The organism is Martinezella rhizogenes, assembly GCF_007002745.1.
Taxonomy (GTDB): domain Bacteria; phylum Pseudomonadota; class Alphaproteobacteria; order Rhizobiales; family Rhizobiaceae; genus Agrobacterium; species Agrobacterium cucumeris.
Genome location: NZ_SGNY01000007.1, coordinates 115,344 through 300,183 on the forward strand (window position 1 = coordinate 115,344; position 184,840 = coordinate 300,183).

Annotated in this window: 162 protein-coding genes, 1 tRNA gene and 1 pseudogene (1 of these 164 running past the window's edge); 93 read left to right on the forward strand and 71 right to left on the reverse strand. The window is 58.9% G+C overall.

The genetic code is table 11. The annotated features are described in order from the left end of the window. Positions 1-256 carry the final stretch of a DUF2332 domain-containing protein gene (locus tag EXN68_RS19735; RefSeq protein WP_142842473.1) on the forward strand. It extends 797 nt beyond the left edge of the window, so the window shows 256 of its 1,053 coding nt (coding positions 798-1,053); its start codon lies beyond the left edge, outside the window; it ends in the stop codon at positions 254-256. Here EXN68_RS19735 and EXN68_RS19740 read toward each other — a convergent pair. The 5 genes from EXN68_RS19740 to EXN68_RS19760 are packed head-to-tail and all read right to left on the reverse strand — an operon-like array spanning position 253 to position 5,746. After that, positions 253-807: a sarcosine oxidase subunit gamma gene (locus EXN68_RS19740; RefSeq protein ID WP_142842474.1), complete on the reverse strand. Its 555-nt coding sequence runs from the start codon at positions 805-807 to the stop codon at positions 253-255. The two genes, EXN68_RS19735 and EXN68_RS19740, sit on opposite strands and share 4 nt — an antisense overlap. Beyond that, positions 800-3,760 carry a sarcosine oxidase subunit alpha gene (locus EXN68_RS19745; RefSeq protein WP_142842475.1) on the reverse strand — a complete coding sequence of 987 codons (2,961 nt, stop codon included), beginning with the start codon at positions 3,758-3,760 and terminating at the stop codon, positions 800-802. The genes EXN68_RS19740 and EXN68_RS19745 overlap by 8 nt, the downstream gene beginning before the upstream one ends. Further along, positions 3,757-4,071 carry a sarcosine oxidase subunit delta gene (locus EXN68_RS19750; protein WP_137087356.1) on the reverse strand — a complete coding sequence of 105 codons (315 nt, stop codon included), beginning with the start codon at positions 4,069-4,071 and terminating at the stop codon, positions 3,757-3,759. Before EXN68_RS19750 ends, EXN68_RS19745 begins: the two co-directional genes overlap by 4 nt. An 11-nt stretch (positions 4,072-4,082) precedes the next feature. Beyond that, positions 4,083-4,493, reverse strand: a complete 411-nt coding sequence (locus EXN68_RS19755) for a hypothetical protein (protein WP_161991401.1) — start codon at positions 4,491-4,493, stop codon at positions 4,083-4,085. Continuing rightward, a complete protein-coding gene (locus EXN68_RS19760) occupies positions 4,493-5,746 on the reverse strand; it encodes a sarcosine oxidase subunit beta family protein (protein WP_046801680.1) in 1,254 nt (417 codons plus the stop codon). Before EXN68_RS19760 ends, EXN68_RS19755 begins: the two co-directional genes overlap by 1 nt. Positions 5,747-6,063: 317 nt before the next feature. Here EXN68_RS19760 and rpsU point away from each other — a divergent pair, with 317 nt between their 5' ends. Together rpsU and EXN68_RS19775 are read left to right on the forward strand one after the other, a co-directional pair. Next, the gene (rpsU, locus tag EXN68_RS19770) at positions 6,064-6,291 is read left to right on the forward strand and encodes a 30S ribosomal protein S21 (protein WP_006313768.1); all 228 of its coding nucleotides are present in this window, start codon (positions 6,064-6,066) and stop codon (positions 6,289-6,291) included. A 135-nt stretch (positions 6,292-6,426) separates the two neighbouring features. Then, a complete protein-coding gene (locus EXN68_RS19775; protein ID WP_142842476.1) occupies positions 6,427-7,323 on the forward strand; it encodes a tetratricopeptide repeat protein in 897 nt (298 codons plus the stop codon). 73 nt (positions 7,324-7,396) lie between these two features. Here EXN68_RS19775 and EXN68_RS19780 read toward each other — a convergent pair whose 3' ends face one another. Further along, positions 7,397-7,663 carry a DUF6074 family protein gene (locus EXN68_RS19780; RefSeq protein ID WP_052819945.1) on the reverse strand — a complete coding sequence of 89 codons (267 nt, stop codon included), beginning with the start codon at positions 7,661-7,663 and terminating at the stop codon, positions 7,397-7,399. Positions 7,664-8,002: 339 nt separating this feature from the next. Here EXN68_RS19780 and EXN68_RS19785 point away from each other — a divergent pair, with 339 nt between their 5' ends. Further along, entirely contained in the window at positions 8,003-8,281 is a 279-nt protein-coding gene (locus EXN68_RS19785) for an exopolysaccharide production repressor protein (RefSeq protein WP_142842614.1), read from the forward strand. 109 nt (positions 8,282-8,390) lie between these two features. Continuing rightward, positions 8,391-9,383, forward strand: coding sequence for a glycosyltransferase family 2 protein (locus tag EXN68_RS19790; protein ID WP_142842477.1), 993 nt, complete (start codon positions 8,391-8,393; stop codon positions 9,381-9,383). A gap of 190 nt (positions 9,384-9,573) precedes the next feature. Here EXN68_RS19790 and EXN68_RS19795 read toward each other — a convergent pair whose 3' ends face one another. Beyond that, positions 9,574-10,530 (reverse strand): polysaccharide pyruvyl transferase family protein, encoded by a 957-nt coding sequence (locus EXN68_RS19795; RefSeq protein WP_142842478.1) that lies wholly within the window; start codon positions 10,528-10,530, stop codon positions 9,574-9,576. Positions 10,531-10,581: 51 nt separating this feature from the next. Then, the gene (locus tag EXN68_RS19800) at positions 10,582-11,547 is read right to left on the reverse strand and encodes a glycosyltransferase family A protein (RefSeq protein ID WP_142842479.1); all 966 of its coding nucleotides are present in this window, start codon (positions 11,545-11,547) and stop codon (positions 10,582-10,584) included. Positions 11,548-11,666: 119 nt separating this feature from the next. On the opposite strand from EXN68_RS19800, the gene EXN68_RS19805 reads away from it, so the two are divergent. The 10 genes from EXN68_RS19805 to EXN68_RS19850 all read left to right on the forward strand — a co-directional run bounded on the left by EXN68_RS19805 (position 11,667) and on the right by EXN68_RS19850 (position 24,294). Further along, positions 11,667-13,145 (forward strand): lipopolysaccharide biosynthesis protein, encoded by a 1,479-nt coding sequence (locus tag EXN68_RS19805; RefSeq protein WP_142842480.1) that lies wholly within the window; start codon positions 11,667-11,669, stop codon positions 13,143-13,145. A 410-nt stretch (positions 13,146-13,555) separates the two neighbouring features. Further along, positions 13,556-14,665: an acyltransferase family protein gene (locus EXN68_RS19810; RefSeq protein WP_161991417.1), complete on the forward strand. Its 1,110-nt coding sequence runs from the start codon at positions 13,556-13,558 to the stop codon at positions 14,663-14,665. A gap of 4 nt (positions 14,666-14,669) precedes the next feature. Next, complete coding sequence (gene exoK, locus EXN68_RS19815) at positions 14,670-15,461, forward strand: endo-1,3-1,4-beta-glycanase ExoK (RefSeq protein ID WP_142842482.1); 792 nt, start codon at positions 14,670-14,672, stop codon at positions 15,459-15,461. Positions 15,462-15,541: 80 nt separating this feature from the next. Then, entirely contained in the window at positions 15,542-16,723 is a 1,182-nt protein-coding gene (locus tag EXN68_RS19820; protein ID WP_142842483.1) for a glycosyltransferase family protein, read from the forward strand. A 17-nt stretch (positions 16,724-16,740) separates the two neighbouring features. Next, the gene (locus EXN68_RS19825) at positions 16,741-17,739 is read left to right on the forward strand and encodes a glycosyltransferase family 2 protein (protein WP_142842484.1); all 999 of its coding nucleotides are present in this window, start codon (positions 16,741-16,743) and stop codon (positions 17,737-17,739) included. Continuing rightward, positions 17,736-18,680 carry a glycosyltransferase family 2 protein gene (locus EXN68_RS19830; protein WP_142842485.1) on the forward strand — a complete coding sequence of 315 codons (945 nt, stop codon included), beginning with the start codon at positions 17,736-17,738 and terminating at the stop codon, positions 18,678-18,680. Before EXN68_RS19825 ends, EXN68_RS19830 begins: the two co-directional genes overlap by 4 nt. Further along, complete coding sequence (locus EXN68_RS19835) at positions 18,680-19,675, forward strand: glycosyltransferase family 2 protein (RefSeq protein ID WP_142842486.1); 996 nt, start codon at positions 18,680-18,682, stop codon at positions 19,673-19,675. The genes EXN68_RS19830 and EXN68_RS19835 overlap by 1 nt, the downstream gene beginning before the upstream one ends. 67 nt (positions 19,676-19,742) lie before the next feature. After that, positions 19,743-20,648, forward strand: a complete 906-nt coding sequence (locus tag EXN68_RS19840; protein ID WP_142842487.1) for a UTP--glucose-1-phosphate uridylyltransferase — start codon at positions 19,743-19,745, stop codon at positions 20,646-20,648. 108 nt (positions 20,649-20,756) lie between these two features. Then, the gene (locus tag EXN68_RS19845) at positions 20,757-23,105 is read left to right on the forward strand and encodes a polysaccharide biosynthesis tyrosine autokinase (protein ID WP_142842488.1); all 2,349 of its coding nucleotides are present in this window, start codon (positions 20,757-20,759) and stop codon (positions 23,103-23,105) included. Between the two features lie 244 nt (positions 23,106-23,349). Then, complete coding sequence (locus EXN68_RS19850) at positions 23,350-24,294, forward strand: 2-hydroxyacid dehydrogenase (protein WP_142842489.1); 945 nt, start codon at positions 23,350-23,352, stop codon at positions 24,292-24,294. 23 nt (positions 24,295-24,317) lie between these two features. Here the strand turns inward: EXN68_RS19850 and EXN68_RS19855 are convergent, their stop codons facing one another. Further along, the gene (locus tag EXN68_RS19855) at positions 24,318-27,293 is read right to left on the reverse strand and encodes a PAS domain S-box protein (RefSeq protein ID WP_142842490.1); all 2,976 of its coding nucleotides are present in this window, start codon (positions 27,291-27,293) and stop codon (positions 24,318-24,320) included. Between the two features lie 133 nt (positions 27,294-27,426). Beyond that, on the reverse strand, positions 27,427-27,768 hold the full coding sequence (locus EXN68_RS19860) for a hypothetical protein (RefSeq protein WP_193559539.1): 342 nt from the start codon (positions 27,766-27,768) through the stop codon (positions 27,427-27,429). On the opposite strand from EXN68_RS19860, the gene EXN68_RS19865 reads away from it, so the two are divergent. From EXN68_RS19865 to EXN68_RS19875, 3 genes are all read left to right on the forward strand, one after another. Then, a complete protein-coding gene (locus tag EXN68_RS19865) occupies positions 27,668-28,666 on the forward strand; it encodes an ABC transporter substrate-binding protein (protein ID WP_142842492.1) in 999 nt (332 codons plus the stop codon). The genes EXN68_RS19860 and EXN68_RS19865 overlap by 101 nt on opposite strands. 228 nt (positions 28,667-28,894) lie before the next feature. Beyond that, a complete protein-coding gene (locus EXN68_RS19870) occupies positions 28,895-29,782 on the forward strand; it encodes an ABC transporter permease (protein ID WP_142842493.1) in 888 nt (295 codons plus the stop codon). Further along, complete coding sequence (locus EXN68_RS19875) at positions 29,775-30,836, forward strand: quaternary amine ABC transporter ATP-binding protein (protein ID WP_142842494.1); 1,062 nt, start codon at positions 29,775-29,777, stop codon at positions 30,834-30,836. The genes EXN68_RS19870 and EXN68_RS19875 overlap by 8 nt, the downstream gene beginning before the upstream one ends. Here the strand turns inward: EXN68_RS19875 and EXN68_RS19880 are convergent. Then, complete coding sequence (locus EXN68_RS19880; RefSeq protein ID WP_161991402.1) at positions 30,828-32,072, reverse strand: TIGR03862 family flavoprotein; 1,245 nt, start codon at positions 32,070-32,072, stop codon at positions 30,828-30,830. The genes EXN68_RS19875 and EXN68_RS19880 overlap by 9 nt on opposite strands. A gap of 52 nt (positions 32,073-32,124) precedes the next feature. On the opposite strand from EXN68_RS19880, the gene EXN68_RS19885 reads away from it, so the two are divergent. Genes EXN68_RS19885 through EXN68_RS19895 form a run of 3 tightly spaced genes read left to right on the forward strand, consistent with a single transcriptional unit; the run spans position 32,125 to position 34,057 of the window. Beyond that, positions 32,125-32,712: an IMPACT family protein gene (locus EXN68_RS19885; protein ID WP_142842496.1), complete on the forward strand. Its 588-nt coding sequence runs from the start codon at positions 32,125-32,127 to the stop codon at positions 32,710-32,712. Positions 32,713-32,753: 41 nt separating this feature from the next. Further along, positions 32,754-33,422 carry a pseudouridine synthase gene (locus tag EXN68_RS19890; RefSeq protein ID WP_142842497.1) on the forward strand — a complete coding sequence of 223 codons (669 nt, stop codon included), beginning with the start codon at positions 32,754-32,756 and terminating at the stop codon, positions 33,420-33,422. Between the two features lie 8 nt (positions 33,423-33,430). Then, complete coding sequence (locus EXN68_RS19895; protein ID WP_142842498.1) at positions 33,431-34,057, forward strand: class I SAM-dependent methyltransferase; 627 nt, start codon at positions 33,431-33,433, stop codon at positions 34,055-34,057. Here the strand turns inward: EXN68_RS19895 and EXN68_RS19900 are convergent, their stop codons facing one another. Beyond that, positions 34,058-34,243, reverse strand: a complete 186-nt coding sequence (locus EXN68_RS19900) for a hypothetical protein (RefSeq protein WP_065116289.1) — start codon at positions 34,241-34,243, stop codon at positions 34,058-34,060. Positions 34,244-34,426: 183 nt separating this feature from the next. Between EXN68_RS19900 and EXN68_RS19905 the strand changes: the two genes are divergently transcribed. Next, positions 34,427-35,653 (forward strand): PQQ-dependent sugar dehydrogenase, encoded by a 1,227-nt coding sequence (locus EXN68_RS19905; protein ID WP_142842499.1) that lies wholly within the window; start codon positions 34,427-34,429, stop codon positions 35,651-35,653. A 102-nt stretch (positions 35,654-35,755) separates the two neighbouring features. Then, positions 35,756-36,772 carry a DNA topoisomerase IB gene (locus tag EXN68_RS19910; RefSeq protein ID WP_142842500.1) on the forward strand — a complete coding sequence of 339 codons (1,017 nt, stop codon included), beginning with the start codon at positions 35,756-35,758 and terminating at the stop codon, positions 36,770-36,772. A gap of 3 nt (positions 36,773-36,775) precedes the next feature. Here EXN68_RS19910 and EXN68_RS19915 read toward each other — a convergent pair whose 3' ends face one another. Together EXN68_RS19915 and EXN68_RS19920 are read right to left on the reverse strand one after the other, a co-directional pair. Next, complete coding sequence (locus EXN68_RS19915; protein WP_065116286.1) at positions 36,776-37,498, reverse strand: response regulator transcription factor; 723 nt, start codon at positions 37,496-37,498, stop codon at positions 36,776-36,778. A 1-nt stretch (position 37,499) separates the two neighbouring features. Then, a complete protein-coding gene (locus tag EXN68_RS19920) occupies positions 37,500-38,735 on the reverse strand; it encodes a GAF domain-containing sensor histidine kinase (protein WP_142842501.1) in 1,236 nt (411 codons plus the stop codon). Between the two features lie 302 nt (positions 38,736-39,037). Here EXN68_RS19920 and EXN68_RS19930 point away from each other — a divergent pair, with 302 nt between their 5' ends. From EXN68_RS19930 to recX, 6 genes are all read left to right on the forward strand, one after another. Further along, the gene (locus EXN68_RS19930; RefSeq protein WP_065116284.1) at positions 39,038-40,051 is read left to right on the forward strand and encodes an ABC transporter substrate-binding protein; all 1,014 of its coding nucleotides are present in this window, start codon (positions 39,038-39,040) and stop codon (positions 40,049-40,051) included. Positions 40,052-40,148: 97 nt separating this feature from the next. Continuing rightward, positions 40,149-41,612 carry an ATP-binding cassette domain-containing protein gene (locus tag EXN68_RS19935; protein WP_142842502.1) on the forward strand — a complete coding sequence of 488 codons (1,464 nt, stop codon included), beginning with the start codon at positions 40,149-40,151 and terminating at the stop codon, positions 41,610-41,612. Continuing rightward, positions 41,609-42,550 carry an ABC transporter permease gene (locus EXN68_RS19940; protein ID WP_142842503.1) on the forward strand — a complete coding sequence of 314 codons (942 nt, stop codon included), beginning with the start codon at positions 41,609-41,611 and terminating at the stop codon, positions 42,548-42,550. The genes EXN68_RS19935 and EXN68_RS19940 overlap by 4 nt, the downstream gene beginning before the upstream one ends. Next, complete coding sequence (locus EXN68_RS19945) at positions 42,547-43,494, forward strand: ABC transporter permease (protein WP_065116281.1); 948 nt, start codon at positions 42,547-42,549, stop codon at positions 43,492-43,494. The genes EXN68_RS19940 and EXN68_RS19945 overlap by 4 nt, the downstream gene beginning before the upstream one ends. Positions 43,495-43,528: 34 nt before the next feature. Beyond that, on the forward strand, positions 43,529-44,449 hold the full coding sequence (locus EXN68_RS19950; protein WP_142842504.1) for an SMP-30/gluconolactonase/LRE family protein: 921 nt from the start codon (positions 43,529-43,531) through the stop codon (positions 44,447-44,449). Between the two features lie 70 nt (positions 44,450-44,519). Beyond that, positions 44,520-45,110 (forward strand): recombination regulator RecX, encoded by a 591-nt coding sequence (recX, locus tag EXN68_RS19955; protein ID WP_142842505.1) that lies wholly within the window; start codon positions 44,520-44,522, stop codon positions 45,108-45,110. 3 nt (positions 45,111-45,113) lie between these two features. Here recX and EXN68_RS19960 read toward each other — a convergent pair whose 3' ends face one another. The 6 genes from EXN68_RS19960 to EXN68_RS19985 form a co-directional block, all read right to left on the reverse strand. Beyond that, positions 45,114-45,509, reverse strand: a complete 396-nt coding sequence (locus EXN68_RS19960) for a c-type cytochrome (protein ID WP_161991403.1) — start codon at positions 45,507-45,509, stop codon at positions 45,114-45,116. A gap of 97 nt (positions 45,510-45,606) precedes the next feature. Next, positions 45,607-46,134: a DUF992 domain-containing protein gene (locus EXN68_RS19965; protein WP_142842507.1), complete on the reverse strand. Its 528-nt coding sequence runs from the start codon at positions 46,132-46,134 to the stop codon at positions 45,607-45,609. Positions 46,135-46,382: 248 nt separating this feature from the next. After that, entirely contained in the window at positions 46,383-47,192 is an 810-nt protein-coding gene (locus tag EXN68_RS19970; RefSeq protein WP_142842508.1) for an ATP-binding cassette domain-containing protein, read from the reverse strand. 30 nt (positions 47,193-47,222) lie between these two features. Beyond that, positions 47,223-49,190: a Fe(3+)-hydroxamate ABC transporter permease FhuB gene (gene fhuB / locus EXN68_RS19975; protein ID WP_142842509.1), complete on the reverse strand. Its 1,968-nt coding sequence runs from the start codon at positions 49,188-49,190 to the stop codon at positions 47,223-47,225. Next, positions 49,187-50,089, reverse strand: coding sequence for an iron-siderophore ABC transporter substrate-binding protein (locus tag EXN68_RS19980; protein WP_161991404.1), 903 nt, complete (start codon positions 50,087-50,089; stop codon positions 49,187-49,189). Before EXN68_RS19980 ends, fhuB begins: the two co-directional genes overlap by 4 nt. A 27-nt stretch (positions 50,090-50,116) precedes the next feature. Beyond that, positions 50,117-52,279 (reverse strand): TonB-dependent siderophore receptor, encoded by a 2,163-nt coding sequence (locus tag EXN68_RS19985; RefSeq protein ID WP_161991405.1) that lies wholly within the window; start codon positions 52,277-52,279, stop codon positions 50,117-50,119. A gap of 155 nt (positions 52,280-52,434) precedes the next feature. Between EXN68_RS19985 and EXN68_RS19990 the strand changes: the two genes are divergently transcribed. The 5 genes from EXN68_RS19990 to EXN68_RS20010 all read left to right on the forward strand — a co-directional run bounded on the left by EXN68_RS19990 (position 52,435) and on the right by EXN68_RS20010 (position 57,802). Continuing rightward, a complete protein-coding gene (locus tag EXN68_RS19990; protein ID WP_161991406.1) occupies positions 52,435-53,349 on the forward strand; it encodes a LysR family transcriptional regulator in 915 nt (304 codons plus the stop codon). Between the two features lie 243 nt (positions 53,350-53,592). Next, the gene (locus EXN68_RS19995; RefSeq protein WP_142842511.1) at positions 53,593-53,856 is read left to right on the forward strand and encodes a spike base protein, RCAP_Rcc01079 family; all 264 of its coding nucleotides are present in this window, start codon (positions 53,593-53,595) and stop codon (positions 53,854-53,856) included. A gap of 183 nt (positions 53,857-54,039) precedes the next feature. After that, positions 54,040-55,707 carry a phosphoethanolamine transferase gene (locus tag EXN68_RS20000; RefSeq protein ID WP_142842512.1) on the forward strand — a complete coding sequence of 556 codons (1,668 nt, stop codon included), beginning with the start codon at positions 54,040-54,042 and terminating at the stop codon, positions 55,705-55,707. Between the two features lie 66 nt (positions 55,708-55,773). Continuing rightward, positions 55,774-56,427 carry a response regulator transcription factor gene (locus EXN68_RS20005; RefSeq protein ID WP_142842513.1) on the forward strand — a complete coding sequence of 218 codons (654 nt, stop codon included), beginning with the start codon at positions 55,774-55,776 and terminating at the stop codon, positions 56,425-56,427. Positions 56,428-56,464: 37 nt separating this feature from the next. Then, positions 56,465-57,802 (forward strand): sensor histidine kinase, encoded by a 1,338-nt coding sequence (locus EXN68_RS20010; protein WP_142842514.1) that lies wholly within the window; start codon positions 56,465-56,467, stop codon positions 57,800-57,802. 60 nt (positions 57,803-57,862) lie between these two features. Here EXN68_RS20010 and EXN68_RS20015 read toward each other — a convergent pair whose 3' ends face one another. After that, positions 57,863-59,167 (reverse strand): MFS transporter, encoded by a 1,305-nt coding sequence (locus EXN68_RS20015; RefSeq protein WP_161991418.1) that lies wholly within the window; start codon positions 59,165-59,167, stop codon positions 57,863-57,865. 293 nt (positions 59,168-59,460) lie between these two features. Here EXN68_RS20015 and EXN68_RS20020 point away from each other — a divergent pair, with 293 nt between their 5' ends. The 5 genes from EXN68_RS20020 (at position 59,461) to EXN68_RS20040 (ending at position 64,907) form a co-directional block, all read left to right on the forward strand. Beyond that, on the forward strand, positions 59,461-60,576 hold the full coding sequence (locus EXN68_RS20020) for an RHE_PE00001 family protein (RefSeq protein ID WP_142842516.1): 1,116 nt from the start codon (positions 59,461-59,463) through the stop codon (positions 60,574-60,576). A gap of 258 nt (positions 60,577-60,834) precedes the next feature. Next, a complete protein-coding gene (locus tag EXN68_RS20025; protein WP_046801638.1) occupies positions 60,835-61,065 on the forward strand; it encodes a helix-turn-helix domain-containing protein in 231 nt (76 codons plus the stop codon). Between the two features lie 232 nt (positions 61,066-61,297). Next, on the forward strand, positions 61,298-62,548 hold the full coding sequence (locus tag EXN68_RS20030) for an adenylate/guanylate cyclase domain-containing protein (protein WP_142842517.1): 1,251 nt from the start codon (positions 61,298-61,300) through the stop codon (positions 62,546-62,548). A gap of 232 nt (positions 62,549-62,780) precedes the next feature. Beyond that, the gene (gene iolG, locus EXN68_RS20035) at positions 62,781-63,773 is read left to right on the forward strand and encodes an inositol 2-dehydrogenase (protein ID WP_142842518.1); all 993 of its coding nucleotides are present in this window, start codon (positions 62,781-62,783) and stop codon (positions 63,771-63,773) included. A 249-nt stretch (positions 63,774-64,022) separates the two neighbouring features. After that, the gene (locus EXN68_RS20040) at positions 64,023-64,907 is read left to right on the forward strand and encodes a DMT family transporter (RefSeq protein ID WP_142842618.1); all 885 of its coding nucleotides are present in this window, start codon (positions 64,023-64,025) and stop codon (positions 64,905-64,907) included. 28 nt (positions 64,908-64,935) lie between these two features. Here EXN68_RS20040 and EXN68_RS20045 read toward each other — a convergent pair whose 3' ends face one another. Beyond that, a complete protein-coding gene (locus EXN68_RS20045; RefSeq protein ID WP_142842519.1) occupies positions 64,936-65,991 on the reverse strand; it encodes an ornithine cyclodeaminase in 1,056 nt (351 codons plus the stop codon). Between the two features lie 13 nt (positions 65,992-66,004). After that, positions 66,005-66,925: an arginase gene (gene rocF, locus EXN68_RS20050; protein WP_142842520.1), complete on the reverse strand. Its 921-nt coding sequence runs from the start codon at positions 66,923-66,925 to the stop codon at positions 66,005-66,007. 130 nt (positions 66,926-67,055) lie between these two features. On the opposite strand from rocF, the gene EXN68_RS20055 reads away from it, so the two are divergent. Continuing rightward, positions 67,056-67,493, forward strand: a complete 438-nt coding sequence (locus EXN68_RS20055) for an Lrp/AsnC family transcriptional regulator (RefSeq protein ID WP_065116260.1) — start codon at positions 67,056-67,058, stop codon at positions 67,491-67,493. Between the two features lie 122 nt (positions 67,494-67,615). Beyond that, positions 67,616-67,689, forward strand: a tRNA-Gln gene (locus tag EXN68_RS20060). A 71-nt stretch (positions 67,690-67,760) separates the two neighbouring features. Here the strand turns inward: EXN68_RS20060 and EXN68_RS20065 are convergent. The 5 genes from EXN68_RS20065 to bioB are packed head-to-tail and all read right to left on the reverse strand — an operon-like array spanning position 67,761 to position 72,866. Beyond that, on the reverse strand, positions 67,761-68,747 hold the full coding sequence (locus tag EXN68_RS20065; RefSeq protein WP_142842521.1) for a beta-ketoacyl-ACP synthase III: 987 nt from the start codon (positions 68,745-68,747) through the stop codon (positions 67,761-67,763). Positions 68,748-68,792: 45 nt separating this feature from the next. Next, a complete protein-coding gene (locus EXN68_RS20070) occupies positions 68,793-70,082 on the reverse strand; it encodes an adenosylmethionine--8-amino-7-oxononanoate transaminase (RefSeq protein WP_142842522.1) in 1,290 nt (429 codons plus the stop codon). Continuing rightward, the gene (gene bioD / locus EXN68_RS20075; protein WP_142842523.1) at positions 70,079-70,717 is read right to left on the reverse strand and encodes a dethiobiotin synthase; all 639 of its coding nucleotides are present in this window, start codon (positions 70,715-70,717) and stop codon (positions 70,079-70,081) included. The genes EXN68_RS20070 and bioD overlap by 4 nt, the downstream gene beginning before the upstream one ends. After that, the gene (locus EXN68_RS20080; protein ID WP_142842524.1) at positions 70,714-71,859 is read right to left on the reverse strand and encodes an 8-amino-7-oxononanoate synthase; all 1,146 of its coding nucleotides are present in this window, start codon (positions 71,857-71,859) and stop codon (positions 70,714-70,716) included. Before EXN68_RS20080 ends, bioD begins: the two co-directional genes overlap by 4 nt. After that, positions 71,856-72,866 carry a biotin synthase BioB gene (bioB, locus tag EXN68_RS20085; protein WP_237681438.1) on the reverse strand — a complete coding sequence of 337 codons (1,011 nt, stop codon included), beginning with the start codon at positions 72,864-72,866 and terminating at the stop codon, positions 71,856-71,858. Before bioB ends, EXN68_RS20080 begins: the two co-directional genes overlap by 4 nt. 243 nt (positions 72,867-73,109) lie before the next feature. Here bioB and EXN68_RS20090 point away from each other — a divergent pair, with 243 nt between their 5' ends. The 10 genes from EXN68_RS20090 to EXN68_RS20130 all read left to right on the forward strand — a co-directional run bounded on the left by EXN68_RS20090 (position 73,110) and on the right by EXN68_RS20130 (position 80,407). Beyond that, a complete protein-coding gene (locus EXN68_RS20090; protein WP_142842526.1) occupies positions 73,110-73,556 on the forward strand; it encodes an acetyltransferase in 447 nt (148 codons plus the stop codon). 99 nt (positions 73,557-73,655) lie between these two features. Beyond that, on the forward strand, positions 73,656-74,555 hold the full coding sequence (locus EXN68_RS20095; RefSeq protein WP_161991407.1) for an AraC family transcriptional regulator: 900 nt from the start codon (positions 73,656-73,658) through the stop codon (positions 74,553-74,555). Between the two features lie 119 nt (positions 74,556-74,674). After that, positions 74,675-75,607 (forward strand): hypothetical protein, encoded by a 933-nt coding sequence (locus EXN68_RS20100; RefSeq protein ID WP_142842527.1) that lies wholly within the window; start codon positions 74,675-74,677, stop codon positions 75,605-75,607. A 20-nt stretch (positions 75,608-75,627) separates the two neighbouring features. Then, on the forward strand, positions 75,628-75,750 hold the full coding sequence (locus tag EXN68_RS28080; protein WP_271044301.1) for a hypothetical protein: 123 nt from the start codon (positions 75,628-75,630) through the stop codon (positions 75,748-75,750). A 331-nt stretch (positions 75,751-76,081) separates the two neighbouring features. Continuing rightward, the gene (locus tag EXN68_RS20105) at positions 76,082-76,444 is read left to right on the forward strand and encodes a hypothetical protein (RefSeq protein ID WP_237681434.1); all 363 of its coding nucleotides are present in this window, start codon (positions 76,082-76,084) and stop codon (positions 76,442-76,444) included. Positions 76,445-76,530: 86 nt separating this feature from the next. Next, positions 76,531-76,755, forward strand: coding sequence for a hypothetical protein (locus EXN68_RS20110; protein WP_142842528.1), 225 nt, complete (start codon positions 76,531-76,533; stop codon positions 76,753-76,755). Beyond that, a complete protein-coding gene (locus tag EXN68_RS20115; protein ID WP_142842529.1) occupies positions 76,755-78,215 on the forward strand; it encodes a TolC family protein in 1,461 nt (486 codons plus the stop codon). Before EXN68_RS20110 ends, EXN68_RS20115 begins: the two co-directional genes overlap by 1 nt. Positions 78,216-78,229: 14 nt before the next feature. Further along, the gene (locus EXN68_RS20120) at positions 78,230-79,588 is read left to right on the forward strand and encodes a multicopper oxidase family protein (RefSeq protein WP_142842530.1); all 1,359 of its coding nucleotides are present in this window, start codon (positions 78,230-78,232) and stop codon (positions 79,586-79,588) included. Between the two features lie 34 nt (positions 79,589-79,622). After that, positions 79,623-80,102, forward strand: coding sequence for a cupredoxin domain-containing protein (locus EXN68_RS20125; RefSeq protein WP_142842531.1), 480 nt, complete (start codon positions 79,623-79,625; stop codon positions 80,100-80,102). Positions 80,103-80,122: 20 nt separating this feature from the next. After that, on the forward strand, positions 80,123-80,407 hold the full coding sequence (locus tag EXN68_RS20130; RefSeq protein WP_142842532.1) for a copper-binding protein: 285 nt from the start codon (positions 80,123-80,125) through the stop codon (positions 80,405-80,407). 80 nt (positions 80,408-80,487) lie between these two features. Here EXN68_RS20130 and EXN68_RS20135 read toward each other — a convergent pair whose 3' ends face one another. Further along, positions 80,488-82,005 carry an MFS transporter gene (locus EXN68_RS20135; protein ID WP_142842533.1) on the reverse strand — a complete coding sequence of 506 codons (1,518 nt, stop codon included), beginning with the start codon at positions 82,003-82,005 and terminating at the stop codon, positions 80,488-80,490. 133 nt (positions 82,006-82,138) lie between these two features. Between EXN68_RS20135 and EXN68_RS20140 the strand changes: the two genes are divergently transcribed. Further along, positions 82,139-82,987 (forward strand): LysR family transcriptional regulator, encoded by an 849-nt coding sequence (locus EXN68_RS20140; protein ID WP_161991408.1) that lies wholly within the window; start codon positions 82,139-82,141, stop codon positions 82,985-82,987. Positions 82,988-83,019: 32 nt separating this feature from the next. On the opposite strand, the gene EXN68_RS20145 is transcribed toward EXN68_RS20140, so the two are convergent. After that, complete coding sequence (locus tag EXN68_RS20145) at positions 83,020-83,451, reverse strand: MarR family winged helix-turn-helix transcriptional regulator (RefSeq protein ID WP_142842534.1); 432 nt, start codon at positions 83,449-83,451, stop codon at positions 83,020-83,022. Between the two features lie 212 nt (positions 83,452-83,663). Between EXN68_RS20145 and EXN68_RS20150 the strand changes: the two genes are divergently transcribed. The 5 genes from EXN68_RS20150 to EXN68_RS20170 all read left to right on the forward strand — a co-directional run bounded on the left by EXN68_RS20150 (position 83,664) and on the right by EXN68_RS20170 (position 90,842). Beyond that, entirely contained in the window at positions 83,664-85,481 is a 1,818-nt protein-coding gene (locus EXN68_RS20150) for a chloride channel protein (protein ID WP_142842535.1), read from the forward strand. A 259-nt stretch (positions 85,482-85,740) separates the two neighbouring features. Continuing rightward, positions 85,741-87,279 carry an FAD-dependent monooxygenase gene (locus EXN68_RS20155; RefSeq protein WP_142842536.1) on the forward strand — a complete coding sequence of 513 codons (1,539 nt, stop codon included), beginning with the start codon at positions 85,741-85,743 and terminating at the stop codon, positions 87,277-87,279. Positions 87,280-87,371: 92 nt separating this feature from the next. Continuing rightward, positions 87,372-88,484 carry a PspA/IM30 family protein gene (locus EXN68_RS20160; protein WP_142842537.1) on the forward strand — a complete coding sequence of 371 codons (1,113 nt, stop codon included), beginning with the start codon at positions 87,372-87,374 and terminating at the stop codon, positions 88,482-88,484. Further along, positions 88,484-89,122 (forward strand): OB-fold-containig protein, encoded by a 639-nt coding sequence (locus EXN68_RS20165; RefSeq protein WP_142842538.1) that lies wholly within the window; start codon positions 88,484-88,486, stop codon positions 89,120-89,122. Before EXN68_RS20160 ends, EXN68_RS20165 begins: the two co-directional genes overlap by 1 nt. Before the next feature lie 28 nt (positions 89,123-89,150). Next, a complete protein-coding gene (locus tag EXN68_RS20170) occupies positions 89,151-90,842 on the forward strand; it encodes a flotillin family protein (protein ID WP_142842539.1) in 1,692 nt (563 codons plus the stop codon). 135 nt (positions 90,843-90,977) lie between these two features. Here the strand turns inward: EXN68_RS20170 and EXN68_RS20175 are convergent, their stop codons facing one another. Beyond that, complete coding sequence (locus EXN68_RS20175) at positions 90,978-91,262, reverse strand: K+/H+ antiporter subunit F (RefSeq protein WP_142842540.1); 285 nt, start codon at positions 91,260-91,262, stop codon at positions 90,978-90,980. 317 nt (positions 91,263-91,579) lie between these two features. Between EXN68_RS20175 and EXN68_RS20180 the strand changes: the two genes are divergently transcribed. From EXN68_RS20180 to EXN68_RS20190, 3 genes are all read left to right on the forward strand, one after another. Next, positions 91,580-92,731 (forward strand): calcium:cation antiporter, encoded by a 1,152-nt coding sequence (locus EXN68_RS20180; RefSeq protein ID WP_161991409.1) that lies wholly within the window; start codon positions 91,580-91,582, stop codon positions 92,729-92,731. Between the two features lie 56 nt (positions 92,732-92,787). After that, positions 92,788-93,111 carry a hypothetical protein gene (locus EXN68_RS20185; RefSeq protein WP_142842541.1) on the forward strand — a complete coding sequence of 108 codons (324 nt, stop codon included), beginning with the start codon at positions 92,788-92,790 and terminating at the stop codon, positions 93,109-93,111. A gap of 98 nt (positions 93,112-93,209) precedes the next feature. Continuing rightward, positions 93,210-93,956, forward strand: coding sequence for a F0F1 ATP synthase subunit A (locus tag EXN68_RS20190; RefSeq protein ID WP_142842542.1), 747 nt, complete (start codon positions 93,210-93,212; stop codon positions 93,954-93,956). 55 nt (positions 93,957-94,011) lie between these two features. On the opposite strand, the gene acnA is transcribed toward EXN68_RS20190, so the two are convergent. The 6 genes from acnA to EXN68_RS20220 form a co-directional block, all read right to left on the reverse strand. Further along, on the reverse strand, positions 94,012-96,627 hold the full coding sequence (acnA, locus tag EXN68_RS20195) for an aconitate hydratase AcnA (protein ID WP_142842623.1): 2,616 nt from the start codon (positions 96,625-96,627) through the stop codon (positions 94,012-94,014). Between the two features lie 188 nt (positions 96,628-96,815). Then, positions 96,816-97,700, reverse strand: coding sequence for a GntR family transcriptional regulator (locus EXN68_RS20200; RefSeq protein WP_142842543.1), 885 nt, complete (start codon positions 97,698-97,700; stop codon positions 96,816-96,818). A 256-nt stretch (positions 97,701-97,956) separates the two neighbouring features. Then, entirely contained in the window at positions 97,957-98,760 is an 804-nt protein-coding gene (locus EXN68_RS20205; RefSeq protein ID WP_142842544.1) for a hypothetical protein, read from the reverse strand. Positions 98,761-98,956: 196 nt separating this feature from the next. Further along, positions 98,957-99,580 carry a TetR/AcrR family transcriptional regulator gene (locus EXN68_RS20210; protein ID WP_161991410.1) on the reverse strand — a complete coding sequence of 208 codons (624 nt, stop codon included), beginning with the start codon at positions 99,578-99,580 and terminating at the stop codon, positions 98,957-98,959. Between the two features lie 114 nt (positions 99,581-99,694). After that, on the reverse strand, positions 99,695-102,835 hold the full coding sequence (locus EXN68_RS20215) for an efflux RND transporter permease subunit (RefSeq protein WP_142842546.1): 3,141 nt from the start codon (positions 102,833-102,835) through the stop codon (positions 99,695-99,697). A gap of 3 nt (positions 102,836-102,838) precedes the next feature. Then, entirely contained in the window at positions 102,839-103,993 is a 1,155-nt protein-coding gene (locus EXN68_RS20220) for an efflux RND transporter periplasmic adaptor subunit (RefSeq protein ID WP_142842547.1), read from the reverse strand. Positions 103,994-104,363: 370 nt separating this feature from the next. Here EXN68_RS20220 and EXN68_RS20225 point away from each other — a divergent pair, with 370 nt between their 5' ends. After that, the gene (locus EXN68_RS20225) at positions 104,364-105,146 is read left to right on the forward strand and encodes a pyrroline-5-carboxylate reductase (protein ID WP_142842548.1); all 783 of its coding nucleotides are present in this window, start codon (positions 104,364-104,366) and stop codon (positions 105,144-105,146) included. 59 nt (positions 105,147-105,205) lie between these two features. Here the strand turns inward: EXN68_RS20225 and EXN68_RS20230 are convergent, their stop codons facing one another. The 6 genes from EXN68_RS20230 to EXN68_RS20255 all read right to left on the reverse strand — a co-directional run bounded on the left by EXN68_RS20230 (position 105,206) and on the right by EXN68_RS20255 (position 111,569). Continuing rightward, complete coding sequence (locus EXN68_RS20230; RefSeq protein WP_142842549.1) at positions 105,206-106,804, reverse strand: MFS transporter; 1,599 nt, start codon at positions 106,802-106,804, stop codon at positions 105,206-105,208. Further along, the gene (locus EXN68_RS20235; RefSeq protein WP_142842550.1) at positions 106,801-107,241 is read right to left on the reverse strand and encodes a DoxX family protein; all 441 of its coding nucleotides are present in this window, start codon (positions 107,239-107,241) and stop codon (positions 106,801-106,803) included. Before EXN68_RS20235 ends, EXN68_RS20230 begins: the two co-directional genes overlap by 4 nt. Before the next feature lie 220 nt (positions 107,242-107,461). Continuing rightward, positions 107,462-109,444: an amidohydrolase gene (locus EXN68_RS20240; RefSeq protein WP_142842551.1), complete on the reverse strand. Its 1,983-nt coding sequence runs from the start codon at positions 109,442-109,444 to the stop codon at positions 107,462-107,464. Then, positions 109,444-109,734 (reverse strand): XapX domain-containing protein, encoded by a 291-nt coding sequence (locus EXN68_RS20245; protein WP_142842552.1) that lies wholly within the window; start codon positions 109,732-109,734, stop codon positions 109,444-109,446. The genes EXN68_RS20240 and EXN68_RS20245 overlap by 1 nt, the downstream gene beginning before the upstream one ends. Positions 109,735-109,800: 66 nt before the next feature. After that, on the reverse strand, positions 109,801-110,493 hold the full coding sequence (locus EXN68_RS20250) for a hydrolase (protein ID WP_142842553.1): 693 nt from the start codon (positions 110,491-110,493) through the stop codon (positions 109,801-109,803). A 143-nt stretch (positions 110,494-110,636) separates the two neighbouring features. Continuing rightward, positions 110,637-111,569: a VOC family protein gene (locus EXN68_RS20255; RefSeq protein ID WP_142842554.1), complete on the reverse strand. Its 933-nt coding sequence runs from the start codon at positions 111,567-111,569 to the stop codon at positions 110,637-110,639. A 118-nt stretch (positions 111,570-111,687) separates the two neighbouring features. On the opposite strand from EXN68_RS20255, the gene EXN68_RS20260 reads away from it, so the two are divergent. Next, positions 111,688-112,587 carry a LysR family transcriptional regulator gene (locus tag EXN68_RS20260; protein ID WP_142842555.1) on the forward strand — a complete coding sequence of 300 codons (900 nt, stop codon included), beginning with the start codon at positions 111,688-111,690 and terminating at the stop codon, positions 112,585-112,587. Between the two features lie 50 nt (positions 112,588-112,637). Here the strand turns inward: EXN68_RS20260 and EXN68_RS20265 are convergent, their stop codons facing one another. The 4 genes from EXN68_RS20265 to EXN68_RS20280 form a co-directional block, all read right to left on the reverse strand. Next, positions 112,638-114,143 (reverse strand): HAL/PAL/TAL family ammonia-lyase, encoded by a 1,506-nt coding sequence (locus EXN68_RS20265; protein WP_142842556.1) that lies wholly within the window; start codon positions 114,141-114,143, stop codon positions 112,638-112,640. Beyond that, complete coding sequence (locus tag EXN68_RS20270) at positions 114,136-114,966, reverse strand: quaternary amine ABC transporter ATP-binding protein (protein ID WP_142842557.1); 831 nt, start codon at positions 114,964-114,966, stop codon at positions 114,136-114,138. The genes EXN68_RS20265 and EXN68_RS20270 overlap by 8 nt, the downstream gene beginning before the upstream one ends. Further along, positions 114,959-115,816, reverse strand: coding sequence for an ABC transporter permease (locus EXN68_RS20275; RefSeq protein WP_142842558.1), 858 nt, complete (start codon positions 115,814-115,816; stop codon positions 114,959-114,961). The genes EXN68_RS20270 and EXN68_RS20275 overlap by 8 nt, the downstream gene beginning before the upstream one ends. Positions 115,817-115,920: 104 nt before the next feature. Further along, a complete protein-coding gene (locus tag EXN68_RS20280) occupies positions 115,921-116,958 on the reverse strand; it encodes an ABC transporter substrate-binding protein (protein ID WP_142842559.1) in 1,038 nt (345 codons plus the stop codon). Between the two features lie 636 nt (positions 116,959-117,594). On the opposite strand from EXN68_RS20280, the gene hutC reads away from it, so the two are divergent. The 5 genes from hutC (at position 117,595) to EXN68_RS20305 (ending at position 123,260) form a co-directional block, all read left to right on the forward strand. Beyond that, positions 117,595-118,335, forward strand: a complete 741-nt coding sequence (hutC, locus tag EXN68_RS20285) for a histidine utilization repressor (RefSeq protein WP_142842560.1) — start codon at positions 117,595-117,597, stop codon at positions 118,333-118,335. A gap of 329 nt (positions 118,336-118,664) precedes the next feature. After that, positions 118,665-119,162, forward strand: coding sequence for a Csu type fimbrial protein (locus EXN68_RS20290; RefSeq protein WP_142842561.1), 498 nt, complete (start codon positions 118,665-118,667; stop codon positions 119,160-119,162). Between the two features lie 21 nt (positions 119,163-119,183). After that, positions 119,184-119,903: a fimbrial biogenesis chaperone gene (locus EXN68_RS20295; protein ID WP_142842562.1), complete on the forward strand. Its 720-nt coding sequence runs from the start codon at positions 119,184-119,186 to the stop codon at positions 119,901-119,903. After that, entirely contained in the window at positions 119,875-122,313 is a 2,439-nt protein-coding gene (locus tag EXN68_RS20300) for a fimbria/pilus outer membrane usher protein (protein ID WP_142842563.1), read from the forward strand. Before EXN68_RS20295 ends, EXN68_RS20300 begins: the two co-directional genes overlap by 29 nt. Continuing rightward, positions 122,310-123,260 carry a Csu type fimbrial protein gene (locus EXN68_RS20305; protein WP_142842564.1) on the forward strand — a complete coding sequence of 317 codons (951 nt, stop codon included), beginning with the start codon at positions 122,310-122,312 and terminating at the stop codon, positions 123,258-123,260. Before EXN68_RS20300 ends, EXN68_RS20305 begins: the two co-directional genes overlap by 4 nt. Positions 123,261-123,277: 17 nt before the next feature. Here EXN68_RS20305 and EXN68_RS20310 read toward each other — a convergent pair whose 3' ends face one another. Next, positions 123,278-123,601 carry a type 2 periplasmic-binding domain-containing protein gene (locus tag EXN68_RS20310; protein ID WP_237681436.1) on the reverse strand — a complete coding sequence of 108 codons (324 nt, stop codon included), beginning with the start codon at positions 123,599-123,601 and terminating at the stop codon, positions 123,278-123,280. Between the two features lie 91 nt (positions 123,602-123,692). On the opposite strand from EXN68_RS20310, the gene EXN68_RS20315 reads away from it, so the two are divergent. From EXN68_RS20315 to EXN68_RS20345, 7 genes are all read left to right on the forward strand, one after another. Then, positions 123,693-124,961, forward strand: a complete 1,269-nt coding sequence (locus EXN68_RS20315; RefSeq protein WP_142842566.1) for a sugar ABC transporter substrate-binding protein — start codon at positions 123,693-123,695, stop codon at positions 124,959-124,961. A 12-nt stretch (positions 124,962-124,973) separates the two neighbouring features. Beyond that, positions 124,974-126,062, forward strand: a complete 1,089-nt coding sequence (locus EXN68_RS20320; protein WP_142842567.1) for a carbohydrate ABC transporter permease — start codon at positions 124,974-124,976, stop codon at positions 126,060-126,062. Next, positions 126,059-126,940 (forward strand): carbohydrate ABC transporter permease, encoded by an 882-nt coding sequence (locus tag EXN68_RS20325; protein ID WP_142842568.1) that lies wholly within the window; start codon positions 126,059-126,061, stop codon positions 126,938-126,940. Before EXN68_RS20320 ends, EXN68_RS20325 begins: the two co-directional genes overlap by 4 nt. A 239-nt stretch (positions 126,941-127,179) precedes the next feature. Continuing rightward, a complete protein-coding gene (locus tag EXN68_RS20330) occupies positions 127,180-128,775 on the forward strand; it encodes a peptide ABC transporter substrate-binding protein (RefSeq protein WP_142842569.1) in 1,596 nt (531 codons plus the stop codon). 54 nt (positions 128,776-128,829) lie between these two features. Further along, positions 128,830-129,753, forward strand: a complete 924-nt coding sequence (gene oppB, locus EXN68_RS20335; protein WP_142842570.1) for an oligopeptide ABC transporter permease OppB — start codon at positions 128,830-128,832, stop codon at positions 129,751-129,753. Further along, entirely contained in the window at positions 129,746-130,876 is a 1,131-nt protein-coding gene (locus EXN68_RS20340; protein ID WP_142842571.1) for an ABC transporter permease, read from the forward strand. The genes oppB and EXN68_RS20340 overlap by 8 nt, the downstream gene beginning before the upstream one ends. A gap of 1 nt (position 130,877) precedes the next feature. Further along, positions 130,878-132,488 (forward strand): ABC transporter ATP-binding protein, encoded by a 1,611-nt coding sequence (locus tag EXN68_RS20345; RefSeq protein ID WP_161991411.1) that lies wholly within the window; start codon positions 130,878-130,880, stop codon positions 132,486-132,488. 236 nt (positions 132,489-132,724) lie between these two features. On the opposite strand, the gene EXN68_RS20350 is transcribed toward EXN68_RS20345, so the two are convergent. From EXN68_RS20350 to EXN68_RS20360, 3 genes are read right to left on the reverse strand one after another with little or no spacing between them, the layout of a single operon-like run. Continuing rightward, positions 132,725-135,880 carry an efflux RND transporter permease subunit gene (locus tag EXN68_RS20350; protein WP_142842572.1) on the reverse strand — a complete coding sequence of 1,052 codons (3,156 nt, stop codon included), beginning with the start codon at positions 135,878-135,880 and terminating at the stop codon, positions 132,725-132,727. A 4-nt stretch (positions 135,881-135,884) separates the two neighbouring features. Then, positions 135,885-137,084, reverse strand: a complete 1,200-nt coding sequence (locus EXN68_RS20355) for an efflux RND transporter periplasmic adaptor subunit (protein ID WP_142842573.1) — start codon at positions 137,082-137,084, stop codon at positions 135,885-135,887. A 44-nt stretch (positions 137,085-137,128) separates the two neighbouring features. Beyond that, positions 137,129-137,683, reverse strand: coding sequence for a TetR/AcrR family transcriptional regulator (locus EXN68_RS20360; protein ID WP_142842574.1), 555 nt, complete (start codon positions 137,681-137,683; stop codon positions 137,129-137,131). A 103-nt stretch (positions 137,684-137,786) separates the two neighbouring features. Here EXN68_RS20360 and EXN68_RS20365 point away from each other — a divergent pair, with 103 nt between their 5' ends. Together EXN68_RS20365 and EXN68_RS20370 are read left to right on the forward strand one after the other, a co-directional pair. Then, positions 137,787-139,280 carry an MFS transporter gene (locus tag EXN68_RS20365; RefSeq protein ID WP_142842575.1) on the forward strand — a complete coding sequence of 498 codons (1,494 nt, stop codon included), beginning with the start codon at positions 137,787-137,789 and terminating at the stop codon, positions 139,278-139,280. Positions 139,281-139,477: 197 nt separating this feature from the next. Beyond that, entirely contained in the window at positions 139,478-139,939 is a 462-nt protein-coding gene (locus EXN68_RS20370) for a ribonuclease H family protein (protein WP_142842576.1), read from the forward strand. A 258-nt stretch (positions 139,940-140,197) separates the two neighbouring features. Here EXN68_RS20370 and EXN68_RS20375 read toward each other — a convergent pair whose 3' ends face one another. From EXN68_RS20375 to EXN68_RS20400, 6 genes are all read right to left on the reverse strand, one after another. After that, positions 140,198-141,862, reverse strand: a complete 1,665-nt coding sequence (locus EXN68_RS20375; RefSeq protein ID WP_142842577.1) for an HAL/PAL/TAL family ammonia-lyase — start codon at positions 141,860-141,862, stop codon at positions 140,198-140,200. 140 nt (positions 141,863-142,002) lie between these two features. Beyond that, positions 142,003-143,310: an MFS transporter gene (locus tag EXN68_RS20380; protein WP_142842578.1), complete on the reverse strand. Its 1,308-nt coding sequence runs from the start codon at positions 143,308-143,310 to the stop codon at positions 142,003-142,005. A 107-nt stretch (positions 143,311-143,417) separates the two neighbouring features. Beyond that, positions 143,418-145,076: a urocanate hydratase gene (locus EXN68_RS20385; RefSeq protein WP_142842579.1), complete on the reverse strand. Its 1,659-nt coding sequence runs from the start codon at positions 145,074-145,076 to the stop codon at positions 143,418-143,420. A 2-nt stretch (positions 145,077-145,078) separates the two neighbouring features. After that, complete coding sequence (locus EXN68_RS20390; RefSeq protein WP_142842580.1) at positions 145,079-146,170, reverse strand: DUF917 domain-containing protein; 1,092 nt, start codon at positions 146,168-146,170, stop codon at positions 145,079-145,081. Positions 146,171-146,172: 2 nt separating this feature from the next. After that, on the reverse strand, positions 146,173-147,411 hold the full coding sequence (locus EXN68_RS20395) for a Zn-dependent hydrolase (protein WP_142842581.1): 1,239 nt from the start codon (positions 147,409-147,411) through the stop codon (positions 146,173-146,175). Continuing rightward, positions 147,411-148,793 (reverse strand): dihydroorotase, encoded by a 1,383-nt coding sequence (locus EXN68_RS20400; RefSeq protein ID WP_142842582.1) that lies wholly within the window; start codon positions 148,791-148,793, stop codon positions 147,411-147,413. Before EXN68_RS20400 ends, EXN68_RS20395 begins: the two co-directional genes overlap by 1 nt. A 141-nt stretch (positions 148,794-148,934) precedes the next feature. Between EXN68_RS20400 and EXN68_RS20405 the strand changes: the two genes are divergently transcribed. The 6 genes and pseudogenes from EXN68_RS20405 to mctP all read left to right on the forward strand — a co-directional run bounded on the left by EXN68_RS20405 (position 148,935) and on the right by mctP (position 154,337). After that, positions 148,935-150,086: a LysR family transcriptional regulator gene (locus EXN68_RS20405; protein ID WP_161991412.1), complete on the forward strand. Its 1,152-nt coding sequence runs from the start codon at positions 148,935-148,937 to the stop codon at positions 150,084-150,086. Between the two features lie 112 nt (positions 150,087-150,198). After that, positions 150,199-150,379 (forward strand): annotated as a pseudogene (locus EXN68_RS28250) (hypothetical protein); the annotation flags it as partial. A gap of 165 nt (positions 150,380-150,544) precedes the next feature. Then, positions 150,545-151,915: a two-component system sensor histidine kinase MctS gene (gene mctS, locus EXN68_RS20415; protein ID WP_142842584.1), complete on the forward strand. Its 1,371-nt coding sequence runs from the start codon at positions 150,545-150,547 to the stop codon at positions 151,913-151,915. Further along, positions 151,912-152,556, forward strand: coding sequence for a two-component system response regulator MctR (mctR, locus tag EXN68_RS20420; protein ID WP_142842585.1), 645 nt, complete (start codon positions 151,912-151,914; stop codon positions 152,554-152,556). The genes mctS and mctR overlap by 4 nt, the downstream gene beginning before the upstream one ends. 112 nt (positions 152,557-152,668) lie before the next feature. After that, on the forward strand, positions 152,669-152,872 hold the full coding sequence (locus tag EXN68_RS20425; protein ID WP_161991413.1) for a DUF3311 domain-containing protein: 204 nt from the start codon (positions 152,669-152,671) through the stop codon (positions 152,870-152,872). Continuing rightward, positions 152,862-154,337 (forward strand): monocarboxylate uptake permease MctP, encoded by a 1,476-nt coding sequence (mctP, locus tag EXN68_RS20430; protein ID WP_142842587.1) that lies wholly within the window; start codon positions 152,862-152,864, stop codon positions 154,335-154,337. Before EXN68_RS20425 ends, mctP begins: the two co-directional genes overlap by 11 nt. 409 nt (positions 154,338-154,746) lie before the next feature. On the opposite strand, the gene EXN68_RS20445 is transcribed toward mctP, so the two are convergent. The 3 genes from EXN68_RS20445 to EXN68_RS20455 all read right to left on the reverse strand — a co-directional run bounded on the left by EXN68_RS20445 (position 154,747) and on the right by EXN68_RS20455 (position 158,246). Beyond that, a complete protein-coding gene (locus tag EXN68_RS20445; RefSeq protein ID WP_142842588.1) occupies positions 154,747-156,501 on the reverse strand; it encodes a tetratricopeptide repeat protein in 1,755 nt (584 codons plus the stop codon). Between the two features lie 190 nt (positions 156,502-156,691). Next, a complete protein-coding gene (locus EXN68_RS20450) occupies positions 156,692-157,069 on the reverse strand; it encodes a hypothetical protein (protein ID WP_142842589.1) in 378 nt (125 codons plus the stop codon). Between the two features lie 301 nt (positions 157,070-157,370). Further along, positions 157,371-158,246 carry an ArdC family protein gene (locus EXN68_RS20455; protein ID WP_142842590.1) on the reverse strand — a complete coding sequence of 292 codons (876 nt, stop codon included), beginning with the start codon at positions 158,244-158,246 and terminating at the stop codon, positions 157,371-157,373. A gap of 1,005 nt (positions 158,247-159,251) precedes the next feature. On the opposite strand from EXN68_RS20455, the gene EXN68_RS20460 reads away from it, so the two are divergent. Both EXN68_RS20460 and EXN68_RS20465 read left to right on the forward strand, forming a co-directional pair. Beyond that, entirely contained in the window at positions 159,252-159,503 is a 252-nt protein-coding gene (locus EXN68_RS20460; protein ID WP_142842591.1) for a hypothetical protein, read from the forward strand. A 338-nt stretch (positions 159,504-159,841) separates the two neighbouring features. After that, entirely contained in the window at positions 159,842-160,006 is a 165-nt protein-coding gene (locus EXN68_RS20465) for a POTRA domain-containing protein (protein ID WP_142842592.1), read from the forward strand. A 257-nt stretch (positions 160,007-160,263) separates the two neighbouring features. Here the strand turns inward: EXN68_RS20465 and EXN68_RS28085 are convergent, their stop codons facing one another. Beyond that, positions 160,264-160,773 carry a collagen-like protein gene (locus EXN68_RS28085; RefSeq protein WP_161991414.1) on the reverse strand — a complete coding sequence of 170 codons (510 nt, stop codon included), beginning with the start codon at positions 160,771-160,773 and terminating at the stop codon, positions 160,264-160,266. A gap of 441 nt (positions 160,774-161,214) precedes the next feature. Then, positions 161,215-161,367, reverse strand: a complete 153-nt coding sequence (locus EXN68_RS27470) for a hypothetical protein (RefSeq protein ID WP_161991415.1) — start codon at positions 161,365-161,367, stop codon at positions 161,215-161,217. A 217-nt stretch (positions 161,368-161,584) separates the two neighbouring features. On the opposite strand from EXN68_RS27470, the gene EXN68_RS20475 reads away from it, so the two are divergent. Further along, the gene (locus tag EXN68_RS20475; protein WP_142842593.1) at positions 161,585-162,709 is read left to right on the forward strand and encodes a helix-turn-helix transcriptional regulator; all 1,125 of its coding nucleotides are present in this window, start codon (positions 161,585-161,587) and stop codon (positions 162,707-162,709) included. A gap of 146 nt (positions 162,710-162,855) precedes the next feature. On the opposite strand, the gene EXN68_RS20480 is transcribed toward EXN68_RS20475, so the two are convergent. The 6 genes from EXN68_RS20480 to EXN68_RS20505 all read right to left on the reverse strand — a co-directional run bounded on the left by EXN68_RS20480 (position 162,856) and on the right by EXN68_RS20505 (position 171,419). Next, positions 162,856-164,580, reverse strand: coding sequence for a tetratricopeptide repeat protein (locus tag EXN68_RS20480; protein ID WP_142842594.1), 1,725 nt, complete (start codon positions 164,578-164,580; stop codon positions 162,856-162,858). A 1,122-nt stretch (positions 164,581-165,702) separates the two neighbouring features. After that, positions 165,703-167,103 carry a CehA/McbA family metallohydrolase gene (locus EXN68_RS20485; RefSeq protein ID WP_142842595.1) on the reverse strand — a complete coding sequence of 467 codons (1,401 nt, stop codon included), beginning with the start codon at positions 167,101-167,103 and terminating at the stop codon, positions 165,703-165,705. Positions 167,104-167,116: 13 nt separating this feature from the next. After that, complete coding sequence (locus tag EXN68_RS20490) at positions 167,117-168,217, reverse strand: ABC transporter ATP-binding protein (protein WP_142842596.1); 1,101 nt, start codon at positions 168,215-168,217, stop codon at positions 167,117-167,119. 15 nt (positions 168,218-168,232) lie between these two features. Then, positions 168,233-169,063, reverse strand: a complete 831-nt coding sequence (locus tag EXN68_RS20495) for a carbohydrate ABC transporter permease (protein ID WP_142842597.1) — start codon at positions 169,061-169,063, stop codon at positions 168,233-168,235. Further along, positions 169,063-169,971: a carbohydrate ABC transporter permease gene (locus tag EXN68_RS20500; RefSeq protein ID WP_142842598.1), complete on the reverse strand. Its 909-nt coding sequence runs from the start codon at positions 169,969-169,971 to the stop codon at positions 169,063-169,065. Before EXN68_RS20500 ends, EXN68_RS20495 begins: the two co-directional genes overlap by 1 nt. 83 nt (positions 169,972-170,054) lie before the next feature. Continuing rightward, entirely contained in the window at positions 170,055-171,419 is a 1,365-nt protein-coding gene (locus EXN68_RS20505) for an extracellular solute-binding protein (RefSeq protein ID WP_142842599.1), read from the reverse strand. 287 nt (positions 171,420-171,706) lie between these two features. On the opposite strand from EXN68_RS20505, the gene EXN68_RS20510 reads away from it, so the two are divergent. The 8 genes from EXN68_RS20510 to EXN68_RS20545 all read left to right on the forward strand — a co-directional run bounded on the left by EXN68_RS20510 (position 171,707) and on the right by EXN68_RS20545 (position 181,953). Beyond that, positions 171,707-172,747, forward strand: a complete 1,041-nt coding sequence (locus EXN68_RS20510; protein ID WP_142842600.1) for a LacI family DNA-binding transcriptional regulator — start codon at positions 171,707-171,709, stop codon at positions 172,745-172,747. A gap of 11 nt (positions 172,748-172,758) precedes the next feature. Next, positions 172,759-174,690, forward strand: coding sequence for a DUF5054 domain-containing protein (locus tag EXN68_RS20515; protein WP_142842601.1), 1,932 nt, complete (start codon positions 172,759-172,761; stop codon positions 174,688-174,690). Positions 174,691-174,861: 171 nt separating this feature from the next. Next, positions 174,862-175,728 carry a MurR/RpiR family transcriptional regulator gene (locus EXN68_RS20520; protein WP_142842602.1) on the forward strand — a complete coding sequence of 289 codons (867 nt, stop codon included), beginning with the start codon at positions 174,862-174,864 and terminating at the stop codon, positions 175,726-175,728. A gap of 279 nt (positions 175,729-176,007) precedes the next feature. Then, on the forward strand, positions 176,008-178,152 hold the full coding sequence (locus EXN68_RS20525; protein ID WP_142842603.1) for a TonB-dependent receptor family protein: 2,145 nt from the start codon (positions 176,008-176,010) through the stop codon (positions 178,150-178,152). Positions 178,153-178,210: 58 nt separating this feature from the next. Beyond that, on the forward strand, positions 178,211-179,134 hold the full coding sequence (locus tag EXN68_RS20530) for an ABC transporter substrate-binding protein (protein ID WP_142842604.1): 924 nt from the start codon (positions 178,211-178,213) through the stop codon (positions 179,132-179,134). A gap of 14 nt (positions 179,135-179,148) precedes the next feature. After that, positions 179,149-180,153: a FecCD family ABC transporter permease gene (locus tag EXN68_RS20535; RefSeq protein WP_142842625.1), complete on the forward strand. Its 1,005-nt coding sequence runs from the start codon at positions 179,149-179,151 to the stop codon at positions 180,151-180,153. Then, positions 180,150-181,154, forward strand: coding sequence for a FecCD family ABC transporter permease (locus tag EXN68_RS20540; protein WP_142842605.1), 1,005 nt, complete (start codon positions 180,150-180,152; stop codon positions 181,152-181,154). Before EXN68_RS20535 ends, EXN68_RS20540 begins: the two co-directional genes overlap by 4 nt. Then, positions 181,147-181,953, forward strand: a complete 807-nt coding sequence (locus tag EXN68_RS20545; RefSeq protein ID WP_142842606.1) for an ABC transporter ATP-binding protein — start codon at positions 181,147-181,149, stop codon at positions 181,951-181,953. The genes EXN68_RS20540 and EXN68_RS20545 overlap by 8 nt, the downstream gene beginning before the upstream one ends. Positions 181,954-182,019: 66 nt before the next feature. Here the strand turns inward: EXN68_RS20545 and EXN68_RS20550 are convergent, their stop codons facing one another. The 3 genes from EXN68_RS20550 to EXN68_RS20560 all read right to left on the reverse strand — a co-directional run bounded on the left by EXN68_RS20550 (position 182,020) and on the right by EXN68_RS20560 (position 184,212). After that, positions 182,020-182,721 carry an IS6 family transposase gene (locus tag EXN68_RS20550; RefSeq protein ID WP_142842607.1) on the reverse strand — a complete coding sequence of 234 codons (702 nt, stop codon included), beginning with the start codon at positions 182,719-182,721 and terminating at the stop codon, positions 182,020-182,022. A gap of 51 nt (positions 182,722-182,772) precedes the next feature. Further along, the gene (locus EXN68_RS20555; RefSeq protein ID WP_142842608.1) at positions 182,773-183,192 is read right to left on the reverse strand and encodes a DUF1963 domain-containing protein; all 420 of its coding nucleotides are present in this window, start codon (positions 183,190-183,192) and stop codon (positions 182,773-182,775) included. Positions 183,193-183,258: 66 nt separating this feature from the next. Further along, a complete protein-coding gene (locus tag EXN68_RS20560; protein WP_142842609.1) occupies positions 183,259-184,212 on the reverse strand; it encodes a DUF1963 domain-containing protein in 954 nt (317 codons plus the stop codon). Between the last annotated feature and the right edge of the window lie 628 nt (positions 184,213-184,840).

A 184,840-nucleotide genomic window follows, 5' to 3' on the forward strand; every position in this document is an offset into this window, starting at 1 on the left:
CGTCTACCATTCCGTCGCCTGGCAATATCTGCCGGATGCCTTGAAGCAGGCCGGCGAAGCCTTGATTGCCGAGGCAGGCGCCCGCGCCACACCCGAGGCTCCGCTTGCCCGCCTGCAGATGGAGGCGGACCAGACGCCGGGCAGCGCCGCGATTACCCTGCAAATCTGGCCAACCGGCGAGAAACAGGAAATCGGCCGCGCCGATTTTCATGGGCGATGGGTGGAATGGCGTGGCTGGAAAGACCAGCGGATTTAAACCGCCACGTCCTCAGCCGCCTCCTGCAGCAGCCCGCCGACATAATCGGCGAAGGAGCGCCAGCATTCCACCCGGAACGTATCATCCGCCGTGCGCAACAGCACCACTTCCGCCTTGCCAAAAACCGTGCGTGAGCAGGCACCCACCGGGAATTTTGCAGGCGAAAGATTCTGCGGGCAACCGGCATTAAGTGCGGCTTCCGCGCCGGGACCGGAGACGATGACGGCCGTATTGCGGTGAGAAACATCGGTTGCCGAAAACAGGCCGGAGACGCCGGAGAGCATGGCCATCAGGTCGCTCTCACCCTGATCGATCACCAGCCATTCATCCGGACCGAGCCAGAGAGCAGAGCGCAGACCGGATGTGACGGCGCTTTTCGGGCTCGTGGGCAAGGAAAGACCAAGCGCTTCCGACAATGCCGGCACGGCGCTTTCCCGTGCGCGCAACGACAGCCGTGATGCGGAAGCGGCAGGCTTCAGCGAGACGAAGGGCGAACCGCCATGGAAATCCTCAAGCACGGATTTGCGTTTTGCGTGAAGCATATCAGCCATTGAGACGGGCTCCTTCCTTGTCGAGGAAGACCATGTCGGTCACTTCGACGGCAATGGTTTTATCGGCGAGCGGGATATAGAGCGTTTCGCCCATGCGCGCCCTGCCATCCGCCACCAGCGCAAAGGCGATGGAATGGCCGAGATTTTCCGACCAGTAGGCGGAGGTGACATGGCCGAGCATGGCCATGGGTTTCGGCTGGTTCGGATCAACAACGATCTGGCCGCCCTCTTCCGGAACGGTCAGCCTGTCCTTCGTCTTCAAACCCACCAGCTGCTTGCGGCCGGAGCGCGTAAGATCGGGACGCTTGAGACCGCGAATACCGACGAAATCCGTCTTCTTCTTGGAAACCGCCCAGCTGAGCCCGGCATCATCAGGCGTCACCGTGCCGTCAGTATCCTGCCCGACGATGATATAGCCCTTTTCGGCACGCAGGATATGCATGGTCTCGGTGCCATAAAGGCAACCGCCAACGGCTTCGGCCCTTTCCCGGATGGCAGACCAGACGGCTGCGCCGTAATCGGCCGGAACGTTGATTTCGAAACCAAGCTCGCCGGTGAAAGAAACCCGGAAAAGCCGTGTCGGCACGCCGCAGAACTTGCCCTCGGCCACCGCCATATGCGGGAAGGCTTCCGGCGACAGATCGATGCCCTCGACGAAAGGCGCGATCACCTCGCGTGCCTTTGGCCCCTGCACGGCAATGACAGCCCATTGTTCGGTGGCCGAGGTTAGCCAGACGTTGAGATCGGGGAACTCGGTCTGGAGATAATCCTCCATGTGCTGCAGCACACGCGGCGCGCCGCCGGTCGTCGTCGTCACATGGAAACGGTCCTCGGCAAGACGGCCAACGACACCGTCGTCGTAAACAAAGCCGTCTTCACGGGTCATGATGCCATAACGGCAGCGGCCCGGTTTCAGCGTATCCCAGGCGTTTGTGTAGATGAGGTTGAGGAACTTCGCCGCGTCAGGGCCGACCACCTCAATCTTGCCGAGAGTCGAGGCATCGAAGACGCCAACGCTGTCTCGCACCGTCTTGCACTCCCGGTTCAGCGCTTCATGCATGTCCTCACCCGCGCGTGGGAAGAACCATGCGCGTTTCCAGTTTCCGACATCCTCGAACACCGCACCTGCTGCTGCCTCTTCGTCGTGCATCGGCGTCTTGCGGGCCGGATCGAACAGCGCGCCGCGCGAATGATTGATGAGTGTGCCAAAGGTGACCGGCGTATAGGGCTGGCGGAAAGTGGTGAGGCCGACCTTCGGCAAATCCCGACCCAGCGCTTCGGATGCGATGGCGAGCCCGTGCATGTTGGACATCTTGCCCTGATCCGACGCCATGCCATTGGTGGTGAAGCGTTTGATATGCTCGACGGAATGCATGCCCTCGCGAACGGCAAGGCGAATATCCTTGGCGCAGACATCATGCTGGAAATCGATGAAGGCCTTAACCCCGGTTCCTTCACCCGCGCCCTCGGCAGCACCGATCATGCCGCCGGTCCAGCCACGGGCGTTCTCGCCGGAAAACTCCACAGCGGAACCGCCTGCGGCCGCCGCTTCGGCAATCAGTACCGAGAGATCATCCGTGCCGTTGCAGGCGCCGATGGAAACACAGTCCTGCACATGGATGTCAGGCAGGAAGCGCTGGTTAGCCGCGTCAAACTTCAGCTTGCCGCGCGATTGCGAAAAGAGATGTACAGACGGGGTCCAGCCGGCGGAAACCACGAGCGCATCAATGGCGATCTTGCGTTTGTTTGAGCCGCCATTACGGCCAACGGTCATGGACGACACGCGCAGGCGCCCGGCGGTATCATAAACGCTGTGGCCCGCCAGCACCTCGATGCCAAGTGCCCGTGCCTCATCCAGCAGCAGCCGATCCGGGTTCTCGCGGCAATCGACGATGGCGGCGATCTTCACACCGGCTTTCTTAAGGTCGAAAGCCGTTTCATAAGCCGAATCATGGGCGGTGTAGACACCCACATTATGGCCGACAGCCACCCCATAGTGATTGAGATAGGTGCGTGCGGCCGAGGCCAGCATGATGCCGGGACGGTCGTTATTGGCGAAGACCATGTGGCGCTCGATCGCGCCTGCGGCCAGAACGACCTTTTTGGCACGCACCTGCCACAGCCGCTCGCGCGGCTGGTGTCTGGCGGGCGTGGCGAGATGATCGGTCACGCGTTCGGCCAGCGCCACGAAATTGTGGTTGTAATAACCGAAGGCCGTGGTGCGGGTCAGAACACGGACGTTATGCAGGGATTTCAGTTCGGCGAGAACCTTCTGCGCCCATTCATAGCCGGGCAGGCCATCGATAACCGCCCCCGTGTCGAAGCGCAGCGCGCCGCCGATTTCTGCATTCTCATCCACTAGAATGACGCTGATGCCGGTTTTCGCCGCAGCCAGCGCCGCTGTCAGACCGGCAACGCCACCACCGGCCACCAACAGGTCACAATGGGCATAACGGCCGGAGTAATGATCCGCATCCGGTTCGCTCGGCGCTTTGCCAAGACCGGCAGCACGGCGGATGATCGGCTCGTAAATCTTGTGCCAGGCGGCCTTCGGCCACATGAAAGTCTTGTAGTAGAAGCCAGCCGCAAACATCGGCGAAAGGAAGTCGTTGATCGCGCTGATATCGAAGGACAGCGACGGAAAGCGGTTCTGCGAGGCGATGATCGCGCCATCGAACACATCCTGCACCGTTGCGCGCACATTGGGCTGCTTGCGCATGCTGTCGCGTGAGACGTCGATCAGCGCATTCGGCTCTTCCGGCCCTGCGGACAGAAAGCCGCGCGGCCGGTGATATTTGAACGAGCGGCCGATCAGATGCACGCCGTTTGCGAGAAGCGCTGAGGCAACCGTGTCACCTTCCAGCGCAGAGTAAATCTTGCCATCAAAGGTAAAGCGCGCGGTTCTGGCGGGCGTCAGGCGACCTGCACCCTTGATACGATAATCGCCGCTCATCGAGCCGCTCCCTTTTCTGCGGAAAGAACCGTCTCGGCATCCGGTTTTGGCTCACCAGCCTTGTAGGTCATCAGAAATTTGTCGCTGACGGAATCGCGGGCGGCGTTGAAGAACCGGCCGCAGCCATGGATATGCCGCCAGCGCTCAAAAACGAGACCCTTGTCATTGTCGCGGATGAAGAAATATTCGGCGAAAGCCTCGTCCGAGATATCAGCGATATTTTCAGGCCGGGCGATATGGGCTTCGCCCGCCCAGCGGAATTCCAGTTCGGAACGGTCTTCCCCACAATAGGGGCAATGGATCAGAAGCATCGTCGTTCCACCTACAGAGAATTTTCCGGAAGGACGCTTCCGGCGGGTTGGTCACAGAGCCGCTTTCCCATCGCAACGAAGGGGGAAAGCCGCGTCAGAAGCTGCGCGAAATTATCGAAGGGACGTAGCGCCGAGGCCCGGCCCATATTGACGATGGCAACCGCCATCATGTCAGTGTCGATCGCGAAGGGATAGTCCTGCTCGCCATCCTCCTTCTCGCCGACGAAATAGACCATCTTGTCCGCGAGACTTGGAGCACACAGCAGCAGGCCTTTTTCCGCCACGAAGGGCCAGTCTTTCTCACCCTGCATCTTCGCAATTTTCTGGCTGCGAAAATCCTTGGCCTCGGGAATGATGCTGCCGACGGGCGCGGCCGCGGCCGCGCCAGACATATTGATCGCGAGCACAGCCGCCGCCAGCATCAATGCGCCACCGCGGCAGCGGCGGCCTCATCGATGAGCCGGCCAGTGCGGAACCGGTCGAGTGTCAGCCCGGCGGCAAGGCGATGCGGCTCGCCGCGGGCAATGAGATGGGCAAAGAGATTGGCGGAACCCGGTGTCGCCTTGAAACCACCCGTACCCCAGCCGCAATTAACGAAGAGGTTCGGCACCGGCGTCACGCTCTGGATGGCCGAACGATCCGGTGTGTTGTCGGTAATGCCGCCCCATTGCCGCATCATCTTGACGCGACGGAAGATCGGGAACAGCTCGCAGATGGCATCGAGCGTATGGGTGATGATCTGCAGGCCGCCGGTCTGGGAATAGGAATTATACTGGTCGGTCCCCGCACCGATGACCAGCTCCCCCTTGTCAGACTGCGAAATATAGGCGTGCACCGTGTTGGACATCACGACGCAAGGGAAGATCGGCTTCAGCGGCTCCGACACCAGCGCCTGCAGCGGGTTGGAATGCAGGGGCACCCGCACATCCGCCATCTTCATGAGAACCGAAGAGTGGCCGGCGGCGGAAACGCCGATCTTCTTGGCACCGATGAAACCGCGATTGGTTTCGACGCCCGTCACTGCCCCGTCCGGTCCGCGCCTGATAGCCGTGACCTCGCAATTCTGGATTATGTGCACACCGCGATCGGAGGCGGCGCGGGCGTAACCCCAGGCCACCGCATCATGGCGCGCCGTGCCGCCACGACGCTGAAGTGCTGCACCATTGATCGGATAACGCGCATTTCCGGAAATATCGAGCGGCGGACAATAGGCCTTGGCCTGTTCGGGCGTCAGCCATTCATTGTCGATGCCATAAAGACGGTTGGCATTGATGTGCCGGCTGAACGACTGCCGGTCGTGAATATTGTGCGACAGCATCATAACGCCACGCGCCGAATACATGACGTTGTAATTGAGGTCCTGGCTCAGGCCTTCCCACAGTTTGAGGGAATGCTCGTAAATATCCATGCTCTCTTCATAGAGATAGTTGGAGCGGATGATGGTGGTGTTGCGGCCGGTATTGCCGCCGCCAAGCCAGCCCTTTTCCAGCACCGCGACATTGGTGATGCCGTGTTCCTTGGCAAGATAATAGGCAGCCCCCAGACCGTGGCCGCCGCCGCCGATGATGATGACGTCATAATCCTTGCGCGGCTCGGGTGATGCCCATTGCGCATCCCACCCTTTATGACCCCTGAGCGCCTCACGCGCCACGGCAAAAACGGAATATTTGCGCATTCGCAATCTGCTCCTCAAGAACCGGCCAGAAACCGGAAGCATAGTTCCGGCCCGTATCATACACATGGCAAATCGGGATGGGAGGCAATATCCATTTTGCGACGTCGCAATGCTTTTGTTTCGACATGACGGCGAGAATGGCGGAGGGGTCGCATTTTAGCTGTTGTTTGCGGGTTATCGGCTGGACTTGGCGTAAATGATCTGATAATGCACGACACCAATCGCACGGCTAAAAGGCCAAGCGAACGATTTTGTGTTTGCGTGCGAATGCCTTTATTCGCACAGCAAGATAACCAAACTAAAGGAACGGGTTTAACGTGCAGGTACTAGTCCGCGACAATAACGTTGATCAGGCGCTTCGCGCCCTCAAGAAAAAGATGCAGCGCGAAGGCATTTTCCGTGAAATGAAAATGCGCGATTACTACGAAAAGCCCTCCCAGAAGCGCGCCCGCGAAAAGGCTGAAGCCGTTCGCCGCGTTCGCAAGCTGGCACGCAAGCGCGCACAGCGCGAAGGTCTGATTGCGGCCCCGCGCGCGAGCCGTTAATAGGCCGTCTTTTGGACGTTTTTGAATGCTTGTTGGGCGGGGGCGATCAATTCGCCGCCGCTCTTTGTGTTTGTGGTCGGAGACAAATCGTGGGACAACGATTATGAGACCGGCCTGCGAGGGAACCCACACCGAATGATCGCTGTCGATGCCTGTGTTGTGAAAAACTCCGATGCCTCCACGCGCCGGGTGCCATTGAAAAACAACAGGGGGTTTCGCGCTTCTCTGGTCGTCTGCACCGTGCTTGCCGGTCTTTCCGGTTGCGCCACATCCAACCAGACGGAAGACGTGTTCAGGATCGACCGCGCCCAGGGTTCGCAGGAAAACATCGCCTCGCTCACCTCGGTCATCAACGCCAATCCGCAGGATCCGGAAGGCTACAATGTTCGTGGCTCGGCTTACGGCCGCGCCGGTGATTCCCGCCGCGCCATCGAAGACTTCAACAAGGCACTGCAGCTGAACCCGCGCTTCTACCAGGCTTATGCCAACCGCGCGCTCGTTTATCGCAACTCCGGTCAGCAGCAGCAGGCCCTGCAGGACTATAACGCCGCCCTGCAGATCAATGCGAGCTACGATGTGGCGCTGATCGGCCGTGGCAATCTTTACCGCCAGTCGGGACGGGTCAACGAAGCCTTCAACGACTTCTCCCGCGCCATCGAGCTTGAAACCACCGATGGACGCGCATGGCACAATCGCGGCCTGATCTACCAGCTGCGCAACCAGCACGCCCAGGCCATCGAGGACTTCTCCAAGGCGATTTCCCTGTCATCCACCTCGCCGGAACCCTATAACGGCCGTGGCCTCTCCTATGTCGCCTTGAACGACGATGAAAATGCCTTCGCGGATTTCAATCACGCCATTTCGCTTGATGGCAATGTCGCCGAATCCTGGGCCAACCAGGCGTTGGTCTATGAGCGGCGCGGCGAGATGGCCAAGGCCGCCAAGTCCTATTCCCACGCGGCGCGGCTCGATCCGAAATACAAGCCGGCGCTCGATGGTGTTGCCCGCACACGCGGCGCCAGCGCCTCCTGAAGCCAGACGGACGCCAACAAAAAAGCCGGCGGTGCACAGCACCCGCCGGCTTTTTCATGAGAAAACCAAAGCCTCAATGGCTGTCGCGACGCGCCTCGGGGGCAGCATCGCCCGACCACAATTCGGCCTGCACCGCGTTTTGAAATTCCATGACCTCGCGCCGCATGGCGGCGTCCTCATAGCCTAATCCCGTCAGATAGGCGGCCAGCTCACGGCACTCCCTGCGCCAGAAATCATTCGCCTCCACACCATGCAGGCGGTCAAGCATGGTTGCACACCGTTTTACGTCGGCAATGCGGTTCTTTGCCGGAAAGGCGATTACTTCTGAACTCGTCGTCACGCGGGCACCCTGCTCTTCGAGGAATCAATACCGACTTTTTAAAGGCGAGATGGTTAACGAAGTCTGCAGGGCGGCGACGACAGCCCGCAATAGCCGGTCAAAGAGCGATTCTATGCCTGTCCGAAGCCAGAAACCGGGTTTCAAAACAGACCCGCCAGAGGGAAATCATCGATTACCAAGGAATTTACCAATCAAGATTACCGAAATTTCATGCTGCGCCAGATAGAAGAAGTATATGTGTGTTGAAACAACACCAGTCTCATCGTATATTTCTTGCAAAGAAAAAAAATGCCGCAGCGCAGCCAAAAACGGAGAAATCGTTCTCGGGAGGAGAGCACCATGTATGCACCTCGTGTTTTTTTCAGCATGATCGGTGCATTGCTTACCTTTGCGGTTGCTACATATTTCATTCACGGGTCGTTCTATACGGCGTTCATCCAGACCCTCATCTGCGCCGTCCTTCTGCAAGTCGGTTATTTTATTGTAATTCTGGTTCTGGTCGCCCGTGAAAAGCGCCGGTTGCGTGAGACATTCGCGCATGATCGCAGCGCTGAAACCATGACGGCCGAGACAGCCAAAAGTGCCCCGCCCCATGGCGCGAAACTGAGCGATATGTGAGCTTTCAAACATCGGCTTTTGTTGCGTCGCAAAAATATCGCTTGCATCCATATCCCTGACACTTTCTGCTGGCCAAATCCTGACGGTCGTCAAAGCATAAGGACATCCCATGGTGAGTGGTTCACAGCCCGTTTGCGTCATCATCGCTGCGAAAAATGCCTCTGAAACGATCGATATCGCCATCCGCTCCGCGCTTGTGGAACCGGAGGTCGGCGAGGTGGTGGTGATCGACGATGGTTCCACCGATACGACAAGCGATGTCGCGCATGCGGCAGATGACGGTACCGGTCGCTTGCGGGTCGTGCGCTTCGACGTTAATCGCGGACCTTCCGCTGCCCGCAACCATGCAATCTCCATTTCCTCTGCGCCGCTCATCAGCATTCTCGATGCGGACGACTTCTTTTTCAGAGGCCGTTTCACCGCCATGCTGGCTGATGACGACTGGGATCTGGTCGCCGACAATATCGCCTTCATCCAGCAATCGGTTCCCGGTGCATCCTCCATGCAGCCGGCGCGCTTTGAACCTGAGGCCCGGTTTCTGTCGCTTGCGGAATTCGTGGAAGGCAATATTTCCAGGCCCGGCGTGGAGCGCGGAGAGACTGGCTTCCTGAAACCGGTGATACGCCGCGACTTTCTCGACAAACATGCGCTGCGCTACGACGAGGCCCTGCGGCTGGGCGAAGATTACGAGCTTTACGTTCGCGCGCTTGCCGCCGGCGCTCGCTACAAGGTCATCCGCCATTGCGGTTACGGCGCAATCGTGCGCGGCAATTCGCTGAGCGGACGTCACAGCACCGAGGACCTTCGCCGCTTATACGAGGCGGACAGGGCCATCCTTGCCGGCTGCAGGCTGTCCGCCGATGAGGCCGCGATCCTTCGAGAACATGAAAAACATATCCGCGCCAAATTCGAGCTTCGCCATTTTCTCGATGCGAAAAAGCAGAAAGGCGTAGGTGGCGCGCTGACCCACGCTCTTGCGCGTCTGCCTGCCCTGCCGGCCATCACGCGCGGTATCCTGACCGACAAGACCGCGCGTTTCCGCAAGCCGTCGCAGCCGGTGCGGGATGTGCGATATCTTCTGGATGGCACGCCGGTTTCGTGAGGGAAGAATGGACTGGATTGGGCAACACCGCGCTCAATACTCTGATGTCATCCTCGGGCCTGTCCCGAGGATTTAATCACGTCGCATAAAATCGGTCGGCTGCGGATCCTCGGGACAAGCCCGAGGATGACGACGGAGAGGTCGGCGACCTCTCTTCCAAGCAAATTTTACCCATCCGGTGCTTTCGCCCCTAGAGATAATCCCGCTTGATCGTTTCCAGCACGGCGGAAAAACGCTCCTTGCGTTCTTCCAGCCTGCCATCCGGGCTGAGGCGCGGCTCGGCCCGGCTTGCCTGCCAGAGCGCCAGGGTGGAAGGTGCGGCCAGCACCTGCTTTGCCAGTTTGCGCAGCGACAGCGATTGCGTTTCCTGCGGCCGTACCAGCACATCACCCTCATGCGCCGAAACTGGGCCGGTCTCAGCAATAACAGGGGCTGGCGGCGGCGGAAAATTCATGCCCCAGAAGCGCGAGCCCTTTTTTGCCGCCTCGGCACGGGTGGAAACCGGTACGTAACGCGGCTGATATTCCACGCCGACGGTGCCTGCCCAATCGCTCCATTTGAAGCTGTTGATCGAGGGGGATGTGCTGACCGCCACCCATGGCACGCGGAAGGCATCGGCAAGGATTGCGCCATGCATGGATTCGGCGACGATGAATTCCGACTGGGCAATGGCACGGATGACCGCCTTCGCCTCGCCGCGCGGGTCGAGATAGGTCAGCCCCGCCGGTTCGCACACCGTTTCCCACATGCCAAATTCCGCCGATTCCCAATGGGGAACGAAGGTCTTCTTGTGGATTTTCGGCAGGCCTTTGAAGTCCGGCATCTCGGTGACCATGACGGCGGGATCAACGATGCCCATTTCCGGCGAAAGCCCGAGCTTGGCGGCGGTTTTTTCGCCGCGCACGCAGCGAATATCCCAGAACCCTGTGCCCGTCGTATCCGGCACCGCGCCATAACCATAACCGCTGCCGATCACCAGCTTGCGCTGCTTTACCGGCAACAGGATGTCGTTGAGAACGGTGCCGACGCCGACGAGCATCACATCGTCATGCACATCGCGCAGGCCTGGAAGCAGAAAATCCCACAGCCACAGATTGAGATCGTCACCGAAATTGCCATGATGCGATTCCCAGTGGTAAGGTTTCATGAGGTCACTCCTGGGTGAAAAACATATAAATTCTTGCAGGCGAGAATTCGCTCATCTTGTGCGAACGATTTTTCCTGCACCGAGCTCAAAAGCGGCCCGAAGAAGTGCGGGATCGCGCATTGCCCACTTCAGGAGCAACCCGAATTCGGGAATTTTACGCCGTTTCAGATTACCCGCCTGGCTCCACAGCGCCTGTTTACGGGCCGTGTTTTTATAGGAAGCGATCGATGCCACATCGGCCGGCCGACGGGAAAAACGTCCCTCCAGAGTGTCGAGCGCCACCCAGGTATTGAATTGCTGACGCAGGAATTCCGGCGAGGTATTGTCGATGCTGTGGAAAATATTGACGCCCATGCCGCGCATCGCACCGGCATCGTCACATAGAAGCGTCCGCTTCGATGCAAGGATGCAATCGCAGAAAAACAGCACATCTTCCGCAGCCAGTCTCAGCGCCGGATCGAAGCGTATCTTTTCAAACAGCGGACGGCCGATCACCATGCAGGAGAGGTGCAGGAAACTCCAGTTGCGCAGCATGACGCTTGCGAGATCCGGTAGTTCGATCACCAGCGGCTTCTCGGAAAGCCTTGCCGCACCTTCGTTCTTTTCCAGTTCCGAAATGGCAAAATGGTAATAAAATTCGTCACTTGCCTGCATCGATGCCCAGTAGCACTCGCCGCGATAGGTCTCAAGCGCGAAGGCAGCATTCTGCAGATGATCGGGCGTCCAGATATCGTCGGAATCGAGAAAAGCGACGTAGTCGCTACCAGCAGGCACATTGACGAGACCGGTATTGCGCGCGCCGCCAGGCCCGCCATTGGCCTGCTTAATGACAAGAATCCGGTCTTTCTCACCCTGCGAAAGTTCCGCAAGTTCGCTTTCGATCGGATATGGCGATTCGTCATCGACGATGACAAGATCGAAATCCTGGTAAGTCTGCGCAAAAACCGATGCGAGTGCACGTCCAAGAATTCCGTGCTGCTTTTGGTAATAGGGAATGACGACAGTAAATCTTGCCATTGTTTCGCCCCTTGCGTTGATCAAGAAGTGTCGGGCCCGATCCTAAAAGCGGCCCCGATGGTATCGGCAACTCCCAACCGGCGATCCTCCCCGCCGGCCTCCAGAAACAGGATGCTTGTATGCCCCCAGCTCCAAATGTAAAGACCATCACCACCAATGTGGGGTGGAGCGTCCTGTCAAAAACAGGGACATTCGGGCTTAAGTTTGTCACGGTCCCCATTCTCGCAAGACTGCTTTCCCCGGAAGAATTCGGCGTCGTCGCGGTAGGACTTACGGTTGTACAGTTCCTGACCATGATTGCCGGCGCGGGACTGACATCGGCGCTGATCGTCGAAAAAGAAGAGGATATGGATACGATCCATACCGTCTTCTGGGCCAATCTGGCGATTTCCTGCACCATGGCTGCTGTGCTTTACATCTTCGCGGAATTTTTCGGCGGCCTGCTGGGCGCAGTGGAGAGCGCCTATCTCCTGCGCATCATGGCCTTTCTCATTCCACTGCAGCTGGCCGGTGATGTCGCCTATTCGTTGCTTGCCCGGCGCATGAACTTCAGCAAGGACGCGCTGTGGAGCATGGCGTCGGAAAGCATCGCGGCGGTGGTCGCGGTGGCTCTGGCGCTTCTTGGCTTCGGGGTCTGGGCGCTCATCATCCAGCTTTTCGCAGCTGCCCTCATCCGGCTTGTCGGGCTTTATGCCGTTTCCCGTTATTGCCCGCGCTTCGTCATGAAACCGCGCCGTCTCGTGCCGCTGCTCGGCTTCAGCTCTGGCCTGATGGGGTCGGAAATCGCCAATTTCGTCACTTTCCAGTCGCCGATGGTGGTGATCGCCCGGCATCTTGGCCTTGCCGATGCCGGCGCCTATTCCGCCTCCAACCGCTTTGCCAGCATTCCCAATCAGGTGGTGCTATCCGCCGTCATGGGGGTTTTGTTTCCCGCCTTCAGCCGAATGATGGACGATCCGCAGCGCCGCCGCGACGCCCTGATGTTCAGCACGCAGGTGCTGACCGTGCTGCTTGCGCCGATGATGTTCGGCCTCTGGGCAGTGGCCGAACCGGCCATGCTGGTCATCTTCGGGCAAAACTGGGCCTATGCCTGGCCGGTCCTCGGTCTGCTCGCCCTGTCAAAGGCCATTCTGACGCCGTGCAGCACGTTCATCCCCTATTTGAAGGGCGCGGGTTACGGCCGTGTACTGTTCTGGTCTGCGACGCTCCGCGCCATCGTGACCACACTAGCCGTCTGGCTCGCCGCGATTTATGGCACGCTGATCGATGCCATGGTGTGGCTCTGCATCGTCAATGCGGTGACGCTGGTCGCCTATTCCTGGGCGGTGTTCAAGGCGAGCGACACGCCGTTTCTCCGCGGCCTCTATGTCAGCAGCAGGCCAATGATCGCAGCGTTGATCATGGCGGTTTCGGTGCGTTATCTGCTTCATGTGCTTGCAGACCGCATTCCAAGCGCCACCCTTCAGGTTCTCGTCGGCGCGGCCGTCGGCGGCGTCATCTATGCGGTGCTGATCCTGTTGACGGAACGCTCGCTGCTGGGGAAAATTCTCGGAATGGTGAAATCGCGGCGCATGCGGGGCGCCGCAACCCAAGGTTAGAAATCTCGCTAAAAAACGCGCCTCATTTCCGCCGTTAAGCCACCTTGTCGCGGTGATTTCATTGAACTCGACAAGGTGGCGCCGCCTCTCTTTTTGCAGCGCAACATCACGACAAATGACAAATTCACACGCTTCAGCGATTTTTAACGATGCGTGATTTTTAAAAAACTCTATTTATTTCAGTACTTTGATTTTTCTCGGCCGCAGAAATAGCGCTAAGGCCAGACAATCACCCGCAAAATCTAATCTTGTGTTTTTCCCGCGCCGCCACATTTTATCCCAAAGTCGAAACCAGACTTTCCAGTGCGGGCTTAAGTTCGCTCTGGTTGCAACGCGGCGTGGGGAGACGCCGCCCAATAGGGGTGACTGATGTGACTGTCGATCAGAACCTATCCTCCCGTATCAATTTGATGCGCATATTGTTGATTTCAGGAATCGTGTTCGTCCATGTGCCGCACGATGCCGAAACCAGCCCATTTCTTGGCCTTTATGGCTTCTTTGACTGGCTGCGGGTTTTTCTGGGAGATGCGCTGTTTCGCATTGGCGTGCCCTGTCTCAGCGCCATTTCCGGTTACCTGCTGTTTCGCCGCGGCATGAGCGGTTTCGATTATCCGGCGACGATCCGCTCCAAGTCGAAAACCGTGCTGCTGCCCTTCCTTCTGTGGAATGGCGCACTGTTTGCCGCCGTGCTGCTTATCCAGCTGTTCGACCTTGGCGTCGGCTATTTCCCTGATCTGTGGAACGCCAGCCCGCGGGAAATCATTAGTCACGGAACGGCGCTTGAAGAGCTGCCGGTCAACGTGCCGCTGTATTTCCTGCGTGATCTCTTTGTCTGCATTCTGCTGTCGCCGGTGCTTGCCTTTCTGATGCGCCGTTTCGCGCTGCCAACGCTGGCAATCCTGCTCATCATCACCGCCATGCCTGATTTGACGATCTTCATCGTTCAGAAGAAATCCATCCTTTTCAGTTTTTCGCTCGGCATTGCACTTGCCCTGCATCGGGTCGATGTCAAGGCACTCGATCCTTACGCCGTGCCGATCATGGCGCTGACCTTTGCCGCTTCGGCCATGCTGGCCACCGGCCTTTATTTCACCGGCCCGGAATTCACCTTCTGGCTCAACATGTCGCGCAATCTTTTGGCCGTCTTCGGCGCGCTCGGCTTCTGGGTCTCTTCCTCGATACTGATCCGCAGCCGGCTTGGCCAGCGGCTTGCCGAGACCGGCAGCCTGAGCTTCTGGATATTCTGCGCCCATTATCCGTTGCTCGTCATCATGTGGATGGTGTGGAACAGGGGCGGGCCGGATTTCTATCCCGCCTTCTATATCAGCGCGACGCTGTCGGCCTTTGCCATTCTGGTGGTCAGCAACGCCCAGACCCGCAAATACCTGCCGGCCGTCTATGGCGTATTGACGGGAAGCCGCAACGGCAAATCCAAGCCGAAAGCCGATTTTACGGCAAAACGGGGCGCCATCATCGGCCCGCCCACATCCGAAACACTTTATTCGCAACGACAGAGGTGAACCAATGACAACATTTGTCACCCGCGTTCAGACACGCATTCTTCTCGCCGCAGCCCTCTCGGCCACGGCTTTGGCAGCGCCGCTTCATGCACAGGAAGGCAACGGCACGTCCTTCATCGAGAACTTCGACCAGATGGACAGAAGCTTCTGGTACGTCTCCGATGGCTGGAACAATGGCGCGCATCAGAACTGCACCTGGTCGAAGAAGCTGGCGACGGTGGAAAACGGCCAGCTCACGCTTGGTTTCGAGGAAGCCAAGGCCGGTGAGCGCAATTTCGCCTGCGGTGAGATCCAGACCAAGGGCCGTTATCGCTATGGCACCTATGAGGCACGCATGAAGGCTGCCACCGGCTCCGGGCTGAACTCCGCCTTCTTCACCTATATCGGCCCGACCGATAAAAAGCCGCATGATGAAATCGACTTCGAGGTGCTGGGCAGGAATACGGGCCAGGTACAGCTGAACCAGTATATTTCCGCCAAGGGCGGCAATGAGAAGCTGGTGCCGGTGGAAGGCGGAGCCGATGCCGGTTTCAACGATTACGCCTTCGTCTGGGAGCCGCAGCGCCTGCGTTATTACGTCAACGGCAAGCTCGTCCATGAAGTGACCGACGAGACGAAAATCCCGCAAAACGCCCAGAAGATTTTCTTCAGCCTGTGGGGCACTGACACGCTGAAGGACTGGATGGGCAAGTTTTCCTATTCCGGCGCGACGCAGATGGTCGTTGATCGTTTTGCCTTCACCGCGCTCGGCGACAAATGTCAGTTCCCGGAATCCATCGCCTGCGCCCTTAACTGACGGCATTTTTTATCGATCCGCTTTTTTGAACCAAACGGAATCTGCTGCGTCTTTGACGCATGAACCAACCGGAACCCCGCATGACCCATGTTCTATATCTCGCGCATGATCTGTCGGACCCCGCCATTCGCCGGCGGGTGCTGACCCTGCTTGCGGGTGGGGCGCGCGTCACGCTGGCCGGCTTCCGGCGCGGACAGAACCGGCTGGCAGAGATTGAAGGCGTCATACCCGTTGTGCTTGGGGAAACCGCCGACGGGCAGTTTCTGCAGCGCATGGCGGCGGTAGCGAAAGCCAGCCTTTCGCTGGGCAAAACCCTGCACGATATCCCCACGCCCGATGTCATTCTTGCCAGAAACCTGGAAATGCTGGCGCTGGCAAAACGCGCCATGTCGATCTATGCCCGGCAGCCGGCGCTGGTTTATGAATGTCTCGACATTCACCGCCTGCTTCTCAACAAGGGCAAGCCCGGACAGATGCTGAATGCCGCGCAGCGTTATTTCGCCCGCGACGCCAAACTGCTGGTGACGAGTTCCCCGGCTTTCGTGGAGCATTATTTCAAGCCGGTTTCCGGTCTTAATCTTCCCGTGCTGCTGCAGGAAAACAAGGTGCTGGCGCTTGACACCACCGTTGCCGCCACGCCGCAACCGCGCCCGCCCGCCCCGGGTGAGCCATGGAAAATCGGCTGGTTCGGCGCGCTTCGCTGCCGCAAATCGCTCGAAATCCTTGCCGAATTCGCGAAGCGCATGGATGGCAGGGTCGAAATCATCCTGCGCGGTCGGCCGGCCTATTCGGAATTTTCAGATTTCGACGGCTTCGTGGCTGCCGCTCCGCATGTGCATTTCCATGGGCCTTACAAGAACCCCGAAGACCTTGCCGCCATCTATAACGAGGTGCAGTTCACCTGGGCGATCGACTTTTTCGAGGAAGGCCAGAATTCCAGCTGGCTGCTGCCCAACCGGCTGTATGAGGGCTGCCTTTATGGCACCCTGCCGATTGCGCTTGCCGGCACGGAAACCGCCCGCTTCATCAACAGGCGCGATATCGGCTTTGTCCTGCAGAATGCCCGCCCGGAGGACCTCGCCGCCCTGTTCGGCCAGATGACGCCGCAAACTTACGCGGACGCCTTCGACACCCTCTCGGCAATAGACAGCAAACAATGGCTCACCGACCGCGACGATTGCCGTCAGCTGGTCCAGCACTTGTCCTCACTTGCAAAATCCGCCTCCGGCCATGCCCGTGAAGCGCAGTTTTCACCCGTGTAATGCGTAGGGGGCAAATCATGGAAGGTCGTGGCAATTCCGGCATCAGAACATTGATCGTCATTCCCTGCCTCAACGAGGCAACTACGATCGAAGGGCTGCTCAACAAGTTCACCGTCGCAATGCAGGGGCGTCTTTTCCGCATCGTGGTTGCCGATGGCGGCAGTACGGATGGAACACGCGATATCGTCACCGCCTTTGCGGCAAAGGACGAGCGCGTCACGCTGCTTGCCAATCCGAAGCGCATCCAGAGCGCCGGTATCAACCTTGCCGTCGCCACCTTCGGCGAGGATTTCGATTATCTCATCCGCATCGATGCCCATGGCGATTATCCCGATGATTATTGCCAGCGGCTGATCGAGGATGCGGAGCGCACCGGCGCGGATTCCGTTGTCGTCGCCATGGATACGGTCGGCCACGGCCTGTTCCAGAAGGCGACGGCCATCGCCCAGAATTCCAAGCTCGGCAATGGCGGCTCCAAGCACCGCGAAGGCGCGAAAGGCCACTGGATAGACCATGGCCACCACGCATTGATGCGGATTGCCGCTTTCGATGCAGTCGGCGGTTATGACGAGAGCTTCAGCCACAATGAGGATGCCGAGCTGGACTTCCGGCTGCGCAAATCCGGTTTCCGCATCTGGATGACCGACAAGACCCGCATGACCTATTATCCGCGCGCCAGCGTCATGCCGCTGTTCCGGCAATATCTCGCCTATGGCCGCGGCCGGGCGAAGAACCTTTTGAAACATCGCTCCATCCCGAAAATCCGCCAGATGATTCCGCTGGCCGTGCTGCCGGTCTTCATCTTTGCCTTGCTGTCGCTTGTGCACTGGGCCGCACTTATTCCGCTTGGCCTCTGGATCGCCGCATGTGTCGGTTATGGCTTGTGGATGGCAATAGATCAGAAGAACCCATACGGCCCGCTCGCCGCCTTTTCGGCGATGGTGATGCATCTGGCCTGGTCCACCGGCTTCTGGCTGGAACTCTTGAAATTCCGGGGAAGAAAGGCTGTCTCATGACCGACAACACCGTCACCCGCCCAGATGATTCGAAAACCGTCGATATCGGCATCTGCACCTACAGACGCCCGGCACTCGTCGCCACACTTCTGTCACTCTTCGAGCTCGACGTGCCGGAAGGCGTGACAGTTCGGCTGATTGTCGCGGATAATGATGAGGAGCCGAGTGCCAGGGCAAGCGTCGATCGGCTGCGCGAAACCGCCCCCTTCGAGATCACCTATGTGCATTGCCCGAAGTCGAATATCTCGATTGCCCGCAATGCCTGCCTGTCGGAATGCAAGGCGGATTATCTGGCCTTTATCGACGATGACGAAACCGCCCCGCCGCATTGGCTGGCCGCCCTTCTCGAAAAGGCCGATGAAACCGGTGCGGAAACCGTTCTCGGCCCGGTGACGGCCGTCTACCGCGAAAACGCGCCGGGCTGGATGAAACGCGGTGATTTCCACTCCACAATTCCCGTCTGGGTGAACGGCGAGATCATCACCGGTTATACCTGCAACACGCTGCTTAAGATGGATGCGCCCTCGGTGAAAGGCCGGCGCTTCGCGCTGGCGCTCGGCCAGAGCGGTGGCGAAGACACCCATTTCTTCTCGCATCTTCACGCCGCAGGCGGCCGTATCGTTTTTGCGGAAGATGCCATGCTGTCCGAACCGGTGCCGGAAAATCGCGCAAGTTTCATGTGGCTTGCCAAACGCCGCTTCCGCTCCGGCCAGACCCATGGCCGGGTGCTGGCTGAAAAGAAACCCGGTGCACGCCGTGTGGTTCAGGTGCTGAAGGCAGGTTCGAAAGTGGTCTATTGCGCCGTCTTCGCCGCATTGAACAGCTTTAACGCCGTTCGCCGCAACCGTTATGCACTGCGTGGCGCGCTGCATATGGGCTCAGTGAGCGGCGCCTTCGGCGTGCGCGAAATCCGCCAATATGGCGCGGTGGAGGCGACCTGATGGAGAACCTTGCCCCGTCGCCCGATATCAGCTTCGTCATCGCCGCCTATAATACCGCCGATACGATTGAAGCCGCCATTCAAAGCGCGCTCGGCCAGCAGGGTGTGACGCTGGAAGTGATCGTCGTCGACGACCGTTCCACCGATGGCACCATTGCGCTCGTGGAAGGTATCGCCGTCATCGACCCGCGTGTCCGTCTGCTTGCTCTTGCCGAAAATCTCGGACCGGGCGGTGCCCGCAATGCCGGCATCGAAGCCGCGACCGGACGCTGGATCGCCGTGCTCGATTCCGACGATGTCATACGCCCCGAGCGTTCCGCCTGCATGATGTGCCGGGCGGAAGCCGCAGGTGCGGCGATTGCGGTCGATAATCTCGATGTCGTCTATACCGACGGCAGGCCGATGGAGACGATGTTTCCGGAAGAGTTTCTGGAGGAACGGGCGGTTCTCACCCTTGAGGACTTCATTTCCTCCAACATCCTGTTCCGCGCCACCTTCAATTTCGGCTATATGAAGCCGATGTTCCGGCGCGATTTCCTCAATGCCGAGGGACTGCGTTTCCGCGAGGATATCCGCATTGGCGAGGATTATATCCTGCTCGCCTCGGCGCTCGCCGCCGGTGGTCTCTGCGTCATCGAACCCAAACCGGGTTACATCTACAATATCCGCGAAGGTTCGATTTCGCGTGTGCTCGAGCTTCATCACGTCGAAGCGATGATGCGGGCGGATCAGGAATTCCTGAGCCATTACACTTTGCTGCCCGCCGCCATGGATGCGCAGCAGGCGAGAGCCCGCAGCCTGCAGTTGGCGCATAATTTTTTGACATTGGTGGAAAACATCAAGAGCCGTTCGGTACTCGGCGCCTTGAAGACCACGATAAGGGATCCTGCCGTGCTGGGGCATTTGCGAATGCCGATTGCAGTGCGGCTGAGGAGGCTGCGGGACGCCATGTTTGCGCCCGCAGCAAATACAGGGGTGAAAAGACAGATTTCGTGAAATTTGCGCGTGGACGAAATCTGCGCGGGGACTGGGGACAGATCAAACCTTGATGAAGGAGAACGCGATGGACCTGAACAAAACTGTCAGAAAAGCCGTCATTCCCGTAGCTGGCAACGGCACACGGTTTTTGCCCGCCACCAAGGCGATGCCGAAGGAAATGCTGACGATCGTCGACCGCCCGGTCGTGCAATATGCCGTCGATGAAGCCATGCAGGCCGGCATCGAGCATATTATTTTCGTGACGAGCCGCAACAAGACCGCCATCGAAGACTATTTCGACAGCGCGCCGGAGCTCATCAATACGCTCACCCGCTCCGGCAAGACGGTGCAGGTATTGCAGCTGGAAAAGATGCTGCCGGTTGCCGGCACGGTGAGCTACACACGCCAGCAGGTGCCGCTCGGTCTCGGCCACGCCGTCTGGTGCGCGCGTGAACTGGTGGGCAAGGAGCCTTTCGCCCTGCTTCTGCCTGACATGGTGTCCTACGGCGCACGCGGCTGCATCGCTGGCCTGATGGAACTTTATGACGAAGTCGGCGGCAATATTCTCGGCGTCGAGGAATGCCTGCCGGAAGAAGTCTCGTCCTATGGTGTCGTTGGCGTCGGCCAGAAGGTCAATCATGGCTTCGCCGTCACCGAAATGGTCGAAAAGCCGGAACCATCCAAGGCGCCTTCGAATTATTACCTGAATGGCCGTTACATTCTGCAGCCGGAAATCTTCGATATTCTTGCGAAGCAGGAACGCGGTGCGGGCAATGAAATCCAGCTGACCGACGGCATGAAGCGGCTTGCCGAAAAGCAGGCTTTCCATGCGCAGAAATATGGTGGTCGCACCTTTGACTGCGGCAGCAAGCAGGGTTTCATCGCCGCCAACGTCGCTTTCTCGCTGATGCGCGCCGACATGGAGGCGCAGGTTCTCGCTTCCGTGAAGGAACTGGTGGCACACCACGAAAGCCGCGTTCGGGCGGCCTGACTTTAATCGCGCCGCCGGGGAGGCGGCTGGCGCACCAATAACGGGGGGCGGGAAGGCGAGCCAGGGCTCGGCTTCCCGCGTACCATTTTTAATTCACAAGGTAGGTCCATGCACCACAAGACCTTTAAATCCAACATCGGTTTTCCGGAATCCGGCAAGGATTCCGACACGTTTATCGACCTCGACCGCCTGTGGGCCGCCGTGGTGCGCCGTGCCAATGTCATTGCCGCTTCGGTCATCGCCGCCGTGGTTCTGGCCGGCCTTTATCTGGTGCTTGCGACCCCCGTTTACACCGCGATGACGCAGGTGCTGCTGGATGAAAGCCTTTCCCGTTATGCGGAAGAGGAATCACCGGTGCCCGCCGCGCAGATCGTCGACAACCGCATCGCCAGCGCCGTGGAAATTTTGAAATCCAAGGAAATGGCGCTGACCGTGGTCGACAAGGCCAAGCTCGATGAGAACGACATCATCGTCAATCCGCCGATGTCGCCGGTCGAGCTCGTCAAATCCTCCGTGCGCGGCGTGCTTGATCTCGTCCTGCCCGGCGACCCACCCGCCTCCGAAGCCGCGATCCGCGCCGGACGCCGCGAAAAGGCGGCTGCCGTGCTGCAGCAGTCGCTGACAGTGGAACGCGTCGGCCGCAGCTCGGTCATCGCCATTTCCACCCGCTCGACCGACCGCCAGCTGGCCGCGCAGATCGCCAAGACCTACGCGCAGGCCTACCTTACCGAACAGCTGAACGCCAATTTCGACGCCAGCGAGCGCGCTTCGGTATGGTTGCAGGAGCGCATGACCGACCTTAACCAGCGCGCCCAGGCGGCTGAGCTGGCGGTGCAGAAATTCAAGTCGGACAACAACATCGTCTCCTCGCGCGGCGAGCTGATGTCGGAAGGCCAGCTTGCTGATCTAAACGGCCAGTTGATTGCCGCTCAGGCGGATGCCGCAACGGCCTCGGCCCGCTATAACCAGTATAAGTCGATTATCGACCGAGGACCTGACGTGGCTGTCGATAACGCCGTTGTTTCGGCACGCGACACTGACAATTCGGTTATTCAGGATCTTCGCAAGCGCTACATCACCATTTCTGACCGGCAGCAGGGCATCGTCCAGCAATTCGGCGCGGACCATCCGCAGGCCGTTGCGCTGGACGCCGAGAAGAAAGAGGTTTCGCGGCAGATCTATCAGGAACTACAGCAGCTGACCGGCAGCCTGAAGAACGAGTACGACGTTGCCAATTCCCGCGTGCAGTCGCTGCGCGACAATATCGAAGGCGTTGCGGGCCGCAACTCGCAGGCCAATATCACCATGGTGCAATTGCGCGAGCTCGAGCAGCGCGCAACCGCATTGCGCACACTTTACCAGTCCTATCTCGGCCGTTTCGAGGAGGCCTCGCAGAAGCAGTCGCTGCCGATCGCAAAGGCCCGGATCATCTCCGAAGCAGGTCTGCCGACCGCGCCGTCCAGTCCGAAAAAGACCATGACCATGGCGCTTTCGGTCATTCTCGGCCTGATGCTGGGCGGCGGTATCGCAGCACTTCTCGAATTCCGTGACCGGTTTTTCCACACCGGCAACGATGTGCGCGACAATCTGCGCATGCGTTTTCTGGGCTACCTGCCGTTTATCGGCGAAAGGGGCGTGGAAACGGCAAAACCAGGCACCAGCGCCGCCACCCCCGGCGGCGAGAATGCCACGCTTGATGAAAGCGGCCAGGTCTCGTTCCAGAAGATGCTGCGCCTTGCGGTCGACAGCCCGCGCTCCAGCTTTGCGGAGACCCTGCGCAACGTGAAACTGACGGCGGATGTCGTCATTCAGGAACGCCAGTGCCGGGTCATCGGTGTCATCTCCTGCCTGCCGAACGAAGGCAAGTCGGTCGTGGCGCTCAATCTGGCCGGGCTGATCGCCTCGACCGGCAAACGCACGCTGGTGGTGGATGCCGATATCCGCAATCCCGGCCTCAGCCGCATGCTGACCACACGGCAATCCGCCGGTCTGGTGGAAGTCGTCCTCGACGAGGTGCCGTGGACACAGGCCGTGAAGGTGGATACGCGCACGAAAATGGGCATCCTGCCGGTTTCTACCAGCAACCAGTTCGCCCATTCCAGCGAATTGCTGGCTTCTTCCGGCATGCGCAAATTCATCGATCAGGCGCGTGAAGCCTGCGACTACATCATCGTCGACCTTGCACCCGTGGTCCCCGTCATCGACGCCAAGGCCTTTGCACCGCAGGTGGACGGTTTCGTCTTCGTCACCGAATGGGGCAAGACGCCGATCCAGATGGTGCAGAACCTGATGGCCAACGAACCGCAGATCGCCAACAAGACGCTGGGCATCGTGCTCAACAAGACCGACATGACGGAGTTGCAGCGTTATGCCGGCCCGGGTGGCTCGGAACATTATCACGAGAGCTTCTCGGCCTATTACGGCGACGCAAAGCCGCCGGTAAAGGAAAATGCGTAATGGTGGAGATTTAACAGGCCGGTTGCATCCCCACTCCGTCACCCCGGCCCCCGAGCCGGGGTCCAGCCAGCCCAAGTCCTTGGGCTGAAAAACTCTTCTCGCCGCGCAGACGCGCGGCGGCTGGATGCCGGATCTAGTCCGGCATGACGGAAGAATCACAAATTCCCCCATTCCACCCATGGTATTGCCCGCCGAAATTGCGCATTGATGGCGTGAAGCTAAAATCGCAAGCAGGACCAGTTTCATGTCATCACCCATCGCCTTTGTTTCGCGGATGAATGCGGAAGCGGAGGCCGTCTGGAAGCATGCGCTTCGTGCCGCCATGCCGCAGGAGGAAATCCTCTCCTTTTCCGAATTGACCAGCGAACAGAGAGGGGCCGTGGATTTCGCCATCGTCGCCAATCCCGATCCGGCCGACATTGCCGCATTGCCGGGTCTGACATGGATTCACAGTCTCTGGGCGGGCGTTGAGCGGCTGGTGCTGGAACTGGGCAACAAGGCGCCGCCCATCGTCCGGCTGAAGGATCCGGAGCTTTCGCGCGTCATGGCCGAAGCCGTGCTGGCTTGGACCTATTATCTGCAACGCGACATGCCGGCCTATCGCGACAACCAGCAAAAGGCGCTCTGGCAGGAATTCGACTATCGCCATCCGCGCGAGATGACCATCGGCCTTCTCGGCCTCGGCGCGCTTGGCACCGCTGCGGCGGAACGCCTAAGCCACGCGGGCTTCAACGTTTCGGGCTGGAGTCGCTCGGCCAAGGCGATCGACGGCGTGGAAACGCTGACCGGCGATGACGGGCTGCAGGCACTGCTGGAAAAAAGCGACATCCTGGTCTGCCTCGTGCCGCTCACCGATGCCACACGCGGCCTTCTCGATGCCGGCCGTCTTGCCGCGATGAAAAACGGCGCGGCGCTCATCAACTTCGCACGGGGTGCGGTCATCATTGCCGGAGACCTGATTGCGGCGCTCGATTCCGGCAGGCTTTCACATGCCGTGCTCGATGTTTTCGAGCAGGAACCATTGCCCGCCTCTTCCGCCTTCTGGCAGCACCCGAAAGTCACCGTCCTGCCGCACATTTCCGCGCCGACAAGCCGCGAAAGTTCAGCCCGGATCGTTGCCGGCAATGTTCGCACATGGCGCGAAACAGGTTCGCTGCCGGAAACGGTGGATATGGCGCGTGGTTACTGACCCCGCAAAAAACGACAGGCGGCCTATTCGGCCGCCACCGTTCCGCCCGCATGGGCCAATTCGACAGCCGAGATGATCTGCTGTTCATCATAGGGCTTGGTCAGCAGTACCGCATTTTCCGGCGCACCTTCGGGCAGATGGCTATCACCCGTCGCAAAAACCACGGCCAGGCCTGGTTTGCGGTGCAGGGCCTCCACCGCCAGTTCGCCACCCTTCATGTCTGGCAGGCCGATATCTGTGACGAGAACGTCAATATGTTCCGCCTCGACCACCTTCAGCGCCTGTGCCGCATTTCCGGCCTCAATGACGATAAAGCCACTATCGGACAGCATCTCCAACGAATTCATGCGGATCAATTCGTCGTCCTCGACCAGAAGGACGCGTATCGCGCTGTTTTTATTTTTCGAGGGTCGCGCAGCTTCGGCTGGCTTTGAATGACCCGATGCAGATGCCGCCCGTGCCTTTGACGACGAAACCTGTTTGCGATTGGCGATGACGTGGCGAATGCGCCGCGCCAGCGCTTCGCGCGTATAGGGCTTGGAGAGAAGTTCCACCCCGGCATCCAGCTTGCCACCATGCACGATGGAATTTTCCGTATAACCCGAGGTAAAGAGAACGGCGAGATTGGGCAGTCGTTCCTGTGCGCGGCGCGCCATTTCCCGGCTTTTCAAAGGCCCCGGCATCACCACATCGGTGAAGATGACATCGATCGGGATGCCACTTTCCACCACCGTCAGACCCGCCTGCGCATCGCGGGCGGTGAGTACGCGGTAACCGAGATCGCTCAGCGTCTCGACAACCGTGCTGCGCACCTCTTCGTCATCCTCAACGACAAGGATGGTTTCCGTTCCGCCCTCGACGGGACCGGTATGCACCACCACTTCACGGTCTTCGTCGGCAGCCGAGCGCGGCAGATACATCTTGACCGTCGTGCCCTGCCCCAGCTCACTGTAGATATTGACGTGGCCACTGGACTGTTTCGCAAAACCATAGACCATCGAGAGGCCAAGGCCAGTGCCCTTGCCCTCCGGTTTGGTGGAAAAGAACGGCTCGAAGACCTTTTCCAGAATTTCCGGCGACATGCCGGAGCCGGTGTCGGTGACGGCGAGCATGACATATTGACCCGCCGAAACCTCCGAATGTTTGCGGGCATAATCACGATCGAGAACCGCATTGCCGACCTCGATCGTCAGCTTGCCGTGCCCTTCCATGGCATCGCGCGCATTGATCGCCAGGTTGAGCAGCGCATTTTCCACCTGGTTGGGGTCGGCATAGGTGTTCCACAGACCACCGGAGGTGATGACCTCCACCTCGATCGCCTCGCCGAGTGAACGACGCAGCAGATCATCCATGCCAGTGACAAAACGGGCGATGTTGATGACACGCGGTTCCAGCGCCTGACGCCGCCCGAAGGCCAGAAGCTGGCTGGCGAGCTTTGCGCCACGATGGACGCCGGCAAGCGCGTTTTCCAGCCGCCGCTCGGCCCGCTCATTGCCAATCACATCTTTCGACAGCAATTGCAGATTGCCCGCAATCACCTGAAGCAGATTGTTGAAATCATGCGCCACGCCGCCGGTCAGCTGGCCGATGGACTCCATTTTCTGCGCCTGCTGCAAGGCTCTTTCGGTCTGGCGACGTTCGGCCATTTCCGTTTCGACGCGGGCTTCGAGGCCTTCGTTCAACTGGCGAAGCTGCTCTTCCGCCCGGATGCGATGGCGTATCTCGCGCTCGAGATTGCTGGCATGTTCCTTGAGCGTATTTTCCGCCCGCCGCTGTTCGGTAATATCGGTGTGGACACCCACCCATTCGGCAATGGCGCCGGCCTTGTCGAAAATCGGCACGCCGCGGATCGCAAAGGTGCGGTAGACGCCGTCATGACGGCGCACGCGATGTTCCCACACATAGGTGTCCCTGGCGGAAACCGCCTTTTTCCAGCTTTCGAGCGAATGTTCGCGGTCGTCAGGATGAACCGCCTCAACCCAGCCGGCACCCTGATATTCCTCGAAGCTCTGGCCGGTCAGCGCGCCCCAGGCGGGCTGCTCCCCCAGCATCCTGCCATCGGCGCTATTGGTCCACAACACGCCATGCACGGCATCCACCGCCGCACGGAAGCGGTTGTTGCTGAGCAGGATTTCCTGCTCGGACCGCTTGCGGTCCTCGATATCAATGATCAGTACATAGATGCCGTCGATCGAGCCATCGGCGATGTAGCGCGGAATATAACGGATTTCAGCGGCGCGGGTGGTGCCGTCCGGCCTGCGGATCGAGGTATCGGAAACGATCTTTTCACCGGCAAGCGCCCGGTCGAGATAGGCCCGTCGCGCCTCGAAAAACGCCTCGCCGACGATTTCGGGAACGCTGCGGCCAATCACCTCGTCGGCGCTGCGGCCGAACCATTCCAGATAACCGTCATTGGCGAATTTATAGACATAATCGCGATCGACATATCCCACCAGGATCGGCAGGGCGTTGGTAAGCCGGCTCAGTTCCTTGCGGCTCTGCTCCAGCGCCTCCACCGCCTTCACCTTGTCGGTGTTTTCAAGCACGGTGCATAAAACACCGTCCACCGACCCGCCCTCATTATAGATCGGCGTGTAAAACAGGTCGAAGATGACCTCTTCCGGCAGACCATTGCGCATCAGCGTCATTGGCTGGTCACGATAGGCCATGACCTCGCCGCGAAAGCCGGCTTCCAGAATGCGGCTGTTCCAGTCCCATATTTCCGGCCAGATGCCAGGCACGGTTTGTCCCAGCGCCCGAGGGTGATAGTTGCCTGCGATCTCCGCATAACCATCATTATAGATCATCACATGATCCGCACCCCACATCAGCACCTGCGGAATGGGAGAATTGACGACGGAATTGGCTTTTTGCCTCAGATTTTGCGGCCAGTCGCAGATAGGCCCGAGCGATGTCTTCGACCAGTCGAAGCGGCGCACAAGTTCGCCCGTTTCACCGCCACCGATCGGCCATACCGGGGCAGCACGAAGATTGGTCATTCACATCACCACAAAAACCGAGAGGAAATCTCCCGTAATACAGAACCGGATAAAAGTCCAAGAAAACAAAAACTTCCATTTATTGTTCCCGGCTTTTCGAAATTTCGGAAAAGTTCCATTTTTTTACAGGACGTCAGCCGGTGCATCCGGCAAGGCTGCGGAACATCGCCGCCCGATGTCGCAAATTTTGCACCTGCACCCGCCGCAGCAGGCAATTGCCGCGCAATTGATTGACAATTGCCATCCTCAATACGCCAGAAATTGCCGCAAACGGGATGGCAACAGAGCAATTATTAACGCTCAATACGCGTGCTGACGGTCGCGGTGCCGTTTGCACGCGGGTCTTCGCCACACCGCGACCAGAGGGAACAACAATGAAAATACTTTTGGGTGCCACAATACTTTCCGCCGGCTTCGCCTTTTCAGGCGGCGTAGCCTTTGCCGCCGACTGTGGAAACGTGACCATTGCCAGCATGAACTGGCAATCCGCCGAAGTCGCCGCCAATCTCGATAAATTCATTCTTGAAAATGGCTATGGATGTTCCGCCGAAATCGTCACCGGCGACACCGTACCAACCCTGACCTCCATGGCCGAAAAGGGCCAGCCGGACATCGCCCCCGAAGCCTGGGTCAGCCTGCAGCCGGAAATCGTCAAGCAGGGGCTGGAAGGCGGCAAGGTTGTCGCAGCCGCCAAGATCCTGTCGGATGGCGCCGTTCAGGGCTGGTGGATTCCGAAATATCTGGCCGACGCCAATCCCGATCTCAAGACCATTCCAGACCTCTTCAAGCATCCCGAACTCTTCCCCTCCCCCGAGGACAAGGCAAAGGGCGCCGTCTATAACGGCCCGCAGGGTTGGGGCGGCACGGTTGTCACCGCGCAATTGTTCAAGGCGTTCGGTGGTGAAAAGGCCGGCTTCACCCTCATCGATACGGGTTCTGCCGCCGGTCTCGACGGCTCCATCGCCAAGGCTTACGAAGCCAAGCAGCCATGGGTCGGTTATTATTGGGCGCCAACCTCGCTGCTCGGCAAATATGAGATGGTGAAGCTGGGTTTCGGCACGGAATATGACGCGGCCGAATGGAAACGCTGCACTTCGATTGCCGATTGTGCAGACCCCAAGCCGAACGCCTGGCAGGTGGACGATGTCCAGACGCTGGTCAGCAAGACTTTTGCCGACCGTGCCGGCCCGGCCATGGACTATCTGAACAAGCGCGCCTGGACCAACGCTACCGTCAACAAGCTGATTGCCTGGATGACCGACAATCAGGCGACCGGCGAAGATGGTGCCAAGCAATTCCTGAAGGAAAACGAAGCGCTCTGGACGGGCTGGGTGTCTCCTGAAGTCGCACAAAAGGTCAAGGCCGCCCTTTAAGGTCGGCCCGGCATATCTGCCCGGCAACCGGCGTCCGCCAGAGGCGGCGCCGAACCACATCGATGACTGAAAACCAGCCGGTTCTCAAAAAAGCACGATGCGCCGGTTCCACAGGAATAGAGCGTCCCGCCTGGCGTCACCGACGATGCGGGCAGCGCTCTGGCGATTTTACTCCCGGAGCGCAGAGGATATTGATCCCCGCCTCCGGTTCGTCATGGAGAACAGGATATGGAATGGCTTTTCAAATTTCCGGCCATGAATGACGATGCCCTGCGTGCGCTGAAAAAAGTCATCGACGAGGGGTTCCGGGCATTTACCCGAACCTATGGCAGCGCAATAGAGGGGCTATTTACGCCCCTTCAGAGCTTCCTCATCTGGGCGGAAAGGCTTTTGATCGGCGCACCCTGGCCGGTCGTTATTCTTATTGTCGGCGTGCTCGCTTGGTTCGCCAGCCGCAGCGCCACCATTGTTGCCCTCTGTTGCGGCATTCTCTTCGCCATCGGCTGGTTCGGCATGTGGGAAGATACGATGAAGACGATTTCGATGATCTTCGTCTGCGCCGTGCTGTCCATCGTCATCGGCCTGCCGATCGGCATCGCCATGGCGCGCTCCAACCGCCTGCAGAACGTGGTCAATCCCGTTCTTGACGTGATGCAGACGATGCCGAGTTTCGTCTATCTCATTCCCGTCGTCATGCTGCTCGGCATCGGCCGCGTGCCCGGTGTCATCGCCGTCGTGATCTACGCCATTCCGCCGATGATCCGGCTCACCAATCTCGGCATCCGCATGGTCGATCGTGACGTGCTGGAGGCGGCGGACGCTTTCGGTTCTTCGAAGCGCCAGAAGCTTTTCAAGGTGCAGCTGCCGCTGGCGCTGCCCACCATCATGGCCGGTATCAACCAGACCATCATGATGGCGCTTGCCATGGTCGTCATCGCCTCCATGATCGGCGTGCAGGGCCTCGGCCAGCCGGTGCTGAAGGCCATCGCCAACCAGTATTTCACGCTCGGCGTATTCAACGGGCTTGCCATTGTCGGCATCGCCATCATCTTCGACCGCATCAGCCAGGCCTATGGCCTTCGCCTGCAAAAACACCGGGAAGTGGCGCATGGCTAGTCAATCGATCGAAATTCGCAGCCTCTACAAGATTTTCGGCTCCAAGGCGGCAGATTTTGTCGAACCCGTCAAAGCCGGCATGTCCAAGGCGGAACTCAACGCCAAACATGGCCATGTGCTCGGCCTGCGTGATATCAACATCACCATGCCGGGCGGACAGATCACCGTCATCATGGGCCTTTCCGGCTCCGGCAAATCGACGCTGATCCGCCACGTCAACCGGCTGATCGACCCGACAGCCGGCGAAATCCTCTACGGCGGAACCGATGTCTGTCGCCTGAACGAAGCGGAACTCCTGGAATTCCGCCGCCACAAGACGGCGATGGTGTTCCAGAAATTCGGCCTCCTGCCACATCGCAACGTGCTGCAGAATGTCGTCTACGGTCTTGAAGTGCAGGGCATCGACAAGCGCGAGCGGGAAGAGCGGGCCGAAGTCTGGATCCGGCGCGTGGGGCTGGAGGGATTTTCCAGCCATTATCCGAACCAGCTTTCCGGCGGCATGCAGCAGCGTGTGGGTCTCGCCCGGGCGCTGACCAACAATGCCGAAATTCTGCTGATGGACGAAGCCTATTCGGCGCTCGATCCGCTCATTCGCGTCGACATGCAGACGGTACTGCTGGAGTTGCAGAAGGAATTGAAGAAAACCGTGGTCTTCATCACCCACGATCTCGATGAGGCGCTGCGGCTGGGAGACAAGATCGCCATTCTGCGTGACGGCGAAATCATCCAGCAGGGCACGGCGGCCGAAATCGTCATGTCGCCGGCCGACAGCTATATCGAGGCCTTCGTGGAAGAGGTCAATCGCGGCCGGGTCATCCGCCTCGGCGCCATTGTCCAGCCGGAATTTTCCGGCCAGTCGCGGCTTCAGCTCGATGCGGACATGACGGTTGAAGAAGGCCTACGCGCCCTCGTGCGGGAAAATGTCGGCAGCGCTGTGGTCGTGGGGGAAAACGGCAAGGTGCTTGGCTCCGTTACCACGGATGCCATCATGCGCTGCCTTGTCAGGACTGCCTCTGGCGAGGAAGCGGGGATGGCGGAACGGCTGTCAGGCTGAGCTTTCAAGCCACCTGGCCATTCCGTTCGCCGCCGCCTTGCCGGTGGCGAAACAGGCGGTCAGCAGATAACCGCCGGTCGGCGCTTCCCAATCCAGCATTTCCCCGGCAGCAAATATGCCGGGGAGCTTTTGCAGCATGTAGTTTGCATCGAGGCCACCCCAGGCGATACCGCCTGCCGATGAAATCGCCTCGGCGATCGGCCTAGGTCTCAGAAGCGGTATTTCCGCATGTTTCATTCTCGCTGCGACGAAATCATCCGGCATGGCCGCTATATCGGGAAAGATGTCCCGCAGCAGCCCGACCTTGACGGCGGAGAGACCAGCCGCCTTGCGCATGCGGTTTGCAAAACTCTCCTTCCGTCCGAGCTTCGCCAGATCCCGGCTAAGGCGTTCCACCGTGCGTCCGGGGGCAAGATCAACGGTGAGCGAGGCCTTGCCCGCCTGTTCCAGCCGGTCCCGCAGGGCGGCGGAATGGGCATAAACCACGCTACCCTCAATGCCGTGTTTCGTGATCACGAACTCGCCCTGAAATGCTCCGGCCGGTGAAATGGTTATGGTGGATTTCACCGCCTCACCGGCAAAACGCTGGCGGAAGACATCGCTCCATTCAACGTCGAATCCGCAATTGGCGGGACGGAACGGAGAAAACGCCACGCCTTTGGCCACCAGCGCCGGAACCCATGCGGCATCGGACCCAAGACGCGGCCAGCTTGCGCCGCCCAGCGCCAGAAGCACGGCATCGGCCTTAACTTCAACCGCGCCTGCCGACGTCTCAAAAACCAGTTGATCGCCGGAAAAGCCTGTCCAGCGATGCCGTGTCCTGATGGTAACTCCTTGCGCTTCCAGCCGGGCGAGCCAGGCGCGCAGCAACGGCGAGGCTTTCATGGCCTTTGGGAACACCCGGCCCGATGTGCCGACAAAAGTCTCCTGCCCCAACCCATGCGCCCAGTCACGCAGCATGCCAGGCGTGAAATCATCGAGAGCGGCGCGCAGCGCCGGTTCGGCATCGCCAAAACGATGGCGGAAACTGTCGTAATCTTCGGCATGGGTGATGTTGAGGCCGGATTTTCCAGCCATCAGCAATTTACGCGCCACGGTTGGCATCGCCTCGAACACTGTCACGGTGTGGCCTGCGGCCGAGAGCATTTCGGCCGCCATCAGCCCCGCCGGCCCACCGCCAACAATCGCGACCTGCCTCGCCTTTGCCAAAACCCTCTCCATCACCATCTTCGCCATTGAGAGCCTTATACCGATTTCCGTATGTGAATATATGCGATATTGAACCGCCATGTTCACGCTCGACCACCCCGTTACCTTTTCACAGGATATCAAGAAAAGCCGCTTCATCGCCTTTGCCGCGCCGATAATCGGCGAGGAAGATGCAAAAAGCTTCCTCGTGGCGCATTCGGACCTTGATGCCAACCATAATTGCTGGGCATGGCGCACCGGTCAGACCTATCGTTTCAGCGATGACGGCGAACCCTCGGGAACAGCCGGAAAGCCGATCCTTCAGGCCATTGACGGCCAACAGCTGGATAATGTCGCCGTTCTCGTCATCCGCTGGTTCGGCGGCATACTGCTCGGCAGCGGTGGCCTGATGCGCGCCTATGGCGGCACGGCGGCGGCCTGTCTTCGGCTTGGCGAGACCTCGCCGGTCATCGCCTATGTCAGCGCCACGCTGAGCTGCCCGTTTTCCGATCTGGCGCTCGTGAAATCCCGCCTTGCCGCCACGCAGAACCTGCGGCTGGAGAGGGAGGATTTCACCGGCACCGGTGCGGATATGCTGCTATCGGTTCCGGCCGGGGAAGCCGAACGGCTCACCCGGCTTTTAAGCGACCTGACCAGCGGGCGCGTCAATCTCCACATTCCCGACTAAGCACGCCTGTCCGAATGCGAGATTCGTGCTAAGGAAGCGCCATGTCATCTGAGCTTTCCAACCCCATTTACAATCCGCCGCTCGAGCCCTGGCTCACCATTGTCCACCGGGATGATGATCTGCTGGTGCTGGACAAGCCGAGCGGGCTTCTATCCGTGCCCGGGCGTGATCCGGCGCTCTTCGATAGCCTGATGACGCGGGCGCAGAAACAGTTTCCGAAAGCGCTGATGATCAACCGGCTGGACAAGGACACATCAGGCATCGTGCTGATGTCGCTGAACCGGCGGGCACACGCGGCAGTCGCCGCCCAGTTCGAGAACCGTGAGACGCGTAAATCCTATGTGGCCGTCGTCTGGGGTACGGTCGCGGATGAAGCAGGCGAGGTAGATCTGCCGCTGGCAATCGATCCCGATAACAAACCGCGCCACCGCGTGGACCATGAAAATGGCAAGCCGGCGCAAAGCCTGTGGCGGGTGCTGGAACGATTGCCGCTTCCGGCAACCCGGCTGGCACTCACGCCTCTTACCGGCCGCACCCACCAGTTGCGTGTGCATATGAAGGCGCTCGGCCATCCGATCCTCGGCGATGAATTTTATGCCGATGGCGAGGCGCTCGCGGCCGCGCCACGCCTGATGTTGCATGCGCAGGAGATCGGCTTCCGTCACCCCAATGGCCGCGACGTCACCTATACCGTGCCCTGCCCGTTCTGAGGCCTGCGATGAAAGAACAAGACGAAAGCTTCGTGGTGGATTTTGTCGGCGGCGCGGTCGGGCACCGTTTCCGCTCCGGCGAGGGGCGCGGGCAGGCCCTGCCCAAAGCCGCCGGTTTTACCAAGGGCCGCACGCCAAAAATCGTCGATGCCACGGCGGGGCTAGGGCGAGATGCCTTCCTGCTTGCCTCGCTCGGGGCGGAGGTTACCCTCATTGAACGCTCACCGGGCATGCACGCCCATCTGGCGGACGGCATTCGCCGCGTATTGGAGGCAGGCGGCGCCTATGCCGAGGCAGCAGCACGCATGACGCTACTGCAGGGCGATTCACGCCAGCTGTTGCAAGAACTGTCACCCGAGGTGGTGATCGTCGATCCCATGCATCCGCCGCGCCACAACACGGCGCTGGTGAAAAAAGAGATGCGGGTGCTGAGAGAACTGGTGGGTTCCGATCCCGATCAGGTGGAACTGATGGAGGCGGCGCTTGAACATGCAACGAAGCGGGTGGTTCTGAAATGGCCGCTGCGCGCCGATCCGATGCCGGGCATTCGCAAGCCGTCGCATCAGATAATGGGCAAGAATACCCGTTATGATGTCTTCATGATCTTCGGAAAATCTCTCGATCCCGAGGAATGATCAGCGGAAGCTCGGCTTGCGCTGCGCATTCATCAAAAGCTCGTGCCGCGAGGCGAACTCACCGAACAGCTTTCTGAGCCTCGTCTCCTCTGCCTTGTCCAGCCGGTAACGGCGGCAGAATTCCGCGACGTTCAGGATTGGCTTGGTTCTGTTCCCGTTTATTGTCTTGTTGTCGATGATTTGCATGGCGTCCTCCGTCTGACAGAGGCCAAACGTGACGGCGGGCTTCCGGTTCCCTATGAATTCGCATGGATGAGAAAAGGGCGTGCGACGGTACACGACCTCATCAAGTTTTCTTGAAACTCTCGCAGGAAACGAAATCCTCCCCAAATGGTTCTCTGCCTGACGTAAACGAAGGAAGGGAGACCCATGTTCCACAACAACCGATTTCTGAGTTCGACGATCTTATGTGCGCTGCTTGCCGTGCCACTTGCCGGCGCTGCCCATGCACAGACCGCCCCGGCTGCCGAGACGAAACGGGCCAATGCGCCGGATCAGAAGCCGGCTTTCGAGGGCCAGACGCGCGCGCCGCAGGCTGACGCCCAGCCAAACGTTGAAAAAACCGTTGTCGCCGAGGGCCTGCCGCATCTCTGGTCGATGGAATTCCTGCCCGATGGCCGCATGATCGTCGCCGCCAAGGAAGGCGCCATGCATATCGTCGCTGATGGCAAGGCAGGCCCCGCGATAGAGGGTGTGCCTGAGGTGGCATCCGCTGGACAGGGTGGTCTCCTCGACATCGCGCTGGCTCCCGATTTCGAGACATCGCGTAAAATCTTCTTTTCCTTCTCCGAACCACGGGATGGCGGCAACGGCACCTCCGTCGCCTCAGCCAAGCTGACCGAAGATGGCGGTGCGGCAAAACTCGAAGATGTCTCGGTGATTTTCCGCCAGATGCCCACCTATGACGGCGACAAGCATTTCGGCTCCCGCCTCGTCTTCGGCCCTGACAACGAACTTTACGTCACCGTCGGCGAACGTTCGGATGCGACACCGCGCGTTCAGGCGCAGGATCTGTCGAGTGGTCTTGGCAAGGTCTTCCGCATTGATGCCGAAGGCAAGGCTTTTGAGGGCAACCCCTTCGCCGGCCAGCAGAATGCGCTGCCGGAAATCTGGAGCTATGGCCACCGCAACCTGCAGGCCGCAGCACTTGATGGAGAGGGCAGGCTCTGGACCGTGGAACATGGCCCGAAGGGCGGCGATGAGCTGAACATGCCGAAAGCGGGCCTCAATTACGGCTGGCCGGTCATCACCTATGGCGTCGAATATAGCGGCCGGTCGGTTGGCGAAGGCGCCACCGCCAAGGAAGGCATGGAACAGCCGGTCTATTATTGGGACCCGGTCATCGGCCCTTCCGGCATGGCCTATTATGGCGGCGACCAGATTCCCGAATGGAAGGGCGCCTTCATTGTCGGTGGTCTGGTGAGCCAGGGTCTCGTCATCCTGCATATCGATGGCGACAAGGTCGCGACCGAAAGCCGGCTACCGCTTGAAGCGCGCATCCGCGACGTCAAGATCGGGCCGGATGGCGCAGTTTATGCCGTAACCGAACAGCGGGGCGGCAACTCGCAGATTCTCCGGATTGCCAAAGCCAGCTGAAAAACGATCGGCTGCAAAAACTGATGATCAAAGCAACAGGCCGCCGGAACGAAGGCGGCCTGTTTTTCGTTTGCCGCAGCGTGAAACCTGCCGGAAAAAACCATGCCACAAACGCCCACCCGCCTTCTTGCCAAAATCGGACTTGCCTATGTCAATGATCAGGAACCGGGGATAGCCCGCGAAAGGCGCGGGCGCGGCTTCTGCTACCGGCTGCCGGGCGGCGAACTCCTCTCCGACGGCATCGAACTGAAGCGCATCAAATCGCTTGGCGTGCCGCCAGCCTACCGGGACGTGTGGATATGCATTGATCCATCAGGGCATTTACAGGCCACCGGCTTTGATGCGCGTGGGCGAAAACAATATCGGTATCATCCCGACTGGCATGCGCTGCGTGGTGAGACGAAATTCTTCCAGCTCAAGAGTTTCGGCAAGGCGTTGCCCGCCATTCGTCGCCGCGCAATGGCCGATATTGGCAAGCAGGACCATGGGGAGGACATGACGCTGGCAGCGCTCACCCTCCTTCTTGACGCCGCCTATCTGCGCGTCGGCAACCGCTCCTATCTCGAAACCAACGGCACCTATGGCGCGACGACCCTGCTCAAACGTCATGTGTCCTTCGGCGAAACCATCGAATTGCGCTTCGCCGCCAAGGGCGGGCAAAAAGTGAAGCGGCAATTGCGCCACCCTCGCCTTCAGAAAATCCTCGAGGAAATCGCCGATCTGCCCGGCAAGGAGCTCTTCGTCTGGCAGGATAGCGAAAACCGGGTGCATTCGGTCGATTCCAGCGATCTCAACGCTTACCTTTCCCGCACCGGCGGAGCCGGTATTTCCGCCAAGACCTTCCGCACCTGGGGCGGTACGCTTGCAGCCTTCTGCGATGCGATGGAGCATGTGGCGGCAGGGGAAAAACCAAGCATAAAGGGCATGTGTCAGGCAGCGGCGACTGAGCTTTCCAATACCCCCGCCATCTGCCGCAAGAGTTACGTGCACCCTGCCGTGCTCGAAATTGCGACGGAGGAAAAGGCACAGAAAAAGCTTGGCCGCATTTTGAAAGTCGGGGCAAAGCCCGTCTCCGGCCTCAGGGCGGATGAAAGACGGCTGCTTGCCTTCCTGCCGTGAGGCTCAGCGGCTACCCGCCCACTCCGCCAGTTCCCGCTCGGCCCTTTCCAGCGCGCTGTAATTCAAAAGCTTGCGCAGGAAGGCCACCGTGACGGCGCGGGTTCGAAGATTATACCGGCCTTCCGCATCATCATCACCCGGCGCCTGATGCACGTTCAGCTTTTCATAGAGGCTTTGCAGCCGGTTCTGCACGCTGCGCAGCGACAGGTTGCGACGGCGCGCAATCGCCTTGTCGGTGAGGCCGAGCGCGACATCGACAAGGATTTCATATTCGGAATCGGTAAAGCCATGCGCCTTGCCGAGGCTCTTTTCCTGCAGGCCGCGCACTTCCCGGTCGATCACGCATTGCGCCTCGATGAAGATGCTGCGCAGCGCCAGCCGCAGACGATCATCGGAGGCCGACTTCAGCACGTAGCCATAGGCCGCCCCTTCGGGCACGATGCGGGAAACACCGCGCACATAGGCCTCGTCGGAATAGTTGGACCAGAACAGGATGCGGGTATCCGGCCTTTCCTTCCAGATGGTGCGCGCCGCCTCGATGCCGTTGCGCTCGTTCATCTGCAAATCCATGACGATATGGGCGGCCCGGTTCTCCCGCGCCAGCTTTTCGCCGGTTCTGCCGTTGGACGCTTCCAGCACCTTGTCGCACTCCGGCAGGGCGGCACGCACGGCCTCATTGAGATAGGCGCGGTGCAGCGCATCGTCTTCAACGATCAGCACGTCCATGTCACACATCCTCCCGCCGGTCGAAAGCGCTTTCCGGCAGCGTCACGGTAATGCGGGTTCCGGCTCCCGCGCCGTTGCCGCCAATATCGAACCGCGCCGAAATCAGCCGCGCCCGCGTTTTCATGTTGCCGATGCCGAGACCGCCGCACGCCCCGCCGCCACCGCCGCCACTGCCGTCATCACTGACAGTCACCCGCAACCCGCCATCGACGGAGGAGAGCGTCACGGCAATGGTTTCCGGCTGCGCATGGCGAATGGCATTGTTCACCGCCTCCTGCACGATGCGGAACAGCGAGATGGCCACCGTCTTGTCGAGCGTTTCCACCAGCCCGTCGGTCTTATCGGTTACCGACCATTCAATCACATATCCGCTGTCACGAACGGAGCGGTCGACATAGGTCTCGATGGCCTGCACGACACCGAACAATTGCAGGATGGAGGGTTTCGCCTCCTCGATGATCTCGCGCAGATCCTGCATGCAGTGCTGCAGGCTGCGTACCACCGGCTCCAGCATCTCGCCCGAAACGTCGGCGGCATGGCTCATGCGTTCGATACGCCGCGCCAGTCGTGTGAGATCCGCCAGCGTCTGGTCGTGCAGATCCATGCCGATGCGCTGCCGCTCGGCCTCCAGCGCCTCGGTCAATTGCAGGGCGCCCAGCCGCAGGCCCTCTTCGCGGGCATTGGCGCGCGCCTCCTCGATGGCAGACCTTTTCGCCTGCTCGGCGGCGCGGATGGCGTAGAAATAGGGCGCCAGCAAATCCGCAACCGCGCGGGCATTGGCGACATCCTCCACCGTATAGGCATCCGACTGATGTGAGGAACAGCTGAGCGCGCCGATGATATCGCCATGCACCTTCATCGGCACATGCAGGCGGCTATGCAGGCCAAGTTCGATGATCGGGCTTGAAAACGATCCTTCGAAATGAAAGCGCGGATCGGCGCAGGCATCGCCGCTCAAAAGATATTCGACCGCACCTGACAGCAGGGACCGGATCGGGCTGCCGGTCAGAAGGGCGGGCGGCTGCCGGCTCCAGGCGCTGACCAGACCGCTCTCATAGGCAATATGGTATTTGTCATCCAGCTGCTTGATGCAGACATCCATATGGTCATGCGGGATGATATGGCTGATCTCTGTCGCAACCGCCTGAATGATGGCATTGAATTCCAGCTGCCCGGCAAGCAGCCGAGAAATGCCCATATAGTGGTGAAAGAGCGCGCTTTTCGGCGTATCCAGCATGTGCGGACGCCCTCCCAAGCGCCTGCCTTCGACCATTGCGGCTGACATGACCCGTCAGAACGCCGCATCATCCATTCTGCGCCGGGCAAGGCCGTTTCGTCCTGCGGGTTCCCGCATGCTTTCTGCGGAAACCCGCAGGAAGATTGCCGTGATCCGCCTATACAAGCCAAATCTTCTTGGTCATTCTCGCTTGTACTGGGGAACGGAGCTCCAGTGCAACGGGATTTCGTCTGCTGCCGAGGAGATTTGCGGCGGGTGAGGGTTCCGGCCCCGAAAGGGCAAGCCACCAGGGAGGAAAATCAATGGCTTTCAGAAAGATGCTTCTGGCGTCGGCCGCTGTCGCGTGCGCAGCCTTGCCGATCACCGCTCATGCCGATACGTCGGCCAAAAAAATCGCACTTTCGAACAATTACGCAGGCAATTCCTGGCGTCAGGCGATGCTGACCAGCTGGGACAAGATCACCAAACAGGCTGTTGCCGACAAGCAGGTCGCGGCGGCCGACGCCTTCACGACCGCCGAAAACCAGGCGACCGAACAGGCGGCGCAAATCCAGAACCTCATTTTGCAGGGTTATGACGCCATCGTCATCAACGCCGCTTCGCCGACTGCCCTCAATGGCGCGGTGAAGGAAGCCTGTGATGCCGGCATTACCGTCGTTTCCTTCGACGGCATCGTCACCGAACCCTGCGCATGGCGTATCGCGGTGGATTTCAAGGCGATGGGTGAAAGCCAGATCGACTATCTGGCCAAGGCCATGCCGAAGGGTGGCAATCTGCTCGAAATTCGCGGCCTTGCCGGCGTTTCGGTGGATGACGAAATCCATGCCGGCATCGCCGCCGGTGTCGCCAAGAACCCGCAGTTCAAGATCGTCGGTTCGGTGAATGGCGACTGGGCACAGGATGTCGCGCAGCGCGCCGTTGCCGGTATCCTGCCAAGCCTTCCCGAAGTTGCCGCGGTGGTGACGCAGGGTGGTGACGGCTACGGTGCCGCACAGGCTTTCGCCGCCGCCAAGCGCCCGACGCCGACCATCGTGATGGGCAACCGCGAAGACGAGCTGCAATGGTGGAAACAGCAGAAGGATGCCAGCGGTTACGAGACCATGTCCGTCTCCATCGCCCCCGGCGTTTCGACGCTGGCTTTCTGGGTGGCGCAGCAAATCCTCGACGGCAAGGATGTGAAGAAGGATCTGACCGTTCCATTCCTGCGCATCGACCAGGCCAATCTTGAGGAAAACCTCAAGACTACCCAGAAGGGCGGCGTGGCGAATGTCGAATATTCGCAGGCGGACGCACAGAAGGCCATCGCCGCCAAATAGGCGAGCCGGTTCACAACAGATAGCTGCGGCGCTCCGAAACGGGTGTCGCGGCAACTACCGATATTATCCGATTTTCACATCACTGGCGTAATTGCTCATGAATGACATCATCGAGGCGGAAGAGGTCGTCGCCGCACGCGGCGTCAAGGTCGTGTTCGGCGCCGTGCGCGCGCTGGATGGAGCCGATCTCATCATCCGTGCCGGGGAATGCCTCGGGCTCGTCGGCCATAATGGCGCGGGAAAATCCACCATCGTCAACGTCATCAATGGCGGGCTGACGCCACATGAAGGTTCCGTTTCCTATCGCGGCGAGCAAGGCCGGCATGGCATCGCCGCCGCCCGCGCCAGCGGCGTGCGCTGCGTGTTTCAGGAACTGTCGCTCTGCCCAAACCTCACGATCAGCGAAAATGTCCGCATCATGCATGCCGCAATCGGCGGCCGGAACTGGCGCGGCCGTGCGCTGACGACGATTCGGCAGACATTGGACGAAATTTTCCCCGGCCATGGCATCGATTGCGAGCTGACGATTTCCGAATTGTCCATCGCCGAACGGCAGATGGTGGAAATCGCCATCAATTTCTGCCGGACCCCGGAGGCGCCAAGACTGGTGATCCTCGATGAGCCGACGTCTTCGCTCGATGCCGGCCTTGCCGAGCAGTTAATGGATTATGTCCGCCGTTTCGTGCGTGAGGGCGGCTCCGTCCTGCTGATCTCGCATATTCTCGGGGAAATTCTCTCGACCGCCACCCGCATCGTCGTCATGAAGGATGGCCGGGTTGTGGCCGATCGGAAGGCTGAGGAATTCACTACGCGCTCGCTGGTCGAAGCCATGGGCAGCGTCGTAAAGGAACAGGACAGGCGGCGGGGAGAAAGCCGCAAGGCAGGCGAAAAAGTGCTCTCCATGCCGGCGCGGCGCGGCGAAGGCCTCGCCTTTGAGGCCTTTCGCGGCGAGATCATCGGCCTTGCCGGCCTCGGCGGCCACGGCCAGACTGAAGCATTGCTCGATCTTTATCTCGCGCAGAACAACAGCTGGCTGCCGTCGCGAAAGACCGATATCGCCTTCGTGGCGGGCGACCGCAGTCTGAACGGCACCTTCCCGCTCTGGAGCATCCTGAAGAACCTTTCCATCGCCTCGCTCAGGGATATTTCATCGGCAGGCATGGTGGACAGGGACAAGGAAAAGGCGGTTGGCGCGCAGTGGAAACAGCGTATCGAAATCCGCACGCCCGATATGGGCAACAAGATCCTCTCGCTCTCCGGCGGCAACCAGCAAAAGGTGCTTTTCGCCCGTGCGCTCGCCACCACCGCCAGCACGGTTTTGATGGACGACCCGATGCGCGGCGTCGATATCGGCACCAAACAGGAGGTCTATGACATCTTGAGAACCGAAGCTTCCCACGGCCGCACCTTCATCTGGTATTCCACCGAAATGGATGAAATCCGCCTTTGCGACCGGGTCTATGTGTTCCGCGACGGCGCCATTCAGGCGGAACTCGTTGGCGATGACATTACCGAGCAGAATGTGCTGGCCGCCTCCTTTGCCGGCGAGGACCACGCATGAAACTCTCGGCAAACGCACTCCGCCTCATCATTCCCGCCGCCTCGCTCGCCTTCCTGCTTGCTGCCGTCTTTTACATGCAGCCGCGCGCCATGAGCTATACCGGCATGAACCTGCTGTTCAATCTGGCGGTGCCGATCGCACTTGCCACCATTGCGCAGATGCTGATCATGTCGGTCAACGATCTTGACCTGTCGATGGGCACCTTCGTCAGTTTCTGCGCCTGCGTCACCGCCACCTTCCTGCAGACGACGCCACTGCTGGGGATCGCGATCTTTGCCGGCGCGATTGCGGTTTATGCCGCACTCGGGGCCATCATCCATATCCGTGCCCTGCCCTCCATCGTCGTCACACTCGGCATGAGCTTCGTCTGGGGCGGTCTGGCCGTGCTCATTCTGCCCTCTCCTGGTGGTCAGGCCCCCGCCTTCATTCGGGCACTGATGACAGCCAAACCACCGCTGGTGCCGATCGCCATCGTCGCCAGCATCCTGATCGCGGTCGTCGCGCATTACATCGTCATGCGCTCCTCCTTCGGCGTTTTGATGCGTGGCGTCGGCGGCAATTTCCGCTCCGTCGAGCGTTCTGGCTGGTCGGTGGTCGGCATCCGCGCCGCCACCTTTGCGCTGGCCGGTTTCTTCGCGGTGCTGTCGGGCATCGCCCTTGTCGGACTGACGACCGCGGCTGACGCCAATATCGCCCTGCGTTACACGCTGCTGTCGATTGCCGGCGTGATCCTCGGCGGCGGTGAATTTGTCGGCGGAAGGGTGTCGCCCATCGGCGCTGTCATCGGCGCGCTGACGCTGACGCTTGCCGGCTCTTTCCTGTCCTTCATGCGCATTTCGCCGGACTGGCAGATCGGCGCGCAGGGCGCGATCCTCATCATCGTGCTTGCCTTGCGCATCCTGCTCAACCGTCTTGAAAAGCGGGAGAAAAATCAATGAACGGGCTGTCATCCCTCACGAAAAAACCATGGATCTGGTCTTTCGCCGCAACGGCTGCGGTGTGGATCATCACCGTGCTCTTCACCGGCGGCGCAAGTTCCTTCGGCCTGTCGCATGCAGCACTCACCTTCGCGGCCTTTTCCGTCATCGTCGGCATCGGCCAGATGTTCGTCATCACGCTCGGGCCGGGCAATATCGACCTCTGCGTACCCGCGACAATGACGCTGTCAGGCACGCTGGCGCTGAAATTCATGGATGTGTCCGATGGTCTCATTCTGCCCGGACTGCTGATCGCCATCCTGATCGGCATCGCCATCGGCATCGGCAATTATGCGCTGATCAAGCTCTTGCGCATCCCGCCGATCATCGCGACGCTATCGATGAGCTTCATCGTGCAATCCATCGCCATCTGGTCGAACCGCGGTCTGCGTATCAAGCCGCCTGAGACACTGGCGACATTCGCGATATCAAGCTCTTTCGGCATTCCGAACGTCGCACTTGTCGCGTTGCTGCTCTCGGTCGTCGCCTGGCTGCTGCTAGATCGCACTTTCTATGGGCGCTGGATTTCCGCGATCGGCCAGAGCACCTTTGCCGCCCGCATGACCGGCATTCCGGTGGATGGCACCCGTTTCGTCACCTATGTGCTTTGCGCGGTGCTGGCGGCGATTGCCGGTTATCTTCTCGCCAGCTTCTCCGGCGGTGCTGCGCTCAACATGGGTTCGGAATATCTGCTGATGTCGATCGCCGTGGTCGTCATCGGCGGAACGGCGGTGGCGGGTGGGGATTCCAACGTGCCCGGCATCTGGGGCGCCTCGCTCTTCATGTTCCTGGTGGTTTCGATGCTGAATACCTATGGTTTCGGCGCCGGCATCCGCCTCATCCTCACCGGCCTCATCATCATTTCAGTCATTCTTCTGGCAAGCGGCCCCAAGGCCACGCGCTGACCCCAAACAACAAGCCCACAAGCGGACCACGCTCATGACCACAGACAACACCTCCCCTTACGAAATCCACGACGACCGCTTCCGCCATCTGATCGTCGGCAATGCCGAGCTGGAAGAGCTTTATTCCGGCTGCCGCTGGGCCGAAGGCCCTGTGTGGTTCGCCGATCTGAACTGCCTGCTATTCAGCGACATTCCCAATCAGCGCATGCTGCGCTGGGTGCCGGATGGCGGCATCTCGGTGTTCCGCCACCCCTCCAACTTCACCAACGGCAACACACGTGACCGGCAGGGACGACTGGTTTCCTGCGAACATGGCGGCCGCCGCGTTACCCGCACCGAAGTCGACGGGTCGATCACGGTTCTCGCCGACAGCTATGGCGGCAAACGGCTCAATTCGCCCAACGATGTGGTGGTGAAATCAGACGGCAGCATCTGGTTCACCGACCCCACCTACGGCATTCTCTCCGACTACGAGGGCTACAAGGCCGAGCCGGAACAGAAGACTCGCAATGTCTACCGGCTCGATCCCGCAACCGGAAAGATCGACATCGCCATCGATGACTTCATGCAGCCGAACGGCCTTGCCTTCTCGCCGGATGAAACGAAACTCTATATCGCCGACAGCTCCTACAGCCACGATGTCTCCCGCCCGCGCCATATCCGCGTCTTCGACGTGGTGGACGGCGTAAAGCTCACCAATGGCCGGGAATTCTGCAATCTCGACAATGGCCTGCCGGACGGATTCCGTCTGGATACGGCCGGCAATCTGTGGACCAGCGCCGGTGATGGCGTTCACTGCTTTGCGCCCGATGGCGCGCTCATCGGCAAGATCAAGGTGCCGCAGACGGTTGCAAACCTCACCTTTGGCGGCCCGAAAAAGAACCGGCTGTTCATCACCGCAACGAAATCGCTCTATTCGGTGTATGTGGCCGCAACCGGTGCGCAGAAGCCCTGATACGCTGAAAGCGTAGAATTCAGACCGCGAAGGAACTGGCAAGACGGCTGTGTCGCGTTATAAATGCGGCATGAGTGACGATTCCAGCCCCTTCCTGACTGATGACATGGAGTTCGACGGCGAAGCGCAGGCCGTTGAGCCTACCAGCCGAATGCTGTCCTGGGCGCGCAATTCCGCCCTCTACCGGCTGGAACAGCGGATGATGACGGAAAAGCAGCTGCGCGATGCCATCACGCGCAAGGCACGGGAAAAATTCGAGAAGATCAGCCCGGCGCAGGTAAAGGCGCTCGGCGACTTTGCCGTGACCTTTGCCTATGGCATCAAGGCGCTTGATGATACGGCCTATGCGGAAATTGCCGTGCGAAGCGGCCAGCGCAGCGGCAAATCGAAACGTGGGCTGGCGCAGAAACTTCAGATCAAGGGCATCGCCCGGGAAACGGCAACAGCCGCGTTGCAGGAGACCAATGATCTGGTCGCCGCCGTCATCTTCGCGCGCAAGCGCGCCTTCGGGCCGTTTCGCCGTGTCGAACTTGACGAGAAACGAAAGGGCAAGGAGTTTTCCGCCTTCGCCCGCAATGGCTTCGGCTTCGAGATCGGCGCGAAGGTCATGGCGATGACCTTCGAAGAGGCGGAAGAGATAATCGCGGAAGCACCGCTCTGACGATTATTGCGGCAGGGGATGCGTTTTCAGATAGGCGATCAAATCCGCAATATCGGTTTCGCTCCACAGTCCGAAAAAGCGCATCGAATTGCCCGGGATCGCCTTCTTCGGGCTGGCGATGAATTTCTGCAGTTCGTCTTCCGTCCAGACCCGGCCAGCCGCGCCGGCATCCTTCAGCGCCTGCGAATAATGGCCGTAATCGGCCACCGAAGCCATCGGCCTGCCGACCACACCCATCAGATGCGGACCCATGCGGGTGCGCGGCGTATCGGCACTGTGGCAGGTGGAACAGCGGCTGAAAACCTTTTCCCCATGCGCCGCATCCCCTTCGGCGAAGGCGCTCGCCGCGAGGAGGGAAAACACGGTCGCTGCCGCAATATATCTGGATACGGAAATCATGGCCCGGATAATACAACGCCCTCCCCGTCTGACAACGAAGAGGGCGCGTTTTGACATGCGACAGAATGCCCGGTCAAAGCACCGGGCGATTTGCCAGTCAGTTCATGGCCGTCAGCGTAACCGAGGTGCCGGTGGCAGCAAGGTTGAGACCAACCTGACCCGTCACGCTGACCGTCTGCAGCTGGATCGAGCCGGAGGTGCCGCCAACGAGGATGTTCGTGCCAACGCCAAGACCAACGGTCACTTCAGCCGTTGCGCCCTGATAAAGGCCGCCGAGCGAACCACGGTGGTAACCGGCGGTCGGGGCGAAAACGGCCCAGACCAGACGGCCCTGTGTGGTGAAGCCGAGGTCAACGCCCATCTTGCGGATGGCGCCGGTGTAATGGTCGGTGCGGCGTGCGCCCATCGTGGACTGGAAGGTGCAGTCCAGTTCCTTGGCGGAACCGAGAACATAACCAACACCACCACCGATATCGCAGCTCAGATAACCGATCTTGACGCCGTTGCGGTCGTCCTGCTCCTGCGGAGCGGGCTCATATCTCGCAAGGTCGGCAGCCAGTGCGGATGCAGCCCCACCGAGGCCCATCGTCAATGCGGCAAAAGTTACGGCAACAGCCTTTTTCATCTTATTTTCTCCTGTTTTAGTCCTACCCGCAGCAGCCCTTCTTGCCCTCTCCGGATATTGAATTCCGCACTGTTAACGTTTGTTCCCTGAAATCGATCCAAAACAACTTAATTGGATGCAAGGAAAGGAAAGCGGTTAACAATGTCTAATGGCGGTAGGATGCCATTAAGACATTGTTAGGGCGGAAAATGCGTTGAAAATGACTGTCAACAACAAGCGCTTTCAGGCGTTGTTTTGCTGCAACAAGCTCAAAGCGGCAGCGCGACCGGCAAGCCGGTGGCGGCATGCATCATGACATCCATGCGCACTCCATAAATCCGCTCCAGCGCCTCTGGCGTCATGATCTCCTGCGGGGTTCCTCTTTCAATCAGATTGCCGGAATGCAGGGCGACGATCTCGTCGCAAAAGCGTGCCGCCATGTTGACATCGTGCAGCACCACGATGACGCCGAGACCCTTTTCGCGCGACAGTCTCTGCACCAGCGACAACACTTCGATCTGATGTGCGAGATCAAGCGCCGATATCGGTTCGTCCAGCAGCAGGCTTTCGGCATTCTGGGCCACCAGCATGGCAAGCCATACGCGCTGGCGCTCGCCACCGGAAAGCGTGTCCACAAGCCGGTCGCGGAAGGCCACGGTGTCGGTCAGCTCGATGGCCTCATCCACCTTCTCCTGATCCGCCCTGGTGAACTGGCCGAGCGCGCCATGCCAGGGATAGCGACCGAGCGCCACCAGCTCCTTGGCGAGCATGCCTGAGGCGGCCGGCGTATATTGCGGCAGATAGGCGAGTTTTCGCGCAAACTCCCGATTGCCCCAGTCACCCAGCGTCTTTCCCTCAAACGACACTTTACCAGCCGTTGGCTCCTGGATCCGCGCCAGAATCTTGAGCAACGTCGATTTTCCCGAACCATTATGGCCGATCAGGCCGATTGTCTTGCCGGTTGCAAAACTTGCCGTCAGCGGCTGCAGCAATGTTCGGCCGGGCACCTCCATCGTCACGCCTTCCAGCGAAAAAAGCGGGGTATCGTCGTAGCCGGCGGCAAGCGCTGCCTCACCCATGGTTCTTATCTCCGTAAATGCCCAGACACATCATTGGCGCCTGCCTGAAAGCCAGATCAGGTAAGGCGCACCGGCCAGTGCCGCAAAAAGCCCAAGCGGCAGCTCATAGGGAAAGGTGACCGTTCGCGCCCCGAGATCGGAAAGCGCCATCAACACCGCTCCGAAAAGGAATGAAGCCAACAGATGGTCGCGCGGCGTGGTGAAGCCGGCGCGAAGCGCAATATGCGGCGCCATCAGCCCGACGAAACTCAAGGGACCGACAAGCAGCGAGGCCGCACCGGTGGCGATGCCGGCCACCGCGATGACGGCAATGCGTGCGAGACTGAGCGGCAGCCCGAGGGAAAGCGGCACATCCCGGCCGAGCGGCAGAATTGTCAGCCAGCGCGTTACCGACAGGGCACCCGAAAGCAGAACGACGGAAAGCACGGCAAGAAATATCGCCGAAGCGGGCGTCGCCGTCGAACCCGAACCGCTGAGCCAGGCAAGAATCTGCCAGGCGCGCTGGTCACCAATGGCAAGCAGGGCCGAAAGCACCGCCGAGCAGAGCGAACTGACAGCAATACCGGCAAGCAGTATTTTTTCCGGCGCCAGATATCGGCGCACCGCAAAGAACAGCACGAGGGTCATGACCGCCGCCGAGCCGATGCCGGCACCCAGGAACAATTCAAAGAGGCCTGCCGCCGGAAAAATCGTGATGGCGGCGGCAAAACCGAGGCCTGCGCCGCCGCTGACGCCGATTACCTCCGGGCTTGCCATGGGATTGCCGGTCAGCCTTTGGAGAAGCGCACCCGCCATGGCCAGCAGACCGCCGGCGGCGATGGCCGCCACCAGCCGCGGCCAGCGGAACGGCAGAAGGCTTTGCAGGTCACCGGCACCCAGCACTGTCCAGCCATCCGGGCCTTTGCCAATGGCCAGCGCTGCAAAGATCAGCACCGCCATGATCACAAGCACTGGCAGCAGCGCGGCGAGCCGGCGCCTTGCCGCAACATCGCCGCCTTCGCTGCGATGGACGTCGGTCGGCCGGATTTTCGGCAACAGCCACAGAAGCAGCGGTCCGCCGATCAGCGCCGTCACCGCGCCCGTGGGGAAAACTTCGGCCGTCGTGCTTGCCAGAAGCTGAACGAGACCATCACAGAACCAGAGCAGCAGCCCGCCCAGCAGTGGTGAAACCATGAGCACTGCGGATGACCGCCGCACGCCGAGTGCCCGGGTGAGCGCCGGTGCGGCAAGGCCGATGAAACTGACGAGGCCGACCGCAGCGGCAACGAAGGCGGCAAGCGCGACCGCAACGGCCGCGACCGCCAGCCTGATCGAAAACAGCGATACGCCGAGCGATCGCGCGCCGGCATCGCCAAGACCGACAACCGTCAATGGCCTTATCAGCAAACCGGTCAGCACAAGGCCGGCGAGAAGCTGGAAGGCAAGGGAAAAGGCATTCGACCAGTCCTGCTGGCTGAGCGAGCCGCCGTTCCAGACGACAAGCGACATCAGATATTCGCCCTGCGCCAGCGTCAGCGCCGCCGAAACGGAGGCGGCAGTAATGCCAACCAGCAGCCCAGATACCACCATGGTCACCGGCTCGAAGGACCGCCGCCAGCCGAGAAGGAAGACAATGCCGGCGGCGGCGGCAGCGCCCGTGAGTGCCACCAATGCACGATTGCCATCCAGCGCCGAGGGAAAGAACAGGGTGGCGATGACGATGGCCAGCTGCGCACCGGCGGAAATGCCGAGCGTCGAGGGGTCGGCAATCGGATTGCGCAGCAATTGCTGGAGAAGCGCACCGGACAGGCCGAGCATCGCACCCGCCAGAATGGCGACAGCTGCACGCGGCATCAGGCTGAAGGCGAAAATCACCTGATCCATCGACAGCTTGGCGGCATCGAATGGCAGGCCGGGCCATGCACTGAAAGGTAGCCGCTGCAGGCCGGCATGCAGCGAAAGCCCGCAGGCCAGCACGAACAGAAGCCCGCAGAAAAGCTGGAGAGGCCGCGCCGTCACAGGGCTTCTCCCTGCGCCGTCAAAGCCTCGGTCAGAAGCTGCGCGAAACGCATGCCGGCGGTGATGCCGCCATAGGGACCGATATTGCCGAGCGTCACCACGCGGTTTTCCCGCACGGCCGGAAGGGCCCGCCAGATGGCGCTGTTGCGCAGGCTCTCACGGGCTTCCACCGGAATATCGGAGACGATGACGATACGCGCCTCCGGCGACGCGGCGAGATTTTCCAGCGGCACCGGCGCTGCGAAAGTGAATTGCGAACGATCCACCCAGGCATTGGCGAGCCCCAGCCGACCAAGCACATCCCCGAACATGCTGTCCGCACCAAACGCACGAAAATGCCGGGCGTCACCAATATTGATCACATAGGTCGGCCGCGCGGAAAAACCGGCAAGGCGGGTGCGCATGGCTTGCAGCGCCGCGTCCGTTTCGCTCAAAACCCTGCGCGCCTCATCAGCCCGGCCGAGCTTCTCGCCAAGAGCCGACACTGCCGCAAGCGCCTTTCCGAAAGGCGGCTCGCCCTTCACGTAAAAGGGCAGCGAGAAGACCGGCGCAATCGCTTCCAGCCTGCCGGTGTAGCGCGTGTAAAAAGGCGAGATCAGAATGAGATCCGGCCGCGTCAATTGCAGTAGCTCGAAATTCGGTGCGCCGCGCAGACCAAGATCAACGACGTTCTCAGGGATTTCCGGCTCGACCGCACCAACCCTGAACTGGATGAGCTCGGTTGCAGCCACCGGCATGACGCCGAGCGCCACGGAGGTTTCGAGCATGGCCCAGTCGATTGCGGCGATGCGGGGCGTCACCGCCGCCCGCGCCTTGCCTGCAAGAGCCGAAGCGGCGAGCAGGCCTAAAAATTCCCGCCGCCCCCAAAGGGGGGACATCCATAGATCCTTGCGCGTCATGCCCCTGCTGCTTCACTTGATATGGCTTCACCAACGATAGGTCAGCTTGCCCATAACCGTTCTTCCGTCACCGTAATAGCATCCGAAAGTGGAGCAACTAGAAATATATTCTTTATCAGTCAAGTTTTGCACGAGGAGCGAAGCGCGATAGCCGTTCTTCTCGTAATGCACACCGAGATCGAGCAAAGCGAGACCCTTCATCTCGAAGGTATTGGCCGCATCGCCATAACGCTTTCCGACATAACGGACGCCGCCGCCGATCCCGAAGCCTTCAAGCGCCGTATCCTCCGCGAATGTATAGTCGAGCCACAGGCTCGCGGCATGCTGTGGTGCATTGTCCAGTTCCCTGCCGTTGTTGACGCGGCCCGCCACTTCGCTGTCCATGTAGGTATAGGCCGCACGCAGATCGAGCCCGTCGGCAATGCTTGCAACGCCTTCAAGTTCGAGGCCTTTCACGTGCGCCTCGTCCATCTGCTGCGTCACGCCGCCCACCGTCGTCGTCACATTCTTCTGCTTCAGATCATAGATCGCCGCGGAGAAGAAACCGTCGAAACCTTCGGGCTGGTATTTGATGCCGGCTTCCCATTGCTCGCCGGTGGTCGGCTTCGGCGCATCGCCGACAGCCGGCTGCGGCACCGGTTCGAAGGACGTGGCATAGCTGACATAGGGTGCGATGCCACCATCGAAGAGATAGCTGACGCCGACGCGACCGGTGAGCTTGTGGTCGTCCTTGTCGAGTGCACGATAGGTCGTGCCGTTGAAGGTCGTGCCGCCGGTACTCGCCCAATCCTGCCGAAGGCCAGCAGTGATGCGCCAGTTCTCAATCGCCATCTCGTCCTGCGCATAAAGGCCGATCTGGGAGATATCCGTCTTCACATCGGCATAAAGCGTGCGCGAGGTCAGGCTGATCGGCCCGCCATAGACCGGGTTGACGGGATTGAGCGGCGTCGCGGCCCAGAATTCGGTTTTGACGTTGTTATCGAAATAACGATAATCCAGCCCGACAAGCAGGGTGTGATCCACCGGCCCGGTTGAAAAATCCGCCTGCAGGCTGTTGTCGATATTGAAGGTATTCAGCAGCTCGTCCTGCAATGTCGCATTCCGGCGGATGAGATTGCCGATCATGCCACCGCTGGTCGAAGACATGCCGAGCGCCCGGTAGGACCAGTCGAAATTGGAATAACGTGCATTTTGCCGGAAGGTGAAAGTATCGTCGAAACGATGCTCGAATTCATAGCCGATATTGGTGAATTTACGGTTCGACGTATCAAAGGACGGATCGCCGACATAAAAACTGCGGTCCAGCATGTTGCCAGGCCGCGAATACGTCAGCGCCGGCGGCAGGCCGGAAGGTGAACTTGGATTATCGTGCTGATAGGACGCAAGAACCGTCAGCTTCGTATCCTCGTCCGGCTGCCATGTGAGAGCCGGCGCAATGAAATAACGATCGTTCTGCAGATTGTCGGTCTGGGCATGGGCATTGCGGGCAAGACCGGTCAGCCGATAGGCGAAGCTGTCGCTATCCGCCACAGGACCACCAATATCGAACATCGACTGGTAATAATCGAAGCTGCCGATCTGCGCGCCTACTTCACCGAAACGCTCGAAGGTCGGCCGCTTGCTGACGAGATTGATGAGTCCACCGGGATTACCCTGACCATAAAGCACCGAGGCCGGCCCGCGAATGACCTCCACCCGCTCCAGGCCATAGACTTCGTAGGAGGGTGCACCGGCCGTGCGCATCAGCCGGAGACCATTGAGGAACTGCAGCTGGTTTCCGGCGAAGCCGCGAATACGCGGCGCATCAAAGCGCGGATCGGAGCCTGACGGCTGCGCGACGACACCAGGCACATAATTCAGCGCCTCGCTGAGATTGCGGACATTCTGCGCATCCATCTGATCCCGGGTGATGACGGAGACCGATTGCGGCGTCTCGATCAGGGATCGGCCGGTCTTGGTGGCACTGGCGCTGGTTTTCGCCACATAACCCTTCACGGGAGCCTTGGGGTCCTGTTTTTTGGCGCCTTCCACGGTGATGGTCTGGAGCACCGTCGTCCCGGCTTCTTGAGCAAGGGCAGCGCCTGAGGATAAAAACGCCACATAGGCAATGGCGGCGCAGCCGCCGGCCAGAATGGAAATGTGTTTGGTTTTTCCCTGCACGCCAAGACCCTTTATCACCCGCACCGTCATTAACGGATATTTTTCTGGAGAATTTAAGTCATCTTATTACGCAAGGTGTAGATTGTGATCCAATAAGCCAGGCCGGTTTTTTTCAGAACTATTGATTATGAAAAACACGATCGATAATAGCTTGGAATTATTCAAATCTACTGCGAAAGGCCGCAATGATGGGCAGGAAGCCGGCAAGCCGGGCGGACACATTCGAGCTGCGCCACCTGCGCTATTTCACCACGCTGGTGGATGAGCGCAATTTCGAGCGCGCCGCCGCCCGCCTCGGCATTGCCCAGCCGGGTTTGAGCCAGCAGATCATGGCGCTTGAGGATATTGTCGGCATGCCGCTGCTCGACCGGACACGCCGCTCGGTAAAGCTCACCACGCCCGGCCAGCTGCTCTACGAGGATGCCCGGAAAATCCTCGCCAATGCCGAGGCAACGCTTGCGGCCCTCAAACGTGTGGATCGCGGTGAGACCGGCCGCATCTCCATCGGTTATGTGGCCTCCGCCGCCTATTCCGGCCTGCTGATAAAGTCCATCGCCAGTTTCCGCGCTTCCCATCCCGATGTGGAACTGCAACTGATCGAAATGGAGATGCGGCTGCAACTGGCCAAGATCGCCGACGGCAATCTGGATTTCGCTTTCATCCGCCCACCGGCGCCCATTCCGGAAGGGGTCGCCACACAGGTGGTTCTGCGCGAACCGCTGATGGCGGCGCTGCCGGAAAATCATCCCCTGGCCTTTGCGCTGCAGGTCGACCTGAAGAATCTTGCAGGGGAAACCTTCATCACCCCGCGGCAGCCGCCGGATGTCGGCTTTCATTACAATACAATAGAAGCCTGCAACGAGGCCGGGTTCCAGCCGACGATCAGCCCGGAAGGCCGGGACTACACCACCATTGCCAGCATGGTGGCCATCGGTCTCGGCGTGGCCTTGGTGCCACGCTCACTCGATTGCCTGAGGTTGCCCGGCGTGCGTTATGTGCCGCTTGCCGCGAGCTCCACCACCTCTGATCTCGCCATCGCCCATCGAAAAACGGAAGCTTCTCCGGCCGTGCGAGCCTTCATTCTCCACACACGCAGCTAAGGCAGAAAGCGTGGCAGCGGCGTACTCCCTGATGTGAACGCAAAATCCGCCACGTCGGATTGCCCGACGGGAATGGCGACAAGGCCTGTGAAGCCAAACGCCGGAGATTGCACGGAAATACCCGTCTTTCGGGAAAACCGCGTGCGGGACCAAAAACACGCCGCAGATATATCGTGCCCGCTTATCCCCGTTGCCCAGATCCGCCGCATAATCACGGCAGATTTCGATTTACGGGAGACAGCAATGGCTGAGACTTACGAACACTACACCGCCGGCCTGGAATCACCGGCATCCCACGGTTTCGACATCGTGCCCGACGATACTAATCCGCTTCCTTCGCCCACGCGTGCCATTTATGTCGGCAATGGCGGGCAGCTTTGCCTCACCCTGCTTTCCGGAACGACCGTCACTTTCCAGAACCTTTCCGCGGGCAGCCTTTTGCCGGTCCGGGCAACACGCGTATTTGCAACCCGCACCACCGCAACGGGGATAATCGGACTGAGCTAGGTGACGCAACGCCAAGGCCCAGCCATCGATCTGAAAGCACCCACGCCTTGATATGACACTTTCATGACAGAGCTTTCAGGTTGATGTCAGCTAAATAACGCATCCGCCATCCATCGGCCCATGCGGCGGCGTGAACGGGGTGTTTCGCTCGTTTTCCGCCACCGCCGGCACATTTGAAATCTGGTGGACCTGGCATTGGCTCTTTTTACCGCGAAAGCGACAGGCGTTGAATCGTATCGTCCGGAAATCGGCAGCGTGCCGCTCAGCCTGCTGACGGCGGCTTATCTGCTGTTTTTCATGAACCAGACATTCTGGTCGAAGGTTCACACCTATCTTTCCGCTTATCCGGTTGCCATCGTTGCGCTGTATGTCGCCATGGCGGCGCTTTTCGGCGCCCTGATCACCATTTTTTCCGCCAAATATCTCATCAAGCCGTTTCTGGTCTTCGTCATATTCGCAGCGGCTGCCGCCTCCTGGTTCATGGACCGTTACGGCGTCGTCATCGACAGCGACATGATCCGCAACGCCATGGAAACCACGCAGGCGGAAGCGGGCAATCTGATTACCCCCGGCTTTGTATGGCACATGGCGATTTACGGACTGGTGCCGTCCATCGTCATCGCCGCCATCCGCATCCGGCATCGGCCAATCCTCGACAAGCTTTTGTGGAACACCATCAGCATCCTGGTGTGCCTCGGCATCGTCGGCATCATCAGCTTTGCGAATTCAAAGACATTCACGACCGCCATCCGGCAGCACAAGGATATCGTCAAAAGCGTCAACCCGTTGTCGCCGATGATGTCCGCCGTCCATTATTTCACGCAGGCCGGTCAGGAAGCCGAAATACAGGTCAGCCCAATCGGCAGGGATGCGAAGGTTCTTCCCGCCGCTGGAGGTGTCCATAAGCCGCGCATCACCGTCATCGTTGCGGGCGAGACCGCCCGCGCCGCGAATTTTTCCCTGAACGGCTATGGGCGCGACACCAATCCGGAACTGGCCAAGCGCGACGTGATCTATTTCCCCAACACGACCAGCTGCGGCACCGCGACGGCGATGTCCATTCCCTGCATGTTCTCGAAATTCCCGCGTTCGCAATATAGCCATAGCAAGGCGCTCGCGAATGAAAACGTCATGGACGTCCTCGTCCACGCCGGTGTCAGCGCAACATGGCTGGACAACAATACCGGCAGCAAGAACGTCGCCGACCGTATCCCCTATTTCGACCTGCCATCCACCAATGACAGCCGCTTCTGCACCGGCGGAGAATGCCGCGACGACATCTTTTTCGACAAGCTCGACGCCTGGCTCAACAACGTCACGAAGGATAGCGTCATCGTGCTGCACCAGATGGGTAGCCACGGGCCGACCTATTATCTGCGCTACACCGACGAATTCCGCAAATTCACACCGGATTGCCGCACAGCCGAGCTTGGCAATTGCAGCGATGCCGAGATCGTCAATTCCTATGACAACACGCTTCTCTACACCGACCACTTCCTCTCGACCGTGATCGACAAGCTGAAAGCACGCTCCGACAGGCTGGCGACCGGCATGATCTATGCCTCCGACCACGGCGAATCGCTTGGCGAGAACGGTGTCTACCTGCATGGCGCACCCTACCTGCTTGCCCCTGACCAGCAGACCCATGTGCCGTTTCTGGTCTGGTTCGACGATGATTTCGCCAAGTCCATGGGGCTTAACCGGGCCTGCCTTGCGAAAAGTGCCGCAGAGGGTGGACGCTCCCACGACAATTATTTCCACAGCATCCTTGGCATGATGAACGTCTCCACTTCCGTCTACGATCCCTCGCTGGACGTCTTCGGCGGCTGCACCCAGCGCCAGAGCAGCTGAACGAACAGTGCTTGACGCTTATCCCGTGAAAGCGATACGCAGGACGACGCGATAAAGGGAGCTGTCTTGCGGGTTCTGCTTGTTGAAGACGATCATGTTTTAGGTGAAGCGTTGCGAGACCATGTCGCAGCGGCCGGCCATGCTGTTGACTGGTTCAAGACGCTGGACGACGCCATGGCGGCAACGCTGACCATGGCCTATGGCCTGATCCTGCTCGACATGCGCCTGCCGGATGGCGAAGGCATCACCCTTCTGCAAGCGCTGCGCAAGCGCGACGACGCCACACCGGTGATCATCCTAACGGCACATGATCAGGTTTCCGACCGGATTGCCGGGCTGAACGCCGGCGCGGATGACTATCTGGTCAAGCCTTTCGACCTCGATGAGCTTTCTGCGCGCATGCTGGCGGTCTCGCGCCGTTACGAGGGCCGCTCGGCGCCCGTCATTCGCCTGCCCGGCATCGAGATCAACCAGGTGGCGCGCAATATCACGGTCGATGGAACGGCACAGACGCTCAGCGCCCGCGAATGGGCCGTGCTTGAAAAACTGGTTGAACATCCCGGCGCCGTCGTCTCCAAAGCCCAGTTGCACGACACGCTTTACGAATTCGGCGCGGAAATAGAAAGCAACACGGTCGAGGTCTATATCAGCCGGCTGCGCAAGAAAATCGGCCATGACCGCGTGGAGACCGTGCGCGGCGTCGGCTACACGATCAAGTGAGCCAGACGGCTAGCAAGTAAATAACAAGTAGGCAGAGATGGCCAGACCGACCAGCATGACCCGCAAGCTCGTGACGGCGCTGACCAGCGTCGTCGCCATATCCTGGCTCCTCGCCTGCGGGCTCGGCGTCATGGTGATGCAGGACGAATTTGCCGAGATTTTCGATGCCGGCGTGCAGGAGACGGCCGAAAGGCTGCTGCCGCTTCTGGCCGACGATCTCAGGGAAAACAACACGGCCCCCGCCTCGCGCAAGCTCAACCCTTCGGCGGAAGGTGCGGAATATCTGACCTATCAGGTGCGCGACCGCGAAGGACAGGTCGTGCTGCATTCGCATGATAGTTCGACGGAGCCTTTCGAAGTCTCACTCGATCCCGGTTTTTCCGAAACCGCGACACAGCGCATCTACACGGTTGCAACGCCGGACGGCAATTATTTCCTGCAGGTCGCCGATGCCTTCGCCAACCGGCGCGAGGCGATCGAGGAAGCGGGGAGTGCGCTGCTTTTGCCCGTACTCATCCTCATTCCCGCCAGCATCTTTGCAGTGATCGTGGTGGTGCGCAGGACCCTGCAACCGATACAGACCCTGCGCGACGAGATCGGCAAAAAGGATGGCGGCAATCTTGCGCCGCTCGAAACGCAGCCTTTTCCCGGCGAACTGCATCCCATCGCCCGCTCGGTCAATCTGCTGCTTGGACGGCTGCGATCAGCAATCGAGGCGGAGCGGGAATTCACCGCCAACAGCGCCCACGAATTGCGCACGCCAATTGCCGGCGCACTGGCGCAGGCGCAGCGACTGCATGCCGATATTCCGCCGGAACTTGCGCCGCGCGTCGAGAATATCGAGAAATCCCTGCAACATCTTGGCCATCTCGCCGAAAAGCTGCTGCAGATGTCACGGGCCGAAGCAAGGATCGGCGTGACCGATACGGCAAATGATGTCATCCCCGTTCTCGAACTCGTCATCGACGACATGGTGAGAACGGCGATAGGCAAATCCCGCATCCGCTTCACCAATCACTGCGAGGACGGACTGCCCTGCAGGATAGGCGCGGACGCCTTCGGCATCATCGTGCGCAACCTTCTCGAGAATGCCCTGATCCACAGCCCGGCGGGAAGCCCGGTGCAGATTTTGGCGGAACAGGACGGCACGATCCGCATCATCAATTCCGGACCGGCAATCGACGGGGCGCTCCTGCCCAAACTGACGACCCGTTTTGCCCGAGGCCCGACCAAGGCGGATGGCACCGGGCTTGGCCTTGCGATCGTCAAAAGCCTGGTGGAACAGACCGGCGGCGAATTGCTGCTTTCTTCACCCGCACCCGGCCGGCAAGACGGTTTCGAGGCGCGCGTAGTTCTGCCTGTCGAAAGCGCCTGAAGGCACCTAAAACAAAAAGCCCCGCCAAAAGGACGGGGCTCTTATGTCTGGATGTACCGCTCAATCCTCGTGGATGTGGCTGTGATCTCGCGTATCGCGCATCTTCACATAGACCACCAGCGACAGCGCAATCATGACCGTTACATACCAGAAGAACCAGTTTTCATGGCCGATCTGCTTGAACTTCAAAGCCACGAACTCCGCCGTTCCACCAAAAATGGTGTTCGCCAGCGCATAGGGCAGCGCCACGCCAAGCGCGCGGATATGGGCGGGGAACATTTCCGCCTTCACCACCGCATTGATGGAGGTGTAGCCGGTAACGATCAGCAGGCCGACCAGAACGAGGGCGAAAGCCATGATCGGATCGGTCGTCGTCGCCAGCGTGGTGAAGATAAGGTAGGTAAACAGCGTGCCGAGAATGCCGAAACCCACCATCAGCGGTTTGCGGCCGACCTTGTCGGACAGCGCACCGGCAAGCGGCTGGCACAACATGAAGACGAAAAGCGCCGCCGTGGTAATTTCAGTCGCACTTTCCTTGCTGAAACCGGAGGTGTTGACGAGGAATTTCTGCAGATAGGTGGTGTAGGCGTAGAAGGCGAGCGTGCCGCCTGATGTCAGCGCCATGACCATCAATGCTTCCCGCGGATAGTGCTTGAAAAGCGCCCATCCGCTGGATTTCGGCTTGTCGGCGTGGCCGGCCTTGGCATTTTCGAAAGACTGCGTTTCGGCAAGGCCACGACGGATATAAAATACCGCAATCGCCAGAATGCCGCCGATGAAGAAGGGAATGCGCCAGCCCCACTCGCCAAGCTGTGTCGGCGTCAGCATCCGCTGCAGCACCAGAAGCACCGCCAGCGCCAGAAGCTGGCCGGAGATCAGCGTTACATACTGGAAGCTGGAGAAGAAGCCGCGACGGCTCTTGCCGGCCATTTCACTGAGATAGGTAGCGCTGGCGCCATATTCGCCGCCGACGCTGATGCCCTGCAGAAGGCGGGCGAAAACCAGAATGGCAGGCGCGGCAATGCCGATCGTCTCATGGCCGGGTGTAATGGCGATCAGCAGGGAGCCGAGACACATCAGCGTAACGGACAAGGTCAGGCCGGCCTTGCGGCCCTTGCGGTCGGCATAGGTGCCCATGAACCAGGCTCCGATGGGCCGCATCAGAAATCCGACGGCGAAAACGGCGGCAGCGCTCAACAGTTCGGCGGTCTGGTTTCCGGAAGGGAAGAACACCGGCGCGAAATAAAGGGTGAAGGCCGAATAGACGTACCAGTCGTACCATTCGACGAGATTGCCCGCCGATCCGCCGATAATGGATTTCAAACGGGTTTTCTGATCCGGCGCGGTGGCGGGACCATTTGCCATAATGTTCACGGGTAAACTCCAATTCATCTTCGTCTGGAGATGGAAGGGCGAACGGAAGGTGTGATAATTTGTCGCTCTTGGCGGGGGTATATACCCGTCATGCTGCAATGCGCAAGTTTATGCTGCATTGCAGCAAGGCGGTGAAAACGTCAGAAGTGACCCGCGTCCTCGTGAAGCCCGGCTCTCCATACCGGTCCGCGCCGCAGGATCGGCGACGATGATACCGGGAAAAGCAGAACCGGGCCATTGCAATCCGTCTTGTAAGCCGTGCGCGCTCAAACTAAAAAATATCAATGATTTATGATATATCGGACATCCAGATCGAAAAGCTTCTCATCGCCGCCGCCCGCGCAGGCGAAGCGCTGGCGCGGCTGGACGAGCGGATCAGCCGCTCGCCGATGAAACACGGCTTCATCGAAAGGCAGGATTTTACCGATGCGATTTCCTCCATGTGGGTCGATGGCGAACTTGTCCATATGGAAGATCTGGTCCTGCATGACGCCCATATGGACGTGCGCGCACCTACCCACGAGATGACGGCGGCGCACCGGATCTTGCGGTCGAGGCGGCTGATCTTTTCCAATGCTGCCGGCTGGGCTTTCACCGCGCCCGGCCTTTCCAGATTACGGGGCAGAGCCACACTTGCAGCCGACGAGGTGTCACGTCCCCGGGAAACCGGAGATCACACCCGCAGCGACGAGAGCGGGACGGATGGAGAAGTGTTGCTGGACGGGGCTTTCTCCGAACTGGATGCGCTGCTGGCGCGAAGCTCCGCGACACTTGAGGCGATTACCGCCGGTAACATGCCCGCGCCCGTGAACCAGCGGCAGGAAGGCCATCCGATCATCAATGAGCCTGACTGGGACGAGGATGAACGGCTGAAAGAATGGCTGGAACTGCATGCAAGGACGGCAGAACTGCCAACTATCCTTCGCACCGCCATTCTGCTCGATGCGTGGAACATGATCGAGGTGTTGCAACGCAGCCCCTGGCTCGGCCGGCTTCTGGCCGCCGCCTTTCTGCGTGAGGGGGCCGTGACGCTCGATCACCTGCCGGCGCTCAGCGCCGGTCTCCGCGCCATTCCGCGCGAGCGCCGACACGCCAGAAACCAGACACAGAGGCTGCTCGCCCTTCTGGACAGTTTTTACGAGGCGGCTCAGACCAGTTTGAAAGAACATGACCGGCTGACCCACGCGCGGGATCGCATGATGCGCAAGCTCACCGGCAGGCGCTCATCCTCACGTTTGCCGGAACTGGTGGAGCTGGTGGTTTCCCGGCCGGTGGTCTCTGCGGCAATGATCGTCAAGGAACTCGGCACCACGCCGCAGGGCGCAATCGGGCTCGCCAATCAGCTGGAATTGCGGGAAGTTACGGGTCGCGGCCGTTTCCGCGCCTGGGGCATGCTGTAAGCCTGGCATTTTGAAATACAGCCTGCCCGAAACTGGAAAATTGCCTGTCGTCCAGCCGTTTTCACCACGAAAAATGCCGCAGGAATGCGGCGATCACGAATCTTAACAAAATTTAACTATTGCGTAGGTGGGCGAAGCGTCTATGTTCCTCGCTGCGTTGCAGCACGATTTCTTCTCCGGCAACGCGGTCGCATTCGGCCCCCGGCAACTTTTCTTTGCCGCCCGCATTTAAGTGTCCATCATCAGGGAGATGCAATAATGACAATTTCAGTCTCAGAACTTAATTCCGATCATGAAACAGATGCTCCTTTTGCCAAAAAGGTCCTGACCGCGCGCACGCTCGCCGGCTATACGGTCGAACAGCTTGCTGTCACCTGCGGTCTCACCACCACCGAAATCCACGCACTGGAAGACGGCACCGACAGCGATCCATCGCGTATCAGACGCGTTGCCGCCGCCCTGCATATTCCTGTCGAAACAGTTATCTGATCGCCAGTCGCGATCACCAAAAATCTCAGCGCCGCCGGGGACGATGTTCAAGAGAACATCCGGGCGGCGCGCGTGGCCTGAGGCCGCCAATATCTTCCGGAAGATTTTCCGAAGTCCTCTCTTAACATTTTTGTTATCCGGCACCACATGGGGTCCACGGGCGACCATGTTCGATGAAGTTCGACATTTGGTTTGCCCGTGCGAGAGCAGCAACAACCTCCGGAATCCTGCCATGACACTCAGCCTTAACACCGAAGAACGGGTTTCTTCAGCATTGGATGAATTGTGGCCGGCGGAGAAGACCGAAATTCTCGACTGGCTCGTCACCGGCACCAAGGACGAGCGTTTTATCGACGAGATATTCGTGGAGCTTTGCGACAGGCTGCGGGCAAGCGGAATCTCCATAGCCAGGGGCGTTCTCGCTTTCCGCATCCGTCACCCGCAATGGCTTGGCGCGCGGATATTGTGGAAAGCCGGCATGCCCACCGCCGAAATCGCCACCTATGGTTACGGCTCGGAAAGTACGCCCGAATATCTCAACAGCCCCATCAACGACATCCATCAGGGTGCAACGGAAGTCCGCCACCGGTTGAATGGCGATGACATCGATGAACCCGGTTATACGATCTATGACGAGCTGCGGGCCGAAGGGCTGACGGATTATTGCGCCTGGCCGATCGAGCACACTTTCGGAAAGCGCCATGTCGCGACATTCTCCAGTGACCAGCCGGGCGGTTTTTCCGACAGCGAAATCGCCGCCCTGAAAAACCTGCTGCCGGCTTTGGCGCTGGTCAGCGAAATACGCCTCAAAAACCGCATGACACGTACCCTTTTGGAAACTTATGTGGGTCCACATGCGGGCGAGAAAATCCTCAACGGTGCCACGACACGCGGTAGCGGCATAACGGTAGGCGCGGCGATCCTGATCTGCGACCTGCGCAATTTCACCCATATTTCCGACCTTTGGCCGCGCGATGACGTGATCGAGCTTCTAAACGGCTATTTCGACGCCATGTGCGACCCCATTGAAGAATTCGGCGGTGAAATCCTGAAATTCATGGGCGACGGGCTGCTGGCGATTTTTCCGCTCAGCGATCCGCAGGCCTGTGAAAACCTGCTGAAAGCCATCGCCAGCGCGCAAAAGGGTCTTGTTGCCCTTAATGAAATCAATTGCCAGAAGGGTCATGATCCCCTTGGTTACGGCATCGGCGTGCATGTCGGCGATGTCATGTATGGCAATATCGGCTCAAAAACCCGCCTCGATTTCACTGTCATCGGCCCCGCCGTCAACATCGCCTCGCGGCTGGAAACGCTGACCAAGGAAACCGGCCGCAACGTGCTGTTTTCCGAGGAATTCGTTCGTATGGCCGGAAATGGGGACAGGCTGGAAAATCTGGGTCCATGGCTGCTGCGCGGCCTTGAAACGCCAGTCGAGGTCTATGCGCTTCCCCAGAATGCCGTGCAGATACCTTCCACCAATTGACGCCAGGCAGCGTTTGGGCTTCGGCTCAACCTGCCTTTCGGTATGATCAGCAGCCACATCGCGTGACCTCCAGGGGCGAATGATTTCGGCCTTGCCTGCCGCTGTCAAAACGCTTGACACGCCTCCGATGTCGATCTAGCAAAATGGAACATATATTCCATATCGAAACATTGTTTGCATTCATATTCTGTCTCTCCGGGAGTGAGGACGGGTGTGAGGAACCGGAGGAAAGATGGTTACGAAATTGGCACTGCTCGGCGCTGGACGGATCGGCAAGGTCCACGCCAAGGCGATCACCACCGATAGCCGTGCGCAGCTGGTGGCTGTTGTCGACGCCATGGCCGGTGCCGCGGAAGCAATTGCCCGCGAAGCGCAGTGCAAGGTCAGCACGATCGACGAGGTTCTGGCCGACAAAACGATCGACGCCGTCATCATCTGCACGCCGACCAACACCCATGCCGACCTGATCGAGCGTTTCGCCCGCGCCGGCAAGGCCATCTTCTGCGAAAAGCCCGTTGATCTCGATGTTGCCCGCGCGGAAGCCTGCGCCAAGGTGGTTGAAGAAACCGGCGCGAAGGTGATGCTCGGTTTCAACCGCCGTTTTGACCCGCATTTTCAGGCCGTGCATAAGGCAATCGAAGATGGCCGCATTGGCAAGGTGGAAATGGTTACCATCACCAGCCGCGACCCCGGCCCGCCGCCGGCTGAATATATCAAGGTTTCCGGCGGCATCTTCCGCGACATGACCATTCATGATTTCGACATGGCCCGCTTCCTGCTGGGCGAAGAAGTGGACAGCGTGTTCGCCACCGGTTCGGTTCTCGTCAATCCGGAAATCGGCGCGCTTGGTGACTTCGACAGCGCCAGCATCATTCTGACGACGAAAAGCGGCAGGCAGGCGGTGATTTCGAATTCCCGCCGCGCGACCTATGGTTACGACCAGCGTATCGAAGTGCATGGTTCTCTCGGTTCGGCAGCGGCCGAAAACCAGCGTCCGGTCTCCATCGAGATCGCCAATGCCGACGGTTATACCCGCCCGCCGCTGCATGATTTCTTCATGACGCGTTACACGGCGGCCTATGCGGCAGAAATCACCGCTTTCATCGACAGCATCGAGAATAACGTCGCGCCGTCGCCCTCCATCAAGGACGGTCTGATCGCGCTGAAACTGGCCGACGCCGCGCTGAAATCCGCGACTTCCAAGACGGCCGTGACAATCGGCTGAAGCCGGTCTCATCGTCACCCTCGGGTTTGGCCCGAGGGTGAGTTTTCCGGCTTTTTTTTGAGAAAAGCCGATTATTCCCCGCGCCTACGGAAACAGGCTGCCTTTCAAAAAGGCAGCCGCCGGACTTGCATGGCAGCTATTCGGAAAATAAGGTTGTCTGACAAGGTGCGGCCGTAACATATGGCTGTTACCCACCTCATTCACGCCGAATCCTCTTTTGCCGGCACGCAGCCGGACAGCGGTTTTTTCATGCCATCACCCAAGACCGGTTTTCTTTATGCGCTTGTCGCCTTCACGATATTTGCGGCGCAGGATGGCATCTCTAAACATCTGGGCAGCGCCTATCCGCCCGTCTTCATCGCCATGCTGCGATACTGGGCCTTTGCCGTTTTCGTTCTGTTGATGGCCGCAAGGTCGGCGGGCGGTATCCGGGGTGCCGTCATGGCCAACCGTCCGTGGCTGCAGATCGGCCGCGGCGTTCTGCTGGCGGTACAGATCGTTTTTTCGATCTTCTCTTTCGCCATTGTCGGGCTGGCGCACAGCCACTCGATCATCGCTTCCGCGCCTCTTATCGTCGCTGCACTTTCCGTGCCGCTGCTTGGCGAAAAGGTCGGCTGGCGACGCTGGTGCGCCATTTTTGTCGGCTTCATCGGGGTTCTCGTCATCCTGAAGCCGGATGGCGAAGGTTTCGACAACAGCCTGATTATAACCTTTATCGCCGCCTTCATGCTGGCGCTTTACGGCGTGCTCACCCGCCTCGGCAGCCGGAGCGATACGGCAATGACGAGCTTTTTCTACACCGGTGTGGCCGGTGCAGCAGCGCTGACGCTGGTCGGGCCGTTTTATTGGGTCAGCCTCGCCCCCTATGACTGGGGATGGATGCTGGCGCTTTGCATTACCGGCATGAGCGGTCACTATTGCCTGATAAAAGCATTCGAACTGGCGGATGCAGCTTCCGTGCAGCCTTTCTCCTATTATCAGCTCGTGCTCGTTTCCATCATCGGCGTCACCATCTATGGCGAGGTCGTGACGTCAAACATGGTTCTGGGCGCGGCAATCGTCATTGCCGCCGGCCTCTTCACCATCTGGCGGGAACATGTGGTTGGCCGGAAGAAAAGCTGGGGAGCCCGCTGAGCGCCAGCCCCACCTTGAATCTGTCCTCTCAGGCGAGAGCCGCCTCACACCGCAGCAACATGCCGAACAGATCGCGTGGCTCATCCGGATCGGCCAGGAGATCCAGCTCCGCATAAAGACCGGTGCCCGGCAGTTTCGAGCGCACGTAACGCAGCGCGGAGAAATCTTCCGTTGCAAAGCCGACGCTGTCGAACAGGGTGATCTGCCTCTCGCCGGTCCGGCCCAGTTTTTCGCCGGCAATGACCTGCCATAACTCGGTCACGGCATAATCCGCAGGCAATTGCTGGATTTCACCTTCGATGCGCGTCTGCGGCGGATATTCAACGAAAATATCGGATCGCAGCAGGATATCCCGGTGCAGTTCCGTCTTGCCCGGACAATCACCGCCGACGGCGTTGATATGAATGCCGGGTCCAACCATGTTGTCGGTCAGGATCGTCGCATATTGCTTGTCAGCGGTGACTGTCGTGATGATATCCGCGCCTTCCACCGCCTCCTCAGCGCTGTCGCAGATTTCGATGGCGAAACCCTGTCCGCCAAGATTGCGGGCGCATTTTTCGCTGGCCGACCGATCGATGTCAAAAAGCCGCAACGTGTCGATGCCAAGGATTGCCTTGAAAGCGCGCGCCTGGAACTCGCTCTGGGCACCATTGCCGATGATGGCCATGGAGCGGGAATTGGGGCGGGCAAGGTGCCTGGCGGCAACGGCCGAAGTAGCGGCAGTGCGCAGCGCCGTCAGGATCGTCATTTCAGTCAGAAGCAGCGGATAGCCGTTACCCACATCGGAAAGCACGCCGAAGGCCGTCACCGTCTGGCGGCCTTCCTTCATGTTCTTTGGATGGCCGTTTACATATTTGAAGCCGTATAGCGTGCCATCGCTGGTCGGCATCAGCTCGATGACGCCCTCCTTCGAATGTGAGGCGATGCGTGGCGTCTTGTCGAAGCTCTCCCAGCGACGGAAATCCTCCTCCACCACATCGGCAAGCTCACGCAGGAAGGTGTCGATTCCCACCCGCAGCACGAGCTTCATCATATGGTCGACGCTGACGAAAGGAACGATATTGAGGTTCGGTATCACGGTCATCACATCACCCCTTTCAGCCTGCCCGCGTCGGGCGGTCCATGACCCGCTTGCCCATCAGGCTTGCAGCGAGATCGACCATCAGCGTCGCCGTCCTGCCGCGCTCATCAAGGAACGGGTTGAGTTCCACCAGATCGAGACTGCAGACCAGCCCGCTATCATGCAGCATTTCCATCACCAGATGCGCTTCACGGAACGTCGCGCCGCCGGGAACGGTGGTGCCGACCGCAGGCGCAATCGACGGCTCGAGAAAATCGACATCAAGACTGACATGCAGCAAACCATTTGCCGCCTGAACACGGGCGAGAAATTCGCGCAGCAGAACCGCAACGCCGTGCTCGTCTATCGAGCGCATGTCGTGCACGGTGATGCCGCTCCTTTCCAGCGCCGCCCTTTCGGCAGGATCGACGCTGCGGATACCGATCATGCCGATATTTTCTTCCGGCACGGCATGGGAGAGCGGCGGGAAATAACCGGCAAAACCGTCACGGCCGCTGAAATAGGCAACGGGTGTGCCATGCAGATTGCCGCTGCGTGTCGTCTCCAGCGTGTGATAATCGGTATGGGCATCAAGCCAGAGTACGAAAAACGGCCGGCCCGTCTCGGCAACCCGCCGCGCCATGCCAGCCACGGTTCCTGCCGAAATCGCATGGTCGCCGCCAAGAAAGATCGGCACGGCATCCGCGCTCTCGCGATAGGCCGCCTCCGTCAGCGCCTCGGTCCAGGCCACGGTTTCTTCCAGATGATGCACAGCCGGGTTGGGGTGGTGAAATTCCTTCAGCGGCGCCGGCGTCACATTGCCGGTATCGACCACCCGGTGCCCCAGATCCTCCAGCGCACGCATGAGGCCGGCGATGCGATAGGCGCTCGGTCCCATTTCGCATCCCAATTGCCCTGCTCCGATCTGCAAAGGTGCACCAATAAGCCTGATATCCATTCCCGTCCTCGCTTTCCCAACCAACACCATCACTAAACCATAGAGATGTGGCGGATTGAACATCAAATATTGGCAAGCTTATCGAAATGAACTATCAATCTGGCAAAATCACTTTATCAAACTGGTAATCATGGACAATCTCGACGAACGGCTCGTCACCCTTTTGCGGCACAACGGCAGACGCAGCATTTCCGATCTGGCGGTGGAGACGGAAACCTCGCGCGCCACGGTTCGCTCCCGCATCGAAAGAATGGAAAACGACGGCACCATCATCGGCTACACCGTCATCCTGCGCGCCGATGCGGTGGAGGCGGCGATCCGCGGTATCATGATGATCGAGATTGAAGGCCATGTGACGGACCGCGTCATCCGCACCCTTGGCGGCTTCCCGGAAATATCCGAGATCCACACCACCAATGGCCGCTGGGACCTGATCGTGGAACTCAATGCCGCCACACTCAGCGATTTCGACGCCGTGCTGCGCCGCATCCGCCTGGTGCCCGGCATCACCGGCAGCGAGACCAGCCTGCTGCTTTCCACCCCGCGTTCCACCCGCGCAAGGCTCTGATCCGGGGATGAAACGCAAAAGAGGGGTGAAAACGCATTTTTCGATTTTTTCGACTTGCGCCCCGGCATAAATCATCTATATGACGACCCACCAAAGCGAACGCGCCACGCGCTTCACGCTTTTGGGGAATAGTTCAATGGTAGAACAGCGGACTCTGACTCCGTCGATCTTGGTTCGAATCCAGGTTCCCCAGCCAATTTCTTCAAATAAAATCAAACATCTACCCGCCGACATATTTGGCGTTTCGTTCTGCGCACTGTTACCGCGCTAGTGCCGATAAACAATTGCCCCGCCGGTCAAACCGGCTCCTGCGGCGGTGAGCAATAACGTCTCGCCCTTTGCGATGCGCCTTTCAGCATTGGCAACGGAGAGCGACAGCGGAATGGTCGCGGCGGAGGAATTGCCGAAATTCTCCACCGTGCGGACGGTTTTCTGCCGGTCGATGCCGAGATTGCCGCAAACGGCATCGAACATGCGGGCATTGGCCTGATGGGGCACGAAACGGTCGATATTCGTCGCCGACAGCTCCGCCTGTTGCAGCACACGCTGTGAGGTTCGGGTCATCAACGCCACGGCGCGGGAGAAGACCTCGCGGCCGTCGCGCATCGTCATCAGCGTTTCCCCGGTAGGCGTGTCAGCGGAGAACGGCTGGCTGCTGCCGCCTGCGGCTATCCGGATCAGATCGTAACCGCTGCCATCAGACCGCAGATCGGCCGAAAGCAGGCCACGCTGCGCTTCCCGGCACGGTTCAAGCACGACCGCCCCGGCAGCATCGGCAAAAAGGACAGCACTCGCCCTTTCCTGAAGATTGATGCGGCGGCTCAGAATATTGGCCGCCACGACAAGCACGGCGCCACCATGGGTGCGGACAAAACCATCGGCAAGGGTGAGCGCATAAAGAAAGCCGGAACAGGCGCCGGCGAGATCGATGCCGCCCGATTGCGCCAGGCCCAGCCGATGGGCAAGCAGCGGTGCGGAGGGTGGCAAGAGATGGTCCGGCGTGGAAGTTGCCAGCAATGTGAGTGCGATATCGTCACGGGCGATTTCCGCATCTTCCAGCGCCATGCGGCCGGCTTCGGCGGCAAGGCCGCTCAACGTGTCGCCTTCCTGCGCCCAATAGCGCCTGCGGATGCCGGTTCGCCGCTCGATCCAGCTGGTCTCCAGCCCAAGGCGCAGCTCTATCTCGTCATTGCCGACGCACCGCCCCGGGACAGCATGTCCAAAGCCGGCCATACGCGAAGAAAGTGTCTGCATTGTCTGGTCTTTCAAGAATCATCAGGAGGATGCGGATGTCCGGTGTCACACGATTCCGGTCGCAGGTATGTCAATGGCTTCGGTGACGATCGAGGCCACCTCATCGATGGCGTCGAAGGCACGGCCCAGATCGTCTGGTGTCGAACAATAGGGGGGCATAAGATAAACCACGTTGCCGAGCGGGCGGATGACAAGCCCGCGCTCGCGAAACAGGCCCCGCATACGCGGTCCCGCTTCGGCGAGATAACCACCGGAAGGTGCCACGAGATCGAGTGCAGCTATGGTGCCCGCCTGCCGGATATTGGTGAAACGTCTGTCTTCCGCAAAGCGCCGTAGATGGTCCCCCAGCGTCTGTTCCAGTTGCCCGATACGCTGCGCCACCGGTTCATCCCGCCAGACCTGGAGATTGGCGACGGCAGCGGCGCAGGCAATCGGATTGGCGGTGTAGGAACTCGAATGGAAAAAGGTCTTGCGGCGGTCGGTCGAAAAATGCGCATCGAAGATATCGCCGCTGCACAGCGTGGCCGCCAGCGGCAGGGAACCGCCGGTCAGGCCCTTCGACGTGCACAGGATATCCGGAGAAATTCCGGCTTGCTCGCATGCGAAAAGACTTCCGGTCCGGCCCCAGCCGGTCATCACCTCATCGGCAATGAACAGGCAGCCATGGCGTTCGGCAATCTGTTTCAACCCGACCAGAACATCAGCACCATACATCTTCATGCCACCGGCCCCGAGCACCAGCGGCTCAATCAACAGGGCCGCGACACGGCCTGAACGGCAGAAATGTTCAAAAATATCGAGGGTGGCCTGCGCGCTGCCCTGTTCCGGAAAAGCCAGACGGTCGACACCGAAGAGCAGCGGCTCATAAGCGGCATTGAACACGCCACGTTCGCCGGTGGACATGGTGCCGATCGTATCGCCATGATAGCCATGTTCCATCACCACGATGCGATCGCGCTTTTCTCCGCGATTATGGAAATAACCGAGCGCCATTTTCAGTGCCACTTCCACTGCGGTCGAGCCGCTATCGGAATAAAACACATGTTCCAGCCCGGCGGGGGCAATGTCGATCAGCCCTCTTGCCAGCGTCTCGGCAGGCTCGTGGGAAAATTCCGCAAAAATCACCTGATCGAAGGCCTCCGTCGCGGCACGGATGGCGGCCATGATCGCCGGGTGCCGGTGACCATGGGTAATGACCCACCAGGATGAAATCGCATCGAACAGCCGAGTGCCATCCTCATCGACGAGATAGGCACTCTGCGTCGACACGATGCGTTTCATCGGCGGCTCCAGCCCGTGCTGGGTGAAGGGATGCCAGATGGGTGAAGGGCTCATGCCGCAACCTCCAGAAAATCAGCAGGATTAAATTGCTGGGCGAACGCCTGATGCAGCGCCCCGGCGGTCATCTGAGACAGACGCGGCAGACGGCCGAGTGCACGAACCCCGCCGATATCGGTGATGATGCGCTCATTTTCCGTGTGCTCGTCGCCGATGAAAACCAGGCCATGCACCGGAATGGCCCGCAACCGCAGCGCTTCAAGCGACAGCAGCGTGTGGTTGATGGTGCCGAGCGCAGTTCTGGCGCACAGGATCAGCGGGATTTGCCAGCCGGCGAAAATATCGGCAAACAGCAATCTGTCGGTCAACGGCACCAGAAGCCCGCCCGCCCCTTCAATTACCAGCGGCCCTCTTATTTCCGGCGGTTGCAGGAGTGCGGGATCGATCGTCATATTCTCGAGCCGCGCCGAAAGATGCGGCGAGGCCGGCGTTTTGAGGCGATAGGCTTCCGGCAGGATGCGGGTGCGCGGCGCACCACCCAGCCGCTCCACCGTCTGGCTGTCGGTCTCCTCTTCCAGCCCGGATTGGACCGGCTTCCAGTAGGAAGCCTGCAGGGCGTGGGTAAGCGCTGCGGCAAAAACCGTCTTGCCGATGCCCGTATCGGTGCCGGAAATGACGAAACGAAGGCTCATGCCCGTTCCTCCTTCAATGCGAAGGCAAGATGCCCGACCATATCGGCAATCTGGCTTTCATCCACATTCAACGTGATGGAAAGACGCAGGCGCGCCGTTCCCTCGGGCACCGTCGGCGGGCGGATCGCCCGTACGTCAAAACCGCTTTCACGCAGGTGCGCAGCTATGCCGAGCGAACGTGCGTTGTCGCCGATCATCACCGGCATGATCTGCGAACCGCTGGGTGTGACCCCGAGCCGGGAGTTTAGTTCTTCACCGGCAAAATTTATCAGTTCCGCCAACCGCGACTGACGCCAACCTTCCTCGGCGATGATCAACAAGGCTTCCCGCATCGCCGCCGCCATTAGCGGCGAAGGCGCGGTGGAATAGATGAAACCCCGGGCGCGGTTGATGAGGTAGTCGGCAAGAACCGCAGGCACGCTCAGAAGTGCGCCGGAAAGGCCAAGCGCCTTGCCGCAGGTGTGCAATGCCACCACATTGCCCCGCCCTTCCAGTTCTGCCGCAAGGCCACGACCACCGGGTCCGAAAACGCCGGTGGCATGCGCCTCATCGACCACAAGAAAACCGCCATGCCGTTCAGCAAGATCGGCAAGCGCCGCAAGCGGCGCCCGGTCGCCATCCATGGAATAAAGGCTCTCAACCGCGATCCACGGCCGTCCACGACCGCCAGCCTGACGCCAACGGCTTATTTCCCGTTCGAATGCCTCGACCTCGTTATGCGGCACAGCGAGCGCCTGCGCCTTGCCGGCCGCGATACCATCATGCACGCTCGCATGGATCAGCGCATCATGGAGCACAAGATCGTCCCGCAGCGGCAAGGTGGAAAAAAGTGCGACATTGGCGGCGAAACCGCTACCGAAATAGATCGTTTTTTCCGTGCCGAAAAATGCTGCTGCCTCCGCCTCCAACGCCTCATGTTCCGGGTGGTTGCCGCGAAGCAAGCGTGAGCCACCAGCGCCAACCGGCACGCCCCTTTCGATTGCTTCGGTCATCGCCGCCTTCAGCCGGGGTGCATCGGCAAGCGCGAGATAGTCGTTGGAGGTGAAATCGATCCCCTCATGGGGAGAGAGCGCCCGTAGACGCGATTTGCGGTGCAGGCCGGCAAGTTTCACCTCGTAAGCGGAGAGTGCCGATGCGTTCACCGGCCCTCTCCCGATTGTGCAGGCTGCAACTCCATCGGCTTAAGACCCAGACGCCGGAACAGTGCCGTATCGTGATCCTCACCCGGATTATCGGCCGTCAGCAGCGTTTCACCGACGAAAATGGAATTGGCCCCGGCCAGAAAACAGAGCGCCTGCGTCTCGTCGCTCATCTCGGTGCGCCCGGCGGAAAGCCGCACATGCGAACGCGGCATCAGGATTCGTGCCAGTGCGATGGTGCGGACAAAATCGATCGGGTCGACCGGATCGGCGTCAGCGAGCTTGGAACCGGGGATCGGGATCAGCATGTTGATCGGCACGCTTTCCGGTGGAACCGGCAGATTGGCAAGCGTCACCAGCATCGAAATACGGTCCTCGACCGTTTCCCCCATGCCGAGAATGCCGCCGGCACAGACCTTGATACCCGCATCGCGGACATTGGCGAGCGTTTCCAGCCGATCTTCAAAAGTGCGGGTGGTGATGATCTGCGAATAAAAGCGCTCGGACGTATCGACATTATGATTGTAATAATCGAGCCCGGCATCGGCGAGCCGTTCGGATTGCTCCGGCGTCAGCATGCCGAGTGTCATGCAGGTCTCCATACCGAGAGCCTTGACGCCCTCGACCATGGCCACCACGGCCTCCATGTCGCGTTCCTTCGGGTTGCGCCAGGCTGCACCCATGCAATAACGCGTCGCCCCACCTTCCTTTGCCTTGCGCGCCTCGGCCAGCACCCGCTCCACTTCCATGAGCTTGGAGGCCTTCAGACCCGTTGGGTTGCGGGCGGATTGGCTGCAGTAACTGCAATCTTCAGGGCATCCACCCGTTTTGATGGACAGCAGCCTGCTCATCTGGATGGCATTGGCATCGAAATGACGGCGATGCACCTGTTGGGCTTGGAAAAGCAGATCGTTAAACGGTAAATTATAGATAATTTTTGCTTCTTCGAGTGCCGAGCTCGCCTCGGCCGTAGGAATTTTGGTCTGATTTCGGGCGATTGGCGCAACCATCTGATCCATTTGACAGCCTTTCTTTTAAAATAAATAGATAGAACTCCTTTTTATCTATTTTTTTTATCGCTGTTTTTGCAAGCGCTTTTTTCGCGAAAATTCTCTGCTCCGTTAATCCGGCTGGACAGCGGAGCTAAAAATCGACCGCTTCAGCCCCGGAAATTCATCGACCGCAAAGGTGCTCGCGAAAAAGATGAAGGGGGCCCCATGGCGTGAAAAGATCGCAATTGCTAAGGGTGGGACATGATCACACTTCGCCCCTCCACCACCCGCGACGCACCCCGCATCCTCGACATATGGAGCCGGGCCGTCGATGCCACCCACGGCTTCCTTCTTCCGGCGGATCGCGCCGCGATCGGAGAGGAAGTCAAAGCCTTCCTCCCGCAAATGCCCCTGACGCTTGCGGTCGATGCTTCGGATGACCCGCTCGGCTTCATGTTTCTGCATGAAGGGCACATGGAGGCGCTTTTCATCGATCCGGATCATCACGGCAAAGGCATCGGCAAGGCGCTGGTGCAGGCGGCCATCGCCGCGCATCCGCAGCTGACCACCGATGTCAACGAACAGAACATCGAGGCCATGGGCTTTTACCGCAAGCTGGGTTTCGAGCCGACAGGCCGCTCCGATCTTGACGGACAGGGGCGACCCTATCCGCTCGTTCATCTTCGATTTCGCGCAACAGAAAAATAGGCCGCCGGGATCGTCGGGGAGGACCAGGCCACGAATACCATCATCCGCTTCGCAACCGACGATTTCCTGCCCGAGCACCGTTTCGACCAATGGCGCGAGGTGCGCGGCAAAAGCCTGTTTGGCGTAACGATCGAGCTTGCGCGGGATCGCCGACATCGTTTTCAGGGATCATTTCAGGCGCGCGCCATCGCCAACGCCGTCGTGAGCGAGATGCGCGCCTCCTCCTACCGGGTTGATCGCACGGAAGCCGACATTGCCCGCATTGCCGGCGACAGCCTCTGCATCGGCCTGCAGATCAGGGGTTCCGGGCTGCTCTATACGGGCAGGGACCGGGTTCATGCCGTCGGCGGCGGCGATATCACCATCAACCATTCGGATTTGCCTTATGCCGGCATACCGGGCGGCGAAGACCATTTTCATTTCCGGATGCTCAAAATCCCCGTCGATTACGAGGTCATGCTCGGCCAGACGACCTATGACCTGTTTGCGGCCCGTTATGCGGACAATGCCGCCTTCTCCCGGCCGTTCCGGGCGCTCTTCAACGCCCTGAATGCCGATCATGGCCGGCTCATCGATCCCGCCCGCGATGTGACCCACATAACCCGGCTTGCGATGACGGCGCGCGGGCGGCTTTCTCCCGCCATGCCGGAGGTACGCGCCGCCCTTCGTACCGGGCTTTGTTACGCGGCCCAGGACATCATGATGCGGAAAAAATCCCGCCAAAACCTGACGCCCGCCGCAGTGGCGAAAGAACTGGGAATTTCACTGCGGCAATTACACGTCGTGTTCGAAGGCGCGGAGCTGTCATTTTCCCGCACCCTGTCCGCCATGCGGATCGAGGAGGCAAAACGGCTGCTGCTGGAATTTCCCGCCTTGCCGATCACACAGATTGCGCATGGCTGCGGTTTCGACAGCCTCGCCACCTTCTACCGGGTGTTTGCCGCCGCCTATGGCATGGCGCCGGGCGATGCCCGCCTCATGGGCCCACCCGCAGCTTAAAATTTCGCCTCTGCGCGCAATGAGAAGACGCCTCATCCCCGCCCCTGTAAGGCCCATGGATCGTTCAATCCATGCACCTCCATAGAGAGGTGATGCCGGCAATTCGAGGAGCGCGCGCCATGACCAATTTTTTCGATTTTGCGATTTCCCGGCTGCCGGATAATGCCACGAGAGGCAGCAGGCCACCCCTGAGCGAAATCGACGCGCTGGTTCAAACCGCATCTTTCACGGCCGCGTTGCGCCTGTTGGCCGGTAGCTTCATAAGCCTTTATGAAGGTTCACCCGAGATGACCGCGCTTTTCGCCACACGTCAGAGCCGGCTTCTCTGCCACGCGCTGGTGGCGCTTTATTTCCATAAGCGCCGCATCTGCGAGACGGAAACGGGAGAACCCTTCCTGACCCGCGAGGATTTCGCACAGCTGGCGTTGAAGAACGGCCTCGCCAGCCACGAGGGTGCCTACACTTTCTTCAAGCAGGCGCTGAAACGCGGGCTGACGAGACCGGTGACCCAATCCGACAGCGACAGGGTCGATGGCGTAGCACCTTCACCATTGACGCTGGCGATGCTCGCCCATTGGTATGACGTCCATTTTCAGGCACTGGACCTTATCGACGAGGGGTTGAGGGCCTCACGCTTCATCGAAGAGTCCCAAACCATGCTCGCACATATCCATCCTCGCGTGGCACAGGCGCTGTTATCCAATCCGGAGGTGCGCTGCCCCGGCCCGCTTTCCATCATCTTCAACTGGTTTGATGCCGGCGGCTTGCTGATGGACCGCCTGATTGCCGGTATCGACTGGGAAAGCCCTCTTGAACATGGCAGGCACCTGACGGATGTGAAGACGGCCTCACAACTGGCGCAATCGCTTTCACTGTCGCGGACCCATGTCAGCCGCAAACTTGCGGCGGCCGAAATGATCGGTGGCATCGGCTGGACCGGGCAGCGGGGCCGTTCCGCCCTCTGGATCTCACAGGGGTTTTACGAGGAATATGCCCGCACACAGGCGCGCAAGCTGCTGATTCTCGACGACGCGTTCATGGAGATTTTCTAATAACGGATAAGGTTACGGCCGTGATCGCGAACCGAATTCACCCTGCTCTGGACCATCATGACCTTCGTCTGGCGCGCGCACTGAAGCGCACCGTCCTCTTCCGGATGCGCGTTGCCGCCAATCCTGTCGTCACCTTTCGGTGAGGGGGTTTCTGGCCGCTTTTTCGGCAAAGCGGAAATTGCCGCCCCATGATGAATTGCTGCAGAAACCGCTGTCGAAGTTTCTTGTCAGTGAAATTTCCCAGCAGAGACGACTGCTTTTTCTCGGGGAGAACTTCACAGCTGCGGACCGCCATTTCACGAAGGCCGTCATGAGCGGGCTCTGGGCAGGAAAGACACTGGAGATGGGCATCGTTGCGCTGGATCGGTAGAGCCCAACCTATTTGTTGATGGTTATGGGCGATACCCATTGACAAATTTCAGGACTGCGGCTCTTCTACAGCGCATGAATGGGATGTTGCGAGCATCGAAATTGATGGCCCTGTTGTTCAGACTGGTGATGGTACTGTCACTGGCGGGCTACAGCGTTTCCACCGTCAATGCCGCAATGCATGCCGAAAACGACGTGCCGATCTCACAGATCGAAAACGACCATTCGGCTGGCCGGGGTCACCACGACGCCGCCGTTCAGGATCACGGCGACCACGCCGATCAACACGACCACGCCAGCAAGGAAAAATCGAAGAATTCCTGCTGCCAGGATTATTGTGGTGTCGCGGCCATTCCGTGCCCCTCTTCATCCCTGAGCCATCCGACCGTCATTTCCTTGCGTGCGTTTATCGACGATACGCATGCCGCCGGTCTGGCACCGAAGCTTCAACGCCCCCCTAATATCTGAATATCCGGAACCGCTTTGCGGGCTTTCCTGCACCTGCATGCGTGAGCGTGCTGGAGCAATCATGATCTTATTCCCGGATTTTCACCATGAAACGTTTGTTCCTGGTGGTTGCCCTGCCGCTTTTTGCGGGCGGATGCGCAGCCACCTTACCTGAAGTTGTCATATCGACCGACAGCCCCGACACCGTCTCCAGCCTCAGGCCCATACCCTATCAAAACCCGATCGGAGCTTACACGCACCGCGTTCCCGTCGATCCGAAACCCTGGCGTGGTCTGAACGACGCACAGGCGCCGGTAAAGGGAGGCGCGTGATGATCATACGTCCTATCAGACTGGTATCCTCCCTTCTGTTTCCTCTCATCGCGGCAGGCTGTGTTACGACCGATTATGCCGCCAAGGATGCCGGCTTTGCCGATGCAACGCTGAAAAGCGCCGAGGCAACCGGCAAGCAGACTGTCTGGGTGCAGAACCAGCAGCAGGCACAGATGGTGCGCGACCGCGTCAAGGCGCTGATGGCCAAAAAGACCATCGACGTCGAAACCGCCGTTCAGGTTGCATTGCTGAACAACAAGGGGCTGCAGGCATCCTATGCGGATCTTGGAGGCAGCGCTGCCGACGCCTGGCAGACGCAACTCTCCGTCTTTCCGACCTTTTCCGTCAGCCTGAACGGCATCGGAACGCCCGGGCTCGCCATGTATCGCGTGCTTGAAGGAGCCGTCACCGCCAATATTCTCGCCCTGGCGACCTATGACAAGAATATCAGGCTGGCGGATACGCGCTTCCGCCAGGCGCAGGTCAATGCGGCGATCGCCACCGTATCGCTTGCCGCGGAAACCCGCCGGGCATGGATCAACGCCGTGGCCGCCTGGGAAAACGTCGCCTATCTCAACCAGGCGAAGGTCGCAGCCGACGCCTCTTCGGAACTTGCGAAAAAGATCGGTGAAGCGGGCTCGATGCCCAAGGCCAATCAGGCCCGCGAGCATGTGTTCTATGCGGAACTGACGGGAGAAACGGCAAAGGCGCGACTGGCAGCGAAACTCGCCAAGGAAGAGCTGATCCGGCTGATGGGCCTTTCCGGCACGGACGCCGAGTTCCAGATACCGAACCGGCTTCCTTCCCTGCCCAAGACCCTGATAGCGCGCAACGATATCGAAGCGGAAGCAATTCACAAACGCATGGATTTGCAGGTCGCCCGCCTCGAATTGCAGGCAACTGCACAATCCTATCGTCTGGAAGACGCCACCCGCATCGTCACCGATATCGAGCTGGCCGGAAACTGGGAGAAGGAACGCGAGCGCGAGGACGGTGCCACCCGTTCGGACATTGCAAGAACCGGCTCGCTGTCCTTCACGATCCCGATCTTCGATTCCGGGCAGGCGCGTCTGCGCAAGGGCGAACTCGCCTATATGCGGGCGGCCAACCAGCTGGCCGGGCTGGCCGTCGACATCCGTTCGCAGGCCCGTTCCGCCCATCTGGCCTACAGGTCGAATTACGACATTGCGCGCCACTACCGCAACAATGTCCTGCCCCTGCGCAGCGCGATCGAGGAACAATCACTGCTGTCCTATAACGGCATGATTACCAGCACCTTCGAGCTGATCGCCGATACCCGCGAAAAAATCGAATCCACCATCCTCGCAGTCAACGCCAAGCGCGACTTCTGGTTGGCCGAAGCCAACCTTGCCCCCGTCATCTATGGCGGAAGCACGGGCAGTGCCGCGGCCGAAACCGAAGTCGCATCGGCGGAAGCGCCGGCAGGCGGCGGTCATTGAGAAAGGAAACGGGAATGTTCAGCAGAAGACAATTGCTTGGAGCAGGCGCCGCCGGCGCAGCGCTCGTCTCCTCCAAAACCTGGGCGCAGACTTCCAATATGGGCCTGCCGGAAGCAGCCAGCATGGAAGGCGCTGCGACCCAGACACCCACCCGCCCCTCAACCGGCCCGGATTACAACCCGGTCGTCACCCTCAACGGATGGACCCTGCCCTTCCGGATGAACAACGGAGTCAAGGAATTCCACCTCGTCGCCGAACCGGTGGAACGCGAGATGGCCGAGGGCATGACCGCCTATCTATGGGGTTACAACGGCCAGTCCCCCGGCCCGACCATCGAAGCTGTGGAGGGTGACCGGGTGCGTATCTTCGTCACCAACAAATTGCCCGAACATACGACGGTTCACTGGCACGGCATGATCCTGTCTTCGGGCATGGACGGTGTCGGCGGCCTGTCGCAACCGCATATTCCGGTTGGCAAAACCTTCGTTTACGAGTTCGATCTCGTGAAATCCGGCACCTTCATGTACCACCCGCATTCCGACGAAATGGTGCAGATGGCCATGGGGATGATGGGCTTTTTCGTCGTGCATCCCAAGGACCCGGCATTCATGCCGGTGGACCGGGACTTCGTGTTTCTCCTCAGCGCCTTCGACATCGACCCGGGAACTTACGTGCCCCGTGTCATGGAGATGACCGATTTCAATCTCTGGACCTGGAACAGCCGGGTCTTTCCCGGCATCGATCCGCTGGTCGTGTCGAAAAATGACAGGGTGCGGGTGCGGGTCGGCAACCTGACCATGACCAATCATCCGATCCACATGCATGGTTACGACTTCGAGGTCACCTGCACCGATGGCGGCTGGGTGCGACCCGAGGCGCGATGGCCGGAAGTCAGCATCGACATTCCCGTCGGCGCGATGCGCGCTTACGAGTTCGACGCCAAATATGAGGGCGACTGGGCGATCCATTGCCACAAGTCGCACCACACCATGAACGCCATGGGTCACGAAATCCCGACATTCATCGGTGTCGACAAAAAGGAAGTCGCCAAGAAAATCCGGCAGATCCGCCCCGAATACATGCCGATGGGCACCGCCGGCATGGCTGACATGGCCGAAATGTCGATGGAGATACCCGAAAACACCGTGCCCATGATGACCGGTTGGGGTCCGCACGGCCCCATCGAAATGGGCGGCATGTTCTCGGTGGTGAAGGTCCGCGAAGGTATCTCCGCAGGCGATTACGCCGATCCGGGCTGGTATGAAAACCCACCCGGCACACAGGCCTTTGAGTGGACGGGCAACCTGCCCGACGCACCCAAAGCCAAAGATGCAAGCACGCAGCCCCCATCGCCCCATTCGAACCGTGGCTGATCATCAACATTCCCAAACGAAAAAGGAAAACGACATGAACACTGCAATTCTTGGCCTTGTGCTGGCAGCACTTGCAACCCCCGCGCTCGCGGCCGGCAGCCACGCCGGCGGACATAGCGAGGCGATGGCCGTGGGTGAGCCCGGCGACGCCACGAAAGTCACCCAGACCATCCGCGTCAGTATGAAAGAAACACCGGATGGCAAGATGATCTTCACGCCCAACAGCTTCAAGGTCCGCAAGGACCAGACCATCCGCTTCACCGTCAAGAACGAAGGCGAACTCGATCATGAATTCGTTCTCGATGAAGAAGCGAAGGTCATGGAACACAAGGGGCTGATGGAAAAATTCCCCGAGATGGAACATGCCGATCCGAACGCCATCCGCCTGGCGCCTGGCAAGACGGGGGAAATCGTCTGGAGGTTCACCAATGACGGCGTCTTCAAGGTCGCCTGCCTTGTGCCCGGACATTACGACGCCGGCATGCACGGCGATGTCACCGTTGCCAAAAAGTAAGCAAACAAGGAAACCGATCCATGAAAACAATCATCAACACCACCCTCGCCGCAGCCCTCTTTATTGCCTCCGCCGCCGGCGCCTTCGCGCAGGAATTCACCGCCGGCACGGTGAAGAAACTCGATGCCAAGGCCAAAAAGGTCACGCTTATCCATGAGGAACTGAAAAACCTGGACATGCCGGCAATGACCATGGTCTTCGACGTAAAGGACGAAGCCATGCTGGCCAAATTGCAGGAAGGCGCGAAAGTGCAATTCGTCGCCGAGCGGGTGAACGGCAAGCTGACCGTGACGCAGCTGAAATAACTGCGGCGGAACCCGCAAAGACCAGCGCGCACCCCTATCGGCAAAACCGGTGGGGGTGCGCCTCATTCGCCTGCGGTACATCAATCGCAGGCGGGTTTTCGCACCGGGCCGAAGACCACGAAGCTGATGGCGGAAAGCAGCCAGACACTGATACCGGCATAAAGCATGACCAGGCCGAAGCCATCCGCCAGCGCCTGATGGACGAGCACCTCCGACAGGCCCTGCCCCGACGCTTCCGCGGTTCCCGCCGCAACCTTTTCAGCGAGCAACTGCAATGCGTTCATATCCGTGCCGGGTAGGTTTGCCTGAAGCGAAGAGCGGACGCCCTCCACCAGAATGAAGCCCATGACCGGAATATTGATGGCAAGCGAGATCATGCGCGCACTCATGTCGATGCCGGACGCCATGCCGGAACGCGCCGGCGGCACCGCACCCGTGGTCGTATTGGTGACCGGCGTATTGGTCAATCCGAGCCCGATGCCAGAAAGAATGCAGCCGGGCAGCATGGTGAGCCAGTTGGCATTTTCGATGCCGCTGCCCAATTTCATCAGCATGAAACCGAGACCGATGATGAACAGCCCGGCAGGTATGACAAGACGAGGCTGATAACGCAGGGACAGGCGCTCCGCCAGCGGCGGCATCACCAGCGCCGGCAGCGTGTAGGCAAGCAGACCAAGACCGGCGGTGACGCTGTCATAACCGAGACCCGCCTGAAACCAGATCGGCAGATAGATCATGAAGGGCCAGAAGCTGATGTTCATTGCCGCCGAGCCGATGATGGCCCCGGAAAACGGCCGGATGCGGAACACGGAAAAATCGAACATAGGCCTTGGCGTGAGCTTTTCCACGATGAGAAAGGCAATGAAGCTTGCGACGGACCCAGCGAGGATCAAAAGCGCGGCCTGACTGGCAAAGCCGAGTTCAGGGCCTTGCGTGATGAAAAACGCAAGGAGAAACACGGCCAGCGACAGCGTGGCGATGCCGGCAAGATCAAGACGGGTCGCTTCCGGATCAAGCGATTCCCGCACGCCGCCCACTGCGAGCAGCAAAGTGCCGGTGCTGAGCGCCACGTGAACGAGGAACACCCATTCCCAGCTCCACAACGCGACGATGGCCCCGCCGATAATCGGGCCAAAGCCCAGCCCTACACCGGAGACGATGCCCCACCAGCCGAATGCCATGCCACGCTCACCAGCCGTGCGGAACTGGTGTGACAGGATGGCGATCTGGCACACCAGCATCGCACCGCCGCTCAGTCCCTGAAGGAAACGTGCCGCAATCAGCACCACCACATTTTCCGTCATTCCGCAGGCAAGGGACGAAAGCGCAAAAGCTGCAATACTGGCAATGAAGACGCGCTTGCGGCCAAAGCGGTCGGCCAGCGCGCCTGTCGCCATCAACACCACCGTCACGCCGATCGTATAGGCATTCATGATCCACTGAAGCTGCCGGAAATCCGCATGCAGCACCTGTTCGAGTGTCGGCAGGATTGCCGGAACGCTGGAAATCTCCAGTCCGAACATCAGGGCGGAAAGACAAACGGCAGCGAGCGCCATGGCGCTTCTGCTGCCTGCGGGTGCGGTAACGGCAAGGGTCATTCTTCAGCCTTTCATGGGTCGGATCGCAAAAGCGAAATCCGGTCTGCGGAACCGAACGCAAACTAGCCAAAGCTTGACCATAACTGAATTGGATGATTGGCTATTTCAGAGACAACAAATTGGAATTACCGATATGCGCACGCTGGATGTGGATGCCGTCGAGGCTTTTGTAACCATCGCCGATATGCAGAGCTTCACCCGCGCGGCCGAAGCGCTGGGAACCACCCAGGGCGCCATCAGCGTCAAGCTCAAGCGGCTGGAAGACCGGCTGGGCCAGCGGCTGCTTGAGCGCACGCCCCGGTCGGTGCGGCTTTCAGCGCAAGGTGCGGTGTTTCTGGCGCCCGCCCGCGAATTCCTCGCCGCGCATGATCGTGCCCTTGCCGGCCTTTCATCTCCGCGCCGCCGTTTTGGCCTTGGCATTGCCGCCCATGTTGCGGGGCCGGAGGTGCCAACCCTTCTGGCGCGGCTTAATGCTCATGATCCGGGGCTGACGATCGAAGTGCGCATGGACAATTCCCGCGTGCTGCTGGACGCCTTTGACCGTGGAGAAATCGACGCCGCGATCATCCGGCGTGAAGACGACCGGCGCGACGGCGAGGTGCTGGGTGCGGAGCATTTCGGCTGGTACGCCGCTCCGCAGTTCGAACACCGGCAGGGCGAGCCCCTGCGGCTGGCAGCACTTTCACCCGCCTGCGGTGTGCGCGACATTGCCGCCCGCGCGCTGGATTCGGCCGCCATTGCCTGGACGGAAGTGTTTCTTGGCGGCACCTCGTCGATGGTTACGGCCGCGGTCTCCGCCGGCCTTGCCATTTCCGCCTTTTCCTGCCGTCTTGCACCGCCCGGCACGGTCGAGGTCAGCAAGCGCTTCGGCCTGCCGTTGCTGCCCTCCACTGAAGTCGTGATGTTCTCCACCCTTACCGACAGCAGATCCCGCGAGGCGTTGCGCACGCTTGCCGCTGCATTCCGGGAACATCGGCCCTGATACGGCCTCCGGGTAGCAGCGGATAGCGCCGCCTATTTCAGCGGCTCGCGCGCCTCTTCCAATGTCTTGAGAATATCGATCAACCGTGGCGCCATCTCGCGGATTTCGGTGAGATGAATGGCGGTCAGCCGTTCCAGAACGGCCTGCGCCTTGTCCGTCAGCGCCAGTGTCTGGCGGCGGCGGTCGGCGGGGTCAGTGTGCCGGGTGAGATAGTTGGCGGTGACCAGCCGGCCCACAAGTTCCGTTGCCGAATGGGGTGCGATCAGCAACCGCTCGGCAAGCCTGCCGACGGTCATCGCCTCTTCATCGCGATGCCCGCGGATGGCAAGCAACGCCTGATGTTGCTGGGCCGGAAGCCCCTCCTCTTGCGCTGCAGAGGTGCTGAAATCCATGAAGCGTCGTAGCGTGTAGCGCAGGTTGGAAAGGGCCTCGTAATCGGCATCGCTCAACCTGTCCTTTGGCATTTTCCACACTCCCGCTCTCTGCGATTCATCCTGCTCAAGGCGCCCAAGGCGGAAATATCTTCCCGTCGCCATTCGTCCGGCTTAGCGCAGGACGGCCTGCTCCGCCAGTGCGGAGCCGCTGATCAGCGCGTCACTTCCCCATACCTATATTGATTTATATCGTATTACGATGTATTGACGCCGCCATCCACATCACAGCAACGGAAAATGCCATGCCGAAAACCACGCCTCACCGCCGGCTACACGATTTCACGGGCGGCCTTGCCCGGCGTGAAGCGGGCGACTTTACGACCGACCGCCGCGTTCTGGCCCTTATCGGCATGGCGCTGATCGTCGGCACCGGCGGCGCTTTCGCCGCAAAGCTGCTGGTGAGCCTGATCGCGCTTGTCACCAATCTCGCCTGGTTCGGGCAGCTGAGCATGGCAGCCAGTTCTCCCGCCGAAGCGCCACGTTCGTTGTGGATGGTGGCAATCCCCGTGCTTGGCGGCCTCGTCATCGGCCTGATGGCCCGGTACGGATCGGAGAAAATCCGCGGCCACGGCATTCCCGAAGCGATCGAAGCCATACTCATCGGCGGCAGTCGCATGTCGCCGAAGGTCGCCGTCCTGAAGCCACTCTCCTCGGCAATCTCCATCGGCACCGGCGGGCCGTTCGGTGCGGAAGGGCCGATCATCATGACCGGCGGCGCGATCGGATCGCTGTTCGCCCAGTGTTTTCACCTGAGCGCCGCCGAGCGCAAGACCCTTCTGGTCGCAGGTGCGGCAGCCGGCATGACCGCCATCTTCGGCTCGCCGATCGCCGCCCTGACACTCGCCGTCGAACTGCTGCTGTTCGAATGGAAACCGAGAAGCTTCATTCCCGTCGCCCTTGCCACCTGCATTTCGGCGTGCTGGCGTCCTTTCCTTTTTGAAGCCGGCGCGCTCTTTCCCCGGCAATTCCACATGGACCTGCCATGGTGGGGCATCGGCCTGTGCGCCATGGTGGGCATCATAGCCGGCCTGCAATCGGGCCTTCTGACAACCCTGCTCTATCGGATAGAGGATGCCTTCGAGGCCCTGCCGATCCACTGGATGTGGTGCCCGGCAATTGGCGGCCTTGCCGTTGGCCTCGGTGGCCTAATCGAGCCGCGCGCGCTTGGGGTCGGTTACGACATTATCGACGGCCTTCTGAACGGCCGACTGCTGCCGCAGGCGGTCCTGACAATATTGCTGGTCAAATCCGCCATCTGGCTCATATCGCTTTCGTCAGGCACATCAGGCGGCGTGCTCGCACCCCTCCTCATCCTTGGCGGCGCGCTTGGATGGCTGGTCGGTCTGGCGCTGCCCGGCGATCCCGGTTTCTGGGCGCTTCTGGGCATGGCAGCGATGATGGGCGGGACAATGCGTGCGCCGCTCACCGGCACCTTCTTTGCGGTCGAACTCACAGGTGACGTCTCAACCCTGCTGCCGCTGCTCGCCGCCACCATTTCCGCCTATGCGGTAACGGTCCTTCTGCTACGCCGCTCGATCCTGACGGAAAAGATCGCGCGGCGCGGCCAGCATATCACCCGCGAATACGGCATCGACCCCTTCGAATATACCCGCGCCCGCGACATCATGATCGATACGGTCGATACGTTGCCGGCGGATATGCGCGTCGGCGATGCCTCCGCTTTCTTCGCAACCACCGAAAACACGCATCGGATTTATCCTGTTGTCGATCAACAAGGCGTGCTGAAAGGCATCGTTTCACGCGGCGATGCGCTGCAATGGCAGCAGAACCCGGCGCTTGCCGATCAGAGCCTCGACGAGCGCGTTTCCGACACCTCGGCTCCCGTGGCGCATCCAGAAGATACCATCGGTTATGTCGCGGATTTGATGCTTGCGACGGACACGGGCCGCATCCCTGTCGTTGATGCGGAAACTGGTCGCCTTGTTGGTCTCGTGGCCCGCAAGGATCTGCTGCGGCTTCGCCATACGGCCAATACGCTGGAGAACGAGCGCAAGCCCTATCTCGGACCACGCAAAGCCAATCCGGCAAAAGCAGGCTGAAAAGGCCTGTCTGCGCAGCCACGGCCGGAAAGCAAGTATCCCGTCTTGCCGACCGGCCGGTTCGGGACTATAGAAGAAATGTCGAAAAAGGCACGACTTGGTGTGGTCTAGCCCAAGTCCTTTCGGAAACGAAAGCTCTGTCCATGCCCCGCGCATGAGTCCCACGACGAACAACGACGCTGTCAGGGCGTCAAATTGTTCGTCCGTGTGGTTCTCAAAACGATGAGCTGCTCCGGTCGAACGACCAAAGGAGCATTTCATGTCAAATACCCCTCAGATTTACGATGTCGTGATTGCCGGCGCTGGTCCTGTCGGTCTGTTTCTCGCCTGCGAGCTACGCCTGGCCAGAGTTTCTGTTCTGGTGCTGGAGCAGGCCCCCGACCCTTCCTCTCCGCTTAAGAAACTCCCCTTCGGCATGCGGGGTCTTTCCGTGCCCACCATCGAAAGTTTCCATCGCCGCGGCCTGCTGGAGGACATAACCGAAAAGCAGCCAACGAAAGAGCAGCCAAACGGCAACCATGGCTTGACCGCGCATTGGATGCAGCAGCAGCGCCGACCGGGCGGCCATTTCGCTGGCATCCAGTTCTTCCACGATAATATCGATACGTCAAAATGGACCTATCGCTTGCCGGATTCGACGCCGGTTACCATCGCTTCCAGCATGGAAGAGATCGAAACCGTTCTGGAAAGACGTGCAACCGCAATGGGCGCCGAGATCAGACGCGGCCTTGGCGTCGAGGGCATCGAGCAGTCGGATGAGGCCGTGACCATTCGCGCCGGCGGCCAGATATTTCACGCACGGTGGCTTGTTGGCTGCGATGGCGGCCGCAGCACGGTGCGCAAGGCGGGCGGCTTCGATTTCGTCGGTACCGATCCGGAATTCACCGGCTATTCCGTTAAGGTCGAAATGGCTGACCCTGAAAAGCTCGCTCCGGGCCGCCACTACACGTCGACCGGCATGTACACTTATCAAGAGCCCGGAACCATCGCGATGGTCGATTTCGACGGCGGTCGGTTTCACCGAACCCAGCCGATAACGCCGGAGCATGTGCAGACAGTGCTGCGGCATGTTTCCGGCAGCGACATCACGATAACGGGCCTCAGCCTTGCAACGACATGGACGGATCGCGCCTATCAGACCACGACTTACCGCAACGGCCGAATATTGCTTGCGGGCGATGCCGCGCACATACACTCTCCGCTTGGCGGGCAGGGGCTTAATCTCGGGCTGGGCGATGCGTTCAATCTTGGCTGGAAACTTGCAGCGACGATCCGCGGCGATGCCCCGGACGGATTGCTGGACACCTATACCGGCGAGCGGCACCCGGTGGGAGCACAGGTCCTCGACTGGTCGCGCGCGCAGGTCGCTCTCATGCGCCCGAGCCCGAGCACAAGGGCGCTGGAAGCCATCATCCGCGATCTCATCGAGACCCGCGATGGCGCGACATATTTCGCCGAGCGTGTCTGGGGTGTTTCCCTGCACTATGAGCTTGGCGGCCAACATCCGCTTGTCGGCCGCAGCGTTCCGGATTTCGTACTGACCGATGGAAGGAAGACCGGCGAACTTCTGAGAGAAGGCAAAGCTCTGCTTTTGGACTTTGACGCGGATGAATCGCTTCAAGCGCTTGCAGGCCGTTGGAACGGGCGAATTGCTTATGAGGCGGGCAATGCCGTCAACCACCTCGACTTAAGCGCCGTGCTCGTGCGTCCCGATGGCATCGTCGCCTGGGCCACCGGGTCAACTCCTGACAAGGAGGAACTTACAGAAGCCGCTGGCCGGTGGTTCGGTACATTATAAATTACATCTGAAGCGGGAAATCAGCTTATGCAGAGTTGAAAAAACTGGCGCAGCCCCTTGAAAGCACCAATGGAGTGCTTTATGTATTTCACATGAGCACGAAACTTCTGTCCAACGTCGTTCTGGTACTCAATCTTTCACGGGAAGATCGATCTTCCCTTGAAGAAACGCTTCTTGCCTATCGACGTGCGATGGCAATCCTCGATCAGACCGAAGGCGCCAACCTCGTGGCGCTGCATGCCGCAGCTTATGAGGAAATCAGGGTCAAGACAGGCCTCCCATCCCGCATGGTGACGCTGGCTTTACGCGACCATAGCCAGCGTGATCCGCAGGAGCCGGTGCGCGACATCCCGCTCGACAGCAAGCTGTTTTCGGTCAAGGGGCCTGACAGCCTCAGCATCGCCACCCTCTCGGGCCGCGTCGTCGTGCCCTACACCGTTCGTGGTTATCACGACGGCTGGAATGACTTTTCAGAAGCGCGCCTCGTTTTCGAGGGCGAAACCATCAGCATCCATGCCGGCATAAAAACCGGCTTCCAACCGAACAGGGAGGCTTCGATGAACAATGAAGGTATTCTCGGGCGGCTCGGGCGTGTCATCGCCGGTGTCATGAACAATGCCGTCGACGCGGCCGAGGCGTCCAATCCGGTCGCCGTTGCACAACAGGCCGTGCGGGAAATTGCCAAGATCGCCGAGGAAGCGCGAACGGCCCTGGGCGTGGCGGTTGCCGCCGGCCATCGCCTCAAATCGAAGGCCGCCGATCTCGATGAAGAAATCAGCGACCTCGACGACAAGATCAGGATCGGGCTGGAAAACGGCCGTGAAGATCTGGCACGGGCCGCAACCGGGCTGCAGATCGATCTGGAGGCGCAGCGCGAAGCGCTGAACAAGGCGATCCTCGAGAATGCCGCCGAAATTGCCGAGGCGGAAACCACCTTGCGCAGCATCGCCTCTGCAAAGGCGGATGCGCAAAAGCGGCTCGAAGATGCCAAGCGTGCCGAACGCGCCGCACCTGCCAGCGTGGACGCCACCCCGTCCCAGCGCAATGACCGCCGTCTGGCCGAGGCGCTGGAAGCGATCGAAAGGGTGACCGGCACACCGGCCAAGCCCAATACCGGCGCAGCCGAGGTGGAGGAGCTGGGCCGCATGCAGCGACAGAGCGCCATCGAAGCGCGGCTCAAGGCTTTCCGGGAGGGTGAACGCTGATGGAAGGCATTGTCCAGCCAGGCACAGCCCCCTTCTGGATCGCCCTCTTGACGGTCGCCGGTCTCGGCATTGTCGAACTCGTCTCGGTCCTGCTCGGCGTATCGGCCTCCGGGCTGCTGGACGACAGTTTCAGCTACCATGCGCCGGGCGATACCGAAGCGGGGCTGCTGGGAAGCTGGATGTCCTGGCTCAACGCCGGCGGCGTGCCGCTGCTTGTTCTCGCGGTCATTCTGCTTTCGGTTTTTGCCGTTACCGGTTTCTTCATTCAGGGGGTCGCTTCCACAGTGCTTCTCGGGCCCTTGCCGCTCCCTCTGGCCATGAGCGGCGCGGTTGCCGTGGCCATTCCGGCCACGCGGTCGCTCAGCCTTGCTGTTGCAAAGGTCATTCCACGCGATGAGACCAACGCGCTCGAGCAGGCCGACTTTCTGGGGCTCACAGGCGTCGTCACCATCGGGCCGCTTGACCAGGGCAAGCCCGGCACCGTGCGGGTCAAGGACCGGCATGACAATATTCACTTCCTGCGCGCGCAGGCCGCATCCGGTCACACGATCGATACGGGTGCGCAGGTATTGATCGTCGATGGGGCGGATGGGCTTTTCCAGGCCATCCCCGCACCGCCGGATCTGAAAAATTCATAATAGCGGGCACAACAGGGGTTAATTCACCATGGACTTCTTTTCTTTGAGCCTGATTGCCGGTGCCATCGTCACGGCGATCGTCGTCATCGGCATCATCATGACATCGCTTTATACGCGCTCGACGCGCGACAAGGCCTATGTCAGAACCGGCCTTGGCGGCAAAAAAGTCGTACTCGACGGCGGCGCAATCATTCTGCCGATCTTCCACTCCTATTCCTGGGTCTCGCTCAGCACGTTGCGGCTGGAAGTGAAGAGATCCGAACATGAATCGCTGATCACCAAGGATCGCATGCGCGCCGATATCACCGCCGAATTTTACGTGCGCGTGAAGCCGGACGCCGAAAATATCGCGCTCGCTGCTCAGACGCTTGGCGACCGGACAAACGACGCCGATGCACTGAAATCCCTGGTCGAGGCGAAGTTCGTCGACGGCCTGCGCTCGGTCGCCGCGACCATGTCGCTGCGCGACCTGCAGGAACAGCGTGCCGAATTCGTCAAATCCGTGCAGGCGGCCGTCGCCCATGACCTGCAGTCCAACGGTCTGGAGCTGGAATCGGTGTCGCTGACGCGGCTCGACCAGACCGACATCAAGCATTTCAACCCCAACAACACCTTCGATGCGGAAGGCCTGACGGCGCTGACGCGGATCACCGAGGAGCGCAAACGCGAGCGCAACCAGATCGTCCGCGACAACGAAGTCGAAATCGCCACCAAGGACCGCGAAGCCGTGCTGCGCCGCCTGACCATCGAGCGCGAACAGCGCGATGCGGAACTGACGCAGGAACGTGATATCGCCAACAAGACCGCGGAAACCCGGGCAGAAGCCGCACGTGCCGAACAGGCCGCCCGTCTGAACGAGGAGACCGCAAAGCTCGATACCGAACGCGGCATTGCCGAGCGGGATGCGGAAGCCCGCCAGGCCCGCGAGACCGCCCGCATCGAGGCCGAGCGCGGCATCGCCGAGCGCGAGGCGGAAGCCCGCAAGATCACCGAAACCGCCCGGATCGAAGCGGCGATCGCCGTTGCCCAGAAGGTGGAACAGGAACAGGCTGCGCGTGCCAAGGCGGATGAAGCCAAGGCAGCCGCCATCACCGCCGAAGAACAGGTGGCAACCGCCCGCGAAGTGGAAATCGCCGAACGTGCCAAACGCATTGCCGTGATCGACGCCCGCAAGGCGGCCGAACAGGAAGCGACGGCGATCACCGTGAAGGCGGAAGCCGAACGTGAAGCTGCGGAAAACCTCGCCGCCGCCGCCAAGATCGGCGCCGAAGCCGAGGCGCAGGCAGCCAAAATCCGCGCCGAAGGCGTCATCGCGCTCGGTGATGCCGAGGCGCAGGCGGAGCGTGCGAAAAACGATGCACGCAATGCGCTATCCGGCGACATCATCGAATTCGAACTTGCCCGCGCGCGGATCGCCATCATCCCCGAGGCGCTGGCCGAAGCGATGAAGCCGATCGAGAAGATTTCCGACATCCGCATCTTCAGCGCCGGAAATCTGGCCGGCGCACTTGGTGGCGGCAGCGATGGACAAGGTGGCAATGGCCTGGGCGATCTTTCAAGCCAGCTGCTGAGCTTCACCGCGCAGAAGCCGGTTCTCGATGAAATCCTCGCACAGGCCGGTTTCAAGGGAGCGGACCCGACACAGGCCCTCCTCGCAGCCTCGATCACGAATGGCACGGATCGGCCAACCTCGGAAAAACAGCCACGCAAGGAGACTTAACAGGGTCTCGGCAGTCCTTCTGTCCGGCACTCGTCTCGGCAAGAATATCAAGCGCGGCCAATCTAAGATGGCCGCGCTTTTCTGTTCTTTAGACACTCCACGAGACCCGTTATACGCCCCGGAAATGATGCCGCATCACTCGATCACCTCACCTCGCATCAGAAACTTCGCAAGTGCGACCGTCGAAACGAAGCCGAGAATTGCGAGTATCAGAATGAAGGGAAGGTACAGGGCGTTTCCGGTTTTGATCGCCAGCACCAGCGCCTGCAATATTCCAATATTGTAAATCGTATCAATTGCCATGACACGATCCTGGGCCCTTGGACCCTTGATCAGCCGATATGCGGCGAATACCATGGCAAGCAGAAGCATGCCCTGGGCAAGGGTGGCGGACCAGTAAATAATGTCGGCGCTCAACATCATCGGCACCGCTCAACAGGGTCGTGCTGAAGAAAAAATACCGGTCTGTTCGGGGCAGTTATGAGAGATCATGGCCTTGCTCCACGTGTTCTTTAGACACGGGGCCGTCCCCAATTGATCCGGATGGCGCAGGTCGTCCTGCACAACTGCGTGCTATCACCAATGGCGCCTGTCATCAAGGCGGTGGCCCGACTGCGCCATTGCTTTCAGGAACCCTGCCATGCTATCGCTGACATCAACAGCTTGACAGAGCTTCGTTCGGGACGACCCGAATGCGACAGATTGCCGGGGACGACCCCAGATAGAGGTCGCCTGCAATGTCTGACAAATCTCCATCCTTTCTCCGCACTCCCTGGCCGAAACTCGTCGTGGCCTGGCTGGTCGTCGCCGTTTTCCAGCTGTCCGGCCAGTCATGGCTCTCGCCTGATATGACGCCAACCATTGCCATCTCGTGCTTTCTCGTTCTCTTCGCCACGATCCTGATGGCGGCTTTCGGGGTAGTGAAAGAGGCCGATGAGCTGGCACATCAACTGGGTGAACCCTACGGAACACTCATTCTCACGCTGTCGATCGTTGCAATCGAAGTGATCCTGATTGCGGCGGTGATGCTGGGGCCGAATGAAGCGCCGACAATCGGAAGAGATTCCATATTCGCGGTGATGATGATCATCCTCAACCTCGTGACAGGTATCTGCCTTCTGGCGGGCGCGATGCGTTATGGCGAGCAGGAATATAATGCGCCCGGCGCCGTTTCCTTCATTGCGATGACGGTGGTTCTGGCCGGCGTCGCGCTTCTGGTGCCAAACACGCTCCCCGCAGGCAATGGCACATTTACCGCTCTCCAGGCCATCGTCATCTCTCTCGTGACCGTGATTGTCTACGGCAGTTTCCTCGCCCTGCAGATGGGCCGCTACCGCAGCCACTTCATGCAACCGGCACCGGGCCGGATGTCGATCAGGCTGACAGAACCCGTCAAGCGTCAGGCTCCAGACCATCCGACGGACGGTCATGCCCGCAAAAAGAACATCGTTCATTCGATGTTTCTGATCGGATTGATGCTGCCGATCGTGCTGCTCGCACATGACCTTGCCATCGTCATTGATTACGGCGTTGCGCAGGCCGGTGCCCCGGTGGCCGTTGGCGGCGTTCTTATTGCGATCATCGTCTTTACACCCGAATCGATCACGGCCGTAAAGGCCGCGTTGAACAACGAGACACAACGGTCAATCAATCTGTGCCTCGGCGCATTCGTTTCAACTGTCGGGCTCACGGTCCCGGCGGTCCTGACGGTTGGCCTCGTCACCGGCAAAACAGTGATCTTCGGAATTTCGCCCACCGAAACCATCCTGTTTGCCCTGACGGTTGCGCTGACAACCCTGACCTATCTGGGCAGGCGAACCTCGGCGGCGCAGGGACTGTTGCATCTGATGCTGTTCGTCATCTTTGGCCTCCTGTTGTTTACGGCCTGAGGCCACGGCATCGCGGGACGGCCCGCGCGCGCTTCAAACCGAACGGGGACGACCCCATGATCGCGAGATTCATGATGTGGAACGCTCCCGAAATGCTTTATCAGGACATTTCAGAAACGGTCGCAAAAAGTGCAAATCAACGCTCGCCAGGCTGGGTGACGCGGATTTCGGCGGTCTTGATCTTCGTTCTCGTCGCCAACCATCTGGTCCGGTTTTCCCGCGCTGATGCGTTTGCCCGAAAACGATTGCCACCTGCCACCGATTTGGCTAGAAAGCCCTCGCGCGGGACGACCCGTGCCTTGAAACGTTCCGGGGACGGCCCTGACTCTCAATCTTGGGATCAGAATGGCCGATATACCGAACACCCTCCCTATTTCTGACTTTCCACCACACGCACGGTCTTCCTGCGTCCGGCACAGCCGCGACTTCGAACACCGGCGCATCCCCGTCATTGTCGCAATTTACTGAAGGACCTGTCATGGCCGGCCCCATCGACCAATTCGAAGTCAAACCTCTCGTTGAAATTACAGTCGGGGATATCGACCTCAGCTTCACTAATGCTTCGGCATACATGTTTCTCACCGTCACACTGGCCAGTTCATTCCTGCTTCTGGCAACCGGCAAGGCCCGCCTCGTGCCCGGCCGCTGGCAATCGAGCGCGGAGATGCTTTACCTGTTCGTTGCCAAGACCCTGCGTGACAATGCCGGCGAACAGGGGATGCGGTTCTTCCCCTTCGTGTTCTCGCTTTTCATGTTCATCCTCTTCGCGAACATGATCGGCATGTTCCCTTATGCCTTTACCGTAACGAGCCAGATCATCGTCACCTTCGGCCTCGCCATGATGGTGTTCGGCACCGTCACGCTTTATGGCATGTTCAAACACGGTATTGGTTTTTTCGGCCTGTTCAAACCCGCTGGAATCCCGGCAATCCTGGCGCCGATCATCGTGCCGATCGAAATCATCTCCTATATTTCGCGCCCCGTCAGCCATTCCGTCCGCCTGTTTGCGGTCATGCTTGCGGGCCATATCACCCTGAAGGTCTTTGCGGGTTTTGTCGCCTCCCTCGCCAGCATTAATGCGCTGGGGGTAATCGGCGCGATCGCGCCACTCTTCATGACGGTCGCCATCACGGCTCTGGAATTCCTGATGGCCGGCATTCAGGCCTATGTCTTCACCATGCTCACCTGCATGTATCTCAACGATGCACTGCATCCGGGACACTAAAGCATTCACGGCGGCGCCGAGCGTCCCTTGTCCGCGAAAGCACGCAAAAGGGACGTCAGGCGCGCTGACGTTTCCCGGCAGGCCGGTGCAGGCGTTCAAGGATCAGGGGCAGAACCCCACCAGCACGCAAAATGGCGATTTCCGCCCGGGTTTCGATCGCCGCAGATGCCTCGAAAGAGATGGAATCGCCGCTGGGCCGCGTGATCGTCACGGGTATCGCGCAACGGGGTGCGATCGACAGGGCATCGGCGTTGACCATGATTGTATCGCGGGCTGTCAATTCAAGCTGTTCGGGCTTCAGCCCTTGCGGAAGCCGCAGTGGCAGGACACCCATGCCGATCAGGTTCCAGCGGTGAATGCGCTCGAAACTTGCCGCCAGCACCGCCCGAACCCCCAGGAGGGCGACGCCCTTTGCGGCCCAGTCGCGGGAAGATCCCATTCCGTAACGTTCACCCGCCACAACGACAACGGATTTGCCTTCGGCTTCGTATCGCTGGGCAGCATCCCAGAGCGGGAGAACTTCTCCCGTTCCCGCATGAATGGTAGAGCCCGCAGGAATATCCGCCGCCAGAAGATTGCGCACGGTCCTGTTGGTGAAGAGGCCACGGATCATGACTTCCCAATTGCCGCGCCGGGAAGAAAAGACATTGAGATCAAGCGGATTCTCGCCACGATCAATGAGATGCCGTCCTGCGTCGCCCGTCGCGGGAATGGCACCCGCGGGCGAGATATGATCGGTGGTGATGTCGTCGCCGAGCACGAGAATAGGATGGGCTTGATAGGCGCCAAGCCTCGTTCCCTTGCCGAAGCCGGAAAAAGGCGGCCGGCGGATATAGGTCGATTTTTCATCCCAGGGGAAAAGTGTCGTTGTGGGCGCGGGAAGCTCCTTCCACGCCTTGCTTGCCTCGGCCGCGTCATAGGCCGGCGCGAAATCCTCAACCCTTGACGCCATCTCCATGGCCGCATCGATCTCGGCAGCGGTCGGCCAGATCATCGGAAGCGTTACGGGAGTACCGTCTTCTGCGATGCCAAGAGGATCATTCATGATATCGAGCTCGACCGTACCGGCCAGCGCAAAAGCCACGACCATGGGCGGCGAGGCCAGAAACCCGGCTTCCAGCTGCGGATGAACCCGGCCGGGAAAATTGCGGTTGCCGGAAAGAACCGCCACGGGAAGAATGTTCCGTTCCGCCATTGCCATTGCAACCGGACTGGTGAGTGAACCGGAATTACCGATGCAGGTGGTGCAGCCATAACCGACAATGCCAAAACCGACGGCCTCCAGATCGGTCATCAGCCCCGCACGCTGGAGATAGCGCTCCGCCGTCGGTGAACCCGGAGCGGTCGAGGTTTTGACCCAATGCGGTGGACGCAGACCGTGAGCATTGGCTTTGCGGGCCAGAAGCCCGGCTGCGATCATGAGCCGGGGATCGGACGTGTTGGTGCAGCTGGTAATCGCCGCGATTGCGACGGCGCCATCGTTCGGCTCACCTTCCAGGGAAATCGTGCCGGCCTTCTTCATGGCAGAAATCGCATGGCGCGTTGCGCTGACCGAAATCCTGTCCTGAGGGCGGCATGGTCCGGCAAGGCTTGGTTCGACGCTTGAAAGATCGAGATCAAGGGTTGCGGTGTAGCGGGGATTGGCATCGGGGTCGAACCAGATTCCGACACGTCTGGCATAAACCTCGACGAAGGCCGCGTGATCCGGTGTGCGCCCGGTCCTGAGCAGATAGTCGACGGACTGACGATCTATCGGGAAATAACCGCTATTCGCTCCGAATTCCGGCGTCATATTGGCGATGACCGCCCGGTCGCCCGCCGTCAGACCGGAAACGCCCGGACCATAGAACTCGACATATTTATCCTGAAGGTCGATCTGACGCAACAGATGCGTGATGACCAGCGCGAGATCCGTGGCAAGCACGCCCTCTTTCAACGCTCCTGTCAGCCGGACACCAACGACGTCAGGTACGCGAAGGGCGACGGGCATGCCGAAAAACACGCTTTCTGCCTCCAGCCCGCCGACACCCCAGCCAAGCACTCCGATGCCATTGATCATCGGCGTATGGCTGTCCGTACCGATCAGCGTGTCCGGCATTGCCCATAACATCCCGTCGCGCCGCTGCGAGGTCACAACGGTTGCCAGGCGCTCGAGATTAAGCGTGTGCATGATGCCCGTGCCGGGGGGATGGGTCCGAAAATCGGCAAGCGTATTTGTCGCCCATTTCATGAAGCTGTATCGTTCCGAATTTCGCTCATATTCGCGCTCCATATTGCGCGTGAGCGCCGATGAGGTCGCAAACACATCCACGGCAACGGAATGGTCGGTCGAGACATCCACTGGAACAACTGGATTGAGCCGGGCGGGATCGCCCCCGGCTTCTGCAAGCGCAGAACGCATTCCGGCAATGTCGACCAAAGCCGGACCACAGGTCGTGTCGTGCATCAGGACCCGGTTCGGCAGGAACGGAATTTCGACTTCGCTAAAACCGGTTTCAAGCCAGTCGATCATCGCCGCTTTCGCCAGTACAGCGTCGTCGTCTCCGGTGCGAAGCACATTCTCCAGCAATATGCGATGCACATAGGGCATGCGGGCCAGACAGTCCCCCGCCTCTGCGGGGAGATCGATGATGTCGTAGCTGACGCCGTTTATCTCGAATGTCGTTCGCATATTGTTTTGGTCGAGCGTCACGTCCATCCCCCGCAGGCGTTATCATTGCTTGCTTTGCAAGTGACAATTTACATACATAATGTAATCACAAAATGCAATTATCTCGACAATAAATCGATTGCCTTTTCACCCGGTGAAGGACACGAACCAGGCAAGCAATCCAACTCACAGTGAGGGAGGTTAGGGATCTAGACCTTGGGCGACTTGATCCGGCTGGCACCCATGATGTGGGTGTAGAGAAAAGCAGCAGCTTCGTTCCGGCGACCATGTTCGATCAGGTCGAGAATTTGCAGATGTTCTTCCGTCTGCCGGGGCAGGCGGCTGCGGTCGATGGTGATGTGGTATTCGATAAGCCGGCGCAGACGGTTGATGCGTCTGATCGCATCCAGGAAAAATTCATTCTGCGAGCAGGCGACGAGCATCTCGTGAAATTCGTTATTGGCCTTGAAGATTTCGGCGCGCGACCATGTTTCATATCCGCCGTCACGCAGCCGCATCTGAACCTCCCGCGCCCGCTTCAGACCCTCGGCGTTGGGCTCGAAACTCGGCAGCAGCATGGCCTGCTGCTCGATCACGGCGCGAAAGGCATAACCGTCCTCATAACTCTTCTTGGACGTCAGCGCCTGCGTGAACGCCCAGCCATTGCCGGGCAGACGCTCGATCCAGCCCTCTTCCGCAATACGCCGAAGGACCCTCAGAAGCTTGGTGCGCGGAAGATCGTAAAACCGCATGAGTTCATTTTCGCTTATGCGCTCGTCGAGCTTACCGGCGAGGCGATCCTCGGCGATACGGAAATAGATCGCCTCGTCGCCCTCACCGTCTTCAACACCTGCGGATTTCATATCCTGAAGACTGCCAGGTTCGACCGCGAGGAAATAACCGCGATTGGGCTCCGCCCGCACGACGCCCTGGGTCTCGAGTTGCTTGAGCGCGCTCATGATGGGAGCACGCGAGACACGGAACGCGTCAGCCAGCATTTGAAGAGGAAGATGCTCACCCTTGCCGATGCCGTTCGTCTGGATGAATTCAATGACGTTTCCGACGATCTGCGGCGTAAGACTTTTCCGTACCATGGGGCTCGCTCTGTAGTTTTGCCCAGTTTTGTATGATCGCCGGCTTCAAAGCAACAGGCCGCCGCCCGAACGGGCCGCCGCCTCGCTGTTCGATCCTCGTCCTGCCGGAAACGGGAAAGCCCTTTGAAAAGCAAGGGTGCAACAAGCGCAATCACCGCAAAGGCGCGACGGGATAATCGAATTTCCGCATGGAAAAACCGATAGCGCCAGATCCGGTAATTTCTTGCCTCTGTTCCTCCAACAGATTTCGCGCTCCTTAATGCTGGCCCTTGCCAGATCGCAGCGAAAGCCCGAACGACACCATCGTGAAACCCGCCACCAGAAGATCTGCCGCCAGAATGATGTCCGGGCCCCCTCCAAGTCCAAAGGAGCGATCCGCGACCAGCCATGCGACAAAGAAGAGGGTGGTCAAGCCGCCTGCGAGCAGGGATGGAGCACCCCGGTGGGGACGGATCGTTTCTCCAACCCAGAGCCGCAATAACGAAAGACCAAGAAACAGACAGCAGAAAAGCAGAAAGGCCGCAGACGACCGAAGGGTCTCATCAACACAGACGATACACCCCATCGCTGCCTGAAGGGCGCCGATGGCAATCCAGTCCGGATAAAATGCGGGGCGCGCAAGCCGCATGATGATGATTGCAAACAGCAATCCGCCCAGCATTGGCCCGAGGCCCGGCAGATAACCTTCAAAGTTCCGGTCGAGAAACCTGTTGGCGAGGGACAACACGGCGAAATCGACCAGAATGACGCCAAGCGCGACGACCCTCAGCCAGTCGGACGGTTTCCTGAAGCGGTTTTGGCCGACCTCCCGGCCACTGCGGATGAGGCGGCGAAGCCGCGGGAGAAACGACGGGGCACGCTGGTGGGGGAAAACGTGCCCCGTCCGATGTCCGGCAATGAGCGTTGCGGACATCATTGGCCCTGACGGCAGGGGACGATACGTCAGGGCCATGTTTGTCGAAGACGGAGCAGGCACGGAACCTCCGTAACCCGTGGAAACGGCCAGACTGCCGCGAAGGGCAAGAGACTGGCGCGAAATATTTCCCCGATCCTTCATCATTTTCGGAACCGCCTCCTCCATTGGGCAACCGGTTCGCTTTCGGGATCATACCGGTCAACCAGCCCTGCTTGTCGGGGCAACAGTAGCCATGTCTTTATATATACATACAACACGTTTGTAAATTCGAACCTAGTCATCTTCCGTCACCAGCGCATGTCGGACGTGGTTTGCCCGCGGTAATTTTGTCAGGATTGGTTCAGTTGAGGCCTTGGTGTTTTTGCTGAACTCCGGCGAGCAAAGTCGCGACCAGAAGGCTCCCGTCTTCGGAAAGCGTAAAGACGCTCTTGCTTAGCGCCCATTCCGTAATGAGACCGCCCATGGCCGCATAAAGCATGGAGGCAGCCTTTTCCGGCGTCCACGGTTTCACCATTCCGGGGTTTCGCTCGACTGTCCTGAATATGCGCACGAATAATTCATGCATTTCCTCGGGAAACGTGTTTTGTGCGGCCTCATCCTTTTCCGCCATAACGATATCGAGCCGCATCATCACCCGCAGCAGACCGCGTTGACGCGGATCCTGCTCCAGCAGCCTGAAGGTGTCGGCTATGATGTCACCTAGTTTTTCGATGGAAGCGGAGCTGCGGCCTTCGGAAAGTTCGTCGGCAAATCGCCGAAACGGTTCCTGCGCTTCGTTTCGGAGAGCGAGCAGAAGCCCGTGCTTGTTCTTGAAATGCCAGTGGATTGCACCCCGGGTCACACCGGAAAGAGCAGCGATTTCTTCCAGGCTGACATTGTCATAGCCCTTGTCCAGAAACAGGGTCTCCGCCGCCTGCAAGATCTGGCGACCGGTTTCCGCCGCCTGCTCCTTGGTTCTCCTCACGTCTCTAAACTCCCATGACTGAATTTCGCCGTTGCTTTCTACATGGAGCAGCCCGGCAAAAGCAAACCGCCGTCCCGCCGCAACTCATCACGGCGGGACGGGAATGCATCGACCTCAGGCGGGTTTCGGCTCCGCCACCTTTACGCTTCTGCGGCTAAATATCCCCGATATCAGCACGAAGAAGACCGGCACGAAAACAATCGCCAGCAAAGTCCCCGTCACCGTTCCAAAGAAGGTGGCAAAGCCGATAGCCTGGCGCGCGCCGGCGCCGGCACCCGTCGATATGACCAGCGGAATGACACCGAGGCCAAAGGCAAGCGAGGTCATCAGGATCGGCCGGAAGCGAAGTTTCGCCGCCTCGCAAACCGCCTCGAATGCGCTTTCGCCCAGCTGCGCCATTCGCTCTCGCGCAAATTCGACGATCATGATGCCATTCTTGCCCGTCAGGCCGACCACAGTCAGAAGACCCACCTGGAAATAGACGCCATTCGACTGCCCGCCGATCCATGCGCCCAGAAGCGCACCGAGAATACCGACCGGCATGGCGAGCAGAACCGCCACGGGAATGGTCCAGCTTTCATAAAGAGCTGCAAGGCAAAGGAACATGGTTGCCAATGCCAGCCCGTAGAGAGGTAAGGCGCCGGCACCGGCATCCTTTTCTTCGAGCGACATTCCCGTCCATTGCAGGCTGAAGCCCGGCGGCAGTTTCGCGGCAAGCGCCTCCATTTCAGCCAGCGCCTCACCGGAGGAGAACCCCGGAGCCGCCGACCCTTCGATCGACATCGCGGGCAGGGCGTCATAACGGCTCACCTGCTGAGGCCCGAAGACCCAGTTCTGGCTGGCGATGGTCGAAAGATCGACGAAATCGCCATTCGCATTCGGCACCCGCCAGAGAGCAAGATCCTCCGGCCCGGTGCGTGCCAAGGGCTCGCCCTGCACGTAAACGCGTTTCATGCGTCCCTCGTAAAGGAAGTCGTTCACATAGGAACTCGACCAGACGGTGGTCAGGAACGACCCGACATCCGCAGCGCTGAGGCCAACAGCGCCGGCCTTGCCCCAGTCGATGTTGAGTTCGAACTGAGAAGCATCCTCCACGCCGTTCGGCCGGACAGCCATGAGTTTCGGGCTTTGGGCCGCAAGACCCAGCAGCATGTTGCGCGCTTCCAGAAGCTGCTCATGGCTCTGGCCGGAACGCGCCTGAAGGAAGGCGGTAAAGCCGTTGGAATTGCCGAGTTCCGTGACCGCCGGCGGCACCAGCGGAACGACGATCGCTTCCTTGATGCCGCCCATCAAGGGCCCGAAAGCGCGCGCGGCAATGGCCTGGGCGGAGTTGTCCTTACCCTTGCGCTCTTCCCAGTCCTTCAGCTTGACGAACATCATGCCCATGTTCTGCCCCTGACCGGCGAAGGAAAAACCACGAACCGAGAAGACCGACTCGACGTTCTTGGCTTCGGCATTCATGTAGTAGTTTTCCACCTTACCCAGAACCTCCTCGGTATTTTGGGCGGTGGAACCGGGCGGTGTCTGGATGATGGTGAGCAGGGTTCCCTGATCTTCATCGGGAAGGAACGAGGTTGGCGTCTTCTGGTAAAGGAAGACCATGGCGCCCACCAGAAGCAGGTAGACAAGGAACATCCTGACCGGCCTTTTCGCCGAAGCCCTGACGATATTGCCGTATCGTGTCGTCAGCCATGAGAAATTGCGCTCGAACCAGTTGCTGAAACGGCTGGCAAGACCCGGCTTGGCATTGTGATCATGGGCCTTCAGCATCGTCGCGCAGAGCGCCGGTGTGAAGATGAGAGCAACCAGCACCGAGAGCGCCATGGCCGCGACGATGGTCACCGAGAACTGCTTGTACATTTCCCCCGTTGCGCCGCCAAAAAACGCCATGGGCACGAAGACGGCGGAAACCACCATGGCGATGCCCACGAGTGCCCCCTGGATTTCTCCCATCGACTTTTTTGTGGCCGCGACGGGATCGAGGTGCTCGTCACGCATGATGCGCTCGACGTTTTCCACCACCACGATCGCATCATCGACAAGCAGACCGATCGCCAGAACCATGGCCAGCATGGTGAGCGTGTTGATCGAAAATCCGAGCGCCGCCATGATGCCGAAGGTTCCAAGCAGAACCACCGGCACGGCCAGCGTCGGGATCAGCGTCGCGCGGAAATTATGCAGGAAGATCAGCATCACGAACACGACCAGCACGATCGCTTCGATGAGCGTGTGAATGACCGCCTCGATGGAAAGCGAGACAAACGGCGTCGTATCATAGGGAATGACATAGCTCACGCCGGCGGGAAGGAATGCGCCGAGATCGGCCATCTTGGCCTTCACCAACTCCGCCGTTTCAAGCGCATTGGCGCCGGATGCCAGCTGGATCGCCATGCCTGACGACGGCTTGCCGTTGTAGAAACTGGAAATTTCGTAGTTTTCAGTTCCGAGTTCCGCCCGCGCCACATCACGCAGCAACACCAGCCCGCCATCGGTATCGGCACGCAGCACGATGCGCTCGAAATCCTGTGGCGTCTTCAGGAGCGACTGGGCGGTGACGGTGGCATTGAGCTGCTGACCTTCCGGTGCCGGCATGGCGCCGAAGGAACCGGCCGATATCTGCGCATTCTGGGCGCTGATCGCATTAATGACGGTGGTGGGAGAGAGGCCGTAATATTTCAGCTTCTGCGGATCGAGCCAGATTCGCATCGCATATTCCGACCCGAACACTTCAACCTTGCCGACACCCTTCAGTCTCGACACCGGTTCGACCATGTAGGAGTTCAGATAATCGGCCAGATCGATGGCGCTTCGGGCTCCGTCGTCCGAGATCAGCGCGATCACCATCAGAAAGCCGGTTGTCGATTTCTCAACCGTTACACCCTGACGCGTCACTTCCGAAGGCAGGCTCGCTTCGGCCTGGCTCAGCTTGTTCTGGACCTGAACCTGGGCGATGTCGGGATCCGTGCCGAGATTGAATGTGAGTGTCACGGTGGCGCGACCGGTAGAGGTCGTCGATGAGTCGATGTAACGCAGCCCGTCAAGGCCCGTCATTTCCTTCTCGATGATCTGCACCACCGTATCCGCGACCGTTTCGGCGGATGCGCCGGGATAGGTCGCGCCGATGACCACGGACGGACCGGCGATCGAGGGATATTGCGAGATCGGCAGTCTCATGATCGACAGGACGCCGAGGCCCATGATGATGATGGCGATGACCCAGGCGAAAATGGGTCTGTCTATGAAAAACCGCGCCATGGATCAGTTACTCCCGACCCGGGCAGCCTGCTGGGCCACCGGCTGTTGCTCTATTTCCACCGAAGCACCGGGTGCCACCTTCTGGAAACCGGACATGACGATCTGGTCCCCCGGTTTCAGGCCGCTGCTGGTGACCCAGCGATTGCCGGCACCAGTGACGATGGTTACCGGACGGAGAACAATCTTGCCGCCCTCCACGATCCAGACGGAGGCCTCGCCTTTGGCATTGCGCATCACGGCGCTTTGCGGAACGAGGATCGCGTCCTTGGTAACGGCCTGCGGCAGTTCAACCTCGACATAAAGGCCCGGCAAAAGCCTGTTATCCGGGTTGGAGAACGAGATTCGAAGCGTGACCATGCCTGTCGTCGGTTCGACCCTCGGTTCGGCCGCCTTTAGATCACCCTTTACCGGGTAAGTCTGGCCGTTTGGAAGGATCATCGTTGCAACGGACTGGGACTGGCTGCCCCCTACCCTTTTGTCGGCATTCCACCGCAAAAGATCGTTTACGGACTGGGTTACGTCGACATAGATCGTGTCGAGCGCGCGGATCGTGGTCAAAGCCGTCGTCTGCTGCGCAGCCACAAGCGCACCGGCGGTCGTTTCCGAAAACCCGATGATGCCGGAGATTGGCGCGCGGATCGTCGTTCTCTCGAGGTCGATCTCCGCTGTCGTCAGCTGTGCCCGCGCCACCTGAAGTGCGGCCTGCGTCTTGTTTCTCTCCGCAATCTTGTTATCGCGGTTCGACGCCGAGCTTACATTATTGGCAAATGTCTCCTCAGCACGGCGCGCATCGACGAGGGCGAAGTCGTAGCTGGCTTGTGCCTGGGCGACGTTGGCTTTGGCCGACTCCACCGCCGCAACATAGGTTTCATCCTCGATCTTGTAGAGAACCTGACCGGCCTCGACACGGGCGCCTTCTTCAAACAGTCGTTCCCGGATGATGCCGGAGACCTGCGGCCGCACCTCTGAAATCGTCGATGGTTTGATACGTCCGGGCAAACGCGCAGTCAGCGTGAAATCCGCCGCCTTGGCGGTTTCAACCGTGACTGACGGGGTGGGTTGTTGCTGCGCGAGCACTCTTCCGGGATAGAGGACGCAGGATAGGATCAACGCAAGGGCCACCGTTTGCCCGCGCCGCCACTGACTTTTCTCGACCATTTTTCACCTTTTGATGCAAACGAGCTGCCGGACGCATCACCAGCATCCGATCTTTCGGTGTCATATACATACATTCCGAATGTAAATATCAAGTGAAATATTTTATCCGGCCGGCACCGGCTCTTCATGTCGGTCCTGCTTCAAAGTGCAAAATTGATCGCGATAAGATGCTAAAATAAAAGGAAAATCAGACTGCTGATGAGATTCCCATGCGGAGCACATTTACTTCCGGCAGGCGGATCCGGAAGAAAAATTAACATTGCCGGCAGACCGGTTTTCTGGCCCAATGTCTCATCTTCAGTTCAGGACACGCGTTACCGTCCTGCGTAAAACACGGCCGATCCGGCCCCCTTGCAGCCGCGGAGTCATCATGTCCCTTCCCCAGAAAATCGGTTTCATCGGAACCGGAGCGATCACCGACGCGATGGTGCGAGGCCTGCTTGGCAAGCCTGTCGCCGTGCCGCATGTCATGGTGTCGCAGCGCAGCGCGGATATTTCCGCAAAGCTCGCCGCCGATTTCCCGCAGGTGATTGTTGCCGGCGATAATCAGGCAATCGTTGACGGCTGCGATACCGTCGTGCTGGCGATCCGCCCGCAGATCGCCGAAGAAGTCACCAGACCCCTGCAGTTCCGGGAGGGGCAGAAGGTCATCAGCGTGGTTGCCGCCACCAGCCGGCAAGCCCTTCTCGACTGGATCGGCGCGGATGTGCGGCTCACCCAGGCAATCCCCCTGCCCTTCGTGGCGCGGCGCAAGGGTGTCACTGCCGTTTATCCTGCCGATACGGATACGGCAGCGATTTTCAACGTGCTCGGTAATGCGGTTGAATGCGAGACCAAGGCGGAATACGACCTGCTGGCCGCCGCAAGCGCCCTGATGGCCACTTACTTCGGTATCCTTCAACATACGACGGAATGGCTGGCGGAAAACGGCCTGCCGGAAGAAAAGGGCCGCGCCTATCTTGCTCCCCTCTTCGCCGGCCTTTCCGAGGTGGCGGTGCTGGCCGGCAAGGATACTGATTTCACTGATATCAGCCGTGAATTCGCCACCAAGGGCGGCCTCAACGAACAGGTATTGCTGGATTTTGACGGCAATGGCGGTTCGCGCGCATTGAAGAAGGCATTGAGCCGTGTGCTGGAGCGGATCACCAAATAACCGGCCGGATTGTCTTTGCTCAGCAATAAAAAGGGGCCAATTGGCCCCTTTTCCTTGCTTCATGCTCTTCCCGGACGATTGATCGTCAGGAAGTGCCGCACGACTGGTCTTTCCAGCCCCGAGTGATAGGCAAGCACCTTGCCCTGTAGATCCGCGTCGGCGTTGGAGACCCGTTTGTGCTGGCGCAGATGTTCCGCCCAGGATTCCACCATGAACCATTCAACGATCTTCTGCGGATCGGCGGAGTCCTCGGTGACACCCCAGCCATAGGCACCATCACGCCGGCGTTCCTGGGAAAGCTCGTCAAGCGCATGCAGGAACGCGCTGCGATGATGCTTTTCGACGTTGTATTCGATCAGGATCAGCACCGGGCCGCGGTCATGGGCCACCGGCTCGGCAACCAGCGGTTCCGGCCAATGATTGGACGGTACCATATCGGCATCGCCGGCAGGCAATTTCAGGCGATGCATGACAAGACCGGCGATAAACAGACCGGCAGAGCCGATCAGCAACGTTCCGGGCACGCCTGCCGCTTCGCCAACAGCGCCCCAGCCGATGCTGCCTGCCGTCATCGCGCCGTTGAAGACGGTAAGATAGACCGCCAGCCCACGGCCACGCACCCAGTTCGGCAGAATGGCCTGGGCCGCGCCATTCAACGTCGTCAGTGCCGTGATCCAGGCACCACCGAGAAAGAGTAGGATGACGATGGCCAGCCACTTGGGCGGAGCAAACGACAGACCGGCCATGACAAGCGCGGTAATGACAGCAGCCCCCAGAAGCAGGGCGTCGGCATCAAAGCGGGCGCGCAGTTTCGGCATGATCAGCGCGCCGCCAATGGCACCGGCACCGACCGCGCCGAGCAGAATGCCATAAAAGCTGGCATCTCCGCCGAGCAATTGCCGTGCGACCAGCGGCAGAAGCGCCCAGACGGCACTGGCGAATGCAAAGAAGATTGCAGCCCGCAGCAGGACGACATGCAGCGGCCGGCTGGCGCGTGTGTAACGAAGGCCGGCCCGGAATGCACCGAAGAAACCTTCCGCCAGCACATCATTGGCGTTCTTCGCCCGTGGCCACCACAGGAGCGCCGCGATGACGACAAAGTAGCTGGCGACATCTGCACCGTAAGTAACGGCCGCACCGAAGGCAGCAAGCAATATGCCGCCGACCGCAGGACCGATGGAACGGGCAATATTGATGCCCAGCGAATTGAGCGCGACAGCGCTTTTGATATCCTCGCGTTTTACCAGTTCCGGCACGATGGCCTGCCAGGTCGGTCCCATCAGCGCCGCACCGATGCCGCCAAGGAAGGTAAGGCCGATCAGGGCACTGACGGACAACAATCCGGTATGGGCGAGAACCATGAGGGTGAGGCTGACAGATGCCAGGAGCAGCTGGACCGCAATCAAAAATTTGCGACGGTCGAGAATATCCGTCAGCACACCGGCCGGGATGGCCAGCAGAAAGATCGGCAGGGTTCCCGCCGCCTGGACCATGGCGACGGCCGCCGGCGAGGCCGAAAGATCGGTCATAAGCCACGAACTGGCGACATCGCGCATGAAACTGCCGGTATTGCCGAGCACGGTTGCGGCCCAGAGGACGGCAAAAACCGGCTGCGCAAGCGGAGCAAAGCTGCTCGTTGAGGATTTTGCGGCATTCATTTGCCTGTTCCTTTCGTGAGATCGATTGCGGCGACGATAACAAAGGCGCCAGCCAGACCCAGATGTTCAAAGAAGGCGTTGGTTGCCATCATGCGATCCATGCCGGGTGCCATTTCCCAGAACCGAAGAGCAATGAAGGTGGCCAGAAGCGTGAAGCCCGCAAGCGCCAGAGCGCCTGCCCAGCGCAGAAAGCCGGAAACCACCATGGCCGAGGCGGTAAGCTCGAACACAATGACGACAACGGCAAAGACCGCCGCCGGATGAAGCCCAAAATGGTTCATCTCGGCAATCGCACCGGGAAAGTCGAAGATCTTGGTCAGCGGCCCCTGAATATAGGCCGAGCAAAGCGCCAGAAGCGCGAGGGTCCGTGTGACAGGCGAGGCAACAACGCCCGTAAGAAGCCCGTTAAGGCGAAGTGTTGAAGATGGTTCGGTCATTGTCTGCTCCTGCGATCTTGGCCGTTGGTTCGACCGGCACTGCGTTCATCTGATGGAGCGATATTGGCTGAAACAATTATCGCCAACAATTGCATCAATAGTTTCGATATAATTGCAGATTTCGCAACATTGGCCCGCCTGAGAGGGCGTCCTTCGCGTCGGATGCGGGCAGCGACAATCCGCTGCCCGCATGGTCGATCTGGCATTCAGCGGGTCGGGCTTAAACCGCCCAGCACGAGCAGCCAAGTGCTCCGAAAAAGCCCTTCAGATCGGCGATGGGCAGTTTCGATGTCCAGGCTCCGGCATGGTCGTGGCCATGCACACCGCAATCACTGGCGCAGCCGCAGGACGTGATTGCCGCCCGTCGCAACGAGTTCTTTCCAGCCCCTTGCGGCTCACCCCAGGCGGCATAACCGCCGAAAGCGCGAACGGGCGACCAGTCCGGCATGGCGGGAGGTACGTCGTTCTCATCGAGTGCCCTGAAATCACCGGCACCATAGACGATCTTGCCGCCAACCATGGTCAGCTCGGAGGTGAGGAAGGAAATTTCATCCTCGGCACAGGCGAAATAATCCTTGTCCGGCACCACCAGATCGGCGAACTGGCCTTTTTCGATGCGGCCCTTTTTGCCCTCCTCGTTCGAGAACCATGTGACTTTTTCGGTCCACATGCGCAGTGCCGTTTCACGATCGAGGCAATTGGCGCGTGGATAGAGCTGCATGCCGCCGACGGTCTTGCCGGTTACCATCCACGAAAGGGAAACCCACGGATTGTAGGAGGCGACACGGGTGGCATCGGTACCGGCAGAAACATTGACGCCCTTGTCGAGCATTTTCCGGATCGGTGGCGTCGCCTCGGCAACTCCCTGTCCATACCGTTCGACGAAATATTCGCCCTGATACGCCATGCGGTGCTGGGTGGCGATGCCACCACCAAGCGCTGCGATGCGATCGATGGAGCGGTCCGAGATGGTTTCGGCATGGTCGAAGAACCAGTTCAGGCCCTCAAGCGGAATGTCCCGGTTGACCTTTTCGAAGACATCCAGAGCCCGCGAGATCGTCTCGTCATAGGTGGCGTGCAGACGCCAGGGCCAGCGGTTCTCCGCAAGAATTCGGACGACGTCTTCCAGTTCGCCTTCCATTTCCGGCGGCATGTCCGGTCGTGGCTGGCGGAAATCCTCGAAATCGGCAGCGGAAAAGACCAGCATCTCACCTGCACCATTGTGCCGGAAATAGTCATTGCCCTGCTTGTATTTGACCGAAGAGGTCCAGTTGAGGAAATCCTCCTTTTCCTGCTTGGGTTTCTGCGTGAAGAGGTTGTAGGCAAGACGCACGGTCATCTGGCCTTCGTCGGAAAGCTTCTGGATGACCTCATAGTCATCGGGATAATTCTGGAAACCGCCACCCGCATCGATCACGCCGGTCACACCCAGCCGGTTCAGTTCACGCATGAAATGACGGGTGGAGTTGACCTGATAATCGAGCGGCAGCTTCGGTCCCTTGGCGAGCGTCGAATAGAGGATGCCGGCATTCGGTTTGGCGAGCAGCATGCCCGTGGGATTGCCGTTCGCATCGCGAGTAATCTCGCCGCCGGGCGGGTTTGGCGTATCCCGCGTATAACCAACGGCGCGCAGCGCAGCACCATTCAGCAGCGCCCGATCATAGAGATGCAGCAGGAAGACCGGCGTATCTGGAGCCACCGCATTGATTTCCTCAATGGTCGGCAGGCGTTTTTCGACGAATTGATGCTCGGTGAAGCCGCCAACGACGCGCACCCATTGCGGGGCAGGCGTGATCGCCACCTGACGTTTCAGCATGTCCATGGCGTCCGCCAGCGAGCGCACGCCATCCCAACGCAGTTCCATGTTGAAGTTCAAGCCGCCGCGAACGACGTGAGTGTGATTGTCGATCAGGCCGGGCAGCACGCGTTTACCGTTCAGATTGATGACTTTCGTCTCCGGCCCGGCGAGCGCCATGACATCGGCGTCGGTTCCCACTTCAACGAACAGACCATCCTTGATGGCAACTGCCGTTGCATTCGGATTGCCGCGGTCAAGCGTCGTCAGGCGGCCGTTGTGAAGAATGGTGTCGGGATACATGGAATAAACTCCGGTCTGAATGGGATCAGCGGCCTTGGCCGGTGAAAAGAGATGCGGAAAGGCTAGGCTCGATGCCGCGCCAAGAAAGGTGCGTCGCGTCGGCATCAGCTTCTCTCCCCATCCACAGGCTGTTTCGCTCTGGCGAGATCCACGGTCTCTCCGCTGCCCTTCGGCATATGGCCGAACATATGCGGCTTGATCTGATTGATCCACGAAACGGCGGCCGGTTCCTTGCCGATGATCGACCTTGCAAAAGGAATGACCTGTTCCCCAAGCAATATGCCAAGCAGGCCGACAAGAGCGATGATGGGCGGCGCAGGTGAACGCACATTGAGCAGGCTGTAAACAATGCCGACCAGCAGGCCGGCGCCAAGCGACAGAAGATAGACTTTCATGGGAACCTCCTAGATGGATGAAAGCCGCACCGGAGGGGACATCGATCCTTCCGGTGCGGCGAAAGCTTATTTTTGGGCTGGGTTGGGGCCGATGCGCTTGCCGTGTTTGACGCGTTCTTCACCGCCATGGACGTGGGTGACGGCATAGTCGATGCCCATGCCATAGGCGCCGGAATGTTCCTTCACCAGCGAGGTGACGGCGTCATAGGTTTCCTTGCGTGCCCAGTCGCGCTGCCATTCAAGCAGCACCTGCTGCCAGGTGACCGGGATGATGCCGGCCTGCACCATGCGGTCCATCGCATATTTATGCGCATCGACAGAGGTGCCACCGGAAGCATCCGCCACCATGTAGATCTCGTAATCCGCGACATCGTGGAGCGCCGAGAGCGCGAAGGTGGTGTTGCAGACTTCCGTCCAGAGGCCGGAAACGACGATCTTCCTGCGGCCACCGGCAGCGTTCTTCGCCAGGGCGTCGCGGACATTCTGGTCATCCCAGGAATTCATCGAGGTGCGCTCGAGGATATCATTCTCCGGGAAAACCGCGAGCAATTCCGGGAAGGTGTTGCCGGAGAAGCTTTCCGTTTCGACCGTCGTGATGGTCGTCGGGATGTTGAATATCCGGGCAGCTTTGGCGAGGCCGACGACATTGTTCTTCAGGGTCTGACGATCGATCGATTGCACACCGAAAGCCATCTGCGGCTGCTGGTCGATGAAGATCAACTGGCTGTTGGCGGGGGTCAGGACTTCGAGCTTGGACATTTTCGTTCTCCGTTCAGGTGGTGATTGCCGATCTGCGGCGGTGGAAATTGACGAGGCTTCGCCAGTGGACTGCCCGGCGCGGGCAGCCATCTTTAAAAGGCGTGAATGTGTATCGGTCAGTCGGTGCGGATCAGCGATCCGTCTCAGGCGGCAAGCGGAACCAGGCTCGCCTCGATCTTGTTGCGGAACGGCTCATACCGGTTCGGCAGCTTGAGTGCTTCGCCAAGATGCGCGGTATCCTCGTCCCGGTCGAAACCCGGTTCATTGGTGGCGATCTCGAACAGGATACCGCCCGGGGTGCGGAAATAGATCGCCCAGAAGTAATCGCGGTCGATGACCGGGGTTACCTGATAACCGGTATCCATCAGCGCCTTACGCACTTCGAGCTGCTTTTCGCGGTTCTCGACCGCAAAAGCGATGTGGTGCACCGAACCGGCTCCGGGGCGGGCAAAGGGTGTCTTCGGCAGCGCCGCCAGATCGATCGTATCCGCGCCATTGCCACCGGGAATGACGAAACGCGTCACGTTCCCTTCAACTTCGGCCCGCTCATAACCCATGAAACGCAGAAGCTCCTCGGTCGCAGCCGTGTCGTGAAGATTGAAGCGCGCGCCGGTGAAACCGCGTATGGCGTTTTCTTCTGATATGCCTTCGGCCAACCAGCCAGCACGTGCATCATTGCCGGTTTCGATCAGCGCGAGACCGTCGCCATCGGGACCGGTGAAGCGCAGGCGATTGTCGCCGAAAACCGTGTCGGCCTGAATGCCGGCGGCACCTTTGGCAATGAGACGATCTTTCCAGAAGCCGAGCGAACCCTTCGGAATGGAGAACTGGGTCTCGCCCACCTCACCGACACCGGGACGACCGGCCATCATCTGGGCGAAGGGAAAATAGGTCATGACCGTGCCGGGCGTTCCCGTTTCATCACCGTAATAAAGATGATAGACGCTGGGCTCATCAAAGTTGACGGTCTTCTTTACCCGGCGCAGGCCGAGCGTTTCGGTGAAAAAACTGTTATTCTGCCGTGCATCCGACGCCATGGAGGTAACGTGGTGCAGGCCCTTGATATCCTTGATCATCGTCGGCGCCTTTCTTCGTTGGTGTGTCCGTTTCGATGACAAAGATATACGCCGCTTGATTGCATCGAAGAATTGCAATATTTCTTGCGACTGAATTGCGGTTTTTGAAATAATAGAGATGAACGACCACAAAGCTCTCAAAACCTTTCTGATGGCGGCCGAAAAGCGCAACTTCGCGCAGGTGGCCCGCGAACTGGGCATGACGGCAGCAGCCGTCACCCGCGCCATTGCCGCGCTTGAATGTGATCTCGGCGTGCAATTATTCGTCCGCACCACCCGTCAGGTGTCGCTGACGACCGACGGAGCCGTTTTCGCCGCGCAGATTCAGCCGGCAATAGAAGCGCTCGAAAATGCCCGGCGCGACGTCAGGAATGCTCACAAGGCCGATCAGGGAAGACTGAGGATCAGCGCGCCGACATGGCTCGGGAAAACCGTTTTGCCACCGATACTCTCGGGTTTCCGGGAACTTTACCCGAAAATGTGCTTCGAGATTTCGCTATCCGATGGTTTGGTCAACATCGTCGATGACGACTACGACCTCGCGATCCGCATTTCGTCTGCCCCATCAGACAAATTCACCATCTGGCGCAAGATCAGGGCCGTGCCGAGAATATTGGTGGCGGCGCCGGGCAGCCGGTTCACACAAATGGAACATCCAGGCGAGCTGACGCCCGACGATTGCCTTGCCTATAGCGGTGAAAGCCGGCGGGAGAACTGGGTCCTTTCGGATGGCGGATCAAGCATCACGATTTCCGCCGGCCGCAGATTCAGCGCCAATAATGGCGAGGTTCTGGCAGATTTGGCGGCGGATGGTGCCGGGGTGGCCATGTTGCCGGGATTTCATATCGCCGAACATATCCGTAGCGGCCGGTTGACACATGTTCTGCGCGGCTGGTCGCCGCCGGAACTCTGGCTGACGCTCTATTATCCGCCCTACCAGAAGCTGCCGCCCCGCATCGCGACCTTCTCGAGGTTTTTCGAGGAGCAACTGCCCGCGCATATGGTGATGCTGGATTGAAGACGACGCCGGTGGACAAGATTCGTCACCGGCGGCGCATCACCCGATGCTTATGACAGATGCTCAATCCCGGCACCCGTTGTACGCAGCAGCTTTTCCACCATGGCAAGCAGGGAATTGAGCGGCCGGTCATCGCGGTAAAAGGGAACGTCTGCGCGAAGACGCCGGTAGAGGGCCTGGGTGCCAGGCGCCATGCCGGCGTCTCCAGGCTGCATGTCATAAGCCTGCGCCGCACACATGATCTCGATTGAAAGAATCGTTTCCAGATTGGCGATGATGGAAAGCGCCTTGTCGGCCGCCGGCGTGGCATGAGTGAGAATATCCTCCTGCAAGGCAGAGGTAATGCCGCCATCCAGACTGGCGGGCGCAGCCAGCCGCCGGTTTTCCGCCACCAGCGCCGCTGCCGTATATTGAATGATCATGAAACCGGAGCAGACACCGCTGCCTTCCGCCAGAAAGGCCGGCAGGCCGCTGACCAGCGGATTGACGAGACGGTCGATCCGGCGCTCCGCAATGCTTGCCAGTTCTGCAGCGGCTACGGCCAGACCATCCATGGCAAGCCCCAATGCCGCGCCAACCGCATGGGCCTGCGAATGCACCTGCGGCATATCAGGCGAACCGGCAACCACCGGATTGTCCGTAACACTTGCCAGTTCGCGATTCACCACTTCGCCGATCTGAGCGACGCTGTCACGGATCGCACCATGGATTTGCGGCACGGCGCGAAGACTGAGCGGATCCTGCGTGCGCGATCCCGCCGAGCGCGCCAAGAGGGGACTATCCGCCAGCAGACGGCGGAGATTGTTCCCAACGGCCTGAAGCCCAGGAGATGTGCGCAGAGCAAGCGGCGCTGCCGAAAAAGGATCGGATTGCGCGCCCAGATTTTCATAGCTCATTGCCGCCGCCGCATCTGCCCAGTCCAGCAGATTTTCCATTTGCGACAGCGCCAGGCAGGCAAGTCCGGTGGCACAGGGCGTTCCGTTGACGAGGCTCAGCCCTTCCTTTGCCAGAGGCACAAGCGGAGAGAGACCGACAGCCCCCAGCGCCTGCCGGCCGGAAAGCCTTTCGCCATCACGCACCGCTTCGCCTTCGCCGATCAATACCAGCCCGATTGCCGCAGCATGGGTGAGATATCCGACCGAACCGCGTGAGGGAATGACGGGCAAAACATCCGCATTCAAAAGCGCCAGCAGCGCCTCGACGGTTTCCACGCGCACGCCGGAAAAACCATGGGCGAAATTGACGATCTGCGCGGCCATGATCGCACGTGTCTGCTCTCGACCCAACGGTTCTCCGACCCCGCAGGAATGACTGAGCAGGATGTTTCGCGACAGTGCCTGTTGCCGATCCCTGTCCACGATCACATCGCACAGGGCACCGACACCGGTATTGATGCCATAGCCGCGCACGCCTTTCGACACCAGCGCCTCGACAATGTCACGCGCGGCGGCGATACGCTTCCACGCGGCATCGGCAAGCTGCAGTCGCGCGCCTTTTGCCACCATGGCAACATCCCGCCACGAGATGCCCCGATCGATGATAACGCTCTCAATCATGATGGGCGACCGCCGCACCCGTGCGGCGCTGCACGAAGCGGGCGACATAATCATTGGCGGGGCGATTGAGAATATCGTCCGGCGTTCCGACCTGCACCAGTTTCCCGTCCTTCAGAATCGCGATCTGCGCACCGATACGCAGCGCCTCATCAAGATCATGCGTGATGAAGACGATGGTTTTCGAGAGATTCTTCTCCAACTGCAGAAGCTGATCCTGCATATCGGCGCGGATCAGCGGATCGAGAGCGGAAAATGCCTCATCCATCAGAATAACGTCGGTATCGGCAGCGAGAGCCCGCGCAAGGCCGACACGCTGCTTCATGCCGCCGGAAAGCTGATGGGGCATCTTGTTTTCATAGCCGGCAAGCCCGACGGTCTCGATCCATTGCATGCCGATCGGGTTTGCTTCCGTCTTTGAGAGGCCGCGTACACGCTGGCCATAAACGACATTCTGCATAACCGTGCGGTGTGGCATGAGGCCGAAATTCTGGAACACCATGCTGACACGGCGATTGCGGAAATCCCGCAGGTCCCTGGCGTTGAGATCAAGCACATTGCTGCCGCCAACCAGGATTTCACCGCTCGTCGGTTCGATCAGGCGGTTGATATGGCGCACAAGCGTCGATTTTCCGGAACCCGACAGCCCCATGATAACGAAGATGCGGCTGCCGGCAATATCGAGGCTGACATCGTCGAGGCCGACGCTGCAACCGGTCTTGGCCAATATTTCAGCCTTGTCGGCGCCGTCTTTCGTCATGGCGAGCGCGGCTTTCCAGTTGCCGCCGAAAATCTTGGAAACGTTACGGATTGCGATATCAGTCATCGCCGCGCTCCTTCCGGCTGGATTGGCCGAAGCCCTGCGTAATACGGTCGAGGACGATGGCGAGAATGACGATGCCCAGACCTGCCTCGAGACCCTTTCCGACATCCAGTGTCTGAATCCCGTTCAGGACCTGTTCGCCCAGACCACGCGCGCCGATCATCGAAGCGACCACCACCATGGAAAGAGCCATCATGATCGTCTGGTTCAGGCCGGCCATGATCGTGGGTGTGGCCAGCGGTAGTTCGACGCCGAACAGGATCTGCGACGGGCTGCTGCCGAAAGCGGTTGCCGCCTCCACCACTTCGCGATCCACCTGGCGTATGCCGAGATCGGTCAGGCGGATCAGCGGTGGCACGGCGTAAATGATGGTCGCGAGCACCGCCGGCACCTTGCCGAGGCCGAAAAGCATGATTGCCGGGATCAGATAAACGAAACTCGGCATTGTCTGCATGACGTCGAGGACAGGCAGCGTGATACGCCGCATGATCTGGCTCTTGGCGAGCCAGATGCCGACCGGAACACCGATGATGATGGAAATCAGGCTGGCGATGAGCATCAGCGCCAGCGTCTGCATCGTCAGGTCCCAAAGCCCGAGGGCGCCGACGACGAGCAGCATGACCCCGACCATGACGACAAGCGAGATCTTGCGCGCGGCAAACCATGCGAGCACCAGGAAGGCAAGCAGGACCAGCCACCATGGCAGGCCGCGCAATATCCATTCCATGAACAGGATAACCTGCAGAATGGTCTGCGAAATAGCCTTGAAGACGAAGCCGTAATTGACCACCAGCGACTGGACGAAGTCGTTGATCGGGCCACGAATGGAAATATGAAGAGTTTCAGGAAACATCGGGTGGCGTCCTCGCACTTTGCCGTCTTCCGTCCCCGACGGTCACGGCTCTGACGGGAAAAGAGAAAAGCCGCATGCCAATCCGGCATGCGGCCCCGTGATTACTACTTGATCGCGGCTTCGATACGGGTCTTGGCCTCTGGCGACACCCATGCGCCCCAGATGTCGCCCTTGGTCTTCAGGAAGCGCGTCGCTGCGGCCACTGCATCGGCCTTTTCGTCAACCATATAAGCGAGGCTGGAATTGACCTCTTCGAGCGGGAAGGTCGCCTTGCCGAGGATTTCGATGATATCCGGCGCGGCCTTCGCGAAGTCGCTGTTGACGCCATAGGCGACCTCAACCGCCGGGAAAGCGCATCCGGCCTCCCGCTTGCCATCGGCGCTTGTCAGGTCCTTCCAGCAGGCTTCGGTGTAGGCCGGCTCGGAAAGCTGCACGAGCTTGTATTTGCCCATGATTGCGGTCGGGCTCCAGTAATAGAACAGCAGCGGCTCACCCTGAAGATAGGCGGCGCTGATCCCCGCATCCAGCGCTGTACCAGTGCCCGGGCGGAAGTTCACGTAGGTCGTGTCGAGCTTGTAGGCCTGAAGCTTGGCGGTATTGACACCCTCACAGGTCCAGCCCGAAGGGCAATTGAGAAAACGTCCCTTGGACGGCTCTTCAGGATCCTGAAAAAGGGCGGCGATCTTCGGATCGGAAAGCTGCTCGACACTTTTCAGGTCGGGGGCCTTTGCCTCTATGCCCTTTGTCGCGTCACCCTTGATCAGATATTCAGGAACGAACCAGCCTTCGGAAGCGCCGACGAAGGTCTTGCCGACCGAGGTAACCTGTCCTGCGGCAGCGGCCTTGTTCCAGACGTCAGACCGGCCGATCCATTCCTCGGCAAAAATCTGGACGTCGTTATTGGCCGTGGCCTGTTCCAGGGTCACCGAATTGCCGGGAATGGAATCGACCTTGCAATCATATCCCTTCGACAGGATGGCCTTCATGACTTCGGTGATGAAGGCGCCGCTTTCCCAGTCGATGCCAGCGAAAGTGACAGTCTTTCCCTCGCCGCAATAGCTGGCTGCATGGGCCGAGCCCAAGGGCAGCGCCGCAAACAGGGCCGTGGCGGCGAGCGCGAATTTAAATTTTGTATTCAACATCTTATTCCCCTTTTTGATTGATGGTTGGCATGCTGTCGGCACAAATTCATGCGGTGCCGGCGCAGGATCTCCCTGAAAATATAATGAAGGAATGTCGACCTTTCGCCCGGTCAGCGGGGCTGTTTGGCGCAGGTCCGATCAAGACACCTACCCCCTGCCGGCAACGAAAATAGCTCTCCTTAAGTTCACTATACAACTTTACGAAATCGGCTTTGATGGCGGAGAATGGCGGCAAGCAGGAAGGGCGATGAAAGAGCGCCTGGAGAACCGGCACCGCTCGAACCCTGAACGCGGCCAATCCAGCTGTCTCGCGCCGAAACATATGCGGCCGCCTGCAAACCAATAAAGCCGTAAACGGTTCATAACCACGCATTCACAGCCCTTTCTCCCGATATCGGCGAGCCAGACTGCATTCCCCTTTCGGAGCGGGTCGGCACGCAAACATCCTCACTTCAGCCACTTACGAGAAAAATGCGCCTGCAAAAGATCGACTTCTCAAGTCCCATCGATGTTTCACAAGTTGTATATGTAACTTTGCATGGTTTTAGGAGACAAGCAAGCGCAAAGATGATATTTTGCATGCGTCCGAAATGCTGGTTATATTTTAGGCAGCATGCCGATTTTCAGGGAGTTTAAATGCCGTCCGTGATCGAAAGCGACCTCGCAACTTCCAGCGAGTATCCTTCTCTGCCGCTCTATGAGCGTGTGAAAACGCAAATCAAGGCAAAGATCGCAAGCGGCGAGTGGCCCCTTCACCACCGGGTTCCTTCCGAGAACGAGATGGTGGAGATGCTGGGCGTCAGCCGGATGACGGCAAACCGTGCCCTGCGGGAGCTTGCGACCGAAGGTGTCATCGTGCGTGTTCAGGGACGCGGCTCATTCGTCGCATCAAAAAAGAGAAGCGCCGCGATGATGGGTGTGCGCAACATCGCCGACGAGATCAAGGAACGGGGCTCCTCCCACCAGGCCAGCCTGATCCTGGCGCAGACCGAAGTATGCGGTCCCGATCTTGCCTCGGCGCTGGAGATCGACGTTGGCGCTACGATTTTCCATTCGATCATCGTTCATCACGAAGACGACGTGCCGATCCAGCTGGAAGATCGTTTCGTGAATGCCGCGGTCGCCCCGGACTATCTGCGACAGGACTTCAGCTTGACGACGCCAAATGCCTATCTGACGGCATTGGCGCCAATTTCCCGGACCGAACAGTTCATCGAGGCAGCAGCGCCCCAGCCATGGGAATGCAAGTTGCTGGCGATCGGCCGTCACGAACCCTGCCTGCAGGTTCGGCGACGGACATGGTCTTCAAGCCGTGCGGTAACATCGGTACGGTTATTATATCCCGGAAGCCGCTATCGACTCGAAAGTCAGGAATAAGGGCTCCCTATATGGCCATCGGCCAAAGGTCACAATCTGGCGTCTTCATCCAAGTGTGCACCATCACATCCAACCTCACTGCGAGGAAATGGACAAGCCACTGATTATCTGAATTTTTTCGAGGATTTATCTATTCTCTCATCCGCGAATACCACAGAATTTATGGTTGTACTTTATACTGTATTTCATCCTGTAGTTTTCTAGGCCCCGCCGTTAAGGATTTGTTAACCAAATCGAAGCGAGTATTAGATTATTCTAATTACCCGCTATTGGGGTGATCCTGCGTTGTGACCGAGGAAATCTGCAGCGCAGCCGCTTGGGGAGAGAGCATGAAGTTCGCAACATCAGGCTACCTATTATCACTTGTGGCGTTCGCCCTTGCGCCGTCATCAGGCATGGCGCAGGTCGCCACTTCAAACTTCACGGTACAGATCACCATTCAGGCAGCATGCCAGATCAACTCGGCCGGTAATCTGAATTTCGGCACCAATGGTGTCATCAGCAACAATATCGACGCGACCAGTCAGGTCGTCGTTCAATGCACCTCCAGCACACCCTTCAGCCTTGGCCTGAGCGCCGGCGCCGGTTCGGGCGCCACTGTCGCCAGCCGCCTGATGACGTCCCCGGCGGGCGCCACCATTGCATATTCACTCTATACGACTGCGGCACATACCACTGTGTGGGGCAACACCGTGGGGACGGATCGCCAGACAGGAACGGGAACCGGAGCGCCGCAAACATTCACGGTCTATGGGCGCGTACCTGCCCAGACGACACCTGCGGTCGGCGTCTATACCGATACGGTGACGGCCACGCTCAATTACTGATCGCCATAGGGAGGATCGCGCATGCGTCTTTTTACCTTAGCGGCTGCGTTTATTGCCGGTTTGAGTGTCTCACCTTCACACGCCGCATCTTTGCGGGTTTCACCAGTCATTCTGGATTTAAGGGCGCCGGCGGCGGCGTCCAGCCTGCGCATATGGAATGATGCGAAAACACCGATCAACGTTCAGGTCAGGATATTCCGCTGGACCCAGCAAAACGGCTCGGACGTCTACACCGCGGCGGAGGACGTCGTCGCCAGCCCGCCGATGACGCAGCTGAAGCCGGGCGCCGAGAACCTTATCCGGATCGTCCGGCTTTCCAAAACACCCATCAGGGCGGAAGAGAGCTACCGCGTCATCGTGGATGAATTGCCCGCTGCGGGAAGACCCCAGTCCGGCACGGTCAGTCTGGTCGTTCGCCACTCCATCCCGGTTTTCTTTTCGCCCGCTTCCACAGGCGATGCCGAGCCGGTCTGGTCGATAACGCCACAGGGCAAAGGTTACAGGGTATCCGTTTCCAACAATGGTCAGAAACGGATACGCATCGCCAATCTGAAAGTTCTGGGTGGCAACGGGCAAGCAATTGCCCAGCAACAGGGCCTGGTGGGCTATGTGCTTGGCAAATCCGGCGCAAGCTTTCTTGTTCCGGCAACCGGCAGCAAAAAAGCTGGTGGCACACTGAAGATTTCGGCTGAGAGCGAAGGCGGCCCCGTCAATGCGACGGCGCGCGTCAACGGCGGCTGACCTTGCCGTTTTGACGATTGCAGGTTTGACGATCTTTTCATCGAGCAGTTTATCCGTGGCGCAGGATTTGCCCCCTGCGACGCCGCCCACTTCTTTTGCTGCAAAAGAAGCCGGGCAATTGCAGCTCGAAGTCTACATCAATGATGTTTCAACGGAACTGATCGCCACATTTCGTCAAAACGACGCCGGGTCGCTTCTTATCGAACCGGAACAGCTGAAAAACATCGGGATTTCTCCGGTTGAGAGCGCGGCAGGCGATGATGGCTGGATCGATGTCTCCAGGCTGCCGGATGTGGTGACGCGTTATGATGAAAGCACGCAGTCGGTCCATTTCACCCTGCCCACGGCGGCTCGGGCGAGCAAGGTCATTGACGCATCCGGCAGGAGCGTCGAGGAGGAAGACGAGGATGTGCAGGACAAGGCCACTGGCGATTTTGGAGGTCTGGTGAACTACACGATCTACGGCTCGTCCGGCGGCAACAAATGGTCGGATCTGACCGACTTCAACGGTGTCTCCGCCCTTTTGGAAAGCCGGGTGTTTGGCCCGCTGGGCGTGCTGTCTTCGTCTCAGGTCCTGAGCACATCCCGCCTGTCGCAATTCGACACTCAGCGCCTCGACACCACCTGGAGCTACTCCGATGAGGACAGCCTGACGACATACCGGGCCGGAGACCTGATTACCGGGGGGCTGAGCTGGACACGTCCAACGCGGTTGGGCGGCGTGCAGATCCGCCGAAACTTCGATCTACGGCCGGATATCGTCACCATGCCAATGCCTGAATTCGCAGGCTCCGCCGCGGTGCCCTCCACCGTCGATGTCTATGTCAACAATATCCGCCGCCTGTCGCAGGATGTTCCCGAGGGACCATTCTCCATCACCAATCTTCCGGTCATCAGCGGCGCGGGCAATGCAAGACTGGTAGTGCGGGATGCGCTGGGGCGTGAAACCGTGTCCGAAACGCCTTTTTACACCTCGCCGGATCTGCTCGCGAAGGGTCTGATCGATTTTTCGGCCGAGCTTGGCTTTGCCCGGCGCAATTACGGCACCTCGTCTTTCGATTATGATGACAGGCCACTCGGCTCGGCGACGGTGCGTTATGGATTGTCGGACGGGTTGACGCTGGAGGGCCACGCCGAAGGCGGTGAGGATTTCTACAATATCGGCTTCGGCGGCGTCTTCACGCTTGGAGCCCATGGACTGGCGGCGATTTCGGGCGCATCGAGCCGATTTGGCGCGGAAAGCGGTTATCAGCTTTCCGCAAATGTCGAAGCCGAATTGCTTGGAGTACGGTTAAACGCCCGCTCGCAACGGACGTTCGGCGACTATAACGATATGGCATCCGTTTCCGCCGATACATCAAAAGTCCGCACGATAGCCGGCCTGCTCAGTGCGCGGCCACCGCGCGCGCTCGACCAGATTTCCGTGTCCACGCAACTCGGCTTCGATGAGACGAGCCTTAACTTCTCCTACACACAGCTGGAAACCTTCGATGAAAGAAAATCCCGGCTGCTTGGCCTTTCCGCCACGCGGCCCTTCGGCGAAAACGGCAATATCTTCATCACCGCTTATAAGGACCTCGAGGACAGCAATTCCTATGGCATCTATGCCGGCCTCTCCTGGTCGTTCGGCGGCGGCGTCTCCGGTTCGGCCGGCATGTCCTCCGATGCGGACGGATATTCCATGACGGCGGAAGTCGGGAAATCCGAGGAACAAGCGGAAGGAAGTTATGGCTGGCGCCTGCGCGGTTCGATGGGCGGCAACGATATCGCCTCCGCCTCCGGCAGTTATCGCGGCAGCGTCGCGCGCGTGTCGGCCGGCGTCGATCAATTCAACCGCACGACACAGGCCTATGCCCAGATCGACGGATCAATAGCGCTGGCCGGCGGCGATGTCTTTATTGGAAACCGGATCGATGACGCCTTCGCCGTCGTGGATGCCGGCGCGCCTGGCGTCGATATTCTGCTGGAAAACCGACCCATCGGCCAGACGAACCGACGCGGAAAGATACTGCTTCCGAACCTGCGGTCCTATGACGTCAACAACATCACGCTGGACCCCAGCAATCTTCCCGTCGATGCCCGCATCGACACGACAAAACAAACCGTCAAACCGACAGAACGCGCCGGAGCAGTCGTCAACTTCAAGGTGGAAACCGAGGGGCAGGTGGCGCTGGTGACGCTGAAGGATGAAAGCGGCCAGTTTATCGAAACCGGATCGACCGGCAAGATCGACGGTGAGCGTGACTTCATCGTCGGTTATGACGGACAGGCCTATCTCGATAATATCGGCGAAACACATCGGCTTTCCATCACGCAACCCACAAAGGGAGAGTGCGAAGCGCAGATTACCGTCTCCCCTGCCGCCAAGACACGCGCCACCCTTGAAACCACATGCAGGAGCGTTCAATGAAGGTTCTGACCCGCGCTGCGCTTGCCATCGCCGCTTTCCTGTCCGGGACACCGGTTCTGGCGCAAAGCTGCAGCTTCAGCATGTCGGACATGAGTTTCGGCTTCGTCAACCTTACAAGCGGCAGCGCCGTGGATACCACCGCCACATTGTCGGTGACCTGCTCCAACCCTTTGTCGCTGGCGCTTTCAATCCGCATCTGCCCCAACATCAACGCCGGTAGCGGCGGGCAATCGGGCGGCATCCGACGGATGCTGCAAGGTAGCAACGTCCTCAATTATCAGCTGTACCAGAACTCAGGTCGCACAACGCCCTGGGGATCGGTCACCCAGCCCGCGCTTGGATCACCTCCGCCCATCGATATGGCGCTGCCCCTCCTTCTCAACAGCACAACCCGTACCGTTTACGGCAGGATTACCGCCGGTCAGGCCGCTGCCGCCCGTGGACCCTATCTCTCCAGCTTTGCCGGTGCCGAGACCAGCTTCACCTATACGTCATTTCTTTTATTGGCACCGAACTGCTCCGACATAACCCAGAACCCGACACAGGTGCCCTTCAATGTTACAGCTGCGGTCTCGCCGACCTGCATTGTGTCGGCGCAGAACATCAATTTCGGTAGTCATGGCGTTCTCAATACCGCGGTCGATGCGACGGGGGCCATCGGGCTCACCTGCACCAGCAACCTGAATTACAGCGTCGCGCTCAACGGCGGCCTGAGCAACAGCCCGCCGGCGTCGCGCCGGATGGTGCTGGCTGGCGGATCGATAACCTACGGGCTCTATCGCGACGTCAACCGCACGAATGTCTGGGGAAGTGCGGCCGGCCAAATCACCACCGGCACCGGAACCGGTACCCTGCAGACACTGACCGTCTATGGACGCGTCCCGGCGCAGAATACACCGGCACCGGGAGTTTACAGCGATACTGTCGTTGTGACGGTCAGTTACTGAGCGATGTATCCCGCCGTTTACCCATGCAGCGCCGCAGTAAGCCAGGCCGCCGCGCGGTCGATCGCCATTGTCCTTCGCGATTTGATCGGCAGGACAATGTTGTAACGGGCGCCGGAAGGCATGCGGGTGTCATCAAAGGGCACCAGCGTCCCGTCGTCCAGGAAGGTCTTGACCAGAAGCCCCCAGCCAAGCGCCAGCCCCTGCCCTTCACGTGCGGCAAAGATGGTTTCGGTATAGTGATTGAAGCGCAGCGTCGGCTTTATTTCGAACCTGACATCGAGGTTGGAAAGCCATGACCTGTCCTCAACGTCCGTTTCTATAAGATCATCCGATGCGACCAAGGGTCCCATCCCGCGCTTGTCTTTGCAGCTGATTTTCTTCGGAACAATCTCTGGATGGTGAAGTTACCCTTCTTCAGGAGGAGGACCATCCATGACCACCAAAGCCATTTTTGCGGGCGCATTCACCGCCCTGTCGATGTTTTTTTCCACTGCGGCACTGGCGCAGACCGACCTGACGATGTGGTATCACGGCGCGGGCAATGTTGAAGAACGCAAGATTTTGGCCGGCATCATCGAGGACTTCAATTCGTCTCAGTCAGACTGGCGGGTCTCGCTTCAGGAGTTTCCGCAGAGTGTCTATAACGAATCCGTCACCGCCGCAGCACTTTCCAACAAGCTGCCCGACATTCTGGATGTGGATGGGCCGAACATGCCGAACTGGGCGTGGTCGGGTTATTTGCAGCCACTGCAGATCGATGAGGCAAAGCTTGAAAATTTCCTGCCCGGCGCCGTGGGCAAGTGGGGAGACAAGCTCTATTCCGTCGGGCTGTGGGATGCGGCCGTTGCGGTCTTCGCCCGCAAATCGGTTCTCGATGAAAACGGCATTCGCATTCCCACACTGGAACAACCGTGGACCGGCGAGGAGTTCAATGCGGCGCTCGAGAAAATCACGGCCGGCGGCAAGTTCGAATATGCGATCGACCTTGGCATGGCCGACAAAACCGAATGGTACAGCTATGCCTTCATCCCGTTTCTGGAGAGCTTCGGCGGCAGCCTGATCGACAAGAAAGATTACCAAACAGCCGAGAACTTCCTCAACGGCGACAGTGCCGTCAAGTTCGGAGAATGGTGGCAATCTCTGTTTGAGAAGAAGCTGGCACCCGGAACGTCACAATCGCCTGCCGATCATGAAACCGGTTTTCTGGAAGGTCGCCACGCCTTGCAATGGATGGGCAACTGGGTTGCGGTGAAGGCGCTGGAGAAATATGGCGACGACCTGCTGTTCCTGCCAGCGCCTGATTTCGGGCAGGGACCGAAGATCGGTGCCGGATCCTGGCAGTTTGGTGTGTCGGCCACCAGCAAGCATCCGCAAGGCGCGTCCGCCTTCATCGAATTCGCCATCCAGGACAAATATCTCGCGCAGTTCTCCGATGCGGTCGGCCTCATCCCGGCCACCTCCTCGGCTGCCCAGATGACGAAGAATTACAAGCAGGGCGGCCCGCTCGAAGTTTTCTTCGAACTGTCCAAGCGCCAGGGAACGTTGCGTCCGGTCACTCCGGCTTACGCCTTCATCTCGCCGGTCTTTTCGAAGGCTCTTTCCGACATTGCCAACGGTGCGGATGTTGGCGATACGCTGGACAATGCAACGGATGAGATAAACAACAACATTGAGCGCAATTCCGGTTACCAACCCAAATAGGGGTCGTGATCGATGGCGTTCTTTTCTTCAAAGGGAAAACTCACCCGGGACGGCGTCACGGGGTGGCTCATGGCTGCACCGGCGATGGTGCTGATCGGGCTGTTCCTGATCACGCCCTTTCTGCTGGGGCTCGGTTTTTCCTTCACCAACCAGCGGCTGACGTCTCCCAATCCGACCGAGTTTGTCGGCGTTGAAAATTACACCCGGCTGCTGGGTATCGGCGTGCTGACGCTAGAACCGGAAAAAGAGGCGGACGGCAGCATCAGCCGGGATGCGGATGGCTCCGTCTCCTATCCGAGAATTCGCAGTTTCACCCGCAACAATCCCGACTATCCCCATCTGGAAGGGATGCGGGAATATAAGAGTTTCAGCTGGGGCGAGGACCAGATCGTCATTCTGGCCAGCGACGTCGTATTCCTGACAGCCCTTGTCAACACGCTTTCCTTCGTGGTCGTCGTCGCGCCGGTTCAGGCAGCACTGGCGCTGTTTCTTGCCCTGTTGGTGAACCAGAATATCCCCGGCGTCACGATTTTCCGGGCGATTTACTTCATGCCTGTCGTGCTGTCGGTGGTGGTGGTGGCGCTGCTCTGGCGGTTTATCTATGCAGCCGATAACGGGCTCCTGAACAGCCTCTTGAGTTACATGAGCTTCGGGCTCTTCCAGCCCATCGACTGGCTGGGCAGAACTGATACCGCCTTATGGGCCATTCTGGTGATGTCGGTCTGGCAGGGCGTTGGGTTCCACATGGTCATATGGCTCTCCGGCCTGCAAACCATCTCTCCGGATCTTTACGAGGCAGCCGACATTGAAGGCGCGAGCCGCTGGCAGAGGTTCAGCATGATAACCTGGCCGCTGCTGCGCAACACAGCCGTGCTGATTGTCATCGTCATCACCATGCAGGCTTTTGCGCTTTTTGCGCAGATCGACGTGATGACCAAGGGCGGACCGCGCGATTCCACGCAGAGCATCGTCTACCAGGCCGTTGAACGAGGATATCGACAGCAGGACATCGCAGCAGGCTCCGCAATCTCCGTCGTCCTGTTCCTGCTCGTTCTGTGCATTTCCTTGACCCAGCGATACCTGACAAGGGAGAAGCAATGATGCAGGCCGGACAACGTAAAAGCCTCGCTTTTCTCATCGGCAACTATGTGCTCATGCTCACCTTCGCGGCGATCTTCATTTTGCCGCTGTTGTTCATGGGGTTCTCGTCACTGAAACCAAATGACCAATTGCTGAGTGACGCGACGTCGATACGAGCCTTCCTGCCGGTGGGACATCTCTCGCTTGAAAACTACACGGCAGCTTTCGCCCGGGCGCCGATTGCGACCTTCATATTCAATTCGGTTCTGGTCACGGTCGTTACCGTGTTTCTCGCCCTGCTTTTTGGCTCGCTTGCCGCCTTCGCCTTCACCTTTTTGAACTGGCGCGGAAAGGATGTTTTATTCTCGATCATCCTCGCCACGCTCATCATTCCCTTTGAAACAATTGCCGTGCCACTCCTGCTGGAAGTCAACAATCTGCCATGGATAAGCAGCGGTGGATTTACCTGGGGGTGGCTCAACTCCTGGCATGTGCAGATCATTCCGTGGATCGCAGACGGGCTGACGATTTTCCTCTTCGTGCAATATTTCAAGGATCTGCCGAAGGAACTGCTGGAGGCGGCGCGCATCGACGGCGCCAGCTGGCTGCGGATTTATGCGCAGGTGGTGATGCCGCTCAGCGGCCCGGTCATCGCAACGGCGGCGATCCTGAAGTTTCTCGTCATGTACAGCCAGCAATACCTATGGCCGCTTCTCGTTACCCAATCCGAGACATACAGACCCGTAATGGTGGGGCTGCAATATTTCTTCCAGCTCAACACGCCCTGGGGTGAAGTCATGGCCTATCTCACCATCATCACCCTGCCAGTGCTAATCTTTTATCTCTGCCTGCAGAGACTGTTCATCTCCAGTATCGCGGCGAGCGGTATAAAGGGATAGTGCGTCGACGAGACTTCGGCATGAACCGCTCGGTCGTCGGAGGGCAGTTCCCTATGGGACAACCTGGCGCAGGATGACTTCAGCCAAAGTGTTCTATCAGAAACTGCTGGGTCTACCGCGAACATGTCAAGTTAAGTGAAACTTGTGGCTTTCGCATCAACTCACAATTTATTGTGGTTGCACTTCGGAGAGATTTGGCCTTGTTTGTGCACTCAAAATACTCACGGGGAAAGAAAACAATGTCGATAAAAACAACAGCTCTCACCACTCTGCTGGTAGGATCGCTTCTCATTGGCGCCAGTTCCGCACTTGCGGAAACAGTTCTGCATCGCGGCAACTCCGGCGAACCGCAGACGCTCGATCAGGCACAGACCTCCATCAACATCGAAGCCTTTATCCTGAAAGACCTTTATGAAGGTCTCACCATTTACGATGCCGCCGGCAAGATCATTCCCGGTACGGCGGAAAGCTGGACACTGTCTGAGGATGGCACCGTCTACACGTTCAAACTGCGTGCGGATGCAAAATGGTCGGATGGCACGCCGGTAACGGCCGGAGATTTTGTTTTCTCCTACCAGCGCGTCGAAGATCCGAAGACCGCCGCAAAATATGCAAATATTCTTTACCCGATCAAGAACGCCGAAAAGATCAACAAGGGCGATGTTCCGGTTGACCAGCTTGGCGTCAAGGCGGTGGACGACAAGACCCTTGAGATCACACTCGAGCGCTCAACACCTTTCTTCCTTGAGCTTCTTGCTCACCAGACGGCGCTGCCGATTTCCAAGGCGAGCTACGAAAAGAACGGCACGAACTTCGTAAAGCCGGGCGTCATGGTTTCGAACGGTGCTTACAAGCTCGAAGCGCATGTTCCCAATGACAGCCTGACGGTCGTCAAGAACACCAGTTTCTGGGATGCATCCAACACCAAGATCGACAAGGTCATCTTCTACCCGATCGATGACCAGGCCGCATCCGTTCGTCGTTTCGAAGCAAAGGAAATGGACCTCGCATACAACTTTTCCGCGGATCAGATCGACCGTCTGCGCAAGGCCTATGGCGAACAGGTTCACGTTTCGCCGACGCTTGCGACCTATTATTATACCTTCGATACCCGCGAAGCGCCGTATAATGACGTGCGTGTCCGCCAGGCGCTTTCCATGGCAGTGGACCGCGATTTCCTCGCCAAGGAGATCTACAGCGGCTCTCAGGTTCCGGCCTACTCCATGGTTCCGCCGGGCATGGATTCCTACGGCGAGCCGGCAAAGGCCGATTTTGCCACGCTGTCGCAGCTCGACCGGGAAGATGAAGCCCTCAAGCTCATGAAGGAGGCTGGTTACGGTGAGGGCGGCAAGCCGCTTTCCATCGAAATCCGTTACAACACCAACCCGAACCATGAACGCGTCGCGACGGCTATCGCTGATATGTGGAAGAACACCTTCGGCGCGAAGGTGTCGCTGGTGAACCTCGACGTCGCCTCGCACTATGGCTACCTTCAGGAAGGCGGCAAATTCAACGTGGCGCGCGCCGGTTGGGTTGCCGACTATGCCGATGCCGAAAACTTCCTGGCGCTTTCAGTCTCTTCCAACAAGACCTTCAACTATTCCAAGTTCAACAACGCCGAATATGACGCGCTGATGCAGAAATCCTATGACGAGAAGGATCCTGCTGCCCGTTCCAAGCTGCTGCATGAGGCAGAAACCATCCTCATGAAGGAACAGCCGGTCGCTCCGCTACTGACACAGGCCGATCTCTGGCTGGTTTCCAACCGTGTCAAGGGTTGGGCCGACAACGCTGCCAACGAACACCTCAGCCGCTTCCTGAGCGTTTCCGAATAAGCAGCGTCGGCACGGTGGCTCACACCACCGTGCCATGCCGGAGCCCGAAAAAGCATGATCTCGTTTATCCTGCGCCGTTTGGCGAGTGCGGTGCCGACGTTGTTTATCGTCGTCACGATTTCGTTTTTCCTGATGCGTTTCGCACCGGGTGGTCCGTTCAATCTTGAACGTCCCCTGCCGCCGCAGACGATGGAAAACCTGATGAGAACCTATCATCTGGATGAACCATTGTGGCGCCAGTATCTCATCTATCTCGGCAATGCCGTCACCGGCGATTTTGGCCCGAGCTACGTCTACAAGGACAATACCGTCGCTCAATTGATCGGCAAGGGTCTGCCTTATTCGCTGGAACTCGGCAGCTATGCTCTTCTGCTGGCGCTGGTGGGCGGCGTTCTTGCCGGCACTCTGGCCGCACTCAGACAGAATAGTGCCTTCGATTTTTCGATCATGTCGATTTCGACGGTTGGCGTTACCGTGCCGAACTTCGTCGTGGCACCCGTTCTCACTCTTGTCTTTGCCGTCATACTCGGGCTTCTGCCCGCCGGCAGCTGGGGCGACGGATCGCTGCGATATCTCATCCTTCCGATGATCGCGCTCGCTTTGCCGCAGCTCGCGGTCATCGCGCGCCTGACACGCGGCGCAATGATCGAGGCTTTGCGGATGGACCACATCCGCACCGCCAAGGCTTATGGCCTTCCGACGCGCAACGTGGTGGTCTTCCACGCCATGCGTGCGGCGATGCTTCCGGTCGTTTCCTATCTGGCTCCGTGCGCCGCGGCGCTGTTGACGGGTTCGGCGGTCATCGAGACGATCTTCACCATTCCGGGTGTCGGCCGCTACTTCGTTCTCGGCGCGATCAATCGTGACTATACCTTGGTGATGGGAACCGTCGTTCTCGTCGCCATTTTTGTCATCCTGTTCAATCTCGTGGTCGATATTCTCTACGGCCTGCTCGATCCGAGGGTCAGACATGACTGATATCCCCGGCAATATTGCCCCTCAACCATTGGTAAAAAGCCGAAGCCTGTTCCAGCTGGCAGCCCTGCGTTTCAAACGAAACAAGGCCGCCATGGCAGGTTCCGTCATGCTGCTGCTGATCACGCTTTTCTCGTTCATCGGTCCGCATTTCCTCACACACACCTATGATCAGGTGTTTTCGTCCTATGTCTCCGTCCCGCCGAGCCTTGAGCCACGCCCGGATGTGAACAACCTGCAGGACGTGATGGAGGGCGTTGCCAACCGGGCGCGCGTCGAGCTGAAGGAATTTTCAGTCGAAGGGCAGACCTTCACGGCAACCGTCACCTCCAGCAGCCCGATTGACCCGCGCACGACACGCTATTTCGACCGCGCCAACGAATTCGAAAACACAAAGGTCGTCGCCACCGAAGATGAGGGCCGAACGCTGAAGCTGGAAGGCGACGTCAACCGCGAGTACTTCTTCTTCGGCACCGATTCCAACGGTCGTGACATGCTGGCGCGCGTGATGCTGGGTGGGCAAATCTCGATCGCCGTCGGCGTTCTGGCCAGCCTCGTTTCACTCGGGATCGGCGTGCTTTACGGCGCAACCGCGGGGTATATCGGTGGGCGTGTCGACAATGTGATGATGCGTTTCGTCGAAATCCTCTATTCGCTGCCCTTCGTCTTTCTGGTGGTCGTCCTGGTGGTGTTTTTCGGCCGCAGCTTCATCCTGATCTTCCTGGTCATCGGTGCCGTGGAATGGCTGGATATGGCGCGTATCGTTCGTGGCCAGACGCTTGCCCTGAAGCGGCGGGAATTTGTGGGTGCCGCACAGGCCTTGGGTTTGAGCGATTGGCAGATCATCCGCCGCCACATCATTCCCAATACGATCGGGCCCGTCGTCGTGTTCGTTACGGTGGTCGTGCCCAAGGTCATTCTTCTGGAAAGCTTCCTCTCTTTCCTCGGCCTTGGTGTGCAGGCGCCGCTTACGAGCTGGGGCGCGCTGATTTCCGAAGGCGCCAACAATATCCAGTCAGCCCCGTGGCTCCTGATATTCCCGGCGATCTTCTTCGTGCTGACCCTGTTTTCGCTGAATTTCGTGGGTGACGGGTTGCGTGATGCACTCGATCCCAAGGATCGTTGACATGAATACGACATCTGAAACCATCCTCACCGTCCGCAATCTCAAAGTTGACTTCACGACGCCTGACGGCACGGTGAGTGCCGTCAAGGGCATCGATCTCGACGTTAAACAGGGGGAAACGCTTGCCGTCGTCGGAGAATCCGGTTCCGGCAAAAGCCAGACCATGATGGGCATCATGGGGCTGCTTGCATCCAACGGCATTATCGAGGGTTCGGCAAAATATCGTGGACGCGAGTTGATCGGCCTGCCGGTCAACGAGCTCAACAATATCCGGGGTGCGAAAATCACCATGATTTTCCAGGAGCCGATGACCTCGCTCGATCCTCTCTACAGGATCGGCGCGCAAATCGCCGAACCGATCGTTCACCACAGGGGTGGCAGCAAAAAGGAGGCGCGTGCCCGCGTTCTCGAACTCCTGAAGCTCGTGGGAATTCCTGAGCCGGAGCGGCGCATAGACAGCTACCCGCATGAACTTTCCGGCGGTCAGCGCCAGCGCGCCATGATTGCCATGGCTCTCGCAAACGAGCCGGACATCTTGATTGCGGATGAACCGACCACGGCGCTCGACGTGACGATCCAGGCACAGATCCTCGACCTTCTGAAGTCATTGCAGAAACGCTTCGGCATGGCCGTCGTCCTGATCACGCATGATCTCGGCGTTGTCCGCCATTTTGCCGATCGCGTCGCGGTTATGCGCCGCGGGGAAATCGTCGAATCCGGCACGACGGAAGATATCTTCGATCGCCCGCAGGCTGACTACACCAGGATGCTTCTCGATGCAGAACCCAGCGGGCACAAGTCGCCAGTCGGCAAAGAGGCGCCTGTCGTTCTCTCCGGGCGGAACGTGACGGTCGATTATAAAATTCCGGGTGGTTTCCTGTCGAAGTCGAGCAAGTTTCGGGCTGTCGACGACGTCAATCTCAGCCTTCGCCAGGGACAAACCATCGGCATCGTCGGTGAGTCCGGATCAGGCAAATCCACCCTCGGTCGCGCGCTTCTACGCCTTGCCCATTCCAAGGGCCGCATTTTCTTTGGCGAGACGGAAATCAGTGACCTTGACCGAAAGGCCATGCGGCCATTGCGGCGGCATTTGCAGCTTGTGTTTCAGGATCCCTATGGTTCGCTTTCGCCAAGACAGACGGTCGGAGAGATAATCACTGAAGGTCTGTTCGTGCATGAGCAACGCTTGAGCCGTGCGGAGCGGGACAAAAGGGCTATCGAAGCACTGAAAGAAGTCGGTCTCGATCCAGCCACCCGCAACCGCTACCCGCACGAGTTTTCAGGCGGGCAACGCCAGCGTATCGCAATTGCCCGTGCGATCATCCTCAAGCCGGATGTCGTCATTCTCGATGAACCTACCTCTGCGCTGGACCGGTCCGTTCAAGGACAGGTTATCGACCTGCTACGTGATTTGCAGAAGACGCACAGCCTTTCCTACATCTTCATCAGCCACGATCTCTCTGTCATCAAGGCCATTTCGGACTACGTCATTGTCATGAAAAACGGGACGATCGTGGAAGAGGGAGAAACCGACGACATATTCAACAGGCCAGCCGCTGAATATACCGAAACACTCATCAAATCGGCGTTTTCGGCGGAACTGGCACCCTAGATTATCGCCCGGCCGGCCGAGCGATCTCTGGCTCTTTCAGGAAAAGCTGCCTGCCGTATATGTGACCGCTCATCAACGCGCTTGGTGATTGGTTCACTGAAAAAACGTGCCTGCTGTTTTGTGTCGAATGCGCATCCGATCACCTAGGACTGGATTGGAACAATGGCTCCCCCCCTTGGGGAAAGGGGTGGAGCCTTGCGGTGCAGAGGAGGATACATCTCGAACTGCGATTGAGGTTATGTGCGCGAACCATGCGTGCCTGGCATAATCTCGGAACTCGCGGCTGCATCGTCCGCCTCCGGCCGTTTCGTCCTGAACAGTTTCAGCACGAAGACGAAGAAGGCCGGGACGAAGAACACACCTAGGATTGTCGCCGAAATCATGCCACCAAGAACGGCGGTGCCGATGGCGTTCTGGCTGGCGGCACTGGCACCGGAGGCGATTGCCAATGGTACGACACCGAGCGTGAATGCAAGCGAGGTCATGATGATCGGGCGGAAGCGAAGTTTTGCGGCCTCGATCGCTGATTCCAGCAACGGCTTGCCCTCAGCGTAATTATCCTTGGCAAATTCGATGATCAGGATCGCGTTCTTTGCCGACAGGCCGATGATCGCGATCAGGCCCACCTTGAAATAGATATCATTCGGCATTCCGGCAAGCATGACCGCAAGTACACAACCGATGACACCGAGCGGCACCACGAGCATGACCGAGAACGGGATCGACCAGCTTTCGTAAAGACCTGCAAGAAGCAGGAACACGAAGAGAAGGCTGATGCCGAACAGGAAGGGCGCCTGCGAACCGGACTTGATTTCTTCCAACGACTGACCTGTCCACTCAAATCCGATGCCTTCAGGCATTTCGCCCGCCAGACGTTCCATCTCGGCGATGGCCGCGCCGGACGAGTTGCCGGGAGCAGGTTCACCCGAGATGCGTATCGTCGGATAGCCATTGTAACCAACGATCTGCGGTGAACCTTTCTGCCACTGTGCAATTGCAAAGGACGACAGCGGAACCATGCCGCCGCTGGCATTGCGGACGTTCAGCTTGAGTAAATCCTCGACCTGAAGACGGCTCTGGTCCTTGGCCTGCACGATGACGCGCTGCATGCGGCCGGCATTCGGAAAGTCGTTGATATAGGACGATCCGAGGTTAGCGGTGATCGTGTTGTTGATGTCGGAGAAGGTCACACCAAATGTGTTCGCTTTTTCGCGGTCGATCACCAGCAGAACCTGCGCCGCATCCGGAAGACCTTCCACACGCATGCCGGTCAGCACCGGACTTTGCCCGGCCTTTTGCATCAATTCGGCTCCCGCAGCAGACAGGGCGGCCTGGCCGACACCGTTGCGGTCCTGAAGGCGGAATGCGAAACCGCCCGTCGCACCGAAACCTTCGATAGCCGGAGGGGAAAGCGCAAAGCTGGTCGCATCCTTAAGGCCGAACAGCGACATGTTCACGCGGTCTGCAATGGCTTGCGCCGAGTTTTCCGCATCGCGTTCACTCCAGTCCTTGAGAGTGACGAACATCAGCGCGGCGTTGGCGCCGCTACCGGAAAAGCTAAAGCCCTGGATCGCAATGACATCCTTGACGCCGGACTCTGCTTTCAGGATTTCTTCGATCTGCCTGACCGACGCCTGCGTGCGATTGGCGCTGGCTTCCGGTGGTCCCTGAATGTCGACCAGCAATGTTCCCTGGTCTTCCGCGGGCACGAATGCCGAGGGGAGATTGATGAACAGGTAGCCAAGACCAACGACGAGGGCGAGGTAGATCACCATCATCCGGCCGGCGCGCTTTGCCATGCCGTTGGTCACCTTGACGTAGCGGTTTGTCAGGCCGTCGAAATTGCGGTTGAACCAGCCAGCCAACCCCTTTTTTTCGTGATGCCCCTTGGCAATCGGCTTCAGGAAAGTGGCACAGAGCGCCGGGGTAAGCGACAGCGCCAGAAAAGCGGAGAAGCCGATCGACACGACCATCGTCAGCGAAAATTGCCGATAGATGATGCCGGTCGAACCCGGAAAGAAAGCCATCGGGATGAATACGCATGCGAGTACAAGGGTGATCCCGAGGATCGCGCCGGTAATCTGCCCCATCGCCTTGCGGGTTGCGGCCTTGGGTGAGAGGCCTTCCTCAGCCATGATACGTTCAACGTTTTCAACCACGACGATGGCGTCGTCGACGAGAATGCCGATGGCGAGAACCATCGCGAACATTGTCAGCACATTGATGGAGAAGCCGGTCGCGAACATGATGGCGCATGTGCCCAACAGCGCAACGGGCACGACCAGGGTCGGGATGACGGTGTAACGGAAATTCTGCAGAAACACGAACATCACGACGAAGACGAGCACGACGGCTTCGATCAACGTGCTCAGAACCTTCTCGATGGAGGCCGAGACGAATGGGCTGGTGTCGTATGGCGTGGCGTATTCAACCCCTTTGGGGAAGAACTGCGACAGCTCGTCCATCTTCGCCTTGACAGCGTTCGAAGTCGCCACCGCGTTGCCCGTCGAGGAAAGCTGAATACCGACCGCAGCACTCGGTTGCCCGTTCAGGCGGCTGGTAAAGTTGTAGTTCTCCGCGCCAAGTTCGATCCTCGCGACATCCTTCAGAAGGACCGCGCTGCCATCGGGGTTTGCGCGGAGAATGATCTCGCCGAACGCCCTGGGATCGGACAACTGGCCCTGTACAAGAACCGTGGCAGTCAGATCCTGCGAGACAGGGTTTGGGGCAGCGCCGATCTGGCCGGCAGCCACCTGGGCGTTCTGGGCGGTGATGGCGGCATTGATGTCTGCCGCCGTCAGGTTCAGGCCGACCATCTTGTCCGGGTCGATCCAGACGCGCATGGCGCGCTGGGCCGCGAACATCTGGGCGCGACCGACGCCGTCAATACGGCGAATTTCACCAAGAACGTTTCGGTTTAGATAATCGCCAAGTGCGACTTCGTCCATGCGACCATCGGTGGAGGTCAGCGTGATCATCATCAGGAAGCCCGATGCGGCTTCTTCGACGTTTACGCCCTGCGAAGTGACCGCAGACGGAAGACGGGACTCCACGCGCCGGATGGCGTTCTGTACGTTGACCGATGCCTGATCGATGTTGGTGCCAGCCTCGAAGGTGGCGTTGATGCTGACGGCGCCTGATGTGTCCGACGTCGATTCGAAATACATCATGTTGGCGACGCCGTTCAGCTCCTCCTCGATCAGGCGCGTCACACCCTGATAGATTTCCTGCGGGGAAGCGCCGGGATAGGAGGTGGAAATGGTGAGCTGCGGCGGCGCAACCTTGGGGTATTGCGCAATCGGCAGAAAGGGCAAGGCGATGATGCCCGCTATGGAAATGAACAGGGCGAAGACCCAGGCAAGGATCGGCCTGCTGATAAAGAACTGTGCCATTATATTACCTTGAATTTCCCGAGTTGGCGGGAATTACGCCGCCAGATTGCTTGTGTTCTTCCGCCGACCAGGATTCGGCGGCGACCCTGGTGTCCGGCTGAACCTTCTGCACACCGTCGACCACGACTTTCTCGCCCTCCTTTAGGCCGCTCTCGACCACCCATTCCTGGCCAAGCGCCTGTCCAAGCTGGACATCCCGCAGCTTTGCAATGTCGTCAGCCTCGACAACGTAGACCTGTGCCTTGCCGTCCTGGGTTCTCAGCACGGAACGCTGAGGAATGGTGATTGCGTCCTGACGGACGGCCTGCTCGATGCGCACGCGCACATACATGCCGGGCAAGAGATCGCCATTCGGGTTGGGAAACTCGGCACGCAATGTCACCTGACCGGTCGTTGAATCCACGTTGGCGCTGGAAAACAGCAGCTTGCCTTTCCCGCCGTAGACATCACCGCCATCAAAAACCAGCTCTACACTTGCCTGCCCGGGAGCGGGGCTTGCCAGCTTGCCGTCGGTAACGGCGCGGCGTAGCGCCAGAAGATCCTGCGCGGACTGGGTGAAGTCGGCATAGACAGGGTTGATCTGCTGAATGAGCGCAAGGCTCGATGTACCATCCGCGGTAACAAGCGCGCCTTCGGTGACGAGCGCGCCGCCGATGATGCCGGTGATCGGAGCACGAACCTCGGTATATTCGAGATTGATCTTTGCTTCCTCGAGAGAAGCCTGCTGGAGCGCTACATCGGCCTCTGCCTGAGCAAGATTAACGGCCGCGGTGTCATAGTCGATGCCGCTCGCAACATTGCGTTCACGCAGCATCCTCTGCCGTTCCAGCTGAACCTTGGCATTGTCGCGCGTGGCTTCCGCCCGGCGAAGGGTTGCCTGTGCGCTGGCAACCCGGACTTTGAAGAGACGGGGATCGATCCGATAAAGGACGTCACCTTCCTTCACGAGCGCGCCCTGTTCGAAAACGCGCTCCTGCAAGATACCGGAAACGCGGGCGCGCACTTCGGAGACCCGAGTGGCGGCCACGCGGCCCGGAAGCTCACTGATAACCGGGATCGCATGGCCCTTGAGATCGATGACACCGACGGCGGCGGGCGGCATCTCCCCGCCCTCCTGCGCAAGGGCAGTCGTCGCCGTCAGAGCGAGAATAGAGGTTGCAATAAGGCACGCCCTTAGGCGCGGCAGTTGGCTGCAGCGGTACATGTTTCTTCCTTGAATCGGCTGTTATTGGCCCCTACGGGCGATGATTACTTCTCGGGATAGGATGTGTAGATCGTTCGTACACCTTCGAGAATTCTGGCTTGATCATCCTGGCTCCACTGGTGGAAGCCGAAAAGTTCGGTAAAATAGAAGCCCGAGAGGGTAAGATAAGCCATCAGCGCCGCTTCGGGACGGGCACCCTCGCCCATGGCCTTGAGGTCTGCCAACGTCCAGTCACGCATCTGCTGCTGGAGCTTCTCCTCGGACGAAAGGGAGGCGCTGATCGCCATGGCAACCGCGCGTTCGGTATCATCCACGACACGTTCGGCAAGCTTGATCCGCCCGAAAAGCTCGGGATGAGGGGTATCGGCAGCATCTTCGACCGATTTTGCCTGCCGCTCCAGTTCCTGCGATATACGGCGGTCGATCAGAGCCTCAAGCAATGCGCTCTTCGACTTGTGATCGTAAACGACTGTGGACTTGCTGACACCCGCCTCCTGGGCGACGGCATCGATTGAAAGCCCGGCGGCGCCGAGCTTCAATACCACGCGCTCGGCGGCATCCAAGATGTCATCTTTCTGAATCCTGCGAATACGACCCACATCATTCTCCAATTTGTCACTTGATTGCTTTACGAACGATCGTGTATTAATGCAATAGTGAAACGATCGTTCTGATAAAAAATTCGCATTGCAGGTGTCTCGCATGTCCTCCGCCAATCGTTGGCTTATTCTCTCTGCCGTCATGATGGCCTTTCTGCCCGTCGTGCTCGACCTCACCATTCTCCATATTGCGGTGCCTTCACTGACAATCGCACTTGGTGCTTCCGGTACCGAGGTGCTCTGGATCATCGATATCTATGCGCTTGTCATGGCCGGCCTGCTGGTGCCGATGGGAACGCTTGCAGACCGCATGGGCTACCGGCGGATGCTTTTGACCGGACTTGTCGTGTTCGGCATAGCATCGGCTGCGGCCGCTTTCTCGACCTCGCCCGCGATGCTGATCGGTTCCCGTGCCATCCTTGGCGTTGGCGCTTCGATGATCATGCCCTGTGTCCTTGCCATCATTCGCACGACATTCGAGGATGATGGCGAGCGGGCACGGGCACTCGGTTTGTGGAGTGTGGTCGGCATGGCGGGCGCCGCCATCGGTCCGCTTGTCGGGGGCATCCTGCTCGAGCACTTCTGGTGGGGATCGGTCTTCCTCGTCAATCTTCCGGTGTTGGCTGTCGTCATCGCCCTTGTCTGGTTCCTTGTTCCGAAGAAGGTTGGTACCGGTCTCGGGGCCTGGAACATCGGGCAGGCGGCATTGCTGGTCGCGGGTCTGGTTCTGACCGTTTACGGCATCAAGACCGGGATGAAAGGCGGCATCAACGGTACGGTCGCGGCATCACTGTCTTCGGGTATAATTCTGCTCGGCTGGTTTGGCAGGCTGCAGGTCTCGTCGCGCAATCCGATGCTCGACCTGTCGCTCTTCCTCAAACCAGCGATTGCTGCCGGCATGCTGATGGCGTTCGTCACCTCCGGCGCATTGGCAGGATTTGAGCTGGTGCTTGCGCAGGAACTCCAGTACGTGCTCGGCATGTCCCCGCTCGATGCCGGCCTGTTCATGCTGCCACTGGTCATCGCGGCCGCCGTGGGTGGCCCACTCGGTGGCAATCTGGCGAACCGCTTCGGCCTTCGGCCGATCGCAACGCTGTCGATGACGGGAGCCGCCGCGGCGCTGTTCGGTCTTGCATCCATCGATCTGATCGCTTCGCAGCCGATAACCGCAGCGCTTCTGGCGATGCTTGGTCTTTGCCTCGGCATCGGTCTTTTGGCATCGTCCATCGCCATCATGGGAAGCGCGCCAGCCGATAAGGCAGGTGCTGCAGGTGCATTGGAAGGTACTGGCTACGAACTCGGCGGCGGCATCGGGATCACCTTCTTCGGAGTACTTGTGAACTCAATCTATTTCTCCGCAGTTTCACGCTCGTTTTCCCCAGCAGCCGACGCAGGCGGATCCATCGGTGAAGCGATGACGGCGGCGGCGCGGTTGGGTGGAGATGAAGCTGAGGCAATACGGACAGCGGCGCGCAGCGCCTTCACTCAGGCGCATGGATCGGTTCTGATTATTACGGGCACGATGATTGCCGTGCTGGCAGCGGCCGTATTCGTCGCGCTTCGCGACGTGAAGCGCGGAGGCTATGTCTCTCATTGAAGCTGTGGAGTGAAGGTTACCGCGCTGGAGACCTCTCTATCTGGTGCAATCTACTCTGTGAAAGCGAGACGTTTTCTGCCCCGATACAAAGAACAGCAGGTTCTGATTCGAAGAGGACATGGTAAACGCCATCTGGAGAAGTGACTCAAAGGCATTGCCATTTTTTCAGGCGGTTTTGACACGGGAAAACGAGTTCGATGACTGCGCCACTCACAATCTACACGGACGGCTCTTACGACCCCGTTGAAGTGTCGGGAAGCTGGGCATTCGTCGTGCTGGAGACGGGGCAGCAGCTCCATGCTGCGCGTGGGACGGAAATCGGACTTACAAATAATTCTTTTGAAATAATGGCAGTCATGAACGCACTTTTATGGCTGGATGCTCACGCTCCAGGCCGGACAACCGTCCTTTGGACCGACTCCGCTCATGTCGTCGAGGGTTGCCATCGCCATCGCAAAATCTGGCGGACCAACGGTTGGAAACGCATCAACCCCAATTCGCGAGCTCGGAAACGACAAATACCGGATGAAGCTCTTTGGCGGAGTGTGGATAGCTTGCTCCTTCGCAATCCGAACGTGGACATAGAGTGGTGCAAGGGACATTCCGGTATAGCGGGAAATGATTTCGCGGATGCTTTGGCTCGTAACCTCATAGCTTAAGCCAGCGCGATCAGTGGTGGATGTCGAGCCATTCGATCCTGATCTGTCCGATACGGGAAAATGAAAAAGCCGCTCGCCAGGTGACAGAGGCCACATCCAGGCTGATCTAAAAAATGGCGACGCCCCATCCTATCCAAGGCTCCTCATGGATCGAATGGCCGAGGTCTTCGAGTCGTGCCGCGCGTCGCGTATTTGCTTTGCGAAACGGCCCAAAGACGTCGGTCCTCTCATTTGGTTCAACGCCAACACAACAACCGCTCAACGGGCCTTCAGAAAACGATAACCCGTATTGAAATCATTGCTGTATATTCGGTCCGTCGCCACAAAGGGCACATCCCGGCGATAGTCTTCAAACAGTGCTTTTGTTTCCGCTCCCAATTGCCCGGGCTTGCGCAGATCAACAGCTTGCGCCGCATGTAGCAGCTGGATTGACGACATCCAGTAAAGGTTATCCAGAATCCGGCCGAGATTGGCGACCGAAAGCGGGGCGTGGCTGTCCAGATCCTCGATATTTCCTGCCATTGCGATCGAACCGACGGGGGCTTGCGCGCCGATCTGCTGATTTTCGGCCAGAAGCGCAACAAGTGGCTTCTGGATCGCACCAAACGCGTGTCCTTGATTGGTTTCAGCAGCGAGGAACCGCGAAAGATGCGTCAAATCCGGGTTCTCGAAGCGGATCGTCTGCATCGTAATGGCCTGTGACAGGCGCACCAGTGCCGTGTTCAGTGCTTCAACCCTTGAAGCCACCGGCAGCATCTCAAAACCTGCACTCGGATAGATCGCTCCAGATACCTCTCCTTCGATAAAATACTGGGAGACCTGCATGGAAGCCTTGTCGTCCGAGGCACCCGCAACCACGACAGGATTATCATCACTGTGATTGATCTGGATTTCCAACGCCTTGGTCAGATCCCGCATCGCAATTTCGGCTCCGCCAAGCACATAGGCCATGGTGCGATAAGACAGAGGGTCCTGCAGCGCCCGATCTTTCGAGGGTGACCAGAGATAGCTGCCGCCAAGGGCAGAGCGAACCATCTGTGCCCCGGATGTATTTTCAGCGAAGGGGCGCAGATCGTTCGTCGCTTCGAGGAAAGGGGCGACATTGCCGTTAAAGCCTTCCAGTGCCAAACCGAAGACGACAGCTTCCTTTTCGAGATATCCCGCCGTATCACGCGCAAGCAGCGCAGCTTGCCCGGCGGTCAGTGCATTCGTGCTGAGGATCGAAAGAAAATCCTTGCCGACCGGCTCAAGCGGAGTGATGCCGGCGTCAGTCAGCGCGCGCGCTGCGGGAATGCGGTTGCCGTTCATGAAGACCTCACCCTCACCAACCATCGCCAGACCGATATGGGAGGCAAGGGTGATGTCCGCCTCTCCAACAGAACCACGCGAAGGAACCACCGGGGTGATCCCCTGCTCCAGGAACTGTCGATACATTTCCGCGACGGCGCTCTGAACGCCGGTTCGACCGGTGGCAATCTGATTTAGACGGATCGCCATGCCCGCCCTCACCGTTTCGATCGCCATCGGTTCACCCACGCCTGCGCCATGAGCGCGAAGAGACGTCGAATTGAAAGCGCGTGACAGTTTCAGCAGATCGTCGTCCAGAACGCGCTTGCCGTCCTTCATCGCAAAAACAGGGCGATCCTTGTTCCAGCCAACGCCGACCGTGAGACCGTAGACCGCCTTGCCTTGCAGGGCAGCCTCCATCACCAGATCAAAGCCTTCGGCGATCCGTTTGTCCGCACTCTCGGTGAGAGTGATTTTGGCGTTATTGTCCCGCGCCAGGCCGACAACCTGTTCCACGGTCAGGTTTTGACCGTCGATGGACCAGTGTTCCGCCCGCGCATTTGAAGCAGTAAGCCCGACAATCGCCAAAGCTGCGGCAATGGAGAGGCAAGATATAGTCCCGGTTTGAGCAGACATGATGTTCCCTTGAGTTGGTTGTTATTATGCAGTTGTCTTTGCAGCAGTGTCCGGCCATCGAAGCGGCTTCGCTTCGACTGTAATTTTCCAGACATGGTGGGTTGAGCTATGTGGGAGCTGGGCCTTTGGCGGCCCATCTCTTAGTTCGTGGAATATGGTTTTGGCAGGATCAGAACCGCTATCAGCGATATGAATGCGGCGGCCATGACGTAAAATCCCGGTGCGTGATAACCGATTTCCGTGCTGCCGAGCCAGGTCAGCGTCGCCGGGGCAAATCCTCCGAAGATCGTGACAGCGGCGTTATAGGCCAATGACATGCCGGTGGTGCGGATATTCGTCGGGAAAAGCTCGGACAGGGTAGCGGGCGCAACCCCGACATATCCCGAGACCATGATGCAGAACAGGCTTTGCACGATGATGAGCGTCGTCAGCGTCGGCGAAGATTGCAGCCACCAGATCAGGGGGTAGACGGCAACCAGCATTGCGCCGGCCGCAATAGCAAGCATCAAGCGCCGACCGATCCTGTCCGAAATACTTCCAGCGCTGACGCAACCCACCGCAAGGAAGACGTTTCCAATCAGCGATGCCGTAAACGCCTCCGAAGCACTGAAACCGAAAGCCCGCTGAACGAAGATCGGCATGTAGATGATCAGCACGTAAACGCAAACGGCCCACAGGATCGAGAAAGCAAAACCTTTGATCAGATGGCCGAAATAGTCAGAGAAGACGAGCTTCAGGGGTGTTTTGGCGGACTGGTTCTCGAGACTTGCCTGTTCCGCCTGAAAAGCCGGTGTTTCGTCCAGCGTCTTGCGCAGCCAAAGGCCCACCGGCGCGATCAAGACCCCGATGAAGAACGGAATCCGCCAGCCCCAGTCTCCAATCTCCTGCTCCGTCAGGAGCGAGGTAACAGCAAAGGCGACGAGTGCACCCATGATATTGGAAATCGCCATGCTTGCCTGGAGCCAGGAAGCATATTTGCCTTTTTTGTCGGCTGGCGCATGTTCAACAAGAAAGGCGGCTGCTCCGCCGATTTCTCCGCCCGCGGAGAAGCCCTGAAGGACTCGTCCGGCAAGGATCATGAGTGGCGCTCCCACACCAATCGCGGCATAGGTCGGGGCCACCGCAATCAGCAGGGTGCCCACCGCCATGATCATGATGGTCAGGAACAGTGCGGCCTTTCGACCGGCCTTGTCGCCATAGACCCCGATCACGATGGCTCCCAGGGGGCGGATGACAAAGCCCAGCCCGAAGGCAAGAAAGGCTTTCACGAGTTCGACCGTGTGATCGCCGCCGGGAAAGAAATTATGGGCGATATAGATGGCAAACAGCGCATAGACGGTGAAGTCATACCATTCGAGGGCGTTGCCTATCGATGCTGCAGCAACGGCGCGCTCCGGTGATGACCGTCTGGCCGGTGTCACTGACAAATTTTGATATGTTTTTTCCATTATTGTCCCCTCTTGGCCTGCCGACAACGGCAGGCAGTGTTGATTGGTGATCGTAATTTTCCGCCGCTCGTGGCGATTGACGGCCTCTCCTCGCTGCTTTGATCTCGTCAGATCTTCACGTGATGTATGCCCTTGCTGGCAATTTCATCCTGTGCTTCGGCATAGCCCGCATCCGCGTAACGGATGACGCCAAGCCCGGTATCATTGTCGAGCGATTGCGAAAGCCGGTCGTCGGCCGCGTTGGTTCCATCAGCGACGATCGTGACCCCTGCCGAGGTCATGAAGCCCGCATAACCCCCGCCGCCGGAATGAAGTGCGACAAGGTCGGCGCGCGAAGCGCAGAGCAACATCGCGTCGAGAAGCGGCCAGTCGGCGATGGCGTCCGAACCGTCGAGCATGTTCTCCGTCATGATGTTTGGATGCGCCATGCCCGCTGAATCGAGGTGATCGCGAGAGAAGGCAACCGGCCCCTTCAATTCGCCCGAAGCGACCAGACCGTTGACCCGCCGTGCGAGCGCGCTTCTTTCGCCATGGCCAAGCCATGCGATACGTGCCGGCAGCCCCTCGAACGGAACATGCTTGCGCGCCAGCGAAATCCAGTTGGTGACGATCTTGTTGTCCGGAAACATCTCCAGCACCAGCTCGTCTATCCGCGCAATATCAGAGGCGTCGCCGGAGAGGGCCATCCAGCGGAAGGGACCAATCGCCCGGCAGAACAGCGGGCGCAGATAGGCTTCGGTGAAGACCGGAATATCGAAGGCGTCGGCAACCCCACCGGCCTGCGCCTGCGTTCGGATCAAATTGCCATTGTCGAAAACCTCCGAGCCGGCCCGCTGGAATTCCAGCATGGCTGTTACCTGTTTGGCAATCGACGCCCTGCCGGCCTCGATTAGCTCATCCGGGTTCTGGCTGCGCAGGCGGCGTACCCGTTCCAGATCGTAACCGATTGGAATATAGCCATAAACAAGATCATGGGCGGAGGTCTGATCGGTCACGATATCCGGGATGATCCCGCGCGCGGCTATTTCGGGATAGATTTCCGCTGCATTGCCGACAAGCCCGACGGACAGCGCCTCACCCTTGGCGCGGGCCTCTTCAATTCGCGCCAGTGCGCTATCGAGGTCATCGGCAATCTCGTCGAGATAGCCGATATCCTTGCGAGTGCGGGCCCGTTCCGGATTGATCTCTATGCACAGGATGGCCGCGCCTGCCATGCGACCGGCAAGCGGCTGCGCTCCTCCCATACCACCAAGGCCCGCGGTCAGTACGAAACGCCCATTGAGCGTGCCACCGAAGCGGCGTTCGGCAATGCGCATGAAGATTTCGTAGGTACCCTGAATGACGCCCTGCGAGCCGATATATTGCCATGCCCCCGCAGTCAGGCCGCCCCAGCATATGAGGCCCTTGCGTTCGAGAGCATAAAAATTCTCGGCCTTGGCCCATTGGCCGACCATGTTGCAATTGGCCATGATGACCATCGGGGCCTCGGTCGAAGTCTTCATCAAGCCGACCGGCTTTCCCGACTGGATGACGAGTGTCTGATCCTCATCCATGGTGGTCAATGCACGCACGATGGCATCATATGCGGCCTTGCTGCGCGCCGCCTTCCCGAGTGCTGCGTAGACGACGAGGTTCTCGGGGTCTTCACCAACAGCCAGCACGTTTTCCATGAGGCGCAGCAGGGCTTCCTGCCGCCAGCCCTTGGCTCGAAGGTCCGGGCCTGAAGGGATCGGGAAGCCCGGATTACGGGGATTTTCTCTCGGCATCTTCAGGCCTCCAATGCGTAGTCGGTCAGGTTGATGCCCATGACCTTTTCGGGGTGGACATAAATCGCCGGGTCCATCAGGCCCGCGCCGATCGGAATGAGGGTCTTTGGGACATGTAGCAGATGGATCTTCATGCCGACCTTCAGCTCGCCGACCGACAGTGGCTCGATCTCCTGCGACAATGTGGTGATGACATCCGGAAAGGTCGCAAGGCGACGACCATCGACCGCATCAACAGCCATGTATTCGTTCATCACATGCAGGGTCAGCGCCCTCTCGCCCCTGCCGATGGTGACGGTACCGACGTCGAAAGCCTCATTCGTATAATGGACATCCTTAGCGGTGATCTCTCCCTCGATCATGATCCTGCCGCCCGTGGTCGCAAGGATCGCATCGAGGACTGCCGCATGCCCTCGAGGCTCGGCAGCGAGGATTGCATGGCCAAGTTCCAGCGCCTTGGAAATTCCGCCGAGTGCCGCATTCTTCGCGACGTAACCGGCACGAACCGGGTTGCGAGCCGAGGCAATGAAACCGCCCGACATGTCGGAGGCGGTGCGCAGGATAGGAGAGATCCGGCCGGTTGCGCCGCGCGTTACAAGCTCGATATAGCGGTTCTGATCGCGATTTCCGCCAACGGCCGTCTGGATCGACTGGTCCGGTTTTCCAGCCATACCGATCGCGCCCATATCGCCGGTCGGATGGGCGCGCATGTCACCCACCGCGTCCAGTACCTTGCAGCCGAGGATAGCGGAAGGCAGCCATGCATTGAGGGTCGAGGACTTGCCGTTCTGCCCGATCATCAGGGCCGCGACCTTCGCACCAAGCTCATCCTGCAAAAGCTGCACGGCCTTGACATAATCAACGCCCCGCATTTCCCAGGGCGTGGTGGAGGCAGGCGCGCCGATGGCGGCAGCCGTCGCCACCCATTCGTCTTCGTTCAATTCGTTAATCGAGACGAGTTCCGGCGCACCGGCGTTCACCGCGGCGTAGCCCAGCATCCGTCCATGGTGGACCCAGCCGCCGCCGCCGGCCGCATAGACCGCGCCTCCCCGCACTGCGGGTTCCACATCTTTTTCCGTCAGAATTCTGGCCACCTTCAGCCCTCCCTTTTTCTGTCCAATTCCATAATCGTGTTTGCCAGAACTTCAGCCGCCAGAGCGAGGTCGGCCGCATCGGCCCACTCTTCCGGGCAATGGGAACGGCCGTCGCGGCATGGAACGAAGAGCATCGCCGAAGGGCACAGCCGTGCCATGAACGCCGCATCATGGCCCGCACCCGACACCATCTTGCGATAGGGCGTGTCCAGCCGGTCTGCGGCCTTTGCCAGCATCTCCTGCAATCCATCATCCATCTGCACGCCGGGATTGCCGGAAATCAGCCGCGCTTCGATCGTATTTTCACCGTCCGCGTCAAGTCCGGTCAGCCAGGACACGAACGCCTCCTTGTCCTCGGCCCGTTCGGCGCGGATATCGACCAGCATGCGGACCCGCCCCGGCACCACATTGGCGGCGTTGGGGGAGATTTCGAACTCACCCACGGTTGCGGTAAAATGCCCGGGACCACCGGAAAGCTCCGTCGCGTACCGCTCGATCTCACTTACGATCCGCGCCGCAGCGACGAGGGCATCGGCGCGCAACCCCATCGGAGTCGTACCGGCATGATCGGGACGACCCTTAACCTCGATCTCGACGCGATTGATGCCGACAATGGTTGTCACCACCCCAAGCGCAATTTTTTCCCGTTCGAGAACCGGCCCCTGCTCGATGTGCAGTTCCAGAAAGGCCTTCAGGTCATCAGCCAAGGGAGCTCCAAGACTTTCCGGCTTGCCGCCCACATCACGCATGGCCGTCGCCAGATCGCGCCCGTCGCTGATGCGCCTCAGCCAGTCCTGCGGCAGAACACCCGCCATCGCCCGCGAACCGATGCAGGAAACGCCGAAAATGGAGACTTCTTCAGCAAGAAAATCGACGACGGCCAGGTTGTGCCGCAAGGCAACTCCGCGCCGTGAAAGAATGCGTGCGACCTCCAATGCAACGACAACACCGGCAACACCATCAAAACGGCCGCCATCCGGCACGGTGTCGGAATGTGAACCCAGCATGATCGTTCCGGCCTGCGGCTCGGTGCCTTCGCGTCGACCAATCAGGTTCCCGCCCGTATCGATCGAGACGTTTAATCCTTCACTCAGGAAACGTCGCCGAAGATAGTCGCGCCCTTCATCAAAACGGGGTGAGAAGGCGCGGCGGGTCCAGGGGCGTTCCGGATCGGTAATCTGCGCCAGTGCGTCGAGATCCGCTTCTATGTCCTTTATTGACGCGTCGAGATTGCGGCGCATCACAACAGCACCTCGCGCAGACCAAGTGTTTCGGGCGGCCGCACAAAAATACCTGTTCCCGGCGCAGCAAGCACGTTTTCCCCGTCGAAGACCATCTCGCCTCGCCGCCAGGTGGCTGCAACCGTCCAGGGCAGCTCCATGCCGTGATAAGGTGACCACCCCGCAATCGAGTGAGGGCTGGTGGCTGCGTCATACACCACGGGCCGATCGACAAGCACCATGACGTCGGCATCACGCCCAACCTGCAACCCGCCTTTCTGGTGGTCCAGACGAAAATGCCGGGCCGGATTTTCGGCCATCAGCCGGGCCGCCCACACCAGCGGCACGCCGCGCGCGATCGCGCCCTTGACGAAAAGCGGCACCATCACCTCCAGCCCGGGCACGCCAGAGGCATTTTTCAGCATATCGGGGTTGGTCTTGCGATCTTCGCTCCAGCTCACATGATCGGTAGACACCATCGACACCCGCCCTTCGGCCAGATGTCGCCAGATCGCCTCCACTTCTCGTCGGGCGCGTATCGGCGGGTTGATCTTGGCCTTGCCGCCAAGCCGTGCAACATCATTCTCCTCATCCAGAACAAGGTAGTGAATGCAGCATTCGATGGAAGAATACCGGCCATTCCTGCGATACATCTCGGCGATCTCGTAGCCGCGGCTGACGGAGCAATGGACGACATGCGCCGGGCAATCTGTCTCGGCGCCGGTTTCATAAATCTGCAGCGTCGCCAGCGTCTCGGCCAGTTCAGGACGTGACAGGCCGTGCGCTCGCCAGTCGGTGATGCCGGATGCCTCCACCTCGGCAATCGCGGCGCGGACATAGGCATCGTCCTCATTGTGCACGCCTGCCGCAAGCCCGGTCTTTGCAACCTCGGCGAAGCAGGCCCGCAGCAGCGCTGGCGGGATGCGCGGAAAGCGGTGGGGATCCGTGCCGAAGGTCGAGAATTTATAGGCGCAAACTCCCGCCGCCGCCTGTTCAGCAATGCGGGCAGGACCCTCTTGCGGATCGACGGTACCGTAAAGTGCCACGTCGATGCGCGCCTCATCGTCGATCATCGCGACCTTACGCGCCACGGCCTCGGCGGAACATACAAGATTGCCCTCGTCGTAGGGCATGTCCACGATTGTCGTAACGCCGCCTGCCGCCGCCGCACGGGTCGAGGCGGCAAATCCTTCAGCCCCCTTTTGCGACAGCGAATGTACCTGAGCGTCGATGGCACCAGGCAATAAAAGGCCGGTGCCAAAATCATGATTTTCTCTTCCAGCCGGTGCCGGGCCTTCTCCGATGAGTGCCGTTTTCCCATCGCGAATGGCCACGAAACCTCGCGAAATCTCGCGGTCCGTCAGAATGACACGCCCCGCCAAAACCGTATCGAAATCCGCCATATCGTCCTCCTGTCATATTTCGACTATGAGGCACAATGGAATTAGTGGTATATCCCAAAATCCGGACGGCTGATGCCGGAATGGGAAGGTCAAAACGAGACGCGGTAAGTGAAGGTTTCGACAATTCTTTTATGTGATCAGGTGGTTCGCCTCGGCGGCATCCATCTTGCGTCCAGCGCGACGGGCATTCCAGTTTCGACCGTATCGGATGCCGTCAGTCGTCTGGAGAACGCCCTCTCGGTCAAGTTTTTCGTTCACGGCGCAAAAGGTCTGATACTGACGGCGGAAGGGGGCAGGCTCAGCCCATATCTCGCGCGGGCCGCCGATGAAATCTTCGCGATCCACGGCAAGTGCGGTGATGACCATGCGAAGGGTATTTATCAGAAAAGCGTATCGCTAATTGCGCTTTTCCGCTTCGTGGACATTCTCGAATCGGGCTCGATCCGCAAATCCGCGTTGAGACTGCAAATCGGACAACCACAGCTTACACGGATGATCGCCATGCTGGAGGAAAATCTCGGCGTCCGACTTTTTGAACGGACCCGCGACGGTTCGCGCGCATCGCCCGAGGGGCTTCGCATATCACCTCACGTCAGCAAATTACGCGATATCTGGGCTACGCTGGATTCCACATCGGCGCTGCGTTTCAAGCGGCATCTACGGCATTGGTCATTCGGCGGCATTCCTCCAGCAACAACGGACAGCCCGTCGGCAATCATTCTTGCGCGAATTGCCGCCAACTGGGCACGCCGTTTCGACACACCGCTGCTGATGCAGCCGGGGCTTGCAGACAGCCTGCTGGAAGGGCTTGAACAGCAGCGGTACGATGCAGTGCTTGTCGACATGCCGCTAAACAATTCCAGGCTCCGCAGCCGCGAGGTTCTGCGCAGCCACCTTTCCTGTTTCCTGCAGCATGACGCGGCTGATCCGGCGGACCAGGATTCGCCGGCACAGATGCGCGAGGCGATCCTCAAGCACCGCCTGGTACTGCCTTCCCGCGCCTCCGGACTGCGCCAGACCGCCGAAAGCTTCCTCGAGCATCTGCTTGGACCAACCTGGCTGTCAAAGGTGCAGTTAATCGAGATCGACAGCATACCGGTGGCAGTGCAGCTGATTGTCGGCCACGGCTACTGTTCGATATTACCTTCAGCCGTGGGGATAACCTCTCCCAAGGTGACAAAAATTCCATTGCCGCTGACATTTTCGGTTCCATTGCTGTTGGCATGGCGCAACGACGACAGAGGCACAGATATGGCTCGGCGCGTTCTTCAGCTGCTTGATATGACGAACTAATGGCGGCGGGACGAGTTTCGCTTCTGCGACTCGGGTTCAAGTATATCTATCGCCAGACAAGAGGGTGGTCGTCTATACGAGCGATGCACAACCGGAATGTTTCGGGGGCGATCTTCTTGAAATCTCGCTCATCTATGTGAACACCTGCATGCTGCAAACGTTGCTCTCTAAACCAGCCTGACACGGCCGTATTTCACCGGAAGATTATCGCGGCCTCACATCACGAAAATCACTACGGCCGGTTCGACCTCGATCTGGACAGCCATATAGATTTCGGCAAAATCGCCGCATGAACAGCGCTGCCAAAATGCGCCTTGCAAAACTTAGGCGCAAAATTCTAACCTTTGTCGGGATTAAAGCGACATTGCAGAAACTGGCAGCATTTCCTGAATGCCGTAAAAATATGCGCTGATCTTACTGTTAAAAACAACGTGCCGGTGAAAAGGGCCTTCATTTCCATGAATTTTCGGCAGCAGATCATCGCCCTTTCCATCTTACCGCTGGTCTTGGCGGTGCTCGCCATCTCGGCCTTCATCACATGGCAGTCCAGGACGTTGGCCGAGAGCAGCATATCCACGTTCGAGCGGAATATGCTGAAAGCCAAAGAGAGCGAAATCGTTCATCTCACCTATGTGGCCATGTCAGCCGTCCGCGGGATCATGGCGCAGAGCGGCCTCTCGGACGATGAGAAGCAGAAAAGGGCGATCGAACTTATCAAGAGCCTGGACTATGGAGAGGACGGATATTTCTTCGTTTACGATTATGCCGGCAACAGCATCGTCCATCCCCGACAAAACGAGTTCCCCGGCCGTAACTGGCTGGATCTCATCGACGCAGATGGCAAGAAGGTCATCGCAAGCCTAATCGACACCGCGAAGGCGGGCGGCGGTTTCGTCCAATACAAATGGGAGCGGCCGGCGACGGACCAGGTCGGCGACAAACTTTCCTACGTGGCCAAACTTGACGACTGGCGCTGGATTCTGGGAACGGGCATCTACCTTGATGAAATCCATGTACAGACCAAGACAGCACAATTGGACTTTCGCAACACCATCGGCTGGACATTCAAAGTCGTCGCATTGGTGACAGTACCGGCGGTCCTGCTGGTATTTGCGACGGGCATGGTCCTCACGGTCAGCGAGCGACGACTTGCCGATCGCAAGCTGCGACAGTTGACGCAGCGAGTAATCGATACACAGGAGCAGGAACGTACAAGGCTTGCCCGCGACCTACACGACGGTATCTCGCAAAGTCTGGTCGGTGTTCGTTATGCGATGAATTTGGCCGAACGCATGGTCAAGGCAGGCGACAATGACGTCTTGGGAGCGATCGAAGGTGGCATCAAGACACTCAACGATGCGATCCGTGACGTACGCCAACTGTCACATGCACTGAGGCCGCCTCTGCTCGATGATCTTGGGCTTATCGCGGCGCTGCGGGCCTTGTGTGAGGGTTTTCGCGTCAGGACAGGCCTGCAGGCAACGCTGGACGCCAGCTTTTTTGCGGACGGCCTGAAAGCGGAGGCCAGTACGGCCCTCTACCGCATCGCGCAGGAAGCACTCACCAATGTCGAGCGGCATGCCGGTGCGACCACGGTTTTCATCCGCCTGCGCAGCGAGCGTGGCCGCAGCCGAATGACGATCGGCGACAATGGCACGGGATTTAATAGCGAGAGCAACACGTCGCCGGGCCTCGGTTTGCGCAACATGCAGGAACGGGTGGCACATTTCCACGGTATTCTGCTGATCAAAAGCGACGATAAGGGAACCGTACTGACCATCTTGATGCCGCGCTCGGCGCATCGTGTTCTGACGGAGTCAGTGGCATGAATAAACCCCATACCATCCGGGTCTTGCTTGTCGATAATCATCCAGTGGTTCTGGATGGGCTCCGGGCCATCCTTCAGACCTATGCGCATTTGAACGTCGTGGGGATCGCCGCCGATGCGCAGGCGGGGTTGGACCTGGCAGCCGGGCTTCATCCGGACGTCATCCTGCTGGATATCAACATGCCAAGGATCAGCGGCATAGACGCGATAGGCCTGTTCAAGAACGCTCTGCCCGCATGCGGCATCATCATGCTCTCGATGCACCATGACAAAGAATACATCTCGTCGTCCGTGCTGCGTGGCGCTTCCGGCTACATCCTTAAGGATGTCTCGACCGACGAGATCGCAGCCGCCATCGAAGCGGTCGCGAAAGGCGGCACCTATTTCTCGTCCGGTGTAGCAGACGCCATATTGGAGGCGGCACGTATAGATGAATCCGAGCTTTTGACCACCCGGGAGCGTGACGTGCTGCGCGAGCTGGTTGCGGGGAAGAATAATCGCGAAATTGCCGATGCTCTCGGAATCACCATCGCGACAGCCGAAACCCATCGAAAGCACCTGAAAAAGAAGCTGGCGCTGAAATCAACAGCGGAATTGGTACGCTACGCACTCGATCGGGGCATTGGCGTTTTGGCTCCGTGACCCATACCCACTTCTGGGTATTCGCGTCCAAGTTTGCCGGCGGCGCGATTGTAACCATAAATCAATGACCCTACGACCTTCAGGCGTACACGCCAAGTTGGGAGGAAATACCATGGCGCAAAAGTCTCTGCGCAAGAAGGCGGCTTTGTCGCTTCTTGCTCTTCCGTATATCGGTCTTCTCTGGGTTCCCTTCTACAATATCGAGGAGCCGGCCCTTTTCGGTTTCCCGTTCTTTTATTGGTATCAGCTGGCCTGGGTACCGTTGACGGCCTTCCTCACCTATGTCGCCTATCGGAGTGTGCGCAATGACGACTGAGATCGACGTCACGGCACTGTCCGTTTTCACCTTCTTCTTCGTTCTGGTCACCGTGCTCGGCTTTGTCGCCTCCCGCTGGCGCAAGCCCAAAGACCTCGACAATATCGACGAATGGGGCCTGGGAGGGCGCTCTTTCGGCACCTGGATCACCTGGTTCCTGGTTGGCGGCGACTTCTACACCGCCTATACGATCATCGCAGTACCGGCGCTTGTCTATGTCGTCGGCGCATACGGTTTTTTCGCCCTGCCTTACACGATTATCGTCTACCCCTTTGTTTTCGCGGTCATGCCATTGCTCTGGAAGCGCGCCCGTGATGCAGGTTACGTGACCGCTGGCGACATCGTCCACGGCCAGTTCGGCTCACGGGCCCTCGAATTGGCCGTCGCGGCAACCGGCGTTATTGCCACCATGCCCTACATCGCCCTGCAGCTGATCGGCATGACGGCCGCGCTCAAGGCGCTCGGACTTCACGGCGAAATCCCGCTGTCGATCGCCTTCATCATCCTGGCGCTTTACACCTATTCGGCAGGGCTGCGCGCACCGGCTCTGATCGCCTTCGTCAAGGACATCATGATCTATATCGTGGTGATCGTCGCCGTCCTGCTTATTCCTTCAAAGCTTGGTGGATATGACAACGTCTTCGCATCCGCCAAGGCTGCATTCGATGCCAAGGGCACCGGGAGTTTGTTGCTCGGCGGAAACCAGTATGTCGCCTATGCTACCCTTGCCTTGGGTTCGGCTCTGGCGGCCTTCATGTATCCCCACACCCTAACAGGGATATTCGCGTCCAACAGCGCCAACACGATCCGCAAAAACGCTGTGCTTCTACCTGCATATACGTTGCTGCTCGGCCTCCTGGCACTGCTCGGCTATATGGGGCACGCTGCCGGCCTGAAGCTGGATAGCCCGAACGACGTCGTGCCAGCCCTATTCCAGATGCTGTTTCCGAGCTGGTTCGCCGGCTTCGCTTTCGCTGCCATCGCGATCGGCGCACTGGTCCCGGCAGCCGTCATGAGCATTGGTGCCGCCAATCTGTTTACCCGGAACTTCTGGAAGGCTTATGTCAATCCGAACGTGACCACGGAAGGAGAAGCCAAGGTGGCCAAGCTATCGTCGCTCGTCGTCAAGGTCGGCGCGCTGCTGGTCATCCTTCTCCTGCCCACGCAGTTTGCCCTTGATCTGCAATTGCTGGGTGGCATCTGGATCTTGCAGACTCTACCGGCGCTGATCTTTGGTCTTTATTCCAACTGGTTTCGCGCGCCGGCACTGCTGGCCGGATGGGTCGTTGGCTTTGTCGGCGGAACATACCTTGTCTGGGATGCCGGCTGGAAACCCCTGCACGCGGTCAGCCTGGGCGGCGAACCCTTCACCGTCTATACGGGACTGTTGGCCTTGGCGGCGAACATCGCGATCACCTGCCTGATCAACCTGGCCCTTCGCGCTTCCAAGCCCCTGGCCGCTTGAGGGTCACCGACTAACGCAAGCCGCCTCATCGGGGCGGCTTGCAATCGCGAAAATTCTGACTTTTCACCGGAAATGCCGTGAGTCTTGGCCGCTCTACCCGCGACGGGCTCAACCTCGTTGATGAGCGTGACGAAAAGGACGCATCGTTCCGCGTCCTCGAACCGGAGGTAACGACACGGCGAAAGCTGAGGGCGTCTGTGACGCGAGAACTCGATATCGCCAGGTCCAACGCGGGCGACCTCGAACAATTATCTCGGATAACGGAACCGAACCGACTTCGATGGCAATTCTCAGATGGTGCCAGCAGACATGTGCGTCCTCTCATAAGACAACTCCGACTGCAATAATTGTCGTTCAGAGACAGTTCACGAACCTGCGGTCCGAATTGGCACGCTGATAAATCAAATATTTATCTCGTATTCCCTGCCGGAACTGGCACGGCGAGGCCAGCTTCGCGTAGCCCCTCGGCGAGCTGCTCGATCCTTGAATCGGCAACATTGTTGTGTCGGAAATCTGCGTATAGGTTATTTTCGTAGCCGGGGCGTTTCTCATGGAGTTTATCGATAGCCGCTCGAGCGGCTTCGGTTCGCCCTAATTTTGCAAGTGTCGCGGCTCGAAGAAGATAGAAGCGGTAAAACTCCGGATTGATGATCCCGTCAAGTATGTTCAAAGCCTCACCGAAATCCTCGTTCTCGTAGCGGTCAAATGCCAATATCAGGTCTGCTAGAGTTCCCCGGCGATCCATCTCCTCCCTTCCTTCCTTGACGAGCGTCGTACCCTCGGCGGTACGACCGATATTCCAAAAAGCGTTGCCAATGATTATTTTAAAATGGGGATCTCTAAATTTCTTGAGCATGTCCCGCGCTATTTCCTGAAATAATTCCACCTTTCCGTGATTATATACGTCAAAGGCGACAGCCAATTGAGCACCAAAGGATTGAGGGAGCAGCTCGTACGTTTTCTCCGCCGCAACGTGCAAAAGCTCGCCGTAGTCGCTAGGGTCCTCGCCAACGGAAGCAGCATGTCTCGCTAATCTGAAATATACACGAGCCAAGCTTGCCCAGGCTTCCGCATGACGCGGGTGGCTCGCAACCAGATTTTCAAGACATTCGCGAGCATTTGGAATCAATCCGGCATCATAGATAATCGCGACGCGTTGCTGTGGACTTAGGCAGCTAAGTTCTCCCTGATACATCGACTCAAGGCTGGGGATAGCGCCGTCCAATCCGAATACGCCACTTACCAATGCATCTGCTGCCGAGTCTGCAGTACTCCCATTCAGATTCACGCTCCCCAGCGATACCTGGTCGGCCCATGACACCTCCCGCGTATGTGCATCGTTGAGTTTCCAGACTAACGCAAACTCCTCGCCATGTCCGACGATAGCCGTGTCGAGCGTATAGATGACACGCGAGGGATTTCTCTCGGCGAGGTCCCGCGCGAGACTTTGGGCGTCATTCGCCACGTCAACGACCCGGGCCATGCCATGAGCGGCAAGTTTGTTCGCCGCTAGCGCCGAAAGATCATGTGCCAACTTCTTTGCAACAGCACTACCAGGTGAGAACCGGGTATCCTGTACCAATAACATCGGGGCACCGGTCGCCTCTGTCACCGTTGATCGCCCAACCTGCGGAAACCACTCGCGAAGTCCCACAAGCGCCGCAAATAAGCAGATCAGTAAAAGGCCTGAGAGAATAAGTGACAATCGATATTTTTGGCGGAAGTTGACAAACCCTTCAGACAGCTGCTTCCGCCCGTTGTTAGTTCCTACTGGAACGCAGGCGGGATTGTTCTCAAAGACCGGGACATACCTCCCACGTGGCAGGCTAATTAGAAGAGGTGACCTTCTGCTGTCGGGTGAAGCGTTGTAACGTTCAAGGGAATTGCGGAGACGGTTCGCAGTTGTGCGCACGATTGAGTCGTCCGATATGGCGAAGTCATCTTTACGGCCGAAGACTTCGAGAGCGATGCTGTAAGCCTTTATACGATCGCCACGTCCCTCCATTGTTTCGGTAACGATGTACTCGAGAAAGGTGCGCATTCTTCCAGAATTAATAAAAACCTCCGAAGCGAACACATGCTCGAGCGCTTCTCTCACCATGTCAGGATCGGGATGATGTTGCTCAATCTTCGGACTTAAAACCACGGTCAACTCCTTCTTCATGCGTTTGATCCAATAGCTTTCGTCTGAGGTTGCCGGCACTGACGGGTCATAGGCGCCGTTGCGCGACCTATGACGGCAAAGCGCTAAAGGGATGGAAGTGTGGGGAAAGGAAAAATCTTTCCGCCAGATACAAGGCCCGGCGATCGATAAGCCGCCGGGCTGCGATACTCTTGGTTAAACCGGATCCATCTCAATCACGATACGAAGCGCGATCAGCTTGAGGCTTTGGCAATACGCGAATTTTGTAACTGAGCGCGTCAGCCACTTTTGCAATCGTCACGAGTTCGGGGTTGGCTTTGGCGCCCGCGCCGGCAACCTTCGTATCTGCAAAGGGATCTGCAAACCGCATGAGATTGTCGCGCGTCCTAAACTCCCGATGGCCTGTCCATGTCCCATCATCGAGCACGTCGACTTTGACATTTTGGCCAAACGCACCGAAATCGGCTGGACCGCGCTCTTGGGCAAAAGCCGACTGCGTGGACAGAAAAGCTGAAAGCAAGGCCTTCATGCATACGCCTGATTTCACCAGCGACAGGCGCTTCTGCAATACTTTTCCGCGTTCGTTCATCCCGTACTCTCACCGACATTTTTTGTTGGTTCGAGGCTTATGACAAAACTTGCATCGACGTGGAGTGACGTGACCGTATCAAACGGTATGCAACGTTCTCGTTGAAATGGCGTCCTGCATTATTCGAAACGCTGGCTAGTCTTAATAGGCTGGTAGCAGCTGTTAACCAGCCAGTACCGAGCCCGCAGCCCGCCAGCTGCGGGCTCTTTCGTGATCAACAACGAGCCTATCCGTTGATAAGGGGACTGGGGATCAAGCCTTTAGGGTCCGCCATTTTGTTGCGATCACAAAGTAGAAGTAATTATAGACGGTAAGACGGCGCGACATCGGTAAGTGGTTGTAGGTCTTGCATGAACCCAACGGCCTTTTCGGCGGCACTTGCGGCCTGAAAGATGGCCCGTTTGTCACCCTTTAAGATTTTCATCCACAGGCCGATATGGGAGGCATGATCCTCGCGGGGCCTGGCCTTGATGCCCAGATCGCAGCACAGAAAACACGCTCCAAGCTCGGCAATCAATGCCTCGCGCGCGTAAGCGTCTTTATCCTGACCGCAGCGTAACAAATCGCGGTTAAGGCGGCCTCGGCTTGATGTCCAACGGATGAGCTCGTGCGCAAGTGTCCCTGCATATGCCTCTGCTGAAGAAAAAGCATCAAACCGCGGCATTTGAACATGATCAGTTTCCAGGCTGTAATAGGCTGAGTTTCCGCCGTTGCGGATGTCCGCTCCCAAGTTCGCGAAAAAGATGTCCGCGTTCTTGATCGCCTGTTTTGGCTCGTCCGTCGGCGCAGGCTTATAATAGTAATATACGGGCAATCCATCGATCTGTTGGGCGTTGAAAACAGCGTAGCCTCTCGAGAAGGAAATTTTTCGGTCGACTGTCGTGCCCTTCTCGATTGCGCGTGAATAGACGACTAGCGTTGATTTTTCACCTTTTCTGACCGATGCTCCAAGTCCCAGCGCTTGCTTGAATGTCAGCCAGTAGGCCGAATTGTAGCCCTGTTCCGCCGCGGCTAACCAAAGCACGATGGTGTTGACCCCATGATAGGGGATGCCGTTGTGACGTAACGGCCGGTGTGGCCTAATACCTTTGCCCCACGGCTGCAACCAAGGGCATACACCAGTTTCGAGCACAGCCACGATCTTGTCGGTAATGAACTGATAGGTATCGCGCTTCATGTTTTATCCTTTCACGATTCCCGCATCGGCAGTGCACCGCCTCGTGTCTTCCTTGGGTCAGCGCGTAGCAGAACAGAGGCGCCATGAATCTGCCCATAATGCATTGTGTCACGCCACGGCTGACACCTACCTACGGTTAACTGAACGATCGGAAAGTTAGGATTTGACGACCTAGTGCCGTTCTCCCCGTTTCGCGTACCCTCGAAACAATGCGTCTGCTGCCTGCAGGCCCTTGAGCTTGGCGAAATGCCAAAAAAAGGCGAAACAGAAAGCCTTTACTTCCTAGTCTCGCCTTTGAAGGTCGGTGATTTTCACTGGTACATCCCAGCAATAACAAATTTGCTGTCGATGGCTAGGCGATAGGCAGTATCAAACGGTTACATCAACTGCGTTGCACCCATTAACGAATCCAGACTTTCGTTAGAGCCGCACAAACTCGGAATAAAGCACTCCGCTGTAATCTTTGAATCGAATAACCACTGTTCGTATGCCAGCGCCCATGGACACGGAGTTGCGATATCTGATCTCCGATGGCTGCCGGGAGCGAAATGAGCGGCCGAAATCCCGTCTGGGCATAATTGACTCACCTGTTGCACCGGAGGTTTGGGACATACAACGACCCGGTCGCCAGACGTTGGCGCTGTACAACATCATACAGTTCATTCCGCGATACGAATGCATCATCACGATAGAGGATGCGGCGGAATTGCTGTCGACACAGCCAAACTCTGCATGCCTGATCGCGGACCGCAATAGCAAGTACCAATCGCCTGACGAGTTGTTTGTTTCGACGGCCACGGCCGCTTTATAAAAGACGCTAGATCCAGTCTGTTGATTGTGGCCGGCATGCCTGTGCGCGATGATGCGCAACTGCGGCAGTGTTCATGGGGCGGAACTATGGTCGACGACCAGAAACCGTTTCGTTGCAAAATGTAACGGTATGGTTCTTAATTTGCAATTTGGGATCTCATTGAGTGATCGCGTTGATTATTCCATGAGGCGTTTATGTTTTTCAGGGCATATGGTGCTGCGTTTTGGCTTCTGGCTCTTCTCTCGTCAGCGCAGGCGAATGCTGCCGAAGGCGTCAAGCTGCTTGATGGTGGCGACATTCCAGGTTCTGTGAAGCAGTTTGAGGCAGGCTTTGAAGCCGGAGAGGCAAATGGTGCCTTTTATCGAGGACGCCTGTTCGAGATTGGCATTGGCACCAATCAGGACATGGGGCGCGCTGGGGGAACGGCTCAGGATTTGGTCCGATAACCGCGAAGCCCTCGATTTTCGGGTCTCGCTGATCGGATTCTCGGGCGCACTTACAAACCTCAACAAGGAGCACGCCCGATGAATGTGATGCGGCTTGCACCCCTTGCCTTTCCGTGGGCCAGCCTGTCTTGGGCAGCCCTGTCGTCCGCTTCAGCCCAGGATCTTGATCGTGCAACCCGTGCCCTTCAGGACACGCTTCACAATCAAAGTTCCAGTCAGGCTGAAGCTGAGCGGTCAAGACGCGAGCGCGCCCGCCAGCGCGCCAACGCACCCTTGACCCTCCCCCCGGAGCCGAGCATCGTCCCGCCGGCCCCGGGGGGCCCTGTTTTGACATCAAGATGATCAAAATCACAGGCTACGAGCCGTTCGGCAAAAAACTCTACGGCTTTGAAACACTACGGGGCGCCAGTGTGGCTGCCACCGACATCGCGGTCGCACTCAACCGTATCAATGCATTTTATCGGGCGGCCGGTTTCATCACGACCGATGCCGATCTACCGTAGCAGGATATCTCAGGCGGGACGCTGGAGATCGCAGTCACACCGGGCCGCATCGAGACCTTCGTATATGCCGATGGCCCGCCAGTCTACCCTGGCAGGCCCCCGGCGGATTTCTTCCGATGGACATCGCTATTCAAGGGTGGGAATCATAGTGAATGAGAAGGTGCCCGCCCAACCGAGACCAGTCGGACCGGCTGGTGAGCGCGCAAGATACCGTGAAACCGAAGCTCAACGCCGTTCGCCGCGCTACACGACCAATATCAAGGAACTGCCATTGCGGGCCCCGGCTCGCCTTTAGGCCCGGCAGGCCCGACAGGTCCAATCGGACCCTGCGCCCCAACTGCACCTGCAGTTCCGGCCGGGCCAGCTGGACCATCTGGCCCTGCAGGACCCGCAGGGCCTGCGTTACCACTCTTGCCACCATCACCGGTACGTTTGATGCGCTGGTTATGAAGTCCGATGGCAATCGGAACGCTGGAAGCAAGCCCGCCCGCCACAGCCGCACCAACGGTGCTGACCGCACTCGGGTCATACCCGGCCGCATCCGTCACCAGCACGCTACGACCGGATTTCTCCAGCGCAAAGGTCTTCACTTGCGTAACCGTCGGCGCCGTCCCCTTGCCGTTGGCCGCAATCGTGACGACATCCTGGTATTGCGCACCATTTGCCAGCTTGTAGGGTTCCAGCACCTTCGTTTCGGAAGTCGCGCACGATGAGAGGTTTGCGGCGACCGCGAGGGTAGCCGCCAGCCGAATGGAAAGGTTTCTCAAGGGGAGGTCCTTTTTGAATTGCGTACAAACTTGAGTGGTGAGCCCCGCACGCAAAACTAAAGCCAAGGCGGCTACGACGGAATTCCTGAACAGCTAGCTTGAAACCCCGAACGCAGCTGTGAGCTCTATAAATAGGATCCAATGGCTCTAAAGCTGCCATTTGGCAGGACCGTCGGCTCTTTGGCGTCTTATTTTGTGAACAGCAAAAACGTTGGGATACCGGGCCGCTGCGGTGCCTAGCCTGTTGATCATAAATGAGGACAGCTGCGAGCGCTGCGACTAAAAAAGGTTCACGTTCGGCGGCAAGGACATGTGCTGCGATCAGATTAGCAAGTGACTTCAATGCTGCGGCACATGTTTCAATCCGGTCGCCCAGCGTCTGTCAGCTGAGGCCGACGCCTTTAAGGGCATAGCGTTCGCTTTGGCGGTTGAGGGCTGGTGCTAGCCGAACTTCTTGGACAGGATCATCGCCAGCAGGCTGTGCTCTACGAAACCGAGGTTGGGAAAGCCGTTTGTGACGATCTCTGCCGGAACCGCCCCACCTTCGATAAATTCAACCCCACACCGACGGTGAATGCGCGCACCTTGGTGCATTATGGGCTTGGTCCTTGCGTTACAATCGTACTGTTACAGCCGTTATTGTATCCGGATGAAACCGTTCGCTACCTACCGCGGCGAGCCCTTATGTTCGATGTTCCAATCGAACAATATGAAGCGTCATATGAACTCATTTTCCGGGGATGCAGTCCGCATAATGACATTACACCACATATCTCACTGACCATCTAACCCACTGTGTCCGGTATGCGAAATGAGCCTTTTAGACCCTGCATTGCGGACACAGCTATACGAAGCAGCGTTCATACCTGAGCGCTGGGTAGAAGTCCTTAACGAGTTGCGCGTCGCTATCAATGCTGATGCCGGATATCTCTATTCGGTGGGACAGAAATGTGGCGTTCACACGGAACAGCGTCTGTTGCCGGTGAACCAGGACCGCATTCATTGGGGCAATGATTTTCACAGCTGGGTCAGAAAAAGCGCACCTGAAGCAGTCTTCGGACGCTTCGCGTCTGGTGCGAACTATGAGGACGCCATTCCCCCCTATCTCAAGGGATATGTGGATTTGTGTAGAGGGCATTCCATCGGTGATGATATCGCAACCATCGTCGCTCCCCCCACCGGCAATATGATTGTCTGCGGTTTTGACCGCCATGTCCGCAATGGTGCTTTTGCTCAACAACAGGCTGAGCTGCTTAATACCATTTACCCCGATCTTGTGCAGTCAGCATTCATTGCCGCGCGCTCGCATTTGCAGCAGCAAAACAGCGTCGTGCAAGTCATGGAGGGGCTCGGGACGCCTTGCATAAGCATCAGCGCCGGCCGGCACATACATGCAATGAACAAACAGTTCGAGACCAGATTTGCTAAAATGTGCGGCGCCTGGAACCGCCTCGATCTGAGTGCCTATAATGAACATCTGGATGCATTGCTACGCAATGTTGAAACGGATCAGGACTACGCGCCCCGCTCCATGGGGATCCGGAACCAAGCCGGTGATCTCATGGTCCTGCATCTTGTTCCGATCCGCAGGGCAGCCCACGATATTTTTGCAACGGCATCCTGCTTTGTATTCGTTACCTCGGTGAATGGCAACGGTATCGGCCCCGACCCCGAACTTCTTAAAAGCCTGTTCGGTCTGACAAACAAGGAGGCGCAATTATCCAGTGAATTGACCGCAGGGTACCCGCTCAGGCAGACAGCGGAAAAGCTCGATATCAGCTTTGGTACCGCGCGCTCTTATTTGTTGCGCGTCTTCCAAAAAACAGGCACCACACAGCAGTCCCAACTTGTCGGCCTGCTCAGTAAGGTATCGCCAATCTTCATTACCTCGGTTGAACCGGACGCTAGCAAACCACCACCTGGTTTGACAATTTAACGTCCTTTGTCATTACAGCATTCCGCGATCCGACAGGTCCAATTTGGGCGGTAACACGACCGCAGATCAGCGCCTGGCTCGACGGCCCCGCGATGGTGCTCCTTCCACCGCGAGCGGTGTCACCTGACAGGTTCGAGCGACGGTGGTCATTTCGGATTTTCTGCCGGAATCGGCACGATCAGGCCCGCCTCACGAAGCCCCTCAGCAAGGTGCTCGATCATTGGTTCGGGAAAATTGTTGTGACGGAAATCGAAGTAGAGGTGGTTTTCGTAGCCGGGACGTTTATCATGAAGGCGTTGGATCGCGGCACGGGCATCGTCTTGCCGCCCCAGTTTCGCCAGCGCCGCCGCCTGAAGAAGATCAATTCGATAAAATTCTCGTCTATAAATCCGCTCAAGCATCTCCAGGGCCCCAGTAAAATCCTGACGCTCATAGCGGTCTGATGCCAGTACAAGGTAGCCCAGGCTCCCCACATCACCAGTCTCCTCGATGCCTTTCGCAACCAGTTCGACGCCTTCGTCTCTTTGTCCGATACTCCAAAGCGCGTTTCCAACAATTAACTTGAGATGAGGGTCCTGAAACACTGTGAGCATCTTTCGACTCAGGCGCTCATATGTATCCAAATCACCTGCACTGTAAGCGACATAGAGGGCAGCTAGTTGAGGAGCGAACGAACGAGGTGACAAATCCATTGCTTTTTGCGCTGCAGTGCGCAAAAGCCCTCCATATTCGCTGGAATCTTCGCCGCGGGATGCGGCGTCTCTGCCGAGACGGAAGTAGACACGAGCCAATATTGCCCAAGCCTGGGAATTCAATGGATACTTTGATACTACACTTTCGAGGCAGGCGCGTATATCAGGAAGGGACTGATCCACATATACCAGCGCGACACGTTCCCTTGGTGTAAGACAACTGATCTCGCCTTGATGCGTCGATTCAAGGCTCGCTATCGCACCCTCCATGCCAACTACTCCGCGAACTAAAGCATCCACTGCGTTGTTCACAGTATCTTCATTCGGGGTTCCCAGCGAAACATGGTCAGTCCACGACACCTCTCGCGTATGAGCATCATTGAGTTTCCAGACTAAAGCTAGCTCCCCGCCTTGATCGACAATGGCCGAATCCAGCGTGTAGACGACTCGCGTCAGATTTCGTCCTGCAGTCTCGTAGGCAACATTGCCTGGCTCCCTCGCCAAGTCCACAACCCCAGCGCTGCCATGGGCAGCGAGCTTGATTGCGATTAGCTCCGAGAGGTCATGCGCCAACCGCTTGGCAGGGTCGCTGCCCGGTGTGAATTGAGTATTCTGAACAAGAAGCAGCGGAACGGTAGCCCCTCGCGATGCGGTCGCCTTGTTAAACAGGTTAGGTAGCAACTGAATTGAGCCGAGTATCGTTACGCCGATGAAGCTCAAGACTATGACGATAACGCGCCAGGAGAGGTATCGGCGTGGGAGCGCAAGAGTACTGACCTCGTTTTTCTCTTTTATATCAGCAATAGGCCCATCATCGGAGTTGGACTCGAAAACGGGCACATATCTGCCGCGTGGCAAGCTGATGAGAAGAGGAGACAACTTGCTCTGAGGCGAAGCGTTATAGCGCTCGAGAGCATTGCGAAGGCGGTTTGCAGCTGTGCGTACTATTGGGTCTTCCGTCCCATCAAAGTCCGCCTGACGACCAAAGACTTCCAGAGCGATACTGTAGGCCTTTATGCGATCACCACGCCCCTCTATCGTCTCGGTAACGATATATTCAAGAAAGCTCCGCATCCTTTCGGATTTGCTAAAAACATCTGAGGCAAACAACTGATCAAGTGCTCGTCTCACCGTGTCCGGGCCAGGAAGTTGCTGCTCGATCTTAGGCCCTAAAATCACTACCCACCCCTTTGCGGTCGTAGTTTACTCCAGAGATATCGCCGTAACTGCTAACGCTGCTATGGTCATTTGGGCGAGACAATGGGGAAAGATTGGACACCCGGCGAATTCAGTTACACAGGCTGCTTGCCCAAAAACCTGAGAAAAGCGACGTCAGCGTTGAATGCCATTACCGGCCAGGAATTGCATGACACTTGCAGATTTCGTCGGTCAAACGCACTGTGGTTCCTGTTCTCACTCGTCAACCCGATCATAGAAATGTCGCGAACTCTATCATGTTCGTCAGAAATCGTTAAAATCTGGTTGCCGTTGGCGGCTTGTCTGGGGCGTCAATACTTCCGATGGCGCATGCTTGCATATATGCCTTGAGTTTGGCAAAGACCGCTTCAATTGCGCCTGGGTCGCGCGTCACCTTGACGGTTTGTCGCCAACGAGTTCGCATAATACTGCGCTTCGGTAAGCAGCCCCCAGCCTCGAGCTTGCGCGGTCACCAAAGCAAACGTGTCGGGTGCAGAAAGACAACTGCGAGCCTATTTACCTCAGTTGCCCTGCTGACATCCACAGAAGCCAGCGCTTCCACTCCTAGCTCCAGCCTCAAAAGCCTTTCGCCCATTTCCCAGCCAGTTCCTGCTCATAGAGGCGACGGAGGCAGTGCTGATCACTGGCGAGATCGCCGAAGCTGCTGCCCGGGCGACATTGGTAATGCCAGCTGCTGCAACGCGTTCAAAACAATTGACGTGACGGCCATATACGATTGGCCCGCCCTGCGCGTGGATCTGCGAAACCAGCATGCACCCGACAAGCAGGGCAACGGCCATTTCAACATTGGGCACCAGAGGCACCATCATCAGCATGATACTGGATGGAGCATGGGTCTATATATCCTTGTGTTGAGCAGTCCGATCCTTTCCGCCATGCCGGAGCGCGCAGCACGAAGAGACCCGTCACCGATTTTCACAGTGAAGAACACAGCCCCGATGAGAACAGATTGAGGTTCCAGCTCAGGTGGAACCGGTAGGCCACCACCAATACACGCCCCGTTCGAACTTATCGCAGCATTTTGCGCTGCTCTTGTGCCCGCGCTCCGGGGACGAGCCAGCTACCTTCACCTCACGAAGCAACCTATTCTTCAAGGTAAACCGGATTACTAATTGCCCGGCAGACCTGTTGATCCTGTATGTGGGCGCCCTGAAGCTGCCAAGGAAGTGAGTGTCCTACTTGAGCTGCGATGAAATCGGTAATCAGTCTTTCGCGGCTACGCACAGCGACGATTTCGGTACGAAGGAAGGTCTTTGCTTCGCCGGAGAAAGTGCCTTTCCACATATCTGTTTCAATGGTCTGGGTGGTGAGAATGCCGCTTGCGTCAATCCAGACGAGCAGATCGCCAGCGGCCTCCCTCACATCGGCTTCTGCAATGACCGGCCCTGAAACCGTCGAGCCCATCGGCTGGCCGTTCACCGTCAGCGCAAGATGCGGCCCCGTCGGGCTTTCCGTCACATAACCGCGACCCGCCTTCATCGCAGCGAGGATAGCATCTTCCGACAGTTCCTCCAGCCAGAACACCGTCGTCGGGCGGGCAAGCACGAGCGGGCCCTCGGGCATGAGTTGCGCAGGCTGGTGAAAATCGCTGCCTCCGATCGCGGAGATCTTCAGACCCGAAGCCAGTCGCTGCTGATAGCGGCCGAGCGACACCCAGTTCCATGCCATCCAGTGTGACTGCCAGACCTCCATGCAGTCGATCTCGGGCAGGTCGTAATCCCATTGAATGGTGGGTTTGTCGTGATTGATGGACAAAAGCCCACCGCGCTCATGCACCAGCCGGGTGAGCGTATGGGCATGTTCCGGCTTGGTCATGCGGAAATCGATCCATTCATCGACACCATAGACATTGGCGTGGCCGTTTGCGGCCGTTATCTCCATCGCCCGGATGAAGACAAGGTCCGCCGAGGATTGCGGATGGAAGTAGCGACGCTGCGTGATGGTGTTGTGGTCGGCAATAGCGAGAAAATCGAGACCGGCCTGCAATGCAGCCTGATGCAGCAACTCCGGCGAGCCCAGCGCATCGGAATGGAAGGTGTGGCAATGCAGGTCGCCCCGATACCACCCCGCCCCTTCCCGCCGCGGAAAGCGGCGCTCCGGCTGCGGCTCCAGTCTGCGCGGCGCGCTGTCGCAATGGATAGTTACGACGACATCGGCGCCGTTTTCCGGCAATTTATGCAGGCCGAGCATGATTTTCCATGTGCCGGCCGGCATCTCGCCGTGGATATAGCCGGGCGTTGCATCATCGGTCGCAACAAAGAAGCAATCGCGTGCACCACCGCTCCAGCCACGGAAACCGGCAACTGACGGGTAGTCCGTCGCCGTGGCATCGAGCACGCCGAGATCGATGACGCAATCCTCGGCCTTAGGATAGGCCATCGTCACATCGATACGTGTTACACCCTGCAAGACATCGAAGGGAACATAGAAGTAGGGATCGGCCGACTGGTCGGCGCGACTGACGTGAACCCTGATTTTGGTCATCACACTTCCCGTCTTACTCACCGACGTCCGGAATGCGTATGCCGGCGCCATCGAACAATGTGACGTGGCGGATATCGAAGGCGAGCGTCACGACGTCGTTCACCCGAATCTCATCGTCCGTGAAAATGCGGGCGGTCACCCGGCCGGCATCCTCACGTTCCATCGTGACAAGGCTTTCCGGGCCCATGTTCTCATTGGCGAAAAGCTTGCCCGTGATGGTGTTTTCATCACCGGCCTGGGCGATCCGCAAATGCTCGGGCCGGACGCCAAGCGTCATCCGGCCGCTGCCTGCGGCCGCCGCAATGGCGTCGGAGACAGGCAGGCCCGACAGTGCCAGGCCATCGGCGCGCAATTGCAGTTTGCCATCGGCAACCATGGCGTCCGCCGACACGAGGTTCATCGGCGGGTTGCCCACGAAGTTGGCAACGAAGGTCGTGGCCGGACGCCGGTAGATCTCGATGGGCGGTGCGAACTGAACGATGCGGCCCTTGTCCATGACTGCGATGCGGGTCGCAAGCGCCATGGCCTCGGCCTGGTCGTGGGTGACATAGACCGCCGTCATGCCCATGTCGCGCTGCAGGTGGTTGAGGAAGCCGCGCGCTTCAAGACGAAGCTTGGCATCGAGGTTGGAAAGCGGCTCGTCGAACAGATAGACTTGGCTGGGATAAACAAGCGCACGTGCCAGCGATGTACGCTGCTGCTGTCCGCCGGAAATCTGGCTCGGCAGGCGCTTCATCAGATCACCGATCTTGAGCACGTCGGCCACCTGCTTGGCGCGGGCATGGCGCTTTTCCTCGCTCTCACCGCGCACTTTGAGCGGATAGGCGATGTTGTCGGCAAGGTTCATGTGCGGATAAAGCGCATAGTCCTGAAAGACCATCGATATCTGGCGGTCCTTGGGGTGCAGATAGGTGACGTCCTTGCCGCCGATCAGCACCTTGCCCGAGGTCGGCGTTTCGAGGCCGGCGATCATGCGCAGGCTCGTCGTCTTGCCGCAGCCGGACGGGCCGAGCAGGCAGACGAACTCGCCGTCCGATATTTGAAAGCTGATGTCGGGCACCGCATGAAAGTGACCGAAGCTCTTGGAGACATTCTGGAATTCGACAGAGGCCATGAAACTGATTTCCGATTACGACTTGATGCCACCAAAGAACCGGAAACCAAACTTCCAGTTCACGAAGAGGTAAAGCACGATGACGGGGAGCGAATAGATGAGCGAATAGGCAGCAAGCAGCGTGACGATCGGTGTGCCCGCCTCCGAATAGAAGGAATAGATCGCGACCGAGGCCGGCATCAGGCTATCGCTGCGCAGCAGGATGAAGGGGATGAGGAATGAACCCCAGATATTGACGAATGCCCAGACCACGACGACCACGATGCCCGGCCGGATGACCGGCAATGCCACGTCGAAGAAAGCCTGCAACGGTGAGGCACCGGCCACCATGGCGCTTTCCTCGTAGGAACGCGGGATGGCATCGATGAAATCGCGGAGAATGAACATTGCCGTCGGCAGCAGCCCGCCTGCAAAAACGAGAATGACGGCAATATGGGTATTGATGAGACCGGCCGCAGAAATGATCAGGAAGATCGGCACCATCGCCGCCGAACCCGACACAACGGAAGAAAACAGCAGAAGCGTGTAGGTGACCGCCCCTTTACCGGGAATTGACGAGCGAGAAAGGGCATAAGCAGCAAGCGTCGCTGCCGCGCCGATCAGAATGACCCCGCCGAAAGACTGGATCAGGCTGTTCAAAAGGGCCCGCATTGCAAAGGTGTTCTCGAATACCGTCATGAAGTTCGAGAGCGTGAACGGTTCGGGAATTGCAAGTCCGAGTTCGGCGCGGGCGTTGAACGGTGCGAAGATGAACCAGACCAGCGGCAGGGCGAAGGCCACTCCGAGCAGGGATGCTGCCACGGAAAAGAGAATACGGCGTTTAAAGGCGCTTCCGGAGATCTGCATCACTCAGCCTCCGCCGTTTTCTTGCGCGCGATACGGAGATAGACAAGTGCAAAGGCAAGGTTGACGAGCATGATGATGACGCCGACCGCAGCACCCTTGCCGAACTCGAAATCCTTGAATGCGATACGATAGGTGTAGATTGACAGCAGTTCCGTTCGGTAGGACGGCCCGCCATTGGTGAGCAGGAATGGCGTAAACACGTTGAAAGTCCACATGGTGATGAGGATGAGGTCGGTGACGACATGGCCGCGGATGAGCGGCAGCGCGATGTCGCGAAGTTTCTGCCAGGAGGTTGCACCCGCCACGTCCGCTGCCTGGAAATAGCTCGGCGGGATGGACTGAAAGGCGGAATTGAACAGCATCATCGAAAAGGCTGCGCCGCGCCAGGTGTTGAAGAACACGATCACCCAGAAAGGCTGCTGCAGAAGCCAGTCGCCGGGTGGCAGGCCAAGGCCGCGCATGATCATGTTTAGCGTGCCGTTATCATAATCGAGAAAGGCGAACCACGCGAAGCCGATAACCACTTCCGGCAATATCCATGCGGCAATGACCGCCGTCTGCAGGAAGGACTTCAATGCCGGCGATACGGCCTGGCTGAGCCAAGCGAGCACCAGGCCAATCAGCGCCTGGCCGGCAAGCGCAGAAAGCAGCACGAATTGCAGCGTAAGGATGAAGGAAAAGCCGAACTGACCGCGTGTGAAGAACGTATCCGGATTAAACAACGTGAAATAATTTTGCAGGCCGACGAAATCCGGATCGACTGCCGTGCGCCCAATGAGCGTTCGGTTCGTGAAGGAAACGAAGATCACCCAGAAAAACGGGACCATAACAAAAATGCCGACCAGCGCGGCGGCCGGAGCCAAAAAGACAGCGCCTGCCCGCGTGGAAAGCAGCGAGAAGTTTTTCATGCTTTTTTACCTCATGGCGGATCGTATCGATCCGTCGCAAATTGCGTCTGACCGGCAATCGGTCAGACGCAGTCCGTTATGCCTCAGAGGCGGCTAACCGTATTTTCTGCACCGACGATAGCGATTACGGCGGTCTTGAACTGAGCCATTGCATCCTCTGGCGAGAGCTCGCCGGAAACCACGCGTTCGGTCATGCGCTGAATTTCAGCGGAAACCTTGTTGTAGTTCGCGTCATTCGGGCGCGCAGTGGTGATCGGCAGCAACGTCTTGGCGGTTTCCGTCAGGAAGGGTGAATTCGGAATCGGTACGTCATTTCGGATGCGGATCGCGGGCTGGATCGCCTGAAAGGCATCAAGCTGTTCCTTGCTGTTCATGAAAGAAAGTAGTTCCCAGGCCTCCTGCGGCGTATCCGTATGGGGATTGATGACAAAACCGGTACCACCAGACATGGTGACGAAATCCTGACCACGCAGGCCACGGCCCGGCTTTTCGGAAGGCATCTTCTTCCAGGTCATGACATTGTCACGGTCAGCGACTTCGAATTCGGCGCCGGGCTTCGTAACGGAGCGATAGAACCAGTCACCTTCGACCAGCATGGCGGTTTTTCCATTGCGGAAATTGGCAAAGCTGCGGTTACGGCCATCGGCCAGCAGCTGAGCCCGCTGGTCTCCGAGCTTCTCGTCCAGATAGATTGTCTTGTAGAGCTTCAGCGTATCGAGGATACCCTGGCTGGAAACGATGTATTTGCCGTTTTCATCGGTAACTTGCTCCCCCGTGCCAAGCAGCGCCATCCAGTAGCCCTGCATCGTTGTGGCTTCGCCCATGGAAACACCGGCATTCAGCTGCAGCGGGAAGCTTTCAGGATCGGCAGCCTTGATCTTGCGGGCGGCTTCGAGGAGTTCGTCCCAGGATTTCGGTTGCCAGCCGTCGGCGTCTATGCCAGCCGTCTTGAATACGTCCTTGCGCACGAAAATCATGCGTGCGTCGGTACCAAGCGCAATGCCATAGGGTTTGCCCTGATAGCTCATCAGGGCCTGAGAACCTTCCGAGATGTGATTCCAGCCCTCCCAGGAGGCCGCCGCGGGGCCGGCAATCTCCTCGAGCGACTTCAAAAGACCGCCCTGCACGAAGCTCGGGATCATAAAACCGTCGAAATTGGAAATATCCGGGCCTGCACCAGTGGAGAAATCAAGCGCGAGCTGCTGCGTCAGCTGCTCGTCCTCGCCACCGAACTGGGTCAGCTTGACCGTGACATCCTTACCATCGGCCTTCATTTTTTCCGCGAAGGCGGGAATAACGGCCTTCTGGATCCATTCCGCCATGCCGGAATTAACGCCGCCGATCACGCAGCGGCAGGTAATGTTGAGCTCCGTCGCAGCCAAGACCGGGCCCGACAGTGCGATTGCTGCTGTGGCACCCAACAACAGAGTTTTGATGCTCCTGCGCATTGAAAGTCCTCCCAAAAAATAGTTCGGCGCGACGGCGCGCGCTTTTCGAGGATCCGGCAAGCTAGAACTCCTCCGGTCCCCGCCTAATCCCATCATCAAGAATGAACACGCTTTCATTTTTGTCAACAGGGCGTCCGTCAGAAAAAATTACAGCCCTGAATACGAACCATAAAAACGAAGAATTTGACCAGATTTATCGTAATTTTACCACATCAAGCTTGACGGACATCGCCAAAAGGGCAATTCATTAATGAACACGTTTTCATTTTTACCGCCGAGTGCGATCGATGGATGAACTGAACAGCAAAAAATCAGCCCGCGCGACCGCCGACCTCGTGGCGCGCGAAGCCAATGTTTCCCGGGTCGCTGTATCGCGTGCATTCAACCCGAATGCCTCCCTGAAGCCGGAAAAGCGCGACCGCATCCTGCAGGTGGCGCGCGAATTGAATTACACGCCCGACATGGCCGCGCGGTCGCTGGTCACGCGTCGCTCGCACCTTGTTGGCATGATCGTGCCTGATGTGTGCAGCCCATGGGAAAGCCAGGAAATTGACGCGCTGACGACGGCATTGCAGGCAGAGGGCTTTGCCACATTGCTTTTCAAGGCCAAGGCCGATTTCAGCATGGACCAGACCCTCTTGACCTACATGCGTGGCTTCAACCCGGATTCGGTAATCGCGTTCACGGAAAATATCGCACCTGACGTACTGACCGGCTTTCTCGACCGCGCGGTGCCGATCTACGTTATCTATGACGACGCCACGGAGTTTTCCGGAAAACCTGCCTCCAGCATCTACGACCGTCTTCTGGTGCGCCAGAGAGAAGGTATCGAGCAGGCGGTTGCATTGTTGCAGGGGTATGGTGCGCGCCGTGTTGCCTATCTGGGTGGCAAGCAACAATCGCTCGCAAACAACGAGCGTGAGCGCATGATTACCGAAATTCTCGCCGAACGGGGCATGGAGCCACCGATCGTCGTTGCCGGTGACTATACATATGATACCGCCTACCGCGCGACACTCGACCTCTTCCGCGTCGGTGATGGCGCGGATGCCATCTTTGCCGCCAATGACGTCGGCGCCTTCGGCGCGATCGACGCACTGCGCCATGATCTCGGCCTTTCTGTTCCAGGCGACGTGAAGGTCGTCGGCTTCGACGACATCCCGCAGGCCCACTGGAAGAGCTACAACCTCACCACAGTCCGGATCGATCTCGAAGATCGCGTCCGGGCCCTCGTCCGCCTCATCCTGAGGCGGCTCAAAACTCCCGACGCAGACCCCATGGTCGAAACGCTCGGCACGCGTCTCGTCGTGCGCGGCACCGTGGGCTAAACGGAAAAGATATGACAAAAAAGCGCGTGCACCTGGTCTTCAAGACCCATCTCGACATTGGCTTCACCGACCACGCGGAAAAGGTCCGCAAGCAATATCATGAACGTTTCATCCCGCAAGCCATCGAGACCGGGGCGCATTTTTATGCAGAAAATCCCGAGGAGCCAAAGTTCATCTGGACGACGGGCGCGTGGCTGATCTGGGATTATCTCAATACCCGCCCCGCCTCGGATGTCGCAAAGCTTGAAGCAGCGATCGAGCGCGGCCTGATCCGCTGGCACGGCGTGCCCTTCACCACCCATACGGAACTGATGTCGCCCCATCTCTTCCGCGCCGGGCTTTCGTATTCGCAGGAACTGGATCGCCGCTTCGCAACCAAAACAATCGCAGCGAAGATGACCGACGTTCCCGGCCACACGCTCGGCATGGTGCCGCTGCTTGCCGAAGCCGGCATTCGTTTCCTGCATCTTGGCGTCAACACAGCCTCACCCCCGCCGGAAGTTCCCGACATCTTCCGCTGGCGCGCACCGGGCGGCGAGGAAATCGTCGTCATGTATCAGCGCTCCTATGGCGAAACCTGTTTCCCCGAGGGTATGGCGGATGGTCTCGGCTTTGCCCATACCAGCGACAATATCGGCCCGCAGAGCGTGCCGCAGACGGCTGAAACTTATCGTGAAATGCGCCATCGCGAACCCGAGGCGGTTGTCCAGGCAGCCACCCTTGAGGATTACGGCACGCTGATGTGGCAGGAGCGCGAACGCTTCCCTGTCATCGATCTCGAACTGGCGGACAGCTGGATTCATGGCAGTGCCGCCGATCCGCAGAAGATATCCCGCTTCCTCGCCCTGCAAGGCGTCTATGATCGTTTCGCCGCCGATGGCCTCACCACTTCGCGCCTCGCCTTCGGCCGCGGTCTTGCCATGGTCGCCGAGCATACCTGCGGCGTCGACATCAAGTCCTATCTGCGTGACGACAAGGCCTGGTCGCGCAAGGATTTCGATGCTGCGCGCCTCAGCGACCACCGCTTTACCTATTCCGAAGCCTCATGGCAGGAGCAGCGAAACTATCTCGATCAGGCAATGTCGGCACTGGATGAAAAAGACCATGCCGAGGCGGAGGCAGCCATTGCTGCCGTGACACCGCCTGCAGTGCCCTCGCCACGCGCCGTCGAAGGCAATCTGAAGGCCGGCGCATGGTCGGCCGAGATCGATCCTGCGACCGGGGATATCGTCACCATAATTGCACCATCAGGCCATCGCATCGAAGGCGGCGACGGGTCGCTTATCAGCTATCGTTATGAAAGCTACGACGCCGAAGACGTGGCCCGTCATATGGATACCTATCTTACGCACCGGCAGGAATGGGCGGTTCTCGACCATGACAAGCCCGGCCTTGCCGCCTCCGGCGCCGGTCTGTCAAAGACCTTCCTGCCAAAGCTGTTGGCCGCAGAAGGCGATAGCCTGCTCCTCTCCCTGCCGACGCTCGCTACGGCCGAATATGGCGCGCCGCCGACCGTCTCAATGCGGCTGGCACAGGATCAGGATGCATTGCTGCTGACATTCGTCCTGCATGAAAAACCTGCCAACCGCATGCCCGAGGCAAGTTTCCTGTCGTTTACTCCGAAGGGTGATATCGCCTGGAACCTCAAGAAGATGGGCCTTTGGCACAAGGCGGAGAACACCGCCGAGAGCGGCGGCGCTCAGCTCCAGGCGGTCACCGCTGCTCGCGCAATATTGCCGGACGGGCCGCAATATACCATGGAGCCCCTGGATACGCCACTCGTTGCACCCGCAAGCTGGGATTTCATGACGTTCTGCCGGGAACGCCCGAGCTTCGCCGACGGCATCCGCTTCAATTTGCACAATAATAAGTGGGGCACCAATTTTCCGATGTGGTGTGAAGGCAATATCCTCGCCCGGTTCAGACTGCGCGTTTCCGCCTGAACTTCGCCTCGGATTACTGATATGAAAATCGCCGGGTGCCGCGATCCAAGCTGGCGCCCGCTCATCCCTTCGCCGCTCATTCTCATCGGTGAACGGATTTCCTGTTTCGATGGAAAGGCTTGTCAGCTATCTAGTTTGTCGTGAGTACTTCATTTTCAAAACGGGAATGGCATGAGCGACGACAATCATATGGTGTTGCGGGACCGCTTTCAGCAGCACAAATCGAAACTCAGCCGTTCGGAACTGGCTGTTGCCGAATATTTACTGGCAACGCCGATCGATGTCCTGATCTTCGAAAGCGCGGAAGATATAGCCGCCAAGAGCGGTACGAGCGACGCAACGGTCATTCGTGCGGCGCGACGGCTCGGCTTCACCGGCCTGCCGGAACTCAAGCGGCTCTCCAGCCGCAACATGGCGAAAAGCGTTCCAACAACGGAACGGCTGTCGCAGCGGTTCCGCGCCACCGGCGACGATCTTGGCAGGATCAAAAAACGCATCTTCTCCACAGCCCATGAGATCATGACCTCATGTGAAGAAAAACTGGAGATCGATTCGCTTGCGAATGCGATCCAGTTGCTCGATGCTGCCGATACCGTGTGGTGCCTGGGTATGGGACGATCCGAGGTGGAAGCAAGGCATTGCGCGACAGCACTCAGCCGCGTCGGGCTGAGAACCCGTCATTCCGGATCGTCCGGCTTTTCGCTCGCCAACGAGTTGGTTGATTTACGGCAGGAGGACGTCGTCATTCTGTTCCACGTCGCCCGCGACACAGCCGAATTGCGGCTCATTGTCAATCAGGTCAGCGACATTGGCTGTCGTGTCATCCTGGTATGCGGCGTCCAGCTGACGGACTGTTATCGCGACAGAGCTTCCGCAGTGCTGACATGCGTCGGATCCGCGGCAGGACTTGCAAGCTGGACGCTCGGTGCCGTCGTCACCTCCGATATTCTTGCCTACGGCATTGCTACGCGTAATCAGGACCGAGCACTCAAGAGCCGAAAGCGCCTCGCGCGGCTGCGCGAACAGATACCGCAATAGCGGATCTCGAAAGCGCCATTCAAAAAGATGAGAATATCAGTAATGTTTTATTGATATCCACACTTCAATAATGTAGTGGTGACGACATAACCGCGGGCGACAGCGGCCGATCCCGTATTTTCCGTCGAGGGGCACTCATGAAATATAGTCGAAAAATCATTTTCTAGCGGAAGCGCGCAAGCAACCGCTCCCACACACCATTTCAAACCGATGATCCCTTTACCGCGCCGTACCGGCACGGAAGGAATTTTGTTGTCCTGCTTTCAGTCTGGGGCCCTGATGATTTCCTACCGTAGATTAGCAAATTCCGTTCTCCTCGCTTCGGTCGCCTTCGCACCCGCCAGTGTTTTCGCGCAGGATAGCGCCAATGGCGGCGAAACCGTCCTAGAAGCCATCACCATTACCGGCAACTGGCTGGAGCAGCCCAACAAGGAAAAGGTGCTGAAGCACCCCGGCGCTCGCACCATCATGGACAAAATGGAGCTGGAAGAGCGCGGCGCCGTCGACATTCGTGACGCCCTCAACCAGATTCCCGGCATCCAGGTGCAGGAAAGTGCCGGCACCGGCGGCAGCGATGTCTCTCTCAACCTCGGTGTTCGAGGCCTCACCTCGCGCCTTTCACCACGCTCCACCGTGTTGATGGACGGCATACCGCTGTCCTACGCTCCCTATGGCCAGCCGCAATTGTCGCTATTCCCTCTCGTGCTGGGCAATGTCGATACCGTGGATGTGGTGCGCGGGGCAGGCTCCGTACGCTATGGACCGCAGAATGTCGGTGGAATCATAAATTTCGTGACACACCCGATCCCGGATGACGTCACCGTTCGCATGTCTTCCTCCGCTGAATTCGGCGGCGGCACCAAGGCAACGCCGAGTTTCCTGATCGGCGGGACCAATGATGACGGGCTTGGGGCCGCACTTCTCTATTCGGGCATTCATGGCACCGGCTATCGTGACAGCAACGACCGCACGGATATCGACGACCTGATCTTCAAGGGCAAATATGAACTTTCGGATACGGACACGCTGAGCCTGCAATATCACCACTACAGCGGCGAAGGGCAAATGCCAGGGGGCCTGACAACGGGTGAATATGCGGCAGACCCATTCCAGTCGACACGGCAATACGACGAGTTCAATGGACGCCGTAATGATATCTCGCTGCGCTATCAGCACAATGATGGCGAAAACAACTTCGAGATCCTCGGCTATTATGTAAATTCGTTCCGCGGCAGCTTCGTCGAGCAGCAGGGAACAGGGGCAAGCGCAAACCGCTATCGTCTGACTTCGGCACCGCGCGACTATGAATATTTCGGCATCGAACCACGCTACTCGCGCCTGTTCGACATCGGCGACACCACGCATGAGGTCACTGTCGGCTATCGTTATCTATGGGAGGAAAGCTCCGAGGTGGCAGCGCGCACCGCATATTACGACCGCCTTCCCGGCTACAATCCCCATACGCGTCCGATGGTCACCTACCAGACCAGCGAGGGCGGCACCAAGGCACACGCCATCTATATCGACGACAAGATCCAGTTCGGCAACTGGACCGTCACGCCCGGCGTCCGCTACGAGATGATCAGCACCAATAACACCGTAAATGACCTCGCCGGTGGTGTCGTCACCGCATCGCGCTCGCCGCAATTCGACGCGAACGAACTGCTGCCCACGCTCTCCGTCGCCTACCAGATCAATGATGCCTGGCGCGTCTTTGGAAATGCCGGCGTTTCCTTCGGGCCTCAGCAATATAGCCATCTTGCCTCGACCACGGATGGCCTTAATCCTGAAAAGGCCAAGACATATGAAATCGGCACGCATTATCAGGGCGATGCCTTGAGCGCGGAATTGACGGCCTTCTACATCGATTTCGACAAGGAACTGCTGCTCAGCCGCAACATCGTCGGTGAAGGCGTGTGGACAAATCTCGGCGCAACCACCCACCAGGGCATAGAAGCGGCAGGGCGTTACGATCTCGGCAGCCTCACCCCGTCGCTGGACGGGCTCTCTGTCTATGCGAACTACACCTATACGGAAGCCGTTTACGAGGCAGGAGATTTCAAGGGGAAAGATCTTCCCTTTTATTCTCGCCACTTCGGCACCGTCGGCGCAAGCTACCGATATGAAGACTGGGTCATCAATGCGGATGTCACGGCGCAGTCGAAGCAGCGCTCCCCCGGAAGCGGCACAACCTATGTCACGGAAGAAGACTCTACCGGACGCCTTGGCGACATACCGGGCTATGGCACCGTCAACCTGCGCTTGGCGTACCAGCCGGAAAACAACAAGAACGCCCCCAAATTCGCACTCGGCGTGAAAAACCTCTTCGACAACGAGTATTTCACACGCTCAACTGACAACAATGGCGGCAAGTTCGTCGGCCAGCCACGCACTTTCTTTGTCAGTGCCTCGGTTGCTTTCTGATCGCGTAAAATTTGCGGGCCGGTATAGTACCGGCCTGCCGCACTCTCCGGAACCATCGATGATTACCTTTACTCGCAGAACAACAGGCATCCTGCTTCTTTCGACGATCGCGTCGGCCATGTTTTCACGAACCGGCATAGCCGAAGAGGCACCAAGAAGCATCGCCCATCAGCTTGGCTCGACGGAAATCGTCGGCAGACCACGCCGCGTCGTGGCACTGGAATTCTCCTTCGTGCAGGCTCTCGATGCACTTGGCGTCGTTCCCGCAGGCATAGCTGACGACAACCAGCGCCAGCGCATCGAGCTGCTGCTGGGCAAGAGCATCGATTACGCCTCGGTCGGCACTCGGCTTGAACCCAATCTCGAACTCGTCAGCACCCTTGCACCGGACCTGATCATCGCGGATGAGGTACGGCACGCCGCCATATATGGCCAGCTGAGTGCCATTGCGCCAACCATCGTTCTGAATAGCTGGGAAGGTGACTACAGGACCATCAAGGAGAGCGTGGCCACCATTGCCGACGCCCTCGGCGAACACGACAGGGGCCAGCAGGTGCTTGCAGCGCACGATGAGACCATCGCCGCACTGGTCGCGCGCATCCCGCCCGGTGAACAGCGACGCATTCTGCTTGCGGTGGCGACGCCGGATTCGATGAGCCTTCATACCTCGTCATCCTTCACCGGCTCGGTTTTTGAGGCTCTCGGCCTCGTGCCCGCCCTCCGGTCCTCCGATCCGGTGGAGAGCGGGGCCAGCCTTGAGCGGCTGATCGCGGTCAATCCCGACATCCTGCTTGTCGCTACCGACCCGGGCGGCACCGCGCTTGACCAATGGAAGGGCAATGCCGCCTGGGCCAACATCGCGGCAATCCGAAGCAACATGGTCTTCGAGGTCGATCGCAACCAGTTCGCCCGGTTCCGCGGATTGCGAACTGCCGAAATGATCGCCCGGGAGCTGCTGGCCAAGGTCTACAGGGCGGGATAGGGATCGTGACGGCGATGGCCTCCAAAGGCCCGGACAACAAAACACGGCGGCCACTTCTCGTCGCAGCCTTTCTCATCGTGCTTCTGGCCGCAAGCGTGATCGCCGGGATTGCCTTCGGCGTATCGCAATTGTCGCCAATGACGGCTCTGCGACTTCTGGTGGCTCCCGACGGGTCGCCAGAAAACGCACTTGTCTGGGACATCCGCCTGCCGCGCGTCCTTCTTGCCGTTCTGGTCGGCGCCAATCTGGCAGTAGCCGGTGTCCTGATCCAGACCCTGACACGCAACCCGCTGGCATCGCCGCAGACCTTCGGCATCAATGCCGGCGCGTCGCTTGCCATCGTCGTCTGCCTGATCGCCTTTCCGGCGCTTCGGGGAGCAGGCACAGTCTGGCCGGCCTTCGTGGGCGCTGCCATCGTGGGCTTTGCGATGTGGGCGCTCTCGGTATCCGGGGCGATGAACGATATAAAACTCGCCCTTGCCGGCATCTCGATCCAGCTCGTGCTGTCCGCCCTCGTCCAGGCGATCCTGATCGCCAACAATGCGGCGCAGGACATCGTCTACTGGCTCGCCGGCTCGGTCAACGGCGCGCAGTGGTCCAAGGTCTGGACGATCCTCCCGTTCTCGCTGGTGGGTGGCGGATTGGCGCTTGTTGCCGGGCGGCATTTCGGCGTTCTGTCGCTCGATGAAAGCACCGGCGTGTCACTCGGGCAGAATGCGCGGCGCGTCGGCGGACTGGCTGCGGTTCTCATCGTCGTCCTGGCTGGCTCGGCCGTCGCCGTCAGCGGCCCCATAGGTTTCATCGGCCTTCTGGTGCCGCATATCGTCCGGCGTCTCGTCGGCAGCGACCAGGCAACCGTCCTTGCCCTCTCCCTGCTCTGTGGCCCGCTCCTGCTCAACACCGCCGATCTTCTCGGCCGTATCGCCACCTTTCCGTCTGAACTACCCGTTGGCATCGTGACAGCCCTGATCGGCGCTCCCGCCTTTCTTCTGCTGCTTAACCGCCGGAGGAGTGTATGAGCCGCGCGCTGGAGCGACAGGCAGACGCGCGTGCCATCGGCGTCTGCGGCATCCTTTTTCTGCTGCTTGCGGCCATCGCTCTTCTGGGCATTATGGCTGGCGCCGTCACGCTCGGTTTTCGCGAGGTTCTCGATGCGCTCGGCGGCGGTAAAAACACCTTCATCGTGATGCAATACCGTCTGCCGCGGATCGCCGTCTCCCTTCTGGCAGGTCTCTCCTTCGGCCTTGCCGGCGTTTTCCTGCAGGGTGCGCTGCGCAATCCACTCGCCTCCCCGGATGTCGTCGGCATCACCAAATGGGCGGGGCTAGGGGCTTTTCTCGCCGGGCTCGCTACACCACCGGCCTGGGTGAGCTGGTCGGTACCGCTCGGCGTGATCGCCGGCGCCCTGTTCGGCGCGGCCGCGCTCCTTTTCATCGGTCGGCGCTTTGGTGGCGTTGCCTCGCTCGCGCTGACGGGCGTCGCTCTCGGAATGCTTGCCCAGGCGCTGATGCAATACATCATGGTGCTCCACCCTTCCCGCGCCGACCAGTCCATGGTCTGGCTTGCTGGGAGCGTCTATGGCAGCACGGCACGCGATGGGCTCTTCCTTTCGCTCTGGCTCCTCGCCTGCCTGCCGGCCGTTATCTATTCTGCGCTGCGGCTGGATGCCGGCGGCTTCGGTGACGATACGCTGATCAGCATCGGAATTTCACCACCTGCCCTGCGTGGCGGCCTGATCCTCATATCCGTTCTCCTCTGCGCCGGTGGCGTCGCAGCTGTGGGAAGCATGGGGTTTCTGGGGCTCATCGCACCGCATGCCGCACGTATTCTCGTCGGCAGCCGCGCACGCCATCTTGTGCCGGCAAGCGCCCTTGTCGGCGCCCTTGCCCTTTCTTCGGCAGATCTGATCGGCCGGGTGATCGCCCTGCCGAATGAAATTCCCGCCGGCATCGTCGCCGCTGTGATCGGCGGTCCCTATCTTGTCTTTCTATTGATCAAGGAGACAGGTCGCCATGGCTGATGCCCACCCGACACGCCTTCACTGCGAAAAAATCACCGTCGGCTATGCCGCCGCCCCTGTATTGAACGATGTCGATCTCGCCATACCGGACGGGAAAATCACAGCCCTGATCGGCGCAAACGGCAGCGGCAAGTCGACACTGCTGCGCACGCTGGCGCGTGTCATTCACCCCTCCTCCGGCACGGTCTATCTTGATGGCAAACCAATCAGAACGATGGCCGCAAGAACGGTTGCACAATCGCTTGCCCTGTTGCCGCAGAGCCCGGTATCTCCGGATGGGCTGACCGTCAGACAACTCTGCCGTTTCGGTCGCCATCCGCATAAAGGCATCCTGTCGCGCCCAAGCCGGCACGACGAAGAGATTGTCGAACAGGCACTGGCCTCCACCGGCCTTCTTGAGCTTGCCGAGCGCGAGCTCGATCGGCTGTCGGGTGGTCAAAGGCAGCGCGCCTGGATTGCCATGGCGCTGGCGCAGGAGACTCCGCTCCTCCTGCTCGATGAGCCGACGACCTATCTCGACATCGCCCATCAGCTGGAAATTCTCGACCTCCTGAGAAAGCTGAACACAGACGAAGGCCGAACGATCGTCATGGTTGTGCATGACCTCAACCACGCTGCGCAATATGCCGACCACCTGGTTGCCCTTGCAGATGGCGGCATACTCGCCACAGGCAGCCCTTCCGCCCTGCTGACCCCACACCTCATCAACGCCATTTTCGGCGTCGAGGCGATGGTCATTCCGCATCCCGCCGATGGCACGCCACTGTGTCTGCCTCTCGGCAGTAAATCGAATAGCTAACCGGGAATGGGCATCGTAAACTCAAAGGCAAATAGGGCAATTCATGGCGCCGGTGGAGTTCGTCGGTCATGCTCTTGCAATTTTCGCCCACAGGTTCCACGCCTCCAAACGCAGTTCGCGATGATGGCTGGAGGGGATGTCGTGTTGTGGGATGTGGAACAGGTTGGCAATCGGGTCGTGGATCGATACGAAACGTTGTAGATGTCGCTGTGACTTGAAGCGTTTCATGATCCGCTCACGCCGTCGGATCGGCTGATGAGAGTTCTCCGCCCGATTGTTCAGGCCCTTATGCGAGCGGTGCTCGACAGCCGGCATGATGTCACGCTTTGCTGCGTCGTAAGAGCGAAGCTTGTCGGTGATCATCACTCTCGGTGCTCGGCCCTGGCTCTTCAACAGCTTACGCATCAGGCGCTTGGCCGCCTTGGCGTTGCGGCGATTTTGCACGAGCACCTCCAGGACAAAACCGTCCTGATCAACGGCGCGCCACAGCCAGTGCTTCTTGCCCCGGATCGAAACGACGGCCTCATCGAGATGCCATTTGTCACCAAGCCGACCGGACGAGCCTCGACGGATCTCGTTGGCGAAGGTTCGCCCGAATTTCTCCGCCCAAAGCCGGATCGTTTGATGTGAGACGATGATCCCACGCGCTGCCAGCAGGTCCTCCACCATTCGCAGACTGAGAGGGAAACGGAAATACAGCCACACAGCGTGAGCAATGACCTCAGCGGGATAGCGATACCGACGGTAGAGAGGATCTCGATCTGTCATGCCCCCTCATCGCACAGCGGATTCCACATCCCGTTAAGTTTACGTTGCCATTCAGTGACCCTCTATTTCCGCTTGCGCCAGATCGAAGCGCATTGCCGCAAGTGCATCCTTCTTAATTGAGAATCTCAGAACGCCGAGGTCCCACCATTTCCAGCGCGGTCCATCGCAGTCGCTTGCCAGCTGAAGGAGCAAGACCTCATCAGGGTCCAAATCGGACTGGATGCCGCCGACTTTGCTTAGCATCAGATGAGCGGCCGGGCCATTCAGGAGCGGATCGCGCGCGGGATCGTAGCTCGCAAGGAGCTCCGTTTCCTCATTGGCGATATCAGGGAAGGCGGTCATCAGCGGCTGAAGAGATGCTCGCAGAGCCAAATGGTTATATGGGATGAGACCGCAAGAGGTCGCCTCCTTCCGGAGTTGCCCATGTTGCTTCAGCATATCGTTGACCCTCTCGCGTTGCTCGTCGGACAATTTCGTTTGCCTGCCGATTGCGACAAGTGTCTGCGTGAGATCAACTGCTTGAGCTCTCCAAGCCTCCTAGCGCAGCAACAGATCGTCAGAATATTTACCTTCGCTATTCAACACGGTCTTGATGGGCATGACGTTCTCGAGCCAATCGTTGCGGACCGCATTCAAAAGCAGGATGGCGTCATCGGCACGATAAGGGAGGCTGATGTCCTCCAAGACTTTATCCTGATCGTAACCTCCACGATCCTCATCACGCATGACCAGCGTTAGACAGTCCCGAACGAGCATTTTCATTTTCATCTCACGCAAATCGACGCTATTCCTGCGCGTAGAAGCGGCAGGCACCTTTAAATTCCCCGGCCTCCCAAACCGCCTGGCGAGATTCATAAGTCGATCAGTAAGTCCGAGAGGTTCAGGTTCCCAGACCATCTGTTGGCTGAGCAAAGTCGCGGCGAACGGCCCCAACGCTGGATCGTCAGGACCTGTAAATTCCGGTTCTGCCCAGAGCTCAGCGATCGCAAAACGGATCGGGCATTTCGGGAAGAGCGATGCCGGGCTTGCTCCAGGCTCACGATATTCCCAACCGGGCATGCGGCTATAATACATGTAATCCTTTGCCCATCCGGCATCATCAGGCGCATCCCTGACCGGAAGACCATCGGGAGCGTGAGGATAGTAGAGAACGCGCCACGCATCGCTGCCAAATGTCTGCAGAGGCTCGTGCGATAGGGACAGCGTAAAGAAGTAAAGCATGCCTTCCCTGGGTAAGAGGTCCCGGTCTTCCATGTCTGGAAGTTCTTCGAGGTTTATCTGAGCCAAGAAGTCGAGCGAGGCTGACGTCGAGTCTGGAAAGTCGATCTTCGGCCAGCTCCAGTCCGGTGGGAAATTGGGGCTTCCCCCAATCTGCGACAGGAGACTTGTCTTTTGATGCGGGGGCCAGACGCGCTCAAGTCGGATAGCTTTCGCGCGGTGAGGGCGCAGCAGATCTGCCGCTTGTTCGACGGTAACGATTGAGTTGAACATCTAGATCTGCCTTGAATTGGGTGGGTAGGATAACCTGGCATTCCCAACGGCACGCGGTTGAGAAATCTGAATACCTCTTTTGGCAACATCCCCGCCGGGCTTCACGTGGATACCCATACAATCGGATTTGTGAAAACAGAGTTATTTATTCCCAATGCCCTCAATATAATCATGTCACGTTCGATAAGAGGTACTTATCAATGGTAGAGGCAATCTATTCAGATTTATAGACAATCCATAATTACACAAATTAAATTACTTTATATCGCCGTATTAGTCGTGACGAGTTTTTATTGGATATAATTATTCACTATCCCTAAGCTTCCACTGAGCAATACTCTATCCTAGCTATTTCCTCTCGTAAGGGCATCTACGGTGGCACGCGACCAATTGCGCATATATAGGGCAGCATTTGGCCTTGACGCTTCCGGCCTATCGAGAAGCGGCGTTGGCATACTGCCACGTTGTATATGCCTCGACCACATGTCATGGCGGCGCCTTTCAGAAGATGCATAGGTTTGAGTGCTTGGAACGCAAAAGCCCACCGCGGCGGGAGGGGATTTTATTGTATGGTAGTCTTTTAGGGGATTTGGTTGCGGGGGCAGGATTTGAACCTGCGGCCTTCAGG

What these genes read in the sequence shown, in the direction of transcription:
- EXN68_RS19970 (WP_142842508.1), bottom strand. Translation starts at nt 47,192, where the DNA reads ATGGGTGAGGCAGCGCTTGCCGCCGGCTACGACGATACCCCGCTTTTT.
- EXN68_RS20245 (WP_142842552.1), bottom strand. Translation starts at nt 109,734, where the DNA reads ATGAAAGTCTATCTTCTGTCGCTTGGCGCCGGCCTGCTGGTCGGCATT.
- iolG (WP_142842518.1), top strand. Translation starts at nt 62,781, where the DNA reads ATGGTTACGAAATTGGCACTGCTCGGCGCTGGACGGATCGGCAAGGTC.
- EXN68_RS20220 (WP_142842547.1), bottom strand. Translation starts at nt 103,993, where the DNA reads ATGGTCGAGAAAAGTCAGTGGCGGCGCGGGCAAACGGTGGCCCTTGCG.
- EXN68_RS27470 (WP_161991415.1), bottom strand. Translation starts at nt 161,367, where the DNA reads ATGCACCAAGGTGCGCGCATTCACCGTCGGTGTGGGGTTGAATTTATC.
- EXN68_RS20445 (WP_142842588.1), bottom strand. Translation starts at nt 156,501, where the DNA reads ATGAAGAAGGAGTTGACCGTGGTTTTAAGTCCGAAGATTGAGCAACAT.
- mctR (WP_142842585.1), top strand. Translation starts at nt 151,912, where the DNA reads ATGAATAAACCCCATACCATCCGGGTCTTGCTTGTCGATAATCATCCA.
- EXN68_RS20300 (WP_142842563.1), top strand. Translation starts at nt 119,875, where the DNA reads ATGCGACGGCGCGCGTCAACGGCGGCTGACCTTGCCGTTTTGACGATT.
- EXN68_RS19965 (WP_142842507.1), bottom strand. Translation starts at nt 46,134, where the DNA reads ATGAAAAAGGCTGTTGCCGTAACTTTTGCCGCATTGACGATGGGCCTC.
- EXN68_RS20320 (WP_142842567.1), top strand. Translation starts at nt 124,974, where the DNA reads ATGGCGTTCTTTTCTTCAAAGGGAAAACTCACCCGGGACGGCGTCACG.
- EXN68_RS20225 (WP_142842548.1), top strand. Translation starts at nt 104,364, where the DNA reads ATGTCCCTTCCCCAGAAAATCGGTTTCATCGGAACCGGAGCGATCACC.
- EXN68_RS20185 (WP_142842541.1), top strand. Translation starts at nt 92,788, where the DNA reads ATGATCGCGAGATTCATGATGTGGAACGCTCCCGAAATGCTTTATCAG.
- EXN68_RS20305 (WP_142842564.1), top strand. Translation starts at nt 122,310, where the DNA reads ATGAAGGTTCTGACCCGCGCTGCGCTTGCCATCGCCGCTTTCCTGTCC.
- EXN68_RS20200 (WP_142842543.1), bottom strand. Translation starts at nt 97,700, where the DNA reads ATGGTACGGAAAAGTCTTACGCCGCAGATCGTCGGAAACGTCATTGAA.
- EXN68_RS20375 (WP_142842577.1), bottom strand. Translation starts at nt 141,862, where the DNA reads ATGTCTGCTCAAACCGGGACTATATCTTGCCTCTCCATTGCCGCAGCT.
- EXN68_RS20250 (WP_142842553.1), bottom strand. Translation starts at nt 110,493, where the DNA reads ATGTCCAAGCTCGAAGTCCTGACCCCCGCCAACAGCCAGTTGATCTTC.
- EXN68_RS19760 (WP_046801680.1), bottom strand. Translation starts at nt 5,746, where the DNA reads ATGCGCAAATATTCCGTTTTTGCCGTGGCGCGTGAGGCGCTCAGGGGT.
- EXN68_RS20090 (WP_142842526.1), top strand. Translation starts at nt 73,110, where the DNA reads ATGATCACACTTCGCCCCTCCACCACCCGCGACGCACCCCGCATCCTC.
- EXN68_RS20140 (WP_161991408.1), top strand. Translation starts at nt 82,139, where the DNA reads ATGCGCACGCTGGATGTGGATGCCGTCGAGGCTTTTGTAACCATCGCC.
- EXN68_RS20355 (WP_142842573.1), bottom strand. Translation starts at nt 137,084, where the DNA reads ATGTACCGCTGCAGCCAACTGCCGCGCCTAAGGGCGTGCCTTATTGCA.
- EXN68_RS19950 (WP_142842504.1), top strand. Translation starts at nt 43,529, where the DNA reads ATGACCACAGACAACACCTCCCCTTACGAAATCCACGACGACCGCTTC.
- EXN68_RS20525 (WP_142842603.1), top strand. Translation starts at nt 176,008, where the DNA reads ATGATTTCCTACCGTAGATTAGCAAATTCCGTTCTCCTCGCTTCGGTC.
- EXN68_RS20030 (WP_142842517.1), top strand. Translation starts at nt 61,298, where the DNA reads ATGACACTCAGCCTTAACACCGAAGAACGGGTTTCTTCAGCATTGGAT.
- EXN68_RS20370 (WP_142842576.1), top strand. Translation starts at nt 139,478, where the DNA reads ATGACTGCGCCACTCACAATCTACACGGACGGCTCTTACGACCCCGTT.
- EXN68_RS20240 (WP_142842551.1), bottom strand. Translation starts at nt 109,444, where the DNA reads ATGCCGACGCGACGCACCTTTCTTGGCGCGGCATCGAGCCTAGCCTTT.
- EXN68_RS20115 (WP_142842529.1), top strand. Translation starts at nt 76,755, where the DNA reads ATGATCATACGTCCTATCAGACTGGTATCCTCCCTTCTGTTTCCTCTC.
- EXN68_RS20260 (WP_142842555.1), top strand. Translation starts at nt 111,688, where the DNA reads ATGAACGACCACAAAGCTCTCAAAACCTTTCTGATGGCGGCCGAAAAG.
- EXN68_RS20100 (WP_142842527.1), top strand. Translation starts at nt 74,675, where the DNA reads ATGACCAATTTTTTCGATTTTGCGATTTCCCGGCTGCCGGATAATGCC.
- EXN68_RS19840 (WP_142842487.1), top strand. Translation starts at nt 19,743, where the DNA reads ATGGACCTGAACAAAACTGTCAGAAAAGCCGTCATTCCCGTAGCTGGC.
- EXN68_RS20550 (WP_142842607.1), bottom strand. Translation starts at nt 182,721, where the DNA reads ATGACAGATCGAGATCCTCTCTACCGTCGGTATCGCTATCCCGCTGAG.
- EXN68_RS20340 (WP_142842571.1), top strand. Translation starts at nt 129,746, where the DNA reads ATGACTGATATCCCCGGCAATATTGCCCCTCAACCATTGGTAAAAAGC.
- EXN68_RS20465 (WP_142842592.1), top strand. Translation starts at nt 159,842, where the DNA reads ATGATCAAAATCACAGGCTACGAGCCGTTCGGCAAAAAACTCTACGGC.
- EXN68_RS19910 (WP_142842500.1), top strand. Translation starts at nt 35,756, where the DNA reads ATGCCACAAACGCCCACCCGCCTTCTTGCCAAAATCGGACTTGCCTAT.
- EXN68_RS20520 (WP_142842602.1), top strand. Translation starts at nt 174,862, where the DNA reads ATGAGCGACGACAATCATATGGTGTTGCGGGACCGCTTTCAGCAGCAC.
- EXN68_RS19895 (WP_142842498.1), top strand. Translation starts at nt 33,431, where the DNA reads ATGAAAGAACAAGACGAAAGCTTCGTGGTGGATTTTGTCGGCGGCGCG.
- EXN68_RS19995 (WP_142842511.1), top strand. Translation starts at nt 53,593, where the DNA reads ATGGCTGAGACTTACGAACACTACACCGCCGGCCTGGAATCACCGGCA.
- EXN68_RS19785 (WP_142842614.1), top strand. Translation starts at nt 8,003, where the DNA reads ATGTATGCACCTCGTGTTTTTTTCAGCATGATCGGTGCATTGCTTACC.
- EXN68_RS19850 (WP_142842489.1), top strand. Translation starts at nt 23,350, where the DNA reads ATGTCATCACCCATCGCCTTTGTTTCGCGGATGAATGCGGAAGCGGAG.
- EXN68_RS20350 (WP_142842572.1), bottom strand. Translation starts at nt 135,880, where the DNA reads ATGGCACAGTTCTTTATCAGCAGGCCGATCCTTGCCTGGGTCTTCGCC.
- EXN68_RS20045 (WP_142842519.1), bottom strand. Translation starts at nt 65,991, where the DNA reads ATGACCGTGATACCGAACCTCAATATCGTTCCTTTCGTCAGCGTCGAC.
- EXN68_RS20330 (WP_142842569.1), top strand. Translation starts at nt 127,180, where the DNA reads ATGTCGATAAAAACAACAGCTCTCACCACTCTGCTGGTAGGATCGCTT.
- EXN68_RS19755 (WP_161991401.1), bottom strand. Translation starts at nt 4,493, where the DNA reads ATGCTGGCGGCGGCTGTGCTCGCGATCAATATGTCTGGCGCGGCCGCG.
- EXN68_RS20190 (WP_142842542.1), top strand. Translation starts at nt 93,210, where the DNA reads ATGGCCGGCCCCATCGACCAATTCGAAGTCAAACCTCTCGTTGAAATT.
- EXN68_RS20120 (WP_142842530.1), top strand. Translation starts at nt 78,230, where the DNA reads ATGTTCAGCAGAAGACAATTGCTTGGAGCAGGCGCCGCCGGCGCAGCG.
- EXN68_RS19935 (WP_142842502.1), top strand. Translation starts at nt 40,149, where the DNA reads ATGAATGACATCATCGAGGCGGAAGAGGTCGTCGCCGCACGCGGCGTC.
- EXN68_RS19945 (WP_065116281.1), top strand. Translation starts at nt 42,547, where the DNA reads ATGAACGGGCTGTCATCCCTCACGAAAAAACCATGGATCTGGTCTTTC.
- EXN68_RS20560 (WP_142842609.1), bottom strand. Translation starts at nt 184,212, where the DNA reads ATGTTCAACTCAATCGTTACCGTCGAACAAGCGGCAGATCTGCTGCGC.
- EXN68_RS20530 (WP_142842604.1), top strand. Translation starts at nt 178,211, where the DNA reads ATGATTACCTTTACTCGCAGAACAACAGGCATCCTGCTTCTTTCGACG.
- EXN68_RS19750 (WP_137087356.1), bottom strand. Translation starts at nt 4,071, where the DNA reads ATGCTTCTGATCCATTGCCCCTATTGTGGGGAAGACCGTTCCGAACTG.
- EXN68_RS19930 (WP_065116284.1), top strand. Translation starts at nt 39,038, where the DNA reads ATGGCTTTCAGAAAGATGCTTCTGGCGTCGGCCGCTGTCGCGTGCGCA.
- EXN68_RS19980 (WP_161991404.1), bottom strand. Translation starts at nt 50,089, where the DNA reads ATGACGCGCAAGGATCTATGGATGTCCCCCCTTTGGGGGCGGCGGGAA.
- EXN68_RS20500 (WP_142842598.1), bottom strand. Translation starts at nt 169,971, where the DNA reads ATGAAAAACTTCTCGCTGCTTTCCACGCGGGCAGGCGCTGTCTTTTTG.
- EXN68_RS20385 (WP_142842579.1), bottom strand. Translation starts at nt 145,076, where the DNA reads ATGCCGAGAGAAAATCCCCGTAATCCGGGCTTCCCGATCCCTTCAGGC.
- EXN68_RS19870 (WP_142842493.1), top strand. Translation starts at nt 28,895, where the DNA reads ATGGAATGGCTTTTCAAATTTCCGGCCATGAATGACGATGCCCTGCGT.
- EXN68_RS20290 (WP_142842561.1), top strand. Translation starts at nt 118,665, where the DNA reads ATGAAGTTCGCAACATCAGGCTACCTATTATCACTTGTGGCGTTCGCC.
- EXN68_RS19775 (WP_142842476.1), top strand. Translation starts at nt 6,427, where the DNA reads ATGATCGCTGTCGATGCCTGTGTTGTGAAAAACTCCGATGCCTCCACG.
- EXN68_RS20010 (WP_142842514.1), top strand. Translation starts at nt 56,465, where the DNA reads ATGGCCAGACCGACCAGCATGACCCGCAAGCTCGTGACGGCGCTGACC.
- EXN68_RS20400 (WP_142842582.1), bottom strand. Translation starts at nt 148,793, where the DNA reads ATGGCGGATTTCGATACGGTTTTGGCGGGGCGTGTCATTCTGACGGAC.
- EXN68_RS20485 (WP_142842595.1), bottom strand. Translation starts at nt 167,103, where the DNA reads ATGACCAAAATCAGGGTTCACGTCAGTCGCGCCGACCAGTCGGCCGAT.
- EXN68_RS19940 (WP_142842503.1), top strand. Translation starts at nt 41,609, where the DNA reads ATGAAACTCTCGGCAAACGCACTCCGCCTCATCATTCCCGCCGCCTCG.
- EXN68_RS19875 (WP_142842494.1), top strand. Translation starts at nt 29,775, where the DNA reads ATGGCTAGTCAATCGATCGAAATTCGCAGCCTCTACAAGATTTTCGGC.
- EXN68_RS19890 (WP_142842497.1), top strand. Translation starts at nt 32,754, where the DNA reads ATGTCATCTGAGCTTTCCAACCCCATTTACAATCCGCCGCTCGAGCCC.
- hutC (WP_142842560.1), top strand. Translation starts at nt 117,595, where the DNA reads ATGCCGTCCGTGATCGAAAGCGACCTCGCAACTTCCAGCGAGTATCCT.
- mctS (WP_142842584.1), top strand. Translation starts at nt 150,545, where the DNA reads ATGAATTTTCGGCAGCAGATCATCGCCCTTTCCATCTTACCGCTGGTC.
- EXN68_RS19795 (WP_142842478.1), bottom strand. Translation starts at nt 10,530, where the DNA reads ATGAAACCTTACCACTGGGAATCGCATCATGGCAATTTCGGTGACGAT.
- exoK (WP_142842482.1), top strand. Translation starts at nt 14,670, where the DNA reads ATGACAACATTTGTCACCCGCGTTCAGACACGCATTCTTCTCGCCGCA.
- EXN68_RS20055 (WP_065116260.1), top strand. Translation starts at nt 67,056, where the DNA reads ATGGACAATCTCGACGAACGGCTCGTCACCCTTTTGCGGCACAACGGC.
- EXN68_RS20230 (WP_142842549.1), bottom strand. Translation starts at nt 106,804, where the DNA reads ATGAATGCCGCAAAATCCTCAACGAGCAGCTTTGCTCCGCTTGCGCAG.
- EXN68_RS20255 (WP_142842554.1), bottom strand. Translation starts at nt 111,569, where the DNA reads ATGATCAAGGATATCAAGGGCCTGCACCACGTTACCTCCATGGCGTCG.
- EXN68_RS19900 (WP_065116289.1), bottom strand. Translation starts at nt 34,243, where the DNA reads ATGCAAATCATCGACAACAAGACAATAAACGGGAACAGAACCAAGCCA.
- EXN68_RS19800 (WP_142842479.1), bottom strand. Translation starts at nt 11,547, where the DNA reads ATGGCAAGATTTACTGTCGTCATTCCCTATTACCAAAAGCAGCACGGA.
- EXN68_RS20280 (WP_142842559.1), bottom strand. Translation starts at nt 116,958, where the DNA reads ATGTTGAATACAAAATTTAAATTCGCGCTCGCCGCCACGGCCCTGTTT.
- rocF (WP_142842520.1), bottom strand. Translation starts at nt 66,925, where the DNA reads ATGGATATCAGGCTTATTGGTGCACCTTTGCAGATCGGAGCAGGGCAA.
- EXN68_RS20105 (WP_237681434.1), top strand. Translation starts at nt 76,082, where the DNA reads ATGGCCCTGTTGTTCAGACTGGTGATGGTACTGTCACTGGCGGGCTAC.
- EXN68_RS20295 (WP_142842562.1), top strand. Translation starts at nt 119,184, where the DNA reads ATGCGTCTTTTTACCTTAGCGGCTGCGTTTATTGCCGGTTTGAGTGTC.
- EXN68_RS20145 (WP_142842534.1), bottom strand. Translation starts at nt 83,451, where the DNA reads ATGCCAAAGGACAGGTTGAGCGATGCCGATTACGAGGCCCTTTCCAAC.
- EXN68_RS20515 (WP_142842601.1), top strand. Translation starts at nt 172,759, where the DNA reads ATGACAAAAAAGCGCGTGCACCTGGTCTTCAAGACCCATCTCGACATT.
- EXN68_RS19960 (WP_161991403.1), bottom strand. Translation starts at nt 45,509, where the DNA reads ATGATTTCCGTATCCAGATATATTGCGGCAGCGACCGTGTTTTCCCTC.
- EXN68_RS20130 (WP_142842532.1), top strand. Translation starts at nt 80,123, where the DNA reads ATGAAAACAATCATCAACACCACCCTCGCCGCAGCCCTCTTTATTGCC.
- EXN68_RS20535 (WP_142842625.1), top strand. Translation starts at nt 179,149, where the DNA reads ATGGCCTCCAAAGGCCCGGACAACAAAACACGGCGGCCACTTCTCGTC.
- EXN68_RS20150 (WP_142842535.1), top strand. Translation starts at nt 83,664, where the DNA reads ATGCCGAAAACCACGCCTCACCGCCGGCTACACGATTTCACGGGCGGC.
- EXN68_RS20450 (WP_142842589.1), bottom strand. Translation starts at nt 157,069, where the DNA reads ATGAACGAACGCGGAAAAGTATTGCAGAAGCGCCTGTCGCTGGTGAAA.
- EXN68_RS20345 (WP_161991411.1), top strand. Translation starts at nt 130,878, where the DNA reads ATGAATACGACATCTGAAACCATCCTCACCGTCCGCAATCTCAAAGTT.
- EXN68_RS20235 (WP_142842550.1), bottom strand. Translation starts at nt 107,241, where the DNA reads ATGACCGAACCATCTTCAACACTTCGCCTTAACGGGCTTCTTACGGGC.
- oppB (WP_142842570.1), top strand. Translation starts at nt 128,830, where the DNA reads ATGATCTCGTTTATCCTGCGCCGTTTGGCGAGTGCGGTGCCGACGTTG.
- EXN68_RS19810 (WP_161991417.1), top strand. Translation starts at nt 13,556, where the DNA reads ATGCGCATATTGTTGATTTCAGGAATCGTGTTCGTCCATGTGCCGCAC.
- EXN68_RS20315 (WP_142842566.1), top strand. Translation starts at nt 123,693, where the DNA reads ATGACCACCAAAGCCATTTTTGCGGGCGCATTCACCGCCCTGTCGATG.
- mctP (WP_142842587.1), top strand. Translation starts at nt 152,862, where the DNA reads ATGACGACTGAGATCGACGTCACGGCACTGTCCGTTTTCACCTTCTTC.
- EXN68_RS20505 (WP_142842599.1), bottom strand. Translation starts at nt 171,419, where the DNA reads ATGCGCAGGAGCATCAAAACTCTGTTGTTGGGTGCCACAGCAGCAATC.
- EXN68_RS20170 (WP_142842539.1), top strand. Translation starts at nt 89,151, where the DNA reads ATGGACTTCTTTTCTTTGAGCCTGATTGCCGGTGCCATCGTCACGGCG.
- EXN68_RS19880 (WP_161991402.1), bottom strand. Translation starts at nt 32,072, where the DNA reads ATGGCGAAGATGGTGATGGAGAGGGTTTTGGCAAAGGCGAGGCAGGTC.
- EXN68_RS19855 (WP_142842490.1), bottom strand. Translation starts at nt 27,293, where the DNA reads ATGACCAATCTTCGTGCTGCCCCGGTATGGCCGATCGGTGGCGGTGAA.
- EXN68_RS20265 (WP_142842556.1), bottom strand. Translation starts at nt 114,143, where the DNA reads ATGATTGAGAGCGTTATCATCGATCGGGGCATCTCGTGGCGGGATGTT.
- EXN68_RS19790 (WP_142842477.1), top strand. Translation starts at nt 8,391, where the DNA reads ATGGTGAGTGGTTCACAGCCCGTTTGCGTCATCATCGCTGCGAAAAAT.
- EXN68_RS20380 (WP_142842578.1), bottom strand. Translation starts at nt 143,310, where the DNA reads ATGGAAAAAACATATCAAAATTTGTCAGTGACACCGGCCAGACGGTCA.
- recX (WP_142842505.1), top strand. Translation starts at nt 44,520, where the DNA reads ATGAGTGACGATTCCAGCCCCTTCCTGACTGATGACATGGAGTTCGAC.
- EXN68_RS19990 (WP_161991406.1), top strand. Translation starts at nt 52,435, where the DNA reads ATGATGGGCAGGAAGCCGGCAAGCCGGGCGGACACATTCGAGCTGCGC.
- EXN68_RS20205 (WP_142842544.1), bottom strand. Translation starts at nt 98,760, where the DNA reads ATGATGAAGGATCGGGGAAATATTTCGCGCCAGTCTCTTGCCCTTCGC.
- EXN68_RS20510 (WP_142842600.1), top strand. Translation starts at nt 171,707, where the DNA reads ATGGATGAACTGAACAGCAAAAAATCAGCCCGCGCGACCGCCGACCTC.
- EXN68_RS20490 (WP_142842596.1), bottom strand. Translation starts at nt 168,217, where the DNA reads ATGGCCTCTGTCGAATTCCAGAATGTCTCCAAGAGCTTCGGTCACTTT.
- EXN68_RS19745 (WP_142842475.1), bottom strand. Translation starts at nt 3,760, where the DNA reads ATGAGCGGCGATTATCGTATCAAGGGTGCAGGTCGCCTGACGCCCGCC.
- EXN68_RS19820 (WP_142842483.1), top strand. Translation starts at nt 15,542, where the DNA reads ATGACCCATGTTCTATATCTCGCGCATGATCTGTCGGACCCCGCCATT.
- EXN68_RS20180 (WP_161991409.1), top strand. Translation starts at nt 91,580, where the DNA reads ATGTCTGACAAATCTCCATCCTTTCTCCGCACTCCCTGGCCGAAACTC.
- acnA (WP_142842623.1), bottom strand. Translation starts at nt 96,627, where the DNA reads ATGCGAACGACATTCGAGATAAACGGCGTCAGCTACGACATCATCGAT.
- EXN68_RS20065 (WP_142842521.1), bottom strand. Translation starts at nt 68,747, where the DNA reads ATGCAGACACTTTCTTCGCGTATGGCCGGCTTTGGACATGCTGTCCCG.
- EXN68_RS20460 (WP_142842591.1), top strand. Translation starts at nt 159,252, where the DNA reads ATGTTTTTCAGGGCATATGGTGCTGCGTTTTGGCTTCTGGCTCTTCTC.
- EXN68_RS19985 (WP_161991405.1), bottom strand. Translation starts at nt 52,279, where the DNA reads ATGACGGTGCGGGTGATAAAGGGTCTTGGCGTGCAGGGAAAAACCAAA.
- EXN68_RS19825 (WP_142842484.1), top strand. Translation starts at nt 16,741, where the DNA reads ATGGAAGGTCGTGGCAATTCCGGCATCAGAACATTGATCGTCATTCCC.
- EXN68_RS19905 (WP_142842499.1), top strand. Translation starts at nt 34,427, where the DNA reads ATGTTCCACAACAACCGATTTCTGAGTTCGACGATCTTATGTGCGCTG.
- EXN68_RS20160 (WP_142842537.1), top strand. Translation starts at nt 87,372, where the DNA reads ATGAGCACGAAACTTCTGTCCAACGTCGTTCTGGTACTCAATCTTTCA.
- EXN68_RS19830 (WP_142842485.1), top strand. Translation starts at nt 17,736, where the DNA reads ATGACCGACAACACCGTCACCCGCCCAGATGATTCGAAAACCGTCGAT.
- EXN68_RS20365 (WP_142842575.1), top strand. Translation starts at nt 137,787, where the DNA reads ATGTCCTCCGCCAATCGTTGGCTTATTCTCTCTGCCGTCATGATGGCC.
- EXN68_RS20070 (WP_142842522.1), bottom strand. Translation starts at nt 70,082, where the DNA reads ATGAGCCCTTCACCCATCTGGCATCCCTTCACCCAGCACGGGCTGGAG.
- EXN68_RS20495 (WP_142842597.1), bottom strand. Translation starts at nt 169,063, where the DNA reads ATGCAGATCTCCGGAAGCGCCTTTAAACGCCGTATTCTCTTTTCCGTG.
- EXN68_RS19805 (WP_142842480.1), top strand. Translation starts at nt 11,667, where the DNA reads ATGCCCCCAGCTCCAAATGTAAAGACCATCACCACCAATGTGGGGTGG.
- EXN68_RS19835 (WP_142842486.1), top strand. Translation starts at nt 18,680, where the DNA reads ATGGAGAACCTTGCCCCGTCGCCCGATATCAGCTTCGTCATCGCCGCC.
- EXN68_RS19885 (WP_142842496.1), top strand. Translation starts at nt 32,125, where the DNA reads ATGTTCACGCTCGACCACCCCGTTACCTTTTCACAGGATATCAAGAAA.
- EXN68_RS19845 (WP_142842488.1), top strand. Translation starts at nt 20,757, where the DNA reads ATGCACCACAAGACCTTTAAATCCAACATCGGTTTTCCGGAATCCGGC.
- EXN68_RS20540 (WP_142842605.1), top strand. Translation starts at nt 180,150, where the DNA reads ATGAGCCGCGCGCTGGAGCGACAGGCAGACGCGCGTGCCATCGGCGTC.
- EXN68_RS20325 (WP_142842568.1), top strand. Translation starts at nt 126,059, where the DNA reads ATGATGCAGGCCGGACAACGTAAAAGCCTCGCTTTTCTCATCGGCAAC.
- EXN68_RS20455 (WP_142842590.1), bottom strand. Translation starts at nt 158,246, where the DNA reads ATGAAGCGCGATACCTATCAGTTCATTACCGACAAGATCGTGGCTGTG.
- EXN68_RS19920 (WP_142842501.1), bottom strand. Translation starts at nt 38,735, where the DNA reads ATGCTGGATACGCCGAAAAGCGCGCTCTTTCACCACTATATGGGCATT.
- EXN68_RS20135 (WP_142842533.1), bottom strand. Translation starts at nt 82,005, where the DNA reads ATGACCCTTGCCGTTACCGCACCCGCAGGCAGCAGAAGCGCCATGGCG.
- EXN68_RS19865 (WP_142842492.1), top strand. Translation starts at nt 27,668, where the DNA reads ATGAAAATACTTTTGGGTGCCACAATACTTTCCGCCGGCTTCGCCTTT.
- EXN68_RS19860 (WP_193559539.1), bottom strand. Translation starts at nt 27,768, where the DNA reads ATGCTGGCAATGGTCACGTTTCCACAGTCGGCGGCAAAGGCTACGCCG.
- EXN68_RS20165 (WP_142842538.1), top strand. Translation starts at nt 88,484, where the DNA reads ATGGAAGGCATTGTCCAGCCAGGCACAGCCCCCTTCTGGATCGCCCTC.
- EXN68_RS20125 (WP_142842531.1), top strand. Translation starts at nt 79,623, where the DNA reads ATGAACACTGCAATTCTTGGCCTTGTGCTGGCAGCACTTGCAACCCCC.
- EXN68_RS19740 (WP_142842474.1), bottom strand. Translation starts at nt 807, where the DNA reads ATGGCTGATATGCTTCACGCAAAACGCAAATCCGTGCTTGAGGATTTC.
- EXN68_RS20275 (WP_142842558.1), bottom strand. Translation starts at nt 115,816, where the DNA reads ATGTTTCCTGAAACTCTTCATATTTCCATTCGTGGCCCGATCAACGAC.
- EXN68_RS20425 (WP_161991413.1), top strand. Translation starts at nt 152,669, where the DNA reads ATGGCGCAAAAGTCTCTGCGCAAGAAGGCGGCTTTGTCGCTTCTTGCT.
- EXN68_RS20110 (WP_142842528.1), top strand. Translation starts at nt 76,531, where the DNA reads ATGAAACGTTTGTTCCTGGTGGTTGCCCTGCCGCTTTTTGCGGGCGGA.
- EXN68_RS20475 (WP_142842593.1), top strand. Translation starts at nt 161,585, where the DNA reads ATGAGCCTTTTAGACCCTGCATTGCGGACACAGCTATACGAAGCAGCG.
- EXN68_RS20270 (WP_142842557.1), bottom strand. Translation starts at nt 114,966, where the DNA reads ATGACTGATATCGCAATCCGTAACGTTTCCAAGATTTTCGGCGGCAAC.
- EXN68_RS20545 (WP_142842606.1), top strand. Translation starts at nt 181,147, where the DNA reads ATGGCTGATGCCCACCCGACACGCCTTCACTGCGAAAAAATCACCGTC.
- EXN68_RS20040 (WP_142842618.1), top strand. Translation starts at nt 64,023, where the DNA reads ATGCCATCACCCAAGACCGGTTTTCTTTATGCGCTTGTCGCCTTCACG.
- EXN68_RS20020 (WP_142842516.1), top strand. Translation starts at nt 59,461, where the DNA reads ATGATTTATGATATATCGGACATCCAGATCGAAAAGCTTCTCATCGCC.
- bioB (WP_237681438.1), bottom strand. Translation starts at nt 72,866, where the DNA reads ATGGTTGCGCCAATCGCCCGAAATCAGACCAAAATTCCTACGGCCGAG.
- EXN68_RS20175 (WP_142842540.1), bottom strand. Translation starts at nt 91,262, where the DNA reads ATGTTGAGCGCCGACATTATTTACTGGTCCGCCACCCTTGCCCAGGGC.
- EXN68_RS19915 (WP_065116286.1), bottom strand. Translation starts at nt 37,498, where the DNA reads ATGGACGTGCTGATCGTTGAAGACGATGCGCTGCACCGCGCCTATCTC.
- EXN68_RS20025 (WP_046801638.1), top strand. Translation starts at nt 60,835, where the DNA reads ATGACAATTTCAGTCTCAGAACTTAATTCCGATCATGAAACAGATGCT.
- EXN68_RS20395 (WP_142842581.1), bottom strand. Translation starts at nt 147,411, where the DNA reads ATGCGCCGCAATCTCGACGCGTCAATAAAGGACATAGAAGCGGATCTC.
- EXN68_RS20215 (WP_142842546.1), bottom strand. Translation starts at nt 102,835, where the DNA reads ATGGCGCGGTTTTTCATAGACAGACCCATTTTCGCCTGGGTCATCGCC.
- EXN68_RS20155 (WP_142842536.1), top strand. Translation starts at nt 85,741, where the DNA reads ATGTCAAATACCCCTCAGATTTACGATGTCGTGATTGCCGGCGCTGGT.
- EXN68_RS20015 (WP_161991418.1), bottom strand. Translation starts at nt 59,167, where the DNA reads ATGGCAAATGGTCCCGCCACCGCGCCGGATCAGAAAACCCGTTTGAAA.
- bioD (WP_142842523.1), bottom strand. Translation starts at nt 70,717, where the DNA reads ATGAGCCTTCGTTTCGTCATTTCCGGCACCGATACGGGCATCGGCAAG.